The sequence below is a fragment of the Hyphomonas sp. genome, from assembly GCF_041398385.1.
Lineage (GTDB): Bacteria > Pseudomonadota > Alphaproteobacteria > Caulobacterales > Hyphomonadaceae > Hyphomonas.
In genome coordinates this window covers 1-216726 of the sequence record NZ_JAWKUW010000002.1, presented here as the reverse complement: position 1 = coordinate 216726, position 216726 = coordinate 1, and the positions used below count along the sequence as shown (strand labels likewise).

General features: G+C 63.6%; 234 protein-coding genes, 2 tRNA genes and 2 pseudogenes (1 of these 238 only partly in view). 153 read left to right on the top strand and 85 right to left on the bottom strand.

Annotated elements, in window-relative coordinates:
• The 6 genes from mnmG to hemE form a co-directional block, all read right to left on the bottom strand.
• Positions 1-1285: the 5' portion of a tRNA uridine-5-carboxymethylaminomethyl(34) synthesis enzyme MnmG gene (gene mnmG, locus R3C13_RS05845; RefSeq protein ID WP_371309880.1), read on the bottom strand. It extends 581 nt beyond the left edge of the window; 1285 of the gene's 1866 nt are visible here — the first part of the coding sequence; the start codon lies at positions 1283-1285; the stop codon falls past the left edge of the window.
• Between the two features lie 65 nt (positions 1286-1350).
• Positions 1351-2676: a tRNA uridine-5-carboxymethylaminomethyl(34) synthesis GTPase MnmE gene (gene mnmE / locus R3C13_RS05840; protein ID WP_371309879.1), complete on the bottom strand. Its 1326-nt coding sequence runs from the start codon at positions 2674-2676 to the stop codon at positions 1351-1353.
• Between the two features lie 16 nt (positions 2677-2692).
• Positions 2693-3982, bottom strand: a complete 1290-nt coding sequence (gene rho / locus R3C13_RS05835; RefSeq protein ID WP_371309878.1) for a transcription termination factor Rho — start codon at positions 3980-3982, stop codon at positions 2693-2695.
• Between the two features lie 155 nt (positions 3983-4137).
• On the bottom strand, positions 4138-4566 hold the full coding sequence (locus R3C13_RS05830) for a CopD family protein (protein WP_371309877.1): 429 nt from the start codon (positions 4564-4566) through the stop codon (positions 4138-4140).
• Positions 4566-5648 carry a ferrochelatase gene (gene hemH / locus R3C13_RS05825; protein WP_371309876.1) on the bottom strand — a complete coding sequence of 361 codons (1083 nt, stop codon included), beginning with the start codon at positions 5646-5648 and terminating at the stop codon, positions 4566-4568. The genes R3C13_RS05830 and hemH overlap by 1 nt, the downstream gene beginning before the upstream one ends.
• Positions 5649-5650: 2 nt before the next feature.
• On the bottom strand, positions 5651-6682 hold the full coding sequence (hemE, locus tag R3C13_RS05820; RefSeq protein WP_371309875.1) for a uroporphyrinogen decarboxylase: 1032 nt from the start codon (positions 6680-6682) through the stop codon (positions 5651-5653).
• Between the two features lie 347 nt (positions 6683-7029).
• On the opposite strand from hemE, the gene R3C13_RS05815 reads away from it, so the two are divergent.
• From R3C13_RS05815 to dnaQ, 5 genes are read left to right on the top strand one after another with little or no spacing between them, the layout of a single operon-like run.
• Positions 7030-7872 carry a pyruvate, water dikinase regulatory protein gene (locus R3C13_RS05815; RefSeq protein ID WP_371309874.1) on the top strand — a complete coding sequence of 281 codons (843 nt, stop codon included), beginning with the start codon at positions 7030-7032 and terminating at the stop codon, positions 7870-7872.
• Entirely contained in the window at positions 7869-8465 is a 597-nt protein-coding gene (locus R3C13_RS05810; protein WP_371309873.1) for a Maf family protein, read from the top strand. The genes R3C13_RS05815 and R3C13_RS05810 overlap by 4 nt, the downstream gene beginning before the upstream one ends.
• Positions 8462-9277 carry a shikimate dehydrogenase gene (aroE, locus tag R3C13_RS05805; RefSeq protein ID WP_371309872.1) on the top strand — a complete coding sequence of 272 codons (816 nt, stop codon included), beginning with the start codon at positions 8462-8464 and terminating at the stop codon, positions 9275-9277. The genes R3C13_RS05810 and aroE overlap by 4 nt, the downstream gene beginning before the upstream one ends.
• Positions 9274-9882: a dephospho-CoA kinase gene (gene coaE / locus R3C13_RS05800; protein WP_371309871.1), complete on the top strand. Its 609-nt coding sequence runs from the start codon at positions 9274-9276 to the stop codon at positions 9880-9882. Before aroE ends, coaE begins: the two co-directional genes overlap by 4 nt.
• Positions 9879-10583 carry a DNA polymerase III subunit epsilon gene (dnaQ, locus tag R3C13_RS05795; RefSeq protein ID WP_371309870.1) on the top strand — a complete coding sequence of 235 codons (705 nt, stop codon included), beginning with the start codon at positions 9879-9881 and terminating at the stop codon, positions 10581-10583. Before coaE ends, dnaQ begins: the two co-directional genes overlap by 4 nt.
• Here dnaQ and secB read toward each other — a convergent pair.
• Positions 10574-11077, bottom strand: coding sequence for a protein-export chaperone SecB (gene secB / locus R3C13_RS05790; protein ID WP_371309869.1), 504 nt, complete (start codon positions 11075-11077; stop codon positions 10574-10576). The two genes, dnaQ and secB, sit on opposite strands and share 10 nt — an antisense overlap.
• A 148-nt stretch (positions 11078-11225) precedes the next feature.
• Between secB and R3C13_RS05785 the strand changes: the two genes are divergently transcribed.
• From R3C13_RS05785 to R3C13_RS05775, 3 genes are read left to right on the top strand one after another with little or no spacing between them, the layout of a single operon-like run.
• A complete protein-coding gene (locus tag R3C13_RS05785; RefSeq protein ID WP_371309868.1) occupies positions 11226-11822 on the top strand; it encodes a Tim44/TimA family putative adaptor protein in 597 nt (198 codons plus the stop codon).
• A 56-nt stretch (positions 11823-11878) separates the two neighbouring features.
• Positions 11879-13105, top strand: coding sequence for a murein transglycosylase A (locus R3C13_RS05780; protein WP_371309867.1), 1227 nt, complete (start codon positions 11879-11881; stop codon positions 13103-13105).
• A gap of 9 nt (positions 13106-13114) precedes the next feature.
• Positions 13115-13648, top strand: coding sequence for a Smr/MutS family protein (locus R3C13_RS05775; protein ID WP_371309866.1), 534 nt, complete (start codon positions 13115-13117; stop codon positions 13646-13648).
• Positions 13649-14466: 818 nt separating this feature from the next.
• On the opposite strand, the gene R3C13_RS05770 is transcribed toward R3C13_RS05775, so the two are convergent.
• On the bottom strand, positions 14467-15141 hold the full coding sequence (locus R3C13_RS05770) for a DUF1013 domain-containing protein (protein ID WP_371309865.1): 675 nt from the start codon (positions 15139-15141) through the stop codon (positions 14467-14469).
• Positions 15142-15293: 152 nt separating this feature from the next.
• Positions 15294-16268, bottom strand: coding sequence for an NAD(P)H-quinone oxidoreductase (locus R3C13_RS05765; RefSeq protein WP_371309864.1), 975 nt, complete (start codon positions 16266-16268; stop codon positions 15294-15296).
• Between the two features lie 81 nt (positions 16269-16349).
• On the opposite strand from R3C13_RS05765, the gene R3C13_RS05760 reads away from it, so the two are divergent.
• Positions 16350-16535 carry a DUF1192 family protein gene (locus tag R3C13_RS05760; RefSeq protein ID WP_371309863.1) on the top strand — a complete coding sequence of 62 codons (186 nt, stop codon included), beginning with the start codon at positions 16350-16352 and terminating at the stop codon, positions 16533-16535.
• Between the two features lie 62 nt (positions 16536-16597).
• Positions 16598-17146, top strand: coding sequence for a DUF1465 family protein (locus tag R3C13_RS05755; RefSeq protein WP_371309862.1), 549 nt, complete (start codon positions 16598-16600; stop codon positions 17144-17146).
• A gap of 30 nt (positions 17147-17176) precedes the next feature.
• On the opposite strand, the gene R3C13_RS05750 is transcribed toward R3C13_RS05755, so the two are convergent.
• Together R3C13_RS05750 and R3C13_RS05745 are read right to left on the bottom strand one after the other, a co-directional pair.
• Positions 17177-18223, bottom strand: coding sequence for a hypothetical protein (locus tag R3C13_RS05750; RefSeq protein WP_371309861.1), 1047 nt, complete (start codon positions 18221-18223; stop codon positions 17177-17179).
• Positions 18224-18290: 67 nt separating this feature from the next.
• Positions 18291-18890 carry a TetR/AcrR family transcriptional regulator gene (locus tag R3C13_RS05745; protein WP_371309860.1) on the bottom strand — a complete coding sequence of 200 codons (600 nt, stop codon included), beginning with the start codon at positions 18888-18890 and terminating at the stop codon, positions 18291-18293.
• A gap of 140 nt (positions 18891-19030) precedes the next feature.
• On the opposite strand from R3C13_RS05745, the gene R3C13_RS05740 reads away from it, so the two are divergent.
• The gene (locus R3C13_RS05740; protein ID WP_371309859.1) at positions 19031-19657 is read left to right on the top strand and encodes a carbonic anhydrase; all 627 of its coding nucleotides are present in this window, start codon (positions 19031-19033) and stop codon (positions 19655-19657) included.
• A gap of 4 nt (positions 19658-19661) precedes the next feature.
• Here the strand turns inward: R3C13_RS05740 and R3C13_RS05735 are convergent, their stop codons facing one another.
• The 4 genes from R3C13_RS05735 to R3C13_RS05720 all read right to left on the bottom strand — a co-directional run bounded on the left by R3C13_RS05735 (position 19662) and on the right by R3C13_RS05720 (position 22479).
• Entirely contained in the window at positions 19662-20285 is a 624-nt protein-coding gene (locus R3C13_RS05735; protein WP_371309858.1) for a LysE family translocator, read from the bottom strand.
• A 17-nt stretch (positions 20286-20302) separates the two neighbouring features.
• On the bottom strand, positions 20303-20839 hold the full coding sequence (gene ppa / locus R3C13_RS05730) for an inorganic diphosphatase (RefSeq protein WP_371309857.1): 537 nt from the start codon (positions 20837-20839) through the stop codon (positions 20303-20305).
• 106 nt (positions 20840-20945) lie between these two features.
• Complete coding sequence (locus tag R3C13_RS05725) at positions 20946-21560, bottom strand: TIGR02466 family protein (RefSeq protein ID WP_371309856.1); 615 nt, start codon at positions 21558-21560, stop codon at positions 20946-20948.
• 22 nt (positions 21561-21582) lie between these two features.
• Positions 21583-22479, bottom strand: coding sequence for a class I SAM-dependent methyltransferase (locus R3C13_RS05720; protein WP_371309855.1), 897 nt, complete (start codon positions 22477-22479; stop codon positions 21583-21585).
• Positions 22480-22685: 206 nt separating this feature from the next.
• On the opposite strand from R3C13_RS05720, the gene R3C13_RS05715 reads away from it, so the two are divergent.
• On the top strand, positions 22686-23165 hold the full coding sequence (locus R3C13_RS05715; protein ID WP_371309854.1) for an Hsp20 family protein: 480 nt from the start codon (positions 22686-22688) through the stop codon (positions 23163-23165).
• 168 nt (positions 23166-23333) lie between these two features.
• Here the strand turns inward: R3C13_RS05715 and R3C13_RS05710 are convergent, their stop codons facing one another.
• Entirely contained in the window at positions 23334-24752 is a 1419-nt protein-coding gene (locus R3C13_RS05710) for a hypothetical protein (protein ID WP_371309853.1), read from the bottom strand.
• A gap of 374 nt (positions 24753-25126) precedes the next feature.
• On the opposite strand from R3C13_RS05710, the gene R3C13_RS05705 reads away from it, so the two are divergent.
• Complete coding sequence (locus R3C13_RS05705) at positions 25127-26176, top strand: glycosyltransferase (protein ID WP_371309852.1); 1050 nt, start codon at positions 25127-25129, stop codon at positions 26174-26176.
• Here the strand turns inward: R3C13_RS05705 and R3C13_RS05700 are convergent.
• Genes R3C13_RS05700 through R3C13_RS05690 form a run of 3 tightly spaced genes read right to left on the bottom strand, consistent with a single transcriptional unit; the run spans position 26173 to position 28522 of the window.
• Positions 26173-26616: a riboflavin biosynthesis protein RibD gene (locus tag R3C13_RS05700; protein ID WP_371309851.1), complete on the bottom strand. Its 444-nt coding sequence runs from the start codon at positions 26614-26616 to the stop codon at positions 26173-26175. The two genes, R3C13_RS05705 and R3C13_RS05700, sit on opposite strands and share 4 nt — an antisense overlap.
• Positions 26613-27326, bottom strand: coding sequence for a 2,3-diphosphoglycerate-dependent phosphoglycerate mutase (gene gpmA, locus R3C13_RS05695; RefSeq protein WP_371309850.1), 714 nt, complete (start codon positions 27324-27326; stop codon positions 26613-26615). Before gpmA ends, R3C13_RS05700 begins: the two co-directional genes overlap by 4 nt.
• A 56-nt stretch (positions 27327-27382) precedes the next feature.
• A complete protein-coding gene (locus R3C13_RS05690) occupies positions 27383-28522 on the bottom strand; it encodes an AGE family epimerase/isomerase (RefSeq protein ID WP_371309849.1) in 1140 nt (379 codons plus the stop codon).
• Positions 28523-28644: 122 nt separating this feature from the next.
• Here R3C13_RS05690 and R3C13_RS05685 point away from each other — a divergent pair, with 122 nt between their 5' ends.
• On the top strand, positions 28645-29238 hold the full coding sequence (locus tag R3C13_RS05685) for a hypothetical protein (protein WP_371309848.1): 594 nt from the start codon (positions 28645-28647) through the stop codon (positions 29236-29238).
• Here R3C13_RS05685 and R3C13_RS05680 read toward each other — a convergent pair.
• Positions 29235-29762 (bottom strand): DUF1697 domain-containing protein, encoded by a 528-nt coding sequence (locus R3C13_RS05680; protein WP_371309847.1) that lies wholly within the window; start codon positions 29760-29762, stop codon positions 29235-29237. The genes R3C13_RS05685 and R3C13_RS05680 overlap by 4 nt on opposite strands.
• A 188-nt stretch (positions 29763-29950) precedes the next feature.
• On the opposite strand from R3C13_RS05680, the gene R3C13_RS05675 reads away from it, so the two are divergent.
• The 9 genes from R3C13_RS05675 to R3C13_RS05635 all read left to right on the top strand — a co-directional run bounded on the left by R3C13_RS05675 (position 29951) and on the right by R3C13_RS05635 (position 38892).
• Positions 29951-32053 carry a prolyl oligopeptidase family protein gene (locus tag R3C13_RS05675; RefSeq protein ID WP_371309846.1) on the top strand — a complete coding sequence of 701 codons (2103 nt, stop codon included), beginning with the start codon at positions 29951-29953 and terminating at the stop codon, positions 32051-32053.
• A gap of 102 nt (positions 32054-32155) precedes the next feature.
• Positions 32156-32746, top strand: a complete 591-nt coding sequence (locus tag R3C13_RS05670) for a GNAT family N-acetyltransferase (protein ID WP_371309845.1) — start codon at positions 32156-32158, stop codon at positions 32744-32746.
• 191 nt (positions 32747-32937) lie between these two features.
• On the top strand, positions 32938-34407 hold the full coding sequence (gene ffh / locus R3C13_RS05665; protein WP_371309844.1) for a signal recognition particle protein: 1470 nt from the start codon (positions 32938-32940) through the stop codon (positions 34405-34407).
• The gene (locus R3C13_RS05660) at positions 34404-34949 is read left to right on the top strand and encodes a hypothetical protein (RefSeq protein WP_371309843.1); all 546 of its coding nucleotides are present in this window, start codon (positions 34404-34406) and stop codon (positions 34947-34949) included. Before ffh ends, R3C13_RS05660 begins: the two co-directional genes overlap by 4 nt.
• Positions 34946-35272 (top strand): chorismate mutase, encoded by a 327-nt coding sequence (locus tag R3C13_RS05655; RefSeq protein ID WP_371309842.1) that lies wholly within the window; start codon positions 34946-34948, stop codon positions 35270-35272. Before R3C13_RS05660 ends, R3C13_RS05655 begins: the two co-directional genes overlap by 4 nt.
• 35 nt (positions 35273-35307) lie before the next feature.
• Positions 35308-35724, top strand: a complete 417-nt coding sequence (rpsP, locus tag R3C13_RS05650) for a 30S ribosomal protein S16 (RefSeq protein ID WP_371309841.1) — start codon at positions 35308-35310, stop codon at positions 35722-35724.
• 158 nt (positions 35725-35882) lie between these two features.
• A complete protein-coding gene (locus R3C13_RS05645) occupies positions 35883-36581 on the top strand; it encodes a beta/gamma crystallin-related protein (protein WP_371309840.1) in 699 nt (232 codons plus the stop codon).
• A 47-nt stretch (positions 36582-36628) separates the two neighbouring features.
• On the top strand, positions 36629-37177 hold the full coding sequence (gene rimM / locus R3C13_RS05640; RefSeq protein WP_371309839.1) for a ribosome maturation factor RimM: 549 nt from the start codon (positions 36629-36631) through the stop codon (positions 37175-37177).
• 77 nt (positions 37178-37254) lie between these two features.
• The gene (locus R3C13_RS05635; protein WP_371309838.1) at positions 37255-38892 is read left to right on the top strand and encodes a beta/gamma crystallin-related protein; all 1638 of its coding nucleotides are present in this window, start codon (positions 37255-37257) and stop codon (positions 38890-38892) included.
• Between the two features lie 17 nt (positions 38893-38909).
• On the opposite strand, the gene R3C13_RS05630 is transcribed toward R3C13_RS05635, so the two are convergent.
• On the bottom strand, positions 38910-39659 hold the full coding sequence (locus R3C13_RS05630) for a glycosyltransferase family 2 protein (RefSeq protein ID WP_371309837.1): 750 nt from the start codon (positions 39657-39659) through the stop codon (positions 38910-38912).
• A 58-nt stretch (positions 39660-39717) separates the two neighbouring features.
• Here R3C13_RS05630 and R3C13_RS05625 point away from each other — a divergent pair, with 58 nt between their 5' ends.
• Positions 39718-40038, top strand: a complete 321-nt coding sequence (locus tag R3C13_RS05625; protein WP_371309836.1) for a DUF6614 family protein — start codon at positions 39718-39720, stop codon at positions 40036-40038.
• On the opposite strand, the gene R3C13_RS05620 is transcribed toward R3C13_RS05625, so the two are convergent.
• Positions 40035-40544: a hypothetical protein gene (locus R3C13_RS05620; protein WP_371309835.1), complete on the bottom strand. Its 510-nt coding sequence runs from the start codon at positions 40542-40544 to the stop codon at positions 40035-40037. The genes R3C13_RS05625 and R3C13_RS05620 overlap by 4 nt on opposite strands.
• A gap of 95 nt (positions 40545-40639) precedes the next feature.
• Here R3C13_RS05620 and trmD point away from each other — a divergent pair, with 95 nt between their 5' ends.
• The 6 genes from trmD to R3C13_RS05590 all read left to right on the top strand — a co-directional run bounded on the left by trmD (position 40640) and on the right by R3C13_RS05590 (position 46770).
• A complete protein-coding gene (trmD, locus tag R3C13_RS05615; protein ID WP_371309834.1) occupies positions 40640-41365 on the top strand; it encodes a tRNA (guanosine(37)-N1)-methyltransferase TrmD in 726 nt (241 codons plus the stop codon).
• Positions 41352-41909 (top strand): 50S ribosomal protein L19, encoded by a 558-nt coding sequence (rplS, locus tag R3C13_RS05610; protein ID WP_371309833.1) that lies wholly within the window; start codon positions 41352-41354, stop codon positions 41907-41909. Before trmD ends, rplS begins: the two co-directional genes overlap by 14 nt.
• Positions 41910-41978: 69 nt before the next feature.
• Positions 41979-42674, top strand: coding sequence for a metallophosphoesterase family protein (locus tag R3C13_RS05605; protein ID WP_371309832.1), 696 nt, complete (start codon positions 41979-41981; stop codon positions 42672-42674).
• Between the two features lie 72 nt (positions 42675-42746).
• Complete coding sequence (locus R3C13_RS05600; protein ID WP_371309831.1) at positions 42747-44750, top strand: response regulator; 2004 nt, start codon at positions 42747-42749, stop codon at positions 44748-44750.
• Positions 44751-44858: 108 nt separating this feature from the next.
• Positions 44859-46256 carry a 3-isopropylmalate dehydratase large subunit gene (leuC, locus tag R3C13_RS05595; RefSeq protein WP_371309830.1) on the top strand — a complete coding sequence of 466 codons (1398 nt, stop codon included), beginning with the start codon at positions 44859-44861 and terminating at the stop codon, positions 46254-46256.
• Between the two features lie 13 nt (positions 46257-46269).
• Positions 46270-46770: a hypothetical protein gene (locus R3C13_RS05590; RefSeq protein ID WP_371309829.1), complete on the top strand. Its 501-nt coding sequence runs from the start codon at positions 46270-46272 to the stop codon at positions 46768-46770.
• A 17-nt stretch (positions 46771-46787) separates the two neighbouring features.
• On the opposite strand, the gene R3C13_RS05585 is transcribed toward R3C13_RS05590, so the two are convergent.
• Positions 46788-47918: a serine hydrolase domain-containing protein gene (locus R3C13_RS05585; RefSeq protein ID WP_371309828.1), complete on the bottom strand. Its 1131-nt coding sequence runs from the start codon at positions 47916-47918 to the stop codon at positions 46788-46790.
• Between the two features lie 132 nt (positions 47919-48050).
• Between R3C13_RS05585 and cysK the strand changes: the two genes are divergently transcribed.
• From cysK to leuB, 8 genes are all read left to right on the top strand, one after another.
• On the top strand, positions 48051-49034 hold the full coding sequence (gene cysK / locus R3C13_RS05580; RefSeq protein WP_371309827.1) for a cysteine synthase A: 984 nt from the start codon (positions 48051-48053) through the stop codon (positions 49032-49034).
• 70 nt (positions 49035-49104) lie between these two features.
• Complete coding sequence (locus R3C13_RS05575; protein ID WP_371309826.1) at positions 49105-49569, top strand: hypothetical protein; 465 nt, start codon at positions 49105-49107, stop codon at positions 49567-49569.
• Positions 49566-50420 (top strand): VOC family protein, encoded by an 855-nt coding sequence (locus tag R3C13_RS05570; protein WP_371309825.1) that lies wholly within the window; start codon positions 49566-49568, stop codon positions 50418-50420. The genes R3C13_RS05575 and R3C13_RS05570 overlap by 4 nt, the downstream gene beginning before the upstream one ends.
• Positions 50421-50429: 9 nt before the next feature.
• Positions 50430-51059 carry a 3-isopropylmalate dehydratase small subunit gene (gene leuD / locus R3C13_RS05565; RefSeq protein ID WP_371309824.1) on the top strand — a complete coding sequence of 210 codons (630 nt, stop codon included), beginning with the start codon at positions 50430-50432 and terminating at the stop codon, positions 51057-51059.
• Between the two features lie 29 nt (positions 51060-51088).
• Entirely contained in the window at positions 51089-51277 is a 189-nt protein-coding gene (locus R3C13_RS05560) for a hypothetical protein (RefSeq protein ID WP_371309823.1), read from the top strand.
• The gene (locus tag R3C13_RS05555) at positions 51274-51570 is read left to right on the top strand and encodes a putative quinol monooxygenase (protein ID WP_371309822.1); all 297 of its coding nucleotides are present in this window, start codon (positions 51274-51276) and stop codon (positions 51568-51570) included. Before R3C13_RS05560 ends, R3C13_RS05555 begins: the two co-directional genes overlap by 4 nt.
• A 97-nt stretch (positions 51571-51667) precedes the next feature.
• On the top strand, positions 51668-51892 hold the full coding sequence (locus tag R3C13_RS05550; RefSeq protein WP_371309821.1) for a hypothetical protein: 225 nt from the start codon (positions 51668-51670) through the stop codon (positions 51890-51892).
• Positions 51893-51986: 94 nt separating this feature from the next.
• Complete coding sequence (gene leuB, locus R3C13_RS05545; RefSeq protein WP_371309820.1) at positions 51987-53039, top strand: 3-isopropylmalate dehydrogenase; 1053 nt, start codon at positions 51987-51989, stop codon at positions 53037-53039.
• 12 nt (positions 53040-53051) lie between these two features.
• Here leuB and R3C13_RS05540 read toward each other — a convergent pair whose 3' ends face one another.
• The gene (locus tag R3C13_RS05540; RefSeq protein WP_371309819.1) at positions 53052-53423 is read right to left on the bottom strand and encodes a nuclear transport factor 2 family protein; all 372 of its coding nucleotides are present in this window, start codon (positions 53421-53423) and stop codon (positions 53052-53054) included.
• 134 nt (positions 53424-53557) lie between these two features.
• On the opposite strand from R3C13_RS05540, the gene R3C13_RS05535 reads away from it, so the two are divergent.
• Positions 53558-54601 carry an aspartate-semialdehyde dehydrogenase gene (locus R3C13_RS05535; protein ID WP_371309818.1) on the top strand — a complete coding sequence of 348 codons (1044 nt, stop codon included), beginning with the start codon at positions 53558-53560 and terminating at the stop codon, positions 54599-54601.
• Here the strand turns inward: R3C13_RS05535 and R3C13_RS05530 are convergent.
• A complete protein-coding gene (locus R3C13_RS05530) occupies positions 54598-55974 on the bottom strand; it encodes a mechanosensitive ion channel family protein (RefSeq protein ID WP_371309817.1) in 1377 nt (458 codons plus the stop codon). The genes R3C13_RS05535 and R3C13_RS05530 overlap by 4 nt on opposite strands.
• 53 nt (positions 55975-56027) lie before the next feature.
• Complete coding sequence (locus tag R3C13_RS05525; protein WP_371309816.1) at positions 56028-56651, bottom strand: hypothetical protein; 624 nt, start codon at positions 56649-56651, stop codon at positions 56028-56030.
• A gap of 42 nt (positions 56652-56693) precedes the next feature.
• On the opposite strand from R3C13_RS05525, the gene rarD reads away from it, so the two are divergent.
• Positions 56694-57626: an EamA family transporter RarD gene (rarD, locus tag R3C13_RS05520; protein WP_371309815.1), complete on the top strand. Its 933-nt coding sequence runs from the start codon at positions 56694-56696 to the stop codon at positions 57624-57626.
• A gap of 137 nt (positions 57627-57763) precedes the next feature.
• Here the strand turns inward: rarD and R3C13_RS05515 are convergent, their stop codons facing one another.
• From R3C13_RS05515 to R3C13_RS05505, 3 genes are read right to left on the bottom strand one after another with little or no spacing between them, the layout of a single operon-like run.
• Positions 57764-58381: a LysE family translocator gene (locus R3C13_RS05515; RefSeq protein ID WP_371309814.1), complete on the bottom strand. Its 618-nt coding sequence runs from the start codon at positions 58379-58381 to the stop codon at positions 57764-57766.
• 4 nt (positions 58382-58385) lie between these two features.
• A complete protein-coding gene (locus R3C13_RS05510; RefSeq protein ID WP_371309813.1) occupies positions 58386-59495 on the bottom strand; it encodes a serine hydrolase domain-containing protein in 1110 nt (369 codons plus the stop codon).
• Between the two features lie 16 nt (positions 59496-59511).
• Positions 59512-60024, bottom strand: coding sequence for a hypothetical protein (locus R3C13_RS05505; protein WP_371309812.1), 513 nt, complete (start codon positions 60022-60024; stop codon positions 59512-59514).
• Positions 60025-60123: 99 nt separating this feature from the next.
• Here R3C13_RS05505 and R3C13_RS05500 point away from each other — a divergent pair, with 99 nt between their 5' ends.
• The 6 genes from R3C13_RS05500 (at position 60124) to dapF (ending at position 64137) form a co-directional block, all read left to right on the top strand.
• On the top strand, positions 60124-61011 hold the full coding sequence (locus R3C13_RS05500) for a CoA ester lyase (protein ID WP_371309811.1): 888 nt from the start codon (positions 60124-60126) through the stop codon (positions 61009-61011).
• 10 nt (positions 61012-61021) lie between these two features.
• Positions 61022-61369, top strand: coding sequence for an arsenate reductase family protein (locus R3C13_RS05495; protein ID WP_371309810.1), 348 nt, complete (start codon positions 61022-61024; stop codon positions 61367-61369).
• Between the two features lie 83 nt (positions 61370-61452).
• The gene (locus R3C13_RS05490) at positions 61453-61716 is read left to right on the top strand and encodes a hypothetical protein (protein WP_371309809.1); all 264 of its coding nucleotides are present in this window, start codon (positions 61453-61455) and stop codon (positions 61714-61716) included.
• A gap of 44 nt (positions 61717-61760) precedes the next feature.
• Positions 61761-62819 carry a MaoC family dehydratase gene (locus R3C13_RS05485; protein ID WP_371309808.1) on the top strand — a complete coding sequence of 353 codons (1059 nt, stop codon included), beginning with the start codon at positions 61761-61763 and terminating at the stop codon, positions 62817-62819.
• 39 nt (positions 62820-62858) lie between these two features.
• Positions 62859-63275 carry a hypothetical protein gene (locus R3C13_RS05480; RefSeq protein ID WP_371309807.1) on the top strand — a complete coding sequence of 139 codons (417 nt, stop codon included), beginning with the start codon at positions 62859-62861 and terminating at the stop codon, positions 63273-63275.
• 52 nt (positions 63276-63327) lie between these two features.
• Positions 63328-64137, top strand: coding sequence for a diaminopimelate epimerase (gene dapF / locus R3C13_RS05475; protein ID WP_371309806.1), 810 nt, complete (start codon positions 63328-63330; stop codon positions 64135-64137).
• 228 nt (positions 64138-64365) lie between these two features.
• On the opposite strand, the gene R3C13_RS05470 is transcribed toward dapF, so the two are convergent.
• Positions 64366-64650 (bottom strand): WYL domain-containing protein, encoded by a 285-nt coding sequence (locus R3C13_RS05470; RefSeq protein ID WP_371309805.1) that lies wholly within the window; start codon positions 64648-64650, stop codon positions 64366-64368.
• 315 nt (positions 64651-64965) lie between these two features.
• Positions 64966-65313, bottom strand: coding sequence for a hypothetical protein (locus R3C13_RS05465; RefSeq protein ID WP_371309804.1), 348 nt, complete (start codon positions 65311-65313; stop codon positions 64966-64968).
• A 138-nt stretch (positions 65314-65451) separates the two neighbouring features.
• Here R3C13_RS05465 and mtaB point away from each other — a divergent pair, with 138 nt between their 5' ends.
• Positions 65452-66729 (top strand): tRNA (N(6)-L-threonylcarbamoyladenosine(37)-C(2))-methylthiotransferase MtaB, encoded by a 1278-nt coding sequence (mtaB, locus tag R3C13_RS05460; RefSeq protein WP_371309803.1) that lies wholly within the window; start codon positions 65452-65454, stop codon positions 66727-66729.
• On the top strand, positions 66726-67979 hold the full coding sequence (ftsY, locus tag R3C13_RS05455) for a signal recognition particle-docking protein FtsY (protein ID WP_371309802.1): 1254 nt from the start codon (positions 66726-66728) through the stop codon (positions 67977-67979). Before mtaB ends, ftsY begins: the two co-directional genes overlap by 4 nt.
• A 60-nt stretch (positions 67980-68039) precedes the next feature.
• Here ftsY and R3C13_RS05450 read toward each other — a convergent pair whose 3' ends face one another.
• The 3 genes from R3C13_RS05450 to R3C13_RS05440 all read right to left on the bottom strand — a co-directional run bounded on the left by R3C13_RS05450 (position 68040) and on the right by R3C13_RS05440 (position 70493).
• The gene (locus R3C13_RS05450) at positions 68040-68255 is read right to left on the bottom strand and encodes a helix-turn-helix transcriptional regulator (RefSeq protein ID WP_371309801.1); all 216 of its coding nucleotides are present in this window, start codon (positions 68253-68255) and stop codon (positions 68040-68042) included.
• 8 nt (positions 68256-68263) lie between these two features.
• Positions 68264-68668: a hypothetical protein gene (locus tag R3C13_RS05445; RefSeq protein ID WP_371309800.1), complete on the bottom strand. Its 405-nt coding sequence runs from the start codon at positions 68666-68668 to the stop codon at positions 68264-68266.
• 85 nt (positions 68669-68753) lie between these two features.
• Positions 68754-70493 (bottom strand): amidohydrolase family protein, encoded by a 1740-nt coding sequence (locus tag R3C13_RS05440; RefSeq protein WP_371309799.1) that lies wholly within the window; start codon positions 70491-70493, stop codon positions 68754-68756.
• A gap of 125 nt (positions 70494-70618) precedes the next feature.
• Here R3C13_RS05440 and R3C13_RS05435 point away from each other — a divergent pair, with 125 nt between their 5' ends.
• From R3C13_RS05435 to R3C13_RS05425, 3 genes are read left to right on the top strand one after another with little or no spacing between them, the layout of a single operon-like run.
• The gene (locus tag R3C13_RS05435) at positions 70619-71479 is read left to right on the top strand and encodes an EamA family transporter (RefSeq protein ID WP_371309798.1); all 861 of its coding nucleotides are present in this window, start codon (positions 70619-70621) and stop codon (positions 71477-71479) included.
• A gap of 19 nt (positions 71480-71498) precedes the next feature.
• Positions 71499-72932, top strand: coding sequence for a polysaccharide biosynthesis C-terminal domain-containing protein (locus R3C13_RS05430; RefSeq protein ID WP_371309797.1), 1434 nt, complete (start codon positions 71499-71501; stop codon positions 72930-72932).
• A gap of 36 nt (positions 72933-72968) precedes the next feature.
• The gene (locus R3C13_RS05425) at positions 72969-73607 is read left to right on the top strand and encodes an inner membrane-spanning protein YciB (protein WP_371309796.1); all 639 of its coding nucleotides are present in this window, start codon (positions 72969-72971) and stop codon (positions 73605-73607) included.
• Here R3C13_RS05425 and R3C13_RS05420 read toward each other — a convergent pair.
• Positions 73597-74148: an NUDIX domain-containing protein gene (locus R3C13_RS05420; protein WP_371309795.1), complete on the bottom strand. Its 552-nt coding sequence runs from the start codon at positions 74146-74148 to the stop codon at positions 73597-73599. The two genes, R3C13_RS05425 and R3C13_RS05420, sit on opposite strands and share 11 nt — an antisense overlap.
• Positions 74149-74275: 127 nt before the next feature.
• Between R3C13_RS05420 and R3C13_RS05415 the strand changes: the two genes are divergently transcribed.
• A complete protein-coding gene (locus R3C13_RS05415; RefSeq protein ID WP_371309794.1) occupies positions 74276-74893 on the top strand; it encodes a MarR family winged helix-turn-helix transcriptional regulator in 618 nt (205 codons plus the stop codon).
• A 12-nt stretch (positions 74894-74905) separates the two neighbouring features.
• Here the strand turns inward: R3C13_RS05415 and R3C13_RS05410 are convergent, their stop codons facing one another.
• The 5 genes from R3C13_RS05410 to ccmA are packed head-to-tail and all read right to left on the bottom strand — an operon-like array spanning position 74906 to position 77585.
• Entirely contained in the window at positions 74906-75430 is a 525-nt protein-coding gene (locus tag R3C13_RS05410; RefSeq protein ID WP_371309793.1) for a redoxin family protein, read from the bottom strand.
• Complete coding sequence (locus R3C13_RS05405) at positions 75427-75591, bottom strand: hypothetical protein (protein WP_371309792.1); 165 nt, start codon at positions 75589-75591, stop codon at positions 75427-75429. The genes R3C13_RS05410 and R3C13_RS05405 overlap by 4 nt, the downstream gene beginning before the upstream one ends.
• Before the next feature lie 5 nt (positions 75592-75596).
• Positions 75597-76328 carry a heme ABC transporter permease CcmC gene (ccmC, locus tag R3C13_RS05400; RefSeq protein WP_371309791.1) on the bottom strand — a complete coding sequence of 244 codons (732 nt, stop codon included), beginning with the start codon at positions 76326-76328 and terminating at the stop codon, positions 75597-75599.
• A 22-nt stretch (positions 76329-76350) separates the two neighbouring features.
• Complete coding sequence (ccmB, locus tag R3C13_RS05395; protein ID WP_371309790.1) at positions 76351-77016, bottom strand: heme exporter protein CcmB; 666 nt, start codon at positions 77014-77016, stop codon at positions 76351-76353.
• Positions 77013-77585, bottom strand: a complete 573-nt coding sequence (gene ccmA / locus R3C13_RS05390; RefSeq protein ID WP_371309789.1) for a heme ABC exporter ATP-binding protein CcmA — start codon at positions 77583-77585, stop codon at positions 77013-77015. Before ccmA ends, ccmB begins: the two co-directional genes overlap by 4 nt.
• 230 nt (positions 77586-77815) lie before the next feature.
• On the opposite strand from ccmA, the gene acnA reads away from it, so the two are divergent.
• Entirely contained in the window at positions 77816-80503 is a 2688-nt protein-coding gene (acnA, locus tag R3C13_RS05385; RefSeq protein ID WP_371309788.1) for an aconitate hydratase AcnA, read from the top strand.
• Positions 80504-80621: 118 nt separating this feature from the next.
• The gene (locus R3C13_RS05380; protein WP_371309787.1) at positions 80622-81272 is read left to right on the top strand and encodes a DUF1223 domain-containing protein; all 651 of its coding nucleotides are present in this window, start codon (positions 80622-80624) and stop codon (positions 81270-81272) included.
• Here the strand turns inward: R3C13_RS05380 and R3C13_RS05375 are convergent, their stop codons facing one another.
• The 7 genes from R3C13_RS05375 to purE form a co-directional block, all read right to left on the bottom strand.
• Positions 81273-82310, bottom strand: a complete 1038-nt coding sequence (locus R3C13_RS05375) for a DUF4340 domain-containing protein (protein WP_371309786.1) — start codon at positions 82308-82310, stop codon at positions 81273-81275. It lies immediately after the preceding gene.
• Positions 82307-84205, bottom strand: a complete 1899-nt coding sequence (locus R3C13_RS05370) for a Gldg family protein (protein ID WP_371309785.1) — start codon at positions 84203-84205, stop codon at positions 82307-82309. The genes R3C13_RS05375 and R3C13_RS05370 overlap by 4 nt, the downstream gene beginning before the upstream one ends.
• A gap of 1 nt (position 84206) precedes the next feature.
• Complete coding sequence (locus R3C13_RS05365) at positions 84207-84974, bottom strand: ABC transporter permease subunit (RefSeq protein ID WP_371309784.1); 768 nt, start codon at positions 84972-84974, stop codon at positions 84207-84209.
• Entirely contained in the window at positions 84971-85702 is a 732-nt protein-coding gene (locus tag R3C13_RS05360) for an ABC transporter ATP-binding protein (protein WP_371309783.1), read from the bottom strand. Before R3C13_RS05360 ends, R3C13_RS05365 begins: the two co-directional genes overlap by 4 nt.
• A gap of 92 nt (positions 85703-85794) precedes the next feature.
• Entirely contained in the window at positions 85795-86550 is a 756-nt protein-coding gene (locus tag R3C13_RS05355) for a creatininase family protein (RefSeq protein WP_371309782.1), read from the bottom strand.
• A 4-nt stretch (positions 86551-86554) separates the two neighbouring features.
• A complete protein-coding gene (locus R3C13_RS05350) occupies positions 86555-87634 on the bottom strand; it encodes a 5-(carboxyamino)imidazole ribonucleotide synthase (RefSeq protein ID WP_371309781.1) in 1080 nt (359 codons plus the stop codon).
• Positions 87631-88125, bottom strand: a complete 495-nt coding sequence (gene purE, locus R3C13_RS05345) for a 5-(carboxyamino)imidazole ribonucleotide mutase (protein ID WP_371309780.1) — start codon at positions 88123-88125, stop codon at positions 87631-87633. The genes R3C13_RS05350 and purE overlap by 4 nt, the downstream gene beginning before the upstream one ends.
• A gap of 113 nt (positions 88126-88238) precedes the next feature.
• Between purE and R3C13_RS05340 the strand changes: the two genes are divergently transcribed.
• The 4 genes from R3C13_RS05340 to R3C13_RS05325 all read left to right on the top strand — a co-directional run bounded on the left by R3C13_RS05340 (position 88239) and on the right by R3C13_RS05325 (position 90342).
• Positions 88239-88925, top strand: a complete 687-nt coding sequence (locus R3C13_RS05340) for a GGDEF domain-containing protein (RefSeq protein ID WP_371309779.1) — start codon at positions 88239-88241, stop codon at positions 88923-88925.
• Positions 88926-89037: 112 nt separating this feature from the next.
• Positions 89038-89205, top strand: a complete 168-nt coding sequence (locus tag R3C13_RS05335; RefSeq protein ID WP_371309778.1) for a YdcH family protein — start codon at positions 89038-89040, stop codon at positions 89203-89205.
• 62 nt (positions 89206-89267) lie between these two features.
• Entirely contained in the window at positions 89268-89576 is a 309-nt protein-coding gene (locus R3C13_RS05330) for a hypothetical protein (protein WP_371309777.1), read from the top strand.
• Between the two features lie 4 nt (positions 89577-89580).
• A complete protein-coding gene (locus R3C13_RS05325; protein WP_371309776.1) occupies positions 89581-90342 on the top strand; it encodes an SDR family NAD(P)-dependent oxidoreductase in 762 nt (253 codons plus the stop codon).
• On the opposite strand, the gene R3C13_RS05320 is transcribed toward R3C13_RS05325, so the two are convergent.
• Positions 90339-92027, bottom strand: a complete 1689-nt coding sequence (locus R3C13_RS05320; RefSeq protein ID WP_371309775.1) for an alkaline phosphatase — start codon at positions 92025-92027, stop codon at positions 90339-90341. The two genes, R3C13_RS05325 and R3C13_RS05320, sit on opposite strands and share 4 nt — an antisense overlap.
• A gap of 91 nt (positions 92028-92118) precedes the next feature.
• Between R3C13_RS05320 and R3C13_RS05315 the strand changes: the two genes are divergently transcribed.
• Positions 92119-93138, top strand: a complete 1020-nt coding sequence (locus tag R3C13_RS05315) for an RluA family pseudouridine synthase (protein WP_371309774.1) — start codon at positions 92119-92121, stop codon at positions 93136-93138.
• Here R3C13_RS05315 and R3C13_RS05310 read toward each other — a convergent pair.
• Positions 93135-94034, bottom strand: a complete 900-nt coding sequence (locus R3C13_RS05310; protein WP_371309773.1) for a DUF3108 domain-containing protein — start codon at positions 94032-94034, stop codon at positions 93135-93137. The two genes, R3C13_RS05315 and R3C13_RS05310, sit on opposite strands and share 4 nt — an antisense overlap.
• A 250-nt stretch (positions 94035-94284) precedes the next feature.
• Between R3C13_RS05310 and rpmB the strand changes: the two genes are divergently transcribed.
• From rpmB to R3C13_RS05280, 6 genes are all read left to right on the top strand, one after another.
• On the top strand, positions 94285-94569 hold the full coding sequence (rpmB, locus tag R3C13_RS05305; protein ID WP_371309772.1) for a 50S ribosomal protein L28: 285 nt from the start codon (positions 94285-94287) through the stop codon (positions 94567-94569).
• A 111-nt stretch (positions 94570-94680) separates the two neighbouring features.
• Entirely contained in the window at positions 94681-96363 is a 1683-nt protein-coding gene (locus R3C13_RS05300; RefSeq protein WP_371309771.1) for an amidohydrolase, read from the top strand.
• 117 nt (positions 96364-96480) lie between these two features.
• Entirely contained in the window at positions 96481-97455 is a 975-nt protein-coding gene (gene cobS / locus R3C13_RS05295) for a cobaltochelatase subunit CobS (RefSeq protein WP_371309770.1), read from the top strand.
• A gap of 1 nt (position 97456) precedes the next feature.
• Complete coding sequence (locus tag R3C13_RS05290; RefSeq protein ID WP_371309769.1) at positions 97457-98137, top strand: dienelactone hydrolase family protein; 681 nt, start codon at positions 97457-97459, stop codon at positions 98135-98137.
• Between the two features lie 20 nt (positions 98138-98157).
• Positions 98158-100152 (top strand): cobaltochelatase subunit CobT, encoded by a 1995-nt coding sequence (cobT, locus tag R3C13_RS05285; RefSeq protein WP_371309768.1) that lies wholly within the window; start codon positions 98158-98160, stop codon positions 100150-100152.
• Positions 100153-100188: 36 nt separating this feature from the next.
• Positions 100189-100989, top strand: a complete 801-nt coding sequence (locus tag R3C13_RS05280; RefSeq protein ID WP_371309767.1) for a hypothetical protein — start codon at positions 100189-100191, stop codon at positions 100987-100989.
• 30 nt (positions 100990-101019) lie between these two features.
• On the opposite strand, the gene R3C13_RS05275 is transcribed toward R3C13_RS05280, so the two are convergent.
• Both R3C13_RS05275 and R3C13_RS05270 read right to left on the bottom strand, forming a co-directional pair.
• The gene (locus R3C13_RS05275; protein ID WP_371309766.1) at positions 101020-101919 is read right to left on the bottom strand and encodes a hydroxymethylglutaryl-CoA lyase; all 900 of its coding nucleotides are present in this window, start codon (positions 101917-101919) and stop codon (positions 101020-101022) included.
• Between the two features lie 7 nt (positions 101920-101926).
• On the bottom strand, positions 101927-102742 hold the full coding sequence (locus R3C13_RS05270) for an enoyl-CoA hydratase (RefSeq protein ID WP_371309765.1): 816 nt from the start codon (positions 102740-102742) through the stop codon (positions 101927-101929).
• An 80-nt stretch (positions 102743-102822) separates the two neighbouring features.
• Between R3C13_RS05270 and hisI the strand changes: the two genes are divergently transcribed.
• The 3 genes from hisI to R3C13_RS05255 are packed head-to-tail and all read left to right on the top strand — an operon-like array spanning position 102823 to position 105031.
• Complete coding sequence (gene hisI, locus R3C13_RS05265) at positions 102823-103224, top strand: phosphoribosyl-AMP cyclohydrolase (RefSeq protein ID WP_371309764.1); 402 nt, start codon at positions 102823-102825, stop codon at positions 103222-103224.
• A gap of 47 nt (positions 103225-103271) precedes the next feature.
• Positions 103272-104162 carry an N-acyl homoserine lactonase family protein gene (locus R3C13_RS05260; protein ID WP_371309763.1) on the top strand — a complete coding sequence of 297 codons (891 nt, stop codon included), beginning with the start codon at positions 103272-103274 and terminating at the stop codon, positions 104160-104162.
• 20 nt (positions 104163-104182) lie between these two features.
• Positions 104183-105031 (top strand): family 16 glycosylhydrolase, encoded by an 849-nt coding sequence (locus R3C13_RS05255; RefSeq protein WP_371309762.1) that lies wholly within the window; start codon positions 104183-104185, stop codon positions 105029-105031.
• A gap of 3 nt (positions 105032-105034) precedes the next feature.
• Here the strand turns inward: R3C13_RS05255 and R3C13_RS05250 are convergent, their stop codons facing one another.
• Both R3C13_RS05250 and R3C13_RS05245 read right to left on the bottom strand, forming a co-directional pair.
• The gene (locus R3C13_RS05250; RefSeq protein WP_371309761.1) at positions 105035-106729 is read right to left on the bottom strand and encodes an acyl-CoA dehydrogenase family protein; all 1695 of its coding nucleotides are present in this window, start codon (positions 106727-106729) and stop codon (positions 105035-105037) included.
• An 87-nt stretch (positions 106730-106816) separates the two neighbouring features.
• On the bottom strand, positions 106817-107626 hold the full coding sequence (locus R3C13_RS05245) for an SDR family NAD(P)-dependent oxidoreductase (RefSeq protein WP_371309760.1): 810 nt from the start codon (positions 107624-107626) through the stop codon (positions 106817-106819).
• A gap of 165 nt (positions 107627-107791) precedes the next feature.
• On the opposite strand from R3C13_RS05245, the pseudogene R3C13_RS05240 reads away from it, so the two are divergent.
• Positions 107792-110305: pseudogene (locus tag R3C13_RS05240) on the top strand (TonB-dependent receptor plug domain-containing protein).
• Positions 110306-110376: 71 nt separating this feature from the next.
• Here R3C13_RS05240 and R3C13_RS05235 read toward each other — a convergent pair.
• Positions 110377-111324 (bottom strand): glutathione S-transferase, encoded by a 948-nt coding sequence (locus R3C13_RS05235; protein ID WP_371309759.1) that lies wholly within the window; start codon positions 111322-111324, stop codon positions 110377-110379.
• A 151-nt stretch (positions 111325-111475) separates the two neighbouring features.
• Between R3C13_RS05235 and R3C13_RS05230 the strand changes: the two genes are divergently transcribed.
• Genes R3C13_RS05230 through R3C13_RS05220 form a run of 3 tightly spaced genes read left to right on the top strand, consistent with a single transcriptional unit; the run spans position 111476 to position 113328 of the window.
• Positions 111476-112360 (top strand): methylated-DNA--[protein]-cysteine S-methyltransferase, encoded by an 885-nt coding sequence (locus R3C13_RS05230; protein ID WP_371309758.1) that lies wholly within the window; start codon positions 111476-111478, stop codon positions 112358-112360.
• Between the two features lie 39 nt (positions 112361-112399).
• Positions 112400-112858, top strand: a complete 459-nt coding sequence (locus R3C13_RS05225) for a hypothetical protein (protein WP_371309757.1) — start codon at positions 112400-112402, stop codon at positions 112856-112858.
• The gene (locus tag R3C13_RS05220; RefSeq protein WP_371309756.1) at positions 112855-113328 is read left to right on the top strand and encodes a lactoylglutathione lyase; all 474 of its coding nucleotides are present in this window, start codon (positions 112855-112857) and stop codon (positions 113326-113328) included. The genes R3C13_RS05225 and R3C13_RS05220 overlap by 4 nt, the downstream gene beginning before the upstream one ends.
• A gap of 85 nt (positions 113329-113413) precedes the next feature.
• On the opposite strand, the gene R3C13_RS05215 is transcribed toward R3C13_RS05220, so the two are convergent.
• A complete protein-coding gene (locus tag R3C13_RS05215; RefSeq protein WP_371309755.1) occupies positions 113414-114892 on the bottom strand; it encodes an alanine/glycine:cation symporter family protein in 1479 nt (492 codons plus the stop codon).
• Positions 114893-115039: 147 nt separating this feature from the next.
• On the opposite strand from R3C13_RS05215, the gene miaB reads away from it, so the two are divergent.
• The 28 genes from miaB to R3C13_RS05075 all read left to right on the top strand — a co-directional run bounded on the left by miaB (position 115040) and on the right by R3C13_RS05075 (position 140963).
• Positions 115040-116416 carry a tRNA (N6-isopentenyl adenosine(37)-C2)-methylthiotransferase MiaB gene (gene miaB / locus R3C13_RS05210; RefSeq protein WP_371309754.1) on the top strand — a complete coding sequence of 459 codons (1377 nt, stop codon included), beginning with the start codon at positions 115040-115042 and terminating at the stop codon, positions 116414-116416.
• Complete coding sequence (locus R3C13_RS05205) at positions 116413-117408, top strand: PhoH family protein (RefSeq protein WP_371309753.1); 996 nt, start codon at positions 116413-116415, stop codon at positions 117406-117408. The genes miaB and R3C13_RS05205 overlap by 4 nt, the downstream gene beginning before the upstream one ends.
• The gene (gene ybeY / locus R3C13_RS05200; RefSeq protein ID WP_371309752.1) at positions 117405-117854 is read left to right on the top strand and encodes an rRNA maturation RNase YbeY; all 450 of its coding nucleotides are present in this window, start codon (positions 117405-117407) and stop codon (positions 117852-117854) included. The genes R3C13_RS05205 and ybeY overlap by 4 nt, the downstream gene beginning before the upstream one ends.
• A gap of 12 nt (positions 117855-117866) precedes the next feature.
• Positions 117867-118733, top strand: a complete 867-nt coding sequence (locus R3C13_RS05195) for a transporter associated domain-containing protein (RefSeq protein ID WP_371309751.1) — start codon at positions 117867-117869, stop codon at positions 118731-118733.
• A 6-nt stretch (positions 118734-118739) separates the two neighbouring features.
• Positions 118740-120383 (top strand): apolipoprotein N-acyltransferase, encoded by a 1644-nt coding sequence (gene lnt, locus R3C13_RS05190; RefSeq protein WP_371309750.1) that lies wholly within the window; start codon positions 118740-118742, stop codon positions 120381-120383.
• A 41-nt stretch (positions 120384-120424) separates the two neighbouring features.
• A complete protein-coding gene (locus tag R3C13_RS05185; RefSeq protein ID WP_371309749.1) occupies positions 120425-120847 on the top strand; it encodes a helix-turn-helix domain-containing protein in 423 nt (140 codons plus the stop codon).
• A 32-nt stretch (positions 120848-120879) separates the two neighbouring features.
• The gene (trmB, locus tag R3C13_RS05180; protein ID WP_371309748.1) at positions 120880-121569 is read left to right on the top strand and encodes a tRNA (guanosine(46)-N7)-methyltransferase TrmB; all 690 of its coding nucleotides are present in this window, start codon (positions 120880-120882) and stop codon (positions 121567-121569) included.
• Between the two features lie 185 nt (positions 121570-121754).
• A complete protein-coding gene (locus R3C13_RS05175) occupies positions 121755-121964 on the top strand; it encodes a cold-shock protein (protein ID WP_371309747.1) in 210 nt (69 codons plus the stop codon).
• Positions 121965-122101: 137 nt separating this feature from the next.
• Positions 122102-122701: a ribosome maturation factor RimP gene (gene rimP / locus R3C13_RS05170; protein ID WP_371309746.1), complete on the top strand. Its 600-nt coding sequence runs from the start codon at positions 122102-122104 to the stop codon at positions 122699-122701.
• Positions 122698-123369, top strand: coding sequence for a transcription termination/antitermination protein NusA (locus R3C13_RS05165; protein WP_371309745.1), 672 nt, complete (start codon positions 122698-122700; stop codon positions 123367-123369). Before rimP ends, R3C13_RS05165 begins: the two co-directional genes overlap by 4 nt.
• A gap of 4 nt (positions 123370-123373) precedes the next feature.
• Complete coding sequence (locus tag R3C13_RS05160; protein ID WP_371309744.1) at positions 123374-123781, top strand: KH domain-containing protein; 408 nt, start codon at positions 123374-123376, stop codon at positions 123779-123781.
• Between the two features lie 11 nt (positions 123782-123792).
• Positions 123793-123915 (top strand): hypothetical protein, encoded by a 123-nt coding sequence (locus tag R3C13_RS05155; RefSeq protein WP_371309743.1) that lies wholly within the window; start codon positions 123793-123795, stop codon positions 123913-123915.
• A gap of 104 nt (positions 123916-124019) precedes the next feature.
• Positions 124020-124454 (top strand): hypothetical protein, encoded by a 435-nt coding sequence (locus R3C13_RS05150; RefSeq protein WP_371309742.1) that lies wholly within the window; start codon positions 124020-124022, stop codon positions 124452-124454.
• Positions 124429-125106 carry an RNA-binding protein gene (locus R3C13_RS05145; protein WP_371309741.1) on the top strand — a complete coding sequence of 226 codons (678 nt, stop codon included), beginning with the start codon at positions 124429-124431 and terminating at the stop codon, positions 125104-125106. The genes R3C13_RS05150 and R3C13_RS05145 overlap by 26 nt, the downstream gene beginning before the upstream one ends.
• 60 nt (positions 125107-125166) lie before the next feature.
• A complete protein-coding gene (gene infB, locus R3C13_RS05140; protein ID WP_371309740.1) occupies positions 125167-127740 on the top strand; it encodes a translation initiation factor IF-2 in 2574 nt (857 codons plus the stop codon).
• 9 nt (positions 127741-127749) lie between these two features.
• Positions 127750-128277, top strand: a complete 528-nt coding sequence (locus tag R3C13_RS05135) for a hypothetical protein (RefSeq protein WP_371309739.1) — start codon at positions 127750-127752, stop codon at positions 128275-128277.
• Positions 128277-128681: a 30S ribosome-binding factor RbfA gene (gene rbfA / locus R3C13_RS05130; RefSeq protein ID WP_371309738.1), complete on the top strand. Its 405-nt coding sequence runs from the start codon at positions 128277-128279 to the stop codon at positions 128679-128681. Before R3C13_RS05135 ends, rbfA begins: the two co-directional genes overlap by 1 nt.
• A 101-nt stretch (positions 128682-128782) precedes the next feature.
• Complete coding sequence (locus R3C13_RS05125) at positions 128783-129505, top strand: hypothetical protein (RefSeq protein ID WP_371309737.1); 723 nt, start codon at positions 128783-128785, stop codon at positions 129503-129505.
• 114 nt (positions 129506-129619) lie between these two features.
• Positions 129620-130555, top strand: coding sequence for a tRNA pseudouridine(55) synthase TruB (gene truB, locus R3C13_RS05120; protein ID WP_371309736.1), 936 nt, complete (start codon positions 129620-129622; stop codon positions 130553-130555).
• A 94-nt stretch (positions 130556-130649) separates the two neighbouring features.
• A complete protein-coding gene (locus tag R3C13_RS05115; RefSeq protein ID WP_371309735.1) occupies positions 130650-131717 on the top strand; it encodes a GGDEF domain-containing protein in 1068 nt (355 codons plus the stop codon).
• A gap of 1344 nt (positions 131718-133061) precedes the next feature.
• Complete coding sequence (locus tag R3C13_RS05110) at positions 133062-133358, top strand: hypothetical protein (protein ID WP_371309734.1); 297 nt, start codon at positions 133062-133064, stop codon at positions 133356-133358.
• A gap of 8 nt (positions 133359-133366) precedes the next feature.
• Complete coding sequence (locus R3C13_RS05105) at positions 133367-133810, top strand: hypothetical protein (protein ID WP_371309733.1); 444 nt, start codon at positions 133367-133369, stop codon at positions 133808-133810.
• A gap of 220 nt (positions 133811-134030) precedes the next feature.
• Complete coding sequence (gene rpsO, locus R3C13_RS05100; protein WP_371309732.1) at positions 134031-134300, top strand: 30S ribosomal protein S15; 270 nt, start codon at positions 134031-134033, stop codon at positions 134298-134300.
• A gap of 70 nt (positions 134301-134370) precedes the next feature.
• Positions 134371-136512: a polyribonucleotide nucleotidyltransferase gene (gene pnp, locus R3C13_RS05095; protein ID WP_371309731.1), complete on the top strand. Its 2142-nt coding sequence runs from the start codon at positions 134371-134373 to the stop codon at positions 136510-136512.
• Positions 136513-136663: 151 nt separating this feature from the next.
• Complete coding sequence (locus R3C13_RS05090; protein WP_371309730.1) at positions 136664-137782, top strand: helix-turn-helix domain-containing protein; 1119 nt, start codon at positions 136664-136666, stop codon at positions 137780-137782.
• A gap of 72 nt (positions 137783-137854) precedes the next feature.
• Positions 137855-139303, top strand: coding sequence for a S41 family peptidase (locus R3C13_RS05085; protein WP_371309729.1), 1449 nt, complete (start codon positions 137855-137857; stop codon positions 139301-139303).
• Between the two features lie 75 nt (positions 139304-139378).
• A complete protein-coding gene (gene udk, locus R3C13_RS05080; protein ID WP_371309728.1) occupies positions 139379-140065 on the top strand; it encodes a uridine kinase in 687 nt (228 codons plus the stop codon).
• A 64-nt stretch (positions 140066-140129) separates the two neighbouring features.
• Positions 140130-140963: a CAP domain-containing protein gene (locus R3C13_RS05075; RefSeq protein WP_371309727.1), complete on the top strand. Its 834-nt coding sequence runs from the start codon at positions 140130-140132 to the stop codon at positions 140961-140963.
• Between the two features lie 6 nt (positions 140964-140969).
• On the opposite strand, the gene R3C13_RS05070 is transcribed toward R3C13_RS05075, so the two are convergent.
• The 5 genes from R3C13_RS05070 to R3C13_RS05050 form a co-directional block, all read right to left on the bottom strand.
• A complete protein-coding gene (locus tag R3C13_RS05070) occupies positions 140970-141809 on the bottom strand; it encodes a protein-glutamate O-methyltransferase CheR (RefSeq protein WP_371309726.1) in 840 nt (279 codons plus the stop codon).
• Between the two features lie 23 nt (positions 141810-141832).
• On the bottom strand, positions 141833-142231 hold the full coding sequence (locus tag R3C13_RS05065; protein WP_371309725.1) for a PleD family two-component system response regulator: 399 nt from the start codon (positions 142229-142231) through the stop codon (positions 141833-141835).
• 258 nt (positions 142232-142489) lie between these two features.
• The gene (locus tag R3C13_RS05060) at positions 142490-143170 is read right to left on the bottom strand and encodes a nitroreductase family protein (RefSeq protein WP_371309724.1); all 681 of its coding nucleotides are present in this window, start codon (positions 143168-143170) and stop codon (positions 142490-142492) included.
• Complete coding sequence (locus tag R3C13_RS05055; RefSeq protein WP_371309723.1) at positions 143167-143760, bottom strand: NAD(P)H-dependent oxidoreductase; 594 nt, start codon at positions 143758-143760, stop codon at positions 143167-143169. Before R3C13_RS05055 ends, R3C13_RS05060 begins: the two co-directional genes overlap by 4 nt.
• A 93-nt stretch (positions 143761-143853) precedes the next feature.
• A complete protein-coding gene (locus R3C13_RS05050; RefSeq protein WP_371309722.1) occupies positions 143854-144111 on the bottom strand; it encodes a YjhX family toxin in 258 nt (85 codons plus the stop codon).
• Positions 144112-144446: 335 nt separating this feature from the next.
• Here R3C13_RS05050 and R3C13_RS05045 point away from each other — a divergent pair, with 335 nt between their 5' ends.
• Both R3C13_RS05045 and R3C13_RS05040 read left to right on the top strand, forming a co-directional pair.
• Positions 144447-144641, top strand: a complete 195-nt coding sequence (locus R3C13_RS05045; RefSeq protein ID WP_371309721.1) for a hypothetical protein — start codon at positions 144447-144449, stop codon at positions 144639-144641.
• A 76-nt stretch (positions 144642-144717) separates the two neighbouring features.
• Positions 144718-145479: a DpnI domain-containing protein gene (locus R3C13_RS05040; protein ID WP_371309720.1), complete on the top strand. Its 762-nt coding sequence runs from the start codon at positions 144718-144720 to the stop codon at positions 145477-145479.
• Between the two features lies 1 nt (position 145480).
• Here the strand turns inward: R3C13_RS05040 and R3C13_RS05035 are convergent, their stop codons facing one another.
• Positions 145481-146299, bottom strand: coding sequence for an enoyl-ACP reductase (locus tag R3C13_RS05035; RefSeq protein ID WP_371309719.1), 819 nt, complete (start codon positions 146297-146299; stop codon positions 145481-145483).
• Positions 146300-146377: 78 nt separating this feature from the next.
• The gene (locus tag R3C13_RS05030; protein ID WP_371309718.1) at positions 146378-146806 is read right to left on the bottom strand and encodes a MarR family winged helix-turn-helix transcriptional regulator; all 429 of its coding nucleotides are present in this window, start codon (positions 146804-146806) and stop codon (positions 146378-146380) included.
• Positions 146807-146876: 70 nt separating this feature from the next.
• Between R3C13_RS05030 and R3C13_RS05025 the strand changes: the two genes are divergently transcribed.
• From R3C13_RS05025 to R3C13_RS05015, 3 genes are all read left to right on the top strand, one after another.
• The gene (locus tag R3C13_RS05025) at positions 146877-147686 is read left to right on the top strand and encodes an amidohydrolase family protein (RefSeq protein ID WP_371309717.1); all 810 of its coding nucleotides are present in this window, start codon (positions 146877-146879) and stop codon (positions 147684-147686) included.
• Positions 147687-147690: 4 nt separating this feature from the next.
• Entirely contained in the window at positions 147691-147981 is a 291-nt protein-coding gene (locus R3C13_RS05020) for a DUF1330 domain-containing protein (RefSeq protein WP_371309716.1), read from the top strand.
• 63 nt (positions 147982-148044) lie between these two features.
• The gene (locus R3C13_RS05015) at positions 148045-148971 is read left to right on the top strand and encodes a PHB depolymerase family esterase (protein WP_371309715.1); all 927 of its coding nucleotides are present in this window, start codon (positions 148045-148047) and stop codon (positions 148969-148971) included.
• Positions 148972-149023: 52 nt separating this feature from the next.
• Here R3C13_RS05015 and fabA read toward each other — a convergent pair whose 3' ends face one another.
• Both fabA and R3C13_RS05005 read right to left on the bottom strand, forming a co-directional pair.
• Positions 149024-149560 (bottom strand): bifunctional 3-hydroxydecanoyl-ACP dehydratase/trans-2-decenoyl-ACP isomerase, encoded by a 537-nt coding sequence (gene fabA / locus R3C13_RS05010; RefSeq protein ID WP_371309714.1) that lies wholly within the window; start codon positions 149558-149560, stop codon positions 149024-149026.
• A gap of 89 nt (positions 149561-149649) precedes the next feature.
• Entirely contained in the window at positions 149650-150150 is a 501-nt protein-coding gene (locus tag R3C13_RS05005) for an SH3 domain-containing protein (protein ID WP_371309713.1), read from the bottom strand.
• 242 nt (positions 150151-150392) lie between these two features.
• Here R3C13_RS05005 and R3C13_RS05000 point away from each other — a divergent pair, with 242 nt between their 5' ends.
• Positions 150393-151379 carry a 2-hydroxyacid dehydrogenase gene (locus R3C13_RS05000; RefSeq protein WP_371309712.1) on the top strand — a complete coding sequence of 329 codons (987 nt, stop codon included), beginning with the start codon at positions 150393-150395 and terminating at the stop codon, positions 151377-151379.
• Positions 151380-151401: 22 nt separating this feature from the next.
• Positions 151402-153381, top strand: a complete 1980-nt coding sequence (locus R3C13_RS04995) for an acyltransferase family protein (RefSeq protein WP_371309711.1) — start codon at positions 151402-151404, stop codon at positions 153379-153381.
• A 3-nt stretch (positions 153382-153384) separates the two neighbouring features.
• On the opposite strand, the gene R3C13_RS04990 is transcribed toward R3C13_RS04995, so the two are convergent.
• Together R3C13_RS04990 and R3C13_RS04985 are read right to left on the bottom strand one after the other, a co-directional pair.
• Positions 153385-153915 (bottom strand): phosphoribosyltransferase, encoded by a 531-nt coding sequence (locus R3C13_RS04990; RefSeq protein ID WP_371309710.1) that lies wholly within the window; start codon positions 153913-153915, stop codon positions 153385-153387.
• On the bottom strand, positions 153912-154652 hold the full coding sequence (locus R3C13_RS04985; protein ID WP_371309709.1) for a zinc-ribbon domain-containing protein: 741 nt from the start codon (positions 154650-154652) through the stop codon (positions 153912-153914). The genes R3C13_RS04990 and R3C13_RS04985 overlap by 4 nt, the downstream gene beginning before the upstream one ends.
• Before the next feature lie 61 nt (positions 154653-154713).
• Here R3C13_RS04985 and ftsE point away from each other — a divergent pair, with 61 nt between their 5' ends.
• From ftsE to R3C13_RS04945, 8 genes are all read left to right on the top strand, one after another.
• Positions 154714-155472 (top strand): cell division ATP-binding protein FtsE, encoded by a 759-nt coding sequence (gene ftsE, locus R3C13_RS04980; protein ID WP_371309708.1) that lies wholly within the window; start codon positions 154714-154716, stop codon positions 155470-155472.
• Complete coding sequence (locus R3C13_RS04975; RefSeq protein ID WP_371309707.1) at positions 155472-156341, top strand: cell division protein FtsX; 870 nt, start codon at positions 155472-155474, stop codon at positions 156339-156341. The genes ftsE and R3C13_RS04975 overlap by 1 nt, the downstream gene beginning before the upstream one ends.
• Positions 156338-156922 carry a YdcF family protein gene (locus tag R3C13_RS04970; RefSeq protein WP_371309706.1) on the top strand — a complete coding sequence of 195 codons (585 nt, stop codon included), beginning with the start codon at positions 156338-156340 and terminating at the stop codon, positions 156920-156922. Before R3C13_RS04975 ends, R3C13_RS04970 begins: the two co-directional genes overlap by 4 nt.
• An 18-nt stretch (positions 156923-156940) precedes the next feature.
• Positions 156941-157687, top strand: a complete 747-nt coding sequence (locus R3C13_RS04965; protein WP_371309705.1) for a lysophospholipid acyltransferase family protein — start codon at positions 156941-156943, stop codon at positions 157685-157687.
• Between the two features lie 24 nt (positions 157688-157711).
• Complete coding sequence (locus R3C13_RS04960) at positions 157712-158731, top strand: DUF2125 domain-containing protein (protein ID WP_371309704.1); 1020 nt, start codon at positions 157712-157714, stop codon at positions 158729-158731.
• 5 nt (positions 158732-158736) lie between these two features.
• Positions 158737-159369: a DNA-3-methyladenine glycosylase gene (locus R3C13_RS04955; RefSeq protein ID WP_371309703.1), complete on the top strand. Its 633-nt coding sequence runs from the start codon at positions 158737-158739 to the stop codon at positions 159367-159369.
• A 146-nt stretch (positions 159370-159515) separates the two neighbouring features.
• Positions 159516-160079, top strand: a complete 564-nt coding sequence (locus tag R3C13_RS04950) for an HNH endonuclease (RefSeq protein WP_371309702.1) — start codon at positions 159516-159518, stop codon at positions 160077-160079.
• Between the two features lie 84 nt (positions 160080-160163).
• Positions 160164-160985 (top strand): UDP-2,3-diacylglucosamine diphosphatase, encoded by an 822-nt coding sequence (locus R3C13_RS04945; RefSeq protein ID WP_371309701.1) that lies wholly within the window; start codon positions 160164-160166, stop codon positions 160983-160985.
• Here the strand turns inward: R3C13_RS04945 and R3C13_RS04940 are convergent.
• Positions 160982-161329, bottom strand: coding sequence for a hypothetical protein (locus R3C13_RS04940; protein ID WP_371309700.1), 348 nt, complete (start codon positions 161327-161329; stop codon positions 160982-160984). The two genes, R3C13_RS04945 and R3C13_RS04940, sit on opposite strands and share 4 nt — an antisense overlap.
• A gap of 258 nt (positions 161330-161587) precedes the next feature.
• Here R3C13_RS04940 and R3C13_RS04935 point away from each other — a divergent pair, with 258 nt between their 5' ends.
• From R3C13_RS04935 to R3C13_RS04910, 6 genes are all read left to right on the top strand, one after another.
• Positions 161588-164335, top strand: coding sequence for a helicase-related protein (locus tag R3C13_RS04935; protein WP_371309699.1), 2748 nt, complete (start codon positions 161588-161590; stop codon positions 164333-164335).
• Between the two features lie 2 nt (positions 164336-164337).
• Complete coding sequence (locus tag R3C13_RS04930) at positions 164338-164619, top strand: RNA-binding S4 domain-containing protein (RefSeq protein ID WP_371309698.1); 282 nt, start codon at positions 164338-164340, stop codon at positions 164617-164619.
• Positions 164616-165047: a TerB family tellurite resistance protein gene (locus tag R3C13_RS04925; RefSeq protein WP_371309697.1), complete on the top strand. Its 432-nt coding sequence runs from the start codon at positions 164616-164618 to the stop codon at positions 165045-165047. Before R3C13_RS04930 ends, R3C13_RS04925 begins: the two co-directional genes overlap by 4 nt.
• An 86-nt stretch (positions 165048-165133) precedes the next feature.
• Positions 165134-165475, top strand: coding sequence for a ferredoxin FdxA (gene fdxA / locus R3C13_RS04920; RefSeq protein ID WP_371309696.1), 342 nt, complete (start codon positions 165134-165136; stop codon positions 165473-165475).
• A 253-nt stretch (positions 165476-165728) separates the two neighbouring features.
• Positions 165729-166253, top strand: coding sequence for a CarD family transcriptional regulator (locus R3C13_RS04915; protein ID WP_371309695.1), 525 nt, complete (start codon positions 165729-165731; stop codon positions 166251-166253).
• Positions 166254-166507: 254 nt separating this feature from the next.
• Positions 166508-166777, top strand: coding sequence for a hypothetical protein (locus R3C13_RS04910; protein WP_371309694.1), 270 nt, complete (start codon positions 166508-166510; stop codon positions 166775-166777).
• Positions 166778-166817: 40 nt separating this feature from the next.
• On the opposite strand, the gene R3C13_RS04905 is transcribed toward R3C13_RS04910, so the two are convergent.
• Positions 166818-167222 (bottom strand): hypothetical protein, encoded by a 405-nt coding sequence (locus tag R3C13_RS04905; RefSeq protein WP_371309693.1) that lies wholly within the window; start codon positions 167220-167222, stop codon positions 166818-166820.
• Positions 167223-167364: 142 nt separating this feature from the next.
• Positions 167365-168933, bottom strand: coding sequence for a fatty acid--CoA ligase (locus tag R3C13_RS04900; RefSeq protein WP_371309692.1), 1569 nt, complete (start codon positions 168931-168933; stop codon positions 167365-167367).
• Between the two features lie 174 nt (positions 168934-169107).
• Here R3C13_RS04900 and R3C13_RS04895 point away from each other — a divergent pair, with 174 nt between their 5' ends.
• From R3C13_RS04895 to R3C13_RS04815, 17 genes and pseudogenes are all read left to right on the top strand, one after another.
• Complete coding sequence (locus R3C13_RS04895; protein WP_371309691.1) at positions 169108-169953, top strand: DUF2785 domain-containing protein; 846 nt, start codon at positions 169108-169110, stop codon at positions 169951-169953.
• 27 nt (positions 169954-169980) lie between these two features.
• Complete coding sequence (locus R3C13_RS04890) at positions 169981-171267, top strand: glutamate-5-semialdehyde dehydrogenase (RefSeq protein ID WP_371309690.1); 1287 nt, start codon at positions 169981-169983, stop codon at positions 171265-171267.
• 5 nt (positions 171268-171272) lie between these two features.
• Positions 171273-171857, top strand: coding sequence for a nicotinate-nucleotide adenylyltransferase (locus tag R3C13_RS04885; protein ID WP_371310117.1), 585 nt, complete (start codon positions 171273-171275; stop codon positions 171855-171857).
• Positions 171854-172597 carry a ThiF family adenylyltransferase gene (locus R3C13_RS04880; RefSeq protein WP_371309689.1) on the top strand — a complete coding sequence of 248 codons (744 nt, stop codon included), beginning with the start codon at positions 171854-171856 and terminating at the stop codon, positions 172595-172597. The genes R3C13_RS04885 and R3C13_RS04880 overlap by 4 nt, the downstream gene beginning before the upstream one ends.
• Positions 172598-172676: 79 nt before the next feature.
• Entirely contained in the window at positions 172677-173693 is a 1017-nt protein-coding gene (locus R3C13_RS04875; protein ID WP_371309688.1) for an alpha/beta fold hydrolase, read from the top strand.
• A gap of 54 nt (positions 173694-173747) precedes the next feature.
• Positions 173748-174206, top strand: coding sequence for a YbgC/FadM family acyl-CoA thioesterase (locus R3C13_RS04870; protein ID WP_371309687.1), 459 nt, complete (start codon positions 173748-173750; stop codon positions 174204-174206).
• Positions 174207-174395: 189 nt separating this feature from the next.
• Complete coding sequence (gene tolQ, locus R3C13_RS04865; protein ID WP_371309686.1) at positions 174396-175106, top strand: protein TolQ; 711 nt, start codon at positions 174396-174398, stop codon at positions 175104-175106.
• 3 nt (positions 175107-175109) lie between these two features.
• Entirely contained in the window at positions 175110-175547 is a 438-nt protein-coding gene (locus tag R3C13_RS04860; protein ID WP_371309685.1) for an ExbD/TolR family protein, read from the top strand.
• A 21-nt stretch (positions 175548-175568) separates the two neighbouring features.
• A complete protein-coding gene (locus R3C13_RS04855) occupies positions 175569-176495 on the top strand; it encodes a hypothetical protein (RefSeq protein ID WP_371309684.1) in 927 nt (308 codons plus the stop codon).
• A gap of 23 nt (positions 176496-176518) precedes the next feature.
• The gene (gene tolB, locus R3C13_RS04850) at positions 176519-177877 is read left to right on the top strand and encodes a Tol-Pal system beta propeller repeat protein TolB (protein ID WP_371309683.1); all 1359 of its coding nucleotides are present in this window, start codon (positions 176519-176521) and stop codon (positions 177875-177877) included.
• Between the two features lie 226 nt (positions 177878-178103).
• Positions 178104-178655, top strand: a complete 552-nt coding sequence (gene pal / locus R3C13_RS04845; RefSeq protein WP_371309682.1) for a peptidoglycan-associated lipoprotein Pal — start codon at positions 178104-178106, stop codon at positions 178653-178655.
• Positions 178656-178782: 127 nt separating this feature from the next.
• Positions 178783-179301 (top strand): OmpA family protein, encoded by a 519-nt coding sequence (locus R3C13_RS04840; protein ID WP_371309681.1) that lies wholly within the window; start codon positions 178783-178785, stop codon positions 179299-179301.
• A gap of 111 nt (positions 179302-179412) precedes the next feature.
• Positions 179413-180498 carry a tol-pal system protein YbgF gene (ybgF, locus tag R3C13_RS04835; protein ID WP_371309680.1) on the top strand — a complete coding sequence of 362 codons (1086 nt, stop codon included), beginning with the start codon at positions 179413-179415 and terminating at the stop codon, positions 180496-180498.
• A complete protein-coding gene (gene tilS, locus R3C13_RS04830) occupies positions 180486-181538 on the top strand; it encodes a tRNA lysidine(34) synthetase TilS (protein WP_371309679.1) in 1053 nt (350 codons plus the stop codon). The genes ybgF and tilS overlap by 13 nt, the downstream gene beginning before the upstream one ends.
• Before the next feature lie 93 nt (positions 181539-181631).
• A pseudogene (ftsH, locus tag R3C13_RS04825) lies at positions 181632-183559 on the top strand (ATP-dependent zinc metalloprotease FtsH).
• A 120-nt stretch (positions 183560-183679) separates the two neighbouring features.
• Positions 183680-184459, top strand: coding sequence for a hypothetical protein (locus R3C13_RS04820; RefSeq protein ID WP_371309678.1), 780 nt, complete (start codon positions 183680-183682; stop codon positions 184457-184459).
• 84 nt (positions 184460-184543) lie between these two features.
• On the top strand, positions 184544-185134 hold the full coding sequence (locus R3C13_RS04815) for an N-acetyltransferase family protein (protein WP_371309677.1): 591 nt from the start codon (positions 184544-184546) through the stop codon (positions 185132-185134).
• Here R3C13_RS04815 and R3C13_RS04810 read toward each other — a convergent pair.
• From R3C13_RS04810 to sdhC, 4 genes are read right to left on the bottom strand one after another with little or no spacing between them, the layout of a single operon-like run.
• The gene (locus R3C13_RS04810) at positions 185131-185913 is read right to left on the bottom strand and encodes a succinate dehydrogenase iron-sulfur subunit (RefSeq protein WP_371309676.1); all 783 of its coding nucleotides are present in this window, start codon (positions 185911-185913) and stop codon (positions 185131-185133) included. The two genes, R3C13_RS04815 and R3C13_RS04810, sit on opposite strands and share 4 nt — an antisense overlap.
• Before the next feature lie 17 nt (positions 185914-185930).
• Positions 185931-187718 carry a succinate dehydrogenase flavoprotein subunit gene (gene sdhA / locus R3C13_RS04805; protein WP_371309675.1) on the bottom strand — a complete coding sequence of 596 codons (1788 nt, stop codon included), beginning with the start codon at positions 187716-187718 and terminating at the stop codon, positions 185931-185933.
• Positions 187719-187740: 22 nt separating this feature from the next.
• A complete protein-coding gene (sdhD, locus tag R3C13_RS04800; protein WP_371309674.1) occupies positions 187741-188136 on the bottom strand; it encodes a succinate dehydrogenase, hydrophobic membrane anchor protein in 396 nt (131 codons plus the stop codon).
• A gap of 12 nt (positions 188137-188148) precedes the next feature.
• Entirely contained in the window at positions 188149-188547 is a 399-nt protein-coding gene (gene sdhC / locus R3C13_RS04795) for a succinate dehydrogenase, cytochrome b556 subunit (protein ID WP_371309673.1), read from the bottom strand.
• A gap of 109 nt (positions 188548-188656) precedes the next feature.
• Here sdhC and R3C13_RS04790 point away from each other — a divergent pair, with 109 nt between their 5' ends.
• The 3 genes from R3C13_RS04790 (at position 188657) to R3C13_RS04780 (ending at position 192737) form a co-directional block, all read left to right on the top strand.
• Positions 188657-190414, top strand: coding sequence for a DUF885 family protein (locus tag R3C13_RS04790; protein ID WP_371309672.1), 1758 nt, complete (start codon positions 188657-188659; stop codon positions 190412-190414).
• Complete coding sequence (locus R3C13_RS04785; RefSeq protein ID WP_371309671.1) at positions 190411-191130, top strand: type 1 glutamine amidotransferase; 720 nt, start codon at positions 190411-190413, stop codon at positions 191128-191130. Before R3C13_RS04790 ends, R3C13_RS04785 begins: the two co-directional genes overlap by 4 nt.
• Positions 191131-191222: 92 nt before the next feature.
• On the top strand, positions 191223-192737 hold the full coding sequence (locus R3C13_RS04780; RefSeq protein WP_371310116.1) for a phosphomannomutase/phosphoglucomutase: 1515 nt from the start codon (positions 191223-191225) through the stop codon (positions 192735-192737).
• 33 nt (positions 192738-192770) lie between these two features.
• Here the strand turns inward: R3C13_RS04780 and R3C13_RS04775 are convergent, their stop codons facing one another.
• Positions 192771-193403, bottom strand: a complete 633-nt coding sequence (locus tag R3C13_RS04775) for a glutathione S-transferase family protein (protein WP_371309670.1) — start codon at positions 193401-193403, stop codon at positions 192771-192773.
• 159 nt (positions 193404-193562) lie between these two features.
• Between R3C13_RS04775 and R3C13_RS04770 the strand changes: the two genes are divergently transcribed.
• The 4 genes from R3C13_RS04770 to R3C13_RS04755 all read left to right on the top strand — a co-directional run bounded on the left by R3C13_RS04770 (position 193563) and on the right by R3C13_RS04755 (position 197275).
• Positions 193563-194873 carry a UDP-glucose/GDP-mannose dehydrogenase family protein gene (locus R3C13_RS04770; RefSeq protein WP_371309669.1) on the top strand — a complete coding sequence of 437 codons (1311 nt, stop codon included), beginning with the start codon at positions 193563-193565 and terminating at the stop codon, positions 194871-194873.
• Positions 194874-194900: 27 nt separating this feature from the next.
• Positions 194901-195551 (top strand): fructose-6-phosphate aldolase, encoded by a 651-nt coding sequence (gene fsa / locus R3C13_RS04765; RefSeq protein WP_371309668.1) that lies wholly within the window; start codon positions 194901-194903, stop codon positions 195549-195551.
• Positions 195552-195554: 3 nt separating this feature from the next.
• Positions 195555-196373 carry a bifunctional hydroxymethylpyrimidine kinase/phosphomethylpyrimidine kinase gene (gene thiD, locus R3C13_RS04760; RefSeq protein WP_371309667.1) on the top strand — a complete coding sequence of 273 codons (819 nt, stop codon included), beginning with the start codon at positions 195555-195557 and terminating at the stop codon, positions 196371-196373.
• Between the two features lie 83 nt (positions 196374-196456).
• A complete protein-coding gene (locus R3C13_RS04755; protein ID WP_371309666.1) occupies positions 196457-197275 on the top strand; it encodes a PhzF family phenazine biosynthesis protein in 819 nt (272 codons plus the stop codon).
• Between the two features lie 786 nt (positions 197276-198061).
• On the opposite strand, the gene R3C13_RS04750 is transcribed toward R3C13_RS04755, so the two are convergent.
• The 9 genes from R3C13_RS04750 to htpX all read right to left on the bottom strand — a co-directional run bounded on the left by R3C13_RS04750 (position 198062) and on the right by htpX (position 207721).
• Positions 198062-198256 (bottom strand): hypothetical protein, encoded by a 195-nt coding sequence (locus R3C13_RS04750; protein WP_371309665.1) that lies wholly within the window; start codon positions 198254-198256, stop codon positions 198062-198064.
• Positions 198257-198270: 14 nt separating this feature from the next.
• Positions 198271-198855, bottom strand: a complete 585-nt coding sequence (locus R3C13_RS04745; RefSeq protein ID WP_371309664.1) for a hypothetical protein — start codon at positions 198853-198855, stop codon at positions 198271-198273.
• A complete protein-coding gene (gene purH / locus R3C13_RS04740; RefSeq protein WP_371309663.1) occupies positions 198856-200457 on the bottom strand; it encodes a bifunctional phosphoribosylaminoimidazolecarboxamide formyltransferase/IMP cyclohydrolase in 1602 nt (533 codons plus the stop codon).
• A gap of 54 nt (positions 200458-200511) precedes the next feature.
• Complete coding sequence (locus tag R3C13_RS04735; RefSeq protein ID WP_371309662.1) at positions 200512-202404, bottom strand: polysaccharide biosynthesis protein; 1893 nt, start codon at positions 202402-202404, stop codon at positions 200512-200514.
• The gene (locus tag R3C13_RS04730) at positions 202401-204128 is read right to left on the bottom strand and encodes a heparinase II/III family protein (RefSeq protein WP_371309661.1); all 1728 of its coding nucleotides are present in this window, start codon (positions 204126-204128) and stop codon (positions 202401-202403) included. The genes R3C13_RS04735 and R3C13_RS04730 overlap by 4 nt, the downstream gene beginning before the upstream one ends.
• 21 nt (positions 204129-204149) lie before the next feature.
• Complete coding sequence (gene rpe / locus R3C13_RS04725) at positions 204150-204818, bottom strand: ribulose-phosphate 3-epimerase (RefSeq protein WP_371309660.1); 669 nt, start codon at positions 204816-204818, stop codon at positions 204150-204152.
• 79 nt (positions 204819-204897) lie between these two features.
• Complete coding sequence (locus tag R3C13_RS04720) at positions 204898-205389, bottom strand: glycine zipper 2TM domain-containing protein (protein ID WP_371309659.1); 492 nt, start codon at positions 205387-205389, stop codon at positions 204898-204900.
• A gap of 111 nt (positions 205390-205500) precedes the next feature.
• A complete protein-coding gene (locus tag R3C13_RS04715; RefSeq protein WP_371309658.1) occupies positions 205501-206808 on the bottom strand; it encodes an RsmB/NOP family class I SAM-dependent RNA methyltransferase in 1308 nt (435 codons plus the stop codon).
• 4 nt (positions 206809-206812) lie between these two features.
• Positions 206813-207721, bottom strand: a complete 909-nt coding sequence (gene htpX / locus R3C13_RS04710; RefSeq protein ID WP_371309657.1) for a zinc metalloprotease HtpX — start codon at positions 207719-207721, stop codon at positions 206813-206815.
• 115 nt (positions 207722-207836) lie between these two features.
• Here htpX and R3C13_RS04705 point away from each other — a divergent pair, with 115 nt between their 5' ends.
• Together R3C13_RS04705 and R3C13_RS04700 are read left to right on the top strand one after the other, a co-directional pair.
• On the top strand, positions 207837-208043 hold the full coding sequence (locus R3C13_RS04705; protein WP_371309656.1) for a DUF1674 domain-containing protein: 207 nt from the start codon (positions 207837-207839) through the stop codon (positions 208041-208043).
• Between the two features lie 146 nt (positions 208044-208189).
• Positions 208190-208654, top strand: a complete 465-nt coding sequence (locus tag R3C13_RS04700; RefSeq protein WP_371309655.1) for a hypothetical protein — start codon at positions 208190-208192, stop codon at positions 208652-208654.
• On the opposite strand, the gene R3C13_RS04695 is transcribed toward R3C13_RS04700, so the two are convergent.
• Positions 208651-209835, bottom strand: coding sequence for an acyl-CoA dehydrogenase family protein (locus tag R3C13_RS04695; RefSeq protein ID WP_371309654.1), 1185 nt, complete (start codon positions 209833-209835; stop codon positions 208651-208653). The genes R3C13_RS04700 and R3C13_RS04695 overlap by 4 nt on opposite strands.
• Positions 209836-209929: 94 nt before the next feature.
• Complete coding sequence (locus R3C13_RS04690; RefSeq protein WP_371309653.1) at positions 209930-211795, bottom strand: DUF885 family protein; 1866 nt, start codon at positions 211793-211795, stop codon at positions 209930-209932.
• Positions 211796-211902: 107 nt separating this feature from the next.
• Between R3C13_RS04690 and hemC the strand changes: the two genes are divergently transcribed.
• The 6 genes from hemC (at position 211903) to R3C13_RS04660 (ending at position 216703) form a co-directional block, all read left to right on the top strand.
• The gene (gene hemC, locus R3C13_RS04685) at positions 211903-212850 is read left to right on the top strand and encodes a hydroxymethylbilane synthase (protein ID WP_371309652.1); all 948 of its coding nucleotides are present in this window, start codon (positions 211903-211905) and stop codon (positions 212848-212850) included.
• A complete protein-coding gene (locus R3C13_RS04680; RefSeq protein ID WP_371309651.1) occupies positions 212847-213551 on the top strand; it encodes a uroporphyrinogen-III synthase in 705 nt (234 codons plus the stop codon). The genes hemC and R3C13_RS04680 overlap by 4 nt, the downstream gene beginning before the upstream one ends.
• 46 nt (positions 213552-213597) lie before the next feature.
• Entirely contained in the window at positions 213598-214767 is a 1170-nt protein-coding gene (locus R3C13_RS04675) for a COG4223 family protein (protein ID WP_371309650.1), read from the top strand.
• A complete protein-coding gene (locus R3C13_RS04670) occupies positions 214764-216197 on the top strand; it encodes a heme biosynthesis protein HemY (protein ID WP_371309649.1) in 1434 nt (477 codons plus the stop codon). The genes R3C13_RS04675 and R3C13_RS04670 overlap by 4 nt, the downstream gene beginning before the upstream one ends.
• A gap of 80 nt (positions 216198-216277) precedes the next feature.
• Positions 216278-216353, top strand: a tRNA-Thr gene (locus R3C13_RS04665).
• 265 nt (positions 216354-216618) lie between these two features.
• Positions 216619-216703: transfer RNA gene (locus R3C13_RS04660), tRNA-Leu, on the top strand.
• Positions 216704-216726: the final 23 nt, after the last annotated feature.

Genomic DNA, 216726 nt, shown 5'->3' with positions numbered 1-216726 from the left:
TGAACATCCGATAGGGCTCCGTCACGCCGCGCGTGATCAGATCATCGATGAGAACACCGATATAGGCATCAGCGCGATCAAGGATGATCGGTTCCAGGTCTTTCACGGCGCGCGCGGCATTGAGACCGGCCATCAGGCCCTGAGCGCCGGCTTCCTCGTATCCCGTCGTGCCATTGATCTGTCCCGCCAGATACAGACCGGGCAGGGCTTTGACTTCGAGGGCGGCATTCAAGGCGCGCGGATCGACATAATCATATTCGATAGCATAGGCGTGCTGGAGGATCTTCACATCCTCAAGGCCGGGGATTGTCCGGACGAAACGCTCCTGAACCTCCTCCGGAAGGGAGGTCGAAATGCCGTTCGGATAGACGGTGTGATCGTCGAGCCCTTCCGGCTCCAGGAAGACCTGGTGGCGTTCGCGGTCTGCGAACCGGTTCACCTTGTCCTCGATGGAGGGGCAGTAGCGCGGGCCGCGCCCGGCAATCGCGCCGGAATAGACGGCAGACTGGGTGATGTTCTCTTCGATGATCGCGTGGGTTTCCGGCGTCGTCCACGTGATGCCGCAGGCAATCTGCGGCACGGTGATCCTGTCCGTCATATAGGAGAAGGGCACGGGCTCATCGTCGGCCGGCTGCATTTCGAGCCGGTCCCACGCAATGGTGCGGCCGTCGAGGCGCGCAGGCGTTCCCGTCTTCAGCCGGCCCATTGGCAGGTCGAGACTGTAGAGGCGATCTGAAAGACCAATCGCCGGTGCTTCGCCCACGCGGCCGGCCGGAATGCGCTTCGCGCCGATATGGATGACGCCTTTCAGGAAGGTGCCCGTCGTGATCACGACACAGCGCGCCGGATAGCGCTCACCCGTCAGACCGATGACGCCCGCCACATGGCCGTCTTCAACGATCAGGTCTTCGGCGCCGTCTTTGATGACCGTAAGGTTCGGATAGTTCGAGATCTCTGCCTGCATCGCTTCGCGGTAGAGCTTCCGGTCGATCTGGGCGCGGGGGCCCCAGACAGCCGGACCTTTGGAGCGGTTCAGCATGCGGAACTGGATGCCGGCCTTGTCGGCCATGCGGCCCATCAGGCCGTCCAGCGCATCGATCTCCCGCACAAGGTGGCCCTTGCCGAGCCCGCCAATCGCCGGGTTGCAGCTCATCTCGCCAATCGTCGCGAACTTGTGCGTGACGAGCGCCGTCTTCGCGCCTGTGCGCGCAGCAGCCGCCGCAGCTTCGCAACCGGCATGGCCGCCGCCGACAACAATGACATCGAAGCGGGTGTCACCCGTCATGGTTCGCGCATCCTGTGGATAAGTGAGCGGGCTATATAACGCCGGCGAGGCTCAAACCCTAGGGGTCATTTGCCGATGCAGAACTGCGAGAAGACAGCGCCGAGCACGTCCTCAACGCCGACACTGCCGACAATCGCGCCGAGCTGGCGGATCGCCATCCGCACATCTTCCGCCGCGAGTTCCGCCCCGACACCTTCTTCCAGCAGCTGCCGCGCCGTGACCAGGCTGGCGAGCCCCGCGCTCAGCTTTTCCCGGTGCCGCGCCCGGGTGATGACCGGCGCTTCCACCGATGCGGCCCGTTGCGACACGAAGCTCGAAATCCAGCGCTCCAGCGTATCGATGCCCTCGCCGGTCGCCGCCGATATCGTCAGGGCGCCATCCGGGGCGAGCAGGGGCGAGCGGAGATCCGCCTTGTTGAACACGATAATGTCCTGGCTTTCGACGGGACCCTTCGGTGGCTCGGGATCTGCGGCGTCGATCACGTGGATACGGAGGTCTGCTTCAAGGGCCGCGCGTTCGGCCCGGCGCACGCCTTCGGCCTCGACCACGTCGGCCGTTTCGCGCAGGCCCGCCGTATCGGCCAGCCAGACGACCTGTCCGCCGAGGACGAGGCGGACTTCCACAATGTCCCGTGTGGTGCCGGCAATGTCCGTCACGATGGCGGCTTCACGCCGGGCGATCCGGTTCAGCAGGGAAGACTTGCCGGCATTGGGCGGGCCGACAATGGCAATGCGGAATCCGTCGCGGATCTTCTCGCCGACGCCGCGGTCGCCGAGGGCGTCTTCCAGCTCCGCGATCAGACGATCGAGCTTTTCCAGGATCGGGCGCACCGTGTCGTCCGGCGTGTCGCCTTCGTCCGGGAAGTCGACCATGACTTCGATCAGCGCCAGCACGCCGGTCAGCTCCGCGCGCCAGCGATCATAGATTTCCGTCAGCCCGCCGGTGAGCTGGCGCAGGGCCTGAGCCTTCTGGGCTTCGGTCTCGGCTTCGATGATGTCAGCCACGCCTTCGGCTTCGGTCAGGTCCAGCTTGCCGGCTTCGAAGGCGCGGCGGGTGAACTCTCCGGGCTCGGCAAGGCGCACGCCCGGCTGCTGCGTCAGCGTCTCTAGTGAGTATTTGATCACATAGGGGCCGCCATGGAGATAGAGCTCCAGCGTATCCTCGCCTGTGTAGGAATGCGGCCCCGGCATGAAGAGGGCGAGCCCTTCATCGATCAGGTTGCCGTCTTCATCGCGGAATTTTGTGAGCGTCGCGCGGCGCGGCTCGGGCAGGCCGCATTCCAGCAGCTCGCCGGCAAGTTTCCACACGCGGTCGCCCGAGAGGCGGATGATGCAGATCGCCGCCGGTGGCTGGCCCGAGGCGAGGGCGCAGATCGTGTCGCGCTCGCTCATGGCCAAACGCTCCCGGTCAGTTCTTCATCGCTTCGAAGAACTCGTCGTTTGTCTTCGTCTGGCGCAGCTTGTCGATCAGGAAGTCGATGGCGTCGTTCGTGCCCATCGGGCCGAGGATGCGGCGAAGGATATAGATCTTCGACAGCTGGTCCTGCGGCGTGATGAGTTCTTCTTTCCGCGTGCCGGACTTCATGATGTCGATGGCCGGGAAGGTCCGCTTGTCAGCGATCTTCCGGTCCAGCACGACTTCGGAGTTACCCGTGCCCTTGAATTCCTCGAAGATGACTTCGTCCATCCGGCTGCCGGTATCGATCAGCGCGGTGGCAACGATGGTCAGCGAGCCGCCATTCTCGACGTTCCGGGCGGCACCGAAGAAACGCTTCGGACGCTGCAGGGCGTTCGCGTCGACACCGCCGGTCAGCACCTTGCCGGAAGAGGGGACCGTCGTGTTGTAGGCGCGGCCGAGGCGCGTGATCGAGTCGAGCAGGATCACCACATCGCGCTTGTGCTCGACGAGGCGCTTGGCTTTCTCGATCACCATTTCGGCGACCTGGACGTGGCGCGTCGCCGGCTCGTCAAAGGTCGAGGCGACAACCTCGCCTTTTACCGTGCGGCGCATGTCGGTGACTTCTTCCGGGCGCTCGTCGATCAGCAGGACGATCAAGTAGCATTCCGGATGGTTCTCCTCGATGGCCGAGGCGATGTTCTGCAGCAGAACGGTCTTACCGGTACGCGGTGGGGCGACGATCAGGGCGCGCTGGCCCTTGCCGATCGGGGCGACGATATCGATGACGCGGCCCGAACGATCCTTGCGGGTCGGGTCGCGCGATTCCATGCGCAGGCGCTCTTCGGGGTAGAGCGGCGTCAAATTGTCGAAGTGGACTTTCTTGTTTGCCTTGTCCGGGTCTTCGAAGTTGATCTTGGACACATCGGTCAGCGCGAAGTAGCGCTCCGAATCCTGCGGGGCGACAATCGGGCCTTCCACGGTGTCACCGGTGCGAATATTGGCCTTTTTCAGCACTTCCGGGCTGACATAGATATCGTCCGGGCCGGGCAGGTAGTTCGATTCCGGCGAGCGCAGGAAGCCGAAGCCGTCGGTCAGCACTTCCAGCACACCCTGGCCGGTGATTTCCACTTCACTGTCGGCCAGTTCCTTGAGGATCGCGAACAGCATGTCCTGCGTCCGCATCGAGGAAGCGTTCTCGACTTCCAGCTCTTCTGCATAGGCGAGCAGTTCTTCCGGCGATTTTGCCTTCAGTTCGCGAAGGGTCACGCTGGTCAGGTTATCGAGCATCGAGGAGGCCATACGGGTGGAGTCCGATTGTAGGGGTCTGCGAGAGACAAGTTTTGGGAGGTCCGCGCGAAAAGGATAGGTCGCAAGGCACAAGGACTGTGCGCCGGATTGGCCGCATATGGGCTCAGCAGCCCCGCGGCGTCAAGCTTTAAGCGCAATGGCGCCGCTCAGAACGGCCGCACGATCACCATGACGACCACCACGATCATCATCAGGAACGGCACTTCGTTCAGCATTCGCAGCGTGCGGGCGGTAACCTTTGCCGTGCCGCGGTCGATACGCTTGCCGACATAGACATAGTAGCCGTGCATCGCCGTGATCAGCGTCACGAACAGAAGCTTCACATGCATCCAGGGATGGGACAGCAGGGCCGGGTTCATCCACAGCATGAGCCCGCCGAAGATCCAGACCAGCACGATGCTCGGGTTCATCACGATGATGCGCAGCTTGTTGGCCGCAGTCTTCATGGTCTCGAACAGGGGCTCGCCCGGCTGGCTCGACAGCTGGTGGATCTTGTAGCGCGGATAGATCATCAGGCTGGCCATCGTGGCGATGACGAAAATCACGTGTGCGGCCTTGATCCAGAGATACAGCATTATGTGCGGGCCTCAGCGGATTTGTTCACGACCATGCCGGACTTGTGCTCGGGCTGCTTGTGCGGACAGCGGGCAAGACCCTGCGGGCAGAGCCGGTCGCCGGCGCAGCTGCGCATCGGTGTCTTCATCTTCAGCGCCTCCAGCGTTTCGCCGGCGAGCATGGAAATGAAATCCGGATGGGTGCCGAGGGCCTCGACGCGCGTATAGCTCGGCGCGCCATTCTGTTCGGCCAGCAGCCGGTACTCCTCGCCGAGTTCGACCAGCGTCTCGATATGCTCCGAGACGAAGGCAATCGGCGCGATTAGGATGTTGCGGCCTTCCTTCGATTTCTCGACGACGAGTTCCTCGGTCGGCGGGCCGATCCATTTCAGGGGTCCGACACGGGACTGGTAGCAGGCGGTAACTTCCCACTCGCGCGGCACGCGGCCGGCGATCATGTCCGCCATGGTTTCGCATTGCCACTGATAGGGATCGCCGCCCTGGACGATCTTTTCCGGCAGGCCGTGCGCCGACAGCAGGAGAGACACGTTCTCCGGCCGGCCGGCCTTCTCCCAGGCCTGCATGATCCGCTCGACATGCGCCGAGACGAAGGATTCCTCGAAGGGATAACAACAGATCGTGCGGCAGGGGTCTTTGTAGGCCTTGTTCCAGGCGGTGAGGGATGAGCCCGTCGTGGTCGTCGAGAACTGTGGATAGAGCGGAAGCAGCACGACTTCATCGGCGCCCCAAGCCTTCACCTCGGCTGCGGCCTCTTCGGTAAAGGGATGCCAGTAGCGCATGGCGATGAAGCAGCGCACTTCGTCGTCCGGCAGCTGCTTTGCGAGCTCGGCCTGCAGCGCCTCTGCCTGCGCCTCGGTTTCCGGCAGCAGGGGAGAGCCGCCGCCGGCATCCATCATCGCGTAATTCTTGATCACCATCGGTGCCCGCGATTTCGAGATCAACCGCGCCAGCACCCAGCGGATGGGAAGGGGCGCAGTAATGATCGCCGGATCGCGGAACAGGTTCTTCAGGAAGGGCTGGACGGACTCAGCCTTGTCCGGGCCTCCCAGATTGAACAGCACGACGGCAATCTTACGCCCCATTATCAGCCTTCCCGCAGAATCTTCAGAACACGCTCCACGTTTACGATGGGCGTCTCCGGCCGGATGCCATGGCCTAGATTGAAGATATGGGGCCGGCCCGCATACGCTGCCATGAGTTCCCGCACCCGGGCGTCCATCCGTTCGCCGCCCTCGATCAGCAGCAGGGGATCGAGATGCCCCTGCACCGGCATGTCCGGCGGCAGAACGGCGTTCACGAAAAAGGGCACAGCCGCCGTATCGAGGCCGACCGCGGTGACGCCTGTCTCTTTCGCATAGGGTTCCAGCATCACACCTGCGCCGCGCGGAAAGCCGATGATCGGCACGGTGATGCCCATGGCGCGCAGCCGCTCCACCAGCTTGCGGGTCGGCGCGATGATGACTTCCCGGAAGATATTGTCCGGCAGGCCTTCGGCCCAGCTGTCGAACAGCATCAGCGCATCGGCGCCGGCTTCGATCTGGCGGGCAAGATAATGAGCGGTCGCTTCCGCCACCTTGTCCATGACAGCGGCAAGGTCTTCCGGCCGCCCATGCGCCCAGCGCCAGGCATCGGACTTGTCGGTCTTTCCTCGACCTTCAATCGCATACAGGCCGACCGTCCAGGGAGAGCCGGCAAACCCAATCAGCGTGGTTTCAGAAGGCAAGGCCTCACGCACGCGGGAAACCGTTTCATAGACAGGGGCCAACCGGTCGGCTGCCTTGATGGCTGGGACACGGTCGAGATCAGCCGGGGCCGAAATCTTTTCAACAAGGGGCCCTGTGCCTTTTTCGAATTCGACCGACAGGCCCATCGCATCCAGCACCAGCAGGATATCGGCAAAGAGGATCGCCCCGTCCATGCCATAGCGGCGCACCGGCTGAAGCGTAGCCTCGGCGGCCATGGATGGTGTGTAGCAGAAATCCAGGAAGTCTTTTGCCCGGGCCCGAAGCTCAAGATATTCGGGCAGGTGTCGACCAGCCTGGCGCATCATCCATACCGGAGGCCTTTCAGCGGATTCTCCCTGCAGAACCTGCAGCAGCTTTTTCGTACCTGCCATGCCCATCAGTTTCCCCGAAACTTTAAAAACAAGCCCGTCAGGGCACTTATGATTATTAGACCGTGAAGAAGTGGGAAAAAGGCCCGTGCGCGGATTTGTCCAGCGAATTCCACATGCGAGTCACAGGTCTGTCCGCAAAGGACGGGGTAAAGATTCCACGCGGACTCAATGGTTAACCATGCGTTAATGGCCCAATGGGAGTCACAGTCCGGAACGGAACGTGATTCCGCAGAGTCAGATTTTGCAGCCTGTGGGATTTGTGTGACTCCGGGTGGGTGAACTCCATTATCCACAGGCGAGTCACAGGCCTTGTGAAAATGCCGAACCTCGGCAAGAGAGAAGGCATCATGACACGGCCGCAACGCCTCAGCATCTATTTCAACGTCCACCTCGTCTCGGATTCGACAGGGGAGACCCTGAACGCCATCCAGCGGGCGGCCTGCGCGCAATTCGAGAATGTGCAACCGCTGGAGCACAATTACTACCTCGTCCGGTCCGAACGCCAGCTTGAGCGCGTGATGCGCGAGATCGATGCCGCGCCCGGCGTCGTCTGGTATACGATCTCCGATAATGGCCTGCGAGGGCGCCTCGAATCCTTCTGCCGCGAGCGCGGCGTACCGACGCTGCCGGTGCTTGATGCGTCCATTGCCATGCTGTCCCGCCATCTCGGCATTTCCGCCAACCAGAAAGTCGCCGGCCAGCATGCGCTGGACGAAGACTATTTCGAGCGGATGGAAGCGATTAATTTCACGCTGGCCCACGATGACGGCCAGAATGTCGAAAGCCTGACCGGCGCCGATGTCATCCTGCTGGGTGTCAGCCGCACCTCGAAGACGCCGACCTGTGTTTATCTTGCCAACCGGAAGGTCCGTGCGGGGAACATACCGCTTGTGCCGGGGGTGCCATTGCCCGCACACATCGAGCAGATGGGCGACAAGGGACCGCTGGTCGTTGGCCTGAAGATCAGCGCTGAACGCCTCGTACAGATTCGCCGCGCACGCCTCATCTCCCTCAATGAAGACGAGCATACGATCTATGCCGACGAAGATGCAGTGCGGGAGGAAGTCACCCAGGCGAACCGCCTCTTCCAGCGCAACAAATGGAAGACGATCGACGTCTCCCGCCGCTCTGTGGAAGAAACAGCCGCAGCCATTCTCAATCTGCTGAACGAGCGGCGGAGCCATCTGTGAGTCTTGAGGTGATCCTCGCCTCCGGCAGCGAAAGCCGGCGCAAGGTGCTGGCCGCCGCCGGTGTGGAAGCGCGTTGCATCAAGCCGAACGTGGATGAGGATGCCCTGAAAGCCGGCTACCGGATGGAAGGCCTGCCGGTTCGGGAACAGGCCATGCGGCTTGCCGAAATGAAGGCGCTCAAGGTGTCGTCCCGCGAGCCGGGCCTCGTCATCGGCGGTGACCAGATGCTGGCACTTGGCGATGAAGCCTTCGACAAGCCGAAGGATCTCGATGCCGCCAAGGATCATTTGCGCAAACTCTCCGGCCAGGCCCACACGCTGGAAACAGCGATCGTCGTCTGTGAGAACGGTATCCCGGTCTGGCGGCATCTCGCCCGGCCAAAGCTGACTGTAAGGCCATTGTCGGAAGACTTCATCGAAGGCTATGTCGCGCGCGCCGGCGAACCGCTGCTGGCGACCGTCGGTGCTTACCAGCTCGAAGGCCTCGGCGCGCAGCTGTTCACGAAAGTGGACGGCGATTTCTTTTCGATCCTCGGCCTGCCCTTGCTTCCTTTGCTCGATTACCTGCGCGTGCGCGGCGTGGTGCCGGTATGACGCTGCTGCTGGGAGTTATCGGCGATCCGGTATCGCACTCGCTGTCGCCGGTCATCCACAACAAGTGGATGCGCGAGCAAGGGGTCGATGCGACCTATGAGGCGCTCCAGGTTCCGGCCGGAGAACTCAGAGACGCGCTGGAGAAGCTGGGCGAGCGCGGTGGTGTCGGGTTCAACATCACCCTGCCGCACAAGGAAGATGCCCTGGCGCTTTCGCGGGATGCCAGCGAAGTTGCCCGACGCATCGGCGCAGCAAACACGCTTATCCGCATGAAAGAAGGCGGCTGGCGGGCCGAAAACACCGATGCACCGGGTTTCATCCGGGCGCTGACAGATGCCGGCATCGAACCGGGCGGCCTGCGCGTCACGCTGCTCGGGGCCGGCGGGTCCGCCCGCGCTGTGGCGGTCAGCCTGTCGGATCTGCGCGCCGATCTGACCATCGCCAATCGGACCCTCGCGCGTGCGAAGACGCTGGTAAAGGAAACCGGGATCGAAGCACGTATCTGCTCGCTGGAGGACGGCCTTGCAGACGCGGCGGCGAGCGACCTCGTCGTCAACACGCTGAGCCTCGGCCATTCCGGGGGCACCCTGGACCTGCCGGACGGGCAGGGGCGGCCATTCTTCGATATATCCTATGGCAAGGCTGCGGCTGGCATCGCGGACGCCGCCCGCAAGCGCGGTTGGCATCCTCATGATGGTCTCGGCATGCTGGTGGCGCAGGCGGCCTATAGTTTCGAACATTGGTTCGGTATCCTGCCTGACACGGAGGCTGCCCTTTCGGCGTGCCGAAAGCTTGTGGAGGCAACGTCTTGATCGTCCTCGGCCTCACCGGATCGATTGGCATGGGCAAATCGGCGACCGCGACACTGTTCCGGGATGAAGGCGTGTCGGTCTATGACGCCGACGCGGCGGTGCATGAACTTTACCAGGCGGGCGGCGCGGCGGTGGACCCGGTCGAAGCGGCTTTTCCGGGCGTGAAGGCCGGCGATGCGATCGACCGGATCAGATTGCGCGAGCGTGTGCTGAACGATTCCGCTGCGATGGAGAAACTCGAATCCATCGTCCATCCGCTGGCCGGCAAGGCGCAGCAGGATTTCCGCCTCGCCGCAAAAGCAGCCGGCGAACCCTTCATCGTCGTGGATATTCCGCTGCTCTTTGAAACCGGCGGCACCGGCTATTGCGACTTTGTTCTGGTCGTCACTGCGCCTGCCGACGTGCAGCGCGAGCGTGTGCTTTCGCGTCCCGGAATGACGGTGGACGCCTTCGAAGCGATCCTCGCCCGGCAGGTGCCGGATGCAGAAAAACGTGCAAAAGCCGACTTTATCCTGTCGACAGCCCATGGTTTCGAGTTTGCGCGTGACCATGTACGGGCCATAGTGGCGCTGATGAATCGCAAGGCAGACGAGGCTGACGCATGAGCCAGGACCAGATCCGCGAAATCGTGTTCGATACCGAAACCACGGGCCTCAACCCGCAGGATGGCGACCGGATCATCGAGATCGGTGCGGTCGAGCTGCTGAACCACATTCCCACGGGCCGCACATTCCGGACCCTGATCAATCCGCGGCGTGCCGTGTCCGCCGATACGGTTCGCATCACCGGCATCACCGATGACAACCTGAAGGATGCGCCGTTTTTTGAAGATTCCGATGTTGTCGACGCATTCCTGGAATTCCTCGGCGACTCGATCCTCATTGCACACAATGCGGGATTCGACCGGGCCTTCCTCAATATGGAACTGGACAGGTGCGGCCGCGCACCGGTGCCGGAAGACCGTTGGATCGACACAGCCGCGATGGCGCGCCGGAAATTTCCAGGTGCACCGGCCAGTCTCGATGCGCTTTGCAAGCGGTTCGACATTTCGCTCGAAAGCCGGACATTCCACGGGGCCCTTCTGGATAGCCAGCTATTGGCAAGCGTCTACCTCGAACTGATGGGCGGACGGGCGCGCGCATTTGCGTTCGAAACCGTCAGCGAAGTCGAGATCGTCGGCGAGGTGCGGGCTGCACGTAACCGGCCGCAACCGCTCGATCCGCAGGTAACGGAATTCGAGCGAGCCGCACACGGCGCTTTTGTTGAAAAGCTGGGCGAAAACGCCCTGTGGAACCGTTACGCCTGAGCGGGCGGCGGATTGCCGGCAGCGGCCTCCTGAGCGCGGCGATACTGCTGCTGATACAGCTGAACGAAGTCGACGGGATCGATCAGGAGCGGCGGGAAGCCGCCCTCACGGGTAATCTCGGCGACGACACGGCGCGCAAACGGGAACAGAAGGCGCGGGCATTCGATCAGCAGCAGCGGCTCGAGCTGGGCCTGCTGGACGTTCTGCAGCTGGAAGAGGCCGGCATAGTCGAGTTCGGTGATGAACAGCACTTTTCCGTCTGCCATCGCCTTGGCGGAGAGCTTCAGCGACACTTCGAACAGGCCGTTGCCGTCGACATGAGGCGTCGCGCTGACGTCGATTCCGAGATCGATGTTCGGCTGGGCCTGGACCGGGCCGACGCCCGGATTTTCAAACGAGAGATCCTTGATATACTGTCCCAGGACACGCAGGCCCGGCGCAGCTTCGCCAGCTGCAGCAGGATTCGGGGCTTGCGGAGCACTCATCTCGGTCATGTTTTCCTCCCAACTCTACCGGCCGCGCGCCTAACATGCGGCCCCATGAAGCGCAATGTATCACTGGCACTACAGGCACAAGGACCCTATCTTGGCCGTTGGAATGGTTGAAATGCAAGAACAAGGCCCGCTCTGAATGGACCCCGTGATGGAAGTTCTGATCCTCGCCGCCGTCGCGCTGTTTGTCCTCTCGCGGCTTTATCTCGCGCTCGGCAAGGGTGAGAACAACCGGCCCGTGGGCCGGACAACCCCGGCGTCCGGATCGGAAGACAATGGCAATCGCGCTCGCGCGGACGAACTGGCGATGCCGTCAGCCGACCGTCCGGTCTTCACCGGGCCTGCGGCGGCCGGGCTCGAGGAAATCTACAATCTGGATCGCAGCTTCACGACATCCGGCTTCATGCAGGGCGCCCGGGCCGCTTACCAGATCATCGTGTCGGCCTTTGCGCGTGGGGACAAGGCCGCGCTGCGCCCCATGCTCGACGATGATGTCTATGAGGCCTGGGAACAGGCGATCGATGCCCGCGCCAGTGGTGAAGCGGCGTTCGAGCTGCTGCGCATCAAGAAGGCGGAAATCGAAAGCGCGGACCTCGACGGTAGTGTCGCGCGCGTGTCGGTCCGGTATGAGGCCGAGCTGGGTGATGGCGAAATGGTCCGCACGGCGCGCGAAATCTGGACCTTCATGCGCGATGTGACGCATTCCGATCCGAACTGGATCCTCGACGACGTCGAAACGGCGAACTAGGGGCCGGCGGCATCTTTCGGATGACAGGCTGACGGGAAGCACGCCATAAAGCGCGCATGTGGTCGCGCGTGCGCTCAACGCTTTTCCTCCTGGTACTCGCCGCCTGCCAGAGCGGGAACCCGCCGGTTATCTACAAGCCGGTCGGGACGGTTCCGTTTGAGCCCCAGCCGGGGCCATCTCCAGAGCTTCAGCAATGGCAGACGCCATCGGATTTTTCTGACCTGCCGGACTGGCCCGAAGTTCCGCTGGGAGCTGCCGTCGAAGCGTTTGCACGGTCCTGCGAAGTTTTCTCGACACGCGGCATGAATGACAGCTTGTCGGGCGCGGCGCCCTGGGCCGGGACGGTCGGAGACTGGGCGGCGCCCTGCGGCGCGATTTCCGCCGCGACGAATGAGGACGAAGCGCGAGCACTGTTCGAGCAGGTGTTCCTGCCGGTCGAAGTGATCTCCCCGGATGGCGCGAGCAAGTTCACGGGCTATTTCGAGCCGACCTATGAAGCGCGCTGGACGCCGACGCCGCCCTTTACCGAACCTGTGCCGGCGCTTCCGGCGGACCTTGTCGCGAATGGCGATCATCCGCTCCAGCGCCTGTCCAACGGAAAGACCCGGCCCTATCCGGCGCGGGAGGACATCACCAATGCCGGCGTCAGGGCGATTGCCTATGCACATCCGGCCGACGTTTTCTTCCTGCAGATCCAGGGGTCCGGCCGGCTGGTGTTTCCGGATGGCTCGACGCTGCGGGCGGCCTATGCCGCGCATAATGGCCGGCCCTTCAAGTCGACGGCGAACTGGCTGATGGAAACCGGCCGCATCAAGCGCAGCGAGGCGACGATGCAGGGCATCCGCGCCTGGATGGACCGGGCGGGAGCGACCGAAACCCGTCGCGCGATGAACCAGAATCCGCGTTTTGTTTTCTTTCGGGCGCTGCCGGAAGGAGATCCGATGCTGGGGCCCGATGGGGCGCAGGGCGTTCCGCTGACGGCGCTCGGCTCGATGGCGGTGGATACGAGCCTGCATCCGCTGGGTGTTCCGATGTTCATTCAGACCGACTCGCCCGGCCTCGGCGGGGAATGGGAAGGCTTGCTGATCGCCCAGGATACGGGCGGGGCGATCAAAGGCGCGGTGCGGGGCGACATCTATTTCGGGACCGGGACCGAGGCGGGAGAGCGGGCGGGCGTGACCAATGCGCCGGGCCGGTTGTGGGTGTTCCTGCCGCGGGCCGTTGCGGCGCGAATGCAGGCGGACGATTATGCCGCGCTTAACCTCGCTCCGCCGGCACCCTGAAACCGGGCGATGACGCGGCACCGGCGCCTCACCCCTGAAGAAGCCCGTGCCTGGGCCCGCGTCGCGCGCAGCGTCAAGCCGATCGGTCCGAAGGCGGAAGATATGGCCGAGTTCATCGAGGCGCTGGAGCATGGCGAGCCGGTCGTGCGCCGTGCGCCGCCGGAACATTCAGCGCCCGTTCCAGCGCCGAAACCTGCCACTCCCAAGCCGGCGCCCGCCCCGCAGAATCGCGGCAATGAAAAGCGTGTTCGACGCGGCAAGCTGGAGCTGGCGGGACGGTTCGACCTGCACGGTCATACACAGCTGAGCGCCGACAAGGCCCTGCCGGATTTCCTGATGCGCAAGCGTTCAGAGGGCGCGCGCTGTGTGCTGATTATCACCGGGAAAGGGCGGGGCGGGGAAGGTGTGCTGCGGCGGAACTTCCTGCGCTGGCTGGAGATGCCGGCGGCACGGTCGATTGTGTCCGGCTATTCTGAAGCGCACCCGAAACATGGCGGGTCAGGGGCCTGGTATGTATTCCTGCGCGCGCCGGCCGAGGAATAGCCAGCACGAGCGGCCGGCACGGCGGGGCCGTCCGGTGGATCGATTTCCTGAGGCAGGGGTCCATCTCCCGCCATTTCCAAACGCACACGAGGTGCCATCAGGAGATGGATACCTGCCTTCGCAGGTATCTGCGGAGAGTGGGATGCTGTGCGGCGGGGCGCGCGCGTGCGGCAAGGCTCCGGAAAATCCTACGGTGGGGCTCCGGGAAGGCTCCGGAGGGGCGCGGGGTGCAAAGCCCCTCTCCCTCGGGAGAGGGGTTGGGGTGAGGGGACGCGGCGTTTCAGCACGTTCTGCACTTGCCGCGATTCCGTGACCCCTCATCCCCAACCCCTTCTCCCCAAGGAGAAGGGGCTCAACTGCCAGCCGCTCCCATCGCGGGACATCGGGCGCGTCATACACATACAGATCCTCCGCAGGCGGCGGATCGCAGAGCATGGTGATGCGGATGTTGCCGAAACAGTCGACGGCGAGCAGCGCGTTCAGGCCCGTCCGCTCATGCCAGCGGGCAAAGCGGACAAGGTTCCAGATCAGCCAGGGCCAGAACAGCGGCCAGACATGATCGAAATAGGGTTTGAGGCCTGGGTGCATCGTGGGGGCAGTTTGCCGCGCATCAATGGCCTGCCGGATTGAGTCCGTCCGCCCGTGTCATGCGGGCAAACGCAACGCGTTTATCCAGGACCTTGCGGCTGGTGTACGCACACCACAAACAGGATTCCGGATATTTTCTGCGCAAACTCCGGGATGACGAACGAAGGGTGGGGATAGGGGGGATTCATTCCCCCAAGAAAAAAGCCGGCCCTCGGGGCCGGCTTTCAGGATCAGTTGAAGTTCTTGAAGATGTCGTCGGCCGAGAGATCCTTGCCGGTGTCATCTTCTTCCTCAGGCATGTCATACGCATCCGGGTCATCGTGCGCCGGGGTGAGGCCGGGGCCTTCCATGCGGGCGGCTTTCTCGGCTTCCATGCGGCGGCGCTTCTCGGCCGACTTGGCGATCACTTCGTCAAGCTCGATCTGGCTGCAGAGGCCCAGCGACACGGGGTCGACCGGACGGATGTTGCCGGAATTCCAGTGCGACTTGTCGCGGACATTGTTGATGGTCGACTTGGTGGTGCCGATCAGTTTCGAGATCTGCGCATCGGAGACTTCCGGGTGGTTGCGGATGAACCAGGCCACGGCATCCGGCTTGTCGGCGCGGCGGATGACCGGCGTGTAGCGGCTGCCCTTGCGCTTCGGCTGCGGGATGTGAGCGATTTTCGACTCGGCCACTTTCAGGCGGTAGCTTTCGTCGCCTTCGCCGCGGGCGATTTCCTCACGCGAGAGGATGCCGCCGGCGATCGGGTCGACGCCGCGCATGTTCTCGGCCACGTCGCCATCGGCGATGCCTTTCACTTCGAGATGGTGCAGGCCGCAGAATTCGGCGATCTGCGCGAAGGTGAGGCTGGTATTGTCGAGTAGCCAGACGGCGGTGGCCTTCGGCATGAGGACTTCGGACATTGGGGGCTCTCCCTGATGTTTTGTTCGGGCCTGAAATGCAGCCGCCCGGCACGTCGTGCCGGGCGGTCGGGGTCAGGCGCGTGCTGAACCTTGGCGCCCGTATAGGCCAGATGGGCCGAAATGGGAAGCCTGAAGGCTCACAAGGCCCTGTTTCACCATGAAATCAGGATTTTTCCCGAATGCGCGCCGGACGCCATGAGCTGGTGCGCCTGATCGGCCTCGGCGGCGGGGAACACCTTGTGCAGCACCGGAAGGATCGCGCCGCGGGTCACATGCGGCCAGAAATCCCGCTCCACGGCGTCGCGGATGCGCTTTTTCTCGGGCAGGGGCCGGGCGCGCAGGGTCGTGGCGGCGAGGGTGAGGCGCTTCATCAGGACCGGGGCGAAATTGACGGTCGCCTGAAAGCCGTTCTGGTAGGCGATATTGATGATACGCCCGTCCGGAATGGCGGCGGAGATGTTCTTCTGGATGTAATCGCCGCCGACCATGTCGAGGGTCACGTCGCTGCCGCCGCCGGCTTTCACGATCTCCACAAAGTCCTCGGTTTTGTAATTGATCGCGCGGGTGGCGCCGAGGCCGGACGCGAGCAGGCATTTCTCATCCGATCCAGCGGTGGCGAAGATATTTGCAGCGCCCGCGACGCGTGCCATCTGGATCGCCATGACACCGATGCCGCTGGTGCCGCCATGGCAGAGGAAGTTCTCACCGGGCTTGAGGCCCACCCGGTCGAACACATTGGCCCAGACCGTCATCATCGCTTCGGGCAGGCAGGCGGCCTGATCGAGGCTCATGCCCGCGGGCACAGGGAAGGACGAGCCCTCATCGACGGCGACATATTCGGCATAGCCGCCGCCTGCAAGCAGGCAGCAGACCGCATCGCCGGGTTTCCAGCGGGACACGTCGCTGCCGACCGATTCCACAGTGCCGGAAATTTCAAGGCCGAGAATGGGCGAGGCACCTGGGGGTGGCGGATAGGCGCCGGCCCGCTGCACGAGATCGGCCCGGTTGAGGCCGGAAAATGCGGTTTTCACCAGGATTTCGTTCGGGCCGGGTGCGGGCTTCGCTACGTCTTCCAGAAACAGGGGGCCGTCCGCCTGGACACCGACTGCCTTCATTGTCTCGCGCATTTGTTCCGACTCCCGTTCTGAGGAGTCGCATGTAGTGTACCTTTCTGCTTTGATGAACCCCGGAACGAACTGGAGGCAGGCATGGCGGTTTCGGATGAAGAGCCGATCCTCGTGAACACACCGCAGACGCTGGAGCAGATGTCGGTGGACGAACTGGAAGTGCGGATCGCGAAGCTGAAGGACGGTATCGCGGCCTGCGAAGCGGAGATCGCGAGAAAGCGCGCACAGAAATCGGCGGCAGAGGCGCTGTTTGGCGGTGGAGATTAAGTCCCCGGAAAGGGGGTAGGGGTTAGGTTGGGCAGGTTGTCCGGCGTTTCAGGGACGGGTTGATGGCTGCAGAAAGATCCAGAGGCGGGGGCGAGCAGACCGCAGATGCCTTCACGGGCGGAAAGCTCTTCGACACCGTGTTTTCACGCGGCATGGCGCTGGTGGAGGAAACGGCCTCCTATCTCGACGGGCCGGGCCGCGAGAATGCCAAGACCCTCGACCGTGAGCCGAGCCTCACCTATGCGGCCTGGAGCATGGAGCTGACGACGCGCCTGATGCAGGCGGCGAGTTGGCTGGTCATGCAGAAAGCCGTGCGCGACGGCGAGATGCGGCGCGAGGACGCTGCGGCCAAGAAATACCGCATACGGAGGGAAGAGCCGCCGCTCGATACCCGCGCGCAGAAGGGCCTCGGCCTGCCGCCGCGGTTCCTCGACCTTGTTGAAAAGTCCGAGGCTCTGTTCGAGCAGATCTGCCGGCTGGACCAGGCGCTGTATGGGCCGCAGACGGCAGCCGGCGCGTCGAACCCCGTGTTTGACCAGATTGCGCAATTGCAGAAGGCGGCCGAGACGGGCGCGTTCGATCCGCTGATGGTGTGGCACAAGGCGCGCTGAGCCGCCCTTTCTCGTCAGATCACCGTGACATCAGGCGTTTTTCATGGGTGCGGGCAGCAGCGATCCGCCCCGGCGTTCGCGGGCGGCCTTCAGGTGCAGCCGCGCCGGCCGGACATATAGCAGCGCGAGCGGCGTTGCTTTCAGCAGATGATGGAGCGCGAGCGACCCGGCGACGGACCCGGCGGCGATGAGCAGCACGCTGGTGCCGGGATCGAACAGGCCGGACGCGGCGAACGCGACCTGCAGGAGCGTCATCGGAACGATGGCCCCGAGATAGAGCGGCAGGGCATTGCGTCCGGTCTCGGCGAGGCGGTCCATGAGCGGCAGGTCGCGGCATAGGACGGCTGCGACGATCAGGGCGAAGGCGCCTGTGAAGCCGAGAATCAGCGAAACGACGGGAAAGCTGTCGGCGCCGAGCGCGACGAAACCGGTCTGCGCGGCGGCCCAGACAGCGAGGGCCCGCAGGAAATTGCCCCGATTGGCTGCGACCGTCCCGGCCAGCTCGAACAGGACCGGTGCGAAAGCGTAGCCTGAGAAGAAGAAGACATAATACTGCGCGAAATGGTCGAAGACCGGCCAGCCGGTGTGCATGAGGCCGGCCGCCTGCAGCACCTGCAGCAGGGCCGCGAGACCGAAGACCTTTCCGGGCGCGGCAAACCTTGTGAGGCGCGCGGCGAGGTGGAAAAGGGCAAGGCCATGCACCAGCCAGAGGCCGGGCGGCGGCACGATCCAGCCCATGAGGCAGGCCCGGACGAACTCTCCCGGCGCCTGAACGGCCAGCGCCGGCCGGGCGATGGCGGTGTCGATGACAAGCCAGATCGCGTAGAAATAGACGAAATGGAGCACTTTCCGGTCAAAGAAGACCGATCTCGGCGCGAACAGGATGCGCGGCAGGGTGAGGCCCGAGATCAGGAAGAAAGCGGGCAGAGCCAGCGGTTCGGCCCAGGCGAGCAGGGGGCCCATCCAGCCGGATGAGGCGCCGAGGCCGGCATAGCTAAGCGCTGCGCCGGCCATGACGATCAGGATGAGGCTGACGCCTCGCGCCTGATCGATCCAATTGATGTGCCCTCCCGGCATGGCTCACTCCCGCCTTGTCTGGCGAGGAGTGCTGCAAGATTCGTGCGAGAGGCGATCCGGAGCCGGATCAGATGGAGGAATAGACGCGCAGGGCGATACGGGCCTGGTCGGAGCAGAAGCCTTCACGGATCGGCGCGCGGGTGACGCAGATACGGTGCCAGAGCGGGCCGAGCAGCTGTTCCAGCACTTCATCCAGGTCGAAATCGCGCCGGATCACGCGTTTTGACGCGAGTTCGGCCAGCACCATGCGCATGGGCTGGCGGATGTCACGATTGATCCAGGCGCGCCAGAGTTCGCCGGCATCCTTGTCGTCTGCGGCCGCCATCAGCGCCCCGCGCAGGACGGCATGACCGTTGCCGGTGCGGGCGGTGGCTTCCAGCGGAACGATCAGGGCGGTGATGCGCTCCTGCGGGTCGCGTCCGCCGTCGGGCGCATCGGGAATGAGCGCAAGGGCCGATTCCACGCACATGGCGCCAATCGAGGGCCACCATTTATAGATCGTCTGCTTGGAGGCGCTGGCGCGCTTGGCGACCGCTTCGACGCTGAATCCGCGCCATCCGTTTTCGGCGAGTTCGGCGCGCGTCGCTTCCAGGATGGCGGACCGGGATTCCTCGCTGCGAGCCGGACCCTTGCGCGATTTCGGAGTCGTTTCCGTGCTGGAGGGCATCGGCAGGCTTCCTTCTGAACACTCTACTGCGGGACTGTGCGACCCTGTCGTTAACACTAAGCCGTAAACAATCTCCGATTCCAACTTGCAGAACGGGGATTTTTCTCTAGTTCAAGCCGCAAACGAACGGGAACGCGGCCATGAAGACGATTAATGACCTGATTTCGGGCTATCGCCGATTCCGGGCCGGCATCTATGCGGAACAGGCCGCCCTGTATCGCAGCCTCGGCGAAGGGCAAAATCCGGCGATCATGCTGATCGCCTGCGCCGACAGCCGGGCCGAGCCCTCTGACATCTTCGCGGCCGCGCCCGGACAGTTATTCGTTGTGCGCAATGTCGCAAACCTCGTCCCGCCCTACATGCCGGACGGCAAGCTGCATGGCGTCAGCTCGGCCCTCGAATACGCGGTCAATGTGCTGGAGGTGCAGCACATCGTGGTGATGGGCCATGGCGGCTGCGGCGGCATCGCGGCTTCGCTTGCCAATGAGCAGGGCAATCCGGCCATCGGCGAGTTCGTGACCCATTGGGTAAAACTGCTGGACGAGGCGCGGGCGCGCGTCATGGAAAGTGGATCGGTCAATCCGCAATTCTCGCTCGAACTCGAAGGTATTGAGTCGTCGCTGAAGAATCTGATGACCTTTCCCTTCGTGGCAAAGCGGGTGGAGGCCGGCACGCTGGAGCTGCATGGCGCCTGGTTTGCCATCAAGCATGGCGAGCTTCACTGGCGGAACGCGAAAACAGGCCGTTTCGAGGTGATCGAGCCGTAATTCGTCAGCGTGCGGTCGTCATGAGCGCCGCAAACACGGCAGATGCCAGCATCGCCAGCGCGGCGCAGCGATTGAACCAGAGCGTGAAGCGCGGTGACTGGAAGCGGTGGTTCATCAGGTCTGCCAGCCAGGCGTAAACGGTGAGGCCGAACATTTCGCAGGCCGTGATGGTCGCCATCATGATCAGCGCCTGTGGCACGACCGCCCGGTCCACATTGAAATAGGACGGCAGAAGCAGACCGAAAAAGACGAGCGCGTTCGGGTTCAGGAGCTGCAGCCCCACGCCGCGCATGAACAAGGCGTGTTTGGGCGGGGCATCGGAGGCGCGGGCCCGCGGGCGGTGCGGATCGGACGTCGCGATCGTCCAGGCAAGCCAGGCGATGAAACAGACGCCCGCAATCTTGAGGCCGATCAGGACCGCCGGGAATCTGGCGGCAAACGCAGCCAGCCCGGCCGCCGCCAGCGAGATCCAGACAAGGTTTGCGGCTGAAATGCCCAGTGCCGGGATGAGCGCCGTCGGCGCGCGATAGCGCAGCGACGTGCTCATGACCATCATGACGGCGGGACCGGGGGTCAGCCCGCCCGCGAAGAACAGCGCAACCAGCGCCAGCCAGACTGAAAGATCCATTCAGTCCGGCCCGGCGATCAGACGTTCTCTTCCTTGCCGCGGCGGACGGCTTCCTCGATCAGCTCACGAGCCTTTTCGACGCCGTACCAGCCTTCGATCCGGGTCCATTTGCCCTGTTCGAGGTCTTTGTAGTGGGTGAAGAAGTGAGCGATCTTGTCGCAAAGCGTCTGCGGCAGGTCGTGATAGGTGGCGATCTTGTCGTAGTACGCGGTCAGCTTCGGGTGCGGCACCGCGAGGATCTTCTCGTCCGGACCCTTGTCGTCGGTCATCATCAGGACGCCGACCGGACGCGCGCGCACGACCGAGCCCGGAACCAGCGGGCGGTTGCCGACGACCATGACGTCGATCGGGTCGCCGTCGAGGCTCATCGTGTGCGGAACGAAGCCGTAATTACAGGGATAGCGCATCTCGGTGTAGAGATAGCGGTCCACGAACATCGCGCCGGAGGCCTTGTCGATCTCGTACTTGATCGGGTCGCCGCCGAGCGGCACCTCGATGAGGACATTGAGGTCGTCCGGCGGGTTCTGGCCGGCGCTGATCTTGGAAAGGTCCATGGTCTTCGTCTCTACTGGGAGGGAAAAGGAAGTTTGCGGGTGGCGATGACGCGATGCAGCAATAAGGTCAAGCTTCCGTTACGCGAATGCCGACCAATGTCGCAGCTCAGGCGCGCAAAAGGGCATAATTGAAACTGATTGAGACGCGCGGCTCTTCCGAGCGGTTGGGCATGACCTCGTGGCGCAGCCAGGACTCCCAGAAGAAGGCATGGCCCTCCTGCGGCGCCAGATAGATGAAGCGCCGCATCGCTTCAGGCGTCTCGTCGGTGAGCTGTGGCGCGGCCATGAGTTTCGATAGGCGCGGATCTTCGAGCTTCAGCGTGCCGGCGCCCTCGGGAACCGAGACATAATAGGTGCCGGAAATCACGCTGCCCGGATGGATGTGGTTCGAGTGGCTGCCGCCTTCGCCGAGAATATTGACCCAGATCGCGTCCAGTTTCAGGCGGAAGCCTTCAAGATCCCAGTGCAATTCGCGGGCGAATTCCGCAGCCTGACGGTCGAGCAGTTTTTTCAGCTCGGCGAATTCGGGGAATCGCTCCGGCAGGTCGTCGAGCGAGGCATACGATGTGTAGCCGTCATAGCCTTCTGCGTCGCACCATTCATTGCCGGCCACATCCTCTTCTTCCAGTAGCCAGCAGGCGGATTCCAGCCCGGCCCGGAGCGAGTCCGTGCCAAGGCTGGCTTCCTTAACCAGGGTAGGGAAGAGGGAGCGCGTCGTCATGGGACGGCTTATAGAGCGAAGATCATTCTGCCGGTTTGACGAATTTCAGCGTCATACGGTCGCTCTCGCCGATGGCTTCGTATTTCGCCGGATCCCAGCCTTCCGGCGGGGTTTCGTCTTCACCGGGACCGCTGCGGACCGGCGGCAGGGTCCACACGCCATAGGGGTGGTCGGCCGTGTCGGCAGGGTTGGCGTTGATCTCGGACGAACCGGCAAATTCGAAGCCCGCATTGGCGGCGAGCGCCTTGACATAGTCTTCGTGGACATAGCCGGTGCCGGCAGCCGGATCCTGCGTGCCTGTGGAAGGCAGGCGGTGTTCGACCACGCCGAGCACACCGCCGGGCTTCAGCGCGGCATAGGCGTCGTTGAAGAATTTTTGTTCGTACCCGCGACCCATCCAGTTGTGGATGTTCCGGAAGGTGAGGACTATGTCGGCACTGTCAGGTTCCATCAGCGGGCCGCTGACACGGGAGAACACCGTATAGTCGATCGTACCGAATTTCGGATCGGCATAGTTCGCCTTGAATTCCTCATTGTTGGCTTCGGTGCGGGCGCGGCCCTCCTCGTCGGACTGGGCGGCGGGATCGAAGATGGCGAGGACGAGCTTGCCATTGCCGGTGGCCATCCAGGGCGCGAGGATGTTGGTGTACCAACCGCCGCCCGGCCAGATCTCGACCACGGTCTTGTCGGGTGTGGCGCCGAAGAATTCGAGCGTCTCTTTCGGATGCCGCCAGGCATCGCGTGCTTTTTCGGCCGGGGAGCGCAGATCGCTGTCGATCGCTGCCTGCAGCGCGTCCACCGGAGCGGGCGCCGCAGCCTCTGCCGGGGCCGCATCAGTGCCGGCGGCCGGCGTCGCAGGTTTGGAGCATCCGGCGAGCAAGGCGAGCGCGAGAACGGAAAGGCAGGCGGCAGATTTCATCGGTCTTCTCTTCGTGTGGCTGAACCTCTTGAACCTTCCTCATAGGCTCCCACATGTTCTGTGTCACGGTGCTGCCAGGCGGGCCGTGGCCGGAAAACGTGCCGGCGCCGCTGAATGGGCCGGGGTTTCACGGGATCCGACATCACAAGAGCGTGAGCGCCTCCGGTTCAGGGGCGTTTCCAGTTGCTTCAAAAGGACTGAAAGTCATGTCGAACATTGATCTTACCCCCCTCTATCGCACCATGGTCGGCTTCGACCGCATGGCCAGCATGATCGACCAGGCCGCGCGCCTAGACGGCTCGCAGGGCTATCCTCCGTACAATATCGAACGCGTGGATGAAGATGCCTTCGCCATCGAGATCGCCGTTGCCGGCTTTACCGAAGACGACCTCGAGATCGAGACCAAGGAAGGCCTGCTGACGGTTGCCGGCAAGAAAAACGAGACCGAAGACGGCAATGGCCGCAACTTCCTGCACCGCGGCATCGCCCAGCGCAGCTTTATCCGCCGCTTCCAGCTGGCCGATCATGTGATCGTGACCGGCGCAAGCCTGGAGCATGGCGTGCTGCGCATCGACCTTGTGCGCGAGCTTCCGGAAACCAAGAAGCCCCGCAAGATCGAGATCGGCGCCCCGGCACAGGCGGAGCCGAAACTGATCGGCAAGAAAAAAGCCTCCGACGCGGCATAAGCTTTCTCCGCTGACGGATCGTAAAAAGGCGGCGCATCTCGCGAGAGGTGCGCCGCTTCTTTTAGGCTGGCCGACCGGCGCAGATAAAAAGAAACCCCTGCAGCAGGTGCCGCAGGGGTTTTTGAAACCGGCCGGGGACTGGGTGTCGCCCCCGGCGGCAAGCCTTGATCAGTCGCAGTTCTCGACTTTGGTTTCGATCGTGCCGTCGGAGCAGACACAGCTGCCGCCGATGTTCAGGACCACGAGCGATGCACGGACCGTTTCGTAGCGTGTCGGTGCGGTGACCGTTTCGGTCGTGACGCGCGGGCGGCGGATTTCGACCGGCTGGATCAGCGTGCGGACGATCGGCTGGATGATGTCACGCTGGGTCACGGCTTCGAAGTAGCTCTCGCTGTATTCTTCGCGGGATTCTTCCGTGACCTGGGCAACATAGTTCACCTGGGTTTCCGGAACCATGACGTCTTCGACGATACCGGCCAGACGCTGTTCTTCATACTGAACAGGGTTGGTGACGGTTTCCTTCTGGGCCGCGATGACCTGACGTTCGATCGGCTGGATCGTCGTGATGACGACCGGCTGGATCACGTTGCGGGTAACCTGGTCGATGTAGACGTCTTCGACTTCAAGCACGGTGCGCTCGGTCAGCTGCTCGGTCGTGTTCTCAGTGACGGCCGGTGCGGGCTGCGTTTCGACGCGAACGGGCAGGCGCTCTTCGACATACTGGGTCGCGGCCGTGACGGTTTCGGTGGTACCGCGCAGGATCTGGCGCTCTACCGGCTGGATGGCCGTGCGGGTGACCGGCTGGATCACGTCACGCGTTGCGACATAAGGCACGGCGACTTCGGTGATTTCCTGGCGGGTTTCTTCCGTAACCTGAGGGATCATGGTTTCGGCAACGGCCGGGATTGCCGCAGCCTGAACCTGGACCGGAGCCTTGCGGGTTTCGTAGCGGGTCTCAGCGGTAACCGTCTCGACGCGCGGACGGGTGATGCGGCGCTGGACCGGCACCACAACGGTACGCTCGACCGGCTGGATGATCTCGCGGTGGCCAAGCACGTCATAGGTCGACTCGGTCACTTCTTCGCGGGTTTCGGTGGTTTCCTGCGGGATCGTGTTTTCGACGACAGCCGGAACCGGGTCACGCTCGATACGGACCGGCAGGCGGTTCTCTTCATAGCGCATGTCTTCGGTGACGGTTTCGCTCGTCGGCTGGAGCACGCGGCGTTCGATCGGCTGGATCAGGGTGCGCTGCACCGGCTGGATCACGTCACGGGCGGTGACGGCCGGCACGGCAACTTCGGTTTCCTGGTATTCGGTGCGCTCTTCGACACGCTCTTCAACGTTCTCGCAGCACTGGACGGTTTCGACTGCGTTCGGGTTTGCGCCGACGTAGCGCACGTCCGAAGCGCCCGAGATCGCAACGCCCGAATTGCGGGCCTGTGCGATCAGGTCGTCAATCTCGGATTGAGACAGGACGTTGGATGCGGCCTCACCGCGCGGATTGTAACGCTCTTGAGCGTTCGAGGCGAGTGGGAGTGCGGCCACGGCCAGCACACTCATCGCCATCAGGCTTGCTTTGATTTTCATTCCACCTTCCCCTTTGAGGCCCCTCTGGCCATTTAGGTATTTCAAGACTTGGTTCCGAACCTGCGGCCCGCTCCAAAGCGGGACACTGCCAGCGGCATCGCAAAAACCGCGCCATGGTTACGTAAGCGAAATGACCTTGTTTTTGAAAGGCATTTCCCCCGCCGGGCGAATCTTGTTCCGGCGTCGAGCGGCGCTGGTGTGCGTCCTGTTCCTGGCGGTGCCACGAGAACGCCGGCGCGTTCAGGCGCGGCCTGTAGTGGTTACGGCAATTTGTAAGCCTACGTCAGTGCAGATGCAGGCCGGCATTTGCCGCTGCGCCCGTAAATCTGTATGCGCTGCAGCAGAGGATTTCAGCGAATGCGAAGGAGTCGCCGATGCGCGTGATGCATGTCATGGCCGGAGCGCCGGAAGGCGGGGCGGAGAACATCATGCTGGAATCCGTCCTGGCGCTGGCTGAAGCGGGGCTCGAGCAGCATGTCGTGACCCGGCCGGACAATGATTTCCGCGTGCGCAAGTTCCGCGAGGCCGGGATCGGCGTGGATCTCGCACCCTTCAACAATGCCTGGCCGTTCCCTACCCGCCGGGTGCTGGGTGATGCGATCAAAACGTTCAGGCCGGATGTGATCGAGTACTGGATGGGGCGTGCCGGGCAATTTGCACCGAAAGAATACCGCAACCGTTCGATCGGCTGGTATGGCGGCTATTACAAGCTCGCCCGTTTCGTGAATTGCGAATGGCATGTTGGCCTGACGATCGACCTGCTCCGACATATCCGCGAGCAGGGCGTGCCGGACGACAAGTCCGCGATTATCCACACCTATGCCGATTTCACGGGATCGGACCCGGCCGACCGGGCCAGCCTCGATACGCCGGCGGATGCGCCCGTGGCGCTGGCACTGGCGCGTCTGCACGAGAAAAAGGGCCTCGACACACTGCTGGATGCCACAGCGAAAGTGCCGGGCCTGTATGTGTGGATTGCCGGCGACGGGCCGCTGGAGGCGGAGCTGAAGGCGCATTGCACGCGGCTTGGCCTCGACGACCGGGTGCGGTTCCTCGGCTGGCGCAACGACCGCGGCGCGCTGCTGGCGGCTTGCGATGTGGTGGCTTTCCCGTCGCGCTATGAGCCCTTCGGGACGGTGACGGTGGACGCCTGGGCGGCAAGCCGGCCGCTCGTGGCCGCCGATGCGGTCGGCCCGGCGGCCTATGTGAAAAACGGCGAAAACGGCCTTTTGATCCCCAAAAACGACGTGGATGCTCTCGCAAACGCACTTTCCGCCGTGATTTCGGACAAGGCGCTCGCGGCGAAACTGGTCGCGGGTGGACGCGCTTCCTATGAGGCGCAGTTCACCAAAGCGGCTTTCCAGCGTGATTCAAAAGCCTTTTACGAGACGATCATAGCCTCGGCCGGACCGTTCCCGGCCTAGCCGATACTGGCGAAGAAAGCCTTGTAGAGCCGCTCGGCCACATGCCGGCCGGTGCCGACCTCAACCCGGATACCAGCGTTGCGCAAATTCAGGATGCCGCCATTGGCAACTGGGTGCGGGTCAAGGACTGAGCAGACGACCCGGCCGATACCGGCTTCCTTTAGCTTCACCGAACAGGACTTGCCGCCCTGGGACCGTTCCCGGCACGGTTCCAGCGTGACATAGGCGGTGCCGCCTTTCGCCGCGCCTCCTGCAATATCCAGAGCGATTTCTTCGGCATGAGGCCGGCCGCCGATACCGGTGACGCCCTCGCCGACAATGTGGCCGTCCGCATCGAGGATCACGCAACCGACCGACGGGTTGACCCCGGTCATACCCTGGTTCAACCGGGCAAGGCCGAAGGCCCGGCCCATCAGCCGCCGGTCGCGCCGCTTGCTCATGGAAGGGACGGCAGAGGTTGCGCGCGGTCTGCATCCAGATACCGGACGGAAATGGGTTTTAGAGCGTCGTCCAGTTCGATCAGCAGGGGATTGCCGGTCGGAATCTCGATCCCGGTAATGGACTCATCCGGCACGTTGAAGAGGTGCTTCACCAGCGCCCGCAGCGAATTGCCATGCGCGGCGATGACGACATCCTTGCCGGACTTCAGCATCGGGGCGATCGAAGCATCCCAATAAGGCAGAACGCGGTCCAGTGTCAGCTTCAGGCTTTCGGTGTCCGGAATATCGATGCCGCGATACCGCGGATCGGTCGAAAGATCCCAGGTCGAGCCCTTTTCGAGTGGCGGCGGCGGCACATCATAGGAGCGGCGCCAGACACGCACCTGATCATCACCGTGTTTTGCGGCGGTTTCGGCCTTATCGAGGCCAGTCAGGCCGCCATAATGGCGTTCATTCAGCTGCCAGGCTTTTTCAACCGGCAGCCAGGCGCGGCCCATTTCGGTCAGCGCAAGCCAAAGCGTGCGGATCGCGCGGGTCTGGACACTGGTGAAGCCGGCTCGGAAGTCGGCATCGGCGACCTTGAGCAATTGGCCGGCCTTGCGGGCCTCGGCCTCGCCTTTTTCGGTCAGGTCAGCGTCCCACCAGCCGGTGAAGCGGTTTTCAAGGTTCCAGGCAGATTGCCCGTGGCGGACGAGAGCGAGCTTTGGCATCGAAATCAGGGTCCTTTTGCGTATTTGTCGGCGTTTTCAGTCTTTTGGGGCTCAGATCAGTCTTTCATGACCTGCATCAGATGGGTGAAGGCCAGCGTCACATGATAGCCGGTGGATGCCGGCATGGCGGTGGCGATGGGTTTGCCATCGGCGTCATAATGTTCGATCCAGCCTCCTTCAGGGGTCAGATACTCGTCCATCAGCACATCGAAACTGCGGCACGCCGCCGCCGCGTAGGTTTCCTCACCGGTTGCCTCGAACAGCGCGATGTGCGCTTTCAGCGCCTCGGTCTGCGGCCAGGTGCGGCGGGAGCCGTCTTCGATGGCGCCGCTGCGGCTGACTTCCTGGACCGCGCGGCCCTCCGGATCGAGCGTTGCGCGAGCAAAGTCATAGATCGGCCGGGCGGCGGCCGAGGCCGGCTTGCCGGACAGGCGGGCATAGGCGTGCAGCAGCCAGACCCATTCGAACAGGTGGCCGGGCTCGACGATCTCCGCATCGCGCCCCGGCGGCGTCGCCCATCCAGGTGCAAAATGCTCTCCGACAAGGCCGCCTTCTCCGGCAATCAGGCGATCATGGAACAGGGCGACCAGTTCATCGGCGCGGACCATGTGGCTGGCATCCGGCTCTGCCTGGTGCAGCGACAGGCAGGCTTCGAGAAGGTGCATGTGCGGATTCTGGTGGCGTTGCGGGCCCGGCGGGAGGGTTTCGACATAGCCGCCATCCGGGCTGCGCAAAGCCGTATCCAACCGGGACAGGATGCTGTGCGCCGCGGCACGCGTATCTGCATCGCCGCCGAGGGCCCGGTCTGCTTCGGCCAGCGCGAACAGGATGAACGCCGTGTCGTAGAGGTCAGGCGTATCGTCGGCGAGCTGGCCCGTTGCCGTATCGAGCGTCCGGCCCGGCAGGCCGTCGGCCCGCAAGCCTGGTCCTGTCAGGGTGCCAAGGCCCATGCCAATCAGATCGCGCGCCGTATCCGGCTTCCAGCCCATCCGCAGGGCCTCGGAAAACACGTAGGTCTGGCGGGCCTGCACGCGCAAACGCGTCGTGTCAGAGGCAGCCGGCTGATGATCGATCGACAGGGATTCCCGGAACAGGCCGTGGTCTGCCACGCCGCGCTCCGACCAGAGCGGAAAGCAGGCATCCATCAGCCAATGGCGCGCTTCATGAGCCCTGCGCTTCAGAGCGGACTTTGACATATAGCGCGAACCCCGTAGCAGATGCGTCGGCGAAAGCGGCTCGCCAACCCTGTCGGCCACCTGCTAACAGGAGCGCGGCAGCTTGGCCAGCGGGCGCGTGGTGACAGGAGACAAGGGAATACATGAAAGACCGGATCTTCTTTCCGCTCGCTTTCCTCGTCGCCGCCGGCATGGTGCTGCTGGCTCTGTCGCCGGGCTTTGGCCGCCTGCCGGAAGGACCAGTCACGGGCGATGGGCGCGATTACAGCCGGATCACGGTGGAAGACGCCTATCTCAACAAGGTCATTGCCGGGGGTGACGCGACCAGCCGCCTCGAAAACGGACCGGACGGCCATCGCCAGCTATATATCGAAGTCGCGGCCGGCGCACTCAGCGATGCGCCGGAATACGGGCCCCATTTCCGGCTGGCCGGCGATCTGGAAGTCCAGTTTTCGGGTTTCACGGTCCGATGCACAGTGCGCGCGCGCCCGGCGGATGAACGCGGCGCGATGCAGATGGAATTGAACTATTCAGCCGGTCGTGTCGGGGAATCCGGCTGGCAGGAATTCGATCTGATGCCGGGCTTTCAGGATTACAGCTTCGAATACAATGTGCCCGTGGCCGAGGGGGAGCAGGGCGTCGACTATTTTGCCATCCGCCCGGTGGTCCCCGACAAGTCGCGCGCCCTGATCGTGGAAAGCGTAACGTTCGAGCGGCTCGGCCGCTGGACCAATTAGAGCGCGGCGGCGAGTTCTGCGAGCTTTGCAATCGTGTTCATGTTGCGCCCGGTGCCGGTAAAATCTGCCGGGTAGCGGATTTTCGAATCCGCCTGGCCATTCGGGAAATGGATGAAGAGTTCGCGCTTGCCGGGCCGGATGTCTTCGTCGGTGATGCCTTTGATGGCGGCAATGAGCCTGGCGTTCGCTGGCGCGTCGGTCAGCATGGCGACGGTGCGGTTGGGTGCAGCATCCGGAAAGGGATTGCGCGCAAGAACATCTGCAAGCTCTTCGGCTGTGCGCACGATCACGCCGACCGGCTTTCCGGCATAGGCTTCAAGCCGGGCCTCGAGCGCCTGTTTCACGTCCGCTTCGGAGGCGGCGCTGCGGAACACGACATTGCCGCTGGCGATGTAGGTTTTCACGCCCTCGAAGCCGAGCGCGGCGCACATGTCCTTCAGGTCGCTCATGGCCAGCTTGCCCGTGCCGCCGACATTCACGGCGCGCAGGAAGGCAGCATATCGGGCGGGCGTCTTTGCGCGCATCGGAAGTCCTTTCAGGTTGCCAGAACGGGTCTGCGCCTTATGAAGGAAGCCTAAGCATGACGCGAGTCGGACTCGCGGCCTTTGAGGCCCAATTCCTCCAGACAGGAGCCAGAATGCGCAATATGTTTGCAACCCTGAGCGCGCTCGCCCTTGTGGCCTGCGGCACGTCACAAACCCCGGAGACAATCTTGGCTGAATCCCAGACGGCGCCCGATTTTGCAAGCGTAGATGCTGCGGAAGATCCCTATCTGTGGCTTGAGGAAGTTGAAGGCGAGGACGCGCTCACTTGGGTGCGGTCGCAGAATGCGCGGACACTGGAGCAGTTGCAGGCCGATCCGCGTTATGCGGGGTTTGAGGCGGCCGCGCTGGACGCGCTGAACTCCTCCGAACGCATCGCCTATGGCTCGGTGCGCAGCGGACAGGTCTACAATTTCTGGCAGGATGACACGCATGTGCGCGGCCTTTGGCGCCGCACGCCGATCGCCTCCTACCGGACGGAAAACCCCGACTGGGAAACCATCGTCGATTTCGACAAGCTCTCCGCCGACGAGGGCAAGAACTGGGTCTACAAGGGCGCAAACTGTTTCGCGCCGGTCGGATCCGATGCCTATAAATGCATGGTGTCGCTGTCGGATGGCGGCAAGGACGCCGTGGTCCAGCGGGAGTTCGATCTTGCGACAAAGAATTTCGTGGACGGAGGATTTGTCACGAAGGAAGCAAAGCAGGGCGCGGCCTGGGCGGGCCCGGACACGCTGCTGATTGCGACCGACTGGGGCGACGGCACGGTGACCGAGTCCGGCTATCCCTTCGTGGTGAAGCGCTGGCAGCGCGGCACGCCGCTGGAAAGCGCAGCCGAAGTGTTCCGTGGCAAGACGACCGATGTCGGCACCTGGCCGATGACGCTGGAGCTGGAAGACGGGCGTATCCTGCAGGGCGCGGTTGAAGCGGAGACCTTCTTCACGTCCAGCTATTGGTGGTTCCCCGAAGGCGAGAGCGAGCCGGTGCAATGGCCGATCCCGCTGAAATCGAACCCGAGCGGCGTTTATGAGGGCAAATTCCTCGTCTCGCTGCAGGAAGACTGGGCGCCGGAAGGCCAGGCAGGCAAGTTCCTGTCGGGCGATCTCGTTGCCTTCGATCTTGAGAGCTTCCTTGCTGACCGCACGCTGCCGCCGGTGGAACTCGTCTTCCGGCCCTCGTCGTCGCAAGCGCTGGAGGGTGTCAGCATCGCCAAGGGTGCACTGCTTCTGTCGGTGTCCGATACGGCCGTCGGCAAAGTGAAGCGGGCGGAACCCGGTGAAGATGGATGGCTTGTCTGGGATGTCATGCTGCCGGGTGCGGGCCAGACGAATATCGCCTTTGCCAGCGACCGGGAGAAAGAAGTGTTCCTCAATTATGAGGACTTCCTCACGCCGGATTCGCTGCTGGAATATGATTCCGAAGCCGATGCCGTGACGACGCTGAAAAGCCTGCCGCCGAAGTTCGACACGAGCGGCCTGAAAGTCGCTCAGAAGTTTGCGACCTCCAGGGATGGGACGAAGATCCCTTACTTCCTCGTCGCCAAGGCCGATATTCCGATGGATGGAACGACGCCAACGCTTCTCTATGGCTATGGCGGCTTCCAGGTGTCGATGAACCCCGGCTACAGCCCGGTCACGGGCCGGCTCTGGCTGGAGCAGGGCGGGGCCTATGTGCTGGCCAATATCCGCGGCGGCGGCGAGTTCGGCCCGGCCTGGCACCAGGCAGGCCTGAAGCTCAATCGTCAGCGCATCTATGACGACTTCATCGCCGTGGGTGAGGATCTGGTCACAAGCGGCGTCACCAGCCCGGAGCATCTCGGCATCATGGGTGGTTCGAATGGTGGCCTCTTGATGGGCGTCATGCTGAACCAGCGGCCGGATTTGTGGAACGCGGTTGTCGTGCAGGTGCCCCTGCTGGACATGCTGCGCTACCATCTCCTGCTGGCGGGCGCGTCCTGGGTCGACGAATACGGCTCGCCGGACGTGCCGGAAGAGCGGGCCTTCCTGGAGACGATCTCGCCCTACCAGAACTTCGATGCCGCGAAGCCCTATCCCGAGCCCTTCTTCGTGACCTCGACCAAGGATGACCGGGTGCATCCCGGACATGCGCGGAAGATGGCCAAGAAGTTCGAAGCCGCCGGCCTGCCCTTCCTCTACTATGAGAATATCGATGGCGGGCACGCGGCAGCGGCGAACCAAACGGAGCGCGCCAAGCGTACCGCTTTGGAATTCACCTATTTGAGCGAAAAGCTGTTCCCGCCCCTCGAAAAGTAGGCATTCTGAAATAGAACTGAAAATCCGCGTTCTCTATAGGAACGCGGATTTTTCTTTTGCCAGGGCTTGTCTAACGGCCGATCCGTGAGACGCTGTTGGGGCATGAAACTCCACAAGCCTGCCCTTGAGAACGATCTGGTGCGGCTCGAACTGCTGAAAGAGGACCATCGCGAGATGATCCGTCAGTCGGGTGCGACGGAGTCGATGTGGGAATGGCTACCCGTCATCTCCACGGGAACAAGTTTCGATTCCTATCTCGATTATTGCCTCATGGCCGGCAAGACCGACGAGTTCGTTCCCTTTGTCGTCTACGACAAGGCGACCGGCCAGTTTGCCGGGCTTGCGGCCTATGAGAATGTGTCGCGGCTGCACAGGCGCCTTGGCATCAATTTCATCTGGCATCCGCCGGAGTTGCGGGGAACGGCGATCGTGCCGGCAACGCAGCTTGCGCTGCTGGAGCGGGCAATCGTGGCGCGGATTCGCCGGGTGGACTATTACCTGCCGACGGAGAATGAGCGGGCCCTGCGCTCGGTCGAGCGGCTGGGCGCGCGGCGGGACGGGGTTCTGCGCAGTTATATGCGTTCGGCGAGCGGCAACTGGACGGATGTGGCCGTGCTGTCGCTGGTCGGAGACGAGATCAAGGCGGCCACGCTGTTGCTCCGGGACCGGATCCGGCAGATTCAGCTGGCTTGACGCCGCAGCCCCCACATGCTTTAGGCGCGCCACATCTGCGCAATCCAAGAAGCGCGCCTTGACCGTTCCCATGAGGACAGCGAGGCCCCCCGCCCGGCGAAGTTTCGCTCAGCGGGGCTCTACGGCTTTGCGCAAACACCATTGAGCGCCCATGTCAGACCCTACTGGCAGACGGCAAAAGGAGTAACGCGATGTTTGACGCCCTCAGCGAACGGCTCGGCGGCATATTCGACAGCCTGACGGGGCGCGGTGCGCTGTCCGACAAGGATGTGTCCGAAGCGCTGCGCGAAATCCGGGTTGCGCTGCTGGAGGCGGACGTCGCCCTGCCGGTGGTCAAGGAGTTCATCGACAAGGTGAAGTCCCGCGCCGTGGGCGAGGAAGTCATCCGCTCCGTGAAGCCGGGCCAGCAGGTCATCAAGATCGTCTATGACGGCCTCGTCGACATGCTGGGCGGGGAAGAGGCCGACACGACGCTGCGCGTGGACAGCCCGCCGGCCGTCGTGATGATGGCGGGCCTCCAGGGTTCCGGTAAGACGACGACGACCGGCAAGCTCGCCAAGCGGCTTTCCGAGAAGGGCCGCAAGAAGGTTCTCCTCGCCTCGCTCGACGTGCGCCGCCCGGCGGCCATGGAACAGCTGGCGATCCTCGCGGACCAGTGTGGGCCGAATGTCAGCTCCTTGCCGATCATTGCAGGCCAGCTGCCGGCGGACATCGCCCGGCGCGCGCTCAATGCCGCGAAGATCGGCGGCTATGACGTCCTGTTCCTCGATACCGCAGGCCGGACGTCGATCGACGAGCAGATGATGACCGAGGCGGCCGAGATCGCCGAGATTGCCCAGCCGTCCGAGACGCTGCTCGTGGCCGATGCGCTGACCGGCCAGGACGCGGTGGAGACCGCACGGCGCTTCCATGAGCGCCTGCCGCTGACCGGCCTCGTCCTGACACGGATGGATGGCGACGGACGCGGCGGTGCAGCGCTGTCCATGCGCGCGGTCACGGGCCTGCCGATCAAGTTCCTCGGCGTCGGGGAAAAGCTCGACGGGCTCGACGCTTTCGACGCAAAGCGCGTGGCAGGCCGTATCCTCGGCCAGGGCGACATCGTCTCGCTGGTGGAAAAAGCCGCCGAGCAGATGGACGCCGAAAAAGCCGAGCGCATGGCCGCGAAGCTCAAGAAGGGCGAGTTCGATCTCGACGACCTGGCGGACCAGTTGAAACAGATGCAGCGCATGGGCGGCCTTGGCGGCCTGATGGGCATGATGCCCGGCGCGCGCCAGGCCAAGCAGGCCATGGCGGCCGCCAATCTCGACGACAATATCCTGAAACGTCAGGAGGCGATCATTTCCTCCATGACAAAAGCCGAACGCCGCAAGCCGGCCCTGCTGAACGCCTCGCGCCGCAAGCGGATTGCGGCCGGCTCCGGCACCAGTGTGCAGGACGTGAACAAACTGCTGAAGATGCACCAGCAGATGGCCGGCATGATGAAGAAGATGCGCACCAAGGGCGGTATGAAAAACATGCTGGGCATGGCGCAGCAAGCCGGCATCTCTCCGGCGGACCTCGCCAAGATGGGCGGTCAGGCGCTGCCGGGCGGCGGATTGCCTGGCCTCGGCGGACCGTCCCTTCCGCCCGGTCTTGGCGACATGCTGGGGAAGAAGAAATGATCCGTATACTCGCACTTTGCAGTCTTGTTGCTGGCTGTGCAGCCATCGAGGAAAGCGCGCCGAGTCATCCGCCCCCGATGCCACTTTCGACAGAAGCCGCGGTGAAGTTCGTGGATAGCCGTCCTGCCTGTAAAGAGATGCTTCCCAACACTCGCTTGGCGGAAGCCGTGCCGTCGGCGGACACGCCACAGATCGAATTAATTTGCGTTCCGAATTATCCCTCACTGCTGCAGCGGAACGGGTATCAGTCGGCGTGTATTGCGGACTTCAATCTTGCCGCAGATGGGCAACCGGTAGACATACGGACGGTCTGTCGAACCATTCACGATGGCGATGGATCTCCAGAAGAATTCGAGGTCGCCGATGCAATGTTCGCAAGGCTGATGCAGCGTGCGACGGCCGAGATGAGGTTTGCCGCACCGGCGGACGGGCGGGGGTTCGACGACGGTCAGAGGTTTCTTCAGCCGCTAAAATTTGCGTTTGAACAAGAGGCTCAACGCCTTGTCTACCCGTCCGCGCAAGAACTGGAAGCCAGCAAATGAATGACCCTTCCGACACCAGCGCCACGCTGGCCCAGTTCCAGCTGAACCAGTTCCGCGCCAGCATCGACAATCTCGATGCGATCCTCATTCATACGCTTGCAGAGCGCTTCAAGCGGACGAAAGATGTCGGCAAGCTGAAGGCGCTGCACAATATGCCGCCTGCGGACAAAGACCGTGAAGCCCGCCAGATCGAGCGACTGCGTGAACTCGCGCAGCAATCCGGACTCGACCCGGCCTTTGCAGAGAAATTCCTCAATTTCATCGTGGCGGAAGTCATCCGCCATCATGAGCAGATCCGCGACCAAGAGGTCGAAGATTTCTAGACATCCCCGAGACGCCAGAACCACAGGAGAACCCCATGGCCCTCAAGATCCGACTCGCCCGCGGCGGGTCCAAGAAACGCCCCTTCTACTCGATCGTCGTTGCCGACGCCCGCGCGCCGCGTGACGGCCGCTTCATCGAAAAGATCGGCACCTATGATCCGCGCCAGCCGAAGGATTCGGAAAACCGCGTGAAGGTCGACGCCGTCAAGGCTGCCGACTGGCTGCGCAAGGGCGCCCAGCCGACGGACCGCGTTGCCCGCTTCCTCTCGAACGTGGAAGTTGAAGGCAAGGCTGTTGCCACCTGGACCCATGGCAACAACCCGAAAAAGGGTGAGCCGGGCAAGAAGGCACAGGAACGCGCGAAAGAGCGTGAAGAAAAAGCCGCTGCCGCCGCCGCTGCTGCTGCCGAGCCGGCTGAAGAAGCCCCGGCAGAGGAAGCCGCTTCGGAATAAGCGCGCCCTCCTGACGTTCAGGATACGGATGAGCCGGTGCCCTTCGGGGTTCCGGCTTTTTCGTGCCTGCCGGAAAGCTGAACGTCAGATAACAGGCCGCCCCGATCCTGTTCAGACCGCTGGTGCGATAAGCCCCTCCGATCTGAAAGGAGACCGTCATGAACAAGAAGACGCCATCAGTGTCTGTCATCGCCCTTCTCGGCGGCCTTGCTGCCCTTGCCCTTCCGGCCAGTGCCGACCATGGGTCCGGGCGCGGCTACGGATATGGCGGCGACTATCGCGGCGGCGGCGCGGTGATGCTGTATTCCGACTCGCATTTTTCCGGCGAAGCGCTGCCCATCAATGGCGCCATTCCGACGCTGACGCAGTACCGGTTCAATGACCGGGCCTCATCCATCGAGATCCGGTCCGGCGTGTGGCAGGTCTGTGTGGACGCGAATTATCGCGGGCGCTGTGAAATCATCGATGCGAATGTGCCGACGCTGACGTCCTATCGTCTGAACGATGCGGTGTCTTCTCTGCGCCCCTTGGACACACGCCGAGCCGGCTATGGAGGATATCGCGGAAATGACGGGCCCCGCCGCGGCGGCTGGGGCGCGCGTCTGGTGCTGTATCCGGACGCCTATCTGCGTGGCCAGCCCATCGAAATCGACCGTGACGTCCCCACACTCTCCCCTTACCGGTTCAATGACCTTGCAAGCTCGTTTGAAGTCTCCGGCGGAACCTGGCTGGTATGCGAGCATTCGAATTACCGCGGGCGGTGCGAAGTGCTCTCCTCCGGTGCCGGCGATCTTTCCCAGATCCGGATGAACAACACGATTTCCTCGATCCGCCGCATCGACGGGCGCGGCTACTGACGGCAGCTGCCGCTTGCCTTGGGGCTAGGCGCCGCTAAAGAGGCGCGATGACCAGGGCGGCAGAAGACAGGCTGATTGCGGTGGGCGTCGTGAAAGGCGCCCATGGCGTGCGCGGCGAAGTGCGCGTGAAGAGCTTTACCGCGGATCCGGAGGCTGTTTTCGCCTATGGCCCGCTTGTCGACGCGGCGGGCCAGACGGTGTTGACGCCCAAGTCTGCCCGGCCGGGCAAGGACCATTTCATCGTCCGCCCGAAGGAACAGAAGCAAAAAGAAGAGTGGGACGCCCTGCGCGGAACCCTGCTGCATGTGTCCCGCTCTGCCATGCCCGACGCGAGCGAGGACGAGTTCTATATCGAGGATCTGGTCGGTCTTGATGTGTTTGCCGGGGGCGGCGAGGCGGCCGGCCGGGTAAAATCGGTGCAGGATTACGGCGCCGGGGGTCTCATCGAGATAAGCCTCAAGGGCGGCGACAGTGTCCTGATCCCGTTCACGCTGGCGGATGTGCCGGTGGTGGACCTTGCCGCAGGCCGGATTGTCGTGGCGAGTCTCGACGACTGGCTTGGCAGCAGCGATGAAACCGCGGAACCGCAGCCATAAGGCATACCTAACAAGGTGTTGCACCGGGTTCAGATTCGATCTGGCATAAACTGCGGGTAACCAGCAGAGGTGTGCCCATGTTGAAGAAACTCCTGCGCTTCGGAGCGGTGCTGATCGCCCCCGTGCTTATGGCGGGTGCGGCGAGTGCCGATAATGGATACGTGGACCCGGCCCATGAAGCCCAGGGCGGCCCGTACCAGGAGCCGCCGGCCATCATTCTCTACGCCGGCGAGAATTTCACCGGCGAACCGCGGGAGATCTATGATCCGATCTACGCCCTGCCGGACCTTGCCTTCAATGACCGCGCGCGTTCCGTGGCGGTGCTGGCGGGCCAGTGGGAGGTCTGCGAGCACAGCGATTTCACGGGGCGCTGCGTGTTCCTGCGCTATGACGTCCAGGATCTCGGCTGGTTCGGGCTGGAGCGCCGGGTTTCCTCGGTGCGCCCGATCTTCGAATACACCGAGGCCGAGCATGGCCTCATGTTCACCCGCGACCGCAATGGTTACATCCGCTACATCGACAACCAGCAGTATGGCGCCGACCGGTATAGCTACGGCTATGGCGTTTCGAGCGGGATATCAGTCTACCACTACGGCTACTCGCCGGACTATGTGCGCTATGGGTATTACGACCCGCGCCTTGGCTACGATCCCTACGGCTTTGGCTGGCACGGGGCTTATGGTTCGCACTACGATCGCCGGGTCCAGCCGTTGCGTGGGCACTATGGCGCCCGCGATGGCGCGGTGACGCTGTATGTCGACTCCTATGGCCGCGGACCATCCTTCGGCCTGAACCGGGCGATTCCCGATCTCAGCCAGTACCGGTTCAACGACAATGTGTCGTCGATCTATATCCGGTCGGGAACCTGGGAGATCTGCGAACACTCCAATTTCCGGGGCCGCTGCCAGATTGTCGACGCCTCGGTGGACCGGCTCAACGGCTTCCGGCTGAACGATCAGGTTTCTTCCATCCGTCCCGTTGGCGGCAATGGGTACGGCGGCGGCAACTGGACTCCCGGCACTAGCCGTCCGGGTACGGGCCACCCGGGGCCCGGACGTGGCGACCGCCCCGGAACCGGGCGTGACGGCGGGCATGGTCCGGGCGGAGATGGACACGGCGATCGCGGTCCCCGTCCCGGCGGCACGACGCCCGGCAACTGGGGCGATCGGGGTGGGCATGGCCCGAACGGTTCAGGCCAGGGCCTGACCGGTACGGGAACGTCGGCACCGGCGACACCGCCTGCGGTCATCGCACCGCCACGGACTTCGCCGCCACCGCGGGTCACGACGCCGCCGGGTGTTGCGCGCGTCAATCGCGACCGCGACCGTCTCGGCCGCGATCCCGCTCCACGCGATGTGCGCCCGAATCCCCGTGAACTGGCCGGCGGCACGCCGGTGGCAACGCCCCAGCCAGCCGTCAGCCCGCCGCGGGGAACCGGCGTGCGTCCGGGTCTGCGCGATGTGCGGCCTGTCGAGACACCGCGCGGTGTGACACCTCCGCCGGCTCGTCCCCCGCGTGCAACGCCGCCAGCTCCAACCTCCGCGCCGCAGGTTCGGGCGCCGCAGCCTGCCCGCCCGGCCTATACGCCGCCCCCGGCAGCACCGGCACCGCAGCCGCGGCCGCAGGCGTCTTCTCCGCCACCACGACCGGAACCCTCACGCCCGGCCGCGCGCGACGACAGCCGGCCGCCAGCCCTGCGCGGGCGGGACAGGTAGCGTCTTCTGAAGCGTACTCAGCTCGCCCGCGGGTCATCCCACTCGCGGGCGACGCCGTATCCGCCGCGGCGGACCAGCCAGAACATGCCGATGAGGTCGAAGATTCCGGCGCCGAGGCGACCGAGAAAGCCGTATTTCGACTGGCCCGCGAGGCGCCTCCGGTCGTTGACCAGCTCTTCGCTCACCTCCCAGCCGGCGCGTTTGACGAGCGCCGGCAGGAAACGGTGCATGGAGGCGAAATAGGGCAGGTCGCGGAAGGCGGATGTTCGGATCAGTTTCCATCCGCAGCCCGTGTCGGTGGCATCGTCCTGCAGCACGAAGCGGCGCACGCCATTGGCGACGCGTGACTGCACCCATTTGAAGCCGGAATCGTTGCGGCTGTTGCGCTTGCCGGCGATGATGCCGAGGCGTGGCGGGGCGCCGGGGGCGATGATCTGCTTCCAGAGGCGTGCCGTGTCGGCGGGGTCGTTCTGGCCATCTCCATCCAGAAGCTGGACCCAATCGCCGCGCACGGCCTTGAGGCCGGTGAAAAGAGCGGCCGATTTTCCGCGCCGCTGCACATGGCTGAATACGAAAACCGTATCCGGATGCTTCGCCTTTGCCTCCGCCAGCTCCTCGCCGGTGCGGTCGGAGGACTGGTCATTGACGCAGATGATTTCGAACGGGATGCCTGCCAGCTGCTCGTGCACTTCGTCGATCACCGGGTGCACATTCCCCTCTTCATTGAAGAAGGGAATGATCACGGAAAGTGCGGGGATCGCGGCCATGCAGACTCACGTATAGAAGACGGGCCAATCCGGCAAACTGAATTGCGAGCGAGTTGCAATGGACATCTATCACATCTGGTTCGACCTGAAGCCCGGCGCGGACGAGCAGGCCTTCGCGGCGGCGCTGCCAGCCTTTCTCGGCAAGATGAAGGATGAGGGCCGGATCGAGACCTGGCGGATGATGCGCTGCAAGCTTGGCCTGCGCCCCGATACGATCCGTGAGTTCCACATCATGATAGAAACGCGCGATCTCGCCCAGCTGGACAGCGCGTTCCGCGCGGCGGCGGCCCGCGAAGGAGAGATGGACACCCTGCATTTCGCGGCGAACGCGATGGTGACGAATGTGAAATTCGGCCTGTTCAGGGACTGGCCCGACTAATTCGCGGGATTGGAAGACCAGAGCCCCTCGTCGCGCTCCAGCGCCTCCATCTCTGCGGCAACCTTGTCGACATAGGTGGCGAAGCTCCTCGCATAGAAGGGTTTTGACTCCCGCCACCATTCACGGATGGCAGGCGTCGAGAGGCTGTCGCGCAGGCGCGCCTCGGTGCCGATCCAGAGTTCTTCCTCGAACACGCCGAAGCGGCGGTGGGTGTGCAACACTTCGAAATGGCGGAAGGAGGCCGAGAGGAAATTGGTCACGCGCAACTGCTCGGCCCGGTTCCAGCAGTCGGGCGCACCTTCTTTCGTGATCAGCTCCGCGAGGTCGCCATTCTCGATAATCCGGCCAAGATTGGTGGACAGCAGCTGGGCCGAGGTCTGGGCGGCGGCCATGCGGGTCAGCTCGGCATTCTGTTTCAGCTGAAAGCCGATGAATATGAGCGAAATCACCACGGCGGCAGAAGCCAGGATGTCGGCGATGGTGGCGACAGTCTCAAGCGCAGTCATGTTATCCTCCCCAGGACAGGGCCATGAAGCGCTGGTCTGGCCGCGCGGTCAATCTCCGGTGACGCGGGGCTCTGGCTGCGCTAAAGGCAGGCCGCATGTTCAAGGCGAGTTTCATCACCCTGTTTCCGGAGGCGTTTCCGGGCCCGCTGGGCGTCTCCATCCTGGAGCGCGCCCGGAAGGAAGGGCTGTGGAGCCTCGAAACGGTCGATCTGCGCCCTTTCGGCATCGGAAAGCACCGGAATGTGGATGAAACGCCCGCTGGTGGCGGGGCAGGCATGGTGCTGCGCCCGGATGTGGCGGCCGCGGCCATCGACAGTCTCGACCGGGGCGGCCGGCCTTTGATTTACCTTTCCCCGCGCGGAAAGCCCCTTAACCAGCAGCTTGCCCGCGAATTCGCGGAAAAGCCGGGTCTCATCCTGTTCTGCGGCCGCTTTGAAGGGCTGGACGAACGGGTGATCGAGGGGCGCGGGATGATGGAGGTCTCGCTGGGCGATTTCGTCCTGGCCGGAGGCGAAGTCGCCGCCATGGCGCTGACCGAGGCGGTGGTGCGCCTTTTGCCCGGCGTTGCGGGCAATGAAGCCTCCCTTTCGGAGGAGTCCTTCGAGACAGGCCTGCTCGAACACCCCCAATACACCCTGCCCAGGGAGTGGGAAGGACGGGGCACGCCGGAGGTGCTACTCTCGGGCGACCACAAACGCATACAGGAATGGCGTTTCAACAGCGCAAAGGCGTTGACATTTGAGCGCCGCCCCGATTTATACGCCGCTTACTCCAAGACCCCAGAATTCCAAGCGCCGGAGACAGGCGATGAACATGATTGAACAGATCGAGGCGGAAGAAGTTTCCCGCGTCCTCGGCGGCAAAGAAATCCCTACTTTCTCGCCTGGCGACACGCTGGCCGTGAACGTCAAGATCAAGGAAGGCGACCGTGAGCGCGTGCAACGCTATGAAGGCGTGTGCATTGCCCGCTCCGGCGCTGGCATCAACGAGAGCTTCACGGTCCGCAAGATCTCGTTCGGTGAAGGCGTGGAGCGTGTGTTCCCGCTGGTTTCGCCGCTGATCGAGTCGATCGAAGTGAAGCGCAAGGGCCGCGTCCGCCGCGCCAAGCTGTACTACCTGCGCGACCTGCGCGGCAAAGGCGCCCGTATCGCCGAGCGCACCAGCGGCCACGGCATCGAGAACGTCGAAATCGCCGTTTCCAAGACCGAGCGCCGCCGCCAGAAAGACGCAGAAAAAGTGGCCCGCAAGGAAGCCGCTGCTGCCGAGCGCGAAGCCGCCGCGAAGGCAAAGGCTGAAGCGGAAGCGGAAGCCGCAGCCGCCGCCGCAGAGGCCGCTGCTGCCGCAGAAGGCGCCGCCGAAGAATAGGCGCACGCTTCGGCTACGAACTCAGAAACCCCTGTTCGCAAGAGCAGGGGTTTTCTGTATCCGGAAGGAATGACCCAGGAACTGATCTGCGCGATTGGCGATGTTCACGGCGAATGCCAGCGCCTGCTGGATCTGCATGCCGCGATCTTCGACTTTCACCAGGCCTTCCATCCGGATGCGGCGCTGAAGCTGATCCATCTCGGTGATTATGTCGATCGCGGGCCGGACAGTTGCGGCGTCATCGAGCAGCTGATGGCGCTCGAGAGGCGGTCCGGCCTCACCACGATCTGCCTGAAGGGCAATCATGAAGAGATGATGCTGGGGGCGTTGGATGGCGGCGATGGGGGCATGTGGCAATGCAGCGGCGGGAGCGACACGATGGACAGCTACCATCGTCGTGGACTCGATGACGTTCCGAAGGCCCACCATTCCTGGCTGAAGGGTCTGCCGGTCCATCATGTCGAGGAGGACCGGCGGCTGGTGTTCGTCCATGCCGGAATTGCGCCGGCTCGGTGGCCGGACCTGGACGACCAGATTGGTCTGTGGACCCGCTCGCCAACCTTCTTTGATACGGCCCGCTGGACCAATCCCGCACTCGCCGGCTGGACCGTTATCCATGGACACACACCGACGCATGACTTCGCAGAAGAAATGCACGGCGATCCGCCCCGGCGGATCAATATCGATACCGGCGCCGTGTATGGCGGGCAGCTGACGGCGGTTCTCCTTTTGCCGGGGCGCAATCCGGTATTTCTGCATGCCTAAGGCGACGTGCCTGACTTAAGGGAATGTTGATTGGTCTGTGGCTTTCCTATTCTGGTGGAGGGAGTTCAGGCAATGAACAGTGTCGGCAAACTCGACCTGCTGATGGGGGTGATGAACCTCCTGCCCAATCCCGTTTATATCAAGAATGCCGACCATGTCTGGATCGAGGCTAACTCGGCCTTTTGCGCCTTTCTGGGCCGTACACGCGACGAACTGATCGGCAAGACCGATCACGACTATTTCCCGAAGGACCAGGCAGATGTGTTCTGGGACATGGACACGCGCGTCCTCACGACCCGTGAGCGAAACGTCAACCTTGAGCAGAACTCGAATGCCGCGGGCGAAGTGCGCTGGGTCGAGTCGAGCAAGTCCTATTTCGAGGATGGCGACGGCAATGCCTTCATCATCGGTGTACTGATGGATGTGACCGAACTCAAGAAACGGGAACAGGCGTTGCAGGCGGCCGAGCAGGCAGCGCTGCATGCCTCCCGGTCGAAGTCTGAATTCCTGGCCAATATGAGCCACGAAATCCGCACACCGATGAATGGTGTCCTCGGTATGTCGCAGATCCTGCGTCGCACGCAGCTGACAGCGGACCAGGAAGAGATTGTCGCCACGATCGAACGGTCCGGTGAGGCGTTGCTGACGATCATCAACGACATCCTGGACTTCTCGAAAATCGAGGCGGGCAAGTTCGAAATCGATCCGGCGCCCTTTGCGCTCGCCTCGGTTGTGGAGGATGTGGCGGCCCTGCTTGCATCGGGCGCCAGCGACAAGGGCGTGGAACTCATCACCGATATTGCGCCCCACCTTCCCGAAAAGCTGGTCGGCGATGCCGGCCGGATCCGGCAGGTGCTGACCAATCTTGTCGGCAACGCCATCAAGTTTACGAGCGAAGGCTATGTCCTCGTCATGGCGAATGGCGAAGTATCGGACGGCCACGCCGAACTGCGCCTCGCCGTGGAAGACACCGGCATTGGCATCCCGGAAGAAAAGCAGGACGCTATTTTCCGACAATTCGAGCAGGCCGATGCGTCAACGACCCGCCGGTTCGGTGGCACGGGGCTTGGCTTGTCCATCTGCCGCAGCCTCGTCGAGGCCATGGGCGGGGAGGTGGGCGTAATCTCCGCGCCGGGCAAGGGTTCGACCTTCGAAGTCTTCCTGCGCCTTCCGATTGCTGAAAGTACCGCGGCGGCCGGTCCGGTCGGGCCGTGTGCGCACGACCTGTCCCACATCCGGGCGCTGGTGCTCGACGACATAGACCTCAATTGCCGTATCGCACGCACGCAGCTCGCTGTGCACGACATGCCGACCGAGAGCGAGACCGATCCCGCAAGGGCGCTGCAGCGGCTTGTCGAGGCGCATAACCGGCGTGACCCTTTACAGCTGCTGGTGCTGGACTATCAGATGCCACGCATAGACGGGCTGAAAGTCGCCCGAATGATCCGCAGCAAACCGGCCTTCCGCGACCTGAAAATTATCGTCCAGTCTTCCGTCGATACGCCGGATGTCAAAAACGCCTTCACGGCCGCTGGGGTCAGCGATTTTCTGGTCAAACCGCTCCGCTCCGGTGCGCTGGCGGCTTCGGTTGCAAAGGCCTTCGGTTGCGACGGAACGCAGACACTGCGCAGCACGCCGACACAGCGGGCTGCTGCGGAGGCGCGGCCAAAGGAAGGCGTGACCCGGCGGCGCATTCTCGTGGCCGAGGACAATGAAGTGAATCAGAAGGTCATGCGGGGCCTGCTCGCCGGTTGCGGCTTTGCGCTCGATTTCGCTGGCGATGGCCAGGTGGCCGTCGAGCTTTTCCGCGCGCACGACTACGCCCTCGTCCTGATGGACGTGTCGATGCCGGTCATGGACGGGATTGCCGCCACGCAGGCCATTCGCGATTTGGAAGCTGAGGCCGGGCGTCCGGCAACCCCGATCCTCGCCGTGACGGCCCATGCCCTGCGGAAAGAGCAGGAGTCATTCCGCGTGCGGGGAATGGACGGCGTTCTGGTCAAGCCGGTGGACCAGGATGAGCTGCTGGAGGCAGTCGCGCACTGGACCGACATGGCCGCCCGCGACGTCGCCTGAGCGCAACCCTGCCATCCTATTGACGCCGCCGCTTGCGTATTGCACGAGACGCCATCATTTGTGCTGTAAATGCGCAAGAATTTACCGCGGAACAGAAAGAAACGCCCGATGGCTGGCAAGACTCTCTACGACAAGATCTGGGATTCTCATGTGGTCCACACCGATGAGGCCTCCGGCGAGAGCCTGCTCTATATCGACCTGCACCTGATCCATGAGGTGACGACGCCGCAGGCTTTCGCGGGATTGAAGGCGGCTGGCCGCAAGGTGCGCCGGCCGGACCTCACCCTCGCGACGCCGGACCACAATACGCCAACGGAAAACCAGGCGGCTGGCCTCGCCGGGGTCAAGGATCCGGAAGCCCGCAACCAGCTTGAAACGCTGATGCGCAATGTGAAGGACTATGGCATCGACATTTTCCCGATGGGCGACATCCGCAACGGCATCGTGCACGTCATCGGGCCGGAACAGGGGCGCACCCAGCCGGGCATGACCATTGTCTGCGGTGACAGCCACACGTCCACGCATGGCGCGTTCGGTGCACTGGCGCATGGCATTGGAACGTCGGAAGTGGAGCACGTGCTGGCGACCCAGACGCTCCGGGCCCGGAAGATGCAGAACATGGCAATCGAGGTGAGCGGCAAGTTGAAGCCGGGCGTGACCGCGAAAGACCTTGCGCTGCACATCATCGCGAAGATCGGTACGGCCGGCGGCACGGGCTGTGTGATGGAATACCGCGGCGAGGCCATCCGTGATCTCAGCATGGAAGGGCGCATGACGCTGTGCAACCTGTCCATCGAAGGTGGAGCGCGGGCGGGCCTGATCGCGCCGGATGAAAAAACCTTTACCTATATGAAGGGCCGCCCCTCCGCCCCGAAAGGCGGGGCCTGGGAGGTTGCCGAAAGCTACTGGAAAACCCTGTTCACGGATGATGATGCGGTGTTCGACCATGTCGTCGAAATCCGCGGCGAAGACGTCGAACCGACGGTCACCTGGGGCACGAGCCCTGAAATGGGCATCCCCGTTACCGGCATCATTCCGAAGCCGGAGGATTTTTCCGATCCGGTGAAGGCGGCGGCCTGCGAACGGGCGCTCTCCTATATGGGCCTTGAAGGCGGTGCGCCGATCGCCGGCACGCCGGTGCAGCGCGTGTTCATCGGCTCGTGCACGAATTCACGGATCGAAGACCTCCGCGCAGCTGCTGACGTGGCGAAAGGTGCCCGAGTGGCTGACGGCGTGCGCGCCATGGTCGTGCCGGGGTCCGGTCTCGTGCGGGCACAGGCGGAAGAAGAAGGGCTCGACCAGGTGTTCATCGAGGCCGGCTTCGAGTGGCGTGAGCCCGGCTGCTCCATGTGCCTCGGCATGAACCCCGATATCCTGTCGCCCGGCGAACGCTGCGCCTCCACATCGAACCGCAATTTCGAAGGCCGCCAAGGCCGCGGCGGCCGCACCCATTTGATGAGCCCGGCGCTGGCTGCAAAGGCGGCGATCACGGGCGTGATCGGATAGGGCGGTTCGCCCGATGGCTGCGCTGAAATTCCGGGCGGCAGGAAAGTTCGTCATTGCCGCCCTAGTTTTTGGCGCCTTTGTCTTTGCAATCGACGCGGGTCACCGGATCGGCGAAATCAGATCCGCGAACTGGCAGGCAGTTGACGGGGTCATCGGGCCTGTGAGGGCGATTAGGGCTGGCCGTCGCTCCCGGTCGCGGCGACACGAGCTTTCTTTCAAGGCTGAAGACGGCGAAATCCAGAGTTTCACGATTGCCCGCTCGTGGCTGACCCAGCCCGACACGGAGCAATTCAGGCGCATTTCAGCTTATGAAGGTGAGATTGCCACCGCGTATGTCCTGACGGGAAGTGAGACATTAGCCCAGCTAGTGGCGGCCGACGGTGCGATGCTGATTGCTCCGCAGCAGGTCGAGCGCCGAATGCGGGCGGAGCGTACCGGAGCCGCGCTGGCGGGTCTCTGCTTGATGGCCTGTCTGCTGATAATCCAGTTCGGCGTTCCCTTTCGACGCCGATGAAGTTCAGGCTGCTGGCGTCAGTCCGGATTGTATTCCCACCACCAGGGCATTCCATTGTCGCCAAGGATGAAGGCGGCAAGATCGGGATAGATCAGCTCTGCCCGCACGCTGTTTGACAGGAACACGACGCACCGTTCGAGCTCCGGTTCGCAGATCGCCATGTTGCCCGTTCCGTCATCGTGACCGCCCTTGAAGACTGTCAGGCCATGCGGGCCTTCGGCGGTGACGAGGCCGAGACCTGCAGACAAGTGAACCTGCTCAGTACGCGGATCCTTGAAATCCCAGAGCGTGGGGAACTGGTGCGCGGAATGGATCGGCAATTGAGGCCGGAAGAAATCCGCATGGGATGCCGCCGTCAGCCGGTCACCCTTCAGGATGGCTTGCCACATCAGCGCCTGGTCCTCGATGGTCGTGTCCATCGAGCCGGCGGCACTCGGGCCGGAGCGTTCGTCATGGGGGATGAAGCTGCTGTCGATGGCATAGCCGTCAGCAAGATTTTCGGCGAAATCCGCCCGCCACATCATCGAGGTGTTCTTCATGCCCAGTGGCACGAAGACGCGCGCATCCATGATCGTGCCAAGATCTTCACCAAGGTGTTCCTCAATGGCGAGCTGGAGGATGTAGAAGCCTTCGCCCGAATAGCCGTACCGCTTGCCGGGATCCCAGTGGAAGCGCAGCACGCCGTCATCCTCCAGCCAGCGGAAATTCGGCAGGCCCGTCGAATGGGTGAGGACGATCCGTGCGGTCAGGTCTTTCCAGCGGTCGTTGGCCGCCAGATCGGCGAATTCCTCATACTGCGGCAGCGGCTTTTTGAGATAGTCGCCGAGCGGCGTGTCGAGATCGAACAGGCCCTCCTGGCAAAGCTGAAGCACTGTATAAGCCACGGCGGTCTTGGTCAGCGAGGCGCCGTACATGACCGTATCCGTTTCCAGCGGCAGGTCTTTTTCGACATTGCGGTGGCCATAGGCGGCAGTGCGCACGATTTCGCCCTTGTCGATGACCGCAAGGGCGAGGCCTTTGACGTCTTCCACCTGCATCAGCCTTGCGACTTCTGCATCTATGGCATCCGGGGCCGGCAGGGGCGGTGTGGTGGGCACACTTGCGCAGGCGGCCAGCAGGATCGCTGGTAGAAGGAGAAATTTCTTCATCGGAACACTCCGGAAAACACGCCGATAAGACACCGGCAGGGCTCCGGCCGCAACCGCTAAACCGAGCTTTGAGTTGCGCCATGGGCTGGCCCGGCCGATAGTCCGCGCCAAACCGGACTGAAGGAGAACAAGATGGCTGGAACCGTGGACCTTGCGGGCGGGGTGAAACTGGATGGGCCGCGCGGGCGCACCTATGCCTCGATCCTGGAAACGGTCGGCTCAACGCCGCTGGTCGCCGTGCCGAAATTCTGCGCCGAGCATGAATTGAAGGCCGAACTCCTGGTCAAATGCGAATTCTTCAACCCGCTCGCCAGCGTGAAGGACAGGATCGGCCTCAACATGATCCTTGAGCTGGAGGCGTCGGGGAAACTGAAGCCGGGCGACACGCTTGTGGAACCGACCTCGGGCAATACGGGCATCGCGCTTGCTTTCGTGGCCGCCTCGCGCGGTTATCGGCTGATCCTCACCATGCCGGAATCCATGTCGATCGAACGCCGCCGGATGCTGGCCCATCTCGGCGCCGAACTCGAGCTGACGCCGAAGGAGAAGGGCGTCAACGGCGCCATCGCGAAAGCACAGGAGATCGTCGCCTCCATTCCCGGCGCGGTGATGCCGAGCCAGTTCGACAACCCGACCAATCCGGCGGTGCATGAGAAAACGACCGCGGAAGAAATCTGGGCCGACACGGGCGGGAAGGTCGACGGCGTGTTCGCCGGGATCGGCACAGGTGGCACATTCACCGGCATCGGCCGTGTGCTGAAGGCGAGGAAGCCGGGCCTCAAGATGTTTGCGGTTGAGCCGGCGGCAAGCCCGGTCCTGTCCGGGGGAGAGCCCGGCCCGCACATGATCCAGGGGATCGGCGCGGGATTTGTTCCGGGCAATATGGATACCGGCCTCATCGATGAGGTCGTCGCGGTGCATAATGGCGAAGCCATCGCCACGGCGCAGAGCCTTGCAAAACTCGAGGGCATTCCAGGCGGGATTTCCTCCGGCGCTGCAATGGCGGCGGCCGCGAAGGTCGGCGCGCGCGACGAGATGGCGGGCAAGACGCTGGTGGTGATCCTGCCGAGCTTTGCCGAGCGCTACGTCTCCACCATCTTGTTCGAGGAACTCTAGGGCCGCTCCGGCCCGCGGGGCTTGCCTTCCGTAGGGGGCGCATGGAGAGATGAGCGCCTTCGGAGGCGGAATGCGCGTTCACACGGTCGTCCTGTTCATTCTCGGCGTGGTGATGCTGGGCCTTGCGCTCGGTCTCGACGCGATGATGGACCTGCATGTCTCAGGCTGGATCCAGCTGCTGGCGGCAGCCTTTGGCATCTACCTGATCGTGATGGCCTGGTTCTCCCTGCGCTTCGATGAGCGCCGGGCGAAGGCACTTGAAGAAGGCGCGCCGGTTTCCGCAGAAGTGGAAGTCACCCGGATGAGCGATGGTGACTCCGCAGCCTATCTGGCGAATGTGAAAGTGGCCGACGAGACCTGGACCGTGCCGCTCAGGATGACCCGCCGGGTCCGCAAGCTGGTCAAGGCCGGTGAACTCGCGGCACAAGCCTGGATGGATGAAGAGGGCCGGCTGGTCGCGCTGGCGCTTGATGGCGAGCAGCTGCCTGTGATGCCGTTTCCAAGACGCAAGAGACGACGGAAGAAAGACACATGACCCCCCTGATCACTGGCGTCGACCATCTGGTTCTCGTCGTGCCCGACATTGGCGCGGGCGAGGCGGTATATGCTTCGCTGCTCGGCCGCCCCGCAGACTGGCGCGCCCGGAGCGACGACGGAAGTGCGACGTCCCTGTTCCGGCTCGCCAATATGAGCCTCGAACTGATGGCTCCGGCCGGAGAAGGGGCCGTCGGCAACCGGCTGCGTGAGATCATCGAGACGGATGGGCCGGGCCTCACCAGCGTCGTCTTCGGCACCGACGATCTGGCGGGCGCGCATCACAAGCTGACACGTCGGGGCATGAAGCCGGGTGACGTCCAGCCCGGCGAGAGCGCGAACGAAATAGACGGAAAAGCGCGAAAATGGTCGCGTTTTCGTTGTTCGGACGATGAAACAGCCGGCGTAAAGACATTTTTGATCCAGCCGGACACTCCTTTGCCGGTGCGCGAGGCGGGCACGGGCAGCGTCGTATCGCTGGATCATGTCGTGATCGACACACCGAATCCGGACCGGGCCCTGGGTCTTTATGGTGCACGGCTGGGTCTCGACCTCGCGCTCGACCGCACGGCGCCGGAATGGAAGACGCGGTTCCTGTTCTTCCGCACAGGCGGGCTGACCTTCGAAGTGATCCACCGGCTTGGCGAAACCCATGATCCGGCAGCGAATGACCGGATCTGGGGCCTGACCTGGGCCGTCGACGATCTGACAGCGGCGCATGCCCGGCTGGAGGCGGCAGGCTTCAACATTTCGGAAATCCGCAAGGGCCGCAAACCCGGCTCCAAGGTGTTTGCCGTGCGCGACGGGACGATGAGCGTGCCAACGCTTTTCATCGCCCATGAGCGGCAGTAAGGAAGACCCATGAAAGCCTTTACCCAGCTCACCGGAACCGCCGCGGCCCTGCTCGAAAAGGGCAAGCCCATGTCCAATATCGACACGGACATGATCATCCCCAAACAGTTCCTGAAAACGACGGAGCGCACCGGCCTCGCCAAGGGCCTGTTCTATGAGCTGAAAACGCTGGCAGATGGCTCTCCCAACCCCGATTTCGTGCTCAACAAGCCGCAATTTGCCGGCGCGGGTATCCTGATCGCGGGAGAGAATTTCGGCTGCGGTTCATCGCGCGAGCACGCGCCCTGGGCCCTGGCAGACCAGGGCATTTCGGTCATCATCGCGCCGAGCTTTGCCGACATCTTCCACAATAACTGCTTCAAGAACGGCATCCTGCCCGTGCGCCTGCCCGTGGATGTGTGCGAACAGCTGGCGAAGCAGGCCGGCGGCGCAAACCATGTCTTCACTGTCGACCTTGAGAGCCAGACGGTGACGGCGCCGGATGGTGAAACCTACACGTTCGATGTCGACCCCGGCCGCAAGTCGAACCTGATTCAGGGCCTCGACGAGATCGGCGCCTCGCTGAAGGCCGAAGGCGACATCACCGCGTTCGAGGCGGAGCGCAAACTGTCCACGCCCTGGCTGGAGCCCGCCCGCTGACCTGACGGATTGATCAAGGAGGCACATCCATGAAGCCCAGTCCGAAAATGATGGCCGCGCTGGCGGCGCTCGGCACGCTCGCCGCCTGTCACACCGATCCTTTCAGCATGAAGCCGGAAGTGAATGTCCGCCTGCCGGACAAGCCCGCCACGACTGAAGCACCCGCTGACGATGCCGCGGTGCCGGCGGATGCAGAAGACGAAGCAGGCACCGAGTGATCCTGATCGAGGGAACGGTTCGGATCCCGCCGGAGCGGATCGAGGCCGCGCGCCCGGTGATGGCGCGCATGATTGCGGCGAGCCGGGCCGAACCCGGCTGTATCGACTACGCGTACAGCCTCGACGTGATGGAGACGGGTTTGATCCGCGTAACAGAGCGCTGGGAAAGCCGGGAGGCGCTGGCGGCGCATTTCCGCATGCCGCACATGGCTGAATGGCGCGCCCTGTGGCCGGAATTCGGCATCACCGACCGGTCCCTGCGCCTTTATGATGCAGAGCCGGAAGCCACTTAGGCGGCCGTCGGGAATTCTCCGCAACTTTGAGAAGAATTGAATTGCCTGGGCCGGCAGCCGTCGTTAAGCAGATGGCCCACAATAAGGACCCTCCCAGATGAAATTTGCTTCCGTTTTCGCCGCTGCGGCCCTTGCAGCGCTCGTCTCCGCCTGTGCCTCGGCCCCTGCCGAAACAGCAGACAATGGCGAGCAGCTCGTCTGCCGCTCGATCAAGGTGACAGGCACGCGCTTCCCGGAAAAGGACTGCCGCACGGTCCAGGCCTGGGACCAGTTTGACGACGAAGCTGAGTCGAACGCCGACGACATCGCCGAAAAGCTCTGATCGCCTGAGGGCTAGCTGCGTCAAAAACCTGGGATGACATCTGCGTACGGGGCGGTTACATGCCCCGTGACAGCGGAACAGGTATATAGTGGCCATGCACCAGACACTTCTTTTGCTTCCCGGCGACGGGATCGGTCCTGAAGTCATCGCCGAGGCCCGTCGCGTGGCCGAAGTGGTCGCGCCGGACCTTAAGATCGAGCAAGGCCTCGTCGGCGGGGCCTCGCTCGACGCTCACGGAACTCCGCTTACGGATGAAATGCTGGACAAGGCGCGGCACGCGAATGCGGTGCTGCTGGGGGCGGTGGGCGGCCCGAAATGGACCGGCGCCGCACGAGACAAGCGGCCTGAAGCCGGCCTGCTGGCCCTGCGCAAGGGCCTCGACGTGTTCGCGAACCTGCGCCCGGCCTATTGCTTCCCGGCATTGGTCGATGCCTCCAGCCTGAAGCGCGACGTGGTCGAAGGGCTGGACCTGATGATCGTCCGCGAGCTGACAGGCGGGGTCTATTTCGGCCAGCCGCGCGGCATCGACGAGACGAGCGGCATCCGCCGCGGATATGACACGGCGATCTATACCCATCCGGAAATCGAACGCGTCACCCGCGTTGCCTTCGACATCGCGCGCGGGCGCAAGGGCCGCGTCTGCTCCGTGGAAAAGTCGAACGTCATGGAATCCGGTCTGTTCTGGCGCCAGGAAGTGACGCTGGCCCACGCCGAAATCGGCGCCGGCGTGGACTTGTCGCACATGTATGCCGATGCCTGCGCGATGGAACTGGTACGCGCGCCCAAACAGTTCGACGTGATCCTGGCCGACAACCTGTTCGGTGATATTCTTTCCGACGAGGCGGCCATGCTGACCGGGTCGATCGGCATGCTGCCGTCCGCCTCGCTGGGGGCTCCCGGTACGCCGGGACTCTATGAGCCAGTGCATGGCTCGGCGCCCGACATTGCCGGCAAGGGCATCGCCAATCCGTGCGCGGCCATCCTGTCCCTGGAAATGGCGCTGCGCTGGTCACTTGGGCGCGAGAAAGTGGCTGACATCCTCTTCGGGGCGGTCGGAAAAGCGCTGGAAAGCGGTGCCCGCACGAAAGATCTCGGCGGCGAACTGACGACACGGCAGATGGCAGACGCAATTATCGCGGCGCTCTAGAGGACTGCCAGTTCAGCTGTAGTCCGCAATCCGGCAGAGCAGGTTGCCGCGGAACTCGAAGAAGCTCGCGCCCCGCACTTTCACCGTTTCGCCAGCCTTCAAGCCGTTGGGCAGGTCGACGGCGGCCTTGCCTTCGAACTCGATCTCGGCTGCGGCCTTGCCGCCGCCGGTCACGACATTGATCAGGCGCTGGCGGCGATAGGAAAAGGCGTTGCCCGAGAGTTCCGCAACCTGGCGCATCATGTCCTTGCCATCGAGGCGCATGGACCCGCCGGCATTGGAGATGTTCTCGAACACGACATCGTCGGTCACGCAATCGAGCATGCCGTCGATGTCACGGGCATTGTAGCTCTGGATATAGCGGGCGATCACGTCGTCGAGCATGCCGGGCGCCTTCTGTTGGGGCAGCAGGAACGGACCCCGTGTTGCCCCACAGGGTGGCGGATGGCAACAGGCGCTTTCACATCAGGTCAAAATGCGTCATAAGCCCGCCTCGGTTTGCAAGGAGCAAGAAGGCCATGGCCACACGGATTGCGGTTGTCGGTGCGACGGGAAATGTCGGACGTGAACTGCTCAACATTCTGGACGAGCGCCTGTTCCCGGCAGACGAGGTCTATGCTGTGGCCTCGCGCCGGTCGATCGGCAAGGAAGTTTCCTATGGCGACCGCATGCTGAAATGCCAGGACATTGAGAGTTTTGACTTTTCCAAGGTCGACCTCGTCCTGATGTCGGCTGGCGGCGCTGCCTCCAAGGAATGGTGCCCGAAGATCGCCAAGGCCGGCGCCATCACCATCGACAATTCCTCCGCCTGGCGGATGGACCCGGATGTGCCGCTGGTCGTGCCGGAGTGCAATGGCGATGCGGTGATGGGCTACAAGAAGAAAATGATCATCGCCAACCCGAACTGTTCGACCGCGCAGCTCGTTGTGGCGCTGAAGCCGCTGCATGATGCCGTCGGCGTCAAGCGCGTCGTCTGCGCGACCTACCAGTCCGTTTCAGGCGCCGGCAAGGACGCCATGGACGAACTGTGGAACCAGACGCGCGGCATCTATGTGAATGATGAGCCGGAGCCGCAGGTCTTCCAGAAGGAAATCGCCTTCAACGTCATCCCGCAGATCGACGTGTTCATGGAAGACGGCTTCACCAAGGAAGAGTGGAAGATGCGCGTCGAGACGAAGAAGATCGTCGATGAGAGCATCGAACTCGTCGCGACCTGCGTGCGCGTGCCCGTGTTCGTCGGCCATTCCGAAGCGGTCAGCGTGGAGCTGAACGGCCCGATGAGCGCCAAGGAAGCCAAGGCCCTGCTGCGCGAGAGCCCCGGCATCATGCTGGTCGACGATCCGGCAGAGGATCTCTACATCACGCCGAAGGAATGTGTCGGCGACTGGGCGACCTTCATCAGCCGTGTACGGAAGGATCCGACGGTCGAAAATGGCCTCATGTTCTGGTGCGTCTCGGACAATCTCCGCAAGGGTGCAGCCCTCAACGCCGTGCAGATCGCCGAAGAGCTCCTGAACCGCGGCGTCCTCAAGCCGGAAAAGCAGTCCGCTGTCGCGGACTAGCTGTCACCTGAATCGAATTTTGCCTGGCGGGTCTCGACGGTGACGTTGAGGCCCGTTGCGCTTTTCAGGTGCAGGTCGCGCTGTGGGAAGGGGATTTCGAGGCCGTACTTTTCGAGAGCGGTATGGATCGCCCAGTTGTAATCCGCGATGACGCGGGCCGGGCGGCGCACCGCAGGTTCGCTCAGCCACACGACAAGTTCGAATTCGAGAGCCGAGTCGCCGAATTTGGTCAGCCAGACCTGCGGCGCGCGGCCGGGCACGCCTGTCAGCGTCCATTCGATTTCCTCGGCCGCTTCGAGGCCCGCCTTGCGCACCAGCTCCTTGTCCGAGCCATAGGCGACGCCGAATGGCACGCGCAGGCGGCGGCGCGCCTCCCGGTGCGTCCAGTTGATGACCTGCGCCTTGATGAACTCCTCGTTCGGCACGAGGATGTCGACATTGTCATTCGTGGTGACGAGCGTGGAGCGGATATTGATCTCGCGCACGAGGCCCGTCACGCCGGACTGAAGCTCGATGAAGTCACCCACCTTCACGGACTTTTCGGCGAGGATGATCAGACCCGAGATAAAGTTCGAGAAGATCGTCTGCATCCCGAAGCCGAGGCCGATGCCGAGCGTACCGGAGATGATGGTCAGGGCCGTCAGGTTGATGCCGATGACCTGCAACGCGATCATGATGGCAAGGACGATGAAGGCGACCTTCAGCACCTGCCCGAGCAGGCCCGCCATCGATGGCGTCAGTTTCTTTGAGCTGCGCAGCTGGGCTTGCGCCGCATCCCCGGCGATCCGCCCGAGCCAGAGCGCGACGGCGGCGACGAAGATGCTGGTGAGAAGGCGCAAGAGGGAGAATTTCTGGTCCCCCATCTCGATCATCGTCGAGTCGAGCGACTCCGTGACCGGCTGCAACAGGCGCAGGATGTAGAGCGCCGCGATCGACCAGGCGAGCAGGGAGAGGGAATTCGACAGGAAGCCGTCACGGATGTTCGATGTGATGACGCGCACCGCGATCCAGGCGTTCAGCAGGCTTGAAGCGACGCGCAGGATCTCGTTGCGCAGGCCGAAGGCATCGAAGGCGAGGGTCACCAGCCAGAGCAGGATGGCCGTCACGACCGGCCAGATGACCCGCGCGCCGGACACTTCGGCATGGAAGATGAAATCGGCCTTTTCGCGCGCCGAGGCCGCCTTTTTCAGCCGGTTGGCCGGCACCCGTGACAGGAGGAAGCCGATCAGGCCTGCACCAACGATGGCGAGAAACTGCCAGAGCGACGCATAGGACAGGACTTCCTTGGCCAGCTGGGCGAAACCCGCCTGCAGCGAGGCGGCGGCATCCGTGAGGTGCAGGGCCTCCAGAATGGATTGGGTCGTGTCTTCCATCTGGGGCAGTCACCTTTCGAGCCGGCCGCGAGGGCGATGGGGGGAATCCTAGTTCATGATCGTCCCGAAGCAACCTGCGGCGCGCTGGTGTCTTCGGTTCGCAACTCGACCGCGAGAGTCGACAGGCGCGCCAGAATTTGAAGATCTTTCCTTAGCGGGCGCCACTCGTAAAGCAGAATGGAAACGGGACGCCAGTTTGCGACCCAGCCGATGATGATCAGGCCTTCGCTGATTGCTGCAGCAATCGGATTCGAAGCCATCGTCCTTACAAGTTGAGCGGCGGCCATGCAGGCAACGAGGAAAACACTGCCGATCAGGGCCGACCGGCGCCCTTCCGCGAGCAGCTTGTTCAGTTTCCGCTGCGTGCGGGCTTCAGACATGCGGAAATAGGTCTGCACGGCGCTTTCCAGCGTCCCGGTCTCAGCGGTAAGGCCGGGGTCTCCCGGCAAATGGATGACCAGGTGGAGTGGGGCTTGCCTCGGCGCTTCCTCTGCCCAGGCGATGATGAACTCTTCCACGCGCGTGTCCAGGTCGCGCTCGACCAATGGCGAGGGGTCGAGCGAGTTGAACAGGTCACGCGCGGATTTCAGTCGAACTTCCATCCGGAATGGTGCGGACGGTTCGGCAGCCTTGCCCATATGACACAACCCTTTCATGTCGCCCAGCCAATCGGTCACGGCCCGATGAAGGTTGCAACAAGAATTGGGTGGCGAAGGGACGTGGCACGAGCTACAGGCGCGCGCATGCAGTCGACCCAGCGCTTCGGATTCCTCGTGGGCCTTGCCGCCTATCTCATCTGGGGCAGCCTGCCGCTGTACATCCGGGCGATGCGGCACATCCTGCCGCAGGAATTGCTGGCGCACCGGGTCATCTGGTCCGTCCCCGCGGCGCTGATCCTGATTGCGGTGGCGCGCAACTGGAACGATGTGCGCCTCGCCTTCCGCTGGAAGACGCTGAGATGGCTGCTCATCTCTTCCGTCCTGATCGGGTCGAACTGGGCGATGTATATCTGGGCCGTGAATGCCGACCGGACGCTGGAAGCCTCGCTCGGCTATTACATCAATCCGCTGGTCAACGTGCTGTTCGGCATGGTGCTGTTTGCCGAGCGCCTGCGGCCGGCGCAATGGGTTGCCGTGGGCATTGCCGTGGTGGGCGTTGCGGTCATGGCCAGCGCGCTCGGCCAGGTGCCCTGGGTCGCGCTCTTCCTGTGCTTCACGTTCGGCATTTATGCGGTGATCCGCAAGAAGGTGGTGATCGACAGCCGGGCCGGCTTCTTTGCAGAAGTCGTTGTGCTGGTGCCGTTCGCCCTGGGGTGGCTTGCCTGGTTTGCCGGCCAGCCGGATGGACGCCTGATGGGCGAAGGCGGCATGGATGTGCCGCTGCTGATGGCCGCGGGCCCGATCACGGCGGTGCCGCTGATTCTGTTTGCGCTGGCGGCCAAACGCCTGCGGCTCTCCACCATCGGCATGATGCAGTATATCGGGCCGACGCTTCAGTTCCTGATCGCGGTGCTGGTGTTCCATGAGACCTTCGGGCCAACCCATGCAATTGCGTTCGGCTGCATCTGGGCTGCGCTGGTTGTCTTTACGGTGGACAGCCTCGTGGGAGAGGCCCGCGCACGCCGGCTTGCCCGGTCTGCAGGGCCGGCCTGAAGCCGGAAAAAAAGACCCCGCAGCGGGGACCGTGCGGGGCATTGTAAAGTTTGCATAGATGGAGATGGTTTCCCGATCTCACAGGTAAATTTGCAAGCCTCGCGCCACTACGGGATTCTACGGGGTGCGTCATTCGGTCAGGCCCGTGAAGTTGAGTAGGCGATCCAGGCTGAAATCGTCAAAAGTGCAATGGCAAAAGCGATTCGAACGGCAAGGGAGGTGCGCCAGCGCTCCAGCGCCGCGCCGAGTCCGTCGCCAAGCATAACGATGGTTGTGTGTACTAGAACGGACATAAGAAGGTGAATCCCGCCCAATGCAAAAATTTGCAACCAGATCAGTCCACCCGAAGGGTGGGCAAACTGTCCCACAACGACAAGGTAAAAGGCGAGCGCCTTGGGATTGAGCAGGTTGGCGACCAGCCCGCGGCGGAAGCCGGACGGCCCGTGGCCAATTCCCGGCGCCGCCGATCCGTCGTCCCTGAACGCCTCCCAGGCGAGGTAGACCATGAACGCGACGCCTGCCCAGCGCAGCAATTCGTAGAGCAGGACCGAGCCCGCCAGCAGGCCTGACAGGCCCGTGGCCGCTGCGGCGAGCTGAAGGGCAAGGCCCAGCGTGATCCCGGCCACCGCCCTCATCCCGGCCGCGCGGCCGCGCCGTGCCGACAGGGTGGCCAGCCAGCCCATGTTCGGGCCGGGCGTCAGCTCCACCACGAGCATGGCGAACAGGAAGGCAGGCCAGTCGACGTGGGACAGCATGGGGTCAGAGCGCGGCGTAGACCGCTTCGACGAGGCGCACCGCGCGCGGATCGCCCACCAGCACATTCGACTGGCGGTTCATGACATAGGCGCAGGTCAGGCCCTTGTCGGCGTCGGCCGTCGCCATGGACCCGCCCCAGCCGCAATGGCCGAGCGCAGCCGGATTCGGCCCGAAGTATCCATGCGTATTCAGCATGATGCCAGCCCCGAAGCTCGTCTCCAGCGGCAGCACGAGATCCGGCCCATGCGTGCGCGGGCGGATGAGGTCGTCGAACGGGCCGGGCTTTACCAGCTGGCCGCCATGCGTGGCGTAGGCTTCATAGATCGAGGCAACGGCTTCGGCGGTGCCATGGCCGTTCGCGGACGGAATTTCGATTTCGCGCCAGATCGCACCCGCCCGGTTCGGCGAGGACCATTTGTGGATGAAGGCGGCGCGCCGGTAGTCATTCAGCTCGCCAAGGTCCGCGAGGGCGCGGGGGCGCAGCATGTCGGCGACGCGCTCATGTTCGGATGCCGGAAGGCCGATGCGGAAATCCACATCCGGCAGTTTCCGGCGCAGCGTGGTCCCCAGCGTTTCGCCGCTGATCCGACGGGCAATCTCGCCGGCGATATAGCCCCAGGTCAGCGGGTGGTAGCCATGCGCGGTGCCCGGCGGCCACATCGGCGCGAGCTCCGCGATGGCGGCGGCGCAGGCGGGCGGGTCCAGCCAGAGGTCCGGATCCACGGGCTCGGCAAAGCCGGGCAGGCCGGCCTGATGGCTCAGCACCTCTCCGATCGTGACAGCACCTTTGCCATTGGCGGCGAATTCGGGCCAGACATCGGCGACGGGTGTCTCATAACCGGCCGGCAGCTGGTCGATGAGCGACGCGACGATCAGGGCTGCGATGCCCTTTGTGGTCGAATAGACCGGCACCAGCGTGCTGGCTTCCCACGGGCGGGACTTTGCGCGGTCGGCCCAGCCGCCGATCAGCGAGGCAACCAGTTTACCGCGATGGATGACCGCGAAACCGGCGCCCAGTTCCTCCATTTCGCGGAAATTCGCTTCAAACGCCTCGCGCACGCCTTCAAGGCCGGGCGCAACGAAACCGGAAATCGGGGGGGCAAGCTCGCTCATTCCTGCCCCTTACGGCCTATGGGGCCCCATTGTCGAGCAGGTCCGCCATGGCCGCCCCGGTCCCGCCATCGGCGATCAGCTGCCCGAAATCCTCAAGGTCGATCCGCCAGAGGATGACATCGTCAGGCCCGAAGCGCGCGGTGCCTTCAAGATTGGCGGAATATCTGAGGCAGGCCGACGGGCCGAGCCAGTCTTCCCGGGCCGTCGCCACGGTCAGTTTCGCGCCGCTGTTCCAGTCATTGACGAATTCGAGCGCTTCGATGCGCGACTCGCCGGGCAGGGGCAGGCATGCGGACAGGCTGATACGGACGCAAGAGAGCGTGTCGCCGGTGCAGCCTGAAAGCTGCGCCTCGAAGGCACGTTCGTCGATCTCCCCGGAGATCGCCGGATTCCCCTCATTATAGGCGAGTTGCATGGCCTCAGCGCCGGAATCGGCCAGTGCCTGTTTCGCGTCGCTCATGGTCACGGGCTCCGCCAGCGCCGGCAGGGTGAGGCACGACATCGCAGCGAGGCACAGGGCGGGGCGCATGCCGCCAGTATGAACATCCGGGCCCGCGAGGCAATTGCCGCAGTTGCGTCTCATCCGGCGCAGCGCGATAACCGCGCGGGACAAGAAGGAACACAACACATGGCTTCATCGACGCATCGCCCGCGCCGCTCCTGCCTCTACATGCCCGGCGCCAATGAGCGTGCGCTGGAAAAGGCCCGCACCCTGCCGGCCGACACGCTGCTGCTGGACCTGGAAGACGCCGTCGCGCCGGATGCCAAGCTGATGGCGCGCGAGGCGATCGTCTCGGCGGTGAAGCAGGGCGGCTACGGCCACCGGGAAATCGTGATCCGCATGAACGGGCTTTCCACGGAATGGGGCGGGGATGACCTCAAGGCGGCGGTCGGGTCCGGCGCGAAAGCGGTGCTGGCGCCGAAAGTGGAATCGGCCCGCGATATCCTGACGCTGGATGCGGCCCTCACCGAAGCGGGCGCGCCAAACGATTTCGGCCTCTGGGTGATGATCGAGATGCCGAAGGCGATCCTCAATATCCATGAGATTGCCGCCGCCTCTGAAGACACGCGCCTCACCACGTTCGTCATGGGCACGAATGACCTCGCCAAGGAATATCGCGCACGGATGACGCCGGACCGGCTGGCCTTCCAGACGGCGCTGCAGCTTTCGGTCGCCGCCGCGCGTGCCTATGGCCTGACCGCCATCGACGGCGTCTTCAACGACATCAAGGACGAGCATGGCCTGATCGCCGAATGCGAACAGGGCCGCGACCTCGGTTTCGACGGCAAGACGCTGATCCACCCCTCGCAGCTCGACACCGCCAACCGCGTCTTCGCGCCCAGCCATCACGATGTCGAACAGGCGAAAGCCGTGATCGAGGCCTTCGCCCTGCCTGAAAACGCCGGCAAGGGCGTGCTGAAGGTCAACGGCAAGATGACCGAACTGCTGCACCTCGAAGAAGCCCGCCGCACCGTCGCCATGGATGCCGCGATCCGCGAATTCGAAACCGTCTGAGGAAGGTTCCATGTCCTACAAACTGCTGCACAATCCGAGCTGCTCAACTTCCCGCAAAGGCCTCGAACTTCTGAAGGCGAGCGGCATCAATCCGGAAGTGCGCAAATACATGAACGAGACCGAGCGCCTGACCGTCGAGGAGCTGAAGGACATTGCCGCCAAGCTCGGCGGAGTCAGCCCGCGCGACTTTATGCGGTCGAAGGATGCGCCCGGAGCCGGGATCGACGAAGCCTCCAGCGACGAGGAAATCTTCGCCGCCATGGCGGAGAACCCGAAGCTGATCCAGCGGCCCATCGGCATTAAGGGGAAGAAGGCGGCGCTTGGCCGCCCGCCCGAAAAGCTGCTCGACATCACCTGATCCGCAGCGAATTCGCAGCGATTCGATCAAATTTCACCGTTTTTCGTCGCCCGATATAAGCCAATCGGCGCGATAAGGGCGTCATGATGACGACCGCCCTCCTTCTTCTGGCCGCGCTGTGCCTCGTGTTCTCGGCCTTCTGCATGTTCGGCCTGCCCTATATCGTGATGGGCCCGCGCGTGTTTGACCAGTTGCGCGCGCGCGCCTCGCACAAGGTGTGGGCCGGCAGCCTCCTGGCTGCGGCGATTTCGCTCGTTTGGGTGCTTCAGGCCTCGCCGAGCTTGATTTCCCCGGTCTCGGGCGTGCAGGTAATCGCCGACGACATGACGGGCGGCTGGCAGATCTGATCTGAGATCCTGCGCTGAATGGCTGCCCCCGAACGAGGCAGCCCATGACCCACACGCGCAAATCCAATCCCGGAAATTATTTCGAAGATTTCCACGTCGGCATGGAGCTTGTCCATGCGACGCCGCAGACCGTGACCGAGGGCGATGTCGCCCTCTACCGCGCGCTGACCGGGAACCGCTACGCGCAATATTCCTCCGCCGAATTCGCCCGCAAGGCCGGCTATCCGGGCCTCGCCATCGATCCCGTGCATGCCTTCCATGTCGTGTTCGGAAAGTCTGTGCCGGACATCTCGCTCAACGCCGTGGCCAACCTCGGCTATGCCGACGGCCGCATCCGGCGGCCCGTCATGCCCGGCGACACGCTGAACACCGTCTCTGAAGTCATCGGCACCAAGGAAAACTCCAACAAGCGCACTGGCGTCGTCTGGGTCCGCACGCGCGGCTACAATCAGCGCGGTGAGGAGGTCATGTCCTTCGTCCGCTGGGTGATGGTGAACAAGTGGGAAGAGGACAATGAAGTGCCCGCGCCCCACGTGCCTGCCCTGCCGGATGCCGTTCCCGGCGCCGAGCTTGAAGGCGTCCCCGGCATGGAAGACTGGAACTTCGCCCTCGCCGGATCGCCCTTCGGCTACGAGGACTATGAGATCGGCGAGAAGATCAACCATGTCGACGGCATGACCGTGGAAGAGGCCGAACACCAGATCGCGACGCGCCTCTACCAGAACACCGCGAAAGTCCACTTCGACGCCCACGGCCAGAAATCGAGCCGCTTCGGCAAGCGCCTGATCTATGGCGGCGTCGTCATCTCCATTGCCCGCTCGCTCGCATTCAACGGCCTTGCCAATGCCGGTCAGGTGCTGGCCATCAATGCCGGCACGCATGCCAGCCCCCTCTTCGCCGGCGACACGATCTATGCCTGGAGCGAAGTGCTGGACAAGGCGGACCTCTCGGACAGGGCCGGGGCCCTGCGCCTCCGCCTCGTCGCGGTGAAAGACCAGGATCCCGGCGCCTTCGCCTACAAGACCGCGGAAGGCAAATATGCCGACGGCGTCCTCCTCGACTTCGACTACTGGGCCGCCATTCCGAAGCGGGCCGGACGCTGAGGCTTTCGCCGGCCACGTCCCGGGCCTATATCAGCCTGCATGAGCGGATATGGCCCCTTTGACGGATTCACGCTGACGGCCATCGCGCTCGCGGTGGTCCTGTCGGCAATTGTCAGCCTGATCGGCACGTCGGCGCGCAAGCGCAACATTGCGCTGGGCGAGGCGCAGGTCGGCGACCTCGCCGAAATGACCGGCATCCGCGACCCGAAACGCCTCCTGGAAGTGTTCGGTCCGCCGGACATGGGCCGCGTCTGGCGCACCGTCACGCTGCTGGACGTGCGCCGCGCCCGCACGCCGGAAGGCTGGTTGATGTCCAGCGACCTCGTCGACTATGCCTGTATGGCGGTTGCCGCGCTCGCGTTTTTCGTGTCCCACAAGCTGATACCGGGCCTGCTGCTGGCGGCGCTGGCGGTTCAGGTTGGCGGCTGGGTCGTCGCCAGCCGCCTGCCGAAATAGGCCCCGCGCGGTTTCGCTTTCACCGTGCCGGAAAGCCGACTATGGAAACGTCATGAAACTCTGGAAGATGAATGGGGCCGGCAACTCGTTTGCCATTTTTGACGCCCGCTCGGCCCCGTTCACGCCGAGCGCCGACCAGGTGCGCGAAATTGCCGAGCGTCTGAACGCCGACCAGGTGATCGCGCTGGAACGCGACGGCGCGCGCGACGGCTTTATGCGCATCTGGAACCGCGATGGCGGCGAGGTCTCCGCCTGCGGCAACGCCTCGCGCTGTGTCGGCCATCTCCTGCTGGAAGAGACCGGCAAGGAAAAGGTGACGATCCAGACCGAGGCCGACATGCTGCATGCCTACCGGGCGGGCGGCGGCCTCATCACAGTGGACATGGGATCCCCCCTGATGGGCTGGGAGGATATTCCGCTCAAGGAAAAGATGGATGTGCGCGGCGTCGACGTGAAGATCGGCCCGATCGACAATCCCATCCTGTCGCGGCCTGCGGTTGTCTCCATGGGCAATCCGCATGCGGTGTTTTTCGTCTCCGATGTCGATGCCTATGACATTCCGGCCCTCGGGCCGCTGGTCGAATGGCACCCGCTCTTCCCGGAAGGTGTCAATGTCGGCTTCGCGCAGGTGATCGACCGGCACAAAATCCGCCTGCGTGTCTGGGAACGCGGTGCGGGGCTCACCAAGGCCTGCGGCACCGGCGCCTGCGCGGCCCTTGTCTGCGCGGCGCGTGCCAAGCTGACAGATCGCAAGGCCCTGCTGATCCTCGATGGCGGCGAACTGGTGATCGACTGGCGCGAGAGCGACGACCATGTCTACATGACCGGCCCGATCGAGCTGGAATTCGAGACGGAAATCTAGCGGGCCAAGTCAGTCGACGCCGCAGGCATCCGTATGAGGAGATTCTTTTGAGTAGGGACAAGCAAGCCGAAAAGTTCCAGAAAGCCATCCGTGAAGTTGGCGCCGACATGGATGAGATATCTTTAGAGACCGCACTTGGGAAAATAGCGCAGTCCGAAGCGGAACACGCTTCGGACTGCGCCGTTCACAATGCGCCCGCCATAAAGCCGGGGCCGTGCGATTGCGGGGCTAAAGTTCCGCGATGATGCCGCCCTTCATGGCCTTGTCGCCCTTGCGGTAGCCGGGACGGGGACCGTCAAAGGTTTCGCCATTGTCATTGGCTGCGCTCATGCGGTCGATACGGAACAGCTTCCAGTGTTCGTGCTCACCGGAGGCGCTGGCACCGCTGACCTGATAGGCCCTCAGAAGCAAGTCGCCATTTTGGCTATAGCCAAGGGCATGAGGTTCGATGACCCGTGAACCGGGTTCGTAGTGGATGGTCATCTGTTTGCGATTCAAGATCGCGCTTTTCACAGAGTTAGTCACAGTCTTTGCCTTTCGTTTCGGCGTAGAAACGTTTGCATGGCTTGACTGTTTGGGCGTTACGCGAGAATCTCTTCTCCTACCAAGTCCAATTTCCGCACCATGCAAACCGGTTTTGCGGAGATCGGATGAATAGGGGTCGTCAGCTGGTCCAAGAGCTGACGGCCTTTTTCATTCCGACCGTCGATTCTCAAGAATCCCTAGATTATCCCGAAATGCAAGCTACCGGCACAACATCTAGTAAGATTGTGTGCAGTTACGCTGTGGAAATCTACATATTGATATTTGTTTATGTGTAGGCCCGCATTAGAGCCGCGTCAGCAGCCAAGACACGACTGCCCCAGAGCCCGCCGCATACAGCACCGGCACAGCGAGCGAATCCAGCGACAGCGCCACCGGGCCCTTCTGCCGCAGACGGTAAAGGCCGACGGCCCCGCCGAGCACGGTTGCCAGCGCCATCGGCATGACGATCAGCATCAGGAGATAACCGCCGCTGATTCCGTCCGGCTGCCCCTTTGCGGCGCTCCAGAAGGCGAAGGTCACGAACAGGGCATAGAGCGTCCAGGCCCCGAGCCAGATCCGGTGGCGCAGGATGACCGCGCCGAATGCCGTCAGTGCGAAGGCGAGGACCGGAATGAGGATGAGCATGCCCATGTGAAGGCTCCTTTGCGTTCCTGCGCATACACACGCCGCCTGCTGGCGTGGCAAGGTCCGACGGACCGATTTCCGGCCGGGAGTGTGGCCTGACCTTGATTCCGGGCCCGTCCGGCGCGATGTGCGCTGCTGAGAGCCATGACTGAGCCCGCCGACCCCACCCGCCCGACGCTGATTACGCTCGGATGCCGTCTCAACGCCTACGAGAGTGAGGTGATGCGCGGTCATGCGGCCGATGCGGGGCTGGGCAATGCGGTGATCGTCAATACCTGCGCCGTCACCGGCGAGGCCGTGCGCTCTGCCCGGCAGGCCATCCGCCGCGCGGCGAAGGACCATCCGGGCGCGCCGATCTTGGTCACAGGATGCGCAGCGCAGATCGACCCCGGCATGTTCGCCGCCATGCCGGAAGTCACCCGCGTGATCGGCAACCATGAGAAGATGAAGGCCGAGACCTGGAAACCGCTCGACCTGCTGGGCGGCACGGAGAAAGTGCGCGTCAACGACATCATGTCGGTGAAGGAGACCGCCGCTCACCTGATCGACGGCATGGACGGCCGGGCGCGGGCCTATGTGCAGGTTCAGAACGGCTGCGACCATCGCTGCACCTTCTGCATTATCCCGTTCGGCCGGGGCAATTCGCGCTCGGTTCCGGCAGGCGATGTGGTGGAACAGGTGCGCCGCCTCGTCGAAACCGGCCACTACGAAGTCGTGCTGACGGGCGTGGACCTGACGAGTTGGGGTGCGGACCTTCCGGGCACGCCGCAGCTCGGCAACCTCGTCCAGCGCATCCTGAAACTGGTGCCGGAACTGAAACAGCTGCGTATCTCCTCCATCGACGCCATCGAGATCGACGAGGCGCTGTTCGAGGCGATGGGCGAGCCACGCCTTGCGCCCTTCATGCACCTTTCCCTCCAGCATGGGGACAATCTGATCCTCAAGCGGATGAAGCGCCGCCATTCGCGGGAAGACGCCATCGCCCTCGCCGACCGGCTGCGCAGTCTGCGTCCGGATATAGCACTTGGCGCGGATATCATCGCTGGGTTTCCAACCGAGACCGAGGTGCATTTCGAGAACTCGGTCCGCCTTGTGGACGAAGCGGGCCTCGCCTTCCTGCATGTCTTCCCCTACAGCCCGCGTCCGGGCACACCGGCGGCCCGGATGCCGCAACTTGACCGCGCACTCGTGAAAGACCGTGCGGCACGCCTGCGCGAAACGGCAAAAAACGCGCTGCAAAGTCATCTGAAGCAATATCCCGGTCAAATTTGCGAACCTCTTGTGGAGCGTGGAACGGCCGCGCGCCTGCCGGATTTCACCCCTGTAAAACTGTCGCGGGCGCCGGCCGAAGCTGGACGCCCCGTGCGCGCCCATATAACCGGGCATGACGGGGAACAGCTGATCGGAGACCTTGTGGAATGATCCTCTGGTTCGGGAAAAAGAAGCAGGCCGACGCATTGAAGGCCGCCGGCGCCGCCATGGCGTCTCCCGAACTCTCGGCTGAAGAGCTGGCCGCGAAAGAGGCCGAAGCCGCCCGGATCGCCGCCGAAAAGGAAGAAATCGAACGCAAGGTCGCCGAGGCGAATCGCGCCTGGGAAGAACGCCAGGCCCGCGAAGCTGCAGAAGCTGCTACAGAAGCCGAGCGTGCGAAGGCCGAAGCGGAGCTGAAACTTCTGGCCGACAGGCGCGAAGCCGAACGCCTGCGCGCCGAACACGAGGCTGCCGCCCGCGCCGCGCTCGAAGCCGAAGCGAACAATCCGGGCTTCATAACAAAGCTCGGCACGGGCCTCTCGCGCTCCTCGATGCGCCTCACCGAGGGACTTGCCGCCCTCGGCCGGCGCAAGCTGGACGACGAGACGCTGGAAGAACTCGAAGACCTGCTCATTACGTCCGACCTCGGCGCCAAGGTCGCCGCGCGGGTCACGAAACACCTCTCAAAAGAGCGTTTTGACCGCGAAATCAGCGAAGCAGAGATCCGCGAAGCCCTCGCCAGCGAGATCACGGACGTCCTGAAGCCGCGCGAAAAGATCGTGGATTTCTCCGATGGTCCCCGGCCGCGCATCGTTCTGTTCGTCGGCGTGAATGGCTCCGGCAAGACGACGACCATCGGCAAGATTGCCTCAAAACTCCAGGAACAGGGTGCAAAAGCGCTGTTGGTCGCGGGCGACACGTTCCGCGCGGCGGCGATCGAACAGCTGACCGTCTGGGGCGAGCGCGCCGGCATCCCGGTCATGTCAAAGCCGACCGGTGCCGATGCTGCCGGCCTGGTCTACGAAGCGATTGAAAAAGCCAGGGAGGATGATCTCGACCTCGTCCTGATCGACACGGCCGGGCGCCTGCAGAACAAGTCGGAACTGATGGCGGAGCTTGAGAAAGTCGTCCGCGTCATCCGCAAGCTCGACCCCGCCGCGCCGCATGACGTGATCCTGGTCCTCGACGCAACGGTCGGTCAGAATGCCCTTAGCCAGGTCGAAGCCTTCCGCGAAACGGCCGGCGTGACCGGCCTTGTCATGACCAAGCTCGACGGGACGGCGAAGGGCGGTGTGCTGGTGGCGATTGCGGAGGCGTATGACCTGCCGATCCACTTCATCGGCATCGGGGAAAAGGCGGAGGATTTGCGACCCTTCAGCGCCGAGGCCTTTTCCAAGGCCCTGGTCGGCCTCGGAGCCTGATCCTCAAACAGCGGAATCCGGGGAAATTTCCCCGGATTCGATCGGATTTCGCGCGAAATCCTATTCAGCGGCCTCTGCCGCGCCGACGCCATCATCGAAGATTTCCTCAATGCTGCGCCCGAACAGTCGGGCGATGGCGAAGGCGAGCGGCAGGGACGGGTCATACTTCCCGGTCTCGATGGCGTTGACCGACTGGCGGGAGACGTCGAGCCGGTCCGCGAGATCGGCCTGGCTCCAGCCCTTTTCCGTGCGCAGGATGCGGAGACTGTTCTTCATCAATGTGCTCAAACGACCCGGCCGAAGCAGTTGGTAAGGTGCGACAGGCCGTAGGCGAAGAAGAACAGCGTGCCGAACCAGAAGATGTCGACATAGCCGATCACGTCGAAAATTTGCAGGAAGCCGACCAGGAAGGTGATCCCCGCGGTGATGAGGCCGCCGTCCCGCATCGCATTCAGCTGCTTCATACGGGTGTATTCGTCCGTTTCCTCTGTCTGCCGCCGCATCGCGAACAGCACGCCGAAGAGCGGCAGCGTCACGCCAAGCGCGCAGGCCGCTTTCAGCCACGGTGCTGCAGTCTCCTTGTCGATCAGGAAGGAGGTCGCCAGGACCACCGCCACGTAAACGGCCATCATGGGCCAGAAGAGATACTTGTACCGGCGGTTTGCCGTTCGGAAGCCGAGTTGGGCCATGTCTTGTTTCCTTGTCAATATGTCTAGCGACCATGACAATATGACAAGTGTACTTTACAAAGTCAAGCGTGCTTTACAAAATTCCTTATTCTGCAGCAATTGCGGCAGATGCGGGCTGTTGCGCGCCCCGAATGAGGCGGCCGGGCCGTGCGCCCGTCGGCGTCCCGTCCCGATGCGTGACCACGCCATTGAGGATCGTCGCCGTATAGCCTGATGCCCGCTGCATCAGGCGTCTGCCGCCGGCCGGCAGGTCGTAGTCAACGTCCGGCAGGTGCAGCTTGAGGTTCGCCAGGTCGATCACATTGAGATCGGCCTTCAGACCGGGTGCGATCACGCCGCGATCGGTCAGGCCCATCCAGTGCGCCGTATCCCGGGCCTGGCGGCGCACAAGGAACTCGATCGGCAATTTCGGCCCGCGCGTCCGGTCGCGCACCCAATGGGTCAGCATGGTCGTGGTGAAAGAGCCGTCGCAGATCATGCCGACATGTGCCCCGCCATCGGAAAGGCCCGGCAGCGTCGCTGCGCTTTCCATCATTGCGCGGACAGGCTCCAGCGTGCCCTGCGAATAGTTGAGGAAAGGCAGGTAGAGCATGCCGCGCCCGTTCCGCTCCAGCATCAGGTCGAGCGCAACAGCCTGAGGGCTGACACCGCGCCGCTGCGCCATGTGTTCGAGCGTGCGTTCCGGCCCCGGCTCATAGTCCACGGGATCGGAGAGCTGGAACATCTTGCCGAAACTGCGCAGCATCACCCGCAGGAAGGGGTGGTCCGTCGACGGCTCTTCCGCAAGCAGCTTTTCACGAAATTCGGGGTTTCTCAGCATTTCGAGCCGTTTTTCAAACGGCAGGGCCGCAATCGCCTGGTAGGCCGGGTGCGCACTGAACGGATTGAGCGTCAGTTCAAGGCCGAGCAGCACGCCGACTGGCCGGGCGGCAACCTGCGCCCGCATCGGCAATCCGTCAGCGACAGCCTGCTCGATCGCGCCGAGCAGCAGCCTCCAGCCTTCCGGCGCCACATCCGCCTGCGCCAGCGACACAGACAGCGGCCGACCGGACTGCTCGACGATCCGGCGCAGCATCGCCGCTTCCTTCTGGGGATCGTTGAAGTCCGACACGAATTGCAGAACGCCGCGGCCGGCCTCTTTCAGGCCTTCTGCAATACCGATGAGTTCAGTTTCGCTGGCCGTCAGGGTCGGTGTCGGCTGGCCGTCGGATGTCCGATGGTTGAGCGTGCGCGAGGTTGAAAAGCCGAGCGCGCCGGCCAGAACGGCGTCCTTCGCCAGCTGTTTCATCCGGGCGATGTCGGCATCGGTTGCATCTTCCCGGTTCGCGCCGCGCTCTCCCATGACATAGACGCGCAGCGCCGCATGGGGCAGCTGGGCGCCAATGTCCGTGTCGAATTCGCGTCCGGTGAGGAAATCGAGATAATCCGGAAAACTCTCCCAGTCCCAGGGCAGGCCTTCGGCGAGGACGGGGAAGGGGATGTCCTCGACGCCCTCCATCAGGCGGATCAGCCGGTCATGATCGGCTGGCCGGCAGGGCGCAAAGCCGACGCCGCAATTGCCCATGATCACAGTCGTGACGCCATGCAGGGACGAGGGGCTGATCGCGTCACCCCAGGTCACCTGGCCATCATAATGGGTGTGAATGTCGACGAAGCCGGGGGTGACAACCTGTCCGCGCGCATCGATTTCCTCGATGCCTTTGCCGGAAACCCTGCCGACTTGGGTAATGACGCCGCCGGAAACCGCGACATCGCCTTCGAATGGCGCTGCGCCTGTGCCGTCCACAATCGTCCCGCCCCGGATGATGAGGTCGCTGGTCGTCATGGGGTCCTCCCGTTTTTGGGAGAGGATGACAGAGCGGCGCAACCTGTCAAAGCCTGACGGCGCGTCACGCTTTTCCTTGGCGTGGAACTCGGGCACAGACGGGCGCCGGAAAGGGCCCGCCACTTATGTCTGCCGACTTGCTTCCCATTCTTCTGTGCCTGATCTCTGCGATCACGGTGGCGATCGTGAATGTGCTGGTGAAGCGCGGCGGCGACGTGCTGACGGCGCGGATGCTGGTGTCGGTGACAAGCGCGCTGATCCTGCTGCCCCTGGCGCCCTTCTTTCCGTTCCCGCCGCCAGAAACCTGGCCGCTCATCGGCATCTGTGCGGCGTCGCACTGGTTCTATCAGTTCTGCCTGATCCGGGCGATGCACCGGGGCGACCTGTCGCTGGTCTATCCGGTGATGCGGGGGCTCGGCCCGCTGGCGACAGCCATCTTTGCGACCTTCATGCTGCAAGAACACCTCGCGCCGATCCAGTCCGTCGGCCTCTTCTGTGCGAGCTTTGCGATCCTTTTCTTTGCCCTGCCCACGGCGTCGACGGCCGAAGGCCGAAGCCTTGACCGGCGTGCCCTGTTCTGGGCCGCGATGACCGCCGTCGGCGTCGGCCTCTATGCCGTGAACGATACGCGCGCGGCCCGGGCGATGCCCTCCACGATGAGTTTCGTGATTGCCCTGTTCCTGATCGACTGGTTCGGCGTGACGATGGTGTTCCTGTGGCAGCGCCGCGGGAAGTATCTCGAAACCATCCGTCCGCAATTGCGGGGCGGGATCCTTGGCGGGATTGCCGGCACGATTTCCTATGGCCTCGCCATCTTTGCCTACACGCTGACAGATGCGGCGCATGTGACGGCATTGCGCGAGACATCGGTCGTGTTTGCTGCGGCGATGGGCGCCTGGCTGCTGAAGGAAAGTTTCGGTGCGCGCCGCACCTTTGCAGCGGGCGTGCTTGCGGGCGGGCTCGTTCTCATGCAGGCAGGGGCGTGAACCAGAGGGAGCGGGGACAGTGAAACTGGCACGGCACCTTGCCGGCTACCTGCCGGTCAACCTCGCAAACGCGATTGCGGCCTTTGGCGGCGTCTATGTGTTCACGCGCCTGCTCAGCGCCGAGGCCTATGGCGTCTATGCGCTGATGTTCTGGGTCATGGCGATGATCCACACGGTCTGCCTCACCTGGGTTGAGGCGGCAGGTTATCGCTTTTCCGGCGCGGCCGAAGCGAACGGGCAGCTGGCAGACCATTACCGCACCGCGCTGCCGCTGATGGTGATGGCGACGTCGGCGTCGCTGATCGTGTGCGCGGTGCTCTGGGTCATCTTCCGCGACCGGCCGGCCTATGCGGCGACCATCCCATGGATCGCTGCGCTGCTGCCGATCAATTCGGTCGTGCAGGTGGCGCTCGAGGCGCACAAGGCGGGTCAGCGCGTGCGCCGCTATGTGTTCACCGAAACCTTCCGCCTCCTGATGGGGTTCGCCCTCGGCGCGTTCGCGGCCTGGAAGCTCGGGCTCGGATCGGCCGCGCCTTTCTTCGGCATGGTCGTGGCCGGGGGGCTCATGGCGCTTCGGGAAATTGTCTGGCTGATGCAGTCTTCGGCGGGCGGGAAGACCAGCGCCGCGCGGCAGAAAGCCTGGGCGGCCTATGGCCTGCCGATTGCGGCGGCGCTTGTGCTGGACCTGATCGTCTCCGGCGCCGACCGGCCGATGATCGCCGCCATGCTGCCGGATGGCGAAGCGCAGGTCGGTGCCTATGCCGCCGGCTATGGCGCGGCGCAGCGGCCCGTGACGCTGATCTGCACCTGGGCGGCGATGGCCGGCAGCCCGCTCCTGATGGCCGCCTATGAGAAGGAAGGGCCGGAGGAAACGCGCAATGCGGCGCGCCAGCTGGCGACCTTCCTTCTGTTCGCCGGCATCCCGGCAACCGTGGGCATCGCGCTTGTCGCGCGTCCGTTCGCGGAAGCCATGATCGGCGAGGATGTGCGCGAGGGCGCGCTGAAGATCATTCCGTGGATCGCCGTGACGGGCCTCCTCAACGGCCTCCTGATTTCGTATTTCTCCGAAGCCTTCCAACTGGCCCACAAGACGGCGGAGCGGGCTTTCCTGATGGCCGTGCCGGCGGTGGCGAATATTGCGCTCAACTATTTCCTTCTGCCCGTGATGGGCCTGATGGGGGCGGTGGTGGCGACGGTTGCGTCCTATGTCATCGCCATCCTGCTGCTGGCGGTGATCGGCCGGAAATATGTCGCGCTGCCGGTGCCGTGGACAGAACTTGCGAAGATCCTCGCCGCCGCGCTCGCCATGTGGCCGGCTGTGATGCTGGTGCCGGCGCTCGGCGGTTGGCCTGAACTGATCCTCAAGGCCGGCATCGGCGCTGCCGTCTATGTGATCGCAGCCTTTGCGCTCGATGCCGCAGGTGTGCGACAGCTAATCAGGCAGCGCCTTTAAGAAAACCGCAAGCACCTCTGATGCGTAAGGACGATCATGAGCGAGACGAACCCTTCCCAACCCACCGCCGGAGAGGCCGCCGCCCGCGCGGGCGGCATATGGATGGAACTCGGCCCGACGCTCGCCTTCATCGTGATCTACAATGTCCTCCTCCGCTTTCCGGAAGAGGGGATGCTGTCAAAGGCGACCGCGCTTTACTGGGCGACGGGTGTGCTCATCGCCGCGACCCTCACTGTCATCGTCGTCAAGAAAATCCGTGGGCAGAAGATCCCGCCCTTCCTGTTGATTTCATCAAGCCTGATAGGCGTTTTCGGCACGCTGGGCATCCTGCTCCAGTCCAAGCTGTTCCTGTTCATCAAGCCGACCATCGTCAATCTGCTGCTGGCGGGCCTGATCTTCGGCGGTCTCGCCGTGGGCCGGAATGTCTGGAAGATGCTGTTCCGCGAGCTGTTCGACCTGCCGGATTTCGCCTGGCGCACACTTGCCATCCGCTGGGGGCTTTACTTCGTCGCCATGGCGGCGTGGAACGAATTTCTCTGGCGCACCTTTTCGGAAGCGACCTGGGCGAACTGGAAGCTCGGCAACATCGTAATCGGCATCGTCTTCGCGATCGCCAACACACCTTATACGCTGAAGCACATCCGCCATCCGGAAAAAGTGGAGCCTAGCGAGTAAGCCTCTCTGTTGCCGGAGGATTGGTGAAAGGTGCAAACGCCACCTCGTTCCGGATCTCCGAAAACTGCGTCAGCGCCCAGACCACGGTCGGGAAAGCGAGCTCTGACCAGGGAATGTCCTTCCAGTCGAAAAGGTCGACTTCGAGGCTTTCAGGCCCGGCGGCAAAATCCGATTCCAGGTGCGCACGGAACATGACCTGCACCTGCGCGATGCGGGGCACGGAATAGACGGCCAGCAATTGCCCGATCCGGATTTCCGCACACGCCTCTTCACGCGCTTCGCGCCGGGCGGCTTCCTCGACCGTTTCGTCTTCTTCCATGAAGCCCGCCGGTAAGGTCCAGTAACCTTTGCGTGGCTCGATCGCACGCCTGCAGAGCAGAATCCGGTCCCCTTTTGTGACGACCGAGCCTGCAACAATCTTCGGGTTCACATAGTCGATAAATCTGCAATGCGCGCACACCCGGCGCAGTTTTTCGTCCCCATCCGGCACTTCGAGGTGAAAATGGGGGGATATGTAACCATTCGATAATTGATCCGTCATCGGTTGTTATCCTATCGCGCCTAAGGGGAAAGGCATTGATCCGCACACGGGAGACTACTAACAAGGGTAAATCATGGTCGGATCGACCCCCAAGAGTTCATCACCCCCCCTCGAAAGGTAAACTACAATGGCATACAATCTCAACGCTTCGCCGAGCCACCTCTTGCACCGCGCACAGCAGATGGCTGCAAACCATTCCGCCAAGGCCCTGAAAGCTGCCGGCATCACCCTGCGTCAGTTCTCGCTGCTCGCAGCGCTCGACGGCAATGACGGCGTCAGCCAGTCCGACCTCGTCAACGCAACCGGCATCGACCGTTCCACGCTGGCCGACATGGTCGCCCGTATGGAATCCGCCGGCCTGATCAAGCGCGCCAGCTCCAAGACCGACGCCCGCGCAAAATCCGTCTCGCTGACGGCAAAAGGCAAGAAGTCGCTCGACAAGGCGCTCCCGGCCGTCGAAAAGGCCGACGCTGCGATCTTCGCCGACATGCCGAAGACCAAGCAGGATGCCCTGATGTCCGGCCTGATGGGCATGGCTGAGGCGTCTGCCCCGGTTGCCAAGCCTGCCAGGAAAGCCGCTGCACCGAAGAAGGCTGCGGCTCCGAAGAAAGCCCCGGCGAAGAAAGCTCCGGCCAAGAAAGCCCCTGCCAAGGCGGCTGCGCCGAAGAAAGCCGTCGCTGCAAAGCCGGTCGCAAAGAAGGCCCCGGCCAAGAAAGCTCCGGCCCGCAAGGCCAAAAAGAAGTAATTTCCTGAAGGGTTACGGGCGGGGCGCTTTCAGCGCCTCGCTCACCCGCTTCACGCCGGCGTCATCCAGCGGCCCGGCGATATGTTCGAGAATCTCGCCATTGCTCGAGATCACGAAGGTTTCCGGCACTCCGGTCAGCCCGAAATCCAGCCCGCCCTGCCCATCCGGGTCCATCACGATATCTGCATACGGATTGCCGAGTTCCGACAGGAACTTCTCGCCATTGGCGAGCGTATCCTTGTACAGCACGCCGTAGACCCGCCCCGGCCAGGCCTTGCCCAGTTCCACAAGGCGCGGATGTTCGGCGACGCAGGGCGCACACCAGCTTGCAAACAGGTTCACGACGACGGCTTCGTCGCCGGGTGGCGGCGCAAAGCTGATGGCGCCATCTCCCTCAAACCGTTCGAAAGCCCTGTCCGGCGCCATGCGCGACACGCGTTCGAACTCGGCCTTTTCCGGATGGGACAGCTGGTAGCCGGCCAGTACGGCAAACAGGATGAGCGCGGCAATGGGAATGGCGGCCAGCCAGCGCTTCATTTGCCGTCTTCCTCACGGATGCGCGCTTCGGCTTTGGCCAGCGCGGCTTTGGAGGCCTTCGCCTTGAGGATGACGATCAGGGCCGTCAGCAGGATTGCCGACGCCCCGATGGCATAGACCGCCCAGATATAGGCGGCGTTCTTGTCGAAGTCGGGCAGCATCAGGATCAGCCTCCGGCCATCAGTTGGGCGCGCAGTTTCGCCGTGCGCCTGTCGCGGATCTCGGTGCGCATCTGCGTCTGGACGAGGCCCGCGAACAACAGCGACTGGCCGAGCGCGCTGGACAGGAGCGGCCAGAGATAGACCGCCGCCATTTTGGGACCGTCCGCCGTCACCACGCTGGCCGTCTGGTGCAGCGAGGTGAACATCTCGACCGAAAAATGGATCAGCGGAACGTTCAGCGCACCGACCATGGCGAGGATCGCCCCGGCACGGGCGGCTTTCTGGCGGGAGTCCATCGCGGCGCGCAGGGCCATGTAGCCGAGGAACAGGAAGAACAGGAACAGGACCGACATCATCCGCGGGTCGTCCCACTGCCACCAGGTGCCCCAGGTCGGCTTGCCCCAGATCGCGCCGGTCGCAAGGCAGATCGCCGTCCAGACCGCGCCCAGCGGCGCAATTGCCTTGGCTGCGACATCGGCAACTTCATGGCGCCAGATGAACCAGATGAAGCTCATCACGGCGAGGCCCATATAGCTTGCCATGGCCAGCCAGGCCGACGGCACGTGCATGAACATGACGCGCATGATGTCGCCGCCCTGGTAATCGTCCTTGGGCACCATCCAGAGGCCTTGCCACAGGCCCCAGGCGATCAGGACGAGTCCGCCGGCATAGCAGGCAGGTGCCAGCCAGCTCGACAGGTTCAGGAAACGATGCGGATTGGCGAACCAGGAGAACATGACGCTTTGCGATACCTTTTTGTCAGTCTGCCGCCAAGCGCAGGGCCGCAGCCATGGCAAACGGCGCAACGGCGAGGGCAAACAGGGCCGATGCGGCCAGTAGCAGCGGTGCGGTTTCGCCGGCCGGTGTGTTCGTCATCGCCAGGGCTCCGAAAATCGCGGTCGGCACATAAAGGGGCAGGGCGATCAGGCTGATCAACAGGCCACCGCGCCGCACCGTCGCCGACAGGGCCGCGCCGACGCCGCCCCAGAAATAGAAGGCGAGGCCGCCAATCGCGTAATAGGCGGCATGAACGAGCAGGCTGGCGGATGCCTCGGCCTGGAACATCAGCGCCAGCAGGGGCGACATCAGGGCCAGCGGCAGGCCGGCGGTCAAGAAATGCGCGAGCGTCTTTGCCGCGGCGATCGAGGAGGCAGGTGCCTCGGTCTGCAGCCACAGGTCGAGTGCGCCGTCTTCGGTGTCAGCCTGGAAGATCCGCTCCAGCGTGACGAGGCTGGACAGGGCGAGGGCCACCCACAGGATGCCCGGCCCGATGGCGCGCAGGGTCGCCGGATCGGTCCCGATCCCGAGCGGCACCAGAACCGCTGTACCGGCAAAGAAGCCGAGCGGCAGCAGCGCGCCCGCGCCGCCGGCCCAGGCCTCGGTCAGCGCCTGCCGGAAGGCGGCAAGGGTGGGCTTCGGGCTCACAGCACCACCTCGCGGGTCGAGGCAAAGCCCGCATCGCCATGGATCGCCGCAATCACGCAGCCATCCTTGCGGCGGTGCTCCTCGATCAGGGACAGGACGAGGTCGCGGCCTTCCGCGTCGAGGGCGGTGAAAGGCTCGTCGAGCAGCCAGATCGGGCGGGGCGTCAACAGAAGCCGCGCAAGCGCCGTCCGCCGCCTCTGGCCGGCCGACAGGTGCCGGGCCGGCACGTCCGCCGGGCGCGACAGGCCCATGCGCTTCAGGATGGCGGACACGTCGGCATCCGCGCCCCAGGCCTTTGCCCAGAGGCTCAGGTGCTGGTGTGGGGTCTCGTGGGGTTTCAGGCCCTCGCGGTGGGCAATCCAGTGATGCGAGGCGGCTCGGGTGACGGTCCCGGTTTCCGGGCGGGTGAGACCGGCCAGAATGCGCAGAAGCGTGGTTTTTCCCGTCCCGTTTGAGCCTCTTAAGACAATTATGTCCGCACCTGCGGCAACACATTCGACATCCCTGAACAGCACCCTTTCCCCCCGGATCATGCCGAGGCCGGTGCCGGAAATCAGGGCATCGGGCACGGTCCTACGCCTCCGCCGGGTGCGGACAGGGGAGGGCGAACGCGGCGCGCCGGGGCATCAGGATCTCCTACCTGCCTGTTTCGCCGCCCGTTTTAGCGGCTTCGCCGCTGCGGCATAGTCCCTTTGTCCCGATTGCGTCAGCGTGCCTCCGCCTATATGAGGGGCCCACGTGCCGCCCGGTCCTCCCGGTTGCGGCCCCGGATTCACACCAGACGCGAGGTTCCCTCCCCATGCCGTCTCTCGACAGCTTCAAATCCAAACGCACCCTCACCGCCGCCGGCAAGACCTACACCTACTACTCGCTGCAGGCGGCGGCCGAGAACGGACTGGGCGACATTTCCCGCTTGCCGGCGTCGCTGAAAGTGCTGCTGGAGAACATGCTGCGCTTCGAGGACGGCAAGACGGTTACCCAGGCTGACATTATTGCGTTCAAGAACTGGCTGGAAAACAAGGGCAAGGACGATCACGAGATCTCCTACCGTCCGGCCCGCGTGCTGATGCAGGACTTCACCGGCGTTCCGGCCGTGGTCGACCTTGCCGCCATGCGCGACGCCGCCAAGAAGCTCGGTGCCTCGGCCGAAGCGATCAACCCGCAGGTCCCGGTGGACCTTGTGATCGACCACTCGGTCATGGTCGACAGCTTCGCCGGTCCGGACAGCTTCCGGAAGAACGTCGAAATCGAATACCAGCGCAACCAGGAGCGCTACGAGTTCCTCCGCTGGGGCTCCACCGCCTTCAAGAACTTCCGCGTCGTCCCGCCAGGCACCGGCATCTGCCACCAGGTGAACCTCGAATATCTCGGCCAGACTGTCTGGACGAAGGAAGAAGACGGCGAAACGGTTGCCTATCCGGACACCTGCGTCGGCACCGACTCGCACACGACCATGATCAACGGCCTTTCGGTTCTCGGCTGGGGCGTTGGCGGCATCGAAGCCGAAGCGGCGATGCTTGGCCAGCCTGTCTCCATGCTGATCCCGGAAGTCATCGGCTTCCGTCTCGACGGCAAGATGGCCGAAGGCGCCACGGCGACCGACCTGGTGCTGACCGTGGTGCAGATGCTGCGCAAGAAGGGCGTCGTCGGCAAGTTCGTGGAATTCTACGGCCCGGGCCTCGCAAACCTCACGCTGGAAGACCAGGCCACGATCTCCAACATGGCCCCGGAATATGGCGCGACCTGCGGCTTCTTCCCGGTCGACCACGATACGATCAAATACCTGACGAACACCGGCCGCGATGCGGACCGCGTGGCCCTCGTCGAAGCCTATGCCAAGGCCCAGGGCTACTGGCGCCCCGAGATGGCCGAGCCGGTCTTCACCGACACGCTGGAACTGGACCTCGGCGCCGTCGTGCCCTCGATCTCCGGCCCGAAACGCCCGCAGGACCGCGTGCTGCTTTCCGCAGGCGACACCGCCTTTGCCGAAGCCATGGCCAAGGAATTCGGCAAGGCCTCCGACGCTGCCGAGCCGATTGCCGTGGAAGGCGCAGACTACACCGTCACGCATGGCGACGTGTTCATTGCCGCCATCACCTCCTGCACCAACACGTCCAACCCGTCCGTGCTGATCGCCGCCGGTCTTGTCGCCAAAAAGGCAAATGAGCTGGGCCTTACCCGCAAGCCGTGGGTGAAGACCTCGCTCGCCCCGGGATCGCAGGTCGTGACCGACTATCTCGTAAAGGCCGGTCTGCAGGACGATCTCGACGCCCTCGGCTTCAACCTTGTCGGCTATGGCTGCACCACCTGTATCGGTAACTCCGGCCCGCTGGACGCTCCGCTGGCGAAAGCCATCGCAGACGGCGACCTCGTCTCCTGCTCGGTGCTTTCGGGCAACCGGAACTTCGAAGGCCGCATCGGCCCGGACATCAAGGCGAACTATCTCGCCTCGCCGCCGCTGGTCGTCGCCTATGCGATCGCCGGCACGCTGCGCAAGAACCTGACGACCGATCCGATCGGCCAGGACAAGAACGGCAACGACGTCTACCTGAAGGACATCTGGCCGACCTCGCACGAAATCGCCGAGATCATGGCAAAGGCCGTGACGCCGGAGATGTTCGCCGAGCGCTATTCCGACGTCTTCAAGGGCGACGAGCACTGGCAGGCCATCGAGGTCTCCGGTGGCCAGACCTATAGCTGGCCGCCCGGTTCGACCTATGTCCAAAACCCGCCTTACTTCAAGGACATGAGCCTCGACGTGGAAGCGCCGACGGATGTGGAGAATGCCCGCGTCCTCGCCGTGTTCGGCGACTCGATCACGACCGACCACATCTCTCCGGCCGGTTCGATCAAGGCCTCCAGCCCGGCAGGCATCTACCTGCAGGCCCACCAGGTCTCCCCGCTGGACTTCAACTCCTACGGCTCGCGCCGCGGCAACCATGAAGTCATGATGCGCGGCACCTTCGCCAATATCCGCATCAAGAACCAGATGGTTCCGGGCGTCGAAGGCGGCGTGACCGTCCACTATCCGGACGGCCAGCAGATGCCGATCTACGACGCCGCCATGAAGTACGAAGCCGAAGGCACCCCGCTGGTGATCTTCGCCGGCGACCTCTACGGCAACGGTTCGTCGCGCGACTGGGCAGCCAAAGGCACCATCCTGCTCGGCGTCCGCGCCGTGATCGCCGGCAGCTTCGAGCGTATCCACCGTTCGAACCTCATCGGCATGGGCGTCCTGCCGCTCGAGTTCGCCGAAGGCCAGAGCGCCAAGGCACTCGGCCTGACCGGCAAGGAGCAGGTGACCATCGAAGGCATCAACGACCTGAAGCCGCGCCAATCCGTGGACGTGAAGATCACGCGCGAGGACGGTTCGACCGTGACCGCGAAGACCATGGTGCGGATCGATACCGAGAACGAACTCGACTACTACCGCAATGGTGGCATCCTGCACTATGTGCTGCGTAACCTGGCGCGTGAGGCAAGCTGAGGCCTGCCGGGCACCTGACCATCAATGCCCCCGCAGCCCATCCGCTGCGGGGGTTTTTGCAGCGCTCACACCCCTGTGATTGTGTCGTGGGTGCAAGCCTGATCTATAGAGAGGCATCATGAAACATATTCTCGCCTCTCTTGCGGTTTCTGCGGCGCTTCTGGCGCCGGCGGCGCTTGCGCAATCGCCGGTGCTGGTCGAGCTCTTTGCCTCCCATAATTGCCGGGCCTGCCCGAAAGCGAACAAGACGCTGCATGAGGTCGATGCTGATCGCGAGGATGTTTTCATCCTGACCTGGTCAGTCGATTACTGGGATTATCTTGGCGCGAAAGATCCGATGGCGATGGTTGAATCGGAAGACCGCCAGCGCGGCTATGTCGACCGCTTCCGCCTCCGCGGGCCGTATACGCCTCAGACTGTCTACAATGGCGTCGAGCAATGTGCCGGCAACAAGCCAGCCAACGTGTCTTCCGCCCTCGAAAAAGTGCAAGCCTTTTCGTCGGAACCTGTGAAGGTGGCGCAGAAGGGTGACAGGATCACCCTGGACGGCAAGGCCAAGGGCCTGACCGACATCTGGTACATCGATTATCTCGATGGCGAGGACAATACGACCAATATGGTGCACCCGGTGACGCATGTGACGGCGCTCGGCCCCTGGCTTGGCGGACACATGGAACTTGAATTGCCGGAATGCCTGTCGCACTGCGTGATCGTGGTGCAGGAAGCAGGTTTCGGGCCGGTCCTCGCGACATTGCCCCTCAGCCGCTGATCAGTTTTCCGGCGCCGCAATTTCGGGCGGCCGGACAATAGATGAGATCGCCGGCGTAAAATCATTCCAGTCATATTCCGACAGCTGGAACGCCCAGCCGTCCGACTTTTCATTAATAGTGCTGCCGCGCTGGGCCCCTTCGCCGGCTTCTATGGCATGCAGGGTGACGAAGAATCCGTCGGGCTCCCGATAAGCATCCAGGTCGACTTCGAGGCCGTCATGCGTCTGGGTGATGTGGCGTCCGACCGGTTTGGTTGTCAGCTCGCTGGCCGGCTTGACGCCGATCGGCTGCAGGCGCGTCAGCGCCAGCGCAGGCGTCGATGCGGCGATCCGGCTGACGAGGCGGAAATCCTGATAGGGCGGACCCGGACGGAAGCTGCGTTCGCTGGAACCGACCGTCCGCTGAAGATACAGGCTTTCGCCGGCCCGGTCGTACAGGCGAACGGCAGAGATCGCATCGGGGTTGATGTCGATAATGTCGAGATCGAGCCAGGCATCCTGATTGTAGAAGGGCGGCAGGTCGCCTTCGACCTGGAATGCCTGGGTTTCATCGGGTCGGCGGGCATATAGATGGTCGCCCTTGCGACCGGTGATGATGGCCGCCGTGACGTCGCCATCCTCGTCGGCGATTTCGATGAGTGCACCGGTGCCACCGGTACGCGGATCGCCAAGTCCGATCCGGTTCAGCTTGTCCGCATCGCGTGTGCGTCCTTCACCCCAGGTCAGGTCCGCAAGGCCTGAAGCGAGGGCGGCAAGGCGATCTGCGCGGATGGGATATCCGTGCGTGCCGTCCATGGTCCAGCCATTCGCACTGTTCACAAGCCGATAGGACTCGTCCGCCAGCGTGACCCGGATTTCTGCTGCGTCCGCACGAATTGCTGCGAAATCAGGAAGGACCGCCTGGCCGTTGCGGCCCATGTCGCGGGCATCGTGGCCAAGGTCGAGGTGGACGATAATTGCGAGTACGGTCAGGAGCGCTGCGGTTGCGCCGAGCAATTGTATCCGCCGCTTGCGCTGTTCAGACCTCTGTTCGCTCATGCATCCCTCCGTGCATGAGTGCGCTGGCGCCGCCAGACGAACAGGCCTGCAAGGGCGACGAGCAGCGGGCCGCCCCAGATGTTGATGGCTTTGAGGATGCCTTCCAGCCGGTCGATGTTGCGCCGATAGTCGCGTTCGATGTCGCGCAGTTGGCCGCGCAGGGAAACGATCCGCTCACGCAACTGTGCAAGTTCCGCACGTTCCTCATCGGTGAGGTCAGCCTCAGCATCGCCGGCATAGAAGCCGTCGGTTGAGCCGATTGCCTGAAGTTCTTCGAGCCGGCCCTGCGCGTCCTGCAGGCCGGCTTCAAGCTCTGCCTGCTGACGGAAATAGCGGGCCTCGGCTTGGGCGCGCATATCGTCGATCCGTTTCATGGGCCTCAGGCTGGGTGCGCGGGAACGCAGGCGCGAAAGTTCACCACCGCCCGCAAGTGCATCAAGAGCGTTCAGGACCAGCGCGCCATTGTCTGCGACGACAACATCGCGGCCCGGAATGATGTAGAAATCGTCAGAGATGAAATCGACATCGGCGACCAGGACGATCTCAGCATTGATCTCACTTGAAGAAATGTGAGGCGGTGCGTTGGCGGCCTCGGCGCGTGCGAGTTCGGCGAGGACCGGATCGGCAGGCTCTTCGAAGGCGGGAGCGCCTGCTGGAAACGCCGTTTGCATCTGGCCTGACAGGCGGCCCGCGATCACCAGCGGCCCGGGTTGGGTTTCGTAGGATTTGAGCGTTTCGGAAGGCTTCATGTCCCGAACCGCCTTGTTCGCGTCAATAAAGGACGGGCTGGGGCCGGTCTCGATCAGAGGGGAGAAAGACAGGCCGTCAGCAAGGGAGGCGCTGAGGAAGGCGCCGGGCGCGCCAAAGTTCACGGTGCGCGACAGGTCTGCCGTGATCAGGTCTTCCTGGTTCATGTCGATCGCGGGGGCTCCGATGAACAGGGGATGTGCCTGTTCTTCTGTGCGCCCGTCGCCAAGATCGACTGGCACCATCAGGGCGCCTGCTGCATCGGCGACGGCATCAGGCGCGAGGGTTACGCCCCACGCTGCTCCCAGCATGCCAAGGTCCGAGTGGGCTTCCGCCGTGGATATATCGAAGGGCCCCTGCGCAAGCGCTGTCTTTGCGGCCGGGTCGACAAGGAACACAGCGCGGCCCGTGCGTAGAACGAACTGGTCGAGCAGCCATTCCTGCCGGCGAGACAGGGCTGGCGGATGTGCGACGAGCAGGACATCCAGATCTGCGGGCAGGGATTGGAAATCCTCCGGCACCGGAACGATCTCGAAAGAGCGTGCGATGTCCTGCAGCAGCGTATATCCGCCCTGCCCGCCCGGCGCCGCCATGCCCGGAAGGCTGGTCAGGATGCCGACGCGGGGCGGGTCAGGATCGTCCAGCCGGGCGATCATCCGCGTCAGGTCGTATTCCAGCGTGATTTCGCGTTCCGGCGCGAGGAAGGGAATGATCCGCTCATCGTCGATCGTATTGCGCCCGATAATGCCGAAATAGAGCGGGTCGTTGCCATTGGTGCCGATGGCGGTGATGCCCGATGCGAGGGCTTCGTCTTCGGCCGGAGAGAAGGGCGAGGGGTCAATCTCCCGAATCCGCACATTGCCCCGGGACTGGGCTGCATAGGCCTGCAGCAGTTCTCGCACTCTTGCTGCGTAGCTTCGGACGGCCGGGAAATCCTGTCCGACGCTGCGGGAATAGACGAATGTGATGTCGACCGGTTCGGCGATGTCGGTCAGCGTGTCTTTCGTTGCTTTGGACAGCGAGAAAAGACGGTTCTCGGTGAAGTCAGCCTGAGCGCCGGTCAGTACCGTCTGTGCGAGCAGGTTCGCTGCGATAAAAATGACGCTCATCAGGACGGTGGCGACGATCAGATAGGTCCGCGATTGCATCTCAGCCGAGCCTCTGACGCGATGCCCAGAGGCCATTCAGAATGGCCCAGAAGCCGGTGAAGCCGAGGAAGAACACGACCGCGCGCAGCTCCAGCACGCCACGTTGCGCGCCCTGGAATTGAGTCAGGAAGGAAAATTCGGCCACAAGGTCTGCCGTGCGCGCACCGAACAGGGATTTGACGGTCGACAGAACCAGTGGCCAGCCCGCTGCTGTGAAGGCAAAGGCGATCAGGACACTGATGACAAAGGCCGTCACCTGGCTGCCGGTCAGTGCGGAAATGGCCGAGCCGATCGACAGGTAAGCGCCCGCCATCAGGAAGCTGACGACATAGGTCAGCAGGATCGCCGCATTATCGGGTTGGCCGAGATAATTGACCGTGATCCACATCGGAAAGGTCAGGAGGAGGCCGACCCCTGCGACGGTCCACGCAGCGCAGAGCTTCCCGAGGACGAGGCCAGGCATGCCGAGCGGCAGCGACAGAAGGAGCTCGTCCGTCCCCGCGCTCCGTTCATCCGCCCAGAGCCGCATGGCGAGGGCGGGCAGGAAGATCATGTAGAGCCAGGGATGCCAGACGAAGAAAGGTGATAGGTCCGCCGATCCGGTATCGAAGAACCGACCAGCCTCCCAGGTGAACACGCCGAGCGCCAGAAGGAAGACAGCCAGGAAGACATAGGCCATCGGTGTCGCGAAATAGGCGCCCAGTTCGCGTCGGTAGGTCGCGCCAAAGCCGCCGAGTTGTTCGCGGAGCGTGCTCAGAAACGTGTTCATGCCGAGTTTGCCTCGGCCTGGTCGGTCAGGCGGGCAAATGCGCCCTCGAGCGATCCGTCCTCGGACTTCCTGGCAAGGCCTTCCGGTGTTTCGTCGGCCACGATCCGCCCCTGGTCGACGACAATGGCCCGGGTGCACATGGCGGGCACTTCTGTCAGCGTGTGGGTCGAGATCAGGATGGCCTTGTTCGGGGCCATGCGGGCGATGAGGGCACGGACGGCACGCTTCTGGTTCGGGTCGAGGCCGTCGGTTGGCTCGTCCAGCAGAAGGACGGGCGGATCGTGCAGGATGGCACCGGCGAGGCCGACGCGGCGCCGGTAGCCTTTCGACAATGAGCCGATCCTCTGGCCCGAGACGGTGGTTATCCGCGCATCGGCAATGGCTCGTTCGACAGCATCTTTGCGCTTGCTGCGTTCGATGCGGCGGGCAGCCGCAACGAAATCCAGGAACTGGGGCGGCGTCATGTCGTCGTAGAGTGGGGCGCCTTCGGGCAGGTAGCCCAGGGACGACTGTGCTTCACGCCGATTCGAAACAATGGATTTCCCGTCGATCAGCGCATCGCCTGCGTCGGGCTCAAGGACGCCAGCGATCATGCGCATCGTGGTTGATTTACCGGCCCCATTGGGTCCGAGGAATCCCAGAACCGTTCCCTTTTCGAGAGTAAACGACACGCCCTGCACGGCACGCTTGGCGCCAAAGGATTTTTCCAGATTGCGAATGTCGAGCATTCTCTGGGTCTGACGCCTCTCACCGCGGTAGGCTGACTGAATACCGTCCTTCGGGTGATCTGGCCAGCCGCCTGCGCCTGCGCTCTGCAGTATCAGGCAGCAAACCGGCGGACTTCTTCCAGGACCGCTTCGGCCGCGACCGCCACGATTTTTGCGCCGTCTTCAACAGAAGACTGGGTCGGATCAGATCCGATGCGGCCGTCTGGAAAATCCTGGCGGTAGCGAACGGCGTCGCTGATCGTGCCGGACGGGGCGATCTTCGGGCTCATCTTCACTTCGGGGCGCGCCCGGTCCGGATAGGCATGATAGGTGACAGAGACTTCAGACGCGGTTGCGTGGCTGCCATGGCCGGTCGGGTAGAGCTGGTTGCAGAGGGACATGACCGACGAGAAATCCCACCAGTCGCGGCGCTTGAGGGCGATGCCCGGCCGGTTGTCCGCCCCGCGCGGGTCGAAGCTGCGGCGGGCGTGGATTTCTGCGAAGGCCGCTTCAATAGTGGCGATGTTTCCGCCGTGGCCGTTCAGCCAATAAATGCGCTCGAAGCCGTGCCGCATCAGGCTTTCCGTCCAGTCTTCCATCGCGGCGATCATGGTGGACGGGCGCAGCGTGATCGTGCCGGGAAAGCCGAGATGGTGCTGCGCGCAGCCGACCGAGAAGGTCGGCCCGACAAGCATGTCGTCCGGGGCAAGGCTTTCCGCATGGCGCACAATCACTTCCGGGCAGATCGCATCCGTCCCGATGAAGCCGTTGGGGCCATGCTGTTCCATCGACCCGATCGGGATGACGATAGTGCGGGATTTCCCGAGCCAGGCTTCGATGTCCTGCCAGGTTGAGACTGGGAGCAGCATGGGATCAATCCTTCCGGGGATTCAGGCGTCTTGTAATATGGCCCATCTTGCGGCCGGGCCGGGCCTCGCGCTTTCCATAAAGCGTCAGCACGTCGCCCGGCTCAAGATGGTCTGGTGTCACGAGGCCGGCATCGCCGATCAGGTTCACCATTTCCGCATCAAACAGGCGCCGTGTGTCGCCAAGGGGCCAGCCGCAAATGGCGCGGATGTGCTGCTCGAACTGACCGGTCTGGCAAGCCTCAGGCGTCCAGTGCCCGGAATTGTGCACGCGGGGGGCGAATTCATTGGCGAGCAGCCGGCCGTCCGGCAGGACGAAGAATTCGAGCGCCAGCACGCCGACATGCCCCAGCGCATCGACCAGCATGATCGCTTGCTCGCGCGCATCGTGCTCCACGTCGGCAGGCAGGCCTGACGGCACGGTCGATGTCGAAAGGATCCCGTCGAGGTGAACATTATGCGGCGGGGCCCAGGTCTTTGTCTCGCCATTGCTGGACCGCGCGACGAGAACTGAAATTTCGCGCTCGAACGGGACCGCAGCTTCGAGGATGCAGGGTGCCATGCCGACCGATTTCCAGGCTGATTCGATATCAGCCGGGCTTCGAATCCAAGCCTGACCCTTGCCGTCATAGCCTTCGCGGCGGGTCTTGAGCAGGCTGGGTGCCCCAAGTTCAACAAGCGCGGGTGCGATGTCGGTGTTGTCGTCGATCAGCCTGTAATCGGCCGTGGCGACGCCAATGGAATTCAGGAACGCCTTTTCGTCGCCGCGGTCCTGAGACAGGGACAGGGAGCGTTGGCCGGGATGGAGCGGCGTGCCGCTGGCCTCGATGACCGACACTGCGCCCACCGGGATATTCTCGAATTCGAGCGTGACCACGTCGCAGGCGGCGGCAAATTCCGCCAGCAGAGCGCCGTCGTCATAGGCGCCCTGCCAGTGTCGCCGGCAAACCCGTGTTGCGGGCGCGTCGGTGTCGGGACAATAGATGTCGACGTCGAAACCCAGCCGTTCGGCGGCACCGGCGAGCATCCGGCCGAGCTGGCCGCCCCCCAGAATCCCGATCACGCTGCCGGGGGCGATGAGGCTCATTCCTCGGGCGCCTCTCCAACGCTGTCCGTCTGAGCCTCGCGGAAGGCGTCGAGCTTGCGGGCAACATCTACATCTTCCAGCGCGATGATAGATGCAGCGAGGATGCCGGCATTGACGGCGCCCGCTTCGCCGATCGCGAGCGTTCCCACGGGCACGCCGCGTGGCATCTGGACGATGGAGAGGAGACTGTCGAGGCCGGACAGCGTCTTCGACTGGACGGGCACGCCAAGGACCGGCAGCGACGTCATCGACGCTGCCATGCCGGGCAGATGGGCCGCGCCGCCGGCGCCGGCAATGATGACTTTGAGCCCCCGCTCTTTCGCAGATTTCGCGTAGGACACGAGCCGGTCCGGTGTCCTGTGGGCTGATACGATCCGGGCCTCATAGCTGACGCCCAGTTCTTCAAGCTTTCGGGCGGCTTCCTTCATGACCGGCCAGTCCGACTGGCTGCCCATGATAATGCCGACTTTCGGGGAATCGCTTGTCGCCATGGCGTCCTCGCAGCGGGAAAGCGCGCACCATATGCAGGCGGCCCTGCGCGTCAACTGCCGCCTGACGGGCGAACCTGCTCCACAAGCCCGGCAAGTGCGCCTATGATTGGCTAATGGCCGACGATGTCTTCTCTCCGCAGCCGAACCGGCGCCGCGCCCTGATCGACATCCTGGGGGTCGATCTGGCGCTGATGGACCGCAACGCACGTGCCGCGATCGAGGCGCTTTGTGATGAAGTGATTGCACTTCGCGAGGAGTTGACGACGGTCCGGGCTGCGCTGTCGGAAGCAGAATTGCTGGCTGACAATGACGCCCTGTGCCCGCTGTTCAACCGAAGGGCCTTCGAACGGGAAGTGCGCCGAGAAATCGCGTTGGCGACCCGCTTCCGGACGCCGCTCTGCCTGATTTTCATCGATCTCGACCATTTCAAGCCGGTAAACGATCTGTTCGGACATGCCACCGGAGATGCCGTCCTGATCAAAGTGTCTGAAGTCCTGCGCAGCATTACGCGCGAAACAGATATTGTCGGCCGCCTCGGAGGGGACGAATTCGGCATTGTCCTGTCGCAGGCCACACTTGCCGATTCCGAGAACAAGGCGGCGCAGGTGACGGAGCGGATCGACTCGCTGGTCATCCGGTCGCCCAGCGACCCGGACGGGCCCGAACTCCACATCGGCGCTTCCTGCGGCGTGGTGTCGTGGCACCCCGGCGAGGACGCAGATCACCTGATCCTAAGGGCCGATCAGGCCATGTTTGCCCGAAAAGCGCACAGGAAAGGCAGCCGGTCTGCGCAAGGCTGAGGCAGCCAAAAAGTTACTCAGGATTCATTGCGGCGGATGGTGACGCTCGAAATCATTTGTGCTTAGGTGTTGCTGTTAAGACACAAAACCTTAACAGCAGAAGGAGACTGACATGTCGCTAACAGGCCGGATCAGTGAGCTCGCAAACAAGCACCGCAGACTGGACCATGAAATTTCCGAGGAAGAGAAGCGCCCCGCCGCCGATACGCTCCGCCTCCAGGATCTCAAGCGACAGAAACTCAAGATTAAAGAAGAGCTGCGATGGCTCGAAGCGAGCTGACGGCACTTCAGGAATTGGGTTCCTTCGCCGGCAGCTGAAACAGCGGCGAAGGGACCGGTTTCATGCGGGATATTTTCGATCAGGATAAATCACTGAGCCTCGGTGTCGTGCGTCAGGCCGGGCAGGTGTTCAGCCTTTTGCTGGCTGCTGCCGCGCTGCTGGCCCTGCTGCGAGGCTTGGGACGCGTATTCTCGGGACACATCCTTGGCGGACTGGCAGAGACGCTAGGCGCATTTGTAGTTCTGGGGTTCCTGTTCCTGGTCGTCCGGTTGCTGACGGAATTGCTGGCCGCCCATCACCGGCTGAACGACCGGCTTGCGATTCTGGGCGACGATCTTCGCGTTCGCCGCGAAGCGCCAAAAGGCGAGTGAGCTGATGCCCACACCCGTTACGGCCATTTTCGGGCTCGGCCGGGAAGTCGGCGATGCTGTCGCGCGCCGGTTCAGTGAGCTCGGCCACCGCGTGCTGGCCGCAGATGACAGCAGCGAACGGCTGGAAACCGCCCGCGATTCGATGCCGGATGAGGCACTCCTTCATCACGGCGACCTGCACACCAGACTGGGCCTTCGCAATGCAATTGCCGCCGCTGTCGAAGGTTTTGGAAGGATCGACAATGTTGTCGTCATTCCTTCAATCGAAGCGCCGGACACGCTGCAGGAATTTTCACAGGAACGCTTCGACAAGGCCCTGACAAAAACGGTCCGCGGCGCCGCTCAGACGCTCAAGGTGTTTTCCGAACGCATTGCCGAGCAGGACGACCTTCCGGCTGCGGGTGTCGAGCGCATTCGCCAGAAGGGCTCTGTTACCTTCGTCCTGTCCTATTCTGCGCTGGCAACCATGCCCGGCCGGTTCACGGAATCTGTCACGCAGTCGTCCGTGCTGGGCGTGATCCGGGCAGGATCGGTGGAACTGGCCGAGGCAGGCATCCGGGTCAACGGGATCGTCGCCATCCGTCCGCGGGAAGAAAAAATGGATTCCTGGACCACGCGGCGCACGCCGCTCGGCCGGGCGGCCCTCGCCGACGAAATCGCCGACGCGGCAGCCTTTCTGGCCTCCAGTGAGGCAGCCATCATCACCGGCGAGATCCTGCGCCTCGATGGGGGGCGGTCAGGCCTTGCCGGCGTTCTCGACGTTTAAGCCGGCTTCAGGCAGGACACGCCCTTGTCTTCCGGGCTGGCGGTCCAGGCGGAAACGGTGTCCAGCGACCAGTCCGGACCCAGAATATCCGAGACTTTCTTGAACTCGGCCGATGCCGCCTCGGGCGTCAGCGTGACCATGATATATCCGTGTCCGAACGGATCGTGCCAGTCGACATCCTTGTTGGCGGCAGCGAACTGCGCACCGAGGTCCGGGATGTCGGTCACTGCCGTGCCTGATCCTGGCGACGTGATCGAGGTGCAGCCGAACTCGACGCCCCGCCGGGTGCCGGCCGCATCATGCAGCGTATTGGCCCAGGCCGTGTGCGTGTCGCCCGCGAGCGTCACGAGGCGGGCGCCACTTCTGGCGACGGAAGCATAGAGCCGTTCGCGTGCCGCCGGATAACCGTCCCACGCGTCGAGATTCATTGGCAGGCCAAGCGCGGAAAAGCCGATCATCTGCTGGACGAAAGGGTTTGCCTGTGCCGCAATCTGGGCGGGCGTGAGCGTCTGCTGAAGTTTGGGCAGGGCAACCTTTGCCATCACGACCTGATTGGCGAGCACCTGCCAGGTTTTCCCGGCTGACACAGACCGGGCAAGCTCGCCGTCGAGCCAGGCTTCCTGTTCGGTGCCCATCATGGTGCGCTCGGGATCGTTCGCTTTCACCAAGGTTTCCTGCGCCCTCTGGACGATGGCCGATTCCTCGGTCAGTCCCGATAGCGCCGCAAACCAGTCAAGACCTTCCGACCGGCCGGTGAGGCGTGTCTCAAGCGCGCAGACCGTCGCGACATTTCCGAAGTCGAAGCTGCGCCAGACAGCAGAAGCGAGTTTTCCCGTTTCAGGTTCGCGGATCGGCTGCCATTCGTAGTAGGCCTGGATGGCCGCCATCTTGCGGTCCGACCACAGGCCCTCGCCTTCGTCAGGGTTATGATTTTCAGCGCCCGTCCGGTAGGAGTCGTTGGCACTTTCATGGTCATCCCAGGTGCAGATCCACGGGGCCGCCGCATGGGCTGCCTGCAGGTTCGGGTCTGTCTTGTACTGTGCATGGCGCCGACGATAGTCAGAAAGGCTGATGCATTCTGTGGGCGGATCATGCGGGCGCCCGATCAGTCCGGCGACTTCGCCGCCATAGCCATCGGTGCCATATTCGTAAATATAGTCGCCGAGATGGACGATGGCATCGACATCCGGCTCCTGCGCGAGTGCCGCATAGGCATTGAAAAAGCCGAACTGCCAGTTCGAACACGAAATGACGACCAGCCGGACGGGCGCATCACCTGTTCGGGCGGTTGTCCGCGTCCGCCCGACCGGGGAGGCGATTTCGCCGCCTTTTGTCAGCGCGCTGAAGCGATATGTGTAGGCAGTTCCCGGCTCGAGTCCCGCCGCGTCGGCCTTGATGCAGAAATCGTGAGCCGCATCTGCGCTCAGCAACCCGGTTGCAACGACCGCTCCGGCAGCATTCGTCACATCGTAACGAACGGGAACCGGTCCCGTGCCGCTTTTCGGGGTCACGCGGCTCCAGAGGATCACGCGGTCGGAGAGGGGGTCGCCTGATGCGACACCATGTTCGAAGGCGACTTCGCCGTCATAGGTTTCGCCGCCAACAGGGACGGTTGCACAGGCTGCGAGGCCAAGGGTTCCGGTTGCGGCGGCACCAAGCAGGCCGCGCCGAGTGACTCTGGTCATGGGGGAATCCTCCGGTATGGGCGACCGGTCTAGCGCCGGTGAGAGACAATAGCATGACGCCGGGCGCAGCTTTCGTCTATAAGCCGCCGCCATGAGCGAACTGAAATTGACTGCAGGCCCTGAAGATGCCGGCCAGAGACTAGATGTCTTCCTGGCGGCGAAGGCGGATGACCTGTCGCGGTCGCGCCTCAAGGCATTGATCCTTGAAGGCGCGGTGACGACGGCAGGGGCGGTCGAAACCAACCCGAAGAAGCCGGTCATTGCGGGCGCTGTCTATGTCGTCCACCTGCCGGAGCCCGTGCCGGCCGAACCCGAGCCGCAGGATATCCCGCTCGATATCCTGTTCGAGGACGAATACCTGATCGTACTGAACAAGCCTGCGGGCATGGCGGTTCACCCGGCACCCGGCAGCGCGCAGGATACTCTGGTCAATGCCCTGCTGCACCATTGCCGGGGCCAGTTGTCGGGGATTGGCGGCGTGGAACGGCCGGGTATCGTGCACCGGATTGACAAGCTGACGACCGGCGTGCTGGTCGTGGCAAAGACGGAACCGGCCCATCTCGGCCTGTCGGCGTTGTTCGAATCCCATGACATTGAACGCGCTTATCTCGCGGTGACGCGCGGGGCACCGCGGCCCTCATCCGGGACGGTCGACGAACACCTTGCCCGGTCATCGGCAGACCGGAAGAAAATGGCGGTGGTGCGCAACCCGGAAGCCGGGTTCGGCCGCCGTGCGGTGACCCACTACAAAACGCTGAAAACTTTCGGAATCCGCGAAAAGGGGACGAATTTTCCGTCCGCTGCGCTGGTTGAGTGCCGGCTGGAAACCGGCCGGACGCACCAGATTCGGGTTCACATGGCCCACATCGGTACACCGCTGGTGGGGGATCCTGTCTACGGCCGCAACCGCGGCATATCCTGCCTGGGGAGCGGGGCGGACCATGACGCCGGCCTGAAGCTGGCGCGCGATTTCCCGCGCCAGGCCCTGCATGCGGCCATGTTGGGGTTCGTGCATCCGATAACGAAAGAGGCGCTCCGGTTCGAAGCGCCTCTTCCTGAGGATATGTCGGGCCTGGTGGCTGCGCTGAGGCGGCTGCCGAAAACGGTCTAGTGCTGGCCGCTGCCCGGGCCGCCGGCGGCTTCCGAGGTTACGAGCGGTTCAAAGCGCAGTTTCTTAGCCGTCAGGGTCACATCACCGATTTTCTTGGAATCGGCGGCGATCTTGATGGGCACCGTTGCGCCATTGTCGAGCGGGGCAAGCCACATCCGCAAGGGACCGTCGATCCCGGTCAGATTGTCATTGTCCGCCTCGCCTTTCTTGTAGCCGGCGACCTTGTCCATCGTGACATGGCATTCGATGGCCTGACCGGACCAGACAGGGGTCGAGACCTTCCGCATCCCGGCATTGTTCAGGTAGAGATAGGTCAGCTGGCGGCCGTCGAAGATGCGGATGGGCCCGCCGCAGGGATCTTGACCCGGCGCGCGCGGCTCAAGTGCGAACGTGATCAGCGCCGTTATCGGGTCGTTCGTCTTCAGCACCTGTTCCGTGGTGGCGGCCGGGTCGCCGAGATTCCCGAAACGCGGCGTGGCGTTCATGGTGAAATCCGTTTCGGAGATTTCCATCTCCACCTTGCGGTTCTTTTTGCCGTCCTTGTTCTGAGACACATAGGAGCGGGTCTTCAGTTCGCCATTATGGGTTTCGCCTTCGGCATGGATGTTCATGTCGTAATTCACGAACCAGTCCGCAATGCCTGTGACCTTCACGCGGGAGTCGATCTTGTAGGTATCGGGATGGAGTTCGGTCGTGAACGAGGCCCGGCCGGTGGCCGGGATAAACAGGAAGTATGCTTTCGCCTCGAGCTCGTAGACCATACGGGTCGGGGTGCCGGCCTTCACATTGGTCAGCAGGGCGCCGGAGGCGGCATTCGCCGCAGGGGCCTTGTCAGCTGTCGCAAAGCCGGCCAGCGCCAGAGCTGCTGCAGATGCGAGAAAGAACGCGCGTTTCATCTCAGACCTTTCCTGCCGGCCACCGGGCCGGCTCTTTATCCTGTCCCATATATAGTCCGGGCAATCCAACGGCGCCTGAATGAGTTGGTCATTTTCCCGCCTTAATCGGGCGGAAATGCGGTCAAACCTTGTGACAAGCAGTTACAGGGGCGGACAACTGAGGAATCGGGGGAGACCAGTGTTGACAGAGGGGCCCCGCCCGTTCTAACAGCGCGCCTTCGAGATAAGACCCCTTTATTGGAGCGAGGCCATGTCCCGCGAGTGTGAACTTACCGGCACGAAGCCGATGGTCGGCCATCGCGTCAGCCATTCCCAGATCAAGACCAAGCGCCTGTTCCGCCCGAACCTGGTGCGCGTGACCCTGCATTCGGAAACGCTGAACCAGAACTTCCCGATGCGCATTACGGCCTCGGCCCTGCGCACCGTGGACAAGCTGGGCGGCCTCGACGGCTTCCTGGCCAAGGCCAAGGACGACACGCTGTCTGCCAAGGCACAGAAGATCAAGCGCGACATCGCCAAGAAGGCGACCGCCTGAAAATTCTGATCCTGTAAGCGGATCGACAGAGCGCGCCTTTCGGGGCGCGCTTTTGTTTTGCATACCTGTCTGAGCCGTGGCAGGGAAGGGCCTCATCAGGAGGCCCGTCGCATGCGTTTTGCCGTTCCCGCCACCGCGCTGTTCAGCGTCCTGTTCCTGACATCCTGCAAGCCGGAGGCCCAGCCTGAAGCGGCCGCAGGCCCCGCGGATACCGGGATCACCATCTTCACGGGCGGCACCATCTATACCGGCGTGCCGGAACAGCCGGTCGTCGAGGCCGTGGTGGTGGATAAGTCCGGCCGGATTGTCGGAACGGTGCCGCCGCTTTCGGCCGATTGGGATGACCCAAGTGATGCTTCCGGGGTAGAGATAATTGACCTTGGGGGCGCTTATATGTTCCCCGGTTTCACGGATTCCCACATTCACCTGCTGGGCATCGGCCAGCGCGAGCTGACCCTCAATCTCGAAGGCACGGCATCGGTCGACGAGCTGGTCACGCGGGTTGAAGCCGAGCTGGAGGGCCTGCCGCCCGGCGCCATCCTCTATGGACGGGGCTGGATCGAGACCGGCTGGCCGGAAGGGCGGATGCCGTCGGCCGCCGACCTCGACGCCGTCAGCGCGGACAATCCAGTGGTCCTGACCCGTGCCGACGGGCATGCCCTGGTGGCGAACTCCGCCGCGCTGGCTGCCGCCGGCATTCTCGACCTCACCGACGACCCCGCCGGCGGCCATGTCGAGCGCGGGCCGGACGGCCGGGCGACCGGCATCGTCATCGACAATGCGGCGGCGCCTGTGTACGCGCTGTTCCGCGCACCCTCCGAGGCGGAGTTGACGAAAGCCCTCGAAATCGGCGCGAAGACCTATGTCGCGCGCGGCTGGACGGGCGCCCACAATATGAGCGTCGAGCCACGCGAGGCTCCGCTGATGGCGGCGCTCGACGCAGACGGGCGCCTGTCGCTGCGTCTCTACAATGCCTTCGACGAACGCGGCTTCGACCTCGCCCGGCAGCACCAGTTCGAAACGGACACGATCCGCAACCGCGCGGTGAAGCTCTATATGGACGGCGCCCTCGGCAGCCGCGGCGCCCTGCTGATTGCTCCGTATTCGGATCGCCCGGAGACCAGCGGCCTGTCGACGCTGGAGCCGACCGTGCTTCACAATCTGATGATGCGCGCCAATGAAGAGCAGGTCCAACTGGCGATCCACGCGATCGGCGACCTCGCCAACCGGAATATCCTCGATACGTTCGAGGAGCTGGGCTATGGCGCGGACCTGCGCTGGCGCATCGAACATACGCAGATCCTGGCACCGGAGGACATCGAGCGGGTCGGCGCGCTTGGCCTGGTCGCGTCGATGCAGCCGAGCCATGCCATCGGCGACCTGCATTTCGCGCCGGCGCGCCTCGGGATCGACCGGCTGAAGGGGGCCTATGCCTGGAAGAGCCTGCTTCAGACCGGCGCCGTGGTGGCGGGCGGGTCTGATGCGCCGGTGGAAGTCGGCTCGCCGCTGATCGAGTTCTATGCCGCCGTCGCGCGCAAGGATCTCGAGGGGTTCAGCGGAGAGGGCTGGCACCCGGAAGAGGCACTCAGCCGGGACGAGGCGCTCGCCCTGTTCACCTCGGCGCCCGCCTTTGCCGCGTTCCAGGAAGCCGATCTCGGCACGATCGAGCCCGGCAAGCTTGCCGATTTCACCGTGTTCGACCGTGACCTGATGACGGTTCCGGAAGCGGAAATCCTTGAGGCGAAGGCCGTGATGACGGTGGTGGGCGGCGAGATCGTCTATCGGGCCGAATAAGGCCTGCAGGGCGCCGCCCTGTTTCCGTTACGTCGCACTAGCCGGGGGGCTAAGGCGTGATAGAACGCCTAGGTAACACATCATCCTCCCGAACCTGAGACGATTACAATGACCGTAATGAGCGACAGCACCGAACTGGACGGCCTGAAGCCGACCGAGAAGATCAATGTCCGCAAGGTGTTCGGCCTTGATTCCGACATGGTGGTGCATGGCTTCAAGAAGCGCACCGAATATGTGCCGGAGATCGACGACGCCTATCGCTTCGATCCACAAACCACCATGGCGATCCTCGCCGGGTTCGAGCACAATCGCCGCGTGATGGTGCAGGGCTATCACGGCACCGGCAAGTCGACCCATATCGAGCAGGTGGCCGCGCGCCTCAACTGGCCGATGATCCGGGTCAACCTCGACAGCCATGTCAGCCGGATCGACATGGTCGGCAAGGATGCGATCGTCCTGAAGGACGGCAAGCAGATCACCGAATTCCGCGAAGGCATCCTGCCGTGGGCGCTACAGCGCCCGGTGGCGATCACGTTCGACGAATACGATGCCGGCCGTCCGGACGTGATGTTCGTGATCCAGCGCGTGCTTGAAAGCTCGGGCAAGCTGACCCTGCTGGACCAGAACCGCGTGATCGCGCCGAACCCGTATTTCCGCCTGTTCTCGACCACCAACACGGTCGGCCTCGGCGATACGACGGGGCTTTACCACGGCACGCAACAGCTGAACCAGGGCCAGATGGACCGCTGGAACATCGTCACCACGCTGAACTACCTTGAGCACGATGCCGAGGTGGAGATCGTGAAATCGAAGGCCACCGGCGTCGACGACGACACGCTCGCCAAGATGGTGACGCTGGCGGACCTGACGCGGAACGCCTTCATGTCCGGCGACCTCTCCACCGTGATGAGCCCGCGGACCGTCATCACCTGGGCAGAGAATTTCGCCATCTTCGGCGATCTCGGCCATGCCTTCCGTATGACCTTCCTCAACAAGTGCGACGAGCTGGAACGCCCGCTGGTTGCGGAAATGTACCAGCGCTGCTTTGGCGTGGACTTGCCGGAAAGCGCCCTGATGGTGAGGGTGGCCTGAGATGAGCGGCACCGTCATCGAACTGACGAGTGGTGACGGGTTTCGCTTCAGCGCGCTGCACCTGCCGGCGGAGGGCGCGCGCAAGGGCGGCCTCGTGCTGGTGCAGGAAATCTTCGGCGTGAATTCCTATATGGTCGAGGCGTGCGAACGCTTTGCCGCCGAAGGCTATGAGGTGATCGCGCCTTCGATGTTCGACCGGCAGAAAAAAGGCTACACGACCGAGAGCCATACGCCGGACGATATCGCCGAGGGCGGCGGCTATGCCCGCGCCAACGGGCTCGACAATGCGATGAGAGATATTGCTGCCTGTATCGCCGCGCTTGAGGCGCCGGTCTTCATCACGGGCTTTTGCTATGGCGGGTCGATGGTCTATATCGCGGCCTGCCAGCTGGACGGCCTGTCTGCTGCGAGCGGCTATTATGGCAGCCTCGTTCCGGGACTTAAGGACGCCTCGCCGAAATGCCCGACCATCGTCCATTTCGGCCGGCACGACGCGCATATCCCGATGGAGGGTGTCCGCGCATTTGAGGCTGAGCGCCATGATGTGCCGGTCTATGTGTATGATGCGGGGCACGGATTCGCCCGCCGCCGCTCTGACGATTTCGACACCCATGCCGACGCGCTGGCCTTCCGGCGGACGCTCGACCTGTTCAACAAAGCCGCAGCGGATGCCGGATATTAGGGTGGCCGACAGATAGTCCGATGGCGAAGGAAACGACTCCCCAGGAAATCTTCCGGCAGGCGCTCGCCGTTACGACCAAGTCGATGAGCGCCGACCGGGACGTGGAGGTCGGCTTCGGCAATGAGCCGGGGTCTGATGAAGAGCGCATCGTGCTGCGGCCGCCGCCGGTGACGCTGCCGGCAGAAGTTGCCGCGCGGATCCGTGGTGAGGCGGACGCGGTAGCGCTGCGCCGGGCGCATCATGATCCGGCGGCACATATGCGGCACAGGCCGCAAGGCGACCTGCCGCGCAAGGTGTATGATGCGGCCGAGACGGCGCGGATCGAAAGCCTCGGCGCCAATGCGATGCGTGGCACGGCGAACAATCTGGATGCCGTGCTGGCGCATCGCTGCCAGTCCGGTGAATTCGCCATGGGCACCGAACAGCCGGAGGCGGTGCTGGCCCCGGCGCTCGAATTCCTGCTGCGGGAAAAGCTGACCGGCCGGGAACTGCCGGAGCCGGCACGGCGCGTGGCCGACCTCTGGCGCGCACAGGTGACGGAAAAGACCGGCGATGCGCTGGACCGGCTGATCAGCCAGCTGCACGACCAGCCGGAATTCGCCCGCATCGTGCGCGACATGATCCGTGACCTGACGGCCACCGACATTCCCGGCGACGATGACGAAGCCGCTGACGACCAGCCCCAGGAAGAGGGCGAGAGCGAACAGCAGAATGCCGGCGACGAGGACATGCAGCCCGAAGAGCAGATGGGCGCATCTTCCGAACAGATGGAAGCCGGCGACACGGAAGAAATCGAAGGCGAGGAAGCGAACGTCCAGATCGACCAGGACATGGAGATGGACGCCGACGACATGCCGGGCGACGACGAGGAAGGCACCAAGCCGCTACGTCCGAATTTCCGTGACGGCGACGATCGCGACCGGTTCAACTATACCGTCTTCACCCGCGCGCATGACGAAGTGGCGAACGCGCCGGACCTGTGCGACGCTGAAGAACTGACCCGCCTGCGGGCATATCTTGACCACCAGCTGCAAGGCCTGCAGGGGGCCGTGTCGAAACTCGCCAACAAGCTGCAGCGCCTTCTGATGGCACAGCAGAATCGCAGCTGGAGTTTTGACCTGGAAGAGGGCGTGCTGGACACGGCGCGCCTGACGCGGGTGATTACCGATCCGACCTCGCCGCTGTCGTTCAAGCAGGAAGACGATTCGGAGTTCCGCGACACGATCGTGACGCTGCTGCTGGACAATTCCGGCTCGATGCGCGGGCGGCCGATCATGGTGGCGGCGCTGTGTGCGGACATCCTCGCCCGCACGCTGGAACGCTGCAATGTGAAGACGGAAGTCCTGGGCTTTACGACAAAAGCCTGGAAGGGCGGCATGTCGCGGGAGGACTGGGTGAAGGCGGGCAAGCCTGCGACGCCGGGGCGCCTCAACGACATTCGCCACATCATCTACAAGCAGGCAGATGCGCCCTGGCGGCGCGCGCGGCGCAACCTCGGCCTGATGATGCGCGAGGGCCTGCTGAAAGAGAATATCGACGGCGAAGCGTTGCAATGGGCGCATGAGCGCCTGCTGATGCGGCCGGAACAGCGCAAGATCCTGATGGTGATTTCAGATGGCGCGCCAGTCGACGATTCGACGCTGAACGTGAATGTCGGCAATTATCTTGAGCGCCATTTGCGTCAGGTGATCGAAGAGATCGAAACGCGCAGCCCGGTGGAACTGATCGCCATCGGCATCGGCCATGACGTGACGCGCTATTACAAGCGCGCCGTCACCATCGTGGACGCCGAACAACTCGGCGGCGCGATGACCGACCAGCTGGCGAGCCTCTTCGACGAGAACCAGCCGAACCCGAAAGCCATGGCCATTCCTCCGCTGACGGACCGCACCGTGCGCGGCGCGGTTTCGGGCGCCGGTGCCGGCGCGCCCTCCTACGGCAAGGGCAAGAAAGTCGACCTCGGCCGCGCCGTGAAGACGACGAGCCTTCAGGAAGTGAAGGGCGCTAAGAAGTAGATTGTATTCCACTTCTTGCTTATCTACTTTTGGGTGATGCCAGACGAAATTCAAGTCAATCAGCCGGGTCGCCGGATTAACATCCAGCTAAATCCCAACGGTGTTGTAGCTCCAGCCATGAATGCTGTGAAAACAACGTTGGGCGTAATTTCTAGATTGCTTCCCACGATAGAAGAAGGACCGCTTCCGGACACCATCGCGGTCGAACTGGAAGGACTGTCTCTCCGATTGGCTGACCATGGAGATCAAAACGAAAGACGCACGCGTCAGAAAAATTGGCTATTGGCAAAAGGATTTCATGAACTGGCGAGAGGAATCCGTCTCTCACTTGAAGAGGCATGTCTGTACAATACAACCGTCCAAATGCGTGAGCAGGTCGTGCGAGATGAACAACACCTCGTTGAAATATTGAACGCGGTGAAGACGGCAGTGAACAGATTGAATTTTCCTGACCTGCTCGCGCAAGTGAACGATGGTTTGCAAACAGAATTGATGTGGTATCCACAGTTCCTGTCATTTCAGAAGGTGCGTAATTGCTTGGAACATCGCGACGGTCTGGTTTCTCAGGACAAAGATGTAGAACAGGGTGTGGATGCCCTTGTTCTGTCTGTTCCGAAACTGCAACTTTTTCTAAAAATGGGCGAAAGGGAAGTTGAATTGGTGCCCGGCATGGTAGCGGAAGAAGAAGCTACGGTTCTTCTCAAATCAGGTACGAAGGAAATAAGTTTTCCTGTTGGATCACGCATTTCGTTTTCGGCACAAGACTTCTCGCAGATGGCGTTTGGTACTTGGCAGATGGTAAGCGAACTTGCGGGGAAGCTGCCCGTACCGGACTGAGACCAGAGCAATGCTGCGCCGGCTCAACTTCTATTTCGGCGGAAATCCGCCCGCCTTGCTCAGCGATGAGCTGACCGGGTGCTGCAGCACCGTTTCCAGCCATTTCGAGGTTTCGATTAGCTTGCCGAGGTCCAGCCCTGTCTCGAATCCGCCGCGTTCGAGCAGGTAGACGACATCCTCCGTCGCCACATTGCCGGTCGCCGCCGGGGCGAAGGGGCAGCCGCCGATGCCGCCGCAGCTCGCATCGATGACATCGACGCCCGCATCCACCGCCGCAGCGACATTCGCCAACGCCTGTCCGCGTGTGTCGTGGAAGTGCATGCGCAGGAACACGTCCGGCGCCTCGATCCGTACCCGGTCGATGGCGCGGCGCACGGCCCAGGGGTCCGCAACACCGATCGTGTCACCGAGGGCGAGTTCGCCGACGCCTGCGCGCTGGGCTTGCGCGGCGAGGCTGGCAACCACGCCAAGGTCCACCTCGCCATCATAGGGATCGCCGAAGGCGACGGAGATGGTGGCGGAAAGCGGGATGCCGGCCTCATGGATCAGCGGCGCGCACCGGGCCAGCATGTCGGCGCTGTCCTGCGGGCTCATGCCCTGGTTCTTCCGGCCGAAGGTTTCGCTGGCGACGAGGACGAAATTGATCTCGTCCGCCTTTGCCTCAATGGCGCGGCGCACGCCTGTCTCGTTGAGGGCAAGGGCGATGTGGCGTGTCGGCTTCGTGCGGTCGAGCCCGGCAAAAACGGCCGGGCTGTCGGCCATCTTCGGAACGGCCTTCGGGCTGACGAAGCTTCCCGATTCCATGCGCTTCACGCCGGCCGCTTCGAGGCGCGAGATGAATTCCAGCTTCTGCTCCACCGTGAGATTGGCGGGGTCATTCTGCAGCCCGTCGCGGGGGCCGACTTCCACAATGTCGATGCGGCGGGTCATGGGGCTCCTATCTTCCTTCAAATGCCGGGGCGCGGCGCTCGACAAAGCTTGCCACGCCTTCCTTGAAGTCGAAAGTCGTGAAGCTTGCCACCATTTCAGCATCTGCCTCTGCAAGGGAATCGCCGAAGCTCTGGAAATAAGTCTTGCGGATCTGCCGTTTCATGACGGCGAGGGAACGGGGTGAGACCTGGGTCGCGAGGTGGTGAGCAGTGTGCTGGACATTGCCCATCAGTTCGCCGACCGGGAAGGACTCATTGACGAGGCCGAGATCCGCCGCTTCGCGTCCGGTGAACTTCCGGGCGGTGAAAAGGAGGTCCAGTGCCTTCGCCTCGCCGATCAACCGGGGCAACAGCCAGGCGATGCCATGCTCGGCGATCAGGCCGCGCTGGGCGAAAGCGGTGGTGAATTTTGCCTCTGTCGCTGCATAGCGCAGGTCCGCGAACAGCGCGAAGATAAGGCCGATCCCGGCGCAGGCGCCATTGATCGCGGCGATGATCGGCTTCGGGCAGGTATACATGTAGCCGAAGCGGCCGGGATAAAGCCCCCGCAGGTCGGACGGTGCCTCGTCGATCTCAGCCAGCCGGTCGCGCGCCCCGCCCTGTATGCCCTGAAGCACATTCATGTCAGCACCCGCACAAAAGCCGCGCCCGGCTCCGGTGACGACGATGACGCGCACCGCATCGTCGCCCGAGGCGGTGACAATGGCGTGTTTCAACTCGTTGTGCATGACGTCGGTCCAGGCATTCAGCCGGTCGGGCCGGTTCAGCGTGAGGGTCAGGACTCCATCCCGCGTTTCGCTCAGGATCTGGCTGTAGTCGGACATGGCATTCCTCCGGTCTTCCTGTTTTCTTTCAGACTAGACTCCTGCTGGCGCAAAGGGGAGGGGTGACGTATGGAGCGGCCATGACAGATTTCCTTCCTCCCCTCTCCGGCAGTGCGCAGGACGAAACCCGCGAACTGCGCCCGAAATTCAATGCCGACGGCCTCATTGCCGCGATCACGCAGGACGCGGCCTCCGGCGAGGTGCTGATGATGGCCTGGATGAATGCCGAGGCGCTGGCGGCGACGCTGGCGACGGGCCGGGCGACCTACTGGTCGCGCTCGCGGCAGGAATTGTGGGTCAAGGGCGAGACATCCGGCCATGTGCAGGAGGTCGTCGACGTGCGGATCGACTGCGACCAGGATGCGGTATTGCTGAAAGTGAGGCAGACGGGCGGTGCCTGTCACACCGGCCGGGCGAGTTGTTTCTACCGGATCGTCGCCCCGGACGGGTCCGGCCTTTCGCCCGTCCCGGACATGGGCTAGGCATCAGTCGGGCAAAACCAAAAGACAGCCATCGAAAAGGGGACATCATGACTCAGTCACGCTTGCTGCTTGCAGCGGCCGCCATGGGATTCGCTGCGGCCTGTACACCTGCGGAAAAGGCTGTTTCCGGTCCTGCTGAGGTTGAGCGTGCCGAGGCGCCCGCCGAAGAGGCCGCGCCGCTGACGGTCAATGTGCTGGATTGCGGCACGATTGAAGTGACCGACCTCGACGCCTTCTCGAGTGCCGGCGACTGGGCCGGGCAGACCGACACGCTGACCGACACGTGTTTCCTGATCAATCACCCCAAGGGTCGGATGCTGTGGGATCTCGGCCTGCCGGGCATGCTGGTCGGCGCGGGCACGCAGACGGTCGGCGGCATCTTCAAAGTGACGATGGACACATCGATCACGCAGCAGCTTGCCGATCTCGGGCTGACGCCGGGCGATATCGACTACATCTCCCTGTCGCATGACCATTTCGACCATGTTGGCCAGGTGGACCAGGTGTCTGGCGCGACCTGGATCGTGCAGGAAGACGAATACAACGACATGTTCCGCCCTGAGGATGCCGAACAGCCGGATCCGCAGCTGGCCGCCATGTGGGCGCTGTTCAAGCCGCTGACGGCGCAGAAGATCACGGGCGACTATGACGTCTTCGGCGATGGCACGGTGACCATTATCGAACTGCCGGGCCACACGCCGGGCCATTCCGTGCTGCAACTGATGATGCCCGAGACCGGGCCGGTGCTGCTCTCCGGGGATCTCTATCACCGCACCGAGAGCCGCCAGCTGCGCCGCGTGCCGCGCTTCAACTGGGACGAGCCGAAGACGCTTGCCTCGATGGATGCATTCGAGACGCGCGCTCAGGAATTGGGCGCCAAGGTGATTATCCAGCACGAGCCGGACGATATTGCCCCGCTGGGCGGCATGATTCGCTAGGTTCGGGGCCGATGCGTGCGATGCGTTCCCTCTTACTGGCCCTGATCGGACTGGCTGCCGGCCTGGCGGCGCAGGCCGAGCAGGGGACGCATTCGGCGCTGGACGACAAGGCATCTCCCTGGCGACTCGTCTTCAGCGATGAGTTCAAGGGAAAGGGCCGTCCGGACCCGGACAAATGGATCTCCAAGGAATACAACCGGCGTCCGAACGAGAAAGGCCCGGATGGGTGGTGGGATCCGGAAAATGCGTTCCTTGACGGGCATGGGCACCTTGTTCTGCGAACGACGAAGATCGAGAACCGCAATCCGGGGGAAGACAAAGACCCCTACGATTTCGCCACCGCGATGGTGTCGACCGAAGGCAAGTTCGAACAGACCTTTGGCCGTTTCGAAGCCCGGGCCAAACTGCCCCAGGCGGCCGGCTGGTGGGCGGCGTTCTGGCTGTTTTCGAGCAGCGTCAACAATGTCGACGGATCAGGGCGCGACGGGACGGAGGTCGATATCTTCGAGGGCTTCGGTTGGACCGACCGGATCAATCAGGCGCTTCACTGGGACGGGTACAATAAGGCGCACCAATGGGTGTCCTCAGACACGGTGGTTCCGGGCATCCGTCATGGCTGGCACACATTCACGCTGGAATGGTATCCGAACGAGTACGTGTTTTTCATCGACGGGCAGGAAACATGGCGCTCCCGTGCCGGAGGCGTGAGTCAGGTGCCGCTCTGGCTGAAACTGTCGGGAGAACTATCGACAAGCGGCTGGGCGGCGACCGAAACATGGGCCAACAAGGCTGAGCCAGAGAAGTATCCGGACGATTTTCTTGTCGACTGGGTGCGTGTCTACGAGCGCATTCCTGACACGGACGATTAGGCCTCAGTTCCCGCCTTCGACGAGCCGCCGTGCGATGACCATCGCCTGCACTTCGCCTGCGCCCTCGAAGATGTTGAGGATGCGGGCGTCCTGAAGTATCCGGCTGATCGGATATTCCAGCGCAAAGCCATTGCCACCATGAATCTGGACGGCATTGTCGGCGGCGGCCCAGGCGACCCGTGCCGCGAGCAGTTTCGCCATGCCGGCTTCCAGGTCACAGCGCTTGCCTTCGTCTTTCCGGCGGGCTGAGAAATAGGTCAGCTGGCGCACGCCGACCAGCTCGGCGGCCATCATGACCAGCTTGTTGGATACGCGCGGGAAGTTGAAGATTGGCTGCCCGAACTGGCTGCGGTCGAGCGCATATTGCAGGCCGGTTTCAAAAGCGTTCTGCCCGACGCCGATGGCGCGGGCGGCGGTCTGGATGCGGGCGCTCTCGAAGGTGGCCATCAATTGCTTGAAGCCTTGATTCTCGACGCCGCCGAGCAGGTTTTCCGACTTTACCTTGAAGCCGTCGAAGCCGATCTCGTATTCCTTCATGCCGCGATAGCCGAGCACTTCGATCTCGCCACCGGTCATGCCTTCGGCGGGGAAGGGGGTGGCATCGTCACCGCGCGGCTTTTCCGCAAGGAACATGGAAAGTCCCGAAAAATTGTTTGTGTCCGGATTTGTGCGGGCAAGGACGGTCATCAGGTCGGCGCGGACCGGATGGGTGATCCAGGTCTTGTTGCCGGTGATCGAATAGTTTTTGCCATCAGCATCCTTCACCGCGCGCGTGCGGAGAGATCCGAGGTCAGAGCCGGTGTTCGGTTCGGTGAAGACCGCGGTCGGCAGGATCTCGCCGCTGGCAATCAGCGGCAGCCATTTCTGCTTCTGGTCGTCCGTGCCGCCGATCAGGATGAGTTCTGCGGCGATTTCAGAGCGGGTGCCGAGCGAGCCAGTGCCGATATAGCCCCGGGAAAGTTCTTCCGACACGACGCACATGGCTGTCTTGCCCATGCCGAAGCCGCCGAACTCCTCCGGAATGGTGAGGCCGAAGACGCCGAGCTCCGCCATCTCCGAAACGACATCCATCGGGATGTATTCATTCTTCAGATGCCAGCCATGGGCATGTGGCTTGATCCGCTCCGAAGCGTACTTGGAAAACTGGTCGCGGACCATGTTCATGGTCTCGTCGAGACCTGTATGTTCAGCCGTGTTGCGAGACAGGGCATCGGGCAGGAGTTTCGCGGCCGCTGCCAGCGCCGCCGGCGTCTTGCCTTCGGACAGGAAACGCTGGATCGCGGGGGCGAAGAGAAGGTTCATGTCATCCCGGTCGCAGCCAAGATCGGCTGGGCGAATGATCTCACCCTGGTTCATCGGGATGCCGCCGATCAGCTGGGCGAGGTATTCGCCGAACAGGATCTGGGAGAGCAATTGTTCCGTCTCGCCGAAGCTGCCTTCCGCGTCGAGACGTTCAGCCCACCTGGCCGTCTGGCGGAGGGTTTCGAGATAGGTGGCGACCCAGGACAAGCCATGCGCGGCATGCTGGTGGCGCTCAAAGGCGGCGCGGTCCGGCTTGCCTTCCGGCGTGCTGACCTTGGCGCGAACGGCCCGCGTCGCGGCGTCGACATACGCCTCGACCGCGGCAACCGCCGCCTGCATGGCCTCGGTCAAGCCTGTCATCACCGGAGAGTCCGCAACCATTGTGTCGCCTGCCATATCCTGCCCCTTCTGCAATTGTTTCAGGTTTTATAGGGCGGCCGGGCCGCCCTGTCAGTCCATAATTGTGCGGTGCAACATCGCAGTCTAGTCAATTCGCCGGTAGCGGCGGCTCTGCGATCCCACAATGGCACGTCCGAGCGGTTCCGGCATGATCCGGGTCAGGGTGGCAAGGCCCTTGTTCGCCAGACCGGGCACAACAACGGGCTGTCCGCGATTAACCGCCTCTATGCCCGCTTTCACGACCGGGGGCGCCTCCATCCACATCCATTTCGGCAGCGTGTTTGCATCTTCGCGCGTGCCGTTCACATCATGAAATTCGCTCCAGACAAAGCCGGGGCACAATGCAGTGCAATGGATATCATAGTGGCCGGATGCGGCGCATTCGGCATTCAGGCTCTCGGAGAATTTGATCAGGCCGGATTTGACGCTGGCATACAGCGTATGGCCGGCGCTGCCAGGTGCGTATCCGGCGAGAGATGCGACATTGATGATGCGGCCATATCCGCGCTCCGCCATGCCGGGCAGGATGCGATGGCACAGTTCGATCGGCGCGGTGTAGAGGACGCGCAGGAAGGTGGCCTGGTCGTCCCAGACTGTGTTGAAGAAGGTTCCCGGCAAACCATAGCCGGCATTGTTGACGAGCGCGTCGACATGACGGTCCTTCGACGTGATGCCGGCCAGAATCCGCTCTGGTGCGCCATCGGAACCGAGGTCTTCTCCGAGGACAAGTGCCTCAATTTTGTGCGTGGCTGCCAATTCGTCTGCAAGGGCCTGCAATCGGTCTGTGCGCCGTGCCGTAAGGGCAAGATCCCATCCGAGAGCGGCGTACTGGCGCGCAAATTCCGCCCCGATCCCGGCAGAAGCGCCTGTTATGAGGCATAAGCGGCGAGTCATTGGTAGGAATCTCCCCCGCGAGGCGAGCGTCAGAAAATGTGACGCTTTTACAACAACTTCAAACCAATCGCTCCCGCGACCCTGAGCGGACTTGTGAATTCTTACAAGGGGGACACTTTTAAAAGCGAGGTAGGTTTGCGCCCGCACGTGACGCACCTCAGCAAGATGGAGCAAACAATGTCCTACAAGTCCGTCCTGAAGGCGGCTTCCGCGGCAGCGATCCTCGTCGCATCCGCCGCCCTCCCCGCAATCGCCCAGGAAGAAACAACCGCCGAGAACGACCGCACGCTCGACACCGTCGTGACCGTCGGTACGCGCGTGGCCAACCGGTCCGCGCTCGATACCGCCGTGGCCGTCGATGTGGTTCCCGGTGCCGCGCTCGAAAATATCGGTGTCGGCGAACTGAACCAGGCGCTGTCTGTGCAGCTGCCGAGCTTCAACTTTCCGCGTCCCGCGCTCGCCGACGGTACGGACTCGATCCGCCCGGCCGGTCTGCGCGGTCTCGCGCCTGACCAGACGCTGGTTCTCGTCAATGGCAAGCGCCGCCACTCGGCATCGCTGGTCAACGTCAACGGAACGATCGGCCGTGGGTCTTCCGCAGTCGACCTCAACACCATCCCGACCATGGCCATTGGCGGCGTCTAAGTGCTGCGCGACGGTGCGTCTGCGCAGTATGGCTCTGACGCCATCGCCGGCGTCATCAACACCAAGCTGCGCGAAGCCTCGGAAGGCGGCGCAGCACAGGTCTCCTATGGCATCCGCGAAACCCGTTATGAGGTTCCGGCCGGTACTCCGGCAGCCGGCATGCCCATCGAGGTGTTCAGCCCGGTGACCCGCAGCCGTTCGGACGGCGAGGTCTGGACCTTGTCCGGCTGGAAGGGCTTTTCGCTCGGCCAGGACGGCTTCCTGACCGTCACGGCGGAATACAAGGACCAGGGCCATACGGAGCGCTCCGGCTATGACGTCCGCCAGAACTATCCGACGCCTGCCGGCGGCGGGTTCGATCCGCGCGAAGCAGACTTCAACCGCTTCAACGCCTGGACCGGTGAACCGGACCTCGACCAGATCACCCTGTTCGCCAATGCCGGCTACGACCTTGCCAACGGCGTGGAACTGTATGGCTGGGCGAGCTACCAGGACCGCGAGACTGTGTCCGCCGGCTTCTATCGCCGGGCGCAGGATGCGCGGAACGTCATCGAGATCTATCCCGATGGCTTCCTGCCGAAGATCAATCCGACCACGACCGATTATTCGGCCGCGGCCGGCGCCCGCTGGAATATGGCGGGCTGGGACATGGATGCCTCCGTCGTCTATGGCGACAACAAGATGGAATTCATGATCGTCAACACGCTGAACCGCTCGATCGGTCCGACGTCTAAGACGGCCTTCGATGCTGGCGGGTTTGAATACTCGCAGGTCGTGGCGAACCTTTCCGGCGTCAAGGGTTTCGACGTTGCGAGCCTTGCATCGCCGCTCAACGTGGCATGGGGCCTTGAGGCACGTCAGGAGACCTATGAGATCTTTGCCGGTGAGCCGGATTCCTACCGGAATGGCGGCGTTCTCCTGAATGGCTCCCCGACGGCATCTGGTGCACAGGTGTTCCCGGGCTTCCGCCCTGAAAACGAAGTCGATGAAGACCGGACCGCTGTCGGTGCCTATATCGACCTCGAAGCCAATGTGACCGACCAGTTCCTGCTGTCGGGCGCAGTGCGCGCGGAATCCTATTCGGACTTCGGCGAGACGGTGACCGGCAAGATCGCGGCACGGTATGACTTCAACGATGTGTTCGCCCTGCGCGGATCCGTCCAAAACGGTTTCCGGGCTCCGTCGCTGCAACAGCAATACTTCGCAACGACGTCGACCAACTTCATCGGCGGTGTGCCGTTCGACATCACTACTTTCCCGGTGACGGACCCGATCGCGCGCGCCCTCGGTGCGCAGGATCTCGATGCCGAGGAATCGCTGAACTACTCGATCGGTGCTGTCATCACGACCGGCAAGCTCAATGTCACCATCGATGCCTACCGCATTGATGTGACCGACCGGATCGTCCTGTCGGAGAACCTTACCTCGGCGGAAGTCCGGGCCTATCTTGAAAGCGAAGGCTTCATCGGGGCCGGCGGTGGCCGCTTCTTCCTGAACGGCGTCGACACCGAAACCAGCGGTGTGGATATCGTCACGAACTATGACTTCGGCGAAACCGCATACGGATCGTTCAAGGCGACGTTCGGTGCGAACTTCAACCAGACCGATGTGACGGCTGTTCCGGCGGTTCCGCAGCTGTCGGCCATCAATCCGGCGCCGGTCCTGTTCGGCCGCGTCAACGTCAAGACGTTTGAGGAAGGCACGCCGAAGAGCAAGCTCGCGGCGTCTGTCGACTGGGAGAATGGCGCCTTCGGCGGTACAGCCCGCGTCACGCGCTACGGCGAAGTGCTGGTGCCGAACTCCAATGCCGCCAACGACTATGAGCTGGGCGCGAAAGTCCTGCTCGATGTTGAAGGGCGCTGGAATGTGAACGAGAAAATCCAGTTGGCGGTCGGTGCCGACAACCTGTTTGACGAATACCCGGACGCTGCGCCGATCGGGCAGAACGGAACTGGCAACACGCCTTTCTCGGCGTACAGCCCGTTCGGCTATTCCGGCCGCTTCGTCTATGGCAAGGCGACCTGGAAGTTCTAGGAACAGACACTCAGCCTACAAATGAAACGCCGCCCGGAAGGGCGGCGTTTTTCTTTCTGTTTTCGCATCCGTCAGAGGCGGCGGACGAGGTAGCCTGCGCGGGGGAAGTGAACGTGCAATGTCTCGGCTTCCTTGGTGATCCGCTGGAGGATGACCCGCTGGGAATCGGCATGGACGAGCTCTCCCTCGACCCACACCTTGCCGTAATCGTCAGGGCACACCGCAACCATTTCGCCGGGAGCAAACCCTTGGGTTTCATTGCGGGTTGTCGCAGCCACAAGACGAGGGGCCGCGGCCTTCGCGATGCGGAGGGCGTCGGCGGATGAAATGGTTTCCGGCTCCTGCCCCTCGAATTCGCGCAGGCGGTCGAACCAGGCTTTGGTGAGGTCAGCTGACTCAAAGCACTTCGCCAGGAAGTCCGGAACGTTCTGGTGCATGAACCAGACATTCATGTAGGCGTGGACATCGACGAGGCCGGGCTTGGTGCCGATGAGGTAAAGCCCGCCGCCCGCGCCCTTGCCGCCCTGCAGCCTTTCTTCGAGCAGCATGAGGCGGGCGCGCCATTGGTCGCGCATCAGCGGTGCCGCCGCGCGCATTGCCTCGACATCGAAGGGCTGGCCGGACAGGCTCTCGCGATCCTTGCGGAAGTCTTCCGGCACCTTGTCGGCGAGCTCGCCGAAGATGACGGCGACGGAAGCCTGGAACCAGCGCCCGTCGGTCCAGCCGGCGACCATTTGGCCGAGGCCTTCATGGCCGGGCAGCTTGAGCGTCGGGATCGGATAGCGGGCCTCGAGTTCCCGTAGGATGATGGCGGTGTCGCAGAAAATATCGGCGCCGATCTGCATGACCGGCGTGCGCCGGTAGCCGCCTGTCAGTGGCATCAGATCAGGCTTCGGCATGATGACGGGAATCTCGACCCGCGACCAGGCAAGGTTCTTCAGGCGCAGGGCGAGGCGGATTTTTTCCGCGAAAGGGGATGTCGGGTATTCGTGGAGAATAATGCTTCGGGCGTCTGCCATTTGCGGCTCAGCTCCCTCATGGTCTTTTGTGGCCGGTAGTCTTGCCGGGCTTTGTGCGGGCAGGGAAGTGGCCAATTGTGCCTGCACAGCCTGCCCGGGGCGCAACAAGAATCGGGTGGCGGGGGCGGGGCCGACACGGCAAAAGACGTTCATGACACAACAGACAGCTCCTCTGGACGAACGCGCCGCCGCCTATCTTCGGATGGCGCGAGCGCTGGAACATCTGGGCGATACTTGGCGCGACTGGCCGGATCTTGCGGCTGTGGCAGGCGCGATGGGGCTCAGCCCCAGCCATTTCCAGCGCGAATTCACCCGCTGGGCAGGCGTTTCGCCGCGCCAGTTCCAGGCAGCCATCGCCCATGCTGAAGCAGGCGACCTGTTGCGGCAGGGGGCGAGTGTCCTGGAAGCGACGTTTGAAACGGGTCTTTCCGGGCCGGGCCGGCTGCACGACCTGTTCATCGCGCATGAAGGCCTTACCCCCGGAGAAGCCAAGACTGGGGGCAAAGGCGCCGACCTGATGCTGGGCCGGGCCCCGACACCGTTCGGGGAGGGGGCATGGCTGATCTCCCCCCGCGGGCTCGTCGCTCTTGGATTCATCGATGAAAACGCACCGAAAAAGACCGGATTCGTGCATCAGGGCCGCAATGAACAGGATGCCTTCGCCGATCTTGCCGGCCGCTATCCGGGCGCCGACATCCGCCGGGACGATGCGGCCGCGCGGGCCATGGCAGCGCAGGTGTTCGAGAAGGGCGAGCCGCTGCCGGTCGCCCTTTATGGAACACCCTTCCGGCGGCAGGTCTGGCGGGCCCTGTTGGACATTCCGGCGGGCTGCACGCGCACCTATGGCGAGCTGGCCGCGTGTTCGGGCCATCCGAAAGCGGCTCGCGCTGTCGGCGCAGCGGTCGGCGCGAACCCGATCAGCTGGTTCATCCCCTGCCACCGCGCCCTTGCAGCGGACGGCCGGCTTCATAATTATCATTGGGGTGTGGCCCGGAAACGCGCCATGCTGACTTTCGAACGCGCTCATGCCGCCTGATCGAGGCCCGGCCGGGCGCCAGACCGGACGACCGCCCTGATGATCTTCTACATTCTCATTGTGCTTGCCCTGATTGCCTGGGGCGCGGCCCTTTCCTGGAAGTGGAAGTCAGTGCGTGATTTTTCCGGCGAGGTGCTGGCCGCGAAAAAGCGCGATGGCGAGTTACCGGAGTCGATCACCGAAGACATGTTCCGCGACCTTTATGTGCGCAGCGAGGGACCGCGGGGGCAGACCTATTTCTTTGCCTGTGCAGCCACCCTGTTCCTGCTGCTTGGCCCGTTCGTGGCGGCCTTCAATTCCGTCTGGAAGATGTTCTGGATGATGAGCGGCCAGTCCCCGGTGTTCGAGACGGGAACGCTGGTCCACACATTCATGGTGTTCCTGGCCTTCATGGGCGCGTGCATTGCGCTGCTCGCGGCGGCGATGCGGCGCTATTACGCCCTGACCCCGCCGAATCTCAAACAGGTCCTGCGGGATCTCAACGGAGCTGTGAAATGAGCATCGAATACCTGCACACGATGGTGCGTGTCGCCGACCTCGCCGCGTCGCTGAAATTCTATTGCGAAGGCCTCGGCCTTAAGGAACTCAGCCGCTATGAGAGCGAGGCGGGCCGGTTCACGCTGGTCTTCCTCGCGTCGCCTGACGATGTGGACCGGCTAGGCGGCGTCCCTGAGGGGCTTCGGCCGACCGAGATGCGAATACCGATGATTGAGCTGACCTATAACTGGGATCCGGAAGACTATCAGGGCGGGCGGAATTTCGGGCATCTCGCCTACTCGGTCGGCAACATCTACGAGGCAGTCGAGCGGCTGCAGGATCTGGGTGTCACGATAAATCGCCCGCCGCGCGACGGCCGCATGGCCTTCATCCGCTCGCCGGACGGCATTTCGGTGGAACTGCTGCAGAAGGGCGAGGCGCTCGCGCCGCAGGAGCCCTGGGCCTCAGCCGAGAACATTGGCAGCTGGTAAGCAGCCCCAAATTCCATCCTAAAAAAATGAAAAGCCCCGCCAGGCAATCACCGGCGGGGCTTTCTGTGTGTGAAGGGACCGGGTCTTACTCGCCGGGCGGCGCCTTCCGCTGGTCGATGATCGGATAATCCGGCTTCGGCGCGCCCGAACGGACGGCGTCGAAATGGGCCTTGGTCATCTTGAACACCAGCGGGCTGAGGAAGACCAGCGCGATCAGGTTCGGCGCGGCCATCATGCCGGTCAGCGTATCGGCCACAAGCCAGAACAGGTTGACGACATTCGCCACGCTTCCTTCCAGCATCAGGGCCGCAGCGCCGAGGAAGGTCACGACGATCCAGCTGATCCGGAAGGGCAGGATGGATTTCTCGCCGAACAGGTACTCGCAGCAGCGCTCGCCATAATAGCTCCACCCCAGAATGGTGGTGAAGCCGAATACGGTGAGGCCCAGTGCCACAATGTGCTGTCCGATGCCGGTGAGGCCTGCATCGAACGCGGCCACCGTCAGCGGCGCACCCGTATCACACCCGACCGGCTGGCCGCTCGCCAGGAAGGTGGCGGCAGTTTCGCTCGTCGGCAGGCATTGCGGCCCCAGCACGCCGGAGGTCAGGATCACCAGCGCGGTGACCGAGCAGACGAGCAGCGTGTCGATGATCGTGCCCAACATGGCGACAAGACCCTGATCCACCGGATCCTTGATCTTGGCGGCGGCGTGGGCAATCGGCGCGGAACCCTGGCCCGCCTCATTCGAGAAGATTCCACGTGCGACGCCCTTCTGCATGGCCAGCATGATCAGGCCGATGGATATGCCGGTTCCGGCGCTTTCCAGCCCGAAGGCGCTCTTGAAGATCAGGCCGAAAGCGGCCGGAACCGCATCGATATGCAACCCGATCACGATCAGGCCGCCCACCATATAGGAGATGGCCATGACTGGCACCAGCCGGCTGGCCACGCTGGCAATCCGCTTGATGCCGCCAAGGATCACGGCTGCGGCGGCGCCCGACAAGACAAAGGCAGAAACGAGCGGCGGGACATTGTAGGTCGCCTTGAGCGCATCCGCGATCGAGTTGGACTGGATAGAGGCTCCCGTTCCCCAGCCGGCAAGCACGCCGAAAGTCGCGAACAGGGCGCCGAGCCAGGCCCAGTTCTTACCCATGCCGTTGCGGATGTAGTACATCGGCCCGCCGACATGACGCCCGTCATGGTCGATCTCGCGGAACCGGACAGCGAGGACGCCTTCGGAATATTTTGTCGCTGTGCCGACAATGGCGGTGATCCACATCCAGAACACCGCGCCCGGTCCGCCGATGGCGATGGCGGCCGCCACGCCCGCAATATTACCGGTGCCGATAGTTGAGGACAGCGCTGTCATCAGCGCGCCGAACGGCGTCACATCGCCTTCGCCGGCCTGGTCGGGCGCCTTGAACAGCTGCTTGACCGCGAAGGGCAGCTTCATCACCGACAGCAATCTGAGGCCGATGGTGAGGTACAGACCTGTGCCCAGTAGCAGGACCAACATGGGTGGTCCCCAGACGAATTCGTTCACCGAGCGAATAAGATTTTCCATGAGCCTCCCCGGCTTCAGCAATTAATTTCTCGAGAGACTAGCCCCGTTTCCCCTCATGTGAAGCATTCATCGCAGGCGCAGCGCCTTGCAGTGCGCATGCTCATTCGGATGTGGCAGGGCGCCCTGTTTTCGGGCATAAGCCCGCGAATGACCGATATGTCCGCCTCCCGGCCGGCCAAACGGGTCTTCATCAAGACCTATGGCTGCCAGATGAACGTCTATGATTCCGAGCGTATGCACGATGTGCTGCGGCCCATCGGCTATGCCCCGGCGGAGAGTGCCGAAGAGGCTGATCTCGTCATCCTCAACACCTGCCACATCCGCGAAAAGGCCACCGAGAAGGTCTATTCCGAACTCGGCCAGCTGAAGCTGATGAAGCAGGAACGCGGCGGCAACCTGACCATCGCGGTTGCGGGATGCGTGGCGCAGGCCGAAGGGGCCGAGATCATGCGCCGCCAGCCAGCGGTGGATCTGGTGCTTGGCCCGCAGGCCTATCATAAGCTGCCGGAAATGATCGCGCGCGCCAGTCGCGCCGTTGGCGACCGGCTGGAAACCGAGTTCGAGACGCTGGAAAAGTTCGATGCCCTGCCAAAAACGCGCGAGGCCGATGGGCCGGCGGCGTTTCTGTCCATTCAGGAAGGTTGCGACAAGTTCTGCACGTTCTGCGTTGTGCCCTACACGCGCGGCGCGGAGCTTTCCCGTCCTGTGGACGACATCGTTCTGGAAGCGCGCAGCCTCGCCGCACAGGGCGTGCGTGAGATCACGCTGCTCGGCCAGAACGTCAATGCCTATCACGGCGCGGCCCCGGCGCTCAGCAATGAGGCCGACTGGACGCTTGGCCAGCTCGTCCGGCACATCGCGAAGATCGGCGGTGTCGACCGCATCCGCTACACGACCAGCCATCCGCGCGACATGGACGACGACCTGATCGCTGCCCATGGCGAGGTGCCGGAAATGATGCCCTTTCTGCATCTGCCCGTGCAGTCCGGCTCCGACCGGATCCTGAAAGCCATGAATCGCGGCCACACGGCGGACGCATATCGCGAAATCATCCGCAAGGTGCGCGCGGCGCGGCCGGACATCGCCATCGCGTCCGACTTCATTGTCGGCTTTCCCGGCGAGTCGGACGAGGATTTCGAAGCGACGATGCAGCTTGTCCGCGATGTGAATTTTGCCATCGCCTATTCGTTCAAATACTCCGCACGCCCAGGCACGCCTGCGGCCGATATGGCATTGCAGGTGCCGGAAGAGGTGAAGGATGCAAGGCTGCAAGCGCTGCAGGCTCTCCTGAGGGACCAGCAGGAGGCGTTCAACCGATCGAAGATCGGCGAGACTGTCTCTGTTCTCGTGACGGGCAAGGGCCGCAATCCGGGCCAGGCGCATGGCCGGTCGCCCTGGCTGCAGGCGGTGCATTTCGACGGCGATGCAAAGATGGCCGGGATGATCGTCGACGTCCGCGTTGTGGATGCGAGCCTCAATTCTCTGACCGGCGAACTCGTGAACGTGCATGAGGCGGCCCTGTGAGCGGAAAGCGCCGTCCGAACGTCTCGCCCGAAGCGCCCGTGAGCCGTTTCTACGAAGTCAGCAATTCCGAGCGCCTGCGCGACCTGTGCGGGCCGCATCATCGCTACCTGCACCGGCTGGAAGCGAAGCTGAAGGATTATGGCCTGCGTGCCGAAAGCCAGGGCGGCGGCATCCTCCTCGCCGGAACGGCGGAAGGCGTCTCGATTGCCGAGGCGGCTCTCGCTGAACTGGAACGCCGTATGCGGAGCGGTGCGGAGATTTCGGACCTCGACCTCGACGGAGCGATCGAGGCCGCGATGACGCCGCAACAGAGCTTTGGCGGCCTCAAGGGCCTGAAAAAGCCGATTGTGCCGCAGACCAAGGGCCAGGCGCGCTATATCGACCTGCTGGCAAATTCCGACAATTCGATGATTTTCGGCGTCGGCCCGGCGGGCACGGGAAAGACCTTCCTCGCGGTTGCGGCGGGCGTTGCCGAACTCATGGCCGGCGTGCGCCAGCGCCTGATCGTGACACGTCCTGCGGTGGAAGCCGGAGAGAAGCTCGGCTTCCTGCCCGGCACGCTGGAGGAGAAGGTTGATCCCTACATGCTGCCGATCTGGGATTCGCTTCGTGAGCTGATGGGGCAGGAGCAGATGGAGCGCCGCATGGCGCGGGGCGAGATCGAGGTGGCGCCGATCGCCTTCATGCGCGGCCGTACACTGAAGAATGCCTTTATCATCGTCGATGAAGCCCAGAATACGACCGTTGCGCAGATGAAAATGGTTCTGACGCGGCTCGGCCGGGACAGCCGCATGGTGATTACGGGTGACCCCGGCCAGGTAGACCTGCCAGGTCATCAGGCTTCGGGTCTGCGCCACGCGCTCGACATTCTCTCCGATGTTGACGGCATCAGCGTGCACCGGCTGACGGCCGCGGACGTCGTGCGCCATGGCCTCGTCAGCCGCATCATCGATGCCTATGAGGCCGCCGGCGAGGGCAATCCGCCGGCATGATCGAACTCGAATTGCTCATTGAAGATGCCGGCTGGGAAATCCTGCCCGGTCTGGAGGCGCTCTGCCAGCGTGCCTTCGCGGCGGGTGCGGGGGTCGAACAGGCCGAAGGCCTTGTCTCCCTTCTTCTCAGCGATGACGAAGAACTGCTCCATTTGAACGCCCGTTTCCGTGACAAGGACAAGACCACGGACGTTCTCTCTTTTCCGGCTCACGAGATGGACCGCCCCCTTCTCGGCGATATCGCCGTGGCCCTCGGTGTGGCGTCCCGGGATGCTGCGGCCCGTAACATCTCGCTGGAAGATCACCTCACGCATCTTCTCATTCACGGCTACCTCCACTTGCTGGGGCATGACCATGAAGTGCCGGAAGAGGCCGCAGAGATGGAGGCGCTGGAGATAAAGGCGCTTGCATCGCTTGGCATATCCAATCCATATGAAATTGACTGATTCACCGAGACGATGAGCGATCCAGACCCATCCCCGGCAGGTTCCACGCGGAGCCTGCGCCAGCTTCTGGGATTGCGCCGCAAGCGCGCGGCGCCCGTGATAGAAGTGTCCCCCGCAAATCCGGAGGAGCCTGCGGCCGATCCGCAGGCCATGCGCCTGCGGCTGCAGGAGTTCCAGGATCTCCGGGTCGAGGACGTCATGGTGCCCCGCGCCGAGATCAAGGCGGTCGAGGTGAACACGGAATTTCCCGATCTTCTCAAGGTCTTCGCGGAGTGCACGCACTCACGGCTGCCGGTGTTCCGCGAGTCGCTGGACGATCCGATCGGCTTTGTTCACATTAAGGACGTGGTCAGCGAACTCGCCAAGGGCGGGGAGCCGACAAAACGTCCCCTGGAGCGCCTGCACCGGGAGGTACTGTATGTGCCCCCTTCCATGAAGCTCGCCGATCTGCTCGTGAAGATGCAATCGACGCGCATCCATCTTGCCCTTGTGGTCGACGAATATGGCGGCACGGACGGTCTCGTCAGCCTGGAAGACCTGGTTGAGGAAATCGTCGGTGACATCGAAGACGAACACGACGATGAAGAGCCCATGTTCGTCCGCCGCAGCCAGAGGGTCTGGGAAGCCGATGCGCGGACGGAAATAAGTGATTTTGCCGAGGAGACGGGGATTGATCTCGAACTCGACGATGACGACGCAGAGTTCGACACACTGGGCGGGATCGCCTTCGCGCTGGCCGGCAAAGTGCCGCTGCGCGGGGAAGTCCTGCGCCACCCATCCGGCGTGGAAATCGAGATTCTCGATGCCGATGCGCGGCGCATCCGCCGCCTTCGCCTGCGCACCCCCGAAGCGGTCCCGGCAGCCCCGCCTCAGGAGTAGATTAACATGAGCACCGCTGTGCGAAGCCACGGGTTCACGGCGCTTGGGCCCCTTCACGAAGCCTTTGCCCGACTGACCGGTTGGGCCGCCGCCGGAACGGCGCTCCTGCTCGGGGCGTTTTCCGCCGTGGCGTTTGCGCCTTTCCATTTCAGCGCGGTGCTGGTGATCTCGTTCACCGGACTCATCTGGATGATCGATGGCGCGCGCGGCCATCGCCGCTGGGGGCGGGCGGTATTCCTGCGCACCTGGGCCTTCGGTGTCGGTTTCTTCCTCATCTCGATGCACTGGACGGCTGAGCCTTTCCTGGTCGAGCCGGAAAAGCATGCGATTTTCCTCTGGATGCCGCTGATCCTCCTGCCCGGCGGCATGGCGATCATCTGGGGCGCATTCGGTGCCATGGCGGGGGCGTTCTGGTCGTCTTCGCCGTCGCGGGTGTTCGTCTTTGCGTTCTTTTTTGCCCTCGCGGAGTTCGCCCGCGGCCACCTGTTCGGCGGCTTCCCATGGAACCTTCCGGGCACCACCTGGATCCCCGGCGGGGCCCTGTCGCAGGCGGCGTCGGTTGGCGGTGTCTACTGGCTGACGCTGCTGACTGTGTTCATCATGTCGGCGCCGGCAGCGCTCGTTGATACGCGCGATGCACGCGGCCTGATGCTCCGTCTCGCACCCGCGTTCGGGTCTGTCATCGTGCTCGCGCTCGGCTGGGCCTGGGGTGCGCAGAGGATTGCCGCGCCTTCGCCGCTGACCGAGCAGAACGTCGTCCTGATGGATTCCGGGGTTCCGCAGGACGAGAAATGGGAAATCGGGCCGGATCCGGTACTGATCGAATACCTGCGGATGATGTCCCGCAAGGACAGCCAGCCCGGCGACATCATGATCTGGCCGGAAGGCGCAGTGCCGACCGCTATGCTCAACGATATCAATGCGCTGGACGCGGTCGGATCCTATATCGGCCCGCGCAAGCTGATCGCCGGGACGGCGCGTTACCAGTTCGAGGAACAGAACGAGCGAATCTATTTCAATTCGCTGGTCGTGCTCGACGACAATGTCAGCCGGTCCGGCGCTGCGGCCCTGTACGACAAGTACCGCCTTGTGCCGTTCGGCGAACTGGCAGCGGCCGACTTCATTCCCTTCGGCCATTCGATTTCGAGCGTGCTGCCGAGTGCCATGCAGCAGATGGCGACCAATGGCTTCCGGCCTGGCACCGGCCCGGCCGTGATCTTTGCCGATGGCGTGCCGCCGTTCGTGGCGCTGATCTGCTATGAAGGCCTCTATCCGCAGATCACCCGGCAGGCGAACCTCGCGACACGGGCGGACTGGATCGTGCTGATCTCGAACGATGCCTGGTTCGGCGGTGGCATGGGCCCGGCGCAGCACTACGCCCAGAACCGCTACCGCGCGATTGAATCAGGCCTGCCGATGGTGCGCGTCGCCAGCCGCGGGGCGTCAGCCATCATCGACGGTTATGGCCGCGAACTCCTGCGCGCCGCGCCGGTCGAAGGCGCGCCGGCCGGCTGGGAAGAGGTGTATGGCCGCGGCCGGCTGCCCACTCCTGCCGCGATGACGGTGTATCAGAGCCGGGCAGGGGCTGTTCTCTATTGGGTTTCCCTTGCCATCTTCGCGGGACTCGCCTTGGCGACCTGGCGCCGCTAAGTCTAGCTGCGTGATCGTTTAGCAGAGCCTCACCGGGGAAAATGTCGGAAAACAAGCTTCCCAACGGAATAGACCGGGTCGTGGGCCAGCGGATCCGCTGGCGCCGGCGGGAGCTGGGCCTGACACAGGAACAGCTGGCGGAACTCCTGAACCTGACCTTCCAGCAGGTGCAGAAATACGAAAAGGGTGTGAACCGGGTCTCGGCTGGGCGCCTTTTCGAGATCGCTTCCGTCATGGGCGCGCCGATCAGTTATTTCTATGAGGGGGCAGAAGCGGAGCTTTCCGACGAACGCCTCCGCGCTGCCGAAGATAATGGGAGAGTCCAGGCACCGCTGCTCGACACGGATACGCTGAACCTGATCGCGGCGTTTCAGCGGATCGGGGACGAATCCCTGCGCAAATCGCTGCTGAACGCCGTGCGCGCAGCTGCGGAAGCCTTCGATCCGAAACAGGTCCAGGATTGATCCGGCCTGCCGCCTCGGGCATCTGGCCCGCCATGACAGACAAGGCTGCCCCCGTAGATCCCCGCCCCATCCGAACCTTCGGCCGCGTCGGCGGGCGCAGCCTGTCGGCCCGCCAGCAGGCGCTGGTCGAGGATCTCCTTCCGCGCCTCGCCGTGCCGGAAGGACTTTCAGACCCGAGGATGCTGTTTCCGGGCGCCCGTGAAGTCTGGCTGGAAATCGGCTTCGGCGGCGGGGAGCATCTGGTTGAGCAGGCGCGGCGGCACCCCGAGGTGGGTGTCATTGGCTGCGAGCCCTTTATCGAAGGCATGGCCAAGGCCCTGACCGGGATCGAGGCGAACGGGCTCACCAATGTCCGGCTGTTGATGGATGATGCCCGGCCCCTCGTCGCGGCCCTCGATGAGGGATGTCTCGACCGGGTTTTCATCCTGTTCCCGGATCCCTGGCGGAAGAAGCGCCAGCAGAAGCGCCGCCTGATCCAGCCGGACTTTCTGGCCTCGCTGTACCGGGCCTGCCGGAAAGGCGCCCGCGTGCGGTTCGCCACTGATGTGGCGAGCTATGCCGATGAGGCGCTTGGGTATTTTCTGGGCCATGGCGGCTTCGACTGGCAGGCAAAAAGTGCCGACGATTGGCGCCTGGCCCCGGCCGATCATGTGACGACACGCTATGAAACCAAGAAGCTCGGCGACTGTGCGCCGGTCTGGTTTAATTTCCTCGCACAGTGAAACCTGTGGATTTCCTTGCGGAAACTCGCGTCTCGCGGTAATTTGTCGCCATCGAACTCGGTCGGTCTGAATATCAATACCCCGCTGGACCGGCGGCCATGACTTTCTTCCTACCCGTTTCGATTAGTCTTTTGCCTCGATTTTGGGGTGGGAGACTTTGTGCAACGCAAATGGAATACAGAATTATGGCTACTGGCAAAGTAAAATGGTTCAACGACCAGAAGGGCTTCGGATTCATCAAGCCTGACGAAGGTGGTGCGGACGTGTTCGTCCACATTTCCGCTGTTGAACGCTCCGGACTGAAGACCCTGGCGGAAGACCAGGCGATCTCCTACGAGCTCTACAAGGACGAGCGCCGCAACAAGACCTCGGCGGTCGACCTCAAGATCCTCTGATCCGGTAAGGCCGCTACGGTCAAAGCCCCCTCGACAGGGGCGATTGATCTGACTATATAGCGGCCAAGTCGAAACATATCGGCGGCGGTTCCGGAAACGGGGCCGCCGTTTTTCTTTATCCGGATTTACCCTGCCGCATGATCGCCCTGACCGAACAGGAACGTCGCATTCTCAGCCTCGCCACGCCCGTGGCAGAGGGGCTGGGCATGGAGATCGTGCGCCTGCGCATCCAGGGCGGACGCCGGCCGCACCTGCAGATCATGGCTGAGAAGGCGGGGGGCGCGCAGACCGATGTCGAGGATTGCGCGCGCCTGTCGCGGGCGCTCGGCCCGACCTTCGACACCGCCGACCCGATCAAGGAAGCCTATACGCTTGAGGTCTCGACCCCCGGCATCGATCGGCCGCTGACGCGCCCCGGCGATTTCGGCCGCTGGGTCGGCCACCTCGCCAAGGTGGAGCTGGCGCGTCCGATTGACGGCCGCCGGCGCTTTACCGGTACGATTACCGGCGAGGACGAAGATGGTGCCCATATCGAACTGGAAGACGATGTCGAACTCGTCGCCCATGTTCATGAGATGAGCCGGGCGAGCCTAGTGCTGACGGACGAACTGATCGAGGCGGCCCGCGCCGCCGGCAATTTGCCGCCCCAGCCGGATGAAGATGACCTCGGCGATCTTGAGATCGACGAGAGTGAAGACGACACAGATACCAACGAAGAGACGGGAGACGTCACATGAGCGCTATCGGCGTTTCAGCCAACAGGCTCGAAATCCTGCAGATTGCCAAGGCCGTGGCCGAAGAGAAGTCGATCGACCAGTCGATCGTCATCGAGGCCATGCAGGAAGCGATCGAAAAGGCCGCGAAGGCGAAATACGGCCAGGAGCATGACATCCGCGCCAAGATCGATCCGGTGACGGGCGAGCAGACCCTGCTCCGCGTGCAGACGGTCGTGTCCGACGAGGAATTCGAGGACGAAGCCAAGCAGCTGCGCCTGACCGAAGCCAAGCGGATCGATCCCTCGCTGGAACTCGGCTCGGAACTGACCGAAGAACTTCCACCGTTCGACTTCGGCCGCGTTGCTGCCCAGACCGCCAAGCAGGTCATCATGCAGAAGGTGCGCGATGCCGAGCGTGAGCGTCAGTACAATGAATACAAGGACCGTGTCGGCGAAATCATCTCCGGCGTCGTCAAGCGCGTCGAATACGGCCACGTGATCGTCGACCTCGGCCGCGCCGAAGGCATCATCCGCCGCAATGACGGTATCCCGCGCGAGAATTTCCAGCCGAACGACCGCGTGCGCGCTTATCTCTACAAGGTCCGCGAGACCAAGGGCCCGCAAATCTTCCTGTCGCGCGCTGCACCGGACTTCATGGTCCGCCTGTTCGCCCAGGAAGTGCGGAAGTGAAGGCGTGATCGAGATCAAGGCCTGTGCCCGCGATCCGGGCTCGCGTGCCAAGATCGGCGTGATCTCCAATGACGAAAGCTCGATCGATCCGGTCGGCGCCTGGTATGCGCGGTGCGCGCGTGCAGGCCGTCGTCAGCGGAGGCTTTCGGGCGAGAAGATCGACATCATCCCGTGGAGCTATGACGACGCGACCTTCATCGTGAACGCGCTGCGTGACGAAGTGTCGAAAGTGGTGCTGGACGAAGACGAGCGCCGCGTCGAAGTCGTGGTTGCGGACGACCAGTTCCCGCTGGCCATCGGCCGTCGCGGCCAGAACGTGCGTCTCGCCTCGCAGCTGACCAGCTGGCAGATCGACCTGATCACCGGTCCGCCGATTCCGAGCGCTACCAGCGCGAATTCCAGAAACGGATAGCCGAGCTGTTCATGAAGGCGCTCGACGCCGACGAGACGCTGGCCCAGCTGCACAGCTCGGAAGGTTTCGAGACGGTCGAAGAGATCGCCTATGTGGCGCCGAGAAGACTTCATCACCATCGAGGGCTTCGATGAGGATGTGGCCGCCGAGCTGCAGGAACGCCCGTGAATAATTCCTCGATCGCCTGGCGGCCGAGAACGATGCCAAGCGCAAGGAGCTCGGCGTCGAGGATACAGTCATGGAACTTGAAGGCATGACCCCGTCCTTCGCGGTCCGCCTCGGCGAGGAAGGCGTCAAGTCGCTGGACGACGTCGCCGGTCTCGTGCCGGACGACATCACGGGCTGGCGCGAGCCGGGTCCGGACGGCAAGCCGGTCTGGGTCGAGGGCATCCTGAAGAAGGGTGAAATGCGCAAGGACGACGCCCAGATGTTCATCATGAAGGCGCGCGTTGCCGCCGGCTGGATCGAGGCGGACGCCATTGACCAGATGCTTGCGGCACAGAAGGAAGCCGAAACGCCTCAAGAGCTGACGGAAGAGGAGCGCGCCCTGCTCGCCCTCAACACGCTCGATGGCGGTGACGCGTCCGAACTGGATTTCGGCGATCTCGAGGATATCGACCTCGACGCCCTGGTAGCGGAGGGCGGCGATGACTCGGCCGCATCCGAAGACTAATGCCGCGCTAACCGGCACTGAAGGAAATACTGTGGACGGAGGCGAAGCTTCCGTCCGTCAGTGTGCCATGACGCGTGAGCGTCTCGGCAAGAACGCGCTTGTGCGGTTTGTGCTTTCGCCAGACGGCGTGGTGACGCCGGACGTGGCGGAGAAACTGCCCGGCCGCGGCGTCTGGGTAACGGCCGACCGGACCGTTCTGGAAGACGCTTTGAAGAAGAAGGCCTTTGCCCGGGCCTTCAAGCAGCCTGTTACGGTGCCTGACGACCTTTCCGAGACCGTGGAGCGCCTGCTGGTGCAGCGGTTCACCGGACTCCTCGGCATGGCCAAGAAGGCCGGCGATATCGTGCTGGGTTTCGACCAGGTGCGTGATGCCATGCAGAAACGGGCGCCCGGACTGCTGCTCGAGGCGGCGGATGGTGCAGAAGACGGCCGGACCAAGGTGTATTTTCTGGCGAAAGCCCTATATAGCGACGTGACCGTCGCCGGGGCCCTGACGTCTGCTGAATTGGGCATGGCTTTTGGACGCGACCGTGTGATACACGGGCTCGTCCGCAAGGGGCCTTTCGCTAAAGCACTGGGGGCCGCGTATGAGCGGCTTGCCGGATTTCGCGACAGGCCGGAACTGGACTGGTTCAAGGATCAGGATCGGTAGCGGAAAAACCGCCGGTCGCCCCCGTGGGCGTACCGGCCAGAACTGTGATATGTAGGACGAATGAGCGATACGAAAGACTCTGGTGGCAATTCGGGCGGGCGTAAGCCGCTCACTGTTTCCCGCAAGACATCGGGAACGGTGAATCAGCGCTTCAGCCATGGCCGGTCCAAACAGGTGGTTGTGGAGACCAAAAAGCGACGGACCGTTGGTCCTGGCGCTGGCGATGCCGCGCAACCTGCTGCAGGAGGCGCCGCCACGCCAAAAGCGGAAGTCTCGCTCGAAGCGAAGTTGAAGGCGATTGCCGCCCAGCGCGGGATCACCGTTGCAGAGCTGATCGCGCAGCAGAAGGCGCTGGCCGAGCGCAAGGCTCAGCAGGATGCGCGCGCAAAAGAAATCGAGCGCGACAAGGAAGCCCAGGACCGTCTGCGCACCGAACAGGAACGCAAGATCCAGGAGCAGAAGGAGCGCGAAGAGGCTGAAGCCCGCCGCAAGGCTGAGGAAGAAGCCCGCAAGGTGCAGGAAGTTGCTGCAAAAGAGCGTCCTGACCGGTCTCCGAAATCCCGTCCGAAGGCTGATTTTTCTGCCGCGCCTCCGGTTATCGATCCGGAAGCGGACGAGGCCGCCGGCCGCAGCAAGCGCGGCGGCGGTAAATCCCCCCGCGACGACCGCGCCGACCGATCGCGCGGAGAAGCGCCGGCGCGTGGCGGCGCGAGCCGGGACGGTGAACGCCGCCGCGGCAAGCTCACGATCGCATCTGCGCTCGGTGACGATGCTGACCGCCAGCGCTCGCTTGCCTCCGTCAAGCGGGCCCGCGAACGCGAGCGCGAGCGCCGCATGGGCGGAACCAGCGAGCGTGACAAGGTTTCGATCGAAGTCACCCTGCCGGAAACCATCACGCTGCAGGATCTTGCTGGCCGTATGAACGAGCGCGTCGCCGACGTCGTGAAGTTCATGATCAAGCAGGGCGAGATGCTGCGCGGAAACGACATCATCGATGCCGATACCGCCGAGCTGATCGCCGCCGAATTCGGCCACACGGTGAAGCGCGTCGCGGAATCCGACGTTGAAATCGGCCTTGAAGGGGTCGATGACCGTGAAGAAGAACTGTTGCCGCGTCCGCCGATCGTCACGATCATGGGCCATGTCGACCACGGCAAGACCTCGCTGCTCGACGCGTTGCGCAAGACCGATGTCGCCTCCGGTGAGGCGGGCGGCATTACGCAGCACATCGGTGCCTATCAGGTTCAGCTGAAATCAGGCGAGCGGATCACCTTCCTCGACACGCCGGGTCACGCGGCCTTCACGGCGATGCGTGCCCGCGGCGCCACGGCGACAGACATTGCGATCCTGGTCGTGGCGGCCGACGATTCGGTTATGCCGCAGACCATCGAATCCATCAATCACGCCAAGGCGGCCGGGGTTCCGATCATCGTGGCAGTGAACAAATGCGACCTGCACGATGCCAACCCGGACAAGGTGCTGACGGACCTTCTGCAGCATGACGTCCAGGTCGAGAGCATGGGCGGCGAAACCCAGGCTGTGCAAGTGTCGGCGAAGACCGGCCTCGGCCTCGACGAGCTGACCGATGCGATCTCAATCCAGGCCGAGGTGCTTGAACTGAGGGCCAACCCGAACCGCGATGCCGACGGCGTCGTGATCGAAAGCCAGCTCGACAAGGGCCGCGGCCCCGTGGCGACCATGCTGGTTAAGCGCGGCACGCTGAAGCGCGGCGACATCGTGGTGGCCGGCACCCAGTGGGGCAAGGTCCGCGCCCTGGTCGACGAGCGCGGCCAGCAGCTTCAGGATGCAGGTCCGTCACTGCCGGTCGAAGTGCTCGGCCTCGATGGCGCGCCCGATCCGGGCGAAGCCTTCGTTGTGGTCGATACCGAAGCGCGCGCCCGCGAAATCACGGATTACCGTATCCGGAGCAAGCGCCAGGTGGCCGGCAAGGCCGGGGCCGCGGCGCGCGCCTCGCTCGACCAGCTGCTCACCAAGCTCAAGGACGGCTCTGTTGAAACCTCCGAACTTCCGGTCGTCGTCAAGGGCGATGTCCAGGGTTCGGTCGAAGCCATCTCGCAATCGCTCGACAAGATCTCGACCGAGGAAGTGCGCGCACGGGTCATCCATGGCGCCGTCGGCGGTATTTCCGAGAGCGACGTGTTGCTGGCGAAATCGTCCGGCGCGCCGATCTTCGCGTTCAACGTCCGTGCCAACAAGCAGGCCCGTGACCTCGCCGAGAAGGAAGGCGTGGAGATCCGCTATTACTCGGTGATCTATGACCTGATCGACGACGTGAAAGCGACGCTGTCGGGCATGCTGGCGCCGGAGAAGCGCGAGACCTTCATCGGCTATGCCGAGATCCTCGAAGTCTTCAACATCACCAAGGTCGGCAAGGTTGCCGGCTGCCGCATCACAGAGGGCAAGGTTCTTCGCGGCTGTGGCGTGCGCCTCCTGCGAGACGATGTGGTGATCCACGAGGGCAAGCTGAAAACGCTGAAGCGCTTCAAGGATGAAGTGAACGAAGTTTCCTCCGGCATGGAATGCGGCATGGCGTTCGAGCGCTATGAGGACATCCGCCAGGGTGACAAGATCGAATGCTTCCAGGTTGAGGAAATCGCAAGAACCCTCGACTAAAGCTGCAGCATGGCTGACACTTTGGCGGTATCCGGTCTGCTGACCGAAAAGGACGTGAAGAAACTCACGCGTCTGGCGCGGGGCGGCACTGTTGGGCCGACTGCCGTCTACTATGCCGGCGTCACCGCGCCGATCATCTCGGCCAGCATGTCCGTCATGGTGAGGAATACGCTCGACCATGTCGGGGCCAGCGCTTACTGGCAGTGGTTCATCGCCTCGCTTGTGGCCGCATTTGCGGGGATTGCCTGGTACCTCATCTTCATCCGGTGGTCCTACCGCCACCGGCATGGGCGCGGAAACGAGACGTCGGAACCGACCCGGATCGCGCTGGAAGGCGACTTCCTCGTCGTCAATCGTGGCGGGGTCGAGATCCGGGCCAGCTGGAATGCGGTTTCAGACGTGTCGGTATCCCGTTCCCATGTTACGATCATGATCGACGGCGCCGACCCGCTGATCATCCCGGCCGCCTGGTTCGGAAACGACAAGACCGCACGCAAGGCTTTCATTGCGCGCCTGAACGAGAAGACGACCGCCTGATGGCCCGCAAGCCTGCCCCACCCGGAATGCCCTCCCAGCGCCAGCTGCGCGCGGGCGAACTTGTGCGCCATGCCTTGTCGGACATCCTGTCCCGCGAGGCGTTCCGCGATCCTGACCTTGAAAATGCGATGATTACAGTGGGCGAAGTGCGCTGCTCGCCCGACCTCAAACACGCTAACATCTTCGTGACGCCACTCGGCGACGACTCGGAAGAGGGACAGGCGAAACTGGCTGCGGCCCTGAACCGGGCAGCCGGGTTCCTGCGCACCCGTCTCGGCCGGGAGATCGACCTGCGCTACACGCCCGAACTGCACTTCATCGCCGACAAGTCGTATGACGAGGCGACCGCAATCGACCGCCTGCTGATGGATCCGCGGGTACGCCGGGATGTCGAAGGCCAGTAAGCCGCGTCGCCCAAGTGTTGACCGCTTGTAAGTTGACTTACTGTGGCCACATTGCCAGCCTTTCATGACGTGCCGGAAGGGCGTCAGAAGGGGCTTTCAGAATGGACCGCCAGACTCTCGACATGGAAGGCGCCCGTCAGGGCGAGATTTCCGCGGCGTCGCTGCAGATGGGCAATGACACGATTGCCATTCAGCGCATCGCCACCATGTCCGTGGAAGCAAACGAGTTTTTCCCCTGGGACACGCCGCGTAACCGCCAGACGCAGAGCCTGTATGCCACCCTGTTCGTCGGGTCGATGTTTTTCGCGCTGTGCGCCTTTGCGGCCTGGTGGTTGATGAATGGTCAGCAATCGGGCGTGATTTCCTTGTTCATTGGCGGGCTGCTGGTGCTGGCCGGCCTGTTCTTCGGCATGCGCGCCTCGGTGATCGCGATGAAGCTGAAGCAGAGGCAGAAATATTTTCGTCTCGTCATCGGCACATCGGACGGGCGCCAGATCCCGCTGGTCGACGACAATCGGGAGGTTCTGTGCAAGATCCGAGATGTCGTGCGCCACAAAATGGATACGGATAACCGCACGATTGTCGGCGATTTCGACCTCAATCTGGACATCGTGAACTTGAAGCCCGTCGGCGAAAGCAATGAACCGGCGCCTGCCAGCGCGCTGGAAGCCAACGCCGTGGCCGAACCGGCCCGGCCAGCCTCGAAGCAGGAAGCCCCGAAGCGGGAAGACCCGCTGCCGCGGATCGCCCGGGCCCGCGAGGACGAAATCGACCAGGATGCGCTGTTCGACAAGGCAGCCGAAGCGCTGAAATCCGCCTCCTGAAGCCTGAACCGGCCAGTTGACGCGTCAGCCGGGCCCGCTTATGCCGCGCGCTTCCTTTCCTGAAAACAGGGCAGGCCGGCGTTCGAACCGCTGAAGCCTGCCGCGGAGCAGACAGTGGCACGACAGCGCAAGCGCAAGGGCGATCCGGTCAATGGATGGCTGAACCTCATCAAACCGCTCGACATGACCTCGACCCAGGCGGTCGCGATCCTGAAGCGCCGCTACAATGCCGCCAAGGTCGGCCATGGCGGCACGCTTGATCCGCTGGCGGACGGTATCCTGCCGATCGCGTTCGGCGAGGCGACCAAGACGGTCCAGTGGGCCATGGATGCCGAAAAGGAGTATGTCTTCACCATCGAGTGGGGCACTTCCACCGACAGCCAGGATGCCGAAGGCGAAGTGACGGCCACCTCCGATGCGCGCCCGTCCCGGGATGCCGTTGTTGACGCGCTGAAAGCCTATGTCGGCACAATCGAGCAGGTTCCGCCGAAATACTCCGCCATCAAGGTGAATGGCGAGCGAGCCTATGACCTTGCCCGGGAAGGGGAGGAATTCGAACTGAAGCCGCGCGAAGTGGAGGTGCATTCCGCCGAAGTGATCGCCATGCCGGACCGGGATCACACGGTGATCCACGTCACATCCGGCAAGGGCTTTTACGTCCGCGCCATCGCCCGGGATCTTGCCTTCGACCTTGGTTGCGAAGGTCATATCAGCCAGCTGCAGCGCACCCGGGTCGGGGCGTTCGGTTCGGCCACGGCGGTGCCGCTGTCGCGGATTGAGGAGACCGAGGACAAGGCGGCCCTGATGGCGTTCCTTCAGCCGGTTCATGCCGTGCTGAGTGGCATCCCGCAGATCGAGATTGGCCGCGAGGATGCGAGCCAGGTGCGCCATGGCCAGGGCATCCTCCTGTTGCCGCATCTCGTTGAGCGCTGGCGGGCCGAGCGGGCGGGCGAGGACCGGTCTGCCCTCGTTATCTGCGACGGCGACGCGATTGCGCTGGGCGAAGTGCGGGCCGGGCGGTTCGAGCCGGCGCGCGTATTCGCCAGCTGAGCCGTTGCAGCAAGTGGGCGTCCGTTAACCTCGAATAAAGCCGATCTGTCATATTTCTGGGATTCTACAACAATCCCGTGCGCGGACAGATTCCATGCAGACTGCTGCAGCAGAACCAGCCACACTGCCGCCCCGCCCCCCGCGGGCAGATGCGCGTGAGATTTATGACCGGGCCGGCAGGGCGTTTGCGCTGGTAGAAAAATACCAGACGCCGCCGGATCCGGACACCTATCTGCTCTGGTACACTTACGCGTCCGGGCGGGATGCCGAGCTGAACGCCCGTGTCGATGCGGTGCTGGCGTCGACGGGCACGCTCAGCCATTACGATGTCGAGGCGATCTGCCAGGAACTGGCCGCACGAGGCGAGGGCGAGGTTGCCCGGCAGAGCATCGGCCAGGCCATTCAGGGCGAGATCGATGCGGTCATCCGTATCGTGCAGGAAGGCCTCAAGAATTCCGACACGTTCGGCGACATTCTCAACGAGATGAACGACCTGCTGCCGAATTCGGTGACACCGGGCGCGCTGGGCGGGATTCTTGCGAACCTCGTCAAGGAAAACCGCCGGATGGCGGAAACCACGCACCAGCTGCATGCCGGCCTGCAGGAATCGCAGAAACAGATCGCGACGCTGAACAAGGAACTGGAAGAGGTCCAGTACCAGTCGCTGCGCGACCCGCTGACGTCTGTCGCAAACCGGCGCGCCTTTGACAGGCGGCTGGCGGAAGACGTCCAGAAGGCCTTTGACGGCGGCGAAAAGCTTTGCCTTGCGCTTGCCGACCTCGACTATTTCAAGAAGGTCAATGACACCTACGGCCACCAGACCGGCGATGATGTGCTGCAGATGTTCGCCTCGATCATCATTAAGAACATCAAGGGCGCCGACATGGTGGCGCGGATCGGGGGCGAGGAATTCGCCATCATCCTTCCGCAGACGGATGTGTTCGCGGCCTATAACCTGATGGTCAAGATCAAGCGCGCCTTCCGCGATGCGGAGCTGACCTGCGCCCGCTCCGGCCGGGTGCTCCGCGACATGACGGCCTCGTTCGGCATTGCCCGCTACCATCCCGGCATGACACCGGACCAGATGATGGAAGAGGCCGACGGCCTGCTCTACATGGCCAAGAATGAAGGCCGCGACCGGGTGAAAGCCAAGGGCCTCTAGGGCGTTTTACGTTTCACGCAGCACATGTGGCCGGCGCGGGGCAGGGCCCGTCCGGTTGGGATTTGGTTTCGGGGATTCAGGTTCCGCAGACCCCTGCGAACGCAGGGGTCCATCTCCCGCCATTTCCAAAAGCACATGAGGTGCCTTCAGGAGATGGATACCTGCTTTCGCAGGTATCTGCGGAGAGTGGGGTGCTGGGTGGCGGCACCCGCGCGGGCGGCAAGGCTCCGGAAAATCCTACGGTGAGGCTCCGGGAAGGCTCCGGAGGGGCGCGGGGCGCAAAGCCCCTCTCCCTCGGGAGAGGGGTTGGGGTGAGGGGACGCGGCGTTTCAGAAAGTGCAGAGCCTGCCGAACCGGCATCACCCCTCATCCCCAACCCCTTCTCCCCAAGGAGAAGGGGCTCAACTGCCAGCCGTTCCCAGCGCGCCACTTCAGGCGCGTCATACACATACAGATCCTCCGCAGGCGGCGGATCGCAGAGCATGGTGATGCGGATGTTGCCGAAACAGTCGACGGCGAGGAGTGCGTTCAGGCCTGTCCGCTCATGCCACCGGGCAAAGCGGACAAGGTTCCAGACCAGCCAGGGCCAGAACAGCGACCAGACATGATCGAAATAGGGTTTGAGGCCTGGGTGCATCGTGGCGCCAGTGTGCGCCGGGCGCGTGGCCTGCCGGATTGAGTTTCCGTCCCCTCCCCCTCGGGGCAGGGGAGAGGGGCGACGAAGTTGCGGCAGGGCGGGGCGGCCGCGATGCGCTGCAGGCTCAGCATTGGCGTGTCTTTCCATGCGCCCCCTGAATTTGCCGCCGCGCCCCCTCACCCCCGCCCCCTCTCCCACGGGAGAGGGGGGGAGAAGGCACGCCATTCTCCCCATGAGGCGTCCCCCTCGACGGCGAAGCCGTCTGAGGGCCCATCCGTGAACGCGGCCGCGCGTGCGTCAGGATGCGTAACGCCCACGGAGGATGATGCGCGCGGGGACTCTTTCGGAGATGGATGCCCGGATGGCCTGCGGCCATCGGGCAGGACGCGGATCGGGAGGTCGGTTCGCAACCTGTAGAGTGGGTTGGGGCGCAGCCGGTATCCACTTCCAAAGCCTGCTGCATGGTTGGATGGCGGGAGTCGATTCGCTCAACCCAACCGACGCTCGTTTTGATGAACCATTCACGTTTTCGTCCACTTACGTGGAAGTAGGGCCTAATAATTTTTCTACGATACTATTTTGGATGGAAAGCAAATTGGCTGCAATCAAGGCATCGCCTTCGCAATTCTCATTAAATAACTAAACACTACTAGCCTTGACGAATCATCATTTGCTCACCAAAAAACGCGTTTTGGAATTTGGTAAAGATGCTCAAAGTAGATATAAAAATACAACAAAAGCTACGCGTACAGGTTCCGTCTATTGAAAAGAGAACTGGAGCGTCTTGTCCTCCAGGACTTGAACGGCAATTGGCGTACTGCTTTTCTCAAATATCTGCGAATTCCGATTTCAAAGCCAATCGCGGCCATGTTCTGATGTACATCCAGAACGGTCTTGTGCATCATTGGGCTGAAATTATTGATCAACACCCCGACGAAACAAACGCTTCTGGGGTTTATCGGCGTATGAAGAAGGCGGGATTTGGCTACGATTTCGCAGTTTAAGGCGACGAATGGCGCGTAGAAATTTCAAGACTGAAGATATTTCTGACGTCTCATTCGCAATGAGGCACATTGATACTCACGGGAGTATGGGGAATGTGTCGATAGCGGTATTCGCAATCGCAATCGCGGCTTCTTCCATTCCTGTACTTCCTGAGCCCGGCATTCTTACAGTCGTCGCCCGCATCTGCATTTTGTCTGCGTCGACAGTAGGTACCTATTTCGCCATACGGAACTTCATAGATATTACAAACCTCTATCATCAGCTTTCAAAATTCATTTGGTTAACTGATAACGGAGGGCCGAAGAACGTCTCCGAAATTCAAGGCGGGTTTGCACTGAAGCGCGACCAGATTGAGCGAATAGCCTGGCGATCTCGGGGATTGATTGCTTCTTTGGCAATATGCGGGGCGGCCTTTTTGACAACTACGTTGGTTCCTTTGCTAAAAAGCTGAAGGAAGCTCGTTTTTGGCTGCTGGGAAGAGAAGCATCTCAACCACTTCCCAACCCCCCCAAAATACGCCATAAGCCGCCGCTTGAGGTGGGCCTCCGGGCAGTGACCCTGCTGGACGACATCCCGGCTGTGGCCTTTGTTTCCGGTCCCTCCACAAAAACCAAGCCAATTCAGGCACTTATCAACCCGCCGCCGCAAGGCTGCTACACGAAAGACTTTCGATGTCGATTACCGCTGAGAAGAAAGCCGCGCTGATCAAGCAATTCGCCACCAAACCCGGCGACACCGGCTCCCCTGAAGTGCAGGTCGCGATCCTGACCGAACGGATCAACAACCTCACCGACCACTTCAAGACCAACAAGAAAGACAACCACTCCCGGCGCGGTCTCCTCGCCATGGTTGCCACGCGCAGAAAGCTCCTCGACTACGTCAAGGGCAAGGATGAGGCGCGGTATCAGAAGCTCATCGCCGAACTGGGCATCCGCCGCTAGGGCGCCCCAATCAAGCCCGCCGGGCATAGGGCCGCGGCGGGCTTTTCGTATGTGAAGAAAGACAAGACAGATGTTTGACAAGAAATCCGTGTCGCTGGAATGGGCCGGCCGCACACTGACGATTGAAGCCGGGCAGGTTGCCCGCCAGGCCGACGGCGCCGTGATGGTGACCTATGGCGACACCGTGGTCCTCGCGACCGCCGTCTATGCAAAGGAAGCAAAGCCGGGCCAGGACTTCTTCCCCCTGACCGTGAATTACCAGGAAAAATACTTCGCCTCCGGCCGGATTCCCGGCGGATATTTCAAGCGCGAAGGCCGCCCGACCGAGAAAGAGACGCTGACCTCGCGCCTCATCGACCGTCCGATCCGCCCGCTGTTCGTCAACGGCTTCAAGAATGAAGTCCAGGTCGTGCTGACGGTGCTGTCCTATGACCTCGAAAACGATCCGGACGTGGTCGCCATGGTTGGCGCGTCTGCCGCGCTCGTCCTCTCCGGCGCCCCGTTCATGGGCCCGATCGGCGCGGCCCGCGTCGGCTACAAGGATGGCGAATACCTGATCAACCCGACCGTTGCGGACCTTGAAGGCTCCGAGCTCGACCTCGTCGTGGCCGGCACCGCCGACGCCGTGATGATGGTGGAATCGCAAGCCAAGGAACTCTCGGAAGAGATCATGCTGGGCGCTGTCGTCGCCGGCCATGACGCGATGCAGCCGGTGATCAATGCGATCATCGACCTCGCCGAGAAAGCCGCGAAAGAGCCGTTCGACTTCGAGCCGGTGGACAATTCCGCCGCCGTGAAGGCGATCGAGAAGATCGTCGGCAAGGATCTCTCGAAGGCCTACAAGATCACCGCCAAGGGCGAGCGCTATGCCGCCGTCGGCGAGGCCCGCGACAAGGCGAAAGCCGAACTGGTCGGCACCGAAGAAGCCCCCGGCGAAATGTCGGCCGAGACCTTCAAGGCCGCCTTCAAGGAAGCCGAAGCCTCCGTGGTTCGCGGCGACATCATCAAGACCGGCGAGCGCATCGACGGCCGCAAGCTGGACCAGGTGCGCCCGATCGTGGCCGAAGCCGGCTTCCTGCCGCGCACGCACGGCTCCGCCCTGTTCACCCGCGGCGAGACGCAGGCTGTCTGCGTTGCGACGCTCGGTACGTCCGACGACGAACAGTATATCGACGGTCTCGACGGCACGAAGAAAGAACGCTTCCTGCTGCACTACAACTTCCCGCCCTACTCGGTGGGTGAGACCGGCCGCATGGGTGGCGCAGGACGCCGCGAAATCGGCCACGGCAAGCTCGCCTGGCGCGCGCTGCAGGCGGTCCTGCCGGATCATTCGGAATTTCCGTACACGATCCGTCTCGTCTCCGAGATCACCGAGTCCAATGGCTCGTCCTCGATGGCGACGGTGTGCGGCTGCTCGCTCGCGATGATGGATGCCGGCGTGCCCGTTGCGCGTCCGGTTTCGGGCATCGCCATGGGCCTGATCCTGGAAGGCAAGGACTTCGCCGTCCTCTCCGACATCCTGGGTGACGAAGACCATCTCGGCGACATGGACTTCAAGGTCGCCGGTACCGAAAAGGGCGTGACCAGCCTCCAGATGGACATCAAGGTGGCAGGCATCACCAAGGACATCATGGAAAAGGCGCTGCAGCAGGCCAATGGCGGCCGTCTGCATATCCTCGGCGAAATGGCGAAAGCCCTCGGCGAGAGCCGCGGCTCGCTGTCCGACAACGCCCCGCAGATGGAAATCATCAAGGTGCCGACCGACAAGATCCGCGATGTGATCGGTTCGGGCGGCAAGGTGATCCGCGGCATCGTGGATGAGTCCGGCGCCAAGGTGAACATCGACGATGACGGCACGGTGCAGGTCTCTGCGCTCGACCGCGCCTCGATCGACAAGGCCCTGAAAATGATCAAGGGCATCGTCGCCGAGCCGGAAGTCGGCGAAATCTATGAGGGCACCGTGGTGAGCCTCAAGGATTTCGGCGCCTTCGTGAACTTCTTCGGTCCGAAGGACGGCCTCGTCCACGTCTCGCAGATGGCCAACAAGCGCATCGGCCACCCGAAAGACCTCGTCAAAGAGGGCGACAAGGTGTGGGTGAAGCTCATGGGCTTCGACGATCGCGGCAAGGTGCGCCTGTCGATGAAAGTCGTCGACCAGGCGACCGGCAAGGAACTCGCCGAAGAAGCCGCTGACGGCGGCGAGGAAGAATAGTCCTTCCGCTAACGGATAAAGAGAAGGCCGCCCCGCAATGGGCGGCCTTTTTGTTCCGCAAGGATCCGGCGCGCACACGTGAAGGGCGGCCTATTGAGCGCTTCCCGTGCCCGGACTAGTCTCACCCAGTAATGGGCTGGTTTGTGCGATCATGCTTGAAGGTCTGAGTTTCGGCTGGCTGACGGCCGTGCTGAGCGTTGCGGTCTTGCAGTTGCTGGTCATTGCGGGGGCCCTGCAATGGCCGATCACCAACAAGAGCGCCAACCGGACACTGGCTGCCCTGCTCATCGTGCTCGCGGGCATCCTGACACCGTGGATGATCGGGTTTGCCGGTTTCTACGACAAATGGCGGTGGCTGAGCTTTGCGCCGTTTTCGATCACGCTTGTGGTGGCGCCGCTGTTCTATCTCTATATCCACGCGCTGGTGCATGATCGCCTGCCGCAAGCCTGGTGGAGGCATCTGGTGCCGGCGGGAGTCCAGCTGGCGTACCTGACTGGCGCGTTCCTGCTTTTGCGCCAGCCATTCAAGAATGAATGGATGATGCTGTCAGGCCCGGCATATGATGGGCTGGTGTCTGCCGGCATCATAATCGGGTTTGCCGCCTATGGTCTTGCCAGCCTGCGCTTATTGTCGGCCTACCGCACGAGCCTTGCGGGCCAGCGCAGCGACGATCATCGCTTCGCTGTCAGATGGCTCAGCAATTCGACCATTGCCCTGATGATCCTTTTTCCCTTCTGGGCGACCTATTCGCTGTGGGATCTGGTCGCGCCGCTTGGGTACCGTGGCCTGATGGGCCTTTATGTCGGTATCGCGGTCTTCTCTCTGTATCTCGCGGTCGAGGGATGGCGGCATTCGGCGCTGGCGTTTCCGCGGCTCGAAAGCCTGCCTGACGAAACAGTTGCCAGTCCGGCTGGTCCTGACTGGGCGCAGCTGGGGGCCGAATGGGCCGCACGTGTCAGGGCGGAGAAGTGGTACCGGGAGCCTGAGCTTTCGCTGGCGGGTCTTGCGCGCCTCTTGGGCACCAATTCGGGCTACCTGTCCCGCGCCCTGAACGATGGCCTCGGCGTAAACTTTTCCACCTTCATCAACCAGATGAGATGCGAGGATGTGGCGGGTGCGATCGGGGCGGGCCGGTCGGGCGACCTGCTCGGGCTCGCGCTGGACGCGGGCTTCAGCTCCAAGGCGAGCTTCAACCGCTCCTTCAAGGCGGCATTCGGCGTTTCGCCGTCGGCTTACCGCCAGAAACAGGTCTCAGATCCCGAAAAATAACCGCCGGACACGATTTCGAGACGCGGGGCGCCGGCCGGTCCGCTAGCTCTGCCGGACACAGGAGGAGCACGAATGAATCGACGGGACTTTATCGGCGCGGCGCTCATGGCAGCCGCTTCGGCGGCGGCTGCGCCCTTTGCGCTGGCTGGCGGCCTTACGGATGCTGAGGCCCGGGAAGACATGCGCATCCTGCGCGGCGCCCTGGACCTGCATCCGGGCCTCTTCCGCTACAACACGCCGGACGAGATGGCAGGCCGGCTGAGCGCGCTGGAGCAGGCCTATGTTGCGGCGGACGGCCTCGCGTCCCGATTCCTGATCCTGTCGGAATTCCTCGCGGCCGTGCGGTGCGGCCACACACATTGCAATCCCTACAACCAGTCCGACGAGGTTGTGGCGTCTCTGTTCGACCGGCGCACCCGGGTGCCGTTTCCATTCACCTGGATCGATGGCGAGATGGTGGTCCTGCCGAATGCCGGCGACCTGCCCGCCGGCAGCACGATCACCCGGCTGAATGGCCAGTGCCCGAAAGCGCTGCTGCGTGCGCTGCTGCCGTATGCCCGCACCGACGGGCACAATGCCGGCAAGCAGGTCGCGCTGATGACGATGCAGAACAGCGATACGTTCGAGACGTTCGACATCTTCCAGGGCCTGATCGCGCCACCGGCTGGCGGGGAGCACCGGGTGCAGGCGCGGTACCCGGATGGCCGCGAGCTGGCGCTGGACCTGCCGGCGCTCGACCTCACCGAACGGCGGGCGCAACAGATCACGGAAGAAAAGGATGGCACGTCGGATCCGCTCTGGACCTGGGAGGTGCGCGACGACATCGCCATCCTGACCATGCCGACCTGGGTCATGTACAATTCCAGATGGGACTGGAAAGCCTGGCTGGATGAGCGGCTCGCCAGTCTCGGTGGGCTGAAGGGGCTTGTGCTGGACCTGCGCCTGAATGAGGGTGGCAATGAGTGCGGCAATGTCATCCTGTCGCGGCTTGCCTCGACCGACCTGCAATTCCCCGGGTACCAGCAGCGCGTTAGGTTCCGGCAGACGCCGGCCGAACTCGACCCTTATCTGGATACCTGGGACCGTTCGTTCCGGACACTCGGGCAGGCCGCCCGCGACATGGGCGACGGCTTCCTGGTGCTTCCGTCGGAAATGGAGGCGACGGATCTCATCCCGGCCACGGAGCCAAAGATCACCGTGCCGGTGGCGGCGCTGGTGGGGCCTGCGTGCAGTTCCGCGACATTCTCGTTTGCGCGGCGGGCGCAGGAAGCCGGCCTTGTCCGCTTGTTCGGGGAACAGACCGGGGGAAACCTGCGCGGCATCAATGGCAGCGCTTATTTCTTTGTCCGCCTTCCGGGCAGCGGGCTCGAATTCGACGTTCCGCTGATCGGCTTTTTCCCGCTTGTCGAACGGCCGGACCGGGGCATCCCGCCGGATGTCGAAGTGCGCCAGACCGAGAGCGACATTGCGGACGGATTTGACCGGTGCATGGAAACGGCGATCGCCTGGTGCCGGGGCTGATGGGACCGCCTTGGGGCGGGCTGTGCCTGCATTTCCCGTTGAAACCCAAAGCGCTTTGCCGGTAAAGCCGCTGGCATGACCAAGAAAAAATCCTTCCTCATCGCGATGTCCGGCGGGTCCGGGTCGGGCAAGTCGACGCTGGCCGAGGCGCTGCTGGAGCACCTGCTGGCGGGCCAGGCCGTGATGTTCGGGGAGGATGCGTATTACCATCCGATGAGCCATTACGGCGCGCCGAAGAATGAGGATGAGCGCAAGGCGCTGATCGCGACCATCAACTATGACGCGCCGGCCTCGAAAGAGGTCGATCATCTCGTGTCCGACCTGAAGGCGCTGAAGGCCGGGCAGGGGATCGACCAACCGATCTATGACTACGGCCGGCATGACCGGTCGAAAAAGACGCGGCGGATCGAGCCGGCCCCGGTGCTGATCCTCGAAGGCATCCACGCCCTCTCGATGCCGAAGATCCGTTCGCTCATCGATCTCTCGGTCTATGTCGACACGCCGGACGATCTGCGCCTGGCGCGACGCATCCGCCGTGACGTGGTGGAGCGCGGGCGCGATGTGGAAGACGTGCTGCAGCAATATCTCGGCACAGTGCGCGCGGCGCACTATCGCTGGACCCATCCGGCGAAGTTCGAGGCCGACCTTGTGATCGCCGATGAGGGCCTGCCGGCCTATGGCAATGTGCGTCCGACGTCGGAGGCCATCCAGCGGATGCTGGCGCCCGTGCTGGCGCGCCTCGGGACGGCGGGAATTATCTGAAATTTCAGACAGGTCTGACGCTCGGGGCTTAGCCTCGCGGGCCGGACGCGGTATATTGGCCGTGATGAGATTTGTGTCCCTCCTGGCGGCGGCTTTCGTTGCCGCGTGCCTGCCGGCGGCGGCGTGCGACCTCAATCTTGCGCATCGCGGTGCGGCCGTGGCGGATTATGTCGAGGCGGTTCAGCCCTGCCTCGCCGACATGCCGGCGGGCTACTGGTCCGACGGGCGGATGGAGGCCGAATTCCTGAAACGGGTGAATGCGGAGCGCACGTCGCGCGGGCTGAAACCGCTGCGGTATCGGCCCGAACTGCTGGATGCGGCGCGCTTCCAGAGCCTCGACATGGCCTACAATCATTTCTTCGGCCATGAAGCGCCGGACGGGCGAATGCCGCATGACCGGGTGGCGGCGTTCGATCGCAGCGCACTCATCGAATACTCGGCCGAGAACGTCGCCATGATCGAGGTGACGGGTGGGCATTGGGATCTGGAACGCAAGGCCGTGCCGCGCCTGCACCAGAACCTGATGGACAGCCCCGGCCACCGCAAGAACATCCTGAACCCCGACATCACCGATGTTGCGATGGGCGTGGTACGGACGGATCATGGCGTCTGGATCACGCAGGTGTTCATGGACCTTTCCGGTACGCTCCCGCATCCGCTGCCGGTTCGCATGCGCCCGGGACAGACGATCGACATGAAGCCGACGCTGCGCGACTGGACCTTCCAGCATTTCGAGGCGAAGCGGGGCGAGGATTCCTATCAAACGCTGGCGGGCGGCATTCCGGCGACGCTCAATGGTGATTTCGGCCTTGCTGCCTTCAGCCGGAAAAAGGGCGAAAAGCCGGGCCTTATCTACACGATCCGCCTGCCGGGGCCCGCCGTGACCGTAGGCGGCTGACGCGGCTCAGGCGACGACTGAAGCGCCTTCGGCGCGGCCAGCCTCACTGACGCGTGCCCAGGCGCCGCGCAGGCTCTGTGAAGGCGCCATGCGGCCGGTGAGCCCTGCCAGCGTTTCGCTTTCGCCGAGAATGAGCTGTCCGCCGGGCGCCAGGGCGGCCTCCAGCGTTCCGAGGGCCTGGAGGCTGGCGCGACGTGTCATGCCGGAAAGCACGTTGCGGCACAGGATGATGTCGAACGTTCCGAGGTCGTCGGCGCCGTCGAGCAGATTGTGCTGGCGGAACTGGATGCGGCCGCTTAGGGCGGGCGAGGCCTGCCACGCGCCGCTGGCGAGCGGCCTGAAATGGGAAACCAGCTCCGTCGCCGTGAGGCCTTTCTGGACGTCGAAATGATCGAACTCTCCGGCGCGGGCCCGGCGCACCGCGTGAAGGGAGAGGTCGGTCGCGACGAGTTCGACGCGCTCAGCCATGTTGCCGGGCAGGGCGCCGATGAGGATGGCGAGCGAGAAGGCCTCCTGGCCGGTCCCAGCGCCTGCGCACCAGATGCGGAGGGTCTGGCGGCCGGGCGCGATGCGCGCCGGGAGACTGGCGGCCAGGCGCTCCAGCATCGGCCGGCCGCGGAAGAACCAGGTCTCTTTCGGCACCAGTGCGGCGGCAATTTCGTCAGCCACGTGCGCATCCGGCTGTGAGGGCAGGGCATTGATGAGGCCTGCAGGATCGCCGAGCCCCTTGCTGCGCGCGAGCGGGCCGAGCCGCGACGTCGCAAGATAGGCTTTTTCCGGGGACAGGCGCCGGCCCGTTCGCCGCAGGAGTATGTCGGCCACCTGTCTGAATTCTGCGTCCTGCATGGCTACTTTGTCTCTCCGGGGCGTTATGCCGCTTCGTCCGCCGAACCCGCGGGGAATGGCACAAGGCCCGCGGCGGCCAGCTTCAGCGCAATCATGCCGGCATCGAATGGCTTGATGAGAATGTCGTCGGCGCCGGCTTCAAGCAGCGCGGCCAGAGACGCTGTGTCGCGACGCAGTGTGAGCACGAGCAAATAGGGCGCCCGGCCGTGTGCGCCTGCGCGCAGCGATCGCAGCAGGTTCGCGCTTTCCAGGCCGGTCAGGCCCTCGTCAATGAGAAGAATGTCGGGCTTCGTCTGCACAAGGAGGGTTGCGAGATCGGCGTCGTCCGGGGCTGTGATGACGGCGAGGCCGAGCGATGAGATGATCCCGGCGGCGACCTTGCGAACGGCATGCGATCGCTCTGCGATGAGGCAGGTCTTCATCCTGTGTCCCCGTTTCTGGCCCTTATGCTACACTAACGCAACAGATACTTCAGAAGCCGCCACTCGAAGAGTAATGGCTGGTACACTGCCCCATCTTCGGGGCATACGGATCAATCCTGCGAACCCCACCCGGCGCCACGACACGTGGCATCCGGTTTCGCTGACCGGTGAGAAGGCTTCTACCAGAAACGCTGAGCGCGGTCAGCCCGGAAGGCAATTTTTTTGTTCTCCGGTGTAAATCGTAACAACTGCTACTGATCAGAGAAAGCTGGAGATTTCCCCAAGCGGTTTCTTGATAAGCGCGTGCTTCGGCACCGTCGTATTTTCCGCCGGATGGCCGGCGACGAGAATCAGGAAGGGTTTTTCCGTATCCGGACGGCCGCAGACGGCGTTGAGGAATTTCATCGGGTTCGGCGTATGGACAAGGGTGGCGAGCCCCGCCTCATGACAGGCCGCGATCAGCAGGCCGGTGGCGATGCCGACGCTTTCGTGGATGTAGTAATTCTTGCGGTCTTCGCCCTCGCGCACGCCGCCCCGGCGCTGCGCGAAGATGCAGATCAGCCAGGGCGCGATTTCCATATAGGGCTTTTCGGCATCGGTGCCGATGGGGGCGAGGGCGTCCAGCCATTCTGTTCCGGCGCGGCCGGCATAGAATTCGCGCTCCTCCGCCTCGGCGGCAAGACGGATCTCGCGCTTCTTTTCCGGACTGCCGACGCAGGCGAAGTGCCAGGGCTGGTGGTTGGCACCTGAAGGGGCAGTGCCGGCGGCGCGCACGCAGGCTTCGATAATGTCCTGCGGGATTGGTGTGTCAGAAAACGCGCGAACCGAGCGGCGCGTTGCCATGCGCGCATGAAATGCGAGGGCGCGGACGCGCATTTCGTCTTCGGGCAGGGCGGCATAGCCGGTCAGCGGCACGTGGGTTTCGGGCGAGGTCTTCATGCCCGCTTTTGTGCCATTGTCTCACCGCGCGCTTCAACCTGTTTCAGCCATTTCGAAATGCGGGCCTCGGGCGCGCCCTTGATCGTGCCGAACTGGAGCGTGCGGACGGGTTTGACGCCGGCAAAGTTCAGCACCGTGCGCTCCACCTGGTTCTTTGCTGCACGGTGATAGGTGAGCGCGTCCCAGAGGGGTGGAGCATCGGATGTCATCAGGATGTCGGCAGAGCGGCCGGCCAGCAGCCGGTCCCACCAGGGGCCCTTGTCATGGTAGCGCATGGCGAAGCCGGGCAGGAAGGAGCGGTCGATGACGCCTTTCATCTTCGCCGGCATGCCGCCCCACCATTGCGGATAGGCCCAGACCAGATGGCCCGCCCACAGAGTGTTTTCGCGCCACTCTTCGAGGCAGGGCTCCAGCGTCTTGCGGCTGTGATAGCCCTCGGTGAGGTCGGGGTCGAACGCCATGTCGGAAAGGTGCATCCGGCGGATCTCGGCGCCGGCGCGTTCGGCCCCGCGCTGGTAGGCATCCGCCATGCCGTGGCTGAGCGAGGTGGTACGGGGATGGCCCACAAAAAGGAAGATGCGCGCGGCCATGATGGCTCCTGAATAAAAAATGAACAGAACATTTATTATTCAATTTCTGGGCCAGCGCAAGGCCTTTCCGGGTGGGGGAAGGCCTTGCGGCGACTAGCGATTGTCGAATTCGGCCCGCACGAGTTCGAGGCCCCGCCGTGTGATGCGGTAGGGGCGTCCGTCTCTCGAGGCGATGGCCCGCCGACGCTTCAGCTTGCGGAAGAGGTCCAGATCAAGGCCCGCATAGCGCCAGCCATCGCGCGTGAAGCACTGGACTTCAGCAGGTTTCCGGTTTTCGTCGCGGATCAGGTCGATATGCCCGCCCTGGGCGAGCAGGTGGAGGATGCGCTGTTCGGCGCGTGAGATATCCATTTGAAGTGGGTCCGAAGTCCGGCGTCATGAAGACGCGCAAAAACGTTCACCGGCGCAAATTGCGCCAGCAGCATCGTTCTCGCCGGCCTGCCTGACGCTGACCCTCAGCGCCTTGGAACGGCAGGCCCCTTACCGGGACTCAGACAAATTGGACATAAACACTCCGTTGAGCCGCCTATTTGGGAAACAGGCGCTCACGGGTCAAGCTTTTCCAACGGTATTTCAGGTTTGCCGAAAGGGGGATTTCAAATCCAAGCCTACTCACGACCGCTCAATCCTGCATCATTCTGCCGATACGCCGGGCAACGGCAAGTCTGAAGCAGGTGCAATCGATAATGTCGAAATTTGAAGTGAAGAGAAAAACTGACGCATGGTACTGCGAAATAGCTGTCGTCGAAGCCACGACACCAGAGGAAGCGCTCGAACAGGCCGCCGAGAACGAAGGCCAATACAGGTGGCAACATGACGGAGTTCAAACGTTTGATGACCGGCATTTTGTGTTGCTGGATCGGGATGGGGTAGAGATTTAGCAGTATTCTTTCGCGTACTTTTGCCGATTAGCGGCAGAGAGTATGCGGAAGAATGGTCCGGAATCGAAGTCCAGGTATGCGCGAAGAGCGGGCGGTGTTTGCCAGTCCGTCGCAAAATGCTCGTGCGATGACGGAAGACTGGGCGCGGCATTCCTTATTCTGCCCCAGTTGTTCTAGTGAATCTTTGAGCGCTTTTCCGGCGAACCGTCCTGTGGCGGATTTGTTCTGCGAGAAGTGTGAGGAAGAATTCGAGCTAAAGAGCCAATCGCGCCCGTTTGGGCGTAAAGTTGTCGATGGGGCGTACGGCACAATGGTTGAGCGACTTCAGGCGGCAAACAACCCAAGTCTCATTCTTCTACATTATCATAGGCAGGACGCGATTGTCGAAAATGTACTTCTAATCCCGAAATTTCACTTCTCCTTGCGCGCCATTGAAAAGAGAAAACCGCTCGCGCCCACGGCGCGTCGCGCAGGGTGGGTGGGTTGCAACATATTGCTCGATCAGATTCCCGGGGTCGGAAAGATACCGATCATGACAGACGGAAAATTCGCGCCCTCAGAGATTGTTCGTCGGACGTGGCAAAGCACGGCATTTCTCAAAGACGCGGGCGCCGACAGTCGCGGCTGGCTGCTTGCAACCATGCAATGCGTCGAACAGGTGCGGGGAAAGGAGTTTTCGCTTTCGGAAATCTACGAACATGAGGCACAGCTTGGCGCATTGTTCCCGGAGAACAACAACATCCGACCGAAACTCCGGCAGCAACTGCAGGTCATGCGTGACCGAGGCCTCTTGGAGTTCCTCGGCAAGGGGAGATACCGAAAGCGCTTACTCTCGTAGCTTATTCCTCTTCCGGAAGCTCCGGCACGCCGACGGCGTGGAAGCCGGCGTCGACGTGGATGACTTCGCCGGCGATGGAGTGGCCAAGCTCTGAGAGCAGGTAGAGCGCGCAGCCGGCGACGCCTTCCATGCGCGTGTCTTCCTTGAGGAGGGACCAGTCGCGGCCGGTGCCCATCAGGCTCTTGCCGCCGCGGATGCCGGCGAGGGACAGCGTGCGCATCGCGCCTGCCGAGATCGCATTCACGCGGATGCCCTGCGTGCCGAGGTCGCGGGCGGCATAGCGGGTCGAGGCTTCGAGCGCGGCCTTGGCGACGCCCATGACATTGTAGGAGGGCACGGTGCGCTCTGCGCCAAGATAGGTCATGCAGATGATCGCGCCGCCGTCCGGCATGATCTCGCTGGCGCGGCGGGCACTGTCGATGAAGCTGTAGACCGAGATGTCCATGGCGCGGCGGAAGCCCTCGCGGGACGTGTTGGCGACCATGGAGCCCATCAGCTCGTCCTTGCCGGCAAAGGCGATGGAGTGGACGAGGAAGTCGATCTTGCCCCACTTCTCCTTGATGGAGGCGAAGGCCGCATCCATGGAGGCGTCGTCAGTGACGTCGGCGGGGATCATCGTGTCCATGCCGATGCTCTCGACCAGCGGGCGGACGCGGCGCTCGAGGCTTTCGCCCTGATAGGTGAAGGCGATTTCGGCGCCCTGCGCGGCCAGCATGCGGGAGATGCCCCAGGCGATGGAGTTCTGGTTGGCAACGCCCATCACGATGCCGCGCTTGCCCTTCATCAGGGTGCCTTCCGGCGGGGTCCAGTCGTCAGCCATGGCGGGAAATCCCTCTCTTTGATGGTGTTTTCTGTCTGCCTGAACCGCTAGGCAGCGCCAGCGACGGCGTCAACCGCATTAACCACCGGCAAGCCTGTCGGACAAGGCGCGCAGGCCCTTTGCCAATGCCTCGACTTCATCGCCGAGCGTGTCGTCGATCCGCGCGTTGATCTCGGCAAAGGGGGCCTCGGTGGCCCTGAGGGCCGCTTCGCCGTCGGGTGTCAGGGCAAGCTCGAAGGCACGGGAATCGGCCTCGCTGCGGGTGCGGTCGAGGAGGCCCTGTTTCACGAGCCGCGTGACCATGGCCGTGACAGCGCTTTCATTGAGGCCGAGCAGGGCGGCAACCTGATTCTGGCGCATGCCGGGGGCGCCGGACACGATGGCCAGCACGGCGGCCTGAGCGGTGGAGATGCCGGCGGCCTCCATCAGCGCCTGGTCGGCCCGCTTCTGCAGGCGGTGCGCGGCGATCTGGAGGGCGTGATAGAATCGGCTGGAACGGGCGGTCATGACGCTTGGTAACGTCTTGCGGGGCGGTGTGGAAGCATATACTTCAATAGTGAAGTATATGGAGCGAAGCATGATTGTTGACGTATGGGCGCAGGTGACGACGGAGCGGTTCGCCGCTCAGCCCTGGCTGAAGACGCTGTGGAAATGGACCGGCCGGGAAGGGGATCCGCAGCCCACGAGCGTGGAAAAGACGGTCGCCGCGATGGACCGGGCGGGTGTGGACGTTTCGCTGATCTCGGCCTGGTCGTCACCGTCGGGAGACCTCATTTCCAATTCGGAGCTGATGGAACAGGTGAGCGAGGCGCCGGACCGGCTGCGCGGGCTGGCGACCGTCGACCTGACAGATCCGATGGGCGCTGTGCGGGAAATCCGGCGTGTCGTCGACGGCAAGCGCATCGTCGGCGTGCAGGTCGTCCCGTGGTTGTGGGACTTACCGCCGAATGACCGGCGGTATTACCCGGTCTATGCCGCCTGTATCGAGGCGGGCGTACCCTTCTGTACGCAGATCGGTCATACCGGGCCGCTGAAACGGTCGGAGACCGGGCGGCTGATCCCGTATCTTGAAGACGTGATGCTGGATTTTCCGGAGCTGACCGTGGTCGGCGGCCATGTCGGCTTTCCCTGGATCGACGAGCTGCACACCATGAGCATCAAGTTCCCGAATTTCCATGTCGATACATCGGCCTATGCCCTGCACCGGCTGCCGCCGGATTTCGTGGCCTGGATGAAAGGCGTCGGCCGCAGCCGGGTGATGTTCGGAACGAACTGGCCGATGCTGTCACCGGCCCAATGCCTCGGCGGACTGCCGGACCTTGGCCTCTCGGCCGAGGGCGAAGAAGCCTTCCTCGGCGGGAATGCCCTGCGGGTATTCCGGCTGTAGGACCATGGCTGTCTACACCATCGCCCAGCTCGCCTTCACCGATGAGGCGACTTACCGGCGCTACCAGGCGGCCTTCCCGTCGGTCTTCGCAAAATTCAAGGCAGAGGTCGTGGTGGCGGACGAGGCACCGGTCGTGCTGGAAGGGGCGTGGCCGTTCAGCAAGGTCGTGATCCTGCGCTTCCGCGATGAGGCCGAAGCGCTGCGCTTTGCCAATGATCCGGATTATGCTGCGATCGCGCAGGACCGGAAGGCAGGCGCCGACGCGGTCGTCATTCTCGCCAGAGGAGTCGATTGATCGGGCGACGGTTTTCCCTGTCTCATGCGTTGAAGGCTTCGTGGGACATTACAGGAGACCGTCATGTCATCTGGCAGACTGGCATTTGCATTGGCGGCGTGCGCCGCGCTGTTCGCCGCATCGGGCGCAGAAGCGGGGCCGCTGCGGGGCGGCGACAAGGGCCTGACCCATCATGAACTCGCCTCGGGCGGGATGATGCGCAGTTATGAAATGCACCGGCCTGACGGCGTGAAAGGTGCGTCGCCTCTCGTCATCATGCTGCATGGCGGCGGGGGCAGCGGGAAGAATGGCGTCAAGATGACCGGCTTCAACGATCTCGCCGACGCCGAGGGTTTCACCGTCGTCTATCCGGACGGGACGTCGAAGCGCGGGCCGTTCCTGACCTGGAATGCCGGCCATTGCTGTGCCTCTGCCATGGAACGGGACGTGGACGATGTCGGCTTCCTGTCGGACCTGATCGACGACCTCGTCGCGAAAGGCATCGCCGATCCGAAACGGGTCTATGTCACCGGCATGTCGAACGGAGCAATGATGACCCATCGGGCCGGCCGCGAACTGCCGGGCAAGATCGCTGCGATCGCGCCGGTCGTCGGCGCCATGTTCGGCGACGAACCGATGACCGCTGCGCCGGTTCCGGCCCTGATCATCACCGGCGCAAAGGACGCGCATGTGCCGGCTGCGGGCGGAAATGGCCAGTTCAACCGGCGGATGGATCCGCCGAACGACGTGCCCTTCGGGCCGGCAGACGTGGCCTTCCGCTACTGGTCGGCCGGCAATCACTGCCAGGGCGAGGCCCCTTCGAAAGAGACCGGGACGTATACGTTGCGGTCGGGCGCGAACTGTGCGGCCCCGGTGCGCTGGTACTCGATCACCGAAGGCGGCCATGCCTGGCCGGGCGGGCGCAAGGGCTCGCGCAGGGGCGATGCCCCGGTGACCGATTTCGATGCCAGCGAAGTGATCTGGGACTTCTTCAAGTCCCAGCACCGCTAAGCCGCGGCCCCGCCAGCGGCGCTCAGCGCAGCATGGCGTTCTGCCGCTTTGCCTAGGTCTGGGCGTCCATGTTCTTGAGACCGACGCGCATGTCGGTGGCGGTATAGACATGCTCGTCATCGACGAAGACCTTGCCGTCGGCAATGCCGAGGACGAGCTTGCCGCGGCGGACGCGCTTCATGTCGATTTCATAGCGCACCAGCTTCTTGTCCGGCGTGATCTCGCCGGTGAAGCGCACATCGCCGACGCCGAGCGCGCGGCCCTTGCCAGGGCTGCCGGACCAGCCGAGCCAGTAACCGACGATCTGCCACATGGCGTCGAGGCCAAGGCAGCCGGGCATCACCGGGTCGCCGGGGAAGTGGCAGGAGAAGAACCAGAGGTCCGGCGTGATATCGAGTTCGGCGACGACGCGGCCCTTGCCGAATTCGCCACCGTCCAGGGTAATCTCGGTGATCCGGTCCATCATCAGCATCGGCGGGGCCGGCAGCTGGGCATTGCCGGGCCCGAAATAGCCGCCCTTGCCGGATTCGAGCAGGTCTTCCTTGGAGTAGGAGGATTTGGGCGTGTGGTAATCGTGCGGTCCGGACATGGGGGGCGGCCTTCTTTCCTTAAAGACAAGACCCGCCTTGAAGGCCCGGACCGGGCCTGTTGTCAACACTGTTGGCGCGGCTTGTGTGGCTACTGGCCGGTGCCGGTGTCGGCGCCCCAGAGCGTCGCCTGCGGGGCATAGCCGCGATAGTCCTTGGCCCGGATCTCGCACCAGCCGGCCTCGCAGGGGCCAAGATCGACCAGCACGCCGCGGCCGACATCGACCACCGGGACGGCGCTGCTGGCCGGCTCCATGCGCAGAACGGTCGGCGTCTGCACCCAGGCCTTGTGACCGCTCTCAAGCATCCGCTCATGCATCCAGACTTCGGCGCCGGACGGATCGCGCACGCGCCGCCAGGTGTCGCTTTCCTTGATCACCAGGACAGGCAGGCCCTGGCGCTGGTATTCCCACAGGACGGGATAATCCTTGGACGGGCCCGCGCGGCCATTGACCATTGCGTATTTCAGCGTTTCGAAGCGCGGCACCGGCTTGCCCGAAAACCGGCTGATCTTCACCAGCTCCGGCGCCTGCGCGATGGCGGCGCCACCGACGAAAAACGCAGCGCTGACGAGAAGAGGGGCCCATTTCATGTTTTGTCGCGTCCCATAGCCATGCGGGCGCACACTCTCATGCCCGCGTGAATGCGGGGTAAAAGGCATCTGAGGGGCGGCTGCCTGTTTCTCAGGCAATCCGTAGTTTCCGCAAGTGGCGCGACAAGATTCCACGCCTGTCGCAATTGCTGGAAAAATGTTCGGCATTGGCGTTCCTGCAGGGCTTTGCTAAGGCCCCTAGCTGGACGCAATTTTTTGCACGGAATTTTCGAAGGGTGCCCATGCCGGGAAAGAAGCTGAAGATCGTCGTCACCCGCAAGCTGCCGGCCCCGGTGGAATTGCGGATGAAGGAATTGTTCGACGCACGCCTCAACGAGGACGACCACCCCTTCAGCCAGGACGAACTGGTCGAGGCGATGCAGACGGCCGATGTGCTGGTGCCCACCGTGACCGATCACCTCGACGGGCGCGTGATGGCCCGCGCCGGCGAACAGCTGCGCCTGATCGCCCAGTTCGGCGCCGGCGTCGACAATATCGACGTGCAGAGCGCCGTGCAGCGCGGCATCACCGTGACCAACACGCCGGGCGTCCTGACCGACGACACGGCGGACGTCGCCATGGCGCTGATCCTCGCTGTGCCGCGCCGCCTGCATGAGGGCGCGCAGATCATGGATACAGGTGGTTTCGACGGCTGGACGCCGACCTGGATGCTGGGCCGCCGCCTCGCCGGCAAGCGCCTCGGCATCATCGGCATGGGCCGCATCGGCCAGGCGGTCGCCCGCCGCGCCAAGGCATTTGGCCTCCAGATCCACTACCACAACCGCAAGCCCGTCAGCGCACGGATCGAAGAGCTGCTGGAGGCGACCTATTGGGACAGCCTCGACCAGATGCTCGCCCGGATGGACATTGTCTCGATCAACTGCCCGCACACGCCGGCAACTTTCCACCTGATGAATTCGCGCCGGATCGACCTGATGAAGGAAGACGCCTTCATCGTGAATACGTCGCGCGGCGAAGTGATCGACGAGGCGGCGCTCGCGCGGGCGATCAAGGCGGGCAAGCTTGCCGGGGCCGGTCTCGACGTGTTCGAGCGGGAGCCGACCGTCAATCCCGAACTGCTGAACCTTCCCAATGTCCTGCTCCTGCCGCACATGGGCTCGGCCACGATCGAAGGCCGCGTCGAGATGGGCGAGAAGGTCATCATCAACATCAAGACCTTCGCTGACGGGCACCGCCCGCCAGATCGCGTGATTCCTGCCATCCTCTGAGGCCGTGATCCGGGACACGATTATGCAACCGGGTGACGCAGCAAGCGTGCTGCCCGGTAATGACAGCGCTTCGGGACGTGGAAAAGGGCGCGGGCATCCAGCGGGGCGGCGTGTCGACATCGACCTGCTCCGGGCCGTCGCCGTGCTTGCGGTGATCCTGTTTCATTTCGACGTGCCAGGCCTGAGCGGCGGGTTTCTCGGCGTCGACATGTTTTTCGTGATTTCAGGTTACCTGATCACGCTGCATATTCGTCAGAAGCTGGACGCGGGCAATTTCTCTTTCGTGAACTTCTATGCGCGGCGGATACGGCGATTGTTTCCGGCTTTGGCCGCCACGCTCGTGCTGACCGGGATCGGGGCCGTTCTGCTCCTGCCGGCTGCGCTGCTACAGAACTTTGCCCATTCCGCGATCGCTTCGTCGGCCTACGTATCAAACGTCTATTTCTGGTCGATTGCGGACTATTTCGATACGGACAGCGTCTACAAGCCGCTCCTCCATACATGGTCCCTGTCTGTCGAGGAGCAGTTCTACATCTTCTGGCCAATGGCCGTGCTGCTGTTCCACAGGCGGTATCTGACTCTCGTGATCGCCCTGGCCGGGATCGTATCGCTTCTCGGCGGCATGTATCCGGGCTTCTCGCCAACGACGGTCTTCTATCACTTTCCGTTCCGCGTCCATGAATTCGCCATCGGCGCGCTGGTCAGCGGGATTTCGTTTGCGCGCCTGCCACGCCCTGTCGGAGCAGTTCTCGTGGCGGCGGCTATTCCGGCGATTGCCTGGGGGCTCGTTGCAACCGATGGGCATTCCGCATTTCCGGGATGGGGCAGCGGGGCGGTCATTCTCGGAACGGCACTCATGATTGCCGTGTCGCATCCGCTCCTGAACCGGGACTGGATGGTCTTCCGGCCTTTCCTGCGCATCGGCCTGATCTCCTATTCGGCCTATCTCGTTCACTGGCCGCTCGTCGTTTTCTACAAGATCTCCAGGCCCGGCCCGCTGAATGCGCCGGAGATCGCCGTGTTGCTTGGCGTGACTCTCGTCCTTGCGGAGATCTTGTACCGGCTGGTGGAACAACCGGCCTCAAAGGTGAAGCTGCCGCGCTTCCGGTATGCCATTATCGCCATGGCGCCCGTGATGTTGATCGGCGCGCTGGGCTTCAACCAGGCCTATCCGGTGATCCGGCAGCAAATGGCCACGCACCAGCCTGCCGGAACGGAAGTGGCCACAGTGGCGCAGGTTCTGGACGGAATTCAGGATCGCCGGGCCGTCCGCGACCTGGCAGAGCAGGAAATCCGGGAAAAGGCCACCGGCGTGCTGGCCGCGGACCGGAAAGTGATTGCCGTGCTCGGCGATTCGCATGCGGTCGATGTCTCGCTCGCGCTCCGGCTCGCGCTTGGGGACGACCATGCAAACGTCGTCCTGATCCACAGTATCTGCGATCCGCTGACGCTCGACAGCATTACGGTGTCGATGGACGAGCTCTACAAATCCCACTCTCAGGACAAGACGCGGGAGGAGGGCTATTGTTATCCCCAGCATGCGGACCTTCTGAACAAGGTTGAGCAGGCCGCGCCGGATCTCGTGATCTTCTCCGAGGCCTGGCGCCCCGATGCGTTGCCGTACCTCGGCAAGACACTGGAAGACATCAAGGCGGCGGTGCCGGCGCAGATTCTTGTGCTCGGCCGTGTGCCGCAATTTATGGGCTCGCCGGATGTGATCTTCCGCGACGCCGATACGCTCCAGCAGGTGAACCAGTTTGCCTGGAATCGGCGCTACAAGACCTTCGACGATCTCGATACCCTTCTGTCCAGCATGGCGGGTGAGGCCGGGGTCGCCTTCATTTCGAAATGGGATCTCGTCTGCCCGGATGATCTTTGCGACATGGTGATAGGGTCCGAGCTTGGGTATACCGACGCCCAGCACTGGTCGCTTGCCGGCATGAAACTGTATGGAGGCCGGCTTGGGGCCGATCCGGTCTTTCGGCAGGCCCTGTCGGAATAGGGCTCAGTCCAGCGCGCCGATATAGGGCAGGCCGCGATACTTGCCGGCGTCATCCATGCCATAGCCGACGAGATAGCGGCCCGGCGCGTCGAAGGCGCAGAAATCGACGCCGTTGTCGCCGCGCGGGGCCCATGGTTTCTGCGTCAGGGCGCAGGTGATGACCTCGCGCGCGCCCTTGGCGATCAGGTGGTGCTTGGCGAATTCCAGCGTGCGCCCGGTGTCGAATACATCATCCAGAAGCAGCACGCCGCGATCCTTCACGGGACGCGACAGGTCTGCCCGCACGGCGACCCGGCCGGAGCTTTCGCGGGCGTCGCGATAGGATTCCAGCCAGATCACATCCAGCATCGGGTGCACGCCCCGCCGGGCGAGGGCCTTCATCAGGTCGGTGGTGAACGGGGTGGCGCCGATCAGGATAGAGACGATCGTCCAGTCGCCGGCGAGTTTCGGGGCGAGCCGGTCGGCAAGCTCCTCGATCTTGGCCATCAGCTCCGCTTCCGGGACGAGGACTTCGATCTTCGGGTCACCACTCATTCGATATTGCCTTCCGAATCTTCGCTGACATCGACCACTTCGGTCTCCGGTTCCGGTTCCGGCGCGGGGACCGGGGCAGGCGGCCGCTCGGCGCCGATCTTGTCTTCCAGCGACAGTTCGATCTCGAAGCTTTCCATCGGCGCCTGCTCCAGCACGACCTGGAAAGTGCCATGGGCGCCCGGCTGCAGGCGGGCCGGCGTGATCGAGCCATACTTGGTCGCGACGACCCGTCCGCGCTCGTCCATCAGCTCGACCTTGACCAGCGGCGTCTCGACCGTGGTGCGTGCAACGTTCAAGGCGCGGCCGGACACGGTGACGACCGGGATCGTGTCATTGAAGGTACGCGAGCGTTCGATGGCCTCGAACTCGATACCGAACCGGTTGACGGTAAAGCCGGTCAGCTTGTAGGCGGCGGCCGCCTGCGGCCAGACCTTCACCACGTCATTGCGGAACACGATGGCCGCAACGCCCAGCGAGAAAAAGGCCGCGGCCATGACCAGCCAGGAAATGAGGGCGGCGGCGCGGCTTTTCTGCCGGCGCTGCTCGCGCACCCGCTCGCGGTAGATCTCGTGCGCGGCCACGGGGGAGGCGGGGCTGGCCGCGTCAACCGCGAGGCCGGTCGGCCCGACGAACCAGGAATGGCCGCAAGCCGCACATTTTACAGTGCGCCCGCTTTCACCGATTGTTGAGTCATCGGCGAAATACTGGGTCTCACAGCTTGGGCAGGTGAGGATCATCCTTGGTCTTTCCCGCAATTCGCCCCAATAATCCAGCCATCCGAGCCGACTGACGGAGCCGATGACCCTTTCGAGACTCGATCTCTTCGACGATGTCGCTGTGCGCCTGGACCATGTGTCGCTCCGCTACGACACATCGGACGACGTTCTTAGCGGCATTGATCTGACCCTGAAACAGGGTTCTTTCAGCTTCCTTACCGGAGCCTCGGGCGCCGGCAAGTCGAGCCTGCTGAAACTGTTGTACCTGGCGCTGAAGCCGACGGAAGGGGAGGTCAGCCTGTTCGGCCGCCCGACCAGCCGGCTTGCGCGCGACCAGCTCTCGGCCCTGCGCCGCCGGATCGGGGTCGTGTTCCAGGAATTCCGGCTGCTGGACCACCTCACCGCCTACGAAAACGTCGCCCTGCCGCTGCGCGTGGTGGGCCGGAAAGAGGCGGACTACCGGCCGGACGTGGAAGAACTGCTGACCTGGGTCGGCCTCGGCAAGCGGTTGCATGCGCGCCCACATACGCTTTCTGGTGGTGAGCAACAGCGCGTCGCCATTGCCCGCGCCGTTGTGACCCAGCCGGACATCATCATCGCCGACGAGCCGACCGGGAACGTCGACCCCGAAATGGGCGCCCGCCTGATGCGCCTCTTCCTCGAGCTCAACAAGCGCCGCGGCACGACGGTCATCATCGCCACGCATGACCTTGGCCTGGTCCGGCAGGTGAATGCGCCGGTCTACCGGCTGACCAATGGCCTGCTGGTGCAGGATGTCGAGTTCGGCACCGGCGCGGGCCGCCGCCGGACCGACCCTGTGCGCGTGCCGGAGGACGAGTGATGGCCCGCGAGACACCCCTCCTGCCGGTCGAGGATGCGCGCGAAATGGCGCTGTTCTTCGTCGTCGCCGCGCTCTGCTTCCTTGCCTCGCTGGCCGCCCTGACGGCAAAGTCCACCTATGGCGCGGCCAAGAGCTGGACGGCGGAAGTGGAAGGGGAGCTGACTGTGACCCTGCAGGATGTCGACCGGCGCGCGGCGGAAGATGCCCGCAAACTGATCGAGAAGGTCACGGGCGTGCGCTCGGCGCATGTGCTGACCAAGGAAGAGATCGACGAGTTGCTGGCGCCGAATTTCGGCAATCGCGGCCTGCCGGACAGCCTGCCGCTGCCGCAGCTGGTGGCGGTGACGGCCGACCCGCTGGCGCCGGACCTCGGCCCGACGCTGGAGCGGACCCTCGCCGAAGCGGGCTATGACAGCGCAGTGGATGAGCATGCCGACTGGGCGGGCGATGTGCGCCGGATGCTGGGCATCGCAAGGCTCGTCGCGCTGACCGCCGTGGCCTTGCTGGTCTCGACGGCCATTGCGGTCATCGCCTTTGCGACTCATGCGGCGCTGCTGGCACGCCGGGACATTGTCGACGTGTTGCACCTGTCGGGTGCGCGCGACCGGTTCATTGCCACCCTGTTCGAACGGCGCTTCTGGATCCTCGGCCTCAGGGCCGGGGCGGTCGGGGCGCTGCTGGCCCTTGGCGCGGCCGCCGCCACCATTTTCGCGGTCAAGGCGCATGGCGCGCGCACCGGCCTGCTGCCGGAACTCAGCCTCGACTTCACAGACCTTGTCGTCCTGGTGCTGACGCCGGTCATCGCCGGCCTTGCCGCGCGGATCGCCGCGCGGGTGACCGTCATCCGGTCGCTGAAGAGCGTGATGTGAGCCGGCGGCGGCGCAAGGGCATATCGGGCTTTGCCTGGCTTCTGGCGCTGATCGTCCTCGGCGCGCTGGCGGCTGACTTCCTTCTGTTTACCCAGCGGGCCACGGGCCTGAAACCGGACCCTGCCGCCCATGCCGATGCCATCGTGGCGCTGACTGGCGGATCGGGCCTCAGGATCGCGGAAGGCGTGAAACTGGTGGCCGAGGGGCGGGGCGAGCGGCTCCTGATTTCCGGCGTCAATCCGGATGTGACGCTGCAGGATCTCATAGACCTTGCCGGCGGCGACGCGCAGGTCTGGGCCTGCTGTGTAGACCTCGGCTATGTCGCGGAAACCACGCTTGGCAACGCCGACGAGACGGCGGCCTGGGCCTATGAGCATGACTATGACGAGCTGATCGTCGTCACCTCCGATTATCACATGGCGCGCAGCCTGATCGTGCTGGAGGAAGCCATGCCGGACATCGCCCTTACGCCCTGGCCGGTGCGCACCGTGATCGATCCGTCGCGGATCTGGTCCCATCCAAAATCCCTAAAGGGGGTTTTCATGGAATGGGCGAAGTGGCGGGTGACGACGCTCGAATGATTGGTTAAGCCCGGCGCCATGCGGTTTGTGACCTCCCTTCTGTTTGTGATCTGGATGTACGGCTGGATGGGCCTTCTCGGCATCCTGTTCCTGCCGGCATTGCTGTTGCCGCGGGCGGCGGTGCTGTTCGGCATCCGCACCTTCACGCGGATGGTGCGCATCGGCCTGAAGCTGATCTGCGGGATCGACACCGAGATCCGGGGCCTCGAACACATGCCCACGGGCCCGGTCATTTATGCGGGCAAGCACCAGTGCATGTACGACGTCTTCATCCCCTTCCTGGTGATGAAAGACCCGGCGATCATCATGAAGCGGGAACTGCTCTGGTATCCGGTCCTCGGCTGGTACGCTCTCAAGGCCGCGATGATCCCGATTGACCGGGCAGGAACGACGAAGACGCTGAAAGCCATGGTGGCCGAAGCGAAAAAGCGGGCCGAAGCCTACCGCCAGATCGTGATCTTCCCGGAAGGGACGCGGCGGGCACCGGGCGCACCGGCGGATTACCATGCCGCCGGCATTGCCGCCCTTGCCAAGGCGATCGAGGCGCCCGTGGTGCCTGTGGCAACGAATGCGGGCCTCTGCTGGCCGGGACGGGGCCTGATGCGCCGGCCGGGCCGCGTCGTTTACGAGATTCTGCCGCCCCTGCCGGCCGGCCTTCCACGCAAGGACCTCATGGCGCGGCTGGAAGCGGCGCTGGAGCCCGCAACGGAAGCTCTTGTGAAGGAAGGGCTTGCCGTGCAGGGTCGCGACCTGCCGACCGGCTGAGTTCAACTGCTTTCAGGATTCCAGATGGCCAAATCCCATTCGACGCAGAAGAGATCCCGCTTCTGGCTGTTCTTTCCGTTCATCCTTGCCGCGATCGCCATTGGTGGCTGGTGCGGCTGGTGGTTCCTTGCCAGCACCAAGGTCAATCAGGCGGTCGACAAATGGATCGCCGAACAGCCGGGGCAAGGGGCCGAGTTCACCTATGCCTCGAAGAGCCTGACCGGCTTTCCCTTCCGGTTCGATGTGCAGTTCGACAAGCCGCACTATCGCGCCACGGACGGACATGTCTGGGAAGGCGACCATGTCCAGTTCGTGATGCAGGCCTGGAAATTCCAGCATGTGATCGCCCGGGCGCCGGGCCATAATGTGCTGACCACGCCGCTTGGCATCCGCAACAGCTTCGACCTCGACGAGACCGCCGCCGCGAGCCTGTCCTGGACAGCAGAAGGCCCGAAGCGGATCGGCGCGCAATCCGGCGAGGCAAGCGTGATCCTGAATGGGGCGGCCTATGAGATTTCCGGCCTCAGCCTCAACTTCGCGCCGCGCGACGAGTCACCCGACGACCTGATGCTGGCGGTGCAGTGGGACAAGGTCACGCTGGAGGCAGCGCCGCAGGCTGCGCCCTATCTGGGCACGGAGCTTGGGCCGTCGCGCCTGATCGGCGAAGTGCGCAATTTCTTCCCGGCCTATACGCGCGCCGGGGGCGAGATCCGGGATGTCTGGGGCGAGCTTCTGACCATCGGCGGCGATGTCGAGGTGGCCCAGCTGCTGCTGGACTGGGGCCCGATGGATCTTGGCGGGCAGACCAATCTGACGCTTGAGGGTGGCCGGGCGAACGGCGCGATCAAGGTGCGGCTGGAAGATGCCGCCGCGCTGAAGGAAGCGATGATCGCCGCCGGCCGCTGGGGCACGATGGAGCAGACGCTGATCGGCACGATCGAGCCAGCCTCGCGCGACAATGGCTTCCTGACACTCTCGGTGATCGACAGCAATATCTTTGCCGGCCCTGTGCCTGTTGGCAAGCTGCCAGGCTCCGGCCTGTGACACGCATGACGCCTCGCAAGCTGAAAGCGGCTTGCGAGGAGCTGGCCCGGCGCGACATTGCGCTGGAACGGGCCTACCGGGTTGTCAGGGTGCCCGAGTGGCGCAAGGGCGACGCCACATATGCCGTTCTGGCGAAGATGATCGCCTACCAGCAGATCACGACAAAGGCGGCGACGACCATCTGGGGCCGGGTCGAGGATTTCCTGGGCGAGGTGACGCCGGAGGCGGTGCTGGCGTGCGACCAGGAAGCGTTGCGCGCCTGCGGCCTGTCGCGCCCGAAGCTCGCCCACCTCAATTCGATTGCCGAGGCGGTCGTCTCCGGTGCGCTGAACCTAGAGCGCGTGGCGGCGGCGGAGATTGATTCGGCGCGGGCAGAAATGCTGGCCGTGCGGGGCATTGGCCCATGGACCGCCGATTTGTTCCTGCTCTACGCGGCCCGAAACATGGACGCGTTTCCGGCCGGCGATGTCGGCCTGATGGAGGCGCACAAGCGCCTTGGCGGCTACACGACACGCATGACGAACAAGGAATTTTCCGATTGGGCAGAGCGATGGCGGCCCTACCGGGGCGTGGCGGCGCACCTGCTCTGGGGCTGGCTGAATGCCGAGCGGGCAAAGACCGGCCAGCCGCCTGCCTGAACGCCCTGTGACCCCGCCGCGCCTTGCAAATACAGTGAGGTGTCATATTCTTGTAGCGGGAATCGCCTATCCGATGGGCGAAGGAACAAGGAGCGCCGTCTTCAGGATCTTTCTGGTTTCAAGTCTTCGCCGGATGGGGGGTCATCATGGCTGAGATCATAACGGCCCCGCCCAGCGGACGGCCGGCACTGGTTCTGAATGCCGATTACCGGCCACTTTCCTACTATCCGCTGTCGCTCTGGCCCTGGCAGGAAGTGGTGAAAGCCGTCTTCCTCGACCGTGTCGATATCATCGCCGAATACGATTATGTGGTGCGCTCTCCAAGTACGGAATTCCGCCTTCCGAGCGTCATTGCCCTGCGCGATTTCGTGCGCCAGGACCGACCGCCCGCCTTCACGCGCTTCAACGTGTTCCTGCGCGACGGGTTCGAATGCGCCTATTGCGGCTCCGGTGAGCATCTGACGTTCGACCATGTGGTGCCGCGCTCCAAGGGCGGGCGCACCAGCTGGGAGAACATCGTCGCCGCCTGCAGCCCGTGCAATCTGCGCAAGGGCAACAAGCTGCTGCACCAGACCGACATGCACCTCCTGAAGCGGCCCTTCCGCCCGAACAATTACCAGCTGCAGGACACCGGCCGCCGCTTCCCGCCCAACCATTTGCATGAGACGTGGATGGACTATCTCTACTGGGATGTGGAACTGGAGGGCTGATTAACCATCCGCCCACTGCGATTGTTACAAAACCGCAGAAAAGCCGTCATAAATCCTGTATGAAATCAGTCTATCCGCCTGCGGATGACGTCGTCTTTTCCGAAATCGCGCCCTGATTACCGGGCGATCTTCATTTCCGATGTGCACCTCGGCAGCGCCGGGTGCCAGGCGGTGGCACTGTGCCAGTTCCTGAAGACGCATACGAGCGAACAGCTCTACCTGGTCGGTGACATCATCGATGGCTGGCGCCTGCGGAAAAAATGGTTCTGGCCGCAGTCGCACACCAACGTCATCCGCCGTATCCTGACGGCCGCCAAGCGCGGCACGGAAGTCACCTATATCATCGGGAACCATGACGAGTTCCTGCGCGCCTTCCTTCAGTTCCGTCTCGCTTTCGGCGATATCAGCGTCAAGAACCGCGCCCTGCATGAGGGCGAGGACGGCAAGCGCTACCTTGTCGTGCATGGCGACATGTTCGACGGCATGATGCGCACCGACCGCAAATGGATCATGCACCTTGGCGACCATGCCTATAATTTCCTCCTCTGGGCGAACACCAAGCTCAACGCCGTGCGCCGGTGGATGGGCCTGCCTTACTGGTCGCTCTCGGCGGCGCTGAAGAAGCGCACCAAGCGGGCGCTGAACCATATCCACAATTTCGAGGGCCATGTGGCGGACTATTGCCGCCGCAAGGGTTTCGACGGTGCGATCTGCGGCCACATCCATGTCGCCGAAATGCGCGACATCGACGGCATCACCTACATGAATGACGGCGACTGGGTGGAAAGCTGCACGGCGCTGGTCGAGCACCATGACGGCCGCTGGGAAGTCCTCCACTTCCAGCCCCACGAAGTGAAAGAGGCCGAGCCCGTCGCGAAGGAAGCCCGCATCCGCGCCGTCGCCTAGTTCGGCGTGTTCGCCACGCAGGCTTTCGCGCGGGCAAGGATTTCGTCGCCCGTCACCGTATCCATCAGCTCGCCCCGGCGCAGGTTCAGCGCCTTGAACGCGTCCGGCTCGGACACGCCCTCCGGCACGGCATAGGCGTTGAGGTGCGTCATCGCCGCGATCAGCACCTGCGCCTGGAAATCCCCGTCGGCGGGCAGCACGCCGTCCGCAATCAGCCGGTCGGCCGCGCTGATCAATGCGGCGCAATCAAGCGGGCCGTCGCCGGTCGCAGCGGGCGCGGCATTGTCTGCCGCCGGGCTGCAGGCGGTAAGGGCGAGAAGGGCGGCGACGATGGCAAGGCGCATTGGATGTCTCTCTGATTTCCGGTTGCCATTGTAGCAAGGGTTTCACCGGATTGCGAAGGGGCGCCCGATGCGTTTCCTCCCTCGCTTGCGGGGGAGGTGGCAGACGGCGCAGCCGGCTGACGGAGGGGGAAAACCGGACGTGCGGCAGGCGCCCCCTCCGTCCGCTCCGCGGCCACCTCCCTCGTGAACGGGGGAGGATGAGGCGAGACTTTTCCTCGCCCGCTTGACTTCCCCGCCTCTCCCGGCCACGTCCTGCCGATGACTTCCTCCCTGAAGGCCATTCTTGGCCCCACCAATACCGGCAAGACGCATTACGCCATCGAGCGCATGATTGCGCATGGCACGGGCATGATCGGCCTGCCGTTGCGCCTTCTGGCGCGCGAAGTCTATGACCGCGTGGTCGAGCGGCGGGGCGCGGCCAGTGCGGCGCTGATCACGGGGGAGGAGCGGATTGTTCCGTCCACGGCGCGTTACTTCATCTGCACGGTCGAATCCATGCCGGTGGAGCTGCGTGCCGATTTCGTCGCCATTGACGAAATCCAGCTCGCCGAAGACGAGGACCGCGGCCACATCTTCACCGACCGCATTCTCAATCTGCGCGGTAATCATGAGACGCTGCTGCTCGGTTCCGACACGATGCGCGCCATCCTGCGCGACCTGAAACTCGGTGCCGAAGCGGAGTTTCGCGAGCGGTTTTCAGACCTCCGTTATTCCGGCCATACCAAGATCACCAAGCTGCCGAAGCGGACCGCTGTCGTCGCCTTCAGCGCGGACGAGGTTTATGCCATCGCCGAACTGCTCCGCAGGCAGAAGGGTGGGGCGGCTGTGGTGATGGGGGCGCTCAGCCCCCGCACGCGCAATGCCCAGGTCGCCATGTACCAGTCCGGCGAGGTGGATTACATCGTCGCCACGGATGCGATTGGCATGGGGCTCAACCTCGATGTCGACCGGGTCGTGTTCGCCTCGCGCTCGAAATTCGACGGGCGGCGGCACCGCCTGCTGTCGACGGCCGAATGCGGTCAGATTGCGGGCCGTGCCGGCCGCTTCCGCAGCGATGGCGAATTCGGCGAGACGGCCGACTGCCCGCCCTTCGAGGAAGAACAATGGCGCGCCATCGAGGAGCACCGCTTCGACCCGGTGGACCATATCCAGTGGCGCAGTTCCGACCTCGACTTCTCGTCGCTGAAGACGCTGATCCGCAGCCTCGAAAAACCGTCCGGACACCCCGCATTGATCCACACGCCGCACGCGCTGGACGAATGGATCCTCCGCCGGATGAGCGAAGACGGCCATATTGGGCCGGATGTGACCGGCGCGCGCCATGTGAAGCGCCTCTGGGATCTCGCGCGCCTGCCGGATTTCCGCAAGACCGGGCCGGAAGGCCATGGCCGGCTCGTGCTCGGCCTTGCCGAAACGCTGAAGGACCCGGATGCCCGCCTGTCGGATGACGGCATGCGCCGGCGTCTTGAAGACCTCGCCTCGACGCAGGGTGATATCGCCCGGTTGCAGCAAAGGCTTGCGAATATCCGCACCTGGACGTATGCGGCCAACCGGCCCGACTGGCTTGCGAACCCTCCTTATTGGCAGGAAAAGACCCGCGAGATAGAAGACGCCTTGTCGGACGCGCTGCATGAAGCGCTGACGGCGCGGTTTGTGGACCGAAGGACAACGGCGCTGCTCGCCAGCCTCAAAAAGGAAGATGCACTCGTGACCGATCTGACGCCCGAAGGCGATGTGACCGTGGAAGGCCATGTCGTCGGACGCCTGAAAGGCCTGACCTTTGAACCCGTCCTCGACGCCCGAACGCTGGAAGGCAAGGCCGTGCGCAATGCCGCGACCGCTGCCATCCGCCCCATGCTGCTGAAGCGCCTTGCCGAAATCACCGGCGCGGCTGCCGACGCCTTCCGGCTGACCGATGAAGGCACGATCGAACATCAGGGCGCTGTGGTCGGAACGCTGGCCAAGGGCCCGATCTGGATGGTGCCGCGCGTCGACGTGGTCGGCGCCATGGAAACCGAACCGCACGATCGCGAACCTGCCCGCGCCCGCATGGAAGAGTGGATGCGCGGCGAGATCGCGCGCGTGCTGCCGACGCACTGGAAACTGGTTGCCGAGAAATCCGGCGAGGCGCTGGAAGGCCTGCCGCGGGGCCTTGCCTTCCGCGTGCTGGAAAGCGGCGCCGCGGTGGACCTTCGCAATGACGAACAGGCCGTGCGCCTGACGCCGGAACAGCGCGAGGCGCTGAAGGGCATCGGCATCCGCGCAGGCCGCGTGGCCGCGCATGTGCCGGACGCGCAGAAGCCGGCCGCCCAGCGCATGATCGCCATCCTGCGTGCGATCCATGCCGGCGAGGGCTTCCCGCTGGCCCCGGAAGGGGCGGGCTCGTTCGCGCTCGACGGCACCTGGCCGGAAGAGGCGCTCGCCTCGAACGGCTATCTCCGCTTCGGAAAGCGCGCGGTGCGCGCCGACCTTGCCGAGCGGCTCGGATGGGAATTGTCGAAGCGCCGCCGTGAGGCGGACAAGTCGGTCTTCGCCATCCCGATGGACCTTGCCTCGGTCGTCTCCTGTCCGGCGGATGACTGGCCGGCCGTGCTCAAGGGCTTCGGCATCGCCCCGGCGGAGAAGGACAAGGAAACCGGCGCCGTGACGCTCTGGCGCTATGCCTCGCGCTCGCGTCCGGACGATGCCGCGCCGCGCGGGCGCAAGCGCGACGACCGGGCACCTGAGGGTCAGCAAGGTCAACGCAAAGGGCGCGGGGAGTCACATAAACCCACCTCCGCGGTCAACAAATCGCGCGGTCCGTCCAACAGGGGTGGCGGGGATAAACGCGGCTATCAGGCAAGCCGCCGCCAGCCCGATCCGGACAGCCCGTTTGCGGCGCTCGCAGCCCTGCTGCCGCCGGCGCCGCCGCCCCATCAGAAGAAAAAGCGCAATCCGAAGGGCAAGGGTGGCGGGTCCAAACCTGCCGCCGATGCTGCAGGTTTCGTCTACAAGCCGTTTCGCTGAGTATGGACGGCACGCTGCGCCTCGACATCTGGCTGTGGCGGGCACGCTTCTTCAAGACACGCACCCTCGCGGCCGACCATTTGCGCGGCCGTGGCGCCCGGCTCACCCATAACGGCCAGACCCGGCGCATCGACAAACCCGCAACCGCCATTACAGCCGGCGATATTGTCACCCTTGTCCGGGGGGCGCATATATCCACCATCGAGATCCTGGATCTCGGCACCCGCCGCGGCCCGCCGGCCGAAGCGCAGGCGCTCTACAGACTGCTCGAAGGAGAAACATGATGAAATTCAGGGATCTCTTTCGCAGCAAGACGCCCGCCGAGAAGGATATGGACCCGCATCTCGCCGCGGCCGCCCTGCTGGTCGAAGCGGCGCTGGTGGACGGCGTCTATGTGAACATCGAAAGCGACATGATCGCCGAAATCCTGCTGGAAGCCTTCGACCTGGAAGCCGACAAGGTCGACGAGCTGATCGCGGAGGGTGAGACGCTCGCGGAAGAAGCGGTCGACACGTTCAATTTCACCCGCCACGCCAAGAAGCTGCCGATGGACAAGCGGATCGCGATTGTCGAAGGCCTCTACCGCGTCGCCCTTTCCGATGGCGAGCGCAGCGATGTGGAGGATGCCTTCATCCGGCAGGTCGCCTCGCTGCTCTACGTAGACGATATTGCGCGGGCCGGAGCGCGCCAGAGGGCGGAAGCGCGACATTAGCATTCCTGCGTATTCTACCGCATTGACACAGGGCTATGCGCGCGCCATTTCGCCCGTGCTGAATTCCTAAAAGAGGCCTTTCGCCTATGACTTATATCGTCGTCGATGCCTGCATCCGCTGCAAATACATGGACTGCGTCGAAGTTTGCCCGGTCGACTGTTTCTATGAGGGCGAGAACATGCTCGTCATTCATCCGGAAGAGTGCATCGACTGCGGCGTGTGCGAACCGGAATGCCCGGCCGAGGCCATCAAGCCGGATACCGAGGACGATCCGGACGGCAAATGGCTGAAGCTGAATTCGGACTATTCCAAGGTCTGGCCCAACATCACGCGGATGAAAGAGCCGCCTGCCGACCGGGATGAATTCGCAAAGATTACCGGCAAGCTGGAAAAGTACTTCAGCCCCAATCCCGGCACCGGCGACTGAGCAGACGGGGATAGCCCGTCAGGCGCTGTATCCATTGCAGATCTGAAGAAAAGTTAACGAATTCCGTGGGTTCGTTAACTTCACCTATGGTTAACTCCTGATGTGACCTGTTGAAATTCCTACAGATTTGTGTTAGACAGCAAGCTTGAGCGATAAGTAACGAAGAGCCGGATTTCCCAACTCAGACCGTAGACCTTGCGGACTGTGGTGGGTCACTTCGGCTCTAAATGCGTAGAAAAGGGCGATTACCGAAATGGCGAAAAAAGCAGCAGCTGCGGAACTGACGTTCGGGGTGGGTCAAAGCGTCGTTTATCCCGCACACGGGGTAGGAAAGATCACCAGCGTCGAGAAGCAGACTGTCGCCGGCATGGAGCTGGAAGTCTATGTTGTGGCATTCGACCAGGACAAGATGATCCTGCGCGTGCCGACCAATCGTGCTGAAGCGTCCGGTATGCGCGCCCTCGCCGGCTCGAAACTGGTCGACGACGCCCTCAAGACGCTCGGCGGCAAGGCCCGCATCAAGCGCACCATGTGGTCGCGCCGTGCCCAGGAATACGAAGCCAAGATCAATTCCGGCGACCTGATCTCGATTGCGGAAGTCGTGCGCGACCTTCACCGCGGCGATGACCAGCCGGAACAGTCCTATTCCGAGCGCCAGCTCTATGAGAGCGCGCTGGACCGGATGGCCCGCGAACTGGCGGCCGTCGAGAACATCGACAAGGCCGTGGCGATGGAGAAACTCGCCAAGTCGCTGGCCAAGAAAAAAGTTGCCGCCTGACGCCAGGACGGCTGACGGACATCATGCAGACGCCCCGCAGGTTCCGCCTGCGGGGCGTTTCTTTTGGCCGAATGTAAATGTGCCGGGGCCGGTTGTTTACGAAGCCGCGCTCTTCGCCCCTCTCTGTTAACCTTAATGAAAACCGTCAGAGGCACGATTTCCTCCGTCGCCGGATATTCCGTGCGGCACTTGGGTAAGCCCGCTGGACACGGACACAAAGTCCGGCAGGCGGGTCTGGGTGACAGGAGAATGAGATGCCCTATTCAGATATGCCGCTTCCGCCCGGCGCCCTTCTCGGGGCAGATGCCGGAGCCGAAGAGTTCTACCAGGCTGGCCTTGCCTGCGCGGCCGGGATCGATTCCGATATCGACCTCGTCTCGGCGCACAAATGGTTCAACCTCGCCGCTGCGCGTGGTCATGAAGACGCCAAGCTGCAGCGCCAGGAAATGGCCGACATGCTGACTTCGGAAGAAGTGAAGATTGCGCTGTCAGCGGCCCGCGACTGGCTGAAGCTGGCGCACTAAGCCAGGACCGATGCCTTGCTGATGACGGGCCGCCGAAGGTTCAGGCGGCCAGGGCGTAGGCGTCCAGCTGGCTCTTCAGGGGGCGGCGGAACACGAAGAACAGCACGATCACCGTCAGAGGGATGTCGACGAGCGTCATCAGGATGGCGGGCTGCGGAATGGCACCGAGGAACCAGTCGCCGATATAGACAAGGCCGAGGCCGAGCTTGCCGATCAGGGGCGCCCAGAGCAATTGACGAAAGCGGATCGGATCGTGCGCGACGATCGCGAACAGGATTCCGATACACACGATCAGTGCGCCGGTGATTTTCATCAGCGAGAGATCCGGCGCGAAGACGCCATGACCGACCAGGTCGGTCATGAATCCCGGAGCGATGTAGAGCGGTATGCCGATCGCCCAGCTGTATCCGGCAACCATCCAGAAAAAGAGTTTCCAGCCCTTCATTGCGGCCTCCTTGCTATGGACGTCCAGTGTCCGTCACATGGCGGGACAATACAAATCGACTTTGCCCATTAGGATTTGCAATTGATTCAGCTTAACCATGAGCATGCCTGTGCGCACACGGATGGCCGCGCTGAAAGGGGGATCATCCGATGCGGCGGGTGTGGCCCTTCCAGTAGGGTTCCCGCAGATCCTTGCGCAGGATCTTGCCTGACGGGTTGCGGGGCAGGGCGTCGATGAAATCCACCGATTTCGGGCATTTGTAGCCGGCGATCCGTTCTTTCGCCCAGGCGATGACGCTCTCCGGGGTGGGGTTCTGGTCCGGTTTCGCCACGATGATGGCCTTTACCGCTTCTCCCCATTTTTCGTCGGGAACGCCGATCACGGCAACGTCTGCGACGCCGGGATGTCCGAAGATCGCATTCTCGACTTCGGCCGGATAGACGTTTTCGCCGCCGGACACGATCATGTCCTTCACCCGGTCATGGATGAACAGGAAGCCGTCCTCGTCGAAATAGCCGGCATCGCCGGTGTGGAAGAAGCCGTTGCGGATCGCGTCCTCAGTTGCTTCCGGACGGTTCCAGTAGCCTTTCATGACATAGCCGGCCTTGATCACGATTTCGCCGACCTCGCCCGTGGGCACCGGATTTCCCTCGCTGTCGACGCATCGGATGATCGTGCCGGGATACGGCACGCCGCAGGAGCGCAGCTTGTTCCAGGACGGATTATGCGCTTCGGGCGGCAGGAAGGTTCCTGCACCGACCGTTTCCGTCAGGCCGTAAAGCTGGGTGAAGCGGGCGCCCATGATGTCCTGCGCTTCCAGCAGCAGGCTCTCGGTGATGGGAGAGGCGCCGTAGAAAACCTGCTTCAGGCTCGACCAGTCGATGTCGCGCACATTCCGCTGCTGGGTCAGCATCAGGATGACGGCTGGCACCCAGAAGGCGTGCTGGACGCCCTGTTCCTCGACGAGCTTCAGGATCAGCTGCGGGTCGATCTCGCGAAGGACCACGGTGCGCGCGCCCTGGATCGAGCCGAGGATGCCGAGATTGACACCCGCGACATGGAACAGCGGCATGGCATTCATCACCACGTCGCCGGCATCATAGCTGGACCATTCCAGCAGCCGGGCCTGCTCAAATAGTTCCCGGTAATTGAGATTGGTCAGCTGCACGCCCTTGGGCAGGCCGGTTGTGCCGGATGTATAGAGCTGGAGGACATCGTCGTCGTTCTTCGGCTGCAGGCCGGGGGAGGCGGCGTCCTGCGCATCGCGCCAGCTGGCATAATCCGGCCAGTCGGCATGGCCGCCATCAATGGCGACGATCTGGGTCAGATCGGGCAGTTCCTCGCGGATCTGCTCGACCATGGCGTAAAACTCCTTGCCGACGAACAGGACTTTCGCGCCGGCATCGGAGAGAATGAACGTCACTTCCGGTGCGGCGAGGCGCGTGTTCACCGCTGTCATCACGGCGCGGGCTTTGGCGCAGCCATAGAGCATCTCGTAATATTGCGAGGTGTTCTTGGCGAGATAGCCCACCCGGTCCTGCGGTGCCACGCCGAGCGCGATCAGGCCATTGGCGACCTGGCTCGACCGGGTGTCCAGATCCCGGAAGCTCGTGGAATCGCCCTCAAACCAGAACGCCACCTTGTCCGGACGCAGCCCGGCCTGGACGCGTGGCACATCCGCCAGAAACGGCATCGCGTCGACGTCGATCATGTTTTCCTCCGCAGGTATTCTTTTCTTTGAAGTGAGTTTAGTGCCTTCCGGGCGCTTGTCAGCCCGCGTCGCAGCGGCAAGGCTGAAAGGACCCTGCAGATGGAGGTGTCCTTGATCCGGCTATTTTCAGTGCTCTTCAGCCTTGTCATTGTGGCTTGCGCCGGTACGCCTGAAATGTCTCCCGCTCCGGCGTGTGCGTCAGCCGCACGGTTTGCGGGCGAGGGCAAGGCGCGTGTGGCGGCGCTGTCAGAACTGCCAGCCAATGAACGGGCTGAGGTGGCGCTCGATATGGTCGCCTGCCTCGAACATCCGGATCCCAGGGTTCGGGACGGTTTCGCCTATGAAACCTATGCCGCGATAATGCGCGGCGGGTTGCTGGACGAAACCGGGCTGAGGGCGCTGAAGGCGGCCCTGCTCGACGAACTGGCCGCAGCCGGGGGCGACCCTGCCGGCTTTCGCGGGCCGTTTGCTGCGCTGATCCTGTCGGAAGTGGTGCGGACCGACAGGATCACGCCCTGGATGACGGGGGAGGAGCGCGGCGAATTGGTGGCCGCGGCAGCGGCTTATATGTCCGGACTTGCCGATTACCGGGGCTATTCCGATACCGATGGCTGGCGCCATGGCGTGGCGCACACGGCGGACATTTTCCTGCAATTGTCGCTGAATGAGGCGCTGACGCGGGACGAGGCCGATGCAATTCTGGCAGTGATCGCGGTGAAGGCCGGGACGTCGGACCATGCCTATATCTTCGGAGAACCGGAGCGGCTGGCCGCGCCGGTGTTGTACCTCAGCCGGCGGGGGCTCCTCACGCCGGAAGAGTGGACGGACTGGTTCATGGGCCTCTGGCCCGAGGACGATCCCTTGCGGGAGGTGGCCTATGCGTCCGCGGCCGCGCTGGCCCGCAAGCACAACCTCACCGCCTTTGCAGAATCGGTCTACGTGTCGGCCGACGTAAGCGGGGATGAGGCGTTTGCGCCCGTGGGTGCGGCGTCGCTCGCGTTTATCCGGTCCTTGCCCTGAGACACGTCTTGCGGCAGTTGAATGCCCATGACCGTCCACACGCCCCCGCCGAATGCCGATCTTGCCGAAACCTTGCTGGCCATGGGCCGCAAGGCACGGGCAGCCTCGCGCGCGCTGGGCAAGGCGACGGCGGCTGACCGCACGCGCGGCCTGAAAGCGATTGCCACCGCGATCCGGGCGGCCGCGCCGGACATTCTTGCGGCGAATGCGGCAGACATGGAGGCCGGGCGCACCAAAGGCCTCGATGCAGCGATGCTCGACCGGCTGGCGCTCGACGCGGCGCGGCTCGAAGGCATTGCGAAAGGGGTCGAAGCCGTGGCGGCGTTGCCCGACCCGATCGGCAAGGAGCTTGCCCGCTGGACCGTGCCGAGCGGGCTCGACATCGCCCGTGTGGCGGTGCCGCTAGGTGTCATCGGCATCATCTATGAGAGCCGCCCGAACGTCACGGCTGATGCCGGAGCGCTCTGCATTCGTTCGGGCAATGCAGCGATCCTGCGTTGCGGTTCTGAAAGCGCGCGCTCTTCGCGGGCGCTGGTCGACGCAATGCGCCGTGCCCTGACGGACGAGGGCTTGCCTGCGGATGCGGTGCAATTGGTCCCGACGCAGGACCGGGAGGCTGTCGGCCACTTGCTGGCCGGACTTGACGGTCAGGTCGATGTCATCGTTCCGCGCGGCGGGCGCAGCCTAGTCGAGCGGGTGCAGATGGATGCCCGCGTGCCGGTGATCGGCCACCTCGAAGGCCTCTGCCATGTCTATGTCGACGGTGCAGCCGACCCGGACAAGGCGGTTGCGGTCGTCGTGAATGCCAAGATGCGCCGCACCGGCATCTGCGGGGCCGCGGAGACGCTGCTGGTCGACGCAGCAATTGCCGGAACTTTGCTGCCCGTGCTTGCCAGCGCGCTTTCAGAGGCTGGCTGCGAATTGCGTGGCGATGAGCGAGCCCGCGCCATCGTGCCGGCGATGAATGCCGCGACGGACAAAGATTGGTCTACGGAATATCTCGCGCCGATCCTGGCAGTTGCCGTGGTCGACGGCATTGACGGAGCGATTGCGCACATTGCGCGCTGGTCGTCCGGCCATACCGAAGCGATCCTGACAGAAGACCAGGCAGCGGCGGGCAGGTTCTTTGCCGAGGTCGACAGTGCCATCCTCCTGCACAATGCCTCAACCCAATTCGCCGATGGCGGCGAATTCGGCATGGGCGCGGAAATCGGGATCGCCACGGGCCGCATCCATGCGCGCGGACCGGTCGGCGCTGAGCAGCTGACCACCTACAAATATCTCGTACGTGGTACCGGACAGGTTCGTTCTTGAGGTCTGTGAAACTTCCGGGGCCGACAGCGGGCCTGCGCATCGGGCTGTTTGGCGGCAGCTTCAATCCCGCCCATTCTGGCCACCTGCATGTGGCGCAGACAGCGATGAAACGGCTGAACCTGGATTGGGTCTGGTGGATCGTCGCGCGGGGCAATCCGCTGAAATCCCAGCATGGGGATTTCGCGCAGCGGTTCGCCTCAGCCCGCAAGATCGCGCATGACCCGCGCATGATCGTCACCGATCTCGAAGCGCAGCTCGGCTTCACTTATTCCTGGCAAACCCTGTCGGCCATCGCGCAGCGTGCTCCGGGTGCGGATTTCGTCTGGATCATGGGCGCGGACAATATGGTGGGCTTCCATTACTGGCAGCGCTGGCAGGACATCGCCCGCCTGATGCCGATTGCGATTGTCGCCCGTCCCGGCGTCGGACCGGGCGCGCGCAACGCCCCGTTTGCCCGTATGTTCGAACTCCAGCGCCTGCCGGAGGTCATGGCGCCGCTGCTGCCCGGAATGGCGCCGCCAGCTTGGGTCTACCTCAAGGGACCACTGGACCCGTCTTCCTCGACGGCCATCCGCGAGGGCCGCGTATGAGCCTCAAGGCGGACGACATCGAGCGTCACAAGCGCCATATCCTGCTGAAGGAGATTGGCGGGCCGGGCGTTCAGAAGCTTCGGGCGGCGCATGTGTCGATCATCGGGGCAGGGGCGCTCGGCGGGCCATGCGCCCTCTATCTTGCGGCGGCAGGTGTTGGCCGGATCGAACTCTGGGACGATGACCGGGTCGAGCGATCGAACCTCCAGCGCCAGGTCCAGTTCGGCGAGTCGGATGTCAGCATGCTGAAGGTGGAAGCGCTCGCAACCCGGTTGCGCGCCATCGATCCGAACATCGAGATCGTCCCGAAGATTGCGCGGTTCGCTGACGGCGATTCGCCAGGCGGACAGATCCTGGTCGATGCCAGCGACAATTTTCCGACCCGCTATGCGTTGAACCGCCTTGCCCATGCGACGCGGCGCCCGATGGTGCATGGTGCGGCGGCCGGCTGGGCAGGCCAGGTCGGGGTCTTTGCCTCAGGCGTCGACGCGTCTGCGCCGTGCTACCGGTGCTGGGTGCCGGAGATGCCGCCAGATGCAGAAGCCTGCGACGAAGTCGGTGTCGTGGGAGCGGTCACAGGCATGGCCGGTGCGGCGATGGCGCTCGAAACCGTCAAGCTCATCACTGGCGCCGGAACGCCACTGATAGGCAGGTTGTTGCTCCTGTCGGGCCTCACGGGAGAGGCGCGCACGGTGTCTTTGCGGCGCGACCCGGCCTGTTCCGATTGCAGCGAAGCATGATAACGGTGTTTGACATGGTGCGGCTGCAGCGGCTTAGTCGCGCGAAATTTCAAGAACATACTGGGGAGTCCGACAGCTGATGCTGCGCCGTATTCTGTTCCTGCTTCTTGCCCTCGCGGCAGCCCTGACTGCGGGCTGGTATGCGCTCCAACGGGACGATATCGGCTATGACCGTCTCGAACTCGTCTACGGCAAACCCGACAGCCGGATCGCAACGCTGGAGAATGGCCTGCGCGTGCATTACCGCGACACCGGCCCGCGCAAGGCACCGGTCATTGTGCTGGTACACGGATTTTCTGCTTCCCTGCACACCTGGGACGCGTGGGTGTCGGACCTGAAGCGTGATTACCGGGTGATCGCGCTGGACCTGCCGGGCCACGGCCTGAGCACCTGCGGTGATGCCAGCGAGATCGGCGTGGACCAGTTTGTCGCGACGGTCGATGCGCTGACCACCAAGCTCGGTGTCGACCGCTTCGTCCTTGCCGGCAATTCCATGGGCGGGCGCACCGCGTGGAGCTATGCGCTGGCCCATCCGCAGCGGCTGGATGGGCTCGTCCTTGTCGACGCCTCGGGCTGGCCGCCGGAAGAGGCGGACAAGAAGTCCGAGCCGGTCGTGTTCCGGCTGCTCGCCAATCCGCTGGCCCGCAGGCTGATGAAGAACCTTGATTCGACCATGCTCGTCCGCTCGGGCCTCAAGGACAGCTTCTCCGACGACGCGTTCGTGACCGAGGAAATGGTCAATCGTTATGTCGCACTCGGCCGGGCGCCCTGTCACCGCGATGCGATCATGACGCTGAGTGCCGCGCGCGGGAAGGATGCGCCGGCAACGGCAGCGGGCCTCGCCGCGATCTCGGTGCCGACGCTCATTCTGCATGGTGAGGAAGACAATCTTGTGCCGGTCAGCGCAGGCAGGAAATTCGAGGCGGCCATCACCGGGTCCGAACTTGTCGTCTATCCGGCGACCGGGCACCTGCCACAGGAAGAGGTCGCCGCCCGCTCGGTGGCGGACCTGCGCGACTTCCTGGCGAGGCGCGTATTTGTCGAGGCAGAAGGGGCAGGCGCTGGCGCAACGAGCCCCAATGGGGCAGCGCACTGATCTGGCGCGCCGATAAGGGGTGACGGCCGCAAGGCGCTCTGATAGGCCGGAGCCATGAGCCTGCCAGCCCTTGACGCACGCAATTTCGATGCAGACCGCCAGCACTGGATCCCCGTGCGCGTCTACTACGAAGATACCGATTTCACCGGCATGGTGTACCACGCCAACTACCTGCGCTTCTTTGAGCGGGGGCGATCGGACTGCTTGCGGGATGCGGGCGTCTCGCACCAGGATCTGCTGAACCGCGACGATCCTGCAGCCTTCACGCTCACCCGCGTCGAGGTGGACTACCGGCGGGCCGCGAAGGTGGACGACCTCCTGCATATCCGCACCCGCTATATGGGGCTCGACGGGGTGCGCTTCCTGTTCCGGCAGGCCTGCCTGCGCGGGGCGGAAGTGATTGCGGAAGCAGACATTACGGCCGTTATGATCCATGCGAATGGCCGGCCCCGGCGTCCCGTCCCGGAGCTGATGGAGCAACTGGAAGCCTATCGCTGGCAACAGTCTGGTTAACGAAACCACATAAAATCTTAACCGTTTCAACCTAGCCCCGGACGGGAGCTGCGGAATCCCGGTCCTCTGCCGTGTTTCTGCCGGAATTGTTGTTGAAACAGGGGCCTGACGCGCGCGGGGCCTCCCGCGGCGATAGCCTTTGGTGCGGGCCGCTGGCGCGCAGGACATTCAAGGAGCGGATATCGTCTCATGGAATCGGATGCGATTGGCACAGCGGCCAGTAATGCAGATTTCTCGCTGATCGGCCTCATCTTCGAGGCGGATCCCGTGGTCAAACTGGTGATGCTGGCGTTGCTTGCCGCATCGATCTGGTCCTGGGTCGTGATCGGGGAAAAGCTCTTCTCGATGGGCGCCGCCCGCAAGAAGGCCCGCCAGTTCGAGGAAGCCTTCTGGAACGGCCGCACGGAAGACCTGGACCTGCGCCCCGGCGCCGGCGCCGACGCGGCCAGCCGCGTCTTCTCTGCCGCTGCACGGGAATGGGCCGATGCGCGCCGGGTTGTGCCGGGCTCCGGCGAGGCAGCCGCCATCGTCAACCGGGCCGAACGGTCCATGCGGGCCACGATCGATCGTGAACTCGGCAAGGCCGGCACGGGCCTCAGCGTGCTGGCGACCATCGGCTCGGCTTCGCCCTTCATCGGCCTGTTCGGCACGGTCTGGGGCATCATGAACGCCTTTCTCAACATTGCCGAACAACAGGACACGAGCCTTGGCACGGTTGCCGGCCCGATTGCCGAAGCGCTTTTTGCGACCGGCATGGGCCTTGTCGCCGCCATCCCGGCTGTGATCTTCTACAACAAGTTCACAGGCGACCTGACAAAGCTGGCCGACCAGCTCGACACTTTCTCGCAGGATGTGCTGGTGCGTCTGTCGCGCCGCGCTTCCGACGCAGGGCGGGAATAGGCGATGGGTCTGATCCTGGGATCCGGTGGCAAAGGCGGGCGGCGCGGACGCCGCGCCCTGAATGCCGAAATCAACGTGACGCCGTTCGTGGACGTCATGCTGGTGCTGCTGATCGTCTTCATGATCACCGCGCCGTTGCTGGTGCGCGGGGAGGATGTGAACCTGCCCAAGACCCGGTCCGGCCCGATCCAGACCAATCCCAATGATGCGCCGCTGGCGATCACCATCAAGTCCAATGGCGATGTCTTCATCCAGACCACGCAGGTCGGCATCGACACGCTGGGCACCCAGATCCAGGCGATCATCGGCGAAGGCTATGACAAGCCGATCTATGTGCGTGCCGACGAGGCGACGCCCTATGGCAACGTCATGAACGTGATGGCCGAGATCAAGGCGGCCGGATACACGCGCGTCTCGCTCGTCACCGAGCAGAAGAAGTAAAGACAGGAGCGGCCCGCCCGAATGCTTCGTGGCCTGACAGTCTCCACGCTTGTCCACGCCAGTGTCCTGGCGATGGCGGTGCTGTCGTGGCCGCACCAGAAGACCGAGTGCGAGAAGCTGATCGAGCGACTGGAGCGCGAGGAACCGGGCCTCGCCCCCATCGACATCCTGATGCGCCTGCCGCAATGCGCGAGTTCCATCGATGTGCCGGTCGACTTTGTCGAGATCGGCCTCGTCACTGACATTGCCCCGGCCCAGAAGGCGGAAGAGCCCCCCGAGGAAGAACCCGAAGAGGTGATTCCGGAAGAGGTCGAAGACCAGCCCGAACCTCCGCCTGAGGAAGAGTCCGCACCGGAAGAGGAAGAGGTCGTCATTCCCGACGAGGAGGCCGAACCCGAAGAGGCGCCCAAGAAGGAAGAGCCGAAAAAAGAGGAGCCTCCGAAGAAGAAGGAGGAACCGAAGCTGATCGAGAAGCAGAAGCCGAAAGAGGCCGACGATCTCGACTTCCTCAATGATTTCGAGAATATCCTGAAAGACAAGGCCCAGACCGAGCGCCGCCAGGCACCGGATGAAGAACCGCCGAAGATCGACAAGCCGGTCCTGAAGGATGTTCAGCAAACCCGCCAGGGCGCAGGTGAGCGGCGCGGAAATACCGCTTCGCTGCAGGCCGCCATGCGCCGTCAGATCTATGTTTGCTGGCGCGGCGTGTCCGACCTGCCGCCGGAGGACCAGATCGATGTCGAGATGCGTGTCTCGCTGAACCGCGACGGCAGCCTCAAGGGCAATGTCGAACTGGTCAGCCCGCGCTCGCGCCCGGTGGGCCGTTCCGGTATTGCCGTGGACGTCGCGCTGCGCGCCGTCCGCAAATGCGCCCCTTACCAATTACCTGAAGACGATTATGAACTCTGGAAAGACATAAACGTCACGATCAGCCCGACCCAGCCATAAGAAACGCCCCAAGGAGAGATTTGATGACCCGCTTGCTGATGACCCTGGTGATGACGTTGTTCGTCACGCTCGGTTTCGCCTCGCCTGCACAGGCGGAGCTGAAAGTGCTCGTGGAAGGTGGCGGTAATTTCAAGCCGACGCCGCTGGCCATTCCGGACTTCCAGGTGCGCGGTACGAATACCGACCTTGCGCGCCAGATCGCCGATGTCGTGCGCTCCGACCTTGAATCGACCGGCCTGTTCGAAATGCAGAACCCGGCCTCCTTCATCCAGAAGGATCTGTCGATCGACGTCCAGCCGCGCTTTGCCGACTGGAAGATCATCAAGACGGACGGGCTTGTGGTCGGATCGTTCGAGGAACTGGCGGACGGCAAGATCGCCGTCTCCTTCCGCCTCTGGGACGTCTATGCCGGCGAAGTCATGCGCATCAACGGCCAGCCAGGACGCCGCCTTACCACGACGCCGGACAACTGGCGCCGCATCGCGCACAAGATCGCGGATTCGATCTATACGCGCCTCACCGGTGAAGACCCGTATTTCGACTCCCGCCTCGTCTACATCGCCGAAACCGGGCCGAAGCTGAACCGGGTGAAGCGCCTTGCGATCATGGATTCCGATGGCGCCAACCAGCAATACCTGACGCCGGGGCGCAACACGGTCCTGACGCCGCGTTTCAGCCCGTCGGCGCAGGAAATCACCTACATGTCGTATGAGGGCGGCAAGCCGCGCGTGTATCTCTTCAATATCGAGACGGGCCGCCAGGAACTGCTCGGCAATTTCCCCGGCATGACCTTCGCGCCGCGCTTCTCCCGCGACGGGGAAAGCGTGCTGCTGACGCAGGCGGAGAACGGCAACTCCGATCTCTACATCATGAATCTGCAGACCCGTCAGTCGAAGCGCCTGACCGAGCATCCGGCCATCGATACTTCGCCATCGATGTCGCCCGACGGCCGCTCGATCGTGTTCACCTCGGACCGGGGTGGCTCGCCTCAGCTCTACATCATGAACGCCGACAAGAGCCCGCGCACCTGCCCCTCGGGTGGCCGGGACGTTGCCTGCCGGATCACGTTCAACAAGGGTCAGTATTCGACGCCGGTCTGGAGCCCGCGGGGCGATCTTGTCGCCTTCACCAAGCAGCTTGGCGGCAAGTTCTATATCGGTGTGATCGGTATTGACGGTCAGGGCGAGCGCCTGCTGACCGAGGCCTATCTCGATGAAGGCCCGGACTGGTCGCCGAACGGCCGTGTGATCGTCTTCTTCCGCGAAAGCCGCCCGGGTGCGGGGCCGCAGCTCTGGTCGATCGACTTGTCGGGCCGCAATGAGCGCCGACTGCAGACCCAGACCGAGGCATCTGACCCTGCCTGGTCGCCTGTTCTCGAGTAACTACAGGAAAATCTACAGGTTTCGCCCCCGGAAAAAGCCTCCGGGGGCGTTGCTTTTGGGAGACACAGCCGGAATCTTTGTGTAAAAGGCCGAGCGCAACGGCTAGCGCCCGATTGTTGCCGGATTTCGGCCCGATTATGAAAGCAACGAGTGCTTTGCGCCCAGCCAATGCCAATATGGCCGCAAGGCGTTACCAAGCTCAGGAACTCAGGGGAGTCTGACTGACATGAAATCCTACCTCCAGATCACTGCAGCCGCTGCCGTGCTCGTTTCGCTCGGCGCCTGCGCGTCCAAGCCTGCTCCGGTCGAGACGACCGAGGCTCCGGTTGAAGTTGTCGACACGACGCCGGCTCCGGTTGAAACCGTTGACACCACGCCGGTTGCCCCGGTTGCCACGGGTCCGGCTGCAGGCTCGCTCGAAGACTTCCGCGTGAACGTCGGCGAGCGCGTCTTTTTCGACCTCAACGCCTACCGCCTCGACACTGACGATCAGGAAATCCTGAAGCGTCAGGCTGCCTGGCTCGCTTCCTACCCGTCCGTTCGCATCGTGGTCGCAGGCAACTGCGACGAGCGCGGCACGCGTGAGTACAACCTTGCCCTCGGCGAGCGTCGCGCGTCCGTCGTGAAGGACTACCTCGTGTCGCTCGGCGTCGATCCGTCGCGCATCGACACCATTTCCTACGGCAAGGAACGCCCGATTGCGGCCGGTTCGGACGAGCAGTCCTGGGCCCTGAACCGCAATGGCTTCACGCAGCTCGTGTCGGGTACGACCAGCTAAGAGCCCGCCTCTTTTTTTGCACATTGCAGCCGGGTGCCATAATTTGGCCCCGGCTGTTTTGTTTAGAGGCTGGGTTTTCGTGCGTACCCCACACCCCGCCCTCTGTTCATTCTTGAAAGGCACGTCCATGAACTCCCGCCACGCCCTCGCGCTTGCGAGCGCCTCGCTTCTCATCCTTGGCGCCTGCGCCACCAAGCCTGCCCCTGTCGCTGAAGAAGCCGCTGCAGTTGTCGAGACCGACACCACTGCAACGGCCCCGACGACCGGCGTCGGCACCGGCGATGTTGCCGCTGTCGTTACCGAGCCTGCGCTCGGCGATCGCGTCTATTTCGACCTCAACGGTGACAATCTCGACACCGATGACCAGTCCCTGTTGAAACAGCACGCCCTGAAATACGCTCAGGACCGTGATGTCCGGATCCTCGTTGCCGGCAACTGCGACGAGCGCGGCACGCGCGAATACAACCTCGCCCTCGGCGAGCGCCGTGCTGCTTCCGTGAAAGCCTACCTTGTCAGCCTCGGCATCGACGGCACCCGGATCGACACCATCTCCTACGGCAAGGAACGCCCGATCGCCGCCGGCTCCGACGAGCAGGCCTGGGCAATGAACCGTAACGGGTTCATCCAGATCGTCGCCCCGAACTGATTGCCGCAGCCCCTTCCGGGCTGAGGATTCAGGTATCATTTGCAGCCGGGTGCCATATTTTGGCCCCGGCTGTTTTTGTATGGTCGCAGCACAATCCGGAGGCTTCCATCCATGTTCAAGACACCCGCCCTGGTGCTTGCCAGTTTCCTCATGCTTGCCTCGCCGGCACTGGCCCAGCGCAGCGCCCCGATCACGCAGGGAACGACCAGCTCCGACCTCGCTCAGCAAGTGGCCCAGGCCCGGCAGCAGAATGCCGACCTGACTGTGCAGATTAGCGGCCTAAAGGGCGACATCATGGAACTCAACGGGCGGATCGAGACGCTTGAGTTCCAGCTGCAGCAATCGCGCAACGACAATGAGGCGCTGGTGAAGGACAATGAAACGCTGGCGGACGACATGAAGTCGCTGCGCAGCGAGATGCGGGCGCAGTCCCGTGCCTTGCAGGATCTTCAGGCCCGCGTGCTGGGCATGGATCCCGGCGAGGAATCGACGTCCTCCAGCCTGTCTTCTGAGCCATCGAACTATTCGTCCTATCCCGGCTCGGCGAGCGGCAATCCCTATCCGTCTTCCTCTTCCGCCTCGGGCGGGACCACGACCCGGACCGTGACGACAATCACCCGGCCCGTCACCTCGCAGGACTCGTCCTCCGGTGGCCCGCGCCGGATCGTCGGCTCCGAGCCGAGCAGCGGCGTCGTCACGCGCAGCGCCGAGAGCGTTCGCGACCAATCTGAATCGGCCGGCATGGCGGTCAGCCAGAGCAACCTGCCGACCGGATCGCTCGGCACGATCCCCGCGAGCGCCCTGCCGGGCGAAGCCGGCCCACTGTTCGCGTCGGCCAAGGCGAAGCTGATCCAGTTCGATTATGCGGGCGCCGAAGTGGCGTTCCGGGCGTTTATCGATCAGTTTTCAGATGATCCACAGGCGGGCGAGGCCCATTACTGGCTGGCTGAAGCGCTTTACCAACAGAAGGCCTATGCTGACAGCGGCGCCGCCTATACGACCATGATCCGGTCGTATCCGGACGATCCGCGGGCGCCGGACGCGCTGGTAAAGCTGGCGCGCGCCATGCGCCTGATCGGCGACAAGGAGAAAGCCTGCCTTGCGCTGGACACGCTGCCGAAGCGCTACCCGAAAGCATCCGGGGTGACGCGCGACCTGGCGGCCGTGGAACGGACCAAGTCCGGGTGCAGCAACTAGCGGCCCTTCCGGTACCAGACACGGTCACAGAGTCTTTCGACCGGCTCTGCAGCTTCGCTGCGGGGCCGGTTTGCGTTGCGGTATCGGGGGGAGGGGATTCCCTTGCGCTGCTGGTACTGGCGGCGGCATGGGCGAAACGGCGGGGGCGGACGATCCTGTCCTTCACCGTGGACCACCGGCTGCGGCCGGAAGCGGCAGCGGAGGCCCGGCACGTGGCGGGCATTTCCCGTGACCTTGGCATCCGGCATGAAACGCTGGCCTGGGCCGCGCCGAAAGCAGGGCAGGCGGTGGCGCGCGCCGCCCGGCATGATCTTCTGGCTGGTGCTGCAGCTCAGGCTGACAGCCGCCTTATCCTGACGGCGCACACGGAGGATGACCAGGCCGAAACCGTCCTGATCCGGGCCCGGTCCGGTTCCGGCTGGTATGGCCTTGCCGGGATCCAGACGCTTGCCGTGACGCCCGCGACGGGCAATGGCAGCGATGCGTTGGTCGCCCGACCGCTGCTCGGCATGTCCCGTGAGGCGTTGAGGGGCGTCCTCACAGCCGAAGGTCTGCGCTGGATCGAGGATCCATCAAACAGCGACCCGCGATTTGAGCGGGTGCGGATGCGGCGCCTGTTGGCCGAGGTGCCGGGCCTCAGGGCGGGCGTCTTGTCCTGCCAGAACGGGCTGCAGGCCTTTCGCACAGTGGAAGACCGCGCCCTCGGGCGGTGGCTCGACGGCTGCGTGCGCAGCGAAGGCGAAGGAATTTCCATATCCGGCGGGCTTCCGGAGGGTGAACGGGGTGTGCGGGCCTTGTCGCTGGTCATCCAGCTCACCACGATGCGTGCGCGTCCTCCGCGGGCCGACGCGATGGTCAGGCTCGCCCGTCGACTTGGTACGCCGCGACCCTTCCGCGCAGCGACCCTTGGAGGGGCGATTATTTCCGCCGGCGATGGCATCATCCACCTTAAGGCAGAGCAATTGCTGGATCTGCCTGTAGTTAATGCAATTCCCGCACGCTTGGCGGCGTTCAGAACGGTCTGTTCAGGCAAACCATGAGAAATATGACATGGTGACAGCTCAGGAGTCGTTTTTGCGTGAGGGCATGCCTATGTTACAAAGCGAGAAGCTTTCTAAACTGCGAGAGTTGAGATGAACGTCCGGAATTTGGCTATCTGGGGCGCCATTGCCCTCCTAGTGATCGGTATGGCGATTGCCATGGGCGGCAATCCGGAAGCGACCCACGCGAACCGCGCCAAGCTGTCCGAGATCTATGCACTTGTGGATGCCGGAGAGGTGACCGAAGCCACGCTTGGCGACGAGCAGATCGTGGTGAAAACCACGGACAACCGCACGCTGGTCTCCGAACTGCGCGCTCTCGACATGAGCACCCAGGACTACCTGCGCGAGCACAATGTGCCCTTCACGGTGGATGCTGACAGCGGCCGCAACACGTTTGCCTCGCTGCTCTTCTCGATCCTGCCGATCCTGCTGATTGTCGGCTTCGTCTTCTTCATGATGCGCCAGATGCAGGGCGGCGGCGGACGTGGGGCGATGAGTTTCGGCAAGTCGCGCGCCCGCTTGCTGACGGAAAAGCATGGCCGCGTCACATTTGACGATGTCGCTGGCGTGGATGAAGCCAAGGAAGAGCTGCAGGAGATCGTCGAATTCCTGCAAGATCCGTCGAAATTCCAGCGTCTTGGCGGCAAGATTCCGAAAGGCGCCTTGCTGGTCGGCCCGCCCGGTACCGGCAAGACGCTACTCGCGCGCGCTGTCGCAGGGGAGGCGGGCGTGCCCTTCTTCACAATTTCCGGCTCTGACTTCGTCGAAATGTTCGTCGGCGTCGGCGCCAGCCGCGTGCGCGACATGTTCGAACAGGCCAAGCGCTCGGCGCCGTGCATCATCTTCATTGACGAGATCGACGCGGTCGGTCGTTCGCGCGGCGCCGGCCTCGGCGGCGGCAATGACGAGCGCGAGCAGACACTGAACCAGCTGCTGGTGGAGATGGATGGCTTCGAAGCCAATGAAGGCATCATCATCATGGCCGCCACCAACCGGCCGGACGTGCTGGACCCGGCCCTGCTGCGCCCCGGCCGTTTCGATCGTCAGGTCACTGTCGGAAATCCCGACATTCTCGGCCGTGAGAAAATCCTGCGCGTTCACATGCGCAACGTGCCGCTGGCGAAGGACGTCGACGCGAAGACCATCGCGCGCGGCACACCGGGCTTCTCGGCGCCGACCTTGCGAACCTCGTCAACGAGGCCGCGCTGCTGGCCGCCCGCCGCGGCAAGCGCGTCGTTGCCATGCAGGAATTCGAGGACGCCAAGGACAAGGTTCTGATGGGGCCTGAGCGCCGCTCCATGGTCATGTCCGAGAAGGAAAAGGAACTCACTGCCTGGCACGAGGCCGGCCACGCCATCGTGGCCATGAAGGTGCCGGCCGCTGATCCGGTCCACAAGGCGACGATCATTCCGCGCGGCCGTGCTCTCGGTATGGTCATGCAGCTGCCGGAAGATGACAAGCTGTCTATGAGCCGGATCGAGATGACTTCGCGCCTCGCCATCATGATGGGTGGCCGTGTGGCGGAAGAGTTGAAATTCGGCGACGACCATGTCACCGCCGGCGCGGCGTCCGACATCCAGCAGGCCACCCGCCTTGCCCGCGCCATGGTTACCCGCTGGGGCTTTGCCGACACGATCGGCCCGGTGGATTACGGCTCCGACCAGGGCGACGTTTTCCTCGGCCAGCAGCTCGTCCAGTCGAGCCATGTGTCGGAGGAAACTTCGCGCAAGATCGAGGAGGAGGTCCGCAAGCTGATCCAGAAGGGTATGGACGATGCGCGCCAGATCATGACGGACAGTCGTGAAGAATGGTCCGCAATCGCGACCGGCCTGCTCGAATACGAAACCCTGACGGGCGAGGAGATTTCCGAACTTCTCAAAGGCAAGCCGCCGACCCGCCCCGATATCAGCGATGAAGACATGACGCCCGGCTCCGCCGTGCCGGTCATCGGCAAGCGCCGCAAGCCGAAGGGCGATGCCGGCGAAACTTCCGGAGATCCGGAGCCGAATCCGGCCTGATCCGATTAGAACGGGCATTTCGAAAGACGCGCCGGGAAACCGGCGCGTTTTTTCTTTTTTGTGCCGCAGGATTGTCGCAGTCCGCCTGCAGCTTCCCGCCTGTTCGGACGGGAGAATATCATGGATATCAGGATTTCAGGGCTGGCGGTGCTGGTCATGGCGCTTGCGCTCGGCGCGTGTCAGAGCAGCGTGCAGACAAGTTCGGGGGCTGACTATCTCGCCCGCTATGACGGCAGCTATGAAGTGGCAGCCGGCGCCTGTGGCAGTGATACGGATGCTGAAGTGCGCCGCATCGCGGCGATCGAGCCGGACCTTCGCTTCCCGGCAAAGATCGGCGTGGCGCGGATCGGACCTTATGGCGATCTCGTTGCCGTCCCAGCCAATGAGCTGGAAATCTGGGGGGAACTCGCGGAAGGGATCGGCCCGGAGACTGGCGCCTTCGTTCCGGTGAGCCCGATGATCGCCGCGATGGTTTCCGATTCTGAACCTGGTGCGGGCTCCCAGGCGCGGACAATCGACCATATCCGCAAGGGCGCTGCGCGTCAGCACATCGACTATGTGCTGGTGTATGAAACCGCGACGAAAGGAAAGGATCGGTCGAACGAGCTGTGGCTTGCGGACCTGACTGTGCTCGGCCTGTTCGTGCTGCCGACGCGCAATGTGGAAGTGGAAGCGACCGCGAGCGGCTTGCTGATCGATGTCCGCAACGGTTACCCCTATGCGACGATGACATCCTTCGCCGAGAAGAAAGGCCTCTCTCGTGCCATCGCGACCTGGTCGAAAAGGCAGGATCTTTCCGCGACGGCGGAAGAGAAGGCTGTCCTCGAGCTCGCCGATGATGTGCGCGATGCGCTCAGCCAGCTGAAGGATGCCGCTCTGGATCCGCCTGCAGAGGGCTGAGCCTGGTTTCGCCCATGGTCGTGTTGCGGGGCAGGGGCTTTTCTGGCTGACTGTGTCTTTGATCGCGGATGCAGGCCACCAGGAATGCCGACGAAACCCGTTCTTACGCAGCTGCAGGATGGCACCGACGTCCTGCTCCGGCCTGTCGGCCTCGCGGATGAGGGGCGATTTGCCGAGATCGTCGAGAAGATGTCGCCGCAATCGCGCTATCTTCGCTTCTTCACCGGCATCGCAAAGATTCCCGAGCAGATCATCCACCAGCTCGCCGATGCGGACGGTGACCGGCACATCGCCTGGGGTGCGCTGGACCTGACGCGGCCGCGCCAGCCGCTATTGAGTGCGGCACATGCCATCCGGATGGAAGAGGGGTATTCGGCGGAGCTCGCCATGGGTGTGCTCGACGATTACCAGGCGCAAGGCATTTCCCGCATGCTGATCGCCTGCGTTGCGCTTCAATGCCACGATCAGGGAATCATCATGCTCGAAGCCGAGACGCTGCCGGAGAACCGCAAGGCCAACAATCTCTTCAAAGCGCTGGGCGGACGTGTGACCAGTCCGATGCCGCCCACGACCACCTGGCAGTTCCATGTTGGGGAATTGATCAGCGTGCTGAGGGCCATGGAATCCCCGAAGGGACTCCGAGACGTGTTCCGCGTGAACGGCGGTGCGCCCTAGGCGACGCGCTCCACCATCATGTGCTTGATCTTGGCGATGGCCTTGGCGGGGTTGAGCCCCTTCGGGCAGACCTGCGCGCAGTTCATGATCGTATGGCAACGATACAGCTTGAAAGGGTCTTCCAGCGCATCGAGGCGCTCGCCGGTGGCTTCGTCGCGGCTGTCGATCAGCCAGCGATAAGCCTGCAGCAGGGCCGCCGGGCCGAGATACTTGTCGCCATTCCACCAATAGGACGGGCAGGAGGTGGAGCATGAGGCGCAGAGAATGCACTCGTAGAGGCCATTCAGTTCCTCGCGGTCTGCTTCGGACTGCTTCCATTCCTTTTCCGGGGCCGGCGTGTCGGTTTTCAGGAAGGGCTGCACATAGGCATGCTGGGCGTAGAAATTCGTCAGGTCCGGGATCAGGTCGCGCACCACCGGCTGGTGGGGCAGCGGGCTGATCGTGACGGCGCCGGAAGGCAGGTCGTCGAAGCCCTTGGTGCAGGCAATCGTATTGCGCCCGGCAATGTTCATCGCGCAGGAACCGCACACGCCCTCACGGCAGGAGCGACGGAAGGCCAGCGTCGGGTCGATGTTGTTCTTGATGTATAGCAGCACGTCCAGGATCATCGTCCCGGCACGGTCCATGTCGACCCAGTAGGTGTCCCAGCGCGGGCCGGTGCCTTCGTCCGGATTGTAGCGATAGATGCGGAACTCGCGCAGGTTCTTCGCGCCTTGCGGTTTCGGCCAGGTCTTGCCCTTCTTCGGCTGCGACCCTTTGGGGAGAGTAAGCTGAACCATCTTGGATCCGATCCTGTTTAGTAAACCCGGGCCTTGGGCTCGATATAGCTGATTTCGTTCGACATGGTGTAGGTGTGCACCGGCCGGTAATCGAGTGTCACCTTGCCGGCGCCGTCGTTCCAGGCGAGCGTGTGCTTCATCCACTTTTCATCGTCGCGCTCGGAGAAATCTTCGCGTGCATGCGCGCCGCGGCTTTCCTCGCGGTTGGCGGCCGAGTTCACGGTGACGGCGGCCTGGGCGATGAGGTTGTCGAATTCAAGCGCTTCGACGAGGTCGGTGTTCCACACCATGGTGCGGTCCTGCACGTCGATGCCGGGCAGTTTCGCATAAACTGCCTCGATCTCGTCGACGCCCTGCTTCAGCACGTCGCCGGTGCGGAACACGGCGCAGTTGTTCTGCATCGCCTTCTGCATTTCGAGGCGCAGCTTTGCGACGGGATGCTCGCCGGAGGCGTTGCGGAACCGGTCGAACCGGTCGAGGTGACGGTCGGTTGCGCCCTTCGGCAGTTCTGGTTGGGTCGCGCCGGCATCGGTGGTCTCCCCACAGCGCAGGCCCGCAGCGCGGCCAAACACGACGAGGTCGATCAGCGAGTTCGACCCGAGACGGTTCGCTCCGTGCACGGACACACAGGCCGCTTCGCCGACGGCCATCAGGCCCGGCACGACGGCATCCGGGTCGCCATTCTTCTTGGTCAGCACTTCGCCATGATAGTTCGTCGGGATGCCGCCCATATTGTAATGGACCGTCGGCAGGACCGGGATCGGCTCCTTGGTCACCTCGACGCCGGCAAAGATCTTGGCGGTTTCCGAGATGCCCGGCAGTCGGGCGTGCAGCACTTCAGCGCCCAGGTGCTCAAGGTGCAGGTAGATGTGGTCTTTCTCCGGGCCAACGCCGCGGCCTTCGCGGATTTCCATGGTCATCGCGCGGGAAACGACGTCGCGGGAGGCGAGGTCCTTCGCGCTTGGCGCGTAACGCTCCATGAAGCGCTCGCCTTCGGAGTTGGTCAGGTAGCCGCCTTCGCCGCGCGAGCCTTCCGTGATCAGACAGCCCGAGCCGTAGATGCCGGTCGGGTGAAACTGCACGAATTCCATGTCCTGCAGCGGCAGGCCGGCGCGCAGCACCATCGCATTGCCGTCGCCCGTGCAAGTGTGGGCCGAGGTGCAGGAGAAATAGGCGCGTCCATAGCCGCCAGTCGCGAGAATGGTCTTCTGCGCGCGGAAGCGGTGCAGCGTGCCGTCGTCCAGTTTCCAGGCCGTCACGCCGCGGCAGGCGCCGTCATCGTCCATGATGAGGTCGAGCGCGAGATATTCGATGAAGAACTCAGTCTCCTCGCGCACGCACTGGCCGTAGAGCGTGTGCAGCATGGCGTGGCCGGTCCGGTCAGCGGCGGCGCAGGTGCGTTGCACCGGGCCCTGGCCGAAGTCGCGGGTCATGCCGCCGAAGGCGCGCTGGTAGATCTTGCCTTCGTCGGTCCGCGAGAAGGGCATGCCCCAGTGCTCGAGTTCGTAGACGGCGGCCGGGGCGTTGCGCGTCAGGTATTCGCTGGCGTCCTGGTCGCCCAACCAGTCGGACCCCTTGACGGTGTCGTACATGTGCCAGCGCCAATTATCCTCGCCCATGTTCCCGAGCGAGGCGGCGATACCGCCCTGGGCGGCAACCGTGTGCGAGCGGGTGGGGAAGACCTTGGTGATGCAGGCTGTGCGCAGGCCCGCCTGGGCGGCGCCCAGCGCCGCGCGGAGGCCGGAACCGCCCGCGCCAACAACCACGACATCGTAAGTATGGTCGATCCAGTTATATGTGCTCATATCAATTCTCCCGCAGCCCGCCTCAGGCGGCTGCGCCAATCCAGAGTTTCAGCACCGAAAGCGCGACGATCGCGAACAGGGCAATACAGGCGAAGCTGTTGAGGATCAGCAGCGCCGCGCGCGTTCCGCTTTTGGCGATATAGTCCTCGATCACGACCTGCATACCGAGGCGCATGTGATAGATCGCCGCGCCTGCCGTCAGGATCAGCAGGATCGCCGGAACCGGTTGGGACACCCAGTCGGCGGCGGTCGCTTCGCCGCCCTGGATGGCGCGAATGACCGAGAACACGAACCATGGCACGAGGAAGATCAGCGCAAGCGCCGAAACGCGCTGGCGGATGTGATGAACGGTGCCGGATTTCGCGGAGCCGAGGCCGCGTGCGGCCTTTGTCGGTGTGAGGAACTGGTTGTTCGACATGGGTGTGGCCTCCTAGAGCCAGGCGGCGGCGGCCCAGATGGCAGCCGCGCCGAGGAAGGCAAAGGTGTAATTGAAGATAGAGAAGGCGCTCGCCGCCTTTGGGCCGAACGCAACGCCCGGCCCATCCCACAGAAGGTGGCGGATGCCGTTGACGAAATGGAAGAGCACCGCGACGGCCCAGAAATACAGCACGACCTTGCCGAACCAGGAGAACAGCAATGTTTCGATCAGGCCGTAAGTGTCTGATCCGGTTGCGAGCGCGACGAGCCAGGCAGCGATCAGGAAAGTGCCGAAATAAAGTGCGACGCCGGTAATCCTGTGGGTGATCGAGGCGGCCATGGTGGCATGCGGGCGCCAGACCTGAAGGTGCGGCGACAGGGGCCGGGTATCTGCCCGTGGTGTACCAGACATGTGAGGGATACCTTCCGATGCTATGAAAGAGTTGCAATCAGGTGCTTGGCTTGGCGTTCTAGGAGTCTCTATGATCCTGTCAACGCACCGCAACGCCTGGAGCAGCAAAATGAGACTTTTTGTGTATGCGATGACGGCTGTTGCCCTCTGTGTGCCGCCGGCGCTGGCAGAAGACCCGCTGGACCCCCTGATCGGCGCCTATGAGGCCTATCTCGCCGAGTCGAGCCCTTATGAGGCGGCACTTCAGGCCGGCGCCGCGCCCGCGTCCTGGGGAAATGTGACGCCTGAGGCCATTTCGGCCCGCATGGACAAGGCCGTAGCCCTCCGGGCGGCAATCGACGCGGCAGAAACCGACCGCACCACCGATCAGGCGATCCTTGAGCGGCTGTTGACCGGGGAAATCGACGATGCCCGGTTCGATCTTGCGCGCATCCCGTTTACCGGCGACTGGGGCTTTCAGGCAGAGCCGATCTTTGCCGCGCTGCGCACGGAGATTTCGACCGAGGCGGAGGGCGATGCGTGGATCGCCCGGCTGAACGATGTGCCGCGCTATTTCTCTGAAAATATTGAAAATATGCGCCGGGGCCTGGAAACCGGCTGGGTGGCGCATGCCGACCCGCTGAAAACGGCGACCGACCAGATTCGCGAACAGATCGTGGAGGCCCCGGCGGGCAGCGACCTCTACAAGCCATTCCTGAACTTGCCGGAAGACATGGACCCGGTCGTCGCCCTGCGCCTCAAGGCTGACGGGCTGAAAGCCGTGGAAACAGCGATCGGCGCCTATCGTGATACGCTGGCCTTCATCGAGGCCGATTATGCGCCCCAAACGCGGGAAGGGGCGGGAATTGCCGGATTGCCGGACGGCAAGGAGGTCTACCTCGCCGACATTGAGCATTACACCGCCGGCGCCGGCTACTCGCCGGAGGAAATCCATGAACTCGGTCTCTCGGAAGTCGCCCGGATCCGCGGTGAAATGGAAGCGATCATCGAGGAAATCGGGTTCGAGGGTTCGTTCCGCGACTTTCTCGACTTTCTGCGCACCGATCCGCAATTCTATGCAAAATCGCCTGAGGAGCTGATGAATCGGGCCCGCACCATTGCCGAGCGCCTCAATGCGGTCCTGCCGGACTATTTCGGCCATCTGCCAGCGCTGGGATTTGATGTCGAGCCGGTGCCGGACGCCATCGCGCCGGGCTATACGACCGGGCGCTATGTCGAGGGCGATCCGGAGAAGGGGCGCAAGGGCATTTATCTCGTCAACACCTATGCGCTCGACCAGCGGCCACTCTACGAACTGCCGGCCCTTTCTGCGCACGAAGCCGTGCCGGGTCACCATCTTCAGATCGCGCTCGCCAAGGAGATGAAAGACCAGCCGCGTTTCCGCCGCGAATATTACGCGACGGCGTTTGGTGAGGGCTGGGGCCTTTATGCCGAACAGATCGCAAAGGAGGCCGGCATTTATGAGACGCCTTATGAGCGCTTCGGGGCGCTGTCTTATGAAATGTGGCGAGCCTGCCGGCTGGTCGCCGATACGGGCCTGCACTGGTATGGCTGGACCCGTGAGGAGGCCGAGGCCTGCTTCAAGGAGAACACTGCGCTCGCCCCGCTCAATATTGAGATTGAAGTGACGCGCTATATCGGCTGGCCGGGGCAGGCGACGGCCTACAAGATTGGTGAACTGAAGATCCTCGACCTGCGCGGCGAGGCAAAAGGCGCGCTCGGGCCTCGGTTCAGCCTCAAGGCTTTCCACGATGCCGTGCTGGCGCAGGGCGCTGTGCCGATGGATGTGCTGGACGAGCAGATCCATGCCTGGATCGCCGGCCAGCAAGCGACGACCGCCAGCGAAGCCCCACCGCGCGCCCAATGAAGCTGACCATAATTGAAACCGGCCTGCCGCCGGCGCCGCTTCGCGACAGGTTTGATGATTATCCGGCCATGTTCCGGCAGATGATGTCGGCTGTCGGGGATTATACCTTCGAGACGATCCCCTTGGTGAAGGGCGCCAGCCTGCCGGACCCGTCCGGGCTCGATGCCGTGATGATGACTGGTTCTCCGGCTGGCGTTTACGATGACGAACCCTGGATCGCGCCGTTGCAGGACTTCATCCGGGGCGCTGCCGCGGCTGATGTTCCGCAGGTTGGCATCTGTTTCGGTCACCAGATTCTCGCCGAAGCGCTGGGCGGCAAGGTGGTGAAATCCGAAAAGGGCTGGGGTGTCGGCCGGCACACCTATGAAGTGCTCGCCTGTCCGGACTTTGTGACGGACGGATGTCCGCCGGTCATTTCTGCCGCGGTCAGCCATCAGGATCAGGTTGTGCTGCGTCCACCGGGTGCGGAAGTCATCGCGGCGTCTGAATTTACGCCCTATGCCGGCCTCTATTATCCCGAGGCGCCCGCGTTCAGCTTCCAGTGCCATCCGGAATTCGACGATACGTTTTCCTCTGCCCTGTATGATCTGCGGCGCGACCGGCTGGGTGAGGCAATGACCGGGCAGGCGATTTCCTCCCTGAAACAGACGGGCGATCATGCGCGCCTCGCGCGCTGGATTGGCGCCTTCCTGACGGCACACAGCCGAGGGCGTTAACGATTCGCTTTTGGTGCGAAACCTGCATCTGGTTGCGTCAGACCCCTTAAACGTGTTCAAGACCCGCACGAAACGCCGGAGATCCCGACATGATGCCCAAACCCCGCGCCGACCTCGCGCCCAATACATTCGAATTCGAAGTCCTGCCGCTGGTGAAGCCGACCGGCTTCCGCGAATATGATGCCCGCTGGTGGTTCAACAGTATCGGCAAGGAGAAGGCACCGGAACTGAACCTGACCGGCGTGCAGGCCCTCGGTCTCGGCATGGCGACGCTGTTCCACGAACTGGGTGTCGAGCCGAAAGTTGTGACCGGCCATGATTTCCGCTCAATCAGCCAGCCGATCAAGAACGCGCTGATCCTCGGCCTCACTCAGGGCGGTTGCGAAGTGATGGATGTCGGCCTTGCGCTTTCGCCGATGGTTTACTGGAGCCAGTTCGAACTGGACGCTGCCTGCTGTGCGATGGTGACCGCCAGCCACAATGAAAATGGCTGGACGGGCGTGAAGATGGGCGCCAACCGGCCGTTGACCTTCGGCCCGGAAGAAATGGGCCGCCTGAAGGAAATCGTCATGGGTGGCGCCTTTGTCGAGCGCGCCGGCGGCAAGCATTACCGTGTCGACGGTATCCGGGAGAAATATATCGCCTCGATCGTCGACGGTGTGAAACTATCGCGCCCGCTGCGCGTGATTGCAGCCTGCGGCAACGGCACGGCCGGTGCCTTCGCCGGCGACTGCCTGCGCGCCATGGGCGCCGACGTGATCGAGATGGATTGCAATCTCGACAACACGTTCCCGAAATACAATCCGAACCCGGAAGATGCAGAAATGCTGCATGAAATGGCGAAAGCCGTGAAGGAGCTCGGCGCCGATGTGGCGCTCGGCTTCGACGGGGACGGGGACCGCTGCGGCGTCGTCGACAATACGGGCGAGGAAATCTTCGCCGACAAGATCGGCCTGATGCTGGCCCGCGATCTGTCGAAGATCTATCCGGATGCTAAATTCGTCGTCGACGTGAAATCGACCGGTCTCTACAAGACCGATCCGGTGCTGAAGGCCAACGGCGCGACGGTTGATTATTACAAGACCGGCCATTCCTACATCAAGCGTCGCACGACGGAGCTCGGCGCGCTCGCCGGGTTCGAGAAATCCGGCCACTTCTTCTTCCGGCCGCCAATCGGGCTCGGCTATGACTGCGGCCTGACCGCCGCCAAGGCCGTGCTGCAGATGCTGGATCGCAACCCCGGCAAGACCATGGCGGACCTGAAAGGCGAACTGGGCGTGGCCTATACCTCGCTCACCATGTCGCCGCACTGCGACGACGAGACCAAGTATGGCATCGTCGACAAGATGGTCGAGGAATACAAAGGCCTCCACGGCACGGAAATCCTTGGACGGAAGGTCATCGACGTGAACACGGTCAACGGTGCCCGCGTGACGCTGGAAGACGGCTCCTGGGTGCTGGTGCGCGCTTCGTCCAACAAGCCGGAACTGGTCGTTGTGGTCGAATCCATGGCCAGCGATGCCGACATGAAGGATCTCTTCCACAAGGAAGTGAAGCCGCGCCTCGGCAAGCATCCCGAAGTCGGCGCCTACAACCAGGAAATCTGACCCGCCTCTAGCGGGGCGACGGCAGGGCAGGGGTCAACCCGGAGGGGTCGGCCCTTGCTCGGCCATGGCGGCATCGTCGAGCGCCGCTGCTTTCAGGCGCGCGGGGCGGTTTTCAAGCCGTGCGAAATAGGCAGCCAGCGCGTCATGCGCCGGCAGCGATCCGAATTGCAGGCCCCAGCCGACCTGCGAGCCGACATAGACGTCCGCAGCGGTAAACTGATCGCCGCAGATATAGGGCGTGTCCGACACGGCCTTGATGAGCGTCGAATACATGTCGTCGAAATCGCCATAGCCTGCCATCATCTTGCGGTCGCCTGGAACGGTGAAACCCATCGACCGGTTCGTGACCGCCGACTCGACCGGGCCGGCCGCGAAGAACAGCCAGCGATAATAGGCCCCGCGCTTGTCGGTTGGCGGCGCCAGTCCGGCCGCCGGAAAAGCGTCGGCCAGATAGGCGCAGATCGCCGCGCATTCAGTGACGGTCTGGTCCCCATGCACGATGGCCGGAACCTTTCCCATCGGGTTGATGGCCAGATAATCCGGCCCTTTCATTGTTCCGCCATAGGACAGGTAGGTCACATCATAGGGCGCGCCCGTTTCTTCAAGCATCCAGCGTGCGATGCGGCCGCGCGACATGGGGTTTGTGTAAAATGTGATTGCAGCCATGCGCCCCTCCGTTTGTTCATGTTTTGATCCTGTTCCTGTGAAGCCGGAGAGTCAAGCTGAATCAAATTCAGCCGGGCGGTCCTCGGCTCTTGACCTTGCGGCACAAAAATCGCACCCCTCCAGCGAGTTTTCCGGCCCAAGTGTTCTGAGGTTTCCCCCATGCGTGTCGCAGTTATCGGTACGGGCTATGTCGGCCTGGTTTCAGGTGCGTGTTTTGCCGATTTCGGCCACGTCGTGACCTGCGTCGACAAGGACGTCACCAAAATCGAAAAGCTCGAAAACGGCATCATGCCGATCTACGAGCCCGGCCTCGACAGCCTGGTCGCCAAGAACGTCAAGGAAGAGCGCCTGTTCTTCACCACCGACCCGGCCAAGGCGATCAAGGATGCCGATGCCGTCTTCATTGCGGTCGGCACGCCGAGCCGCCGCGGCGATGGCCATGCGGACCTTTCCTATGTCTATGGAGCGGCAGAAGAGATCGCCCAGCTGATGGACGGCTTCACGGTCGTTGTGACCAAGTCGACGGTTCCGGTCGGCACGGGCGACGAAGTCGAAGAGATCATCCGCAAGGTGCGTCCCGATGGCGATTTTGCCGTGGTCTCGAACCCGGAATTCCTGCGCGAAGGTGCCGCCATCAAGGACTTCAAGATCCCGGACCGCGTGGTCGTCGGCACCGATGACGAGCGCGCCCGCCAGGTGATGAAGGAACTCTACCGGCCGCTGTTCCTCAACGAGACGCCGATCCTGTTCACCTCGCGCCGCACCTCCGAGCTGATCAAGTATGCCGCCAATGCCTTCCTCGCCGTGAAGATCACCTTCATCAACGAGATGGCCGATCTCTGCGAAAAGGTCGGCGCGAATGTGCAGGAAGTTTCGCGTGGCATCGGCCTCGACGGCCGCATCGGCTCGAAATTCCTGAATGCCGGTCCCGGCTATGGCGGCTCCTGCTTCCCGAAGGACACGCTCGCCCTCACGAAGACGGCGAACGATTATGACAGTCCCGTGCGGATCGTCGACACGGTTGTCGAGGTCAACGCCGCCCGCAAGAAGGCGATGGCGACCAAGGTCATCGCGGCGATGGGCGGCGATGTGAAAGGCAAGACGATCGGCGTGCTGGGCCTCGCCTTCAAGCAGAACACCGATGACATGCGCGACGCGCCGAGCCTCGACATCCTGCCGGCGCTTCAGGCAGCTGGCGCGAAGATCAAGGCGTTCGACCCGGAAGCCATGAAAGAGGCGTCTCACCTCCTGAAGGACATCGAGTTTGCCGCCAATGCCTATGAGGCCGCCGAGGGCGCAGACGCGCTCGTCATCGTGACCGAATGGGACCAGTTCCGCGCCCTCGATTTCGACCGCCTCAAGAAGGCGCTCAAGAGCAATGTTGTCGTGGACCTGCGCAACATCTACAGTCCGGAAGACATGGCCGCCAAAGGCTTCGCCTATACTTCCATCGGCCGCCCTTCCGTTTGATTCGAGGCTTCTGTAAGGATCTGACCCATGAAGTTTTTTGTTGATACCGCTAACACTGATGAGATCGCCGAACTGGCCGCAACCGGCCTCATCGACGGCGTGACCACCAATCCGTCGCTGGTCGCCAAGGCCGGCCGGCCGTTTGCCGAAGTGATCAAGGAAATCTGCGACCTGGTCGAAGGCCCGGTCAGCGCCGAAGTCGTCGCGACCGATTATGACGGCATGATCAAGGAAGGCCGCAAGCTGGCGAAGATCGCCAGCAACGTGACCGTGAAACTGCCGCTGACCTGGGACGGCCTGAAGGCGTGCAAGACGCTGACCGGCGAAGGCACGATGGTCAACGTGACGCTCTGCTTCTCGGCGAACCAGGCGCTGCTGGCCGCGAAGGCCGGCGCGACGTTCATTTCGCCCTTCATCGGCCGCCTGGACGACATCAATCTCGATGGCATGGAGCTGATCGCGGACATCCGCCAGATCTATGACAACTACCTGTTCGACACGGAAATCCTGGCCGCGTCGATCCGCACGCCGAACCACGTCAAGCAGTCGGCGCTGGCAGGTGCGGATGTGATGACGGCGCCGCCGTCGGTGATCAAGACGCTGGCCAATCATCCGCTGACGGATAAGGGCCTCGAGACTTTCCTCGCCGATGCGAAGAAGGCCGGAATCAAGGTCTGATCCATGGCCGAGGCCGAAGGCCCGAGGGGCCGCGTCCTGATCATTGCCGGGTCCGATTCCGGCGGCGGGGCCGGCATCCAGGCAGACATCAAGGCTGTGACCATGCTGGGCGGTCACGCCATGACGGCGATCACCGCGATCACCGCACAGGACACGAAGGGCGTGCATGGCGTCTGGCCGGTGCCGCTTGACGGCGTACTGCGCCAGATCGATGTGACGCTGGCGGATATTGGCGCCGATGCGGTCAAGACCGGCATGCTGGGCACCGCGCAGCTGGTCGAAGCCGTCGCTGAGCGTCTGGCCGAAAAGGCGATCATCATTCCGCGCGTGATCGATCCGGTCATGGTGGCCACCTCGGGCGACCGGCTGGTGAACGAGAAAGCCGTCGGCGCGATCCGCTCCGAACTCGTGCCGGGCGCGCGGCTCGTCACGCCGAACGCGCCGGAGGCGGAAGTGCTGACCGGCAAGGCGGTCGAGTCCGTAGACGGACAGAGGCGCGCAGCGGACCGTTTGCTGGAACTTGGCGCTCATGGGGCGCTGGTGAAGGGCGGGCATCTCGGCGGCAACAAGGTGGTCGATGTGTTACAGACGACGACCGGGGAATGGATCTTCGAGAGCGCGCGCATCCAGACGACCTCGACGCATGGAACCGGGTGCACGCTGGCGTCCGCGATTGCGGCCTTGCTGGCGCAGGGCGAGAGCGTGCCTGACGCGGTCGAGCGGGGCAGGGAGTATCTGATGGGCGCGCTCCGGGCGGCGAAGGGATTTGGCCATGGTCACGGCCCGGTCCATCATGGCTGGCTGCTGGACAAGGACGAATAGGCCGGCTCAACGGCCTTTCAGAATTCATCGTTTCCGATGCGCACCGATCTGTGGCAGAGGAACGGCCCACTCTGGAGGCCGTGATGCCGGACTTGCCTTTCTACCAGATCGACGCCTTTGCCACGAAAGCCTTTGAAGGCAATCAGGCCTGCGTCATGCCGCTTGATGAATTCCTGCCGGATGCGGAGCTTCTGGCGATCGCGGCGGAGAACAATGTGGCCGAGACGGCCTATATCGTTCCGGCGGGCGAGGGCGTCTGGAAGCTGCGCTGGTTTACGCCGGCTGTGGAAGTGCCGTTGTGCGGGCATGCGACGCTGGCGAGTGCGCATGTCCTGTATAATGAGCTGGGATTTTCGGGCGAAGTGATCGGCTTCGATACGGTGAAGTCCGGGCGGCTCACGGTTCGACGGCTTGAGGATGGCCGGCTGGAAATGGATTTTCCTTGCGGCCCCGTGACGGAAATTCCGGTGACGGATGAAGTCTCTGAAGCGCTTGGCGCGCGGCCGGTTCAGGCGTGGGGCGGGATGTTCTATGCCGCCCGGTTCGAGACGGCGGACAAGGTGAAAGCCCTGAAGCCGGACCTGAAAGCCCTGAAGGATCTCGGCGTGCCGGGCGAGGGCTGGGACCGGGGCAATTTCGGCTGCTTTGCCGCAGGCGGAGACGGCGTGGACGTGACCAGCCGGTTCTTTGCACCCGGCAGCGGCATCGACGAAGACCCGGCGACCGGCAGCTGGCACACCATGCTGGCCCGCGTGATGAGCCAGCGGTTCGGTAAGACGTTCCTGCGGTGCTTCCAGGCCTATCCGGGCCGGGGCGGCTTCATCGACACGCGCCTTGAAGGGGACCGTGTGAAGCTGATCGGGCGTGCGGTGACGGTGATTGAAGGGCGCTTCAGGTTGTAGGCAGCATTTGCGGCCGGAGCGGCGGGTGCCGTCCGGTGGGGGAGTTTGGGTTGCCGTCCATTTCCCGCAGACCCCTGCCATTCCCCGAAGCACATGAGGCGCCATCGGGAGATGGATACCTGCTTTCGCAGGTATCTGCGGAGAGTTGGATTCTGTGCGGCGGGGCGCGCGCGGGCGGCAGGGCTCCGGAAAATCCTACGGTGAGGCTCCGGGAAGGCTCCGGAGGGGCGCGGGGGAGTTGGCCCCTTCTCCCCTGGGAGAAGGGGGTGGGGATGAGGGGCGACGGAGATTCGGCGCGAGCAGCGCTTGCCGCAATGCCTTGACCCCTCACCCCAACCCCTCTCCCGAGGGAGAGGGGCTGAATTGCCAGCCGCTCCCAGCGCGGCACTTCAGGCGCGTCATACACATACAGATCCTCCGCAGGCGGCAGATCGCAAAGCATGGTGATGCGGATGTTGCCGAAACAGTCGACGGCGAGCAGCGCATTGAGGCCCGTGCGCTCATGCCATCTGGCAAAGCGGACAAGATTCCAGATCAGCCACGGCCAGAACAGTGGCCAGACATGATCGAAATAGGGTTTGAGGCCTGGGTGCATCGTTCGGGCAGTGTGCCGCGCATCGATGGCCTGCCGGATTGAGTCCGTCCGCCCCTGTCATGCGGGCAAACACATCGCGTTGATCCGGGGCCTTGCGGCTGGTGTGCGCACACCACAAATACGGCCCCGGCTATTTGCTGCGCAAATTCCGGGATGACAGAAGTGGGGTGGGATAAGGCTTGTCTCTGTCCTCACGCGTCCGGCGCGGGGCCGAGGAGGGGCATGATGTCGACGCTGTGGCAGGGAAAGATCGTGCAGTGGGGATGGTCGGCGAAAAGCTCCGCCGCGGCCCGCTTTTCCTCAGCGGTCATGGCATACCAGGCCTGCCATTGGGGGCCGGTCTTGTCGCTGTAGAAGACTGCGAGATAATGGCCATCCGTGCTCATCGGCATGATTCCGGTCAGTCACCGCCCCATGGGGCAGGGGGAGCGGGCACTGGCTTCGACGTATCGAATTCGAGGCGGAAGAAACGGCCGGGGCGCTCCAGTTCGTAGGCGAACAGGCTATGCGAGGGCCGCACTTCAATGGCCCAGACATTGTCCTTCGACTGAGGGATACCTTCCGCGTCGAACAGGGTCTTTGTCGCTTCATCGGCGGGGAAGTTCATGCGGCTGCCGCTGAATCGGTCGTCCCGGTTGCCGCCATAGCCGCTGAGGGGGTCGAAGCTGCCGTCTTCATGGCGATGCGCATGATGCAGGGCAAGATGGCCGTCTTCGCGATGGATGATCCATGTGCGGGAGCGGTCGTCGCCGACATGCAGCGGGATGCGGATTTCGTCGTCCGAACAGGACCGCACATGCATGATGATCGTCTGGCTGCGCCAGGTGTCATCCTGCGGGTCATCGCTGGCGACATGGCCTTCAAACGCCTTTCCGCAGAGGGCCGAGAGGCGATGCATGAATTCCGCTTCCGGCAGCGCCGCGCGGTTGCAGGCGCTGACCGTCAGCACGGCGGCGGCGAGCAGGAGGGTGCGCACCGGGCCCATCTAGTGCCGGAAGTGGCGCATGCCGGTGAACACCATGGCGAGACCGGCCTCATTGGCAGCGGCGATGACTTCGTCGTCGCGGATCGAGCCACCCGGCTGGATCACGGCGGTGGCCCCGGCGGAGGCAGCCTGCAAGAGGCCGTCCGGGAACGGAAAGAAAGCGTCCGAGGCGGCGACGCAGCCCTTGGTCTTCGGCTCTGCCCAGCCGGCGGCCTCGGCGGCGTCTTCCGCCTTGCGGGCGGCGATGCGGGCAGAGTCGATGCGGCTCATCTGGCCGGCACCGATGCCGACGGTCGCGCCGTCTTTCGCATAGACGATGGTGTTGGATTTCACATGCTTGGCGACGCGCCAGGCGAACAGCATGTCGGTAAGTTCCTGCTCGGTCGGGGCCTTTTTCGTGACGATCTTCAGGTCAGCCTTCGTGATGCGGCCGAAGTCGCGGTCCTGCATCAGGAAGCCGCCGGCGACCGTTTTCAGGAAGATGCCCGCGGCGGCAGGGTCCGGCAGGCCTTCGGTGATCAGCAGGCGGAGATTCTTCTTCCTGGCGAAGACGGCCTCGGCCGCGGCATCGGCGCCGGGGGCGATGACGACTTCGGTGAAGATCTGCGAGATTTCCTGTGCGGTCGCCTCGTCCAGCGGACGGTTGAGCGCGACGATGCCGCCGAAGGCGGAGGTCGAGTCGCAGGCGAGGGCGGCGCGGTAGGCTTCGATGATATTGGCGCCTTGCGCCACGCCGCAGGGATTGGCGTGCTTGATGATGGCAACGGCCGGCGTTTCGGCGCCGAGTTCGCCGATCAGCTCATAGGCCGCATCGGTATCGTTGATGTTGTTGTAGGAAAGCTCCTTGCCCTGAAGTTGCCGTGCCGTGGCAACTCCGGGGCGCTTCTCGCCGGTGACGTAGAAGGCGGCCTTCTGGTGCGGGTTTTCGCCATAGCGAAGGCTCTGCTGCAGCTTGCCGCCAATGGCGGCCCAGTCGGGGGCTTCCTCGCCGAGCTGGCGGGCATACCAGCCGGAGATCGCGGCGTCATAGGCGGCGGTGCGGGCATAGGTTTTCGCGGCGAGCTTGCGGCAGAGGGCGACGGAGACTTCGCCCTTGCTTGCTTCCATTTCGGCCAGCACCTTGTCGACGTCGCCCCCATCGGTGCAGACGGCGACAAAGGCGCCGTTCTTGGCCGCCGCGCGCAGCATGGCCGGGCCGCCAATATCGATATTCTCGATACAGGTCTCGAAGTCTGCGCCGGAGGCGACGGTGGCTTCGAAGGGGTAGAGATTGACATAGATGAGGTCGATGGCGCCGATGCCGTGGGTCTCGGCGTCCTTCACGTGGGAAGGATTGTCGCGGAGATAGAGCAGGCCGCCATGCACGGCCGGGTGAAGGGTTTTCACACGGCCATCCATCATTTCCGGAAAGCCGGTGAGGTCGGCAACGTCCTTCACCGCGAGGCCTGCCTCTTTCAGCGTTTTCGACGTGCCGCCGGTGGAGACGAGTTCGACGCCCATCGCGGCGAGTTTCTTCGCCTGCTCAACAAGACCGGTCTTGTCGGACACCGACAGAAGGGCACGGCGGATGCGGACGGGCGAACCGCTGGCGGCGTCTGACATCGGGGAATCTCCAGGCTGCTTTTGCCGCGCGGGGTAGCACGGCAGGGCAGGGCGTCAAGCGATGTGCCTGAAGGATTTGTCGCCGCGCCGTTCGCCATATTCCGGCACCATCGCGCCGAGCAGGCGCAGGGCCTCCGACCGGTCGCGGCGGGAGGCCGCCTCGATCAGGGCGGCGAGCTGCTTGTCGAAGAGTTCGGAGGAGGGTGGATGGCTCGTGACTTTCAGCACGCCGTCGACTGGCGTGTTCATCACCGCCTCATGCTCATAGGTCAGCGCCTCGTGCAGCTTCTCGCCCTCGCGCAGGCCCGTTTCGGTGATCTGGATGTCGACGCCGGGGACAAGGCCCTTGAGGCGGATCATCGTCTCGGCGAGCTGGAGGATGGCCATGGGCTCGCCCATGTCGAGGACGTAGAGCTCAGACCGGCTCTTTTCCTGCTGCAGCGCGGCGGCCTGCAGGACGAGGGCGGAGGCTTCTTCCACGGTCATGAAATAGCGGGTGACGCCCATATCGGTCAGCGTGACCGGGCCGCCCTCGGCGATCTGTTTCTCGAACAGCGGCACGACCGAACCGGACGAGCCGAGGACATTGCCGAAGCGGACCATGGCGGCGGCCATGCCGGTCTCGGCCGTGATGTGGGAAATCGCGATTTCGGCGAGGCGCTTGGTGGCGCCCATGACGTTATCGGGCTCCACCGCCTTGTCGGTGGAGATGAAGACGAAGCGCTTGGCGCCCACGGCGGCGGCGGCGCGGGCGGCATTCACGGCGCCGGCCACATTAGTGAGGATGGCCTCGCAGACATTGCGCTCCATCAGCGGCACATGTTTCAGCGCGGCGGCGTGGATGACAAGCTGCGGCTGGACGCTCTGGAACACGTCGCGCACGCGGCTCGCATCGCGCACATCGCCGAGGCGGGTGCTGAAGGCGACGTCCGGTGCTGCCCGGCGCAGCTCAAGGTCGATGGCGTAGAGATTGTACTCGCAGGAATCGAGAATGGTGAGGCTTTCCGGCTTCAGGCCGGCGACCTGGCGGGCGAGTTCCGAGCCGATCGTGCCGCCACCGCCGGTGACGAGGACGCGCGAATCCTCCACCAGGTCGCGCACCGGGTTGATGTCCAGCATGCGTTCCGGGCGGGCGAGCAGGTCGGCCGGGCGGATGCGCTCGGTCACCTGCGCCGTTTCGTCCGGATTGAGCGCCATGATGGCCGCGCCGCGCTCCGAGGCGACCTCGAGAATCTGCATCATGATCTTGCGGCGGCGCGCCTTGCCGGTCACCGCGACCCAGGGGGTCTGTCCGTAGCGGACCGTGAGGACGTCGATGACATTGGCGAGTTCGCCGATCCCGCCGAAGATCGGGACGCCGCGAATGGCCCGGCCAGGATCGTTGCCCTCGACATCAATGAGGCCGAGTATGCGGAGGTTCTGCATCTGCGATGGCGCCTGAAGCCTGCGGATCACGGCGGCGCAGTTGGTCGCGTCGCCCACGAGCAGGACCGGCTGGGCATTCCGGGCGACGGGCGTGAAGATCTGCAGCGGCTGGTGCGTGGAGCGCGAGAGCGCAATCATCCGGCCGAGGAACAGGCTCATCGTCCACAACAGGAGTGCCGTCAGCAGGACGGTCCACGGCTCGGCCAGCGGGCGGCTGAACATGGCGGCGAAGGGCAGGTAGACCAGGCCGGCCAGGGCCACTGCCTGTGCCAGGCGCACGGCGTCCGGCCATCCCATGTGACGCCAGACCTGCGTGTGCACCTTGAGGACCACAATGCTGACTGCGGCCGACAGGACGAAGACCAGGACGCTGACCAGGGCGGGCAGAAACTCGAACGGTTCACGGTTTTCGACCACCCACCACACAATCAGATTCGACAGGACCATCGCCGCGGCCGCGATGGCGAGATCGAACCCCAGTGTCAGGGCAATGGCTCGCCGGGCTGCGCGCTGTGGTGTCATGCAGTCGCTTCCTTCACAAAGGCCCAGCGGATGCAGTTTGGCGGTTCCTGTCCATCGCTGTTCGGATCCGCAAACCCCGCTATGACGATCTGCTCGGGTCGTTCCACAACACCGCTGGCGAGATACGCCGTCCGCTCAAGTCTTGCCCCTTCATGACTCGTTTTGAAACGCCATACAGCCCCATTATCGCATAAAAGGCGAATTGCATCCTTGCTCATCATTGCTGTCACTGTGGGATGCAGATGGAAACGTATCTCAAAATTAATGTGCTTGCGGTCTTCCGCGGGGGGCTGGGAGATCGGGCGCACGAGCGAATCCTCGCCGGCAAGACGGTGTCCGCTGGCCGCCATGAACAGGCGCCGACGGTGCAGGAGGCCGTTTGATGCCTTGTAGCCGCCATGCTGGGCGTCAAGCCAGATCTCGTCCGACTCCTCCAACCGCTTGGCGGAAATGCCTTCCGGCCCGCTGGCCGACTGCAGCCGCGTTTCCTCGTTCAGGGTGAAAACGGCCGAGTCGCGTCCGGCAAGGATCAGCGTCGAATGGGCGCTGGTGCGGCGGACGGCGGCCTGCCAGTCGACATTCACTTCCGAGCTGAAGCCGCAGGAGGTGACGATGCGGCTGGCCCCGTCCGAAAGCTCGAAGCCGAGGGCCCCGGCATGGGCGAGATCGCCGAAGGGCTGGCCGGGTGCCTCGCCGCAGTCGAGCACCAGCCGGAGGCCATGCTTCTCCAGTTTCTGAAAGCCGGATTTCGGAGCAAAGGTGAACTTCCGGGGTGGGGCAGGCAGGCGCGACAAGGCGGCATCCACCACTTCCGGCCGCGATTCGTCCCCGTCATTGAACGGATTGAGGGCACCGTCCGGCACCTGGAAGAAGGCGACCATCGCCCCCATGCGCGGGATCCACTTGCCGAAAAACTCCGGGACGCCATGGCCGGCGCGTTCCAGCAGTGCCTCGAGGCTCTGCAGCTGCAGGAGGCAGTTCAGCGTGCGCGACGGGGCCCGGCTGACATGTCCGCCATCTGGCAGGATCTGCGCGGTGCATTCGGCATCCAGCCGGTCGAGCGCCGGTCCGAGCGCCGGAGCATCATTGAAGCAGGCCGCATGGGCGACCAGGACCACGGCTGCGTTCCAGCGCGCCTTCGGGTCGACCGCGGTATCGGCCAGTTCGGCTAGATAGCGGACCTGTCGGGCATAAGAGTCGAGCCGCTGCCGGCAGGCTGCTTCGGTGCCGGTTTCGAACAGATCCTCGCCGCAGCGCAGCCAGTTCCAGAGACGCACCGCCGTCGGTTCCAGCCGCCAGGAAAAGCCATTGAAATTGCCGTGCTGGGCAATCCAGGCGTCGACCAGAGCGCGGGCGCGCTGGCCGGCGTCCGCGCCCTGCGCAAAGAGGTCCGGCAGCCAGGCAAACCGGTGCAGCCGGTCGGCGACATGCTTGGACGGCAGCGTGACGTTCCAGGGGTCTTCGTCGGGCGACAGCGTCATCCGCGACATGCCGAACCGCCAGACACCCTTCATCAGCGCCTCGCCGCGCAGCATGTCCGGCGGCACGAGGTCCGGCAGGTGAAGGGCGAACCGGACCGGCGCGGGCGCGGATTGTTTCAGGCGCTGCAGGGCACCGATCTTGACGTCTTCCCCGGCCGTGCCGCGGAAGCGCCGCCACAGCGCCGCGTCTTCGGCGCCGGAACGGGCCCGATCAGCGAGGGAATGGCTGTCTCCACCTGACACCCGAAGCCGACCTTCCTGACTCTAAGCGTGCACACCCGGACGCAACGCGCGGATGTTCCCGGCATAGGCCGCCGGGCCGCCCTTGAATACGGCCGAACCGGCGACGATGGCGGTAACGCCCGCGGCAATGGCGCGGGGGGCCGTCTCTGCGTTCAGGCCGCCGTCAATCTCGAGAATGATGTCGCGGCCCGACTGGTCGATCATGCGGCGCAATTCCTCGACCTTGGCAAGCTGGCTTTCGATGAAGGCCTGGCCGCCAAAGCCCGGATTGACCGACATGACGAGGATCAGGTCGATGTCGCCGATGACCGGCTGGACCACGCTGGCGGGCGTGGCGGGATTGAGGGCGACGCCGGGGCGCATGCCGGCCGCGCGGATCGCCTGTAGCGTGCGGTGCAGGTGCGGGCCTGCCTCCGGATGCACGGTCAGGATGTCGGCGCCGGCCTTGGCGAATTCATGGATGAAAGGGTCCACCGGCGCGATCATCAGGTGCACGTCGAAGGGCTTTTTCGTGTGCGGACGGAGCTTCTCGATGACCGGAGGGCCGAAGGTGAGGTTCGGCACGAAATGGCCGTCCATCACGTCAATGTGGATCATGTCGGCGCCGGCCGCGTCGATGGCGCGGATTTCCTCGCCAAGACACGCAAAATCAGCCGACAGGATGGAGGGGGAAATCAGCACCGGACGCATGGAGTCTCCCTAAATGGGAACAGCCGGCCACACAAGGCGGCCGGCTGTCCAATTTGCGCGTGTACGCGGCGTACAGGCCTTAGTATGCGCCGGCCGGGATCAGCTTCCAGCCATCGGCACCGGCGATGATGTCGACCGGGGTGCCCGGCGCGATGTAGACATCGGCGCCCTGGATGATCTCTTTCACTTCGCCGCTGGAGAAGCGGACGATGTAGGCAAAGCCCTTCTTGGTGCCAACCGCCTTGCCGGCTTCGTTGCCGGCCATGCCGCCGAGGACCGCGCCGCCGATGGCGCCAGCGGTCTGGGCCTTGTCGCCGCCGCCGAGTTCGGAGCCTGCAAGCCCGCCGAGGACCGCGCCGGTTGCCGCGCCGATGATCGAGTTGTCGGGGCGGATCGTCACTTCGCGCACGGAGGTCACCGTGCCCTGGTAGACGGTCGAGGCCTGGCCGACGGAGCGCGTGGACGCGGTGCCGACGCCGGAATTGGTGGTGCAGCCTGCGAGGGCGAGGCTGAGCGCCAGGAAGGTGCCCGCGGCAAGCTTGCCGGTGGAGGCGCGGAGGGTGGAAACCATAGTCATTTCAGTCAGTGCTCCCTGCACGTTTGATTGGGCTATTTTCGGCGTTTATCCCTGAATGGTGGATGAACCCGAGGCGGCAATTTCAAGGCACTAGCACGATTTCGCTCACATTGGCGTGAGGCGCGATATGAAGAATACGTCATGTTCGGCGCCGTCTTCCGGCACCGTGACGAGGTCACCTTCGGCGGTGAGGCTGTGGTTAAATCCGGGGGTTTCCGCGGCGGTCACCGGCACACGGCGGTAGAGCCCGTCGGCGATCACACGGTTAACGACATCGGCGCTTTCGGAGCGCAGCGGCGTGCAGACGCAATAGACGAGCATGCCGCCGGGACGGACCATGCCGTGGGCGGCTTTCAGTAGCCGATATTGCACATCCGGGAAACGGGCGACATCGGTTTCGCGCTTGGTCCAGGCGCCTTCAGGATGACGGCGGAGGGTGCCGAGGGCGGAGCAGGGGGCATCGAGGAGGACGAGGTCAGCCGGCTCGGCCGGGCGCCAGGTCTCGGCGTCATCTGCAATGATTTCAGCAGAAAGCCCGGTGCGGGCGAGGTTTTCCTCAAGCCGTTTGAGGCGCGGTTTCGAGCGGTCGAGCGCGGTGACGGCAAGACCCGCCGCGGCGAGCTGCAGCGTCTTGCCGCCCGGCGCAGCGCACAAATCGAGGGCCCGTAGCGTGACTTCCGGGGTGGACTGCGTTGACTTAAATTGACCCTCAGCGCCGGCCAGAAGCACCTTGACCGGCAGGGCGGCGGCTTCGTCCTGCACCCACCAGTCGCCGGTGTCATAGCCGGGAAGGGCCTCCACTGTGCCGGTCCCGAGGCGCACGCTGCCGGAGGCGGTGACGGTGCCGCCGGTCAGGCGGGCGACGGCGGCGGGATCGGATTTCGCGGTGAGGTCCAGCGCGGGTTCGCGGAGCTGGGCGCGGGCGGCCCGCTCGGCGCGCTCCGGCCCGAGGCTTTCCTCCATCGCGGCCTGCAGCCAGTCCGGCCAGATGGCGGTGGCGGGCAGGGCGTCGAGATCGGCCGGTTCGCGCGCGGCGCGGCGCAGGACCGCGTTCAGGAACTTCCCGCCCGAGCGGGCCTCCGGCCAGTCCTTTGCGGATTCGACCGTTTCGGAGACGGCGGCATGTTCCGGCGTGCCGAGGCGCCAGAGCTGGACCGCGCCGACGCGGAGCAGGGCGCGCACCGCCGGGCTGACCGCTTCGATGGGGCGGGTGAGCAGCGGCTCCAGCGCAAGGTCGATGCGGCCAAGCTCCCGAAGGGCGGCGCTGGCAATCGCGCGGGCAAATCCCCGGTCGGCACCTTCGAGCGTGTTGAACGGATCTGAGAGGGTGAGGGCTTCGTCCAGCGTGCGGCGCTTTTCGAGCGTCAGCACGAGGAGATCGGCGGCAGCCCGCCGGACGGTCGCTCCGCTCAACGGCTCAGCCCCACGGGCCGGCTTCGCGGCGGGCCGCCGGGGAGGCCGGGGCCGAGGTCACACCCATTTCGGCGGCGAGGCGGCGCAGCGCCTCGACCCGGTTGGCGGTGGCCGGATGGGTGGAGAAGAGATTGTCGGCGCCGCGCCCGTTCAGCGGGTTGGCGATATACATGTGCGCCATGGCGGGGGCGCGCTCGGCCGGGATGTTCATGGTGGATCGGGCGCCGCGTTCGATCTTCTCAAGCGCCGAGGCGAGCCAGAGCGGGTTGCCGCAGATTTCCGCACCGAGACGATCCGCCTCGTATTCGCGCGAGCGGGAAATCGCCATCTGGACGAGGCCGGCGGCGAGCGGGGCGAAGATCATCACGGCGATGGCGGCGATCGGATTGGCGCGTTCACCGTCGCGCCCGCCGAAGAAGAAGGCGAAGTTGGCAAGCATGCCGATGGCGCCGGCAATGGTAGCGGTCACGGTCATGGTGAGCGTGTCGCGGTGCTGCACGTGGGCGAGTTCGTGCGCCATCACGCCGGCGACCTCTTCGCGGTTCAGCATGGAGAGGAGGCCCGTCGTTGCGCAGACGGCGGCGTGCTGAGGATTGCGGCCGGTGGCAAAGGCGTTCGGCTGCGGCGTCTCGATGATATAGATGCGCGGCGGCGGCAGGCCTGCCCGGTCGGCGAGCTTTTTCACGTCATTGGCAAAGGTGCGGATCACGGGCGGGGCGCTTGCCGGGTCGATCTCGCGCGCCCCCTGCATGCGCAGCACGATCTTGTCGGAGTTCCACCAGGAAAACACATTCATCAGGAAGGCCACGACAAAGGCGATGGCCATGCCGGGCACGCCGCCCACGAGATAACCGACACCCATGAACAGGGCGGTCAGCACGGCCAGCAGGATGAAGGTCTTGAGGGTGCCCATGGGCAGAAAACTCCGTTAACAGGGGAGCGGAAGGGATGATTCCGGAACCCGGTACCCTATATGGCGAGCGTTAATGAATGGGGAAGTCCCGATGAGCGCGGATAACAGAAAGGTCATGGCTGATCTGCCTGCGGAAGAAGCCGCCAGGCGTGCCGCCCTGCCGGAAGCGGCGCAGCGTGCCCTGGCCGAGGCCGATGCCCGCAAGGCGGCGGAAGCCGCAGATTCCGCGGCACTTCCGGACGACGAGCAGGGCGGGCCGACCCGGATCGAGCCGACCCGGTTCGGCGACTGGGAACGCAAGGGCATCGCCTACGATTTCTGAGGCGAGACGGAAGGTCGCGGTTCCCGCGCTGGGTTAAGCCGTTTGCCCTGAGCGCCCCGCTTTGCCTAACTGGCATGGTAAACTGGCCTCAGGGTTGCGTTGTGAGGTGAAAATCGACGCGAACCACGCCTTCAAAGGGGAAAACCATGTCGAAACGGAACATTCTGGTCAGCCTTGCGCTCGCTTCGGCACTGTTTGCAGCCCCTGCGCTTGCCGACGGCAAGCCTGTGAAGCCCGTGCGCGGACCGACCCCGCTGAAAGCCCAGCCCTATTGCGAAAGCGGCAAGGGCTATTTCGACGATCACGGCCGCTTCGTGTGCCCGGTCGTCACCCGGACCGTGACGCGTACCGTTACGCCGCCGACCGTGACCCGTGTGGTCGCCCCGCCGCCGGCCGCGGTTTATGACTTCTCCGGCTTCAATGGCGGCGTCGGCTCGTCCATCGGCAGCGGCTATTATGGCGGTGGTGGCGGCTTCATCTTTGAAGACCGCACGCGCTTCTCCGGCGTCCTGCAGTCCTCGGCATCGGCCTTTACCTTCAACAAGAAGGTCAAGCGCGTGACCCGCCGTCCGCCCCCGCGTCCGCCGGGCGGTGGGTGCGGCTGCAACTAAAGCCCCAATACTTTGCGTGCGATGATGTTGCGCTGAATCTCGTTGGTGCCGCCATAAATCGATTGGGCCCGGCCCGCGAAATAGGTTGAGAGATCCCGGCCGGGCGACCCGCCGGGATCATTCATTTGGGACCAGAACGATATGTGCGGCTGGGCGAACGCGCCGGCCGCATCGACCATGAGTTCCGTGATCTGCTGGTGGGTGACGGTGGCGAGGATCTTGACCGTCGAGGCCGCATCGCCCGGCGAGCCGCCCTGCGCCAGCGCCGAGAGGATGCGAAAGACGGTCATTTCCAGTCCGTCCACGGCCATTTCCGCTTCCGCCAGACGCCGGGCAAAGCCGGCATCGTCGATCAGGCGCGCGCCGCCGCCGTCCGGCGTGGCGGTCGCGACTTCGCGGACATGGCGCAGCATTTCGCGCTTGCCGCCGATCCGGGCGTAAGAGGTGCGCTCGAAGCCGAGCAGGTATTGCGAATAAGTCCAGCCCATGCCGGCCTCGCCGATGCGGTTTTCCTCCGGCACTTTCACGTCTTCGAAGAAGACCTCGTTCAGGACATGGTTGCCGTCGATGGTGATGATCGGCTTCACCGTCACGCCGGGCGCGTCGAGGGGGCAGCAGATGAAGCTGATGCCCTGTTGTTTCTTCTCTTCCTGAGACGTGCGGGCGAGGAGGAAGATCCAGTCGGCGTGCTGGGCGGCGGAGGTCCAGATCTTGTGGCCATTGAGCGTGTAGGTGCCGTTTTCAAGTTTCGCGCTGAATTGCAGCGAGGCGAGGTCGGAGCCTGATCCGGGTTCGGAATATCCCTGCGCCCAGCCGACCGAGCCGTCGCGGATGCCGGGCAGCCAGCGCTGTTTCTGCGCGTCGGAGCCGAAGGTATAGATCACCGGGCCGACATAGATGACGCCCATCGGGGTGACGGTGGGCACACCGGCGCGTTCCAGTTCCTCGTCGAAGACGTATTGTTCCTCGATCCCCCAGCCGGGGCCGCCATAGTCCTCCGGCCAGGCGGTGGCGAGCCAGCCCTTTGCGCCCAATGCCATTTCGGAGCGGCGGACGTCTCCGGTCGTCAGGGGCGCGCCGGCCTTGTATTTCCGGATGATGTCTTTCGGGAATTCGGACTCGAACCAGCGGCGCACATCGGCGCGGAAGGCTTCGATCTCGGGGCTGAAGGCGAGGTCCATGGGGCGCTCCTGAAAGCTTGCCCCAAAAGCGTAGGGCAGGGCCTGCGCTTGGCAAGCCCTGCCCCAAGGTCGCCGCCCGTCGGGCGTCAGTCGATCAGGATGCCTTGACTTCCGCGATCCACTGGTCGACGCGGCGCTCGAGCAGGTCGAGCGGCAGGGCACCGCCGCCGAGCACGGTGTCATGGAAGGCCTTGATGTCGAACTTGTCGCCAAGCTCGGTCTCGGCCTTCTTGCGCAGCTCCTGGATCTTGATCATGCCGATCTTGTAGGCCGTGGCCTGGCCCGGCATCACGATATAGCGGCGCACTTCGGAGCGGGCCTGCGCGTCGGTGATGGCGGCATTGTCCTTGAAGTATTCGACGGCCTGTTCCTCGGTCCAGCCCTTGGAGTGGAGGCCCGTGTCGACGACGAGGCGGATGGCGCGCCACATTTCAGAGCCGAGGCGGCCGAATTCCGAGTACGGATCCTGATAGGTGCCGGGGAATTCCTTGGCCAGCCATTCCGAATAGAGCGCCCAGCCTTCGACATAGGCGGTGAAGCCGGCCTGGGTGCGGAATTGCGGGACGTTTTCCAGCTCCTGCGCGATCGAGATCTGCATGTGGTGGCCGGGGATGCCCTCATGATAGGCGATCACTTCCAGCTCGCGCTTCGGCATCGCGGTCATGTCGGAGAGGTGGGCGTAATAGATGCCAGCGCGCGAGCCGTCCGGCGTGCCGGGGAAGTAGTGCTGGGCGGCACCCGGCTGCTCGCGGAAGGCTTCGACGCGCTTCACCTCGATGTCGGCCTTAGGCAGGATGCCGAAATAGTCCGGCAGCTTGGTCTTGATGTTCTCGATGACGGCTGTGGCGTCGTCGATATAGGCCTGGCGGCCTTCGTCCGTGTCCGGATAGTAGAAGCGCTCGTCGTTTTTCGAATCGCGCAGCATGTCGAAGAATTCGTTGAGCGTGCCTTCGTAGCCGACCTGCGTCTTGATGGCTTCCATCTCGCCGCGGATGCGGGCGACCTCGGAGAGGCCGAGTTCATGGATCTCGTCGGCCGTCAGCGCCGTCGTCGTCATCTGCTTCAGGCGGTCATTGTAATAGGCTTCGCCGTCCGGCTGGAGGTAGGCGCCGACCGGCTGGTTGGAATCCGGCGAGTTCGCCATGTCCTCGGTCGCAAACGCGATGATGTTGAAATAGGCGCCCATGAATTCGTCTTTGAGGGCGGAGACCGCATCGGCCTCCATCGCGTCGGCTTCTTCCTGGGTCATCTTTCCGTCGGCGACGAGCGTGGCAAGTTCGGATTTCACGTCGGCATAGATCGCGCTGTCCTCGCCATCGGTGAAGGGCGCGCCGTAGATGACCTTGGTCGCCTGGTCGATCACGCCTTCATAAGCGAACTTCGGGGCGTGGACGCCGCGGGCGGCGGACTCTTTCGCAACAAGAGTGGCTTCGTTGAGGGCGCGGGCCGATTCGCGGATCCGGTTCACATAGGCGGCCATGTCTTCCGGCGTGTCGACGGTGTGGAACTGGATCAGGAATTGCGGGATGAAGCCCTGCGGGCCGTTCATCTGATCATAGACGAAACCATTATAGCGGTACTTCGCGGACTCCTGCGCCCGCTCCGTCATGTAGATGAGGATGTCCCAGGACAGTTTGTCGGCGTCGGAGAGGTCGTCATAGTTGAATTTCGACTTCATCTCGTCGACGGCGGCGAGGGTCATCTGCAGCTGCTCGTCCTGGCATTCCAGCGTGAAGCAGTCGATCTGGTCGTTCTTGTCCTTGCGGCCGAGGAAAGTCAGCTGCAGCGGGCTCATCTGCAGCATTTCCTCGTATTTCTCGTCGAAAAACTGGTTCAGTTGCTTGCTGATCTCGGCCTGCTCTTCGGCCGTGACCTGGTGGGTGGCGGCAGGGGCGGCAGGCTTGCCGCAGGCAGTCAGGGCGAACGCCAGCGCCAGCGCTGAAACGGCGGTTCTGATCATGGGGGGTCTCCGGATGGGGATTTCTCGAAAAACGATAAAACTCTGTATCCTCATTCCGCGGCCCTGTGTCAATTGGCAAGCCGCTTCAGTCCGGCTAGGGGAGGGGCATGACTGAGCCACGCATCCTCCGTATCGGCACCCGCGGGTCGCCGCTCGCCCTGTACCAGGCCAACCATGTCGCCGCCGCCATCGACGCGAATTCCGGCGGTGCCATGAAGGGCGAGATCGTGACGTTCACCACGTCCGGCGACCAGCTGACGACCGAGCGGCTGATCAATTCCGGCGGCAAGGGCCTGTTCACGCGGGAACTGGACGCCGCTCTCAGCCGGGGTGAGCTGGACCTCACCGTGCACAGCCTGAAGGATGTGCCGTCGGTGCTGGTCGAGGGGCAGGTGTTTGCGGCCTTCCCCGAGCGGGAAGACCCGCGCGACGGCTTCCTGTCGCCGCATGCGGCAAGCCTGAAGGATCTGCCGGAAGGCGCGAAGGTCGGCACGGCGAGCCTGCGCCGGGAAGCCCAGACCCGGGCCCTGCGCCCGGACCTCGAAATCGTCACCTTCCGCGGCAATGTCGCGACCCGCATGCGCAAGCTGGAAGAGGGGCTGGCGGACGCGACCTATCTTGCCATGGCGGGGCTGACGCGGCTCGGCATGCAGGATGTCGCGCATCCGATCCCGCTGACCGACATGCTGCCGGCTGCCGCGCAGGGCATCATCGGCGTCGTGGTGCGCGACGACATGGACAGCGAAGCACTGGAGATCGTCCGTAGCCTGAACCATCAGGCGACCTATGAGGCGGCAATCGCGGAACGGGCCTTCCTGCTGGCGCTCGACGGATCGTGCCGCACGCCGATTGCCGCGCACATGTTCGATGAAGGCGAAGACTGGAAACTGGTTGGCGAAGTGCTGTCCATGGACGGGGCCATGCGCTGGAGCGCCGAAGGCCTCTGCCGCAAGGGCGCAACCGACGTGCAGCTTGAAGCGCTGGGCAAGGAAATCGCCCGCATCGTGCGGCGCCAGGCCGGCAGCAAGATGCCCGCCTTCCGCGAGACATGGTGAGCGGCCCCGTTATCGTTACCCGCGCCGAGCCAGGCGCCTCGGAAACCATGGCGCGGCTTGAGGCGATGGGCGTCACGGCGATCCGGTCGCCGATGCTGGAGCTTGCGGCCCTTCCCGGCATGACGCCGGACCTGACCGGCATTGCGCATATCGTTTTCACCAGCGCCAATGGCGTGCGGTTTTTTGCGGATGCGACGGACTGGCGCGCGGGCAGGGCCTGGTGCGTCGGCCCCTCGACGGCGGACGCGGCACGGGCGGCGGGCTTTCCGGATGTGCATGAGGGCAGCGGCGATGCCGTCGCGCTGGCGGGTGACATGATCGCCGTGCTGCCCGCCGGGACGCGCGGCATCCTGCATGTCGCCAATGAGGCGGCGGCGGGCGATCTCGTCGCGCGGCTGAAGGCGGCGGGGCTCGGCGCGCAATTTCTGGCGCTTTATGAAACGCGGCCGGCGCGAACGCTGACGCCCGCCGCCGGCACCGCCCTGGCGTCCGGCCCGTGCTATGTGCTGGTGCATTCCGCCAGGGGCGCGGCGGCGTTTGCAGGCGTGTGTGCAGACCTTGGGCGGGTGGTCGTGGTCGCGATCTCGGCGGCGGCAGCAGCCCCGCTGGACGGCAAGGGCGCCGCAGCCATCGTCACGGCAGCCGCCCCGAACGAGGACGCATTGCTGGAGGCGCTCGCAACCGCCGGAAAGGGCGCCTGAGACGACCGGTTCCTTTGCCCCGGCGTTCGCGGTAAACCAGTCGCAGATGACCGACGAATCTTCCCCCGAACCCCCCGTCAGCTCGACAGAGCCGATCGATGCCCATTTCGAACCGGCCGACGCGCCCGAGACGTCAGGCGCCCGCCGCAAGCCGGGGGCGTCCGGGCCCGGCTGGATCGGCGCGGGCCTGCTCAGCGTGCTGGCAGCGCTTGGCGGCGGCGTCATCGGCGCGGGCCTCGACCGGGTGCTGCCGGGCGGCAAGGCATCTGCGGCGCAGGCGCCGGCGGATCTCGGCGCCCTGACCGCGCGGCTCGACGCACTGGAAACGGGCAGCGCAGCCGCCGATGACCTCGCCAACCAGATCGCCGCGCTCGGCCGCCGGGTGGACGCAGCGTCTGCCGCAGGCGGCAAGGTCGACCTCACCGGCATAGAAGCACGCCTGAAGGCGCTCGAATCCGTACCGGCCGGCGAAAGTGTCTCGGCCGACGCGCTGAGCCGGGCCGTCGCCGCCCTGTCGGGCCGCCTCGACCAGCTTGAAACCCGGCCCGCAGGGGTCGACCCGATCCGCATCGTGGAGCTGAAAGCCGAACTCGCGGAACTCCGCGCCGACATGGCGAGCAATGCAGGGCCGGATGCGGCGCTCGCCAGTGTGCTGCAGAATGTGCGCACCGGCGAGGCGGACGCGCGGGCCGAAGCGGCCTCTGCCAATGCGCTCGCTGAAGCGGCGCTGGCCCTCTCCGGTATCGAGGCGGCCTCGCGCCGGGGCCTTCCCTTCGAGACCGATTACCGGGCCCTGCGCGCCGCGCTGCCGAAGCTCGATGCGGTGCGGATGCTGGGGCCGGTCGCCTCCACCGGCGCGCCGACGCTGAGCGCCCTGACGCAGGACTTTGCAGAGGTGAGCGAAAAGGCCCGCAAAGTGGTGCCGGAGGAAGAAGCCGGCAGATATGGCTGGCTCAACCGCGTGTTCGGCGGCGCCGTCACCGTGCGCAAGGCCGACGGCAGCGATGAGGATGCCTATGCGATCCTGTCGCGCGCCGAGGATGCCCTGCAGGATGAAGACCTCTCCGGCGCGGTCGCCTATGTCGGCCAGCTGACCGGGCCGCCGGCCGACGCGATGGCCGCATGGACGGACGGGGCAAAGCGGCGCATCAGTCTCGAAACGTCGCTGGAAACGCTGCGCCGCGTCCTGGCGGAAGGGGGAACCGACAGCCAATGAATCGCATCATCGTTTTCCTCGTCTTCCTCCTGCTGTTCGTTGCCATGCTGGCGGTGGGCTGGTGGGCCTACACACTGCCGGGCGAAGTCACCGTGCCGGTGGGCCAGGAAGAAGTGCGCATCAAGTCCGGCCTTGCGGCGCTGGGCGTTGTCTTCCTCAGTGCACTGATCGCGGCGCTGTGGTGGATCATCAGTGGCCTGTTTGTCCTGCCTGGCCGGATCGGCCGCTCGCGGAAACGGGCGCAGGCGCGCAAGGCGAACTCGGCGCTGACCGAAGGCCTGCTCGCCGCCGAGGCAGGCGATGCCGATGCGGCGCTGAAGCTCGCCCGCAAGGCGGCGAAACATGCCGAGGACGAACGGCTGAAACTGCTGCTGGAGGCGCGGGCCGCCGAAGCGAACAATGACTGGGCCGGGGCCGAACGCGCCTGGGGCCAGCTGACGCGCCTGCCGGGCGGACAGCTCGCGGGCCTGCGCGGGGCGGCGACGGCAGCCTCCGAACGCGGTGACCAGCTGACCGCGGAATCCCGTGCCCGGGAAGCGCTCGCGCTCAAGTCGTCCGCCGACTGGCCGTTCAATTCCCTGTTCGACTTACAAGTCTCGAAAGGGGAGTGGGAGAAGGCGCTGGAGACGCTCTCCCTCGGCGAAAAGCGCGGCATGATCAGTGGCGACAGCCTGCGCCGGCGTCGCGCCGTGCTGCACACGGCCCGCGCGGTCGGCCTGCCGCATGACCGGAAGGTCGACGCGCAGAAGGCGCTCGCCGAAGCGATCCGGTCGGCCCCGGCGTTCCCGCCAGCCGCCTTCCATGGTGCGCGCGCCCTGATGACGGATGGCAAGCCAAAGCCGGCGCAGGGCGTGCTGGAACTCGGCTGGAAGGCGCGCCCGCATCCGGCCCTCGCACAGCTCGCCCGCCGCCTCGTGCCGCAGGACACCGCCGCGAACATTGCCGGGCGCCTGCAGGCCCTGATCAACATGAACCCGACCCATCGCGAAAGCCGCATCCTCGCCGCCGAGATCGCGATGGACAAGGCCGACTGGGTCGGCGCGATCCGCTCGCTGGCCCTGCTGGTGGAAGAAAACCCCACCGCGCGGCTCTGCCTGCTGATGGAGCGGGCGCTGAAAGGCTATGGCGACATGGGCGAGGCCAATCGCTGGGGCCGCATGGCCGTCTCGGCCTCGCGCGAGCCTGACTGGTCGGACATCGACCCCAAGGGCAGTGCCTTCGATTTCGACAAGGCCGGCTGGGCCCGGCTCGTCTATGCGTTCGGCGATGTCGGCGACCTCATCCATCCGCGCTACGAAACCTATGGCCGTGAGCTGGAAGCCGGCCGCGTGCTGGCGCTGCCGGGGCCGGAAGAGGACGAACCGCCGAAGCCGAAGGCGCCGGACCGGCCGCTCACCCCCCCGCTCGACTACGCACCGGACGACGACTGACCCAGCGGCGTCCGGAACGGCAAAACCGGCTTGCGAAACGGGGCGTCTGCCGGTATGAGGCGGGCCTTCGAATGGTCTAAGCCGCTATAGCTCAGCTGGTAGAGCATCGCATTCGTAATGCGAGGGTCAGGTGTTCAAGTCACCTTAGCGGCACCATTCATCCCCGGCATCCAGATCTTCAGAAAGCCGGCTGTGCATTCGCCTCTGAAGCCGTCTGTGGCCTGTCCCGGATGCAGGGCGCGGGTCCGAAGATGTGCAGCTTGTGTGCAGGGTCAGCCGGGATGACTTCTCCGGCCCGGGGCGGGTTCGGATCCTGCAATCCGGTTCCACCCGGTCGGCCGCAGCACTCCGGCAAATGTTGCGCAGACACCCCGTTGACGCGCGTGCCCTCGCCCTATACATCCGCGCCTTCCAATCCTGTGCCCAGATGGCGGAATTGGTAGACGCGCACGGTTCAGGTCCGTGTGCCGCAAGGCGTGGAGGTTCGAGTCCTCTTCTGGGCACCAGTACCATATTCGTGTGCATTTTT

Excerpts from the sequence above, each read along its gene's own strand:
- mnmE (WP_371309879.1), bottom strand. The coding sequence starts at position 2,676 with ATGAGCGAGCGCGACACGATCTGCGCCCTCGCCTCGGGCCAGCCACCG.
- rho (WP_371309878.1), bottom strand. The coding sequence starts at position 3,982 with ATGGCCTCCTCGATGCTCGATAACCTGACCAGCGTGACCCTTCGCGAA.
- R3C13_RS05830 (WP_371309877.1), bottom strand. The coding sequence starts at position 4,566 with ATGCTGTATCTCTGGATCAAGGCCGCACACGTGATTTTCGTCATCGCC.
- hemH (WP_371309876.1), bottom strand. The coding sequence starts at position 5,648 with ATGGGGCGTAAGATTGCCGTCGTGCTGTTCAATCTGGGAGGCCCGGAC.
- hemE (WP_371309875.1), bottom strand. The coding sequence starts at position 6,682 with ATGGCAGGTACGAAAAAGCTGCTGCAGGTTCTGCAGGGAGAATCCGCT.
- R3C13_RS05815 (WP_371309874.1), top strand. The coding sequence starts at position 7,030 with ATGACACGGCCGCAACGCCTCAGCATCTATTTCAACGTCCACCTCGTC.
- aroE (WP_371309872.1), top strand. The coding sequence starts at position 8,462 with ATGACGCTGCTGCTGGGAGTTATCGGCGATCCGGTATCGCACTCGCTG.
- dnaQ (WP_371309870.1), top strand. The coding sequence starts at position 9,879 with ATGAGCCAGGACCAGATCCGCGAAATCGTGTTCGATACCGAAACCACG.
- secB (WP_371309869.1), bottom strand. The coding sequence starts at position 11,077 with ATGACCGAGATGAGTGCTCCGCAAGCCCCGAATCCTGCTGCAGCTGGC.
- R3C13_RS05785 (WP_371309868.1), top strand. The coding sequence starts at position 11,226 with ATGGAAGTTCTGATCCTCGCCGCCGTCGCGCTGTTTGTCCTCTCGCGG.
- R3C13_RS05780 (WP_371309867.1), top strand. The coding sequence starts at position 11,879 with ATGTGGTCGCGCGTGCGCTCAACGCTTTTCCTCCTGGTACTCGCCGCC.
- R3C13_RS05775 (WP_371309866.1), top strand. The coding sequence starts at position 13,115 with ATGACGCGGCACCGGCGCCTCACCCCTGAAGAAGCCCGTGCCTGGGCC.
- R3C13_RS05770 (WP_371309865.1), bottom strand. The coding sequence starts at position 15,141 with ATGTCCGAAGTCCTCATGCCGAAGGCCACCGCCGTCTGGCTACTCGAC.
- R3C13_RS05765 (WP_371309864.1), bottom strand. The coding sequence starts at position 16,268 with ATGCGCGAGACAATGAAGGCAGTCGGTGTCCAGGCGGACGGCCCCCTG.
- R3C13_RS05760 (WP_371309863.1), top strand. The coding sequence starts at position 16,350 with ATGGCGGTTTCGGATGAAGAGCCGATCCTCGTGAACACACCGCAGACG.
- R3C13_RS05755 (WP_371309862.1), top strand. The coding sequence starts at position 16,598 with ATGGCTGCAGAAAGATCCAGAGGCGGGGGCGAGCAGACCGCAGATGCC.
- R3C13_RS05750 (WP_371309861.1), bottom strand. The coding sequence starts at position 18,223 with ATGCCGGGAGGGCACATCAATTGGATCGATCAGGCGCGAGGCGTCAGC.
- R3C13_RS05745 (WP_371309860.1), bottom strand. The coding sequence starts at position 18,890 with ATGCCCTCCAGCACGGAAACGACTCCGAAATCGCGCAAGGGTCCGGCT.
- R3C13_RS05740 (WP_371309859.1), top strand. The coding sequence starts at position 19,031 with ATGAAGACGATTAATGACCTGATTTCGGGCTATCGCCGATTCCGGGCC.
- R3C13_RS05735 (WP_371309858.1), bottom strand. The coding sequence starts at position 20,285 with ATGGATCTTTCAGTCTGGCTGGCGCTGGTTGCGCTGTTCTTCGCGGGC.
- ppa (WP_371309857.1), bottom strand. The coding sequence starts at position 20,839 with ATGGACCTTTCCAAGATCAGCGCCGGCCAGAACCCGCCGGACGACCTC.
- R3C13_RS05725 (WP_371309856.1), bottom strand. The coding sequence starts at position 21,560 with ATGACGACGCGCTCCCTCTTCCCTACCCTGGTTAAGGAAGCCAGCCTT.
- R3C13_RS05720 (WP_371309855.1), bottom strand. The coding sequence starts at position 22,479 with ATGAAATCTGCCGCCTGCCTTTCCGTTCTCGCGCTCGCCTTGCTCGCC.
- R3C13_RS05715 (WP_371309854.1), top strand. The coding sequence starts at position 22,686 with ATGTCGAACATTGATCTTACCCCCCTCTATCGCACCATGGTCGGCTTC.
- R3C13_RS05710 (WP_371309853.1), bottom strand. The coding sequence starts at position 24,752 with ATGAAAATCAAAGCAAGCCTGATGGCGATGAGTGTGCTGGCCGTGGCC.
- R3C13_RS05705 (WP_371309852.1), top strand. The coding sequence starts at position 25,127 with ATGCGCGTGATGCATGTCATGGCCGGAGCGCCGGAAGGCGGGGCGGAG.
- R3C13_RS05700 (WP_371309851.1), bottom strand. The coding sequence starts at position 26,616 with ATGAGCAAGCGGCGCGACCGGCGGCTGATGGGCCGGGCCTTCGGCCTT.
- gpmA (WP_371309850.1), bottom strand. The coding sequence starts at position 27,326 with ATGCCAAAGCTCGCTCTCGTCCGCCACGGGCAATCTGCCTGGAACCTT.
- R3C13_RS05690 (WP_371309849.1), bottom strand. The coding sequence starts at position 28,522 with ATGTCAAAGTCCGCTCTGAAGCGCAGGGCTCATGAAGCGCGCCATTGG.
- R3C13_RS05685 (WP_371309848.1), top strand. The coding sequence starts at position 28,645 with ATGAAAGACCGGATCTTCTTTCCGCTCGCTTTCCTCGTCGCCGCCGGC.
- R3C13_RS05680 (WP_371309847.1), bottom strand. The coding sequence starts at position 29,762 with ATGCGCGCAAAGACGCCCGCCCGATATGCTGCCTTCCTGCGCGCCGTG.
- R3C13_RS05670 (WP_371309845.1), top strand. The coding sequence starts at position 32,156 with ATGAAACTCCACAAGCCTGCCCTTGAGAACGATCTGGTGCGGCTCGAA.
- ffh (WP_371309844.1), top strand. The coding sequence starts at position 32,938 with ATGTTTGACGCCCTCAGCGAACGGCTCGGCGGCATATTCGACAGCCTG.
- R3C13_RS05660 (WP_371309843.1), top strand. The coding sequence starts at position 34,404 with ATGATCCGTATACTCGCACTTTGCAGTCTTGTTGCTGGCTGTGCAGCC.
- R3C13_RS05655 (WP_371309842.1), top strand. The coding sequence starts at position 34,946 with ATGAATGACCCTTCCGACACCAGCGCCACGCTGGCCCAGTTCCAGCTG.
- rpsP (WP_371309841.1), top strand. The coding sequence starts at position 35,308 with ATGGCCCTCAAGATCCGACTCGCCCGCGGCGGGTCCAAGAAACGCCCC.
- R3C13_RS05645 (WP_371309840.1), top strand. The coding sequence starts at position 35,883 with ATGAACAAGAAGACGCCATCAGTGTCTGTCATCGCCCTTCTCGGCGGC.
- rimM (WP_371309839.1), top strand. The coding sequence starts at position 36,629 with ATGACCAGGGCGGCAGAAGACAGGCTGATTGCGGTGGGCGTCGTGAAA.
- R3C13_RS05635 (WP_371309838.1), top strand. The coding sequence starts at position 37,255 with ATGTTGAAGAAACTCCTGCGCTTCGGAGCGGTGCTGATCGCCCCCGTG.
- R3C13_RS05630 (WP_371309837.1), bottom strand. The coding sequence starts at position 39,659 with ATGGCCGCGATCCCCGCACTTTCCGTGATCATTCCCTTCTTCAATGAA.
- R3C13_RS05625 (WP_371309836.1), top strand. The coding sequence starts at position 39,718 with ATGGACATCTATCACATCTGGTTCGACCTGAAGCCCGGCGCGGACGAG.
- R3C13_RS05620 (WP_371309835.1), bottom strand. The coding sequence starts at position 40,544 with ATGACTGCGCTTGAGACTGTCGCCACCATCGCCGACATCCTGGCTTCT.
- trmD (WP_371309834.1), top strand. The coding sequence starts at position 40,640 with ATGTTCAAGGCGAGTTTCATCACCCTGTTTCCGGAGGCGTTTCCGGGC.
- rplS (WP_371309833.1), top strand. The coding sequence starts at position 41,352 with ATGAACATGATTGAACAGATCGAGGCGGAAGAAGTTTCCCGCGTCCTC.
- R3C13_RS05605 (WP_371309832.1), top strand. The coding sequence starts at position 41,979 with ATGACCCAGGAACTGATCTGCGCGATTGGCGATGTTCACGGCGAATGC.
- R3C13_RS05600 (WP_371309831.1), top strand. The coding sequence starts at position 42,747 with ATGAACAGTGTCGGCAAACTCGACCTGCTGATGGGGGTGATGAACCTC.
- leuC (WP_371309830.1), top strand. The coding sequence starts at position 44,859 with ATGGCTGGCAAGACTCTCTACGACAAGATCTGGGATTCTCATGTGGTC.
- R3C13_RS05590 (WP_371309829.1), top strand. The coding sequence starts at position 46,270 with ATGGCTGCGCTGAAATTCCGGGCGGCAGGAAAGTTCGTCATTGCCGCC.
- R3C13_RS05585 (WP_371309828.1), bottom strand. The coding sequence starts at position 47,918 with ATGAAGAAATTTCTCCTTCTACCAGCGATCCTGCTGGCCGCCTGCGCA.
- cysK (WP_371309827.1), top strand. The coding sequence starts at position 48,051 with ATGGCTGGAACCGTGGACCTTGCGGGCGGGGTGAAACTGGATGGGCCG.
- R3C13_RS05575 (WP_371309826.1), top strand. The coding sequence starts at position 49,105 with ATGCGCGTTCACACGGTCGTCCTGTTCATTCTCGGCGTGGTGATGCTG.
- R3C13_RS05570 (WP_371309825.1), top strand. The coding sequence starts at position 49,566 with ATGACCCCCCTGATCACTGGCGTCGACCATCTGGTTCTCGTCGTGCCC.
- leuD (WP_371309824.1), top strand. The coding sequence starts at position 50,430 with ATGAAAGCCTTTACCCAGCTCACCGGAACCGCCGCGGCCCTGCTCGAA.
- R3C13_RS05560 (WP_371309823.1), top strand. The coding sequence starts at position 51,089 with ATGAAGCCCAGTCCGAAAATGATGGCCGCGCTGGCGGCGCTCGGCACG.
- R3C13_RS05550 (WP_371309821.1), top strand. The coding sequence starts at position 51,668 with ATGAAATTTGCTTCCGTTTTCGCCGCTGCGGCCCTTGCAGCGCTCGTC.
- leuB (WP_371309820.1), top strand. The coding sequence starts at position 51,987 with ATGCACCAGACACTTCTTTTGCTTCCCGGCGACGGGATCGGTCCTGAA.
- R3C13_RS05540 (WP_371309819.1), bottom strand. The coding sequence starts at position 53,423 with ATGCTCGACGACGTGATCGCCCGCTATATCCAGAGCTACAATGCCCGT.
- R3C13_RS05535 (WP_371309818.1), top strand. The coding sequence starts at position 53,558 with ATGGCCACACGGATTGCGGTTGTCGGTGCGACGGGAAATGTCGGACGT.
- R3C13_RS05530 (WP_371309817.1), bottom strand. The coding sequence starts at position 55,974 with ATGGAAGACACGACCCAATCCATTCTGGAGGCCCTGCACCTCACGGAT.
- R3C13_RS05515 (WP_371309814.1), bottom strand. The coding sequence starts at position 58,381 with ATGCTGTCCCACGTCGACTGGCCTGCCTTCCTGTTCGCCATGCTCGTG.
- R3C13_RS05510 (WP_371309813.1), bottom strand. The coding sequence starts at position 59,495 with ATGAGCGAGCTTGCCCCCCCGATTTCCGGTTTCGTTGCGCCCGGCCTT.
- R3C13_RS05505 (WP_371309812.1), bottom strand. The coding sequence starts at position 60,024 with ATGCGCCCCGCCCTGTGCCTCGCTGCGATGTCGTGCCTCACCCTGCCG.
- R3C13_RS05500 (WP_371309811.1), top strand. The coding sequence starts at position 60,124 with ATGGCTTCATCGACGCATCGCCCGCGCCGCTCCTGCCTCTACATGCCC.
- R3C13_RS05495 (WP_371309810.1), top strand. The coding sequence starts at position 61,022 with ATGTCCTACAAACTGCTGCACAATCCGAGCTGCTCAACTTCCCGCAAA.
- R3C13_RS05490 (WP_371309809.1), top strand. The coding sequence starts at position 61,453 with ATGATGACGACCGCCCTCCTTCTTCTGGCCGCGCTGTGCCTCGTGTTC.
- R3C13_RS05485 (WP_371309808.1), top strand. The coding sequence starts at position 61,761 with ATGACCCACACGCGCAAATCCAATCCCGGAAATTATTTCGAAGATTTC.
- R3C13_RS05480 (WP_371309807.1), top strand. The coding sequence starts at position 62,859 with ATGAGCGGATATGGCCCCTTTGACGGATTCACGCTGACGGCCATCGCG.
- dapF (WP_371309806.1), top strand. The coding sequence starts at position 63,328 with ATGAAACTCTGGAAGATGAATGGGGCCGGCAACTCGTTTGCCATTTTT.
- R3C13_RS05465 (WP_371309804.1), bottom strand. The coding sequence starts at position 65,313 with ATGGGCATGCTCATCCTCATTCCGGTCCTCGCCTTCGCACTGACGGCA.
- mtaB (WP_371309803.1), top strand. The coding sequence starts at position 65,452 with ATGACTGAGCCCGCCGACCCCACCCGCCCGACGCTGATTACGCTCGGA.
- ftsY (WP_371309802.1), top strand. The coding sequence starts at position 66,726 with ATGATCCTCTGGTTCGGGAAAAAGAAGCAGGCCGACGCATTGAAGGCC.
- R3C13_RS05450 (WP_371309801.1), bottom strand. The coding sequence starts at position 68,255 with ATGAAGAACAGTCTCCGCATCCTGCGCACGGAAAAGGGCTGGAGCCAG.
- R3C13_RS05445 (WP_371309800.1), bottom strand. The coding sequence starts at position 68,668 with ATGGCCCAACTCGGCTTCCGAACGGCAAACCGCCGGTACAAGTATCTC.
- R3C13_RS05440 (WP_371309799.1), bottom strand. The coding sequence starts at position 70,493 with ATGACGACCAGCGACCTCATCATCCGGGGCGGGACGATTGTGGACGGC.
- R3C13_RS05435 (WP_371309798.1), top strand. The coding sequence starts at position 70,619 with ATGTCTGCCGACTTGCTTCCCATTCTTCTGTGCCTGATCTCTGCGATC.
- R3C13_RS05425 (WP_371309796.1), top strand. The coding sequence starts at position 72,969 with ATGAGCGAGACGAACCCTTCCCAACCCACCGCCGGAGAGGCCGCCGCC.
- R3C13_RS05420 (WP_371309795.1), bottom strand. The coding sequence starts at position 74,148 with ATGACGGATCAATTATCGAATGGTTACATATCCCCCCATTTTCACCTC.
- R3C13_RS05415 (WP_371309794.1), top strand. The coding sequence starts at position 74,276 with ATGGCATACAATCTCAACGCTTCGCCGAGCCACCTCTTGCACCGCGCA.
- R3C13_RS05410 (WP_371309793.1), bottom strand. The coding sequence starts at position 75,430 with ATGAAGCGCTGGCTGGCCGCCATTCCCATTGCCGCGCTCATCCTGTTT.
- R3C13_RS05405 (WP_371309792.1), bottom strand. The coding sequence starts at position 75,591 with ATGCTGCCCGACTTCGACAAGAACGCCGCCTATATCTGGGCGGTCTAT.
- ccmC (WP_371309791.1), bottom strand. The coding sequence starts at position 76,328 with ATGTTCTCCTGGTTCGCCAATCCGCATCGTTTCCTGAACCTGTCGAGC.
- acnA (WP_371309788.1), top strand. The coding sequence starts at position 77,816 with ATGCCGTCTCTCGACAGCTTCAAATCCAAACGCACCCTCACCGCCGCC.
- R3C13_RS05380 (WP_371309787.1), top strand. The coding sequence starts at position 80,622 with ATGAAACATATTCTCGCCTCTCTTGCGGTTTCTGCGGCGCTTCTGGCG.
- R3C13_RS05375 (WP_371309786.1), bottom strand. The coding sequence starts at position 82,310 with ATGAGCGAACAGAGGTCTGAACAGCGCAAGCGGCGGATACAATTGCTC.
- R3C13_RS05370 (WP_371309785.1), bottom strand. The coding sequence starts at position 84,205 with ATGCAATCGCGGACCTATCTGATCGTCGCCACCGTCCTGATGAGCGTC.
- R3C13_RS05365 (WP_371309784.1), bottom strand. The coding sequence starts at position 84,974 with ATGAACACGTTTCTGAGCACGCTCCGCGAACAACTCGGCGGCTTTGGC.
- R3C13_RS05360 (WP_371309783.1), bottom strand. The coding sequence starts at position 85,702 with ATGCTCGACATTCGCAATCTGGAAAAATCCTTTGGCGCCAAGCGTGCC.
- R3C13_RS05355 (WP_371309782.1), bottom strand. The coding sequence starts at position 86,550 with ATGCTGCTCCCAGTCTCAACCTGGCAGGACATCGAAGCCTGGCTCGGG.
- R3C13_RS05350 (WP_371309781.1), bottom strand. The coding sequence starts at position 87,634 with ATGAGCCTCATCGCCCCCGGCAGCGTGATCGGGATTCTGGGGGGCGGC.
- purE (WP_371309780.1), bottom strand. The coding sequence starts at position 88,125 with ATGGCGACAAGCGATTCCCCGAAAGTCGGCATTATCATGGGCAGCCAG.
- R3C13_RS05340 (WP_371309779.1), top strand. The coding sequence starts at position 88,239 with ATGGCCGACGATGTCTTCTCTCCGCAGCCGAACCGGCGCCGCGCCCTG.
- R3C13_RS05335 (WP_371309778.1), top strand. The coding sequence starts at position 89,038 with ATGTCGCTAACAGGCCGGATCAGTGAGCTCGCAAACAAGCACCGCAGA.
- R3C13_RS05330 (WP_371309777.1), top strand. The coding sequence starts at position 89,268 with ATGCGGGATATTTTCGATCAGGATAAATCACTGAGCCTCGGTGTCGTG.
- R3C13_RS05325 (WP_371309776.1), top strand. The coding sequence starts at position 89,581 with ATGCCCACACCCGTTACGGCCATTTTCGGGCTCGGCCGGGAAGTCGGC.
- R3C13_RS05320 (WP_371309775.1), bottom strand. The coding sequence starts at position 92,027 with ATGACCAGAGTCACTCGGCGCGGCCTGCTTGGTGCCGCCGCAACCGGA.
- R3C13_RS05315 (WP_371309774.1), top strand. The coding sequence starts at position 92,119 with ATGAGCGAACTGAAATTGACTGCAGGCCCTGAAGATGCCGGCCAGAGA.
- R3C13_RS05310 (WP_371309773.1), bottom strand. The coding sequence starts at position 94,034 with ATGAAACGCGCGTTCTTTCTCGCATCTGCAGCAGCTCTGGCGCTGGCC.
- rpmB (WP_371309772.1), top strand. The coding sequence starts at position 94,285 with ATGTCCCGCGAGTGTGAACTTACCGGCACGAAGCCGATGGTCGGCCAT.
- R3C13_RS05300 (WP_371309771.1), top strand. The coding sequence starts at position 94,681 with ATGCGTTTTGCCGTTCCCGCCACCGCGCTGTTCAGCGTCCTGTTCCTG.
- cobS (WP_371309770.1), top strand. The coding sequence starts at position 96,481 with ATGAGCGACAGCACCGAACTGGACGGCCTGAAGCCGACCGAGAAGATC.
- R3C13_RS05290 (WP_371309769.1), top strand. The coding sequence starts at position 97,457 with ATGAGCGGCACCGTCATCGAACTGACGAGTGGTGACGGGTTTCGCTTC.
- cobT (WP_371309768.1), top strand. The coding sequence starts at position 98,158 with ATGGCGAAGGAAACGACTCCCCAGGAAATCTTCCGGCAGGCGCTCGCC.
- R3C13_RS05280 (WP_371309767.1), top strand. The coding sequence starts at position 100,189 with ATGCCAGACGAAATTCAAGTCAATCAGCCGGGTCGCCGGATTAACATC.
- R3C13_RS05275 (WP_371309766.1), bottom strand. The coding sequence starts at position 101,919 with ATGACCCGCCGCATCGACATTGTGGAAGTCGGCCCCCGCGACGGGCTG.
- R3C13_RS05270 (WP_371309765.1), bottom strand. The coding sequence starts at position 102,742 with ATGTCCGACTACAGCCAGATCCTGAGCGAAACGCGGGATGGAGTCCTG.
- hisI (WP_371309764.1), top strand. The coding sequence starts at position 102,823 with ATGACAGATTTCCTTCCTCCCCTCTCCGGCAGTGCGCAGGACGAAACC.
- R3C13_RS05260 (WP_371309763.1), top strand. The coding sequence starts at position 103,272 with ATGACTCAGTCACGCTTGCTGCTTGCAGCGGCCGCCATGGGATTCGCT.
- R3C13_RS05255 (WP_371309762.1), top strand. The coding sequence starts at position 104,183 with ATGCGTTCCCTCTTACTGGCCCTGATCGGACTGGCTGCCGGCCTGGCG.
- R3C13_RS05250 (WP_371309761.1), bottom strand. The coding sequence starts at position 106,729 with ATGGCAGGCGACACAATGGTTGCGGACTCTCCGGTGATGACAGGCTTG.
- R3C13_RS05245 (WP_371309760.1), bottom strand. The coding sequence starts at position 107,626 with ATGACTCGCCGCTTATGCCTCATAACAGGCGCTTCTGCCGGGATCGGG.
- R3C13_RS05235 (WP_371309759.1), bottom strand. The coding sequence starts at position 111,324 with ATGGCAGACGCCCGAAGCATTATTCTCCACGAATACCCGACATCCCCT.
- R3C13_RS05230 (WP_371309758.1), top strand. The coding sequence starts at position 111,476 with ATGACACAACAGACAGCTCCTCTGGACGAACGCGCCGCCGCCTATCTT.
- R3C13_RS05225 (WP_371309757.1), top strand. The coding sequence starts at position 112,400 with ATGATCTTCTACATTCTCATTGTGCTTGCCCTGATTGCCTGGGGCGCG.
- R3C13_RS05220 (WP_371309756.1), top strand. The coding sequence starts at position 112,855 with ATGAGCATCGAATACCTGCACACGATGGTGCGTGTCGCCGACCTCGCC.
- R3C13_RS05215 (WP_371309755.1), bottom strand. The coding sequence starts at position 114,892 with ATGGAAAATCTTATTCGCTCGGTGAACGAATTCGTCTGGGGACCACCC.
- miaB (WP_371309754.1), top strand. The coding sequence starts at position 115,040 with ATGACCGATATGTCCGCCTCCCGGCCGGCCAAACGGGTCTTCATCAAG.
- ybeY (WP_371309752.1), top strand. The coding sequence starts at position 117,405 with ATGATCGAACTCGAATTGCTCATTGAAGATGCCGGCTGGGAAATCCTG.
- R3C13_RS05195 (WP_371309751.1), top strand. The coding sequence starts at position 117,867 with ATGAGCGATCCAGACCCATCCCCGGCAGGTTCCACGCGGAGCCTGCGC.
- lnt (WP_371309750.1), top strand. The coding sequence starts at position 118,740 with ATGAGCACCGCTGTGCGAAGCCACGGGTTCACGGCGCTTGGGCCCCTT.
- R3C13_RS05185 (WP_371309749.1), top strand. The coding sequence starts at position 120,425 with ATGTCGGAAAACAAGCTTCCCAACGGAATAGACCGGGTCGTGGGCCAG.
- trmB (WP_371309748.1), top strand. The coding sequence starts at position 120,880 with ATGACAGACAAGGCTGCCCCCGTAGATCCCCGCCCCATCCGAACCTTC.
- R3C13_RS05175 (WP_371309747.1), top strand. The coding sequence starts at position 121,755 with ATGGCTACTGGCAAAGTAAAATGGTTCAACGACCAGAAGGGCTTCGGA.
- rimP (WP_371309746.1), top strand. The coding sequence starts at position 122,102 with ATGATCGCCCTGACCGAACAGGAACGTCGCATTCTCAGCCTCGCCACG.
- R3C13_RS05165 (WP_371309745.1), top strand. The coding sequence starts at position 122,698 with ATGAGCGCTATCGGCGTTTCAGCCAACAGGCTCGAAATCCTGCAGATT.
- R3C13_RS05155 (WP_371309743.1), top strand. The coding sequence starts at position 123,793 with ATGAAGGCGCTCGACGCCGACGAGACGCTGGCCCAGCTGCACAGCTCG.
- R3C13_RS05150 (WP_371309742.1), top strand. The coding sequence starts at position 124,020 with ATGGAACTTGAAGGCATGACCCCGTCCTTCGCGGTCCGCCTCGGCGAG.
- R3C13_RS05145 (WP_371309741.1), top strand. The coding sequence starts at position 124,429 with ATGACTCGGCCGCATCCGAAGACTAATGCCGCGCTAACCGGCACTGAA.
- infB (WP_371309740.1), top strand. The coding sequence starts at position 125,167 with ATGAGCGATACGAAAGACTCTGGTGGCAATTCGGGCGGGCGTAAGCCG.
- R3C13_RS05135 (WP_371309739.1), top strand. The coding sequence starts at position 127,750 with ATGGCTGACACTTTGGCGGTATCCGGTCTGCTGACCGAAAAGGACGTG.
- rbfA (WP_371309738.1), top strand. The coding sequence starts at position 128,277 with ATGGCCCGCAAGCCTGCCCCACCCGGAATGCCCTCCCAGCGCCAGCTG.
- R3C13_RS05125 (WP_371309737.1), top strand. The coding sequence starts at position 128,783 with ATGGACCGCCAGACTCTCGACATGGAAGGCGCCCGTCAGGGCGAGATT.
- R3C13_RS05115 (WP_371309735.1), top strand. The coding sequence starts at position 130,650 with ATGCAGACTGCTGCAGCAGAACCAGCCACACTGCCGCCCCGCCCCCCG.
- R3C13_RS05110 (WP_371309734.1), top strand. The coding sequence starts at position 133,062 with ATGCTCAAAGTAGATATAAAAATACAACAAAAGCTACGCGTACAGGTT.
- R3C13_RS05105 (WP_371309733.1), top strand. The coding sequence starts at position 133,367 with ATGGCGCGTAGAAATTTCAAGACTGAAGATATTTCTGACGTCTCATTC.
- rpsO (WP_371309732.1), top strand. The coding sequence starts at position 134,031 with ATGTCGATTACCGCTGAGAAGAAAGCCGCGCTGATCAAGCAATTCGCC.
- pnp (WP_371309731.1), top strand. The coding sequence starts at position 134,371 with ATGTTTGACAAGAAATCCGTGTCGCTGGAATGGGCCGGCCGCACACTG.
- R3C13_RS05090 (WP_371309730.1), top strand. The coding sequence starts at position 136,664 with ATGCTTGAAGGTCTGAGTTTCGGCTGGCTGACGGCCGTGCTGAGCGTT.
- R3C13_RS05085 (WP_371309729.1), top strand. The coding sequence starts at position 137,855 with ATGAATCGACGGGACTTTATCGGCGCGGCGCTCATGGCAGCCGCTTCG.
- udk (WP_371309728.1), top strand. The coding sequence starts at position 139,379 with ATGACCAAGAAAAAATCCTTCCTCATCGCGATGTCCGGCGGGTCCGGG.
- R3C13_RS05075 (WP_371309727.1), top strand. The coding sequence starts at position 140,130 with ATGAGATTTGTGTCCCTCCTGGCGGCGGCTTTCGTTGCCGCGTGCCTG.
- R3C13_RS05070 (WP_371309726.1), bottom strand. The coding sequence starts at position 141,809 with ATGCAGGACGCAGAATTCAGACAGGTGGCCGACATACTCCTGCGGCGA.
- R3C13_RS05065 (WP_371309725.1), bottom strand. The coding sequence starts at position 142,231 with ATGAAGACCTGCCTCATCGCAGAGCGATCGCATGCCGTTCGCAAGGTC.
- R3C13_RS05060 (WP_371309724.1), bottom strand. The coding sequence starts at position 143,170 with ATGAAGACCTCGCCCGAAACCCACGTGCCGCTGACCGGCTATGCCGCC.
- R3C13_RS05055 (WP_371309723.1), bottom strand. The coding sequence starts at position 143,760 with ATGGCCGCGCGCATCTTCCTTTTTGTGGGCCATCCCCGTACCACCTCG.
- R3C13_RS05050 (WP_371309722.1), bottom strand. The coding sequence starts at position 144,111 with ATGGATATCTCACGCGCCGAACAGCGCATCCTCCACCTGCTCGCCCAG.
- R3C13_RS05045 (WP_371309721.1), top strand. The coding sequence starts at position 144,447 with ATGTCGAAATTTGAAGTGAAGAGAAAAACTGACGCATGGTACTGCGAA.
- R3C13_RS05040 (WP_371309720.1), top strand. The coding sequence starts at position 144,718 with ATGCGCGAAGAGCGGGCGGTGTTTGCCAGTCCGTCGCAAAATGCTCGT.
- R3C13_RS05035 (WP_371309719.1), bottom strand. The coding sequence starts at position 146,299 with ATGGCTGACGACTGGACCCCGCCGGAAGGCACCCTGATGAAGGGCAAG.
- R3C13_RS05030 (WP_371309718.1), bottom strand. The coding sequence starts at position 146,806 with ATGACCGCCCGTTCCAGCCGATTCTATCACGCCCTCCAGATCGCCGCG.
- R3C13_RS05025 (WP_371309717.1), top strand. The coding sequence starts at position 146,877 with ATGATTGTTGACGTATGGGCGCAGGTGACGACGGAGCGGTTCGCCGCT.
- R3C13_RS05020 (WP_371309716.1), top strand. The coding sequence starts at position 147,691 with ATGGCTGTCTACACCATCGCCCAGCTCGCCTTCACCGATGAGGCGACT.
- R3C13_RS05015 (WP_371309715.1), top strand. The coding sequence starts at position 148,045 with ATGTCATCTGGCAGACTGGCATTTGCATTGGCGGCGTGCGCCGCGCTG.
- fabA (WP_371309714.1), bottom strand. The coding sequence starts at position 149,560 with ATGTCCGGACCGCACGATTACCACACGCCCAAATCCTCCTACTCCAAG.
- R3C13_RS05005 (WP_371309713.1), bottom strand. The coding sequence starts at position 150,150 with ATGAAATGGGCCCCTCTTCTCGTCAGCGCTGCGTTTTTCGTCGGTGGC.
- R3C13_RS05000 (WP_371309712.1), top strand. The coding sequence starts at position 150,393 with ATGCCGGGAAAGAAGCTGAAGATCGTCGTCACCCGCAAGCTGCCGGCC.
- R3C13_RS04995 (WP_371309711.1), top strand. The coding sequence starts at position 151,402 with ATGCAACCGGGTGACGCAGCAAGCGTGCTGCCCGGTAATGACAGCGCT.
- R3C13_RS04990 (WP_371309710.1), bottom strand. The coding sequence starts at position 153,915 with ATGAGTGGTGACCCGAAGATCGAAGTCCTCGTCCCGGAAGCGGAGCTG.
- R3C13_RS04985 (WP_371309709.1), bottom strand. The coding sequence starts at position 154,652 with ATGATCCTCACCTGCCCAAGCTGTGAGACCCAGTATTTCGCCGATGAC.
- ftsE (WP_371309708.1), top strand. The coding sequence starts at position 154,714 with ATGACCCTTTCGAGACTCGATCTCTTCGACGATGTCGCTGTGCGCCTG.
- R3C13_RS04975 (WP_371309707.1), top strand. The coding sequence starts at position 155,472 with ATGGCCCGCGAGACACCCCTCCTGCCGGTCGAGGATGCGCGCGAAATG.
- R3C13_RS04965 (WP_371309705.1), top strand. The coding sequence starts at position 156,941 with ATGCGGTTTGTGACCTCCCTTCTGTTTGTGATCTGGATGTACGGCTGG.
- R3C13_RS04960 (WP_371309704.1), top strand. The coding sequence starts at position 157,712 with ATGGCCAAATCCCATTCGACGCAGAAGAGATCCCGCTTCTGGCTGTTC.
- R3C13_RS04955 (WP_371309703.1), top strand. The coding sequence starts at position 158,737 with ATGACGCCTCGCAAGCTGAAAGCGGCTTGCGAGGAGCTGGCCCGGCGC.
- R3C13_RS04950 (WP_371309702.1), top strand. The coding sequence starts at position 159,516 with ATGGCTGAGATCATAACGGCCCCGCCCAGCGGACGGCCGGCACTGGTT.
- R3C13_RS04945 (WP_371309701.1), top strand. The coding sequence starts at position 160,164 with ATGACGTCGTCTTTTCCGAAATCGCGCCCTGATTACCGGGCGATCTTC.
- R3C13_RS04940 (WP_371309700.1), bottom strand. The coding sequence starts at position 161,329 with ATGCGCCTTGCCATCGTCGCCGCCCTTCTCGCCCTTACCGCCTGCAGC.
- R3C13_RS04935 (WP_371309699.1), top strand. The coding sequence starts at position 161,588 with ATGACTTCCTCCCTGAAGGCCATTCTTGGCCCCACCAATACCGGCAAG.
- R3C13_RS04930 (WP_371309698.1), top strand. The coding sequence starts at position 164,338 with ATGGACGGCACGCTGCGCCTCGACATCTGGCTGTGGCGGGCACGCTTC.
- R3C13_RS04925 (WP_371309697.1), top strand. The coding sequence starts at position 164,616 with ATGATGAAATTCAGGGATCTCTTTCGCAGCAAGACGCCCGCCGAGAAG.
- fdxA (WP_371309696.1), top strand. The coding sequence starts at position 165,134 with ATGACTTATATCGTCGTCGATGCCTGCATCCGCTGCAAATACATGGAC.
- R3C13_RS04915 (WP_371309695.1), top strand. The coding sequence starts at position 165,729 with ATGGCGAAAAAAGCAGCAGCTGCGGAACTGACGTTCGGGGTGGGTCAA.
- R3C13_RS04910 (WP_371309694.1), top strand. The coding sequence starts at position 166,508 with ATGCCCTATTCAGATATGCCGCTTCCGCCCGGCGCCCTTCTCGGGGCA.
- R3C13_RS04905 (WP_371309693.1), bottom strand. The coding sequence starts at position 167,222 with ATGAAGGGCTGGAAACTCTTTTTCTGGATGGTTGCCGGATACAGCTGG.
- R3C13_RS04900 (WP_371309692.1), bottom strand. The coding sequence starts at position 168,933 with ATGATCGACGTCGACGCGATGCCGTTTCTGGCGGATGTGCCACGCGTC.
- R3C13_RS04895 (WP_371309691.1), top strand. The coding sequence starts at position 169,108 with ATGTCTCCCGCTCCGGCGTGTGCGTCAGCCGCACGGTTTGCGGGCGAG.
- R3C13_RS04890 (WP_371309690.1), top strand. The coding sequence starts at position 169,981 with ATGACCGTCCACACGCCCCCGCCGAATGCCGATCTTGCCGAAACCTTG.
- R3C13_RS04880 (WP_371309689.1), top strand. The coding sequence starts at position 171,854 with ATGAGCCTCAAGGCGGACGACATCGAGCGTCACAAGCGCCATATCCTG.
- R3C13_RS04875 (WP_371309688.1), top strand. The coding sequence starts at position 172,677 with ATGCTGCGCCGTATTCTGTTCCTGCTTCTTGCCCTCGCGGCAGCCCTG.
- R3C13_RS04870 (WP_371309687.1), top strand. The coding sequence starts at position 173,748 with ATGAGCCTGCCAGCCCTTGACGCACGCAATTTCGATGCAGACCGCCAG.
- tolQ (WP_371309686.1), top strand. The coding sequence starts at position 174,396 with ATGGAATCGGATGCGATTGGCACAGCGGCCAGTAATGCAGATTTCTCG.
- R3C13_RS04860 (WP_371309685.1), top strand. The coding sequence starts at position 175,110 with ATGGGTCTGATCCTGGGATCCGGTGGCAAAGGCGGGCGGCGCGGACGC.
- R3C13_RS04855 (WP_371309684.1), top strand. The coding sequence starts at position 175,569 with ATGCTTCGTGGCCTGACAGTCTCCACGCTTGTCCACGCCAGTGTCCTG.
- tolB (WP_371309683.1), top strand. The coding sequence starts at position 176,519 with ATGACCCGCTTGCTGATGACCCTGGTGATGACGTTGTTCGTCACGCTC.
- pal (WP_371309682.1), top strand. The coding sequence starts at position 178,104 with ATGAAATCCTACCTCCAGATCACTGCAGCCGCTGCCGTGCTCGTTTCG.
- R3C13_RS04840 (WP_371309681.1), top strand. The coding sequence starts at position 178,783 with ATGAACTCCCGCCACGCCCTCGCGCTTGCGAGCGCCTCGCTTCTCATC.
- ybgF (WP_371309680.1), top strand. The coding sequence starts at position 179,413 with ATGTTCAAGACACCCGCCCTGGTGCTTGCCAGTTTCCTCATGCTTGCC.
- R3C13_RS04820 (WP_371309678.1), top strand. The coding sequence starts at position 183,680 with ATGGATATCAGGATTTCAGGGCTGGCGGTGCTGGTCATGGCGCTTGCG.
- R3C13_RS04815 (WP_371309677.1), top strand. The coding sequence starts at position 184,544 with ATGCCGACGAAACCCGTTCTTACGCAGCTGCAGGATGGCACCGACGTC.
- R3C13_RS04810 (WP_371309676.1), bottom strand. The coding sequence starts at position 185,913 with ATGGTTCAGCTTACTCTCCCCAAAGGGTCGCAGCCGAAGAAGGGCAAG.
- sdhA (WP_371309675.1), bottom strand. The coding sequence starts at position 187,718 with ATGAGCACATATAACTGGATCGACCATACTTACGATGTCGTGGTTGTT.
- sdhD (WP_371309674.1), bottom strand. The coding sequence starts at position 188,136 with ATGTCGAACAACCAGTTCCTCACACCGACAAAGGCCGCACGCGGCCTC.
- sdhC (WP_371309673.1), bottom strand. The coding sequence starts at position 188,547 with ATGTCTGGTACACCACGGGCAGATACCCGGCCCCTGTCGCCGCACCTT.
- R3C13_RS04790 (WP_371309672.1), top strand. The coding sequence starts at position 188,657 with ATGAGACTTTTTGTGTATGCGATGACGGCTGTTGCCCTCTGTGTGCCG.
- R3C13_RS04785 (WP_371309671.1), top strand. The coding sequence starts at position 190,411 with ATGAAGCTGACCATAATTGAAACCGGCCTGCCGCCGGCGCCGCTTCGC.
- R3C13_RS04780 (WP_371310116.1), top strand. The coding sequence starts at position 191,223 with ATGCCCAAACCCCGCGCCGACCTCGCGCCCAATACATTCGAATTCGAA.
- R3C13_RS04775 (WP_371309670.1), bottom strand. The coding sequence starts at position 193,403 with ATGGCTGCAATCACATTTTACACAAACCCCATGTCGCGCGGCCGCATC.
- R3C13_RS04770 (WP_371309669.1), top strand. The coding sequence starts at position 193,563 with ATGCGTGTCGCAGTTATCGGTACGGGCTATGTCGGCCTGGTTTCAGGT.
- fsa (WP_371309668.1), top strand. The coding sequence starts at position 194,901 with ATGAAGTTTTTTGTTGATACCGCTAACACTGATGAGATCGCCGAACTG.
- thiD (WP_371309667.1), top strand. The coding sequence starts at position 195,555 with ATGGCCGAGGCCGAAGGCCCGAGGGGCCGCGTCCTGATCATTGCCGGG.
- R3C13_RS04755 (WP_371309666.1), top strand. The coding sequence starts at position 196,457 with ATGCCGGACTTGCCTTTCTACCAGATCGACGCCTTTGCCACGAAAGCC.
- R3C13_RS04750 (WP_371309665.1), bottom strand. The coding sequence starts at position 198,256 with ATGAGCACGGATGGCCATTATCTCGCAGTCTTCTACAGCGACAAGACC.
- R3C13_RS04745 (WP_371309664.1), bottom strand. The coding sequence starts at position 198,855 with ATGGGCCCGGTGCGCACCCTCCTGCTCGCCGCCGCCGTGCTGACGGTC.
- purH (WP_371309663.1), bottom strand. The coding sequence starts at position 200,457 with ATGTCAGACGCCGCCAGCGGTTCGCCCGTCCGCATCCGCCGTGCCCTT.
- R3C13_RS04735 (WP_371309662.1), bottom strand. The coding sequence starts at position 202,404 with ATGACACCACAGCGCGCAGCCCGGCGAGCCATTGCCCTGACACTGGGG.
- rpe (WP_371309660.1), bottom strand. The coding sequence starts at position 204,818 with ATGCGTCCGGTGCTGATTTCCCCCTCCATCCTGTCGGCTGATTTTGCG.
- R3C13_RS04720 (WP_371309659.1), bottom strand. The coding sequence starts at position 205,389 with ATGGTTTCCACCCTCCGCGCCTCCACCGGCAAGCTTGCCGCGGGCACC.
- htpX (WP_371309657.1), bottom strand. The coding sequence starts at position 207,721 with ATGGGCACCCTCAAGACCTTCATCCTGCTGGCCGTGCTGACCGCCCTG.
- R3C13_RS04705 (WP_371309656.1), top strand. The coding sequence starts at position 207,837 with ATGGCTGATCTGCCTGCGGAAGAAGCCGCCAGGCGTGCCGCCCTGCCG.
- R3C13_RS04700 (WP_371309655.1), top strand. The coding sequence starts at position 208,190 with ATGTCGAAACGGAACATTCTGGTCAGCCTTGCGCTCGCTTCGGCACTG.
- R3C13_RS04695 (WP_371309654.1), bottom strand. The coding sequence starts at position 209,835 with ATGGACCTCGCCTTCAGCCCCGAGATCGAAGCCTTCCGCGCCGATGTG.
- R3C13_RS04690 (WP_371309653.1), bottom strand. The coding sequence starts at position 211,795 with ATGATCAGAACCGCCGTTTCAGCGCTGGCGCTGGCGTTCGCCCTGACT.
- hemC (WP_371309652.1), top strand. The coding sequence starts at position 211,903 with ATGACTGAGCCACGCATCCTCCGTATCGGCACCCGCGGGTCGCCGCTC.
- R3C13_RS04675 (WP_371309650.1), top strand. The coding sequence starts at position 213,598 with ATGACCGACGAATCTTCCCCCGAACCCCCCGTCAGCTCGACAGAGCCG.
- R3C13_RS04670 (WP_371309649.1), top strand. The coding sequence starts at position 214,764 with ATGAATCGCATCATCGTTTTCCTCGTCTTCCTCCTGCTGTTCGTTGCC.